Genomic DNA, 230,686 nt, shown 5'->3' on the forward strand with positions numbered 1-230,686 from the left:
GAGCGTCGTTCATTTCTGACAGGGTGCGCTTCGGCCACGCGCGCAGAATTCAAACAATCCAGCGCGGACGTACCGATCGGGCTGCTGGGCGCCCTGGAAAACGCCGCGGATTTCTTGAAATCTGCAGCACCATGGGCCTGGACGAGCCTCAGAATTGAAGAAATTGAGCGCGTCCTGAGCCTCGGGGTGGAGGTCGACGGGCATGTTCCACGTGGTACGGCACGCCTGAGTGACTCCCCTATGCGCCTCGTCCGCCTTGCACTGCCCTGCTCCACATCGGGCAGTGGGGTTCGCCATCGTCCGCCCGGGCCCGGCATTTCCTCCCGCCGCTGGGTGAAACGCCGGGGACTGTACGGCGGCGCACTTCCAGGGCTGCTTGCACCACGTGGAACCAGGGCAATGCAGTAAGCTGATCGATTCCCCGCTACCCCTCTGCCGCCCGGCGCGGCGTCGATCTTCCGCATGCATATCCGCCGTCTCTCCCTGCACCAGGTTCGCCGCTTCGATACCGTCGAACTCGCGCCGAAACCGGGCATCAATCTGATCACCGGCGACAATGGCGCCGGAAAGACCAGTGTCCTGGAGGCGCTGCATGTCATGGCGTACGGGCGCAGTTTCCGTGGCCGGGTGCGGGATGGGCTGGTGCGCCAGGGCCGGGAGGCGCTGGATGTCTTTGTCGAATGGGATGAGCAGCGCGAAGGCGCCGAAACCCCGACGCGGCGCAAGGCCGGGCTCCGCCACAGTGGGCAGGAATGGAAAGGCCGACTGGACGGCGAGGATGTCGCCCAGCTCGGCACCCTCTGCGCAGCGCTGGCGGTGGTGACCTTCGAGCCAGGTAGCCACGCGCTGGTCAGTGGCGGCGGTGAGCCCCGTCGGCGGTTCCTCGATTGGGGTTTGTTCCACGTGGAACCAGACTTCATGGGGCTGTGGCGGCGGTACTCGCGCGCCCTCAAACAGCGCAACGCCCTGCTCAAGCAGGGCGGCCATCCGCACGCCCTGGATGCCTGGGATCGAGAGCTCGCCGAAGCCGGCGAACCGCTGACCACCCGCCGGCAGCACTACCTGGAGCGGTTGCAGGAACGCACCGTGGAGCTGGCCGCCGTCCTGGCCCCCAATCTGGGCATCCAGTCGCTGAGCTTGAGCCCAGGGTGGCGCAAGCAGGAGGTTTCACTCTCTGATGCCCTCCTTCTGGCCCGGGAACGTGACCGGATGGCTGGCTATACCTCGGTCGGTCCACACCGGGCCGACTGGAGCGTCGGATTCAAGACCATTCCCGGCCGGGATGCACTCTCGCGCGGGCAGGCGAAACTGACGGCCCTCACCTGCCTGCTGGCACAGGCCGAAGACTACGCCGAGCAGCGCGGCGAATGGCCGGTCATCGCATTGGACGACCTGTCTTCGGAGCTGGATCGGCACCACCAGGCACGGGTGCTGGAGCGCTTGAAGGCCGGCCCGGCGCAGATATTCATCACCGCCACTGAAGTTCCGGCGGCACTGATCGACGCGACAGATATCACGCGGTTCCACGTGGAACATGGACAGGTCCAGCCTGTGCCATAGTGGTCCCCCAGGGGCCACGGTGCCCGGCTGGTATAATTGCTGTTGCAACCCCTTATTACTCGGCGCCCCGCCTCATCGCGGCGGACCGACCTGCGGAGCCTACGGCAAGCGCAATGACTGAAGAACAGAACATCCCCGCAAACAGCGGCAACTACGACGCCAACAGCATCACCGCCCTGGAAGGCCTCGAGGCTGTCCGCAAGCGTCCTGGTATGTACATCGGCGACGTCCATGACGGCACCGGTCTGCACCACATGGTGTTCGAGGTCGTCGACAACTCCATCGACGAAGCCTTGGCCGGCCACGCCGACCATGTGTCGGTGATGATCCACGCAGACGGTTCAGTCTCGGTGTCGGACAACGGGCGCGGCATCCCGACCGGCAAGCACGAGCAGATGAGCAAGAAGCTCGATCGCGAAGTCTCCGCCGCCGAAGTCGTGATGACGGTCCTGCACGCCGGTGGCAAGTTCGATGACAACAGCTACAAGGTGTCTGGCGGCCTCCACGGCGTCGGCGTCAGCGTGGTCAATGCGCTCTCGCAGAAGTTGCTGCTGGATATCTACCAGGGCGGCTTCCACTACCAGCAGGAATTCGCTGACGGTGCTGCGGTCAACTCGCTCAAGCAGGTTGAAGCCAGCACCAAGCGCGGTACCACCCTGCGCTTCTGGCCGTCGGTGAAGGCGTTCCACGATAACGTCGAGTTCCACTACGACATCCTGGCCCGCCGCCTGCGTGAGCTGTCCTTCCTCAATTCCGGCGTCAAGATCGTGCTGGTGGACGAGCGCGGCGACGGCCGGCGCGACGACTTCCATTACGAAGGCGGCATCCGCAGCTTCGTGGAGCATCTGGCGCAGTTGAAGACGCCGCTGCACCCGAACGTGATCTCCGTCACCGGTGAGTCCAACGGAATCGTCGTGGACGTGGCGCTGCAGTGGACCGATTCCTACCAGGAAACGATGTACTGCTTCACCAACAACATCCCGCAGAAGGATGGCGGTACCCACCTCGCCGGTTTCCGTGGTGCGCTGACCCGTGTGCTCAACAATTACATCGAGCAGAACGGCATCGCCAAGCAGGCCAAGATCAACCTGACCGGCGATGACATGCGCGAAGGCATGATCGCGGTGCTGTCGGTGAAGGTGCCGGACCCGAGCTTCTCCAGCCAGACCAAGGAAAAGCTGGTCAGCTCGGATGTGCGCCCGGCGGTGGAAAGTGCCTTCGGTGCGCGCCTGGAAGAATTCCTGCAGGAAAACCCCAACGAAGCCAAGGCGATCGCCGGCAAGATCGTGGACGCGGCGCGTGCACGTGAAGCGGCCCGCAAGGCGCGCGATCTGACCCGCCGCAAGGGCGCGCTGGATATCGCCGGCCTGCCGGGCAAGCTGGCCGACTGCCAGGAAAAAGATCCGGCGCTGTCCGAACTGTTCATCGTCGAGGGTGACTCGGCAGGTGGCTCGGCCAAGCAGGGCCGCAACCGCAAGAACCAGGCGGTGCTGCCGCTGCGCGGCAAGATCCTCAACGTGGAACGCGCCCGCTTCGACCGCATGCTCGCCTCGGACCAGGTCGGTACGCTGATCACCGCGCTGGGCACCGGCATCGGCCGGGACGAGTACAACCCGGACAAGCTGCGCTACCACCGCATCATCATCATGACCGACGCCGACGTCGACGGCGCGCACATCCGTACGCTGCTGTTGACCTTCTTCTACCGTCAGATGCCGGAGCTGATCGAGCGTGGCCACATCTACATCGGCCTGCCGCCGCTGTACAAGATCAAGCAGGGCAAGCAGGAGCTGTACCTGAAGGATGACCCGGCGCTGGATGCGTACCTGGCCAGCAGCGCGGTGGAAAATGCCTCGTTGATCCCGGCCGAGAGCGAACCCGGCATCGAAGGCGTGGCGCTGGAGAAGCTGCTGCTTTCCTACGCCTCGGCGCAGGAAACCATCGCGCGCAACAGCCATCGTTACGACCGCCAGGTGCTGGAAGCGCTGATCGATTTCACGCCGATGGATCTGGAACACCTGCGCAAGGCCGGGGCCGACGAAGGCCTGGCCGCGCTGGCCACCCGCCTCAACCAGGGCAGCCTCGGTTCGCCGCGCTATACGCTGGAACTGCAGGAACCCACCGACGAACGTCCGGCAGCCGTGCTGGTCACGCGTCGCCACATGGGCGAACAGCTGATCCAGGTGCTGCCGCTGGCCGCATTCGAGACCGGCGAACTGCGTGCCCTGCACCAGTCCTCCCTGCTCCTCCACGGCCTGGTCCGTGCCGGTGCGAAGATCAGCCGCGGTGCCAAATCGGCCGAGGTCGGCAGCTTCGCCGAGGCGCGCAACTGGCTGCTGGATGAAGCCAAGAAGGGTCGCCAGATCCAGCGATTCAAGGGTCTGGGTGAAATGAATCCGGAGCAGCTCTGGGACACCACGGTCAATCCCGACACCCGCCGCCTGCTCCAGGTGCGGATCGAGGATGCCGTGGCTGCCGACCAGATTTTCAGCACGCTGATGGGCGACGTGGTCGAACCGCGCCGCGACTTCATCGAAGACAATGCGCTGAAGGTCGCCAACCTGGATATCTGACACAATCGGGGCAAGGCCGGCCGGGGGCGACCCTGGCCAGCCATCGCCTCCCGATGCCAGGAATCCGATGTCCGTTACCCCCCGGCGTCCATGACGCCTCCGCTGCCCCCCGCTGTTCCATCATCACCGCGCAGGCCGGGTTCTCCGCTTGCAGGGTTCTTCATCGATCTGGGCATCGGCGTGGCGGTGCTGCTCTCGCTCAGTCTGATCAGCGGTTTGGCCTGGGGGCTCTACCGCGGTGCGATCGTCGGTTACCAGGCGGCGCGCGACGGTGCGGATGCGTCCGCGGTCGCCGGTCTTGCCCAGCAGCTCGGACAACCCGGTGCCCTCGCCCAGATCCTGATGGCGCTGGTCGCCACCGGTGGCGCGGCACTGGTGCTGTATTTCTTCCGTCGTCGGGCCACGCCCGCCGAACGGGCGCTGTCGTTCCAGGCCGCCCGTCGCCCTTCCACCTGGGGGTGGACACTGCTGGTCGCCACCGGGGTGATCGTCGGCAGCAATCTGATCGCGTGGCTGGCCAAACAGGGCGGTATCGAGCCGGTGCCGACCAACCTGGCGCTGATGGAACAGGCGATGACACGCTTCCCCTGGTTCCTGGCGCTGTTTGCCGTGGTGCTTGCTCCGGCTTATGAGGAACTGCTGTTCCGTCGGGTGCTGTTCGGTCGCCTGTGGCAGGCCGGCCGGCCGCTGCTGGGCATGTTGCTGAGCAGCCTGGCCTTCGCCCTGGTGCATGAAATTCCCGGTACCAGCGCCAACGGCCCATGGGAATTCGCCCAGCTGTGGCTGGTCTATGGCGGCATGGGCGCCGCCTTCGCCTGGCTCTACCAGCGCACCGGTACCTTGTGGGCGCCGATCGCCGCGCATGCGTTGAACAACGGCATTGCCCTGGCCGCCCTGATGTTCCTGGGCATCCAATAACGACCATGCGGCTTGACGAAAATTTACGTCGCCACGTTCCACACTGCGCATATGAACACGGGGGATCGCACATGAAACCAGTGCTGTTGGGAATTGCCATCGCCATGCTGGTGAGCGCGTGCGCCACCACCACCTCACCCACCGGCCGCCGCCAGATGGTGGGCGGGGTATCGCAGGCCGAGCTGGACCAGCTGGGCGCGCAGGCGTTTACCGAGACCAAGTCCAAAGGTACGTTGAGCACCGACCCGAAGCAGAATGCCTACGTCCAGTGCGTGGTGAATGCGCTCGTCGCTCAGCTTCCCGCACAGTACCGTGGCGTACGGTGGGAGACGGCCCTGATGGTCGACAAGGAACCCAACGCGTTCGCTTTGCCCGGCGGCAAGGTCGGGGTCAATACCGGCATCTTCACCGTCGCCAAGAACCAGGATCAGCTGGCCGCCGTCATCGGCCACGAAATCGGGCACGTGATCTCCCGCCACCACGAAGAACGCATCACCCGCCAGATGGGTGCGCAGACCGGGCTGTCGGTGCTCGGCGCGCTGGCGGGCGCAGCCTACGGCGAGGGCGCGGCCAGTACCGTCAGCCAGCTCGGCGGCGCCGGTGCCCAGGCGGCCTTCCTCCTGCCAGGCTCGCGCACCCAGGAAAGCGAGGCCGATATCGTCGGCCAGCGCCTGATGGCCGAGGCCGGTTTCAACCCGGCCCAGGCGGTCGATCTGTGGCAGAACATGATGGCTGCCAGCGGCGGCCGGTCACCGCAGTGGCTGTCCACCCACCCCGATCCGGCCAACCGCATCCGGGAATTGCAGCGAGACGCGCCCTCCCTGAGTGGTGTATACCAACAAGCCCAAGCGGACGGGCGTCGTCCGAAGTGTGGCTGACGCGCCCGTATGCGACCAAAAGATGCTGTATTGCAGCATCGGAAACGATTTCTCACGCCATCAGTTTCTGATACGTTTGGCGGCTCAGATTTTTCTGACAGTCCGTTTTGATGCCGCTGCGGCGGTTCGATCGAGGTGAAAGATGATTTTCAGCAACCACAAGCAAGCCGTCCTTTCCGTCCTCATCGCGACCGCTGTAAGTGGCGCCATGATCACCGATGCCTTCGCCCAGGCCCGCTCGTCGGAGCGTGGCGCGCGTGGTGGGAAGAAGCAGGCCAAGGCCGAAGTGCTCTACCCGAACGCGACCCGCCAGGAGCCGGAGCAGAAGTCCTCGGCCAAGGTCGGCCCGAAGCTGCAGAAAATGATTGACAGCTACAACGACCAGAAGTTCCCGGAGACGCGCGCGCAGGCCGACGAAATCCTGGCCAATCCCGCCGCCAACACCTACGACAAGTCGCTCGCCGCGCAGCTCGCCTCGCAGGCGGCCTACCAGCTGGACGACGTCGCCTCGGCCAAGAAGTACCTCGAGCAGGTGCTGCAGCTCGGCGGCCTGGACAACAACGGCCATTACCAGTCGATGCTGATGCTGGGTCAGCTGCAGCTGCAGGACGACCAGATCAACGAAGGCCTGGCGACCCTGGACAAATACTTCGCCGAGACCAAGTCGAACAAGCCCGAAGAGCTGATCGCCAAGGGCCAGGCGCTGTACCAGGCCGAGCGCTATGCCGAGGCCATCCCGGTGCTGCAGCAGGCCATCGCCGGCTCGCCCGAGCCGAAGGACAACTGGAACCAGTTGCTGATGGCCGCCATGGCCGAAGCCGGCCAGACCGGCGAAGCGGTCAAGCAGGCTGAAACGCTGGCTGCCAAGAACCCGAACGACAAGAAGGCCCAGCTGAACCTGGCCAGCATGTACATGCAGGCCGACCAGATGGACAAGGCCGGCGCGGTCATGGCCAAGCTGTATGCAGCCGGCCAGCTGACCGACGAGCGCGAGTACAAGCAGCTGTACTCGATCTACGCCAACAGCGAGAACAAAGAAAAGGACGTCATTGCCGTTATCAATGATGGCCTGCAGAAAAACATCCTGAAGCCGGATTATCAGGTATACCTGGCACTGGCCCAGGCGTACTACTACTCCGAGCCGCAGCAGGCGGACAAGGCGATCGAGGCGTGGCAGAAGGCTGCCCCGCTTTCCAAGGATGGCGAGACCTACCTGAATCTGGCACGCGTGCTGCATTCGGAAGGTCGCATTCCGGAGGCCAAGCAGGCCGCCCAGCAAGCGCTGGCGAAGGGTGTGAAGAACCAGGCGGATGCGAAGAAAATCATCAACCTGAAGTAAGTAGGAATAACGCCTGAATGCCTGCACAAGTGATGCGCAGGCGCTCAGGATTGGTATAAGCTTGGAGGTTCCTGCGGTGTCATGCACCGCTGATCATGGGCTACCTGTCCCCGGGTATCCCGGCCCCACTAATGAGCTCTTGGCGCATGACGGAACAACTAGTCGTTCACAGGTACGAACAACGCGATGACACCGGCCTCTCCTGGCCGCGTATCGTGGGTATCGCTTTTGTAATCGCACTGCATCTCGCCGCCTTCATGATGCTTCTGATCCCGGCTGTGGCTCCCAAGGCCGTCGCGGAGAAAGAACGCAACATCATGGTGACCCTGGTCGACGCTCCGCCGCCGCCCCCACCGCCGCCGCCGCCGCCGCCGCCGGATGACACTCCGCCGCCGCCGGTCAAGAACCTGTCGCCGCCGAAGCCGTCCCCGGTTCCGCCGCCGCCGCAGGCTCCTGTGGTCGATATCCCGGACCCGCGTCCGACCGACATCGTCACGCCGCCTTCGCCGCCGTCGCCGCCGCAGCCGCCGAGCACCATTGAGGCAAGCGTCGACATCTCGTCGAAGAACATGAACCCCCCGCGTTACCCGCCGGCCGCGTTCCGTGCTGGTATCCAGGGTGAAGTCATCCTGATCATTGACGTCGATGCCAATGGCAACGTCACCAATGTGTCGGTCGAGAAGTCCAGCCGTAACCGTGACCTTGACCGCGCCGCCATGGAAGCAGCTCGCAAGTGGAGCTTCCGTTCCGCGGAATCGGGCGGGAAGAAGGTCGCAGGTCGCGTTCGCGTCCCGGTCAACTTTGCGCTGAACTGATAGTGGCCGGTGGCCCGCCGGCCACCGCCTCTAGCGGTTATTTCTAGCAATACCCTTTATCACCACACACAACAAAGGTAAGCGTCATGCTGCAGGAACTTTTCATCGCCGCTGCTGCCGGGGGCAACTCCAACGCCCTGTCGCAGATGGGCTTCGAGCACCTGATCCACGAGATGACCACCCAGCCGGGTGACTTCGCCGTCTCCTGGGTCGTGCTGCTGACCCTGATCATCATGTCGGCCATGTCCTGGTACTGGACCGTCATCAACATCTTCCGCGCCACCCGTCTGAAGGCTGCTGCCGACAAGGTCGTGAGCCTGTTCTGGGATACCCCGAACGCCCAGGACGCCATCCGCGCGATGGAAGAACAGCCGGCTTCGGAGCCCTTCTCCAAGATCGCTCTGGACGCTGCACAGGCTGCTGCGCACCACCAGCGTTCGGAAGGCGGCACCTCCGGTGGCCTGGGTGAGAACCTGAGCCGTTCGGAGTTCGTCGATCGCGCCCTGCGTCAGGCCGTGACCCGCGAAAGCAACAACCTGCAGTCGGGCATGACCCTGCTGGCCACCGTCGGCGCAACCGCTCCGTTCGTGGGTCTGCTGGGTACCGTGTGGGGCATCTACGGCGCGCTGATCAAGATCGGTGCCACCGGTTCCGCCTCGATCGACGCCGTTGCCGGCCCGGTGGGTGAAGCACTGATCATGACCGCCATCGGTCTGTTCGTGGCTATCCCGGCCGTGTTCGCCTTCAACTTCTTCAGCAAGATCAACAGCGCCACGATCAGCAAGTTCGATACGTTCGCTCACGACCTGCACGACTTCTTCGCCACCGGTTCGCGCGTTCGCTGATAGCGACGCGCGTCACCCAGCGAGAACGTAGTCAACACGATCTAGACGGAGCCCGTTATGGCTTTCAGTAGTGGTAACAGCGGCGGCCCCATGGCCGACATCAACGTTACGCCCCTCGTGGACGTGATGCTGGTGCTGCTGATCATCTTCATCATCACGGCGCCCCTGATGTCCCACAAGGTCAAGGTGGATCTGCCTGAGGCCAACCTGGTGCAGAATCCGGAAGACGCTGAGAAGCGTTCGAGCCCGATCACCTTGGCAGTCAAGGAAGACGGCTCGATCTACTGGAACGACGAGGAAATCGACAAGCAGACGCTCGAGTCGCGCTTGGCGACCGCCGCCCAGCAGACCCCGCAGCCGCCCCTCAACCTGCGTGGTGATCGCACCACCAAGATGCGCGTCATCAACGAGATGACGAAGATCGCGCAGGAACAGGGCATGCTCGACGTTGGCTTCGTCGCCACCAAAGAGAAGGGGCAGTAAGCCATGGCGTTCAGTACTGGTGGTAACAAAGGCCCCATGGCCGACATCAACGTCACGCCCCTCGTGGACGTGATGCTGGTGCTGCTGATCATCTTCATCGTCACCGCGCCGATCATGACGTACCCGATCGCCGTTGACCTGCCGCAGCGCGTGCTCAACCCACCGCCGGTGACTGTCGAACCGCCGCCGCCGATCGAGCTGAAGGTGGACGCCAGCAACCAGGTGTCGTGGAACAACAGCCCCGTGGCTGTGAGCGAACTGCAGCAGCGTATGGAGCAGGAAGTGCAGCGTGATCCGACCAACCAGCCGGAACTGCGCATCGATGCCAGCCCGGACTCCGAGTACGACGTGATGGCCAAGGTATTGGCTGCCGCGAAGAATGCTCAGATGAAGAAGATCGGCTTCGTACAGCAGTAATACGCAAGACGCAGTCATGACGCGACTGGAAAACGCCCCTGGAAACAGGGGCGTTTTTTTTGTGCCACCGCCCGTGGATACGCGCCAGCGCCACGCCGCCCGCTATTATCCGGCCATGCTCGCAACCTTCGATCTCTTCGGGGACTGGCTCGACGCCATCCCGCACCTGCGCCCGCTGATGGTGGCGGCCTACATTCTCTATCTGCTGTGGTTGATCGGCTGGATCATGCTGCAGAAGCGCGAGCCGGTCGCCACGCTGAGCTGGATCCTCTCGCTGGCCGCCCTGCCCTATGTGGGGCTGTTCATCTACTACCTGCTCGGCCCGCAGAAGGTGAAACGACAGCGCCTGCGCCGTGGCCGTTCGCGCTCGGGCATGGAGCACTACAGCAGCGTCTGCCCGCCGGATGCGGACTGCACCGAGCTGGCCAAGATCGCCCAGGCCACCACCGGGCTCTCACCGAGCTCGGCCACCGAGGTGGAGTGGCTGGTCGATGGCGCGGCCACCTACAGCGCACTGCTTGCCGCGGTGGCCACGGCCAAGGACCACCTGCACCTGGAGTACTACATCTTCAATCCGGACCACGCCGGCACCGCGCTGCGCGATGCGCTGACCGAGCGTGCGGCGGCCGGCGTGCGCGTGCGCCTGCTGCTCGATGCGGTCGGCTCGTCGTCCATCCGCAAGCGCTTCCTGCAGCCGCTGCTGGATGCAGGTGCCGAAGTCGTCTGGTTCCATCCGCGACAGCTGCTCAAGCCGTTCAAGCGGCCCTGGTTGAACCTGCGCACGCACCGCAAGCTCGTCATCATCGACGGCCTGCAGGCCTTTACCGGCGGCATCAACATCACCGATGAAGAAGACGAGAGCGTCCGCCCGGATGCGTATCGCGACCTGCACATGCGGCTGCGTGGCCACGTGGTGCGCAGCCTGCAGCTGGTCTTCATCGAGGATTGGATCTACGCCACCGGCCAGGAGCCGGCGCGCTTCAACATCGCGCAGTTGTGGCCCGAGACCATGCCCAGCCGCAGCGAGGGCAGCATCAATGCGCAGGTGCTGGTGTCCGGTCCGGACTCGTCATGGGAGACCATCCACCGGCTGCACGTGGCGGCGATCCACGAAGCGAAGGAGCGCGTCTGGCTGGTGACGCCCTACTTCGTGCCCGGCGAGGCAGCGCGCATGGCGCTGACCTCGGCCGCACTCGGCGGCCTGGACGTGCGCCTGCTGGTGCCCAAGATGAGCGACTCCTGGTTCGTCACCCAGGCCGCGCGTTCCTACTTCGACGAGCTGCTGCAGGCCGGGGTCAAGATCTACGAGTACGGCCCGCGCATGCTGCACACGAAGGCCTTCATCGCCGATGACGATGTCTGCATCGTCGGCAGTGCCAACTTCGACCACCGCAGCTTCCGGCTCAACTTCGAGCTCTCGATGATGATCAGCGATACCGACCGCGTGGCCGCGCTGGCCGAGATCCTGCTGGCCGAGTACAGCAGCGCCTCGCCGGTCTACAACGATCGCCAGCGTTCGCTCTGGCGGCACCGTGTTCCGGAGGCCTTCGCACGCTTGGCATCGCCGTTGCTGTAGCCACCGCTCCCCGTGGAACCGCACCCGGCGCCAGCGCTACACTGGCCCGGTCAATCGGGGAGAACGACATGTACTGGCTGTTCCTGCTGTTCGCGCTGGCCTGTTTCGGCATGGCGCTCAAGACCCCCCACATGGGGCTGATGGCGCTGTCGCTGCTGGGCACCCTGGTGTTCCTGCTGGCGTGGGTCCGCGGCCTTTACGTGGCCCGCTTCGGTGACGTGCAGCCCACCCGCGCGGCCATCACCGATCCCAACGAACTCCGTCGGCTGCGGGAGCTCGCCCTCCAGGCGCGCACCCCGACCGCTCAGGGTGAGTCCGACCCCTCGTAGTGCCATGACCCAACTCAGCGTCAACGTGAACAAGATCGCCGTCCTGCGCAACTCGCGCGGCGGCACCGACCCGGACGTGCTGCAGGCCGCCCGTGCCTGCCTGGAGGCCGGCGCGCACGGCATCACCGTGCACCCGCGCCCGGACCGCCGCCACATCCACGCCGAGGACGTGCTGGCCCTGTCCGCGCTGACGGCCGAGCGCGGGGTGGAGTTCAACATCGAGGGCAACCCGTTCGCGCCACCGCGCGAGGGCTACCCCGGGCTGCTGCCGCTGTGCGCGCAGACCCGCCCCGCCCAGGCCACCCTGGTGCCCGATGGCGACGGCCAGCTCACGTCCGACCACGGCGTCGACTTCGCCCGGGATGCGCAGCGCCTGCGCCCGCTGATCGCCGAATTGAAGACCTACGGCTGCCGGGTCAGCCTGTTCGTGGATGCGGGCGACCCCGACATCGCCCAGGCCGCGGCCATCGGTGCTGACCGCGTGGAGCTCTACACCGGCCCTTACGCCGAGGCCCATGCCGCCGGCGACGCCACGGCCATGCTGGCCGTGTTCGCCGATGCAGCCCGCCGCGCGCAGGCGGCCGGCCTGGGGGTCAACGCCGGGCATGACCTGTCGCAGGACAACCTGGCCGATTTCCTGCGGACCGTGCCGGACGTGCTGGAAGTCTCGATCGGCCATGCGCTGATCAGCGAGGCGCTGTATGTCGGGCTGGATGCCACGGTGAAGGGCTATCTGCGGCTGCTGTGATGCGGCGCGTAGCCCTGCCGCGCAAGGGGCGCCCGGCATCAGGTAGAGCCGACCGTTGGTCGGCTCAGCCGCCGGTGACGTGGCACGCGAGGCACGCGCTCTGGCCCTGTGGATAATGTAGGGGATCAAATCGGCTCCCACCCCCGGTGAGCCTTACCGGGCGCAGGTTTCACTTCCAATTGCCCCTGTGGTTAGTAATACTACTAACCATGGATATCCCCTATCCCCGCCGTTCCGACGCCACGACGTCTCATTCCCTGAGACATCCGGGCGATAGGCTTTGAAGATGGGTATTGCGATCAAAGGCCGGGGCTCCAGCACACACCTGGCGGGCCGCTTCGAGGTCACCGTCAGCGAAGCGATGGACGACGGCTGGGCGCCGGACGAGAGTGAAGAGTTCGCTGCCCCGCGCCTGCGCACCGAAGTCCGCGCCGAGACCGCGCGCAGCATCATCAGCCGCAACAAGTCGCCGGACGTCGGCTTCAGCCAGTCGGTCAATCCGTACCGCGGTTGCGAGCACGGTCTGAATTTCCCATAAGTGTTCACTGAGAAAGTACTTTCCAATCAGCAACTTGTGGATGGAAAAGTGGACACTCTCGGTGTCAAAGCTTCGAAAATCGGCCAGACAGCGTTATTCCGCCAGGAAAGGACGATTGGAGGCTGTGAGAGTTAGGCGAAACGTTCTAGAGACCTGCCTCTGTCAGCAGCTCAGACATTGTCTTCTTGAGGCCATTGGCCACTCGTTCGAGTGTGGCGAGAGTGACATTCTTCTCGCCACGCTCAATCTTGCTGTAGTAAGCCCGGTGCATCTGGATATGGTCTGCAAAGCCTTCCTGACTGAATCCAAGAGCGACGCGACTCGCCCGGATGACGTCGGCCAGGGCTGCCTGATGCGTATGTTCGACCATACGACCAAGCTTGTGGTTCCAGTACTTTAAAGACTACGCCTCTAAAGGTAGTCTACTTATAAGTACTGATCTGAATTCTCATGAATTTCTATCTCGTATGCCCGGAACTGGAATTCACTCTAGAGCTGCCCTTCTCTCCTTTAGGAAGAGAACAAGTGATCAGCCAGGTTCGTCGAATGCAAGAAGACGAAGGCCAGTCGAGAAGCTTTGAGTACCGCCTAGCGGAGGAGCTATCGAGGCTCATTCCAGAACTCACCGACTGGGACATCAAGCCCCCGACAGGAGCGCAGATGGCATACGCAGTCTCGCTGTGTGCCCAGTTGGGAATTGTGCTCCCAGCAGCCACCCGTCGATCGCGGGGCCTAATGCAGACCTTCCTGGCTGAAGCCAAAGCGCTCGCTAGCCAGCGGGACTGATGGTTGCCCAGCCACAACCGTGCTGTGGATAAGGTTGGGAATACAACACGGAGCGATCAAGCATGAGAGCTACAGCTAGCTGAATTCCCGGACCTTGCAGTCCCTGTGGTTAGCAATAATACTAACTACTCACTAAGGGCTGAGGGCGGCATGGAACTGGATGCTCGAAAGGCCCAAGTACCTATCAAAGGTCGAGGCTCCGCCTCACGCGTGCCAAGTCGCTTCGACGCCACGACAACAGTCGGCATCGACGATGGCTGGGAATCGGTCTACGAAGACCTGCAGGAGTTGCCACAGCTAAGAACTGAGGTGACCGAAGAACGCGCCCGGACTGTGATCAGCCGCAACAACTCCCCTGACGTTGGATTCAGTGCGTCGGTCAATCCTTATAGGGGATGCGAGCACGGATGCGTCTACTGCTTCGCGCGACCTTCCCACAGCTACCTCAGCCTATCGCCAGGTCTGGACTTTGAGACCAAGCTCTTTGCGAAAACCAACGCCGCAGAGCGGTTGCGCAGTGAGCTTAGTCGGCCCAGCTACCAATGCGCTGCCATTGCCTTGGGCATCAACACGGATGGGTACCAGCCCATCGAAAGGAGTTACCAAATTACCCGCCAATGCCTTGAGCTTCTGGCCGAAACACGCCACCCCGTGAGCTTCGTGACCAAGAGTGCATTGATCACTCGTGACATCGATCTACTCGCGGCCATGGCTAAGGACCGCCTGGTCACGGTGTACTTCTCAGTGACCACACTTGATCGAAAGCTGTCAGCAAAGCTCGAGCCACGAGCTGCTGCTCCGCACGCACGGCTAAGGGCGATGGAGACACTACATAAGGCCGGTGTACCTGTTGGTGTACTGGTGGCTCCTGTCATTCCTCGCATCACTGACCACGAACTCGAAGCGATCCTTGAAGAAGCGCATGCCCATGGAGCGCGGGCAGCAGGCTACGTGCTGTTACGACTACCCAACGAGATCAGGGACATCTGGAAAGAGTGGCTGGAACTGCACTATCCGGACCGGGCCGAACACGTTCTTAGCCTCATGCGCCAGTTGCATGGTGGCAAAGAGTACGACGCCGCATTCGGTACCAGAATGCGAGGTACGGGCCCCTTTGCGGATCTACTTGCCCAAAGGTTCAGGAAGGTTCACAGAGGCCTGGGATTCGCAAAGCTCCCTCCCCTGAACACCCAACTCTTTCAGCCCCCAAGGGAGCTGTCGCCCCAGGGCCAACTGTTCTGAGAAGTAGATGGACCCCACAACAAGCAGATCGGCAAGTTGTCTCAAGCTGTGAGATGAGCAAAAGCTAGCCTTTCTGAAAACAACTACACCGAGAGAATGGTAATGAGCTGGCTGAAGCCGATACGCCTCTACTACCCTGCCGGCCTGGTGGCGATTCTCTCCTTCGCATTCGCGCTAGTCGTGCATCCCCTTGGCGACAACAGCTTGACCAAAGGCTTCTATCAAGTGGCCATGTGGCTACCAGCGGCGGGGCTGGCATTTGCCTTCATCCATGGTCTGTGGACCTTCCATCGGTGTCGCCAAGCGGAACTAGGCACAGGGCCGATCTGTCCCTACTGCGGGGGGCCACTGGGGGCCGAAAAAAGCGGCAGATACAGCCTCCACAGGACTTGCATGGCGTGTGGGAAGCACGCTAACGAGCGGCACTACCGCTGACCAGAACCGACTGACGCTTCATCCATCCAATCCCCTGCTACTTTCCGCAAATGCTACGGAAGCAATGTTCGCTACATCGCCGGATCAGGACTCCGTTGCCGAAGCCAACGCCGCAAAGTGATCCTTGAACAAAGGGATCAGGCACAGATGCCACATCAGCCAACAAGCATACATACCGTCGCCACTGTACGGCACGCCGTCGCTTGCGGTGCCATGTGCGATGGCATGCCTGAGTCCTGGACCGGATCGAGCAAGAAAAATTCGATCAATATCATCAATCACCGACTCGCCGAAGATTCTATTCAACTCACTCCGATGACTCTTGTAGAGCTGAGTGATGCTCATGTCTTCCTGTGTCCCCGAATCCTCATCGTGCCGAACGACGTCGACATCGTGCCCCTTGAGGACATAGATCAGCGAGGCTTCCATAAGCGGCGTCAGGATGAAAAGTGCGGACGTCAAATCACCATGTAGGAACGCTAGAAATCCCCGCGAGAAGGTCTCCGTAAGATCAGTTGGCACGAACGGGCTATCTCGACAGAGTAGAAAAACGTCCGCGTATGAAATTGGATGTTCCGAAGCCAGCTGGTACAAGACGACAGCAATACGTCCTTGCACCACGGTGCCACGATAAATCTCCTCCTGCTTCGCTACCGCATGCTCTAGGGCAGCAGAGTCAATATCGCGCAGACCTGCTCCAGGCGCCCTGAAGCGAACATAGCCATCGGAGTCATACTGCTCCACGCCAAACAGCGAACTCAATGGATGCTTCCGTATGCCTTCGATGGCCTCTGCTTCGATGACCTGAGTAGGTCGCGGGCGATGGATGGCTGCGAGCAAGAACAGTCCGTTCTTGAGTGAAAGCCCTTTGGCGCGACTCCTTACTGCATCAACTAGCTCGCTCAAGTCCCATGAATACTCAAACGAGCTAAAGTCATCCTCCGCAGCGGACTGAAGACGAATCAACTCCACGCGAAGTTCGCGCTTGGAAGCCTTGGCGTCAGCTGAGGAAAGCCCTCGCAGAAGATCGATGGCCTGCTGCACAAAGTGAGATGCACTTAGCGTGCCGCCCAGTGAGCGGCCATGCTCCGCCATAACGCTGCTGGCCTCAACCAAGCACCTCTCATAATTGGCATTGTCCTGCGCGCGGCGCCACGCGCGCCCAGCAGAAACAAGTGCATCGCACACGGCGTGTGGGTCTCCATCTGAGGAGAATCCGTGGGCAGCGACTTCCATCCGAGACGCACAGTTGCCTGGCTCATCGAGCTCAAAGTCCAGAGCCAGGGTCATCATCAGCAGGAGCCCCTCGCTGCTGGCCTCAGCCTCAAACCTGTCGGCCGCTGAGAGGCAAAACTGCCGCAGCACCCTAAGATCTGGGTCGTCCCGATCAAGATGCATGATGTCGCAGATCTGCAGTCCCCGCCGCAACGCATTGCCGATCACTCTGACAGGAAGATGATCTGTATCAAGGTCACGGTGCCTGAGCTGCTGAGTTATCAGTCCTTCCGCTACCCGACAGTACGCGAGCGCAGCCTCCCTACCCGAATCAACCCGACCCCGCTCAACAAACCAGCCGAGATCGCATAGCCGAGCACAAATCACTGGGTTGGGTGAACGACGCCCCAGGGCCTCTAGTACGGCGCCACATCCCTTCCAATCGGTGCCGACAGCTGTCCGTCCACTGCCGGACTCAATCATTGCAGTGTACGGAGCCTTCGGCAGATCCAGCCTTTGGTGCAGCTGCAAGGCCGATCCAAGCAATTGCAGGACGCGACTACGCGAAGGTGAGTTCTTCTCCTCGGAGCTCGGGCCATCGGCGAAGAACATGTCACCGAGACGATGGGCAGAAGCCTCGCTCGATAGAAGCTCGGCATCCGCTAGGTCAAACTCAAACTCATTGACGTCTGACAACGACGCTGCGGTCCAAGGGTACTTCGCATCGTTCATTGAGCTTCTCCAATCCGACACGTGGAGACTGCGACAGGTCGCTAGCTCCGTAAGAAAAAAGACACCCGCAGCAGGAATGCGAACATCAGAAGGCCGGACTGAGGAAAATCTCTACAAGTACTCCATAGAACCAGGCAACTCCTCTTCAACAAAGGGGAGTGGATCAACCAAGCCACCTTCGTCGACGTAAGGTAGTCCCTCCGCCTTACAAATCCCTGCTAGCTCTCGTAGCAGCGAGTAAACGCTTTCGAACCGTCGGTCGATGGCAGCGGCAATCTTCGTAAGCGTCCTTCCCTCATGCACGATGGAGTTCCGGAGTCGAACTATCTCCGCGATCGGAGCGGCAACGTCGGCAGCGACGCGATGTCCTGTGAGCTTGTAGATGCGTTCAAAAATCCTCTCTATTGAACCATCTGATGCATTGCGTGCAGCTTGGCGTGCGAGGTCGCCATGAAGCTCGGACAAGGACGACGCAGCCAACACTTCGCGCAGGGGTACGTACGCTTCCTCTCGCTTTGATGAGTTGGGCATCAGATGCGCATGAATCGACCGAGGCTTGGCAGTGAAGTACACCACAAGGAACTCAAAGACGATGTTCTCGACATACGTCGCCGCGGTGACGACCATAAGCGACGCGTAGTGATCAATGGCTGATAGAGCGTCACTGTAGACAGAGTCGCGAATACGTTCATCCAGAGGACTGACACCAGGCGAAACCAGCGCTCCTCTATCATCCAACGTCTGTACGTGGAGAGATCGCTTGTACTCGGCTGCCACTGGCGGATGCTCTGCCAAGTCAACTAGCCTCGAGTACGCGGCCGGTGTGGAAAGGACTCTCGCATGCCACTTTCCAACGTCAAAGGCCATTCTCACTCATCCTTGGTTGCCGATCCTGGACGCAATTCTGGGCCGCCGCCGCGCGTGCTGTCTACTCAAGGTCAAGAGAGCCGCGGGGTTCAGCCCCTAAAGGCCCCGGGGCACAAACCTCTGTAAGCGCATAGCTCCAGTCAGGGCGCAGAACTGCGAGAACCTAGTGTCAATCGAGCTACTCCGCAGGATCTGGAGGCGGTGAGCAGGATGCACGCAGCAATAACCATGTCCTGATCTGAGCTCACCTCATACCCCGTCGGATAGCCTTCCACAGAGTCAGATGCTGCGCACTTCCAAGGCTATTCATTATGAATAGGCGGCTCTCTTAGCAGAATTCTCAGTACCCGAAGGTACGGTGCAACGCTATGAAATAGAAGAGAAATAAACGCTGCTGGGAATCATGCGCATCAATGCCGTACCAGTAGGCTCACGCGCTTGCATTCCGAATTCGGAGTGGTAGGTTCGCCGAGCGCTGGTGTGCAGCCAGACTTTATCCGAGCCTGCCGTTACGCGAGGCCGTAGCCCGTCTGACCGATAGCACATCGATTGAGCCACGACGGCCGCTCCCGGGCCTGCCCCCTACTCGTGAGCAACAGCAGCAGGCCGAGCGGCTAGCCGCAGCTGCGGCGGCTGCATCTTCGCGCGTGATGGATGCCCTGAAGTCGCAGCGACCTCATCCAAGGACGGATCCACGGTACACATCCGAACCCAGCCGAAAGTAGCTATTGGGGGAGATGGTGATTTGGAAGATTGCTCGAGGCAGGGCAGCTCAGCGAGTAGTCGGCAAGGTCCGCTTCTGGCCGAAAGCGGCCTCCAGACGTGTCGTGTGAAGGACGTTGTTCGTCTAGATCGCATCCCTTTATGCTTCGGTTTGCTCCGCCGTGCACATCCAGTTCCGATTGGACCTGATCCACGCGGCCGACAATCAGCGCCGCATCAGTGAACAGGGGGAATAGCTGAGACCTGAACGGGGCACTCACCTACAAGGGTAGTAGGGCCACCGGCACGCGGAACTGTAACAACTAAATTTGACCGTAACGGCCGCGTGATACAGTCAAAAAACTCTGTTACAGTCGCTTGTATGAACGACCTCGACGCCGCTGCCCGCTACCTGCAGGATTTACTACCCGACATGATCGGTGAGCTCGAGCCCTGGTCCAGCTCCAAGGCGCGCACCCTGCCCCACTTCCTCGCCAGCCTGTTCAGCTTGGGCGAGATTGATCTGCTGGGAAACCGGGTGCTGCTGGCCAACGTCATGATGCAAGCTGAGCCGATGCCACCTTCTCGGCTGATCGCGCAGGCGCATCGACTGGCTGAGAAAGCCGGCTTGAGGGTCGTTCTTGTGCTCTCCGGCGTGTCGCCCTACATCCGCTCTAGGCTCATCGAGTCTCGGGTGGATTTCGTTGTGCCTGGCAGCCAGCTGTTCGCTCCGAGCTTCCTGCTGAGCTTGCGCGAGCGCGATACGTCTCCAACGGTGTCACTGCCCGTTGGGGAGCAGCTGAGCCATCCGGCACAAGCGGTTCTGATCGCCGCCCTGCTGCGCCCCGACTTTGAGGAGCTTGACATGCCTGGGAGCGTCCAGTGGTCACCGCTCGACCTGGCACGCGAAGCAGGCTACTCGCGCATGACTGCCTCCCGGGTCGCTCGTGAACTGGTGGCGGCTAACCTGGTCAGCGCCGAGCGCGAAGGACGGGAGACGAGCCTACGATTCCTGATGACGCGCCGCTCCTTGTGGGAGGCCGCCCTGCCGCGGCTGCGCTCGCCGGTGCTGCGCACCACCTGCATCGGCAAGGGTGACCTGGCCATGCTGCCAGCCGATGAGTGTCGTGCCGCAGGGGAAACAGGCCTGTCCGTGCTCACCGAACTGGCGGCGCCAGCGCGGGCGGTCGCTGCGATCCCGCGAGACTATTTGCGCCGGCATTCGGAGCCGGAATGGCTTCCCGCGGCCGGCGAGGGCTACGCAGATGTGCAGCACTGGGCCTATTCCACCCGCCTGGGCGGTGCGGGCACCGTCGTGGACCCGTTGTCTCTGTACCTGTCCCTGCAGGGACAGGGCGACCCGCGACTGGACGGCGCGCTGCGGGACTTGCTCGATGAGGTCTTCGCGTGATCGCCGGCGCTCGGGAGTTCGCCCAGTGGTTCGCTGAGTTTCGGGACCAGTTCGTAGTCATCGGCGGCGTTGCGTTGGTCGCTGTGATGCAGGAAGCGCAGCAGCAAGTCCGGGCCACCAAGGATCTGGACCTGGTGCTGATCGTGGAGGCGCTGACGCCCGCGTTCGGCCAGAGGTTCTGGGAGTACATCGAGGCCGGCGGCTACGAGGTGCGCCAACGCTCGGACGGTCACCCGACGTTCTACCGCTTCCGGCGGCCTGCCGACGGCAACCAGGCGTTCCTGCGCGAGATCGAGCTGTTCGCACGCGCCCCCGTGGCACTGCCGGCGCTGGCGGAGGATCAGCGGATCGTGCCGATCCCGCTGGGCGAGGAAGTGTCCAGCCTCTCGGCGATCCTGCTGGACCAGGACTACTACGAGTTTCTGATCGCTGGCCGGCGCGAGATTGATGGGGTGCCGCTGATCGGCGAGGACCGACTGATTCCCTTGAAAGCGCTGGCCTGGATGCGCCAACGCGATGCGAGGGCGGCCGGGGATCACGTCGACACCCGGAACATCGACAAGCATTTGGGCGACGTGCTCGATCTTGCCGTGCTGCTCGTGCCCGGCCAGGTCGTGCCTGGCCAGGTCATGCGGCTGCCGGGTCGCATGGCGCAGGATCTGAGCGATTTCATGGCATTGGCCGCCGAGGATCCGATGGAGCGATTCAATCAGGCGACGCGCGATTCGCGGGCGGAACGGCTAACCCTGGTTGCTGCGGCCTTCGGCATCGAGGCGTGATGGCGGCTGGCGGCGACGGAAAGCCTTTGCCACCCTCCTTGGTACGCGGGCACGATACTTCGGCTGGACCAGGTCATGTGGCGGGCCGAGGTGAACCGGCTACTGCTGGCCTCTCACACAGGCTACAACCGGCGGGATATCCCGTACTGGATGAGAGTCTCAGCTTCGTGAGAACCCATGTGTACGCTGGGTAAAGGTGATTGAATTCCGGATCAGTAGGCTAGGACGGCGGGCATGCGCAAGAAAATGGCGCAGGGGCATTGCATGCTGACAGGGCAGTACGGTCGATTCGTTGTCTCACATATCATTCCCAAGGCCTTGACCCGACCCTCCGCACCTGGACGCTCCTTCATCCAGGCCGGCAACGGAAATCGACCAACACGTCGCTTCGACAGTTGGTATGACCCGGAGCTGGTCACGCGAGCTGGCGAGGATCTCCTGGCCGACTTGGACAGTGCTGGCATCGAACTGCTGCGCAGACACCAGCTCGTTTGGAGTGGAAGAGGTACGGGCGAAGAATTGCGAGGTGAGATCCTTTGGCCCGAAGGAGAAGGCACTGGCATGCGCTTCCTGTCAGAGGCGTTCGACCGGCGGGTTCTGAGGCAGTTTCTCCTGAGCATTCTCTGGCGAGCGGCCCAGTCGGCCCGGCCCGAGTTTGCGGAGATCTCCCTGCCCGCCAAGCATCTGGAAAGGCTGCGTGAGATGGTACTGACCGGATCAACGGCGCCGTATGACTGGTATCCGGCCATCCTTACACAATTGATGGACAAGGGGCCTAATCACAACCTTGCGCCACAGGCACTCTGGGCGCCAGCCCACAACGAACTGGGCGAGGAGACAGGGAGATTGCGCCTCCTGCGGTTCTATTTCGATGGCCTAGTGGTCAATTTCATGTGTCCCGAGAGCAACGACCTCCCGGAAGATCAAGATGACGATCGCGCTACCAAAGTGACAGATAAATATACGGTGCTGATCGTTAAGAACCATCAGTCTCGGCAGGTCATGACATATGAGGCTGCCGTCAGAAAAGCCGAAGAACAATGGCCAGAGCTAATCGAAAAGCTGTCCAGTTCAAGCACGGAGGATCAGATGCCTGGAATTCCAAATATCGCTGAGGGCGAAGGCCTGGTAATGATGCAGGATCTCATCCCCTTGCTCCTGGAGGATGTTATGAAGGCCTATGAGCTTTTAGAGTTTGATCGTTCCTCGCAGTTCCTCAGGCGAGCGCTCGCCCGAGCAACATTTGCCTACATCGAGGCGCTCATCGAGGCAATCAGGAACGAGCTGAGGTCTACGATCAGGTCCGGGAACGGCATGGTCGAGCTGACACCCAAGGATGAAGACACTCTCGGATTCTTGGGTGTGGTGGGGACACCGACCAAGTTCCTTCCAGTGGAACAGGGTCTCAAGCGGACCTTCAAGCTGGCGGCCAGAATCTGGGGGCTGGACTTCAGGCTGGAAACCGAGGGCGAATCCTTCAGGGATTTTCTTGCGGCCAAGGACGCGAGGAACCGATTGATGCATCCTCGCACATTGCATGATGTCGAGGTAACCGATGAGGATATGGCCTGCTACACGATTGCCGGACATTGGGTGCAGACCGAGACCCAGCGACTTTTCAGGGCCAGGGGTGACTGGCTTCTTTCGCAGATGTCACCCGAATTGCGGGAGTCATTCCTGAAGGAGAATGCGGGTGACGGCGCAAAGGCTCAGAGTCCTGAGTAGGCGTGAGGACATTGGCGCTTGGCAATGAGATTGCGCTGAAGTGCGAATTGAGCGCAAGGGTTGGTGTGATCACTACTTGCTCAAGGCGCTGGGCCGTACTGACAATGCCTAACTGCTTCAAGCCGACGCCGCTTCGCGGTGCAGCTCAACTTAGGCGTTAAAAGTGCCCTCAGTGCGGCCCGATTCGGTGGAAGCCGCAGAGCAAGAGAAATTCATACTGCACTGGCCTGACCGTGGAGCCGCAGATCTGAGGTAGCTACCATGCAGCCCAGTAGTGAGCGGAAGCGGACATCTCAGAGGAATAAGTCCTAATGCGGCTCTGTGCCGCGCTGAGACCTATCGCGCGCATTGTTGCCATTGCCTGGCCCCCGCTGAAATCCACTAATCCTTGGCTTGTTTGCCGGCCGCGGTCATCCTAGGATCGTAATGTTTTAAGGTGAAAGGCCACAATGCGTTGCTTTGTAGGAAGGCCGTGCAGCCGATTCTAAGGGCTGGTTTACAAGGTAGTTGGTCCAAACAGGGGGTGTTTCATGCCGTACAACACTGATGAAAGATTGAAGAGCTACCTTGACTCGAATCAACTTTTCCGCGAGCAGCTTTGCCTCGCGGTTCTATCGTTAGATAAACGCTTCTCCGACGTAAGACCTCGGCACCCCCGTGGTGGGCCGGATGGCGGTCGTGACATTGAAGCGGTATTTCAAAAAAAGCAAAACGCTATGGGCGCTGTCGGTTTCGTCAATCAAGCCAACGATTCAGATGAGCAGGCAAATAGGACTAAGAGAAAATTCCTGGATGATCTTGATTCTGCACTCGCGGCAGACCCAGGTCTTGAGGTTTTTATATTCTTTACAAATATCAATTTAACAATCGGAACAAAGGATGAGCTGAAGGGGAAGGCGGCGAGACGAGGTATAAAATATTGCGATATTCTTGATAGAGAGCGAATCAGGATCGATCTGGACGGCGTCGACGGGTTTGCGACCAGGTTTCAGTATCTTAATATTCCGCTATCAGAGGCAGAGCAAGCTTCGTTCTTCTCACGATGGGGCGACGACATCCAGCGAGTGATATCAGATGAGTTTAGACAGTTGGAGAAGTCAGTACAGCGGATACTGTTCTTGCAAGAAATTAATGACTATCTGTCCCAATTTACGGTGGTCTATACTCTCAAAAAAGAATACTCTGACCTTGAAGTCGGGCACTTCAGAGCTTTCTGCTCTCTATGGTTAAAGGGGCCCGTCGATGATGCACTAGGCCTGCTATTCGGCTCATCCGACCGAGCAAACAGGTTCAGAACTGATCTGGGTGCAAATAGAATTCAAGCTCAAGCAGGTATTAGCGCCGGGATAAGCGGTGTTCAACTTGAAATGCAAGCGCCCCATTTGATGGAAGGGGACGGCGAAAAATTCGAATACAAAATAACCGGTTCCTCTTCCATGGTTGGAAGAGACCGCTTGAAGAGTCTCCCGATTTCATTCTCTAAAAACAGCTACATCAGATTAAACTCGACCATGCTATTCAAGGACTTGGATGACTCAAACTTTCTTCCAATCCTGAGCGAGAAGTTCGCGCAAAAGGTTGAGTCTATTCAAATATATTGCAATGGCTACATCCTTAAAGAGATCAAGCGTGGGGACTTCTGGATAGACTCTTCAGAATTTGAAGAAGATCTTTCGGAGCACTTCACCGAAGATGAGCTTCAAGATCGATGGGTGAGATTGCGACCTACCGAAATTGCGTCTGCTTTTCACATTCGCTTCTTTGAGGTGACACCTAAGAGGCTGTTTGAGGCAGATCGAGTTGAGCTCTCAACGCAACGCTAGCCCCGGATCGCAATCCGTTCGACCCGACACAGCGTCAAGGCGTTCTATGAGCGGCGAAAGCGCGAAGAAAGGTGACCTCGTCCTCCCTCAAGAAATGCTCGTATCGTACGGCATTGATCCTCACCTCTTCATGTGGCGAGTCGCGAGCCTTAGCCGCCCAAGCGATCCTGCCTGACTGATAAGAATGGAGCAGGAAGTTGACTGAGTCTGCCTCATTCGGCGGGATGGAGATGTACGGAAGCCCGACCATCACATAAGGACGGCGGGCGCCGTCCCCATAGACGTGCTTCTGTGCCTGGCAAAGGGCAACAGATAGCTCCGTGTCCGGCTCCGCTCCAAAAAATGCGCGCGCAACCTCCTGAGCCTCTGGATCTAAGACTGGGTACAAGCTTCCTACATAGGCACGCGCACCTGCGAACGTCGCGCGCATGCTCAACTCATGCCAGGACCAGCAGGAGTTGTTGAAGAAGACAGGAGCCGAACCGACAGCCATGGAATGGGACGCGAAGAGCATAATCTCCCCATGCATCTGGATGCCCATTGAGCCAGGAACCCGGCGGACCTCTTCGCAGCCGACCTGATACTCTTGCCGCGCTTGAAGTCCGCCCAAGTTGCGCCAAGCTAGCATGGCACTGCCAACTGGCAGTGCATCCTTTCCCGCTTTGTCACGCCAGCTGACACCGTCCAATGAATGAAAACGCTGATACTCTATGACTCGGACCATGTCGGCTGGGTGGTCATAGCTGAAGCTAAGCGCTCGATCAACGACGAGGCGTCGAAGCTTTCCTTGCAGATCGGGGAACTCGTAAGTGAGGCGGTGCCCTTGCGCGTCCCCTGAATGGCTGGAAATCACGATGACGTCATGAGGCACAAGATCCATCAGCAGCTGCACTCTCATAGGAGTCGCTTCTCTTCCCATGACTCTTCGCACCAAAGCGCCTCGCTCAGCAAGCGAGCGGGCAATATCCGCCATTTCTGCGCTCTCGACGGCACCAGGATCTACGAGTAATGCTGTGCGGCTAGAGCGCTGGCGCCCTTGCGAGGCCCATATCCCCTCGACTGACGCTCGACCGAAGTCTGGGTAACGGTACATATGGGTGACCGGCGTTTGCGGTACAGTCACACCCCAAGGAAATCCGGCGGTAACAAACAGGATTGATTCATATCCGTCGAGATTGAGCCCATTGATGTGCTGGCGCGCCCGCTCCACGATCGTATCGAAACGCCCGTTGACTTCGCATCCCTCCCCCAATTCGTAGATGTCCTCGATCCACTCTTGGTGGAGATCCTCGGAAAGCTCTGGGATTGTGGCAAATGAGGCGTCGCTCGCGAACGCGATGTTGCTTGCGATGACCTCAGATAGAGCATCCCCTTGCTCGAACACCACCAGCAAATGATGGCCGCGCTCTACCAACGAAGTCTGGGGTGACGCCTCTAGGTCGACAATCAGTTCCAGCCTAGCTAAACGTGCCTGATACAGCCCTACTCCAAGATTCTCCTTGCCCCAGTGAAGCGCCCCAGTTGAGAGATCACGCTCGACCACGCATTCCTTAAGATCGACGTAGGAGTTGTGCCTAGCACAACGCGGCCAACCTTCTGCCATAGCCGCCGCCGCCTCGGCTGACACCCCGCCGATCAAAATCTGGGATGCTTCGGTGAGTACCAGAGCATTGCGTCTTCGTACTACTTCGTTATCTGCATCATCACGGCCTAAGCGAGGCCCATCAATGACGGGAAAATAGAACCCCGGCCGTGAGAAGAGTGCGGAAATTCGTGCTGCTAGGAGTGGATCGTCAGAGACTAGCGCGCAATCCTGGAATTTTGGAGCATAAAGCACGAAAGCCTCCTAGCCAGCACGGGAACAAGTAGAGACTGAACGGAATTATGAGGACTCCTGCCGCAAACCTACAACGCGCAGAGGAAAAGGGCGATGAAACCTACGGATGCACAAAGTTCTGTGCATCGAGATGCCGGCGAACAGCTTCAAGGTCCCTAACCTGACCGGTGCACATACGTGCCAACGCAGCAGACCCGTTGAAAAGAGTCGCCTTGTTTGGTCGACGAATCCAGCCATCCGCCTGGCGCTGATTGGGGAAAATGGTGTGCAGTGCTCTGTAGATCCCGATCACATAGCTGATCCGCTCCAGGGTTTCGGGTAGGAGATCACGCGTAGTTCCATCAACTGCTAGCGCGGACAATTCGGATATGCCAAGTATCGCCAGCTGCTCCTGCTCGGTCAGTGACCAAGCTCGGGCAATGTTAGTGAAAGTTCTCGCTGCCGTCGCCACAAGAGTACGATTGAACTCAGAACTCTCAGTCATGTGATTGGCTCTTGAGGTGCGCAGTCCATAGTACTCTGAATGGAGGCACTACTACTCCTGCTGAGAAAACCTCGCTAAAAGTGGTTTTAGGATCTTCCACAGATCCTTCAACCGCGTGAGTGTCCGCAGCTCTCCACTAGCTGTCACCGCGACCACGCGGGGTCACTACTCTCGGGCTTCCTTTAGATCGGATGCACAACCGGCAAGGCATGTGGCGCCAATGCTAGTGGTCGTTAGGCTGAAATGTAGCCAGGGTCTGGTTTCCTGGAAAGGAGACCGCTAATCAGCTTCCACTGGCAAGACTGGAATGAGATGCTTGCACATCAGGCTCGCATCGGTGATGCCAAACTCAAAGCCGTGTCGCCGATACCATGCGACCAAAGCATCGTTGGCCAAGCCCTCCGAGTCGAGACTGTAAGGCTTCAGTGAAAGACGTGAATAGCCTTCACGTCTTGCGACCGTCTCGGCATGCTTAAGCGCCGCTGTTCCAACCCCATGACCCCTCCACGCCTTCAATACGCGCAGTTCATATACAAAGCCAAGCTGGCGAGACGCCCAGCATTCCAATATGAGCAAGCCGGATTCCTCATCATCTAGGCTTAGCACAAACTCTCGGGTCGAAGAAGAGCGGCCATTAATAACCCGATCCCGAAGCTCAGTGCTCACAGGCAACGCTGGCGCCAACAATTCGTGGACTTTCATTCTGCGCGACCAGCCATTAATGAAGAAGGGGAAACAGCACTGGGAGGGAAAATCTAGAGGAAGGCAAGCCATGCGGAAGCGGTTGATGAGCTAGTTCAAGCTCGATACCGGACGGCTGAGTAACCATCTAAGGGCAGTGGTGGCGACGGGAGCAATCTAGGGAAACCGCTCGCGATATCCTCTCCGTGCTGAATCAGACGCAAGCGCGCACGGAGAATGTTCCACCTAGTTATCACATCCATTCCGGACCTGTGCCATGCTGACTCAACGTCATCAATTTGATGAATCAAGCTTGACATCTCCGCATCTCTAGTGGCGGAGTCAAGTGCTGAGTAATGGGTCGCAACGGCAAAGTCAAGAACTGTTTCAGGAACAGATGCATGGAAGGTTCTGGGATCCCCGCTTCCGTAGTCCCAGGAGTTCCAGACGTCAAATGATTGCCTCCATAAATAAATGGAAGTGGATGATTGTGCGCGAAGCGAAAAATCAAAGAGAATGTTCGCCATAGAGGGGGCAGTAGAGCCGGAATGCATTAACCTGAGGCTCTCGACGAATTTCCGCAAAGCCGAGTGACTCATGCGGGCCAAAGCACGCGGGATTGCAGAATCTATATCCTTAAGATGCGTAGGAAATTTTAGGGCAGACAACCATGAATCCCATTTTTCACTGTTCGACGCGTCCAAGAGTATTGTCTCGATGGCAGCTACGGACTCCTCACCCGATTGGTCTTTATTTCGTATACGGCAATGGTTAACCATTGCAAGGTACCTAAAGACCGGCGAATCAGTCTTCAGTGCAAGCCGCAGCGCGTCCATCTCAAGAACATGAATAGCAAGTAGGTCCGAAAGCATGTTCCTGACTTGAGAGACTGCCGTCCCGCAGTCCTCAGGTGAGATCTCGTACAACAGAACATACGCCGCCGCCACATCCATTTCAAAGGACGGCATGAGATTACTGCTAAAGAAGCTGATCTCATTCAAATTCTGAGTGTATGAGATCTCACGAACATGGACTCGCGTGGCATCGTCAGTCGGACATGCTGCCCAAACCGGAACGTCTACGCTCTTTATCAAGAATGCAAGCGTCTCGGGAGCAAAGAAAGATTTAATGTCAGGCGCGACGGCTCGCAGACACTTATAGTTCAGTGCGAGGACGTGTAGCAGTGACAGAAGGATACGGAGCTTTCGATAGGGATGGTCAGTGGAATCGCGCCAGCTGTCGAGGAGCATGAGAACTCCGCGGACATTGGCTACCCAGGCATCCCGGTTCATGTGAGCAATCACTTCTGCGCTCGGTATCCCCGTCGGGTAACCAACGCTGCCTTCAAGCTCACGGATGATCTCATCAGGGAGAGCTCGCAGATTCTCGTCTTCCTCTTCACCGCTCCAACTGGAGCACGACCGAAGAGATGCAAGGACCACTGTCGGGACCGAGGAGTGTCCGTCTGCCAAAGCCTCTTGAAAGACAGCGGCTGTTAGTTCTTCAGTTGTACTCATTCCGATTGCCAAACGACTGAATCCTTAGAGTCAAGGGCGTTCCATAGGTTTAGAAATGCGTGAGAGATAAGGTCACCATCGACGACTTTCTGCATAATGTGATGCTCCTTCCCGAGGCTGTTCACTGACGTTCCGAGCGACCATGCGAGCGCCGGTCGCCCTAACCTTGGAAAAACCAAAAATCGATCGTGAAAGGCCCAGCCGTGATTACCTTCTCGAATTCTAAACTCCAGCTTTAGATTCAGACTCCTGCTATGGATCCTACTAGCCTCCAGGTCGCGTACTTGCACGTCGCGGTACTGGCGCTGGCGTCTAATGCTCTCCTTTTTCTGGTCTCTAGCCCTATTTTTGTCACCGAGGGTACTGTTCGAGATTGAATGATTACCTGCGGTCTTAAGACCATTTCGTACTTTGTCATTGGGTGGAACTTGCCCTGACGTCAGGCCACGGAGGTCTGAGCCGATGTGGGGGGAAAAGAAGAGAGTGTTCATGAGGTCAGCGCCAGACAGGTATGGATCCCAGATCCACGCACCTTCATGACCGTGGGCCTGGATCAAGTATCGAATGTCTTCCAGGGCATCTTGGCGGCCCTTTCCAGCTGGTCCGCCGTACTGGACAAACTCACGTGACTTCCTCATTCGCTCTAGCGTATGAACAAGGGCTCTGCCAGAGCTCCAGCGATCGCGTGGATCGGGCAAAGACGCCTCATTGCGCGGCTGGGTAACGGCAAGTGGGGACGCTTGCAAGGGCACACGCTCAAGAATGAACTCCTCATTGCCCCGACGCATGAACTCTCTGACCCTTGGACTCTGTAGAACGCTTACCCCGGGACCAAAGCCGCGAATGAATGCTGTCTCTGCGGATGCGCTCATGAGAACATCGTTCTCCACATCCCACAGGATATGGCGTGTTCGATTGCTTCGAGTGTGGAGCTCTAGTTGAGCAGCGCCATTGCTGACTAACTTTGAGTCAATTGACTCAACAGTTCCATCGCCGTAAATCTCACTTGTGGCACGCAGTGCGCGAGGTGCTACGTCGGAACGCCATTCAACTCTTAGTGAGTAGTGTCCTTCGACTGATCCGCGGACACTTGTAACAATGCTAGTAACAGGAATCTGCACTATGAGATTTCCCAAGCGGTCAGATAGAAGATCAATAGACCAAGGAACGTAAGGCTGTAGAAGGCTTGCAAGGGAAGTCAGCTGCGCTGGGCAATCTAGAAGAGAACTGAGATCGCTTTTATCTTGGTCAAAGAGTTCGAGTACATGTGAGCCATCCCAGAAGTTGTTCTTCAGGACGGCATTCCAAGGATGGGTCTGGGTTGAGTCAGCTGGAACGAACTGAGGGGGCATTGGCACCATCTTTCCGACGGAGACCTGCTCACCACCAAGCTGCCAGCGCCCACTTTCACTGAAAACCCTCAGCGCATCTACTAACCGAGCGGTTTCCACTCGATACCTTCGAAGTCCAAAGGAGAACTTGGAGCCCGAGGGTTTGAGTAGCTTCTTGCTCAGGCGCTCAACGACACCATCGCCAGCGCTGCGGCGATCGGCCACGATCACTGAAAGCACGTTGACGGGTACTCGCGATTCATCGGCGCTCAGAGGAGCTCTAACAAGCTCAGTCACTTCAAAGCTTAGATAGTTTCCGAGGAGCCCCGGTGCCATGAGTCTCTGAAGCCTCGAGGACAGCTCATCAATGTTCCATGACATTTCTATAGACCCAGTGCCAATAATCTATTGCGAAGGATCGACGAGAATACGAGAGCAAGGCAAAATAGAGAAGACCCTGACTTTGAGTCTGTTATAGGGTGGCGGCCAAGACATGCAGAAGCCGGCGAAGTGCACATGGGCGGAAGAAGGGGACATACTCCGATATCACGGACGGTGCCGGCACAGCTGAGGATTGATTGGCATGCCCTGCTGCCACCTCTTCCGGCAGTGGCCCGCGTTCAGTAGGAGCTGAGAGTCGTCTGTTTGGCAGATTGTGCCGAAGGGCAAAGTTCTATGTCGCACCGTCTGTCGATCAAGAACGGGCCTGTTCCTGATGCGAAAAAGCCTGGGTCAACGCCATCGCTAGGAACGCAGTCTGCAGCCGACCTCTCGTGTGAAGGCAGGGCCGTGGAGTGTTGCAATGGCGTTCTAGGTCGGACCGGGGCCGTGGCATCGATGCTCCTCATTGAAACGACTGTGCTTAGGACGATGTCGATGAAGATTATAAATTTCGCTCAGTTATGCTTGTGCGGTGGAAGCTGCCGATCAGGAGGTAATGATATTGAACTGGCCCATCACAGGGCCCCAGTCGCGGGTAGCTGCGATGACGCCCTAACCTACCCCTAATTGGCTTGGGTTGACATGCAAGAAGGCAGCATTAAGCAGCTAGGCTCTAGAGAGTCCAACTGTAGGTGCGCAGTGCTGAACACTTTTCTTGAAACACATAAAGTGCTGGTGCTCGTACTGTTTCGCCCGACCCTCGCACGCCTATCTCAATCTCTCGCCCGGCCTGGACTTCGAGACCAAGCTGTTCGCCAAGACCAATGCGCCGCAGCTGCTGCGCAAGGAGTTCTCGCGCCCCGGCTACGTGCCGCAGCCGATCGCGCTGGGCATCAACACCGACGCCTACCAGCCGATCGAGCGCAAGCTCAAACTCACCCGCCAGCTGATCGAGGTGATGCTCGAAACGCAGCACCCGTTCTCGCTGATCACCAAGAGTGCGCTGGTCGAGCGCGACATCGACCTGCTCGCACCGCTGGCGGAAAAGCAGCTGGTCAGCGTGCACTTCTCGGTGACCTCGCTGGACCCGCACCTGTCGGCCAAGCTGGAACCACGCGCCTCGGCCCCGCATGCACGGCTGCGCGCGATGCGTCGCCTGAGCGATGCCGGCATCCCGGTCGGGGTAATGGTCGCGCCGGTGATCCCGTGGATCAACGATGCCGAACTGGAAGCCGTGCTTGAGGCCGCCCACGATGCCGGTGCCTCCACCGCCGGCTACGTGCTGCTGCGGCTGCCGCTGGAAGTGGCGCCGCTGTTCCGCGATTGGCTCGACACCCACCACCCGGACCGCGCCACGCACGTGATGAGCACCATCAACCAGCTGCGCGGTGGCAAGGACTACAACAGCGAGTTCGGCACGCGCATGCGCGGTGAAGGGGTCTACGCCGACCTGCTGTCCAACCGTTTCAAGCTGGCCCGCAAGCGCCTGGGCTTCGATGCGCAGCACAGCCATTGGCCGAAGCTGGACTGCACCCGCTTCCTGCGGCCGTTGCCGCCGCGGGTGGACTCGCCGCAGGGTTCGTTGTTCTAACGAGCCTTGAAGGGACGGTCGTCAACAAACGTCTTAGTCCGTACCTAGTCGCCGTACATCAATGTAATCGGCCCGTTACTGCCGAGCATGCGTCCGCCACGACAGTCTATTAAACAACCCCAGGCTTGCTTGCTGAACCCTGAACGATGTAGCTTAAGCTTAATTCTAAGTGAATGAGTCAGTATCCATGGATGGAAAAAGCACGCCCAATAGCCCGGGTAAGAGGCGCTTCTCCTATGTGATGACGCTATTGCCTATCGTTTCTTTGGGCGTCATATCAACGAGTGCTTTTGCAGCGCCCGCGAAAGAAAAGGTGCGAATAATCAGCCAAGCCGACGGCGGGGGTGGGGTAGCCACAACAGATATGGCAAGGATGACCGTCCGTGGGACTAGACCCAATCAGCCTCCCCTATTTAAGTCCTATAGCGGGATCTCCGCTCCTTACATCCAGCTGCCAATAGGGGGGGCGGAGGAGGAACTGCAGCCCCTGCCCAAACATCGAAAGAGCAGGAAACCGACGATAGGCAGGACGACTGTCCAGAAGTTAGTGGGAATCCCGTGGTTCTTTACACTGGGAACAAGGTGGAGCCTGAGCTGGATTTTGCGAGCCAGGGAGAAATGGGCCTGTACCTGCAGCGCACCTACAACCACCATTGGAGTGCGGTTGGCATCTTTGGCCAACACTGGCTGAGCAACTTCGACTACTCACTGGCATTCTCTGATGAAAGGAATCTGGCTTGGTCGCAACGGCCAGATGGTCGGCGAATCAAGTTCCTCCGTGATCTAAGCAGTGGTCACTGGTTCGAGGACAAAGCGCAACCGGTGGCGTACATCAAGCAAAACGGCGATGGCTCATTCACGCTGCACAACGAACAGCGCGGGACAGAGAGCTATAACGCCGAAGGATTCATTACGCAGCAGCGCGATGAACAAGGCGTGGCATGGACGTACTCTTACAATAATCGTTATCTTCAGCGGGTGACTCATTCTTCGGGTCGACAAATCAACTTTTCCTGGAGTAATGGCCAGCTCGTGAGGGTAACGGACCCAGCCGGGAACGCTTACCAATACACGTATACCGCCAATGCCTTCGGTAGTAACCGCCCCCGACTCGCCTCTGCTGTAATGCCTGGCGCGCCCGCTACAACCATCAGCTACCACTATGAAGATGCGAGATTCCCCGGCGCCCTTACAGGCAAATCGTTCAATGGCAAACGATACTCAACCTTTGCCTACGATGCGAGCAGGCGCGCAGTTCTTTCCGAGCATGCGGGTGGAGTCGAACGCTTTACTTACAGCTACGCTGTACTTCAGACGGAAGCCGTCGCCCCTCCCCCCGCACCTGCTCAGCCAGGACGGTCTGCCGGAGGGACGGGGAGTACGCCGGGTTCACCATGGTGCGAACCGCGCGTAGGAGGAGAAATCTGCTATGCCCCACAGTCCCTGCCGTCCTTCCCGTCCCAGCCATCTCTGCCGACGTCCGGCGGCCCAATTATCAACCTTCCCGGCGTACCTGGGTCACCTGGCCTGCCTACAGACCCGCTTTCCCAACTTCCGACCACCAGGGACCGTGCAGTAAAGATCAGCGTCACTGAGACCAACCCGCTCGGCCGTAAGACTACCTACAAGTACGAGGATGGTAGGCAAGTATCGGTAAAAGGAGATGCGTCACCGAAATGTGCAGCCAGCTATAAGGAGCGTAGTTATGACGCCAATGGCTACCCCGACCTGGTCCACGACTTCGCGGACAACTTGACCAACTTTGATTACAGTCCCCAAGGCTTCCTGCTCAAACAGGTTGAGGCGGTCGGAACCAGTGCCGAACGTACAACAACGTGGGAGTGGGACACTGGGAAGAACCGCTTGCTGAAGCAGAGAATAGTGGGCGACGTCGAGAACAGTTTCACTTATGACGCCAAGGGAAACCTGGCCTCATCCACTGCGCGGAACGCCAGCGCAATTGGTGCGGTGGGCCAGTCCAGCGTCACGACATACACCTACACTTACCACCCCAATGGGCTAAAGGCATCAATAAAGTCCGACGGACCTCTCGCGCAAGATGACGTCGTCGAAACATATAGTGGGTCAGGCGACCTTCTCGCGGTCAAAAACGCACTCGGTCACACCGTGAGCTACAGCAACTACAACGGTCTTGGACAGCCTGGCCGAATCGTTGGCGTCAATGGCGATGTAACCGAAATCTCTTACGATGCGCGAGGAAGAGTTGCCTCGTCTCGTAGAAGCATTGGAAATGACTGGGCCACGACGACTATCAGCTACGATCCAACTGGCAATCTGGCGAGCATCCTTCGCCCCGATGGCATCAAAGTAAGCTACAGCTACGACGCTGCACAGAGACTGGTGCTGGAGTCTAGGCCCCTCGGTGACGGGCAGTTTGCAAGGGTGAAGCATAGTTACGACAACGCCTCCAACCGTACTCGAACCGAAATATCGCAAAGCGACTATCCAGCCGATAGCCAAGTAGTTGGATACATCGATGGTGTCACACACGACGGCCAGTGGAACTGGTTCGTACACGGTTGGGCCTGCACTACTGGATCCGCCGCATCCATCCAGGTCGACGCCTATGCCAGCGGGGGTGTGCACATCGGAAGCACCAAGGCGAATAGGGCTACCGGTACTGAGGTTGCGAACGTTTGCCAGGCGAGTGGAGCAGCGTACGGATTTCGCGTGCCAATCACCTTGGCTCAGCGCCAACAGTTGGGTGGCCGAACTGTTTCGGTCCAAGGCGTATCGCCTCAAGGAGCCACTTACAATCGGGCTTTGCCGAGCGCGGCAGATCATCTGATCCCGACAGCGACGATCATTGGCGGCGTCAGTGGGGTGGTCCAAGACGAAACATGGAACTCATACATCGAAGGGTGGGCGTGCTCCGTTGGTGTTGCTGCACCTATCGCTGTCCACGTCTATGCTGGCGGCGCTGCGGGTTCGGGCACGCACGTTGCAAGCGGGACCGCCAACCTGCCAGGTGACGCCACCGTCGCACATAGCTGTCAGGTGGCGACAACTGCGCATCGGTTCAGGGTGCTCTTAGACTTTGGCACCCGGCAGGCCCACGCCAACAAAACGCTGCACGTTCACGGCATCTCGCCTGTTGGACAATCCAACCTGGTCGTTACCGGATCCGGCAGCCATATCGTTCCACCGGCCACACTTAGCGCGCAGATCATCAGCTTTAACACTTCTCCGACTAATATCGTAAATGGAGAAACCACCGAGCTGACTGCTCGGGTGCGCAACACAGGAAATATCGTCTGGCATAGCAATACCTATCTTGCTTGGGGATTCATCCACCTAAACAACAGCATGCTCCTGTCAGCACCAGTTCCTCCTGGCGGAGAGGTGGTCTTCAGTCAAACCATCGCGCCAGAAAATCCTGGGACGGGAAACATGTACTTCGAATACTCTGCGCAGATGGCGAGCAGTGGTACAGCGTGGGGCCCCCGAGCCACCACGGGAGTGACCGTGTCCAATGTTGGCTGGGTCTGTAAGCCGAATGGAGAGTGTCAGGCGCCAATGTCAGTCGAGCCAGGCGGCCAGATGCTGAAGTCCACGGAAGGAGAGCGCTGATGTCCATCGCAACGGCAACACTGATCGCGTTGAGCACAGTTTCCTACAGCGTTGACTATCAGTATGACGAGCTGGGAAGACTGGTGGCGGAGAACGGTAACAGTGGTCAGAACGTCCGCTACGCATATGACGCTGAGGACCGTCTGATCCAAATCACGGATTCGCAGAATCGCACGACGAAATTCGAGTATGACGCGCGAGGACGATTGTTGAAGAAGATAGATCCAGCGGGTGGCGCGACACTGCTGGCCCACGACGTGGGTGATCGTGTTACCAAGGTGATCGACCCCCGTGGATTGGTAACGAGCTTCGAATACGATGGATTTGGACAACTGTGGAAGCAGAGCAGTCCGGATACTGGGGTCACGAGCCACCAATACAACGCAGGCGGCCTGCGAACGGGTACCGTGCGTAACGATGGCAGTATGGTGTCCTTTACTCATGACGGTTTGGGACGACTTACTGAGGTCAATTCCGACGGTCAACAACACAGTTACAGCTATGATTGGTGCAGTAGGGGGCTGGGCCGGCTATGTGGATTGGCCGCTCCAACCACATCCACACATTTCGCCTACAGCCCTGCTGGTGAAGTTTTGATCAGGCGGGACTTCATAATTGCCGGTGGAGCGACGACGGACCACAGCACCACCTACGGCTTCGACGGGATTGGCAGGCCTAACAAGATTACCTATCCCAATGGAAACGCTGTTGAGTACGGGTACGGGGCCGGCGGTCAACTTGGTTCAATGTCCGTGACCATCAACGGTGTGACCAAGCCGGTGATCACAGCCGCGAGTTACAAAGCAACGGGTGCTCGAAACAACCTCTCTTACGGCAATGGTCTTGTGCGTGGATATGGCCACGATCTGGACGGCCGCCTCACCTCCATGTCCGTACGGCGAGGGGACAACACCGCACTGAGCGCCTGGGACTACCAGCACAGCGCGGACAATGAGATCACCCGGATAGGTGACGGGGTCTCCCCGGACATGACGCAGGTCATTGGCTACGACGCGCTGAGTCGCCTGACCACCCTGACGCGATTCGGCGTGATCAACCAGCTTTCGTACGATGCGGGCGGCAATCACGATCGCTACCAAGCTGGAACCTCGCTGACCCAGTACAGCATCGATCCTCAGAGCAATCGCGTCCTGAACTACACGAGTGATGGTGTGAGCCGCCAGTACCAGTACGATGCTGTAGGTAACAGGATCAGCGAGAAGAGCGGTTCGCGTGTGCAGACCTACACCTATAGCCCCTTCAATCGGATGAGTCAGGCTAACGTCAATGGGGCTGTTACAAACTACATGCTCAATGCGCAAGGCCAGCGTGTAGCGAAGCTCAACGCAAGCACGAGCCGCTACTACTACGCGGGGCAGAATCAGCTCACCTCTGAGCTGACGGACGGTACTTGGACGAACTACCTTTGGTTCGGCGGCGAGCTGGTAGGCTTGGACCGTGGTGGCCAGGTTAACTTCGTACACACTGATCATCTGGGGCGGCCTGAATTTGCTACGAACGCTAGCCAGCAGACAGTGTGGAAGGCGTATAACTACGCCTATGGCCGGAGTGTTCAGCAGGACAGCATTGGCGGACTGAATATTGGTTTCCCAGGGCAGTACCACGATGCCGAGACGGGGCTTTGGTATAACGGCTTCCGGGACTACGACGCAAGTATTGCCAGGTATGTGCAGAGTGATCCGATTGGTTTGGAGGCTGGAACTAATACCTACTCATACGCTGGCTCCAACCCTGTAAGCTTAATCGATCCGTTTGGCTTGAAGGACTGTGATTGCACTTCAGCATCATTCGGAGAGATCAGGGCCCAGCTTCCAGATAAAGGGCCCCTTAGCCAAGTTTCCGATGGCGTTTCTAGCTACATTCAAGGCGTGGCTTGGGGCGGTACTGCGTTGGCTGCACAATCAGGAATATTGGGCGATAGAGCACTACAGGAAGCCAGTAGCACACATTCCCAATTAGGGATAGCCCTGATACAGGCACTGTCGCACCCAAATCAGACCGGAACAGCTGTAGCGGCGGTATCGTCTAAGTACCCCCTACAAGTGATGAGCAGAGCTGGAGCCGGCATCGCCGTCGGGACTGGATTTGGCGGGCGCGTGGGTGGTTATGCTTCCGCTGCCGCCTTCTATGGCTCAATGTTTAAGGCCACTTACAATAACTCTGAAGCAATAGCGGCAGCAGGAATAGTTGGGGAAGAGATATGTCGATGAATTTATCTTTTAAATTCAAGTGTCCAGCATGCGGCACAAGAGCACAGCGATTGCCAGCATTTAAATCGCTTGAGAGAGTGCTCATCGTCAAATGTAAAGAATGTCGATCAATCATTGAATCGGATATAGGCTGGCTCAGGTATATATTACTGGTGTCCTATACATATATATTCGCCGGGCTATTGGGGTCTGCATTCATAATTGGATTGGTTACTGGCAATGTTCTTCAGGTTCTGATCTCAGGCTTATTATTTGCACTCCTTGCACTTCTGCCTGCAATTATTCTTCATTCTCGATTTTTGGTTGTCCAGAAGACGGAGGAAAGCGTTAGATCGCTTGATCAGAAGTACGGAAAATATCGAAGGTGATTTCTTCGTCCCTCTTGGCGAGTCACGCAAAGGTCTAGACCCGGCACTCCATGCTCCGCTGAGTTATTACCGCGACAACGGCGTCATCCGCGACGCGGGCGCTGATCGTCTCTATCTCGATCTGGACGTGCTGGTCGGGTTGAAGGCGAAGACGAAGCGCACCGGGCGCAATGTGCCGATCACCGTGATGGTGTTGGCCGTGCTGGTTGCAGCCGTAGTGGTGGTGCTGGCGACTTGGTAACGCATGGGTCGCCCGTGTCCCCCGGTGCCTGTGACTCAAGGAGACCGCGTTGGGATGAAATGGATTCATCGGCTTGGGATCGCCTTCCTGTGGATGCTCCCAGTGAACTTCGTGGTACTTACGGGGCTGAAAGTTGCCTACCGTGTTTCTCTAGGCGAACAGGAGCTGGTTGGGTTGTCGTTGGCTATCCTTGGAACCGTGGGAGCGACGGTTTCCACTCGCCGAGGCCGCGTGAGTCGTTCCGATACGGCCGGTGATCGATGACGCGGGTTAGAGCGAACCTTTGCTCAACCGGCAAGCATTTGAACGGATAGAGTGCAAGGGCGTTGATCGAGACGTTGAACTCAAGCCAAGGAGGACGCACATGCTGGACCATCACCGGAGGACGGTAAATCTCGTGGTATTCGTCCTGATCACGATTGCGACGGGAGTGAATGCTCTCTGCAGGATTGCAGACGGGAAATTTACCGGCGTGCACCAGTACGCGCTGGCTTTCTTCGGCTTGTTCACTCTGTTCCTGAGTGTCGTGACCCTCATGACGATGCTGCGTACAAGCGCGCACCGCCGAAAGTGATCCAGGCTTTTGAGTGCATCGCATCGCCTTCGTAGATGAGAACCGGCGCTGCCTGCTCACGTGCTGATTGAAAGCGCGCGCTGATCAATTCCCACCAAACAATTTCTGCGCACTCTGGAAAAGAACCCAGCTCGTTGCAATGAACTTGTCCCCACCCTGCGGCCGGTTGCCCCGGTGGGTGTGGGTAAACGCCGTCGGTGCGATCAACAGGCTGCCCGTGCGCGGCGCGACCTTGCGGCCCTGGAACAGGAACTCGGTTTCGCCGGCATCGAAATCGTCATTGAGGTAGAGCGTCCACAGCAGGTGGCGGTGCAGCGTTTCGCCGGCCGGATCGCGTGGGTACAGCTCGCAGTGCCAGTACGGATAGCCGCCCTCGCCCGCTGCATACCATTGCAGATTGATGGCACCGGGCCGCAGGCAGGTGCGGGCCAGGTCGGACAGCGTGGCGTCGTCCATGTCGGGGAAATCCTCGGCCGCCAACCGGCGCGGCTGGCCCTGGCTGTCCTGGATCTGCAACATCAACGGCGAGATCAGGGCCTGTGGATAACGGCGTAGATAAGTCAGCAAACCCTTGAAAACCGCCTGCTGCAGCGCCGCTTCGGCCTGCCGCCACTCGGGGCGCCCGCTGATGCGAAGATCCTTGCTGTGCTTGAGTTCCGGGAACACACCGCTGCCCACTTCGCCCGGCTGCAACTGCGCACTGGATCGCATCTGGGCCTGCAGGGCCGCGCAGACCTCGTTGGGGACGGCGTTGTGGATTACTTCGATGAAATCGAGCGGCGCGTCGGCAGTCATGGGGTCATCCGTGGGCACGAATGGCCGATGGTGACCGCTGCCGTGGCCGATGTCACGCCGTTGCCACGTAGCAACAGGGCTGACCAGGCGGCCAGCCCTGCGTAGGAAATCACCCTGCCGCGCTGTCGTGTTCGCGGTGGTAACGGGTGGCTTCTTCCACTTCATTGCGCGAGCCGAGGAACACCGGCACGCGCTGGTGCAGCTGATCGGGCTGGATGTCGAGAATGCGCTCGCGCCCGGTGGTGGCAGCGCCGCCGGCCTGTTCGACCAGCAGGCCCATCGGGTTGGCTTCGTACATCAGGCGCAGCTTGCCGGCCTTGGAGGGATCCTTCGTGTCCCACGGGTAGATGAAGATGCCGCCGCGGGTCAGGATGCGATGCACGTCGGCCACCATGCTGGCGATCCAGCGCATGTTGAAGTTCTTGCCGCGCGCGCCTTCCTTGCCGGCCAGCAGGTCCTGCACGTAGCCCTGCATCGGGGTTTCCCAATGCCGCTGGTTGGACATGTTGATCGCGAATTCCTGGGTGTCCGCCGGGATCTGCATGTCCGGCGTGGTCAGCACGAACTCGCCCTTCTCGCGGTCCAGGGTGAAGGCGTGCGTGCCGTGGCCGACGGTGAGCACCATCTGCGTGCTCGGCCCGTAGATGCAGTAGCCGGCCGCGACCTGCGCGGTGCCCGGCTGCAGGAAGCTGGCATCGTTGGGCTGTTCGGTGCCCGGCGGGCAGCGCAGCACCGAGAAGATGGTGCCGACCGAGACGTTGACGTCGATGTTGGAGCTGCCATCGAGGGGATCGAACAGCAGCAGGAAGTCACCGCGCGGGTAGGTGTCCGGCACCGGCTGGCAATGATCCATTTCTTCCGAGGCGCAGGCCGCGAGGTGGCCGCCCCAGGCATTGGCTTCCAGCAGGATCTCGTTGCTGATCACGTCCAGCTTCTTCTGCGCTTCGCCCTGCACGTTGCCAGTGCCGGCTTCGCCAAGCACACCGCCCAGCGCGCCCTTGCTGACCGCGATGGAGATGCTGGTGCAGGCGCGGGCAACGACAGCGATCAGCTGGCGCAGATCGGCGTTGATGCGGCCGGCATGTTGCTCTTCGATCAGATAGCGGGTCAGCGACGTCTGGGACATGGAATCAGGCGGCCTTCAAAGGGGAAGCGCCTATTGTCGCCCTTCCCCGGAGCCATTACGAGGCGCGGGCCGCCGTAACCGTTCCCACCGCGCGCAACGCGCGGCCGGCGCGGCAAAGAAAAACGGCCGCACAGGGCGGCCGTTCTTCCTCACGGGGGCGATGCCGCTCAGCCCTTGCTGACGGTGGCCACGGCCTTGGCCACGTACTCCAGGTTGCCCTGGTTCAGTGCGGCCACGCAGATGCGGCCGGTGCCCACGGCGTAGATCGCGAACTCGTCGCGCAGGCGGTCCACCTGGGCGCGGCTCAGGCCCGAGTACGAGAACATGCCGGCCTGGTCGTTGATGAAGGCGTACTCCGGTGCGCCGGCGGCGACCAGGTTCTCCACCAGGCCATGGCGCAGGGCATGGATGCGCTCACGCATTTCGGTCAGTTCCGCTTCCCACAGCTGGCGCAGCTCGACGCTGTTGAGCACGCCGGCCACCAGCGCGGCGCCATGGTTGGACGGGCTGGAGTAGATCGTGCGGATGATGCGCTTGACCTGCGACTGCACGGCCTTGGCCGCGTTCGCATCCGGGGCGACCACCGACAGCGCGCCAATGCGCTCGCCATACAGCGAGAACGACTTGGAGTACGAGTTGGCGACCACGAAGCTGTCGATGTCGGCCTCGGCGATGATGCGCACGGCGGCGCCATCTTCGCTGATGCCCTTGTCGAAGCCCTGGTAGGCCATGTCGATGAACGGGAACAGCTGGCGGTCCTTCAGCAGCTCGGCCACCTGCTTCCACTGCGCGACGGTGAGGTCGGCACCGGTCGGGTTGTGGCAGCACGCGTGCAGCAGCACCACGGTGCCCGGCTGCAGCTTGCCGAGGTCGGCCAGCATGCCGTCGAAGTCCACGCCATGGGTGGCGGCATCGAAGTAGGTGTAATCGACCACGTCGAAGCCGGCCGCGCCGAACACCGCGCGATGGTTTTCCCAGCTCGGGTTGCTGATGGCGATGGTGGCGTGCGGCAGCAGCTTGTGCAGCAGGTCCGCGCCGACGCGCAGCGCACCGCTGCCGCCGATGGTCTGCGAGGTGGCCACGCGGCCAGCGGCCAGCAGCGGCGAATCCTTGCCGAAGACCAGCTCGCGGGTGGCCTGGTTGTAGGCCGGCAGGCCGTCGATCGGCAGGTAGCCGCGCGGTTTGGCGTCATTGGCCAGCTGCTGTTCGATCCTGTTCACGGCGCGGAGCAGCGGGATGCGGCCGCTCTCGTCGTAATAGATGCCCACGCCCAGGTTGACCTTGGTCGGACGGCTGTCGGCGTTGTAAGCCTCGGTCAGGCCCAGGATCGGGTCGCCTGGGACCAGTTCCACATTTGCAAAGAAGGACACGGCGGTACTCATTCGGATGACGGAAGGGGGAGGGTGGCGCGACGCAGGATTGGCGGCAGAATCAGCCAAAACCGACCCATCGTAACAAAGCCCTGCCAAGGGCGCCGAGGCCGTCGTCACGTCATCTTCCGTACCATGGCGTGCGGCACGCCCATTTACCGAGGATCCCGCCCCGCATGCTCCGTCTTACCCCGCTGGCCCGCCATTGTGCGCTGGCCTCGGCCGTGTTGCTGCCGTCGCTGGCGCAGGCCCAGAACACCCCCGCTCCCACCGCCCCGATCGAGCGGCTGCCCACGGTCCAGGTCCAGGCTGCGCGCGTGGCGCAGGTGGCCGATATCGACCTGCCCGCCTCGCTGACCACGGTCTGGGTGGATGAAGACCGTACCGGCCCGCTGGCCCAGCTCTCCGAGGCGCTCAACGGCATCCCCGGGGTGGTCGCGCGCGATCGTCAGAACTATGCGCAGGACACCCAGCTCTCGATCCGCGGCTTCGGCGCGCGTTCGACCTTCGGCGTGCGTGGCGTGCGCGTGCTCGTGGACGGTGTGCCGGCCACCATGCCCGACGGCCAGGGCCAGCTCTCCCACGCCAGCCTGCTCTCGGCGCAGCGCGTGGAGGTGCTGCGCGGGCCGTTCTCGGCGCTGTACGGCAACTCCTCCGGTGGCGTGGTCCAGGTGTGGAGCGCGGACGGTGCCGAAGGCGACCCGTGGCGCCTGCGGCTGGATACCGGCAGCGACAACACTGTCAGCGCCGGCGCCCAGCTGCGTGGCGTGCAGGGACCGATCCGCTACAACGTGGCCGCCAACCACTTCCGCACCGATGGCTGGCGCGACCACAGCCAGGCCCGGCGCGAATCGGTCAACGCCCGCTTGGGCACGGATGTCGGCGGCGGCCAGCTGGATCTGGTGCTGAACTACTTCGATGCGCCCGACGCGCAGGATCCACTCGGCCTGACCCGCGCCCAGGTGCGCGAGAACCCGCGCCAGGCCACCGCGGTGGCCACCCAGTACAACACCCGCAAATCCGTGCGCCAGGCCCAGGCCGGGCTGGTCTTCACCCGCACCGAAGGGGCGCAGACCTGGCGTGCGATGGGCTACGCCGGCCAGCGCAGCGTGGAGCAGTACCTGGCGATCCCACCGGGGCCGCAGGCCAACGCGCTGCATGCCGGCGGGGTGATCGATCTGGACGGCGATTACGGTGGACTCGACGCGCGCTGGGCCTGGCACGGCGACTGGGCTGGTCGACCGCTGGACGTGGTGATCGGCGCCAATGCCGACCGTCAGCAGCAGGATCGCCGCGGTTACGAGAATTTCGTCGGTGATCAGGTGGGCATCAAGGGCCGCCTGCGCCGCGACCAGAGCGACCGGGTCGAGAACGTGGACCAGTTCGCGCAGGCGTGGTGGCAGTGGGCACCGCGCTGGTCGCTGTTGCTTGGTATGCGGCACAGCACCGTGCGCTTCCGCTCCAACGACCACTACATCACCGCCGGCAATCCCGACGACAGCGGGTCGCGTCGCTACGAAGCGACCACCCCGGTGGCCGGCGTGGTGTTCCGCGCCAGCGATGCGTGGCGGCTGTATGCCTCGGCCGGGCGTGGCTTCGAGACCCCGACCTTCAACGAGCTGGGCTACCGCGCCGATGGCCAGGCCGGGCTGGCGCTGGATCTCTCGGCGGCCCGCAGCCGCAACCTGGAAGTGGGCAGCAAGTGGCACGGCCAGAGTGGCGTGCAGGTCGAGGCTGCGCTGTTCCGCGCCGATACCGATGACGAGCTGGCGGTGGCGAGCAACAGCGGCGGCCGCAGTACCTACCGCAACATCGGCCGCACCCGCCGCCAGGGCGCGGAAGCCAGCTATGTACAGCCGCTGGGTGCGCAGGCGGATCTCACGCTGGCCTACACCTGGATCGAGGCCACCGTGCGCGACCCGTATGCGCTGTGCGCGGCCAGCGGCTGCAATACGGTGGCGGCCGGGTCACGCCTGCCCGGCGTGCCCAGTCAGCAGTGGAACGCGCGGGTGCAGTACCGCCCGGGAACGTGGCAGTGGGCGGCCGAGATAGTGGCTTCCAGCGACACCGTGGTGAACGACCTGGCCACTGAGCGCGCGCCGGGCTACGCGCTGCTCAACCTGGAAATGTCACGGCGCTGGACCACCGCGCAGGGCACGCTGCGTGCCTTCGCGCGGATCGACAACGCGCTGGACCAGCGCTACATCGGCTCGGTGATCGTCAACGATGGCAACCAGCGCTTCTTCGAGCCCGGCCCGGATCGTCGCTACAACGTGGGCCTGCAGTGGCAGTGGGCGCCCTGATCGCAGCGGCTTACCTGGGCGGCTTGGCCGGCACGAACGGTGAGGTCGGGTCGCTGGCCGGGAAGGTCTCTTCCAGCGCCTCGTCCTGGTTGTCGCTGGCGTGTTCCTTGCGCTGGCGGCGCTGGTATTCATCTTCGCGGCGATGATGGCCGGCGGGGCCTTTCTCGCCGGCCGCCGAATCCTTGCGGTCGCGCGGGACGGGATCGGGCGTGACGGCCACCGGCAGGTGATCGGGTTCGTCGTCGGGCACGGACATGCCGGCGCCGCGGTCTTCGGCGTCCTGGTTGTCATGTTTGGCGCGCTGCTCGCCGGGGACCGGGGCGGTGGCGTCGCGCAGAGGATCGCGGGGCATGGGAGTTCTCCAGTAGCTGTGCAGCCCACTACAGCGCGCGGCGGGTGAAGTCGCTGCGAATCCCGGTGCGTCAACGAATCTGTCACGGCTGGATAACGGCGGCGGGTCTATTCCTGCCTCCCCCACCGCTGTCGGAGTCGTGTCATGCCCCGCCTGGACCGCCGTGCCGCACCCGCGTTGTTCAACGCCTACCTGCAGCCGGAACGGAGCGGGCGCCGCGCGCGCCGCGACCGCGCCGAAGATGCGCAGGCGGTCGCCCAGGACTACCTGCAGTACATGCGCAGTGACTACGAGCAGCGCCGCAGCCAGGGGCGCCGCAGCTGGCGCGACCTGTACCCGGCCTATGCCTTCGCCCTGACCACGCATTACGCCGACTGGCCGCGCGGCGCCGATGACACCGACGGCGAGCTGGCCGAGCACTGGGAACAGATGCGCGGCCAATCGCGGCTGGGCTGGCACCAGGCACGGGCGGTGGTCGAGGATGCCTGGCTGGCGCTGGACCACATGCCGGCGGCGGCGGTGCACGGCCTGCTGCAGTAGCCGCGGGCGTGCAGCCACGGCCTGCACAGGCCGGACACAGGCGTTTCACGTGCGCCGCGGTACAGCTGCCCTCCCTGTAGTGTTGGAGTGGCGCCACCATGGCCCGACCGATCTGGACCGGCACGCTGTCATTCGGGCTGCTCAATGTCCCGGTGTCGCTGATGTCCGGCGAACGCAATGTCGACCTGCACTTCCGCATGCTGGATTCGCGCGACCGCAAGCCGATCCGCTTCGAACGGGTCAACGCCGATACCGGTGAGGAAGTGCCGTGGAAAGAGATCGTCAAAGCCTACGAGTACGACAAGGGCAGCTATGTCGTGCTGGAGGAAGACGACATCCGCTCGGCCGCGCCGCAAAGCCATGAGGCGGTCGAGGTGGAGACCTTCGTCGACGCCGCCACCATCGACCCGCGGTACTACGAGAAGCCCTACCTGCTGGTGCCCGCCAAAAAAGCCGAGAAAGGCTACGTGCTGCTGCGCGAAACGCTGCGCAGCACCGGCAAGGTCGGCATCGCACGGGTGGTGGTGCGCACGCGCGAATACCTGTGCGCGGTGATGCCGCACGGCAATGGACTGGTGCTGATGATCCTGCGTTATCCACAGGAACTGGTCGACCCGGACGAGTACAAGCTGCCCAGCGGCAGCCTCGCCGAGTACCGTATCAACAGCAAGGAAACGGCGATGGCCGAGCAGTTGATCGCCTCCATGTCCGGCGAATGGAAGCCGGATGAGTACCACGATGAATTCCGCGAGCGCCTGCACACGCTGCTGAAAAAGCGGATCAAGGCCAAGGGTGGCACCACCAAGGTGGAGGAAGAGCCGGCCCCGCGCGAGGACGACGCGACCAACGTGGTCGACTTCATGTCGTTGCTGCAGAAGAGCCTGGATGCCAAGAAGCGCACGCCGGCCGCCAAAAAGTCGGCGGCGAAGAAGGCTACGGCAAAGGTCGCCAAACCCACTGCGGCCAAAAAGGCGACCAAGACAGCGGGCAAAGCGGCCAAGAAGACCACCAAGCGCGCGCCCGCGCGCAAAGCCGGGTAAGCCGACGTGTCCCTGCAGGAATACCGCCGCAAACGCCGCTTCGACGGCACCCCCGAGCCGGATGCCGAGCGCCGCGGCGCGCCGGCGCGGCGGCCGATCTTCGTGGTGCAGCTGCACCACGCCAGCTCGCGCCATTACGACTTCCGGCTGGAAGCCGATGGCGTGCTCAAGAGCTGGGCGGTGCCGAAAGGCCCCTCGCTGCGCGTTGGTGAAAAACGGCTCGCGGTGGAGGTTGAAGATCACCCGCTGTCCTACGCGACGTTTGCCGGCGATATCCCCAGCGGCCATTACGGCGCCGGGCATGTGGACGTCTACGACCACGGCACCTGGGCCTGCGATGGCGATCCGCTGGAGGCGATCGCGGCCGGCAAGGTGGACTTCGTCCTGCACGGTGAACGGCTCAAGGGCGGCTGGAAACTGGTGCGCACTGCGATGAAGGGCAAGCAGCACCAGTGGCTGCTGATCAAACGCGATGACGAGGAGGCCAGGGATATGGAGGCTGATGATCTGTTGGAGGCACCGCCCAAGGCAGGCAAGCGCGCAAGCGCGAAGAAGGTTGCCGCTGCCAACGCCAGCAAAGCTGCCCCGGCAAGGAAGACCGCGCCGGCCAAGGCCGCGACAGGTAGCCCCGCACGCAAGGCCGAACGCAAGGCGGACGCGCGCTGGTCCAAGCGCGCGCTGGCCCTGCAGGGCGCTCGCGCAACGCCCTACCCGCATGACTTCAAGCCTCAGCTGACCGATCACCGTGCCACCGCACCGGACGGCGAGCAGTGGCTGCACGAGATCAAATGGGACGGTTATCGCCTGCTGGCCGATGTGCGCGATGGCGTGGTGTCGCTGCGCTCGCGCGGCGGGTTGAACTGGACCGACGATTTTCCCGAGGTGGTGCAGGCGATCGAGCGGCTGCCGGTGCGCGATCTACGCCTGGACGGTGAGCTGGTGGTGCTGGATGCGCAGGGCCGCAGTGACTTTACTGCGTTGCAGAAGGTCATCGATGGCACCGCCAAACAGCCGCTGCGCTATGTGGTGTTCGACATGCCCGGCATCGCGGGGGTGGACGTCAGCCGGGTGCCCCTGCTGGAGCGCAAGGCCCTGCTCAAGGACCTGCTGGGCGCCACGCCGGGCACCCTGGCCTACAGCGACCACGTGCGCGACCACGGCCCGGCGGTGTTCGCCGCCAGTGGCGAGGCCGGCTTCGAAGGCATCATCAGCAAGCGGATCGACGCGCCCTACGTCAACGCGCGTTCGCGCGACTGGATCAAGATCAAGCACGAGAACACCGATGAGTTCCTCATCGTCGGCTATACCGAACCGAAGGGATCGCGCAGTGGCTTCGGCTCGCTGCTGATGGCCACCCCGGACAAGCGCGGGCTACGGTATGTCGGCCGCGTCGGCACGGGCTTCGACGATGCCGCGCTGCGCGCGCTGACCAGGCAGCTGACCCCGCTGACGGTGAAGGACGCGGTGGTCGAGCTGCCTGCGCATGTGCCGTTCACCGCACGCAGCGTGCACTGGGTGAAGCCGGTGCTGGTGGCGGAGGTCGCATTCCGTGGATGGGCCAAGGAAGGGTTGCTGCGCCAGGCCAGCTTCAAGCGGCTGCGCGAGGACAAACACGCCAAGGATCTGGGCGCCACAGCTACGGCCGTCTCCCCCACCCCCTCCACTACCGCGGCCTCCGCCACCCCGGCCGGAACGCGCGGGCGAAAGAAGGCAGCTACGGCCGCGCAGGACGAGAGCACGGTGACGATCAGCCATCCCGAGCGCGTGGTGTTCGCCAAGGCGAAAATCACCAAGGGCGAGGTGGCCGACTACTACCGGCGCATGGCGCGCTGGATCCTGCCCGAGGTGGCGCACCGCCCGCTGTCGGTGCTGCGCTGCCCGGACGGGGTGGACACGCCCTGCTTCTTCCAGAAACACCACGGCACCGGCCTGGGCGGTGCGGTCAAGGCGATTCCGCTGGAGCAGAAGAGCGGGCGCGAAGACTACCTCTACATCGAGGACGTGGAGGGCCTGCTGCAGCTGGTGCAGATGAACACCCTGGAGCTGCATCCCTGGGGCGCCACCGTCGATGACCCCGAACATCCGGACCGGCTGGTGTTCGATCTGGATCCCGGCGAAGGCGTGAACTGGACGCAGATCAAGGCCGCCGCACGCGATGTGCGCGCGCGCCTGCAGGAAGCCGGGCTGGAGAGCTTCGTCCGGCTTTCCGGCGGCAAGGGCGTGCACGTGGTGGTGCCGCTGCAGCCCAAGGCCGACTGGGCGCAGGCCAAGGACTTCTGCGAGGCGTTTGCGCAGGCCATGGCCACCCAGGCACCGGAGCGCTATGTGGCGACGATGAGCAAGGCCAAGCGCGATGGGGTGATCTTCATCGATTGGCTGCGCAATGCGCGCGGCGCCACCAGTGTGAGCTCGTGGTCGCTGCGGGCGCGGCCCGGAGCCGGCGTGGCGGTGCCGCTGCGCTGGGAAGAGCTGGGCCGCATCGCGGCGCCGGACGCCTTCCCGATGGCGAAGGCGCTGCAGCGTGCGGAGCGGCTGAAGCAGGACCCGTGGGAAGGCATCGAGCAGGTGAAGCAGGTGCTGCCCGGCAGCTGATCAGGCGCGCGCTGGCCGGAACCGCGTGCCCACCCACAGGCCCACCAATGCCTGCACAGGCAGCGACACCAGCAGGGTCACCACGAACCAGAACGGGAAATCGCTGCCGAAATCCCAGGCGGTGTAGATCGAGGCGGCCGCGATCACCGCCCACACCACGCCGCCGTGCACACGTGGCCAGGTGGGCGCATAACGGCTGGCGAAGGCGATCGCAGCGATGCCGCTGAGGATCGTCCAGGCCAGGTCCCAGGCCAGCTGCGGCTCGCCGCCCGGCGGAATGCGCAGCAACGGCACCAGCCAGGAACCGAGGCTGTTGACCAGCACCATCACCGCGAACGCGAACACGACGGCCAGCACGGACAGCAGTGGATTCTTCAGGGCGGACCACACAGGCATGGCAGGGGCGTCACGGCGGGAGAGCCGCCATTATGGACGGGTTGCCGCGGCGTGGTTCAGACCCGGCCGGCGGCCTTGAGCTGCGCGAACTCCTCATCGCTGAACAAGCGCGAGCGGACCAGGAAGCGCACGCCCTCGCCGTTCTCCAGCGAGAACATGCCGCCCCGGCCGGGCACCACGTCGATGATCAGCTGGGTGTGCTTCCAGTATTCGAACTGCGCGGGGCTGATGTAGAACGGCGCCCCGCCGATCTCGCCCATGCGCACGTCGCGGTCGCCCACGATGAAATCGCCCTGGGCGAAACACATCGGCGAGGAGCCGTCGCAGCAGCCACCGGACTGATGGAACAGCAGGTCGCCATGGCGGGCCTGCAATGTCTCGATCAGCTGCAGGGCCGGGAGCGTGGCCATTACCTGGAGCGGGAGGTCGGGCATGGTCGGGAATCTCCGGGAGCCGGCCAGCGAGGCCGGCACTACCGTGGAACAGGCGCTGCCGAGGTACGTCGGCAGCGCGCCGTGTGTTTTACGCGTTCATGTCGAGCACCACGCGGCCTTCGATCTTGCCGGCCTGCATGCGCGCGAAGATGTCGTTGATGTTCTCCAGCGAATCGCTGGTGACCGTTGCGGCGACCTTGCCCTGCTCGGCGAATTCCAGCGATTCCTGCAGGTCCAGGCGGGTGCCGACGATCGACCCACGCACGGTGATGCCGTTGAGCACCATGCCGAAGATGTCCAGCGGGAAGTCTCCCGGCGGCAGGCCGTTCAACGAGACCGTACCGCCCCGGCGGACCATGCCCAGTGCCTGCTCGAAGGCCTTTGGCGAGACCGCGGTGACCAGTGCGCCGTGCGCGCCGCCGATCTCCTTCTTCAGGAACGCGGCCGGATCGGTATTGCGCGCGTTGACGGTGATCGTCGCGCCCAGCCGCTCGGCCAGCGCCAGCTTGCCGTCATCGATATCCACCGCGGCCACGTTCAGGCCCATCGCCTTGGCGTACTGCACGGCCATGTGGCCGAGCCCGCCGATGCCGGAGATCACCACCCACTGGCCGGGCTTGGTATCGGTGACCTTCAGGCCTTTGTAGACGGTGACGCCGGCACACAGGATCGGCGCGACCTCGATGAAGCCCACGCCCTTCGGCAGCAGGCCGACATAGGCCGCATTGGCCAGCGCATATTCGGCGAAGCCACCGTTCACCGAGTAGCCGGTGTTCTGCTGCGCTTCGCACAGGGTTTCCCAGCCGCCCAGGCAGTGCTCGCAGTAGCCGCACGCCGAATACAGCCACGGGATGCCGACGCGGTCGCCCTCGCGGATGTGGCTGACACCCGCACCCACCGCCACCACGTGGCCGACCCCTTCATGGCCGGGAATGAAGGGCGGGTTGGGCTTGACCGGCCAGTCACCATCCACCGCATGCAGGTCGGTGTGGCACACGCCACAGGCTTCGATCTTCACCAGGATGTCGCCGGGCCCCGGACGTGGCACCTCGACTTCCTCGATGCGCAACGGCTTTCCGAATTCGCGGACGACAGCGGCCTTCATGGTCTTGTTCATGCGTGGATCTCCGTGGATTGCCAATGACAGCACTGTGGCGCCGGCCGCATGCCGGCGCCTTGATCGGGATCAAGCCCGGCGCGGGCTCAGAAGAAGCCCAGCTTCTTGGGCGAATAGCTGACCAGCAGGTTCTTGGTCTGCTGGTAGTGGTCGAGCATCATCTTGTGGTTCTCGCGGCCGATGCCCGACTGCTTGTAGCCGCCGAACGCGGCATGTGCCGGATAGGCGTGGTAGCAGTTGGTCCACACGCGTCCGGCCTGGATGCCACGGCCCATGCGGTACAGGCGCGACGCATCGCGGCTCCACACGCCGGCGCCGAGGCCGTACAGGGTGTCGTTGGCGAGCTCCAGCGCTTCCTCCTCGGTCTTGAACGTGGTCACCGAAACCACCGGCCCGAAGATCTCTTCCTGGAACACGCGCATCTTGTTGTGGCCCTTGAACACGGTGGGCTTCACGTAGAAGCCGCCGGCCAGGTCGCCGTCCAGCTTGGCCTGCTCACCGCCGATCAACACCTCGGCACCCTCCTGCTTGCCGATGTCGAAGTAGGAGAGGATTTTCTCCAGCTGCTCGGAGGAGGCCTGCGCACCGACCATGGTGTTGGGATCGAGCGGATTGCCCTGCTTGATCGCGGCCACGCGCTTGAGCGCGCGTTCCATGAATTTCTCGTAGATCGATTCCTGGATCAGCGCGCGCGACGGGCAGGTACACACCTCGCCCTGGTTGAAGGCGAACAGCACGAAGCCTTCGATGGCCTTGTCGAGGAAGTCGTCATCCTCGGCCATGACATCGGCGAAGAAGATGTTCGGGGATTTGCCGCCCAGCTCCAGCGTCACCGGGATCAGGTTCTGGCTGGCGTACTGCATGATCAGCCGGCCGGTGGTGGTCTCGCCGGTGAAGGCGATCTTGGCGATGCGCGGGTTGGACGCCAGCGGCTTGCCCGCCTCCACACCGAAGCCATTGACCACGTTGAGCACGCCCTTGGGCAGCAGATCGCCGATCACCTCCATCAGCACCAGGATCGAAGCCGGGGTCTGCTCGGCCGGCTTGAGCACCACGCAGTTGCCGGCGGCCAGGGCCGGGGCCAGCTTCCAGGCGGCCATCAGCATCGGGAAGTTCCACGGGATGATCTGCCCGACCACGCCGAGCGGCTCGTGGAAGTGGTAGGCGATGGTGTCCTTGTCGATCTCCGACAGGCTGCCTTCCTGCGCGCGCACGGCCCCGGCGAAGTAGCGGAAGTGGTCGGCCATCAGCGGCACGTCGGCGTTGAGCGTTTCGCGGATCGGCTTGCCGTTGTCCCAGGTCTCGGCATGCGCGAGCAGCTCGAGGTTTTCCTCGATGCGGTCGGCGATCCTGTTGAGGATATTGGCGCGTTCGGTGGTCGAGGTCTCGGCCCAGGCGGCCTTGGCCGCGTGGGCAGCGTCGAGCGCCGCTTCGATGTCTTCGGCGTTGGAACGGGCGACCTCGGTGAACACCTTGCCGGTCACCGGGGTGGTGTTTTCAAAGTACTGGCCGCTGCGCGGCGCCACCCATTCCCCGCCGATGTAGTTGCCGTAGCGCGGCTTGAAGATGGACTGCGGATCGGTGGCGTGCGGCTTGGCGGACGTGACGGCATTCATGGGTGCATCTCCGGATGGCAGTGGACAGGCCCGGTAAGGGGTCTGTTCCATGGCGCAAGGACGATGCCAGGTTCGGTGTGGTGCAGTGCGGCATGGCGCTACGCGGCGCACGGACTGGAGAGGGCCACTGAAACTGATGCAGTGCACCACGGCCGGTCATTGCGCGGTAACCCCGGGTGTGGTGTTTATCGGAACAGGCCCCGCTACAACTGTCGCAGATTGCGACACTGGAGAACCCAGGTGTCCCAGCTTCCGCTCCAGCACCGTGTCGGCAATGCGCGCCGCTCGTTCTTCGAACGTGGCGCGGCACCGGTCGGTATCGTGCCCGACACCATCCTGCAGTCCTGGCAACGCTGCCAGCGCGGTGGGCTCTCGGTGGATGTGCAGCCGGAGGTCGAGCCGCTGCCGGACGCGCGCCTGCGCGAACTGCGGCAGCGCCAGGAAACCCTGTGGCGGCTGGCGCGCCCGGAGCTGGATGGCCTGGCCGCCGACATCGCCGCGACCGGCAGCATCGCGCTGCTGACCGATGAAGCCGGCTGGATCCTGGATGCCGAGGGCAACCCGGCGTTTCTGGACAAGGCCGGGCGCGTGGCGCTGATGCCCGGCGTGCGCTGGGATGAAACCACGGTGGGCACCAATGCGATCGGCACCGCGATCGTCGAAGGCCGCTCGGTGGAAGTGCGCGGTGGCGAGCACTACTTCGCCCCGCACGCGATCCTGACCTGTTCGGCGACGCCGATCTTCGATCCCTACGGGCAGCGCGTGGGGGTACTGGATATCTCCGGCGATGCGCGCCAGCAGCACCTGCATGCCCGCGTCCTGGCGCGGCAGGCGGTGGCGCACATCGAACACCGTTACTTCGAGGCAGGGCTGGGCGACTGCGAGGTGGTCCGCCTGCATCACGACGCCGGGCTGCTCGGCACCGCGCGCGAAGGCGTGCTGGGCTTCCGCAATGGCCGCCTGGTGGCCGCCAACCGTGCCGGGCTGGCCCTGTTCGGCCTGGACCACGGCGACATCGGCAGGGCGCCCTACGAGGCGTTGTTCGATGGCCCGCTGTCGCGGCTGCACGATGATGGCGCGCTGGTCGACCGCCAGGGACGCGCGCTGTATGGCCACGTGAGCCCGTCCGGTGGCGCCACGGTACGCTCGCCACTGCCCGCGCGGCCGACCCCCGCGACACCCGCGCGCGCCGCTGCAGCTGCGGCGCGGGTGGACGCCACGCCGCTGTTCGATGCGGCCCAGCAGCAGGTGCTCGAGCGCGCCTGCCGCGTGCTGGATGCGCAGCTGCCGGTGCTGCTGCAGGGGGAGACCGGTACCGGCAAGGAAGTCTTCGCGCGTGAGCTGCACCGGCGCAGTACGCGTGCCGACAAGCCGTTCGTGGCGGTCAACTGCGCGGCGCTGCCGGAAGGCCTGATCGAAGCCGAGCTGTTCGGCTACGAGGAAGGTGCCTTCACCGGCGCGCGCAAGAGCGGCAACACCGGCCTGCTGCGCCAGGCCCAGGGCGGGGTGCTGTTCCTCGATGAGATCGGCGACATGCCGCTGGCGCTGCAGCCGCGGCTGCTGCGCGTGCTGCAGGAGCGCACCCTGTCACCACTGGGCGGCGGCAAGCCGGTGCAGCTGGATTTCGCCTTGATCTGCGCCACCCACCGCGATCTGGACCAGGCAATGGCCGCCGGTGACTTCCGCAGCGATCTCTACTACCGCATCGCCGATCACAGCGTGCGCCTGCCGGCGCTGCGCGAGCATGCCGAGCGTGCAGCGCTGGTGCGTGGCCTGTGGCAGCGGCTGGGCCAGGGCCGCGAACTGGAGACCCCGGCGCTGGAGGCGCTGGCTGGATACGCCTGGCCGGGCAACGTGCGGCAGCTGTGTTCCTGCCTGCGCACGCTGGTGGCGCTGAGCGATACGGGTGACGTGATCCGGCACGGCATGCTGCCGGCCTATCTGCAGGCGGCGCCTGCGCCGGTGATGCCGTCCACGGCCGAGGGTCTGGAGGCGATGACCGAAACCGCCATGCGTGATGCGCTGCGCGCCAGCCATGGCAATGTCGCCCAGGCCGCGCGCGCGCTGGGCATCAGTCGCAGCACCCTGTATCGCCGCGTCGGGGCGACGGCCCGACGCCACTGAGGCGGCAGGCCGTGCGGGCTCAGCCGACCAGCGCGGCCGAATCGCGCGCGAGCTGCTCGATGCCGGCCCAGTCCCTGGCCTGCAGCAGCGCCCGCGTGGTGAGCCACGAACCGCCCACGCACAGCACGTTGGGCAGATGCAGGAAATCGCGCGCGGTCTGCGCGCTGATGCCGCCGGTCGGGCAGAACCGCACATCGCCGAACGGGCCGTTCCATGCCGAGAGCATGGCCGCGCCGCCGGCCTGCACCGCCGGGAAGAACTTGAAGGTATCCAGACCCTGCTCCAGGCCGAGCATCAGCTCCGACGAGGTCGCCACGCCCGGCAGGAACGGCAGATCGGTATCGCGCGCGGCGGCGTACAGGCGCAGGGTCGCGCCCGGCGATACCGCAAAGCGCCCGCCCACCTGCTTGACCTTCTCCATCTGCGCGGCCGTCAACACGGTACCGGCGCCGACCACGGCATCGGGCACGGCCTCGACCATCGCCTGGATCGCCTCCATCGCCATCGGCGTGCGCAGCGTCACTTCGATCACCGGCAGGCCGCCGTTGAACAGGGCACGCGCGACCTCGACCGCATCCTCGACATTTTCCGGGGTGAACACCGGAATCACCGGGGCCAGTTTCAGGACTGCGCGTACGCGCGGATCAGCGCCGGACATCGAATCGCTCCTCGCCCGTGAGGGCCATGATGTCAGCCTCGCTGACAGGGTTGAAATCGCCGGGGATGGAATGCTTCAGGCAGCCTGCGGCCAGGCCGAAGCGCACGATCATGTCCGGCGCGAAGCCGCGCATCATGCCATGCAGGATGCCGGCGGCGAAGGCATCGCCACCGCCGATGCGGTCCACGATGCCGATCATCTCGCGGGTGGGTGCCACGGCGCGGGTGCCATCGCGGCCGATCAGCATCGCCCCGAGCGAATGGGTGTCCACACTGTGCGGGGTGCGCTGGGTGCAGGCCATCCACTGCAGCCGCGGGAAGGCCGCGAAGGCCTGCGCGGCGGCTGCATCGACCCGCTCGTGCACATCGGCCTGCCCGAATTCACCCCCGAGCACCACCCCGATATCGCGGTAGTCCGCGAAGACCAGATCGGCGCAGGCGAACAGCTCGCGCAGGATGCCGGGTGCATCACCCTGCCAGCGCGCCCACAGCGACGGGCGGAAGTTGCCATCGAAGGACACCTTCACGCCCCGCGCGCACGCCGCACGCGCGGCGGCCAGCGTGGCCTGGGCCATGGCCGGGTTGAGCGCCGGGCTGACCCCGGACAGGTGCAGCCAGTCGGCACCGGTCAACAGCGTGTCCCAGTCGTAGTCGGCGGCGCTGCTGTTGGCGAAGGCCGAATCGGCGCGGTCGTAGACCACTTCGCTGGCACGCTGCACGGCGCCGGTGGTCAGGAAGTACAGGCCCATGCGGCCCTCGGTGCGGCGCACCGCTGCGGTGTCCACCCCGTGCCGGCGTAGTTCGCCCACGGCGTACTCGCCCAGCGGGTTGGCCGGCACCGTGCTGACCGCGGCCACTGCATGCCCCAGATGGGCCAGAGAGACACCGACATTGGCCTCCGCACCCCCGGCGTGCACGGCCAGCTGCGGGCTCTGCAGCAACAGCTCCCGGCCGGGCGCGCTCATGCGCAACAACAACTCTCCGAAACAGACAACACGACTCATGGTCCTGGATCCTTGTGAGGGCCGCGGCCGCCACGCAGGCGCCCGACAGCAATGGCTAGCGGTGTCATTCTAGCGATGGACGCCGCCCCGTCCACCTGTCCCGAATGTCGGAACCATTGTCCTGCAAGCGTCTGCGGGACATTGAAAGTCTGCTGCGGTGCAAGATGCCGGATCAGTAACGGGCTGTTAACGTCCGCCCTGACCAGCGGTGTCATTGCACTGACATGTCGTTGGATAGCTGTTTCATGTAGCACCTTGGGAGAGGGAAAACATGCAAGTCCAGAACACGCAGAAAAAGACACCGGTTACCTTGCTCGCATTGTCGATCGGCCTGGCGCTGAGTGGTACCGCGCTGGCCCAGGATGCGGGGACCAACCCCACCGATCTGGATACCGTCGTCGTCACCGGCTACCGCGCCAGTGTCGAGAAGGCGCTGGACATCAAGCGCGGCGAAGCCGGCGTGGTCGACGCCATCGTCGCCGAGGATATCGGCAAGTTCCCCGATCTGAACCTGGCCGAGTCGCTGCAGCGCATCCCGGGCGTGGTCATCACCCGTGAGGCCGGCGAAGGCCGCAACATCTCCGTGCGTGGCCTGGGCCCGGACTTCACCCGTGTGCGCATCAACGGCATGGAAGCGCTGACCACGGTCGGTGCCGGTGACCAGAGTGGCGGCACCAACCGCGGCCGCGGCTTCGACTTCAACGTGTTCGCCTCGGACCTGTTCTCGCAGCTGATGGTGCGCAAGACCGCCTCGGCCGACGTCGAGGAAGGCTCGCTGGGGGCCACGGTCGACCTGCGCACCGCGCGCCCGTTCGACTATGACGGCTTCACCTTTGCCGCCAGCGGCCAGGCCGGTTACAACGCGATGGCCGAAAAAGCCGACCCGCGCATGGCCGCACTGATTTCCAACACCTTCGCCGACGGCACCTTCGGTGCCTTGTTGTCGGTGGCCTATTCCGAGCGCCAGGCGCTGGAAGAGGGCTCCAACACCGGCCGCTGGGCCAACGGCCCGAGCAACGGCAACTTCAACGCGGCCTCGCCGTTCGCCGCCGCCCGTTCGGCCGACGTCTACCACCCGCGCTTCCCGCGCTACGTGCAGATGGAGCATGAGCAGAAGCGCCTGGGCGTGACCGGCACCCTGCAGTGGAAGCCGAGCGATGCCACCGAGTTCTCGCTGGATGCGCTGTATTCCAAGATCGATGCGACCCGCGACGAGCACTACATCGAAGCGATCTCCTTCAGCCGTGGCACCAGCACCACGCCGCGCCTGGTCGGCAAGCCGGCGATGATCGTCAAGAACGGCGTGATCGAGAACAACGCACTGGTCTACGGCGAGTTCGACAACGTCGATATCCGCACCGAAAACCGCCATGACGAGTGGAGCACCGAGTTCAAGCAGCTCAGCCTCAATGGCCAGCACCGCTTCGGCGATGACTTCACCTTGTCCGGCAAGGTCGGCATCTCGCGCTCCAAGCACGAGAACCCAGTCCAGACCACGATCATCATGGACAAGTACGACGTCGACAATTACAGCTACGACTACCGGGGCAACAGCCGCTTCCCGACGCTGAACTACGGCATCGACCCGACCAACCCGGCGGGCTGGGAACTGGCGGAAATCCGCCTGCGCCCGCAGTACGTGGACAATGACTTCGATACCGGCCAGCTCGACTTCAACTGGAACATCAGCCCGGGCTTCCGCCTGAAGGGCGGCGTGCTGGCCAAGGACTACACCTTCAAGACCACCGAGCTGCGCCGTGCCAGCGAACTGGCCGTGCCCAACTTCGCCGATGGCACCAAGATCGTGCCGGTGGACATGACCGAGCAGGCCGGCCTGAAGGGCATCAACGGCAGCCCGTCCAACTGGGTGGTGCCGGACCTGAACGCGATTGCCGATCAGTTCGACATCTACAGCAACAGCGGCATCTTCGCCGTCGCCCCGCGCGCCAACAACGTGCGCAGCGTCGAAGAGAAGGACCGTGGTGCCTACCTGATGGGCGAGTTCTCCACCGAACTGGGCAGCCTGCCGCTGTCGGGCAACGTGGGTGTGCGCTACGTGCGCACCAAGCAGAGCTCCACCGGCCTGTCCACGCTGGCCACCGGTACGGTCTCCACCACCGAGAACCGCACCTACAACGACACCCTGCCCTCGTTCAACCTGGTGGCTGAAGTCACCCCGGACTTCCTGATCCGCCTCGGCGCGGCCAAGGTGATGAGCCGCCCGGGCCTGGGCAGCCTGACGCCGGGCGCAACGGTGGCCGTGGCCGGTGGTGCGCGCACCATCTCCAGCGGCAACCCGGACCTGGAGCCGATCCGCGCGACCAACGTCGACCTCGGCTTCGAGTGGTACTTCGCCGAAGGCGCGATGGCCGGCATCGGGCTGTTCTACAAGGACATCGAGAGCTTCGTGCAGACCACCCGCGAAGTGCGTCCGTACTCCGACAGCGGCCTGCCCGCCTCGCTGCTGATCGGCACCGGTGCCTCGCCCGCCGACGACTTCACCTACAGCCGCCCGGTCAACACCCCGGGCGGTGAACTGCACGGCGTGGAAGCCAACTACACCCAGCCGTTCACCTTCCTGCCGGGCAAGTGGTCCAACCTGGGCGTGCAGTTGAACTACACCTGGGTGGAATCGCAGATCCAGTACCTCAACGCGGCGGGCCAGCCGGTGATGAAGACCGACCTGACCGGCCTGTCCAAGTCGTCCTGGAACGCCACGCTGTTCTACGAAGGCAAGGTCTTCTCCGGCCGCGTCTCGGCGACCAACCGCGATGACTACCTGACCCAGGCACCGGGTACGGAAACCGGCTTCAACCTCGACGGTTACCACGGCATGACCGGCACCACCGTCATCGATGCCTCGATCCGCTACACGATCAGCGACCAGCTCGAACTGAGCCTGGAAGGCATCAACCTGACCAACGAAGCTTCCGACGAGTGGGTCTACTCGCCGGCCACCGGTCGCCTGCCGCTGCAGTACACCGAAACCGGCCGCCAGTTCCTGCTCGGCGTGCGCTACAAGTTCTGATTCAACGGCAGTACCCGCCGGCGGCGTGAGTGATCACGCCGCCGGCTGCGCGCGCGCCGCCATCGTTGCCATCCCACGACTCTCTCCAGCGAATGCACGCTGCTGCGGCGCAAGATGCCGCCGCGTGAAGGGTTTGTTACGTTTCGGATGACCAGCGGTGTCACCGCGGCAATGCGCGCTGGACGCTCCGGGGGAGGCCGGACGTCATGACTCATCAACATCACGGTCGCATGGCGGCGAACCCTGGGAGGGGCTTACACACGATGGAACGACTCGACACCCGTAAAAAGACACCGGTTACCTTGCTTGCAGTATCGATCGCCTTCGCGCTGCAGGGCGTGGCTGGCATCGCCGCGGCACAGCAGACGCCGGAACAGGCCGCGTCACTCAACGCGGTCGATCTGGACAAGGTGGAGGTCAAGGCGACCTACCGCGAAAGCCTGCAGCAGTCGCTGGATGAAAAGCGCTACAGCGTCGAGCAGGTCGATGCGATCTACGCCGAAGACATCGGCAAGTTCCCGGATCTGAACCTGGCCGAGTCGATGCAGCGCATCGCCGGCGTCTCGATCGACCGTGAAGGCGGCGAAGGCCAGCAGATCTCCGTGCGCGGCCTGGGCTCGGACTTCACCCGCGTGCGCATCAACGGCCTGGAAGCGCTGTCCACCGCAGGCAGCGGCACCACCGGCGTCAACCGCAGCCGCGGCTTCGACTTCAATACCTTCGCCTCGGAGCTGTTCAGCCGGGTCAAGATCAACAAGACCCAGTCGGCGCAGACCGATGAGGGCTCGCTCGGCGCCACCGTCGATCTTCGCGGCTCGCGCCCGTTCGATTTCGAGGGCTTCCAGGCCTCGCTCGGCGGCCAGTACGGCTTCAACGAGCTCTCCAGGAACAAGGACCCGCGCATCTCCGGGCTGATCAGCAACACCTGGGCCGACGGCCGGGTCGGCGCGCTGATGTCGGTGGCCTACAGCAAGCGCACCATCTTCGAAGAAGGCTACAACCCGGTCCGCTGGGAGCACGGCAACTACCGCAACTCCAACCAGAGCACCGCGGCCAACAACGGCACCTACGGCTTCTGCAGCCCGGCCGGCTACGACCCGCAGACCCCGCGCAACCCGCTGGCCAATGAAACCGCCGCCGGTGTCGGCAGCGCCGCCAACCAGGCGCGCAGCAACGGCTGGGGCAGCTACGGCATCGATGCGACCCACTGCGGCCCCGGCCTGGATCGCCCGGCCGCGACGGCGGAGAACATCGCCGCCTACGAGACCGCGACCAACGCCTGGATCCCGCGTTACCCGCGTTATATCCGCACCGAACATGAGATCGAGCGCCTGGGTGTCACCGGCGCGCTGCAGTTCAAGGTCAGCGACGACACGCAGTTGAACCTGGACATGCTGTACTCCAAGCTCGACAAGAACGTGCGCGAAGACTCCATCGGCGCCAACCTGCATCGCACCGCGCAGTACGGCGGCAAGACCCAGATCGTGGTCCGCGAGGCGCAGGCCGATGAGCAGAACCGCCTGACCTACGGCGTGTTCGACAACGTCGACTTCCGCACCGAATCCACCGCCATCGAAGAAAGCACCGAGTTCAAGCAGTTCAGCCTGAACCTGGAGCATCGCTTCAACGATGCGGTGCGCCTGGATGCCGTGGTCGGCCACTCCGAGTCGAACTATGAGCGGCCGATCTTCTCGATGGTCAGCTTCGACAACAGCAACCTGGATGGCTTCGTGCTGGACATGCGCAACGGCAAGGTGCCGGCGATGTCCTTCCCGTTCGATCTCAACGCCGTGGACAACTGGAAGTGGCTCGGCTACGGCAGCACGCCGGTCAACGCCAACGGCACCGCGCGTGGCGGCAACATCAGTGAAGTGCGCTTGAATCCGCAGTACGTCGACAACGCCTTCGACACGGCCAAGGTCGATCTGACCTTCGATATCAGCCCCACCTTCACCCTGCGCGGCGGTCTGGCCTACAAGGACTACGACATGAGCACGCAGGAGTTCCGCAACATCAGTTACGGGCGCCTGTCGCAGGCACTGCCGGCCGGCGTCACCGTCGGTGACCTGAGCGATACGCTGAGCGGCTTCGGCAAGGGCATGGACGGCAACCTGCCCAACAGCTGGCTGGTGCCGGACTTCAACCAGATCGCCAAGCTGCTGGACATCTACTGCAACTGCGACACCGGTACCCTGGGCGGCGACTACCGCCTGGCCAGCGTGGGCCACTTCGGCGCGTCCAACAACAACTTCGACGTCAACGAGAAGAGCTACGGCAGCTACCTGCAGCTCGACTTCAACACCGACCTGCTGGGCCGCGCGTTCCGTGGCAACCTCGGCGTGCGCTATGTGCAGACGCGGATCACCGCCGATGGCTATGCGCCGTGCACCGCGGCCAATGCGACCGATCTGTCTTCGGCCTGCGCGCCGTTCTTCGGGGTGGCCAGCGCCACCGCCGATCCCGGCGAGCGCCTGCAGGTCGCCACCCGGGTCGGCCACAAGTACGACGACTGGCTGCCCTCGCTGAACCTGGCCTGGGACCTGAGCGACACCTTCGTTCTGCGCTTCGGCGCGGCCAAGACCATGGCCCGCCCGACCCTGTCCAACCTGTCGCCCAGCGTCAGCGGGGGACCCACCGCGTACTTCGATGACGACCGCAGCTACTCGATCAACCTGGGCAACCCCAAGTTGGATCCGTTCCGCTCGACCAACTACGACCTGAGCGCGGAGTGGTACTTCGAGGAAGGGGCCCTGCTGTCGGCGGCGCTGTTCTACAAGGATATCGACAGCTACGTGCAGCGCACGCGCCTGCTCACCACCTGGGCGGACATGGGCTACTCGCTGGACCTGCTGCCGACCGGCTTCAGCCCGGACACCGTGTTCAACGTGCAGAGCTACTTCAACACCCCGGGCGGCCCGCTCAAGGGCTATGAAGTGTCCTACCAGCAGCCTTTCAGCTTCCTGCCCGGCTTCTGGAAGAACTTCGGCGTGCAGCTGAACTACACGCACGTCGAGTCGAAGATCAAGTACATGTTCAGCTCGGGCACCGGCAGCACGATCGTCACCACCTACACCGAGAACGACCTGCTGAATCTCTCGCCGAACTCCTACAACGCCACGCTGTACTACGACGACGGCCGCTTCAGCGCCCGCGTCTCCACCAGCTACCGCGACGCGTACATCAGCACGATCCTCTCGCAGGAGAACGTGTGGGACCTGGACGGCAACCAGTTCGCCACCGCCGACGTGCAGGGCAAGTACAGCGTGGAGAACGTGGACTTCAACATGTCCTACAAGGTCAACAAGAACCTCTCGCTGACCTTCGAGGCGATCAACCTGCTTGACACCGCCGACGAGCGCTACGTCGATTCAGCGCTGTCGCTGCCGGATCGCTACACCCATACGGGCCGCCAGTACTACCTCGGCCTGCGTTACAAGTTCTGACCGTGCTGCGTCTTCCGCCACAGGTATCGCGCCCGCTTGCATCCTTCTCTCCGGGATGGCGGGCGCGGTGCCGGGGCGGGAGGCCACCGTGAGCGGCTGACCCCCGCTGCTGGTTCCGCTGTACTGTTTCTGCTGTCGAAAGGAAGGTCTCATGCATCGCGTTGTCGCCGCCTCGATCCGCCCCTCCCGCCTGTCCGCCAGCCTGCTGGCGCTGCTGCTTGCGGGCAGTGGCACCGCCTGGGCGCAGACCGCGCCCCAGCTGCTGTTCCACGTGTCGGCCGACCAGGGCCTGCAGGCCGATACCGCCGCGGGCGACCCGGTTCCGAACTTCGTGGACAAGGTGAAGCGGGTGCCCGACGGGGCGCATGGCAGTGCGATCGAATGGGCCGATGACGGCGTGCTGTCGTGGAATGCCCCCGGCAACATCCAGGCCCAACGCGGCACGCTGGGCTTCTTCTGGCGTTCGCGCTACGCGGTGGGTGAAGCACCGTTCGTGATCTTCCGGGTTGGTTATGCCGACCACAGCAGCTGGGACATGGCCTGGCTGCGCATCGACTGGAACGGCCACGGCTTCGATGCCTTTGTCACCGATGCCAATCTGGCGCGCACCCGCGTGTCGTTCAAGCTCGACCAGAACCCCTCGCCGCAGCAGTGGCAGCACATCGCCTTCGGCTGGGACGAAAACCACGGCGTGCGCCTTTACGTGGACGGCAAAGAGGTTGCCCGCCAGGAGACCACCGCCGACTACGACGCCGCACTCGATCAGCTCGGCCTGGCCGGACGCGTGATGGCGCCCTACCAGGTGCAGAGCCGTTACAACTTCCTGCGTGGCAGCGACTTCGACGAGATCCGCGTCTACGACCGCCTGCTCGATCCGGCCGGCATGGCCGCACTGGCCCGGAATGCTGCCCCGACCACGGCCGTGGCCGAGCCGGACCCGATGCGCGCCTGGCGCCATCGCCACGGCTGGGACGCAGCGCCGCCGCCGGCACTGAGTGCCCCGACCACCACGATCCGCAAGATCGAGTTCGCCGATACCAAGGACCACAAGCAGTGGATGTGGAAGGCGACCGACGGCATCGCCGAGACCACCTGGCCGGGCGTCTACAACCGCTCGCGGCTGGCCGGGCGCGATGATTACTTCCAGCTGCCGGACTGGAACACCTATGTCGAGGGTGGCCAGCAGCTCGACCTGACCCTGCCGGCCGGTGAAACCGTCAACCGCATCGAAGTGCGCGGTGCAGCGTTTGGCGGGCTCAGCCACAGCGTGGACGGCCAGCCGGCGCAGACCCTGTTCCAGCGCCCGCAGGGCGTGGTCCGCAGCGTCAACAGCATTCCAGCCCAGGACGGCGGCGTGCTGCACTTCCGCAATACCGCGCAGGAAACCCCGATCCAGGAAATCTGGGCCTACCAGGTGAGCGATGCCGCCGAGCCGGAGGGTACGGTCAAGCAGCGCTACCTGATCGACAGCCAGGCGCTGCCGGATTACACCAACATCGCCGCACTGCGCGAGTACATCGACGGCCGCTACCCGGCGGCCGAACGCAGCACGGTGATGGCGCTGCCCAAGGGCGCCGGCTCGCGCAAGCGCACGGCCGACACGCTGCCCGCGCAGCCGCTGCCGATCGTGCACGTGCTGATTCCCTCCGGCGTGAGCGACGCGCCGGCCGCGCAGCCGCTGATCCGCAGCTGGGCACACAGCTGGGAGAACATGCATGACGGCCTGGATGGCATCGCCATCGATCTGCCCAAGCTGGATCTGCCGGCCACGCAGGACGGCCTGATCCCGCTCAACATCCGCATCAAGGATCCGATCTGGCCGGCGCGCGACATGATCGACGTGTCGGTCTCGGTCAAGCCGGGCCAGAAGCGCACCCTGTGGCTGGACCTGCGCGATCGCATCCTGACCGCCGACAGCCTGTGGATCTCCATCGCCTCTGCCGCGCCCGGCTTCAACGCGACCTCGCTGGATGGGGCGGAAATCCGCATGGTCTACAAAGACCGCGAGGAGGCGAAGAAGGAACACATCGCCGACCGCTTCAACCAGGTACGCGACAACTGGGGCTTCCTGGTCGAAGAGCACACCACCTCCAAGCGCCAGCGCCTGTATGCGCGCGTCTATGCCGACCTCAGCGACCTGCTGCGGGTCGATCCGGACCACGAACTGGGCCGGCTGTACTGGAACTACATCAGCTACAACAGCCAGGGCAAACCGCCGTTCACCCAGCCCGACGCGCCCACGGGCGTACCGCTGTGGGCCTTCCGCCAGACCGAAGACCTCAAGTACGTACGCCGCTTCATCGACTGGTGGATCGACAACCGCCAGATTGCGTACGGGGATTTCGGCGGGGGCATTTCCGATGATTCCGATCTCACCCAGCAGTGGCCGGGCCTGGCCCTGATGGGCGTGCAGCCGGACAAGCTCAATGCCTCGCTGACCGCGCTGTCCGATTCGGTGTACCGCAATGGCATGTTCAGCAATGGCTTGAGCACCATCGAGACCGATGAGCTGCATGCCTACGAGGAAGGCATCAACACCAACAGCGCGATGCTCTACCTCAACTGGGGCGATCCGCTCACCGTCGAGCGCCTGATGGAAACGGTGAAGGCCTTCGATGAACGCATCATCCTGCCCAATCCGCAGGGGCATCTGCTGTTCTCCAGCAACTGGTTCGGCGGCAACAAGGTCTACCGCGAGCCGAACTGGCAGTGGCAGAAACCGTACTCCTTCCCGGTGCTGCACCCGGCGTTCCTGATCGGCCAGTACAACGCCGACCCGACCGGCCGCAAGCTGGTCACCGGGCTGGCCGATGGTTACCTGGCCCACGCCTACACCGACGACAAGGGGCGCTGGGCGCTGCCGAACGAGATCCACTGGGCGACCGGCAAGACCCGCGGCGGCGAGCTCAACAACGGCTCGGGCAGCGGCGACATCATGCATACCTTCTGGGCGGCATGGCGCTGGACCGGCGATGACAAGTACCTCAAGGCGCTGGACTACCGCGTGGAGCGCGGTGGCCCGGGTGCCTTGTCCAACCTGGGCGAGAACTACGTCGAGGCGCTGGGCCGCGGTGCCGAGTGGAACCCGCGCTTCATCAGCGATGCCGACGGTGGCAACACCGGCTTCTCCAGTCTGATGGCGTGGCAGGCCACCGGCGACAAGAAGTACCTGGAGGCATTGCACGCTGATGGCATCCAGGCCAAGGCCCAGCGCGAGTACATGAACACCGAAGGCCACTGGTGGTCCGACCGTGTCGAGGCGCCGAGCGAGTTCCTGCAGCGCGCGCGGTTGGGCGGTATCGCGCTCAAGCGCAACCAGAGCTGGCCCGGCCACACCGTGAGCTGGCGCTTCGCCCAGCCGGACGCGGCCGAACAGGTGGCGCTGCTGGTGCACGCGCCTTCGCCGGACCGCTTCAAGGTGATCGCCTACAACCTGGGCACGCGCGCGGTGGACGCGGAGATGAGCACCTGGAACGTCACCGCCGGGCAATGGCGGATGACCAGCGGCGTGGACCGCGACGGCGATGACCGGATCGACGGCAAGGCGACCACGCGCGATCTGGCGCTGGAACGCAGTGCCTCGACCACGCTGCGCTTCGCGCCGGGGCAGAGCCAGGTGTTCGAGTTCGAGCTGGTGCAGGCCGGCACGCCGGTCGAGCAGCGGGCCGACCTCGGCATCGGGCGGGGCGATGTCCGCGTGGAGGGCGGCCAGGTGCAGGTGACCGTGCACAGTCTGGGCCACGTCGCGACCAGCGTGGGCGTGGCGGTGCTGGAAGATGCCAAGGGCCGTGAGCTTGCCCGGGTGGAGATTCCCAGCCTGCCCGCGCCGAGCGATCTGGTGCCGAAAACCACCGCGATCAGCCTGCCGCTGCCGGCGGGGGATCACCGTGGGCTGCGCGTGCGTGTCATGCAGGCCGATGGCGCCGCCGAGGTGACCCAGCGCAACAACCTGGTGGTGCTGGACCGGTAGTGCCATGCCATGCATGGCAGCGACGGATCACAGCGTGACCTGCCCCTCGATGCAGGTCACGCAGTCCCCGCCGATCCACAGTGCTTCGCCCACGCGCTCTACCCGCAGCCGTCCAGCACGGCCCATGGCGGTGCCCTGGCTGATCACATAGCGCTCCGGCGCCTCGCCGGTGCTCAGCAGCCAGCGCGCGATGCCGGCATTGAGGCTGCCGGTGGCCGGGTCCTCCGGTGCGCCGTCACCGGCAATGAAGGCGCGGCTTTCATACTGGGCCTCGTCGCCATCGCTGGCCTGCCACGGCCCGAACACGCCGACCTTCAGCCCCTGCAGCTGGGCGTAGTCCGGCTGGATCGCCAGCACCGCGGCGCGGTCACGCAGGCGCAGGGCGAGCCAGCCGGTACCGTTGTCCGCCCAGCGCGCGTCCACCACGTCCTGCGTTGCCACGCCGAGCCCGCGCCGCACCTGTTCACGCAGGTCCGGCGCCAATGCGTCGCCCCGCAGCAGTGGCGGCGCCAGGAACGCCAGGCCCGCCTCGCTGCGGCGGATCCGCACCAGGCCGATGCCGCACTCCTGCACGATCTCTTCGCCCTTGGGCATGCCGCCATGGGCCAGCCAGGCATGACAGCTGCCCAGGGTGGGATGCCCGGCGAACGGGAGTTCTTCCAGCGTGGTGAAGATGCGCACGCGATAGTCCGCCTGCGGATCGGTAGGCGGCAGCAGGAAGGTGGTCTCGCTCAGGTTGGTCCAGTGCGCGAACGCGGCCATGCGCGCGTCGTCGATGCCTTGGGCCTCCAGAACCACGGCCAGCGGATTGCCGCGCAGGGGATCCCGGCTGAAGACATTGACCTGTTGGAACGGCAGCGTAGGCATGGCGGAACGTCGGTAACCGGGTGGAACGCGCATGATGCGCGCCACCGCGGCGTCGGGTCGAGCGGTGCGCCCGTCGCGCCCTAGGCCGCGTCGGTTTCCATCACCTGCACGCGGCGCTGGTACCAGCCATCGGCCTCGGGTTCGAAGATGGCACTACGGGTCATCTCGCCCTGGTAGACGTGCACCGAGATCGCCAGCTCCGCATCGCTGGTATTGCGGATGGTGTGGTACTCGTGCGGCGGGATCAGGCTGCCGGCGCTGCCACAGTCGCCCACCACGGCTGCTTCGGGGCGGAAGCGGAACCGCTCGCCGTCACGCTCCAGCAGCTGGTACTGGGTGATTTCCAGCTGGCCCAGCCACACGCCCTCCACGCACCACAGCCCGCTGTGGTCATGCAGCGGCGTGCCCTGCCCCGGCCCCCAGCTCATCGCCACGATGCTGTAGCCGTGCACGGGGCTGCGGTACAGCTCGCGGCGCGCGTAGTGGTCCTGGATGGGGCGATGCACGCAGGCCGGCAGCTGGATCCGGCTGTCGGCGATCGCCTCACGCAACGCCGAGCGCAGCGTGGCGGCGATCTGGTGCGCGTGCTCGTGCTGCACCGCATGGTCGACCGCGGCGATCAATCGATCGCGGCCATGGAACGGCGGAAACGGGTTGCATTGGTCTTGCATGCCCCGAGTCTAGGCGATCCCGGTGAACAACGTGTTTGACCTGGATCACATCCGTTTGCCCCACGATCTCCGACATACCCCGCCATTCGAAAGAAATAGTCGGACTTGCCTATCGATCAGGGAATCAGCAGCGGCCGCAACGAGGGAACCTGACGGGCGAGTTCCTCGGTGACCAGCGTGGCGAACAGCGCCGCGCCATCCGGGCCCAGATGGGTGTAATCAAAGGCGACCTTGGCCTGCCCCATGGGCTCGGTGGCGGCGTTGTTCTGCGCGACGGGTGCGCCAGCGACGGGCGCTGCACCCACGGTCGTACCGCCCAGCGCCGCACCCACCTGCGCAGGCGTGGCGGCCGCCTGTGCCAGCGGCATCGAGGCTACCGGCCCCAGCGCCTGCACCACCGCGCGGCTGCGTGCGTGCAGGTCGACCAGCGGCACCTCCAGTTCCCGCGCAACAGTGCGCACGGCCTCGGCCCACGGGGCCAGATCATCGATCAGCACGCCGTCGGCGAACTGGCGGCGGGTCAACGGGGTCAGCAGCACCGGCTGGGCACCGGCGGCGCGGACCTCGCGCACGTAGCGGCGCAGATTGTCCGGAAACTCGCGCTGCAGATCGGTGGAGCGGCCCGGCTTGCCTGGCTGGTCGTTGTGGCCGAACTGGATCAGTACCCAGGTCTGCGCATAGCCCGGCGTGCGCATCTCCGCCCCGGCCAGCGCCCACGAGCCTTCGGCACGGTAGTTGTAGGTGCTGCGGCCGCCGCGGGCCAGGTTGGTGCAGGTCAGGAACGAGGTCACGTGCCGTGCGCAGAACGCCGGCCCCCAGCCGCCCTGCACGGCCGTGGTGGAATCGCCAACCAGCACGATCTTGCTGGCGCGGATCGGGGTCGGTGCCGGGCGGTCCATCACCGCCGGATCCACGGCGGCCTGCGCCGCGCTCATCAGGGCGAACAGTGCGCTGCCGAGCAGCCAGGACGTACACCGCATCAGAATGTGCCTCGTTGGATGAAGGGGGCCTGCTGATAGAGACGACGCTCGCCACCGCGCGGGTCGTCGGCCTGCTGCGAGGTGGCATCGAACAGCATCGTTTCGCGGCGGGCGAGCGAATAGGTCTGCCAGCGTGGCAGTCCGCCATGATTCGGATCGCCACGGCGGGCGAAGGCGATCAGGGCCTCGCTCATCGTGGCTGCCACGCGTGCAGCCTCCTCGCCGCCACCGGTGCGCGAGCCGGGGCGGTCGATGTTGTCGAACACCAGCGGGATATCCAGGGTGTGGAACGCACCGAACCTGCCGCCGTCCAGCGGCGAGCCCCAATCGAGTTGATAAGCCCAGGTGGGTGCGCCCTGGCGTGCACGCGCCTCCAGTTCCTCCACCGCACCGCGCCATGAACGACCGGCGGTGGTGGCGGCGAAGAACACCTCCGAAGGCGTGTAGTGCGGATACAGGCGGCGGTACTCGGCGATCACCACCGAGGGCAGCAGATCCACGTACTGCTCTTTCTCCAGCTTGGCCGGCAGCGTCTCCCAGGTGAGGGCGAAGTTGGCCGGGTCGTTGCCGAGGAACGCGCGGGTTTCATCGTGGGTGTTGCCGATCACCATCGGGATTCCGGCGGACTGTGCCGGCGCCTCCGGCCAGAACGGATGCACCGGCAGCGAGCGACCGTCCAGCACGGGGCCCACGTACAGGCTGCTGTTCTCCACGCGCGAGGGATCGCGTGCACGGGTGGCGGCCATCAGCGCTTCCATCGGCATCGTGCGCAGCGCCTCGGCATCGGCCGCCCCCACGGCCTGCATCGCGATCTGCGCGCGCTGGGTGGCCGCACGCGGGCCGGCAGCGGTGACCTGCTGCCCGCTCATCGTCCACGCGCGCTGGAACAGGCCGCGCGCGGCCGGCATCGCCATCAGCGTGGCGATCTTCGCCCCGCCACCGGATTGGCCGACCACGGTGATGTTGCCCGCATCGCCACCGAACTCCGGCGCGTGCTGGCGGACCCACTGCAGCGCCTGGACCAGATCGAGCTGGCCGACATTGCCCGAATCGGCGAAGCGCGCATCGCCCAACTGCGCCAGGTACAGGTAACCGAACACGTTGAGCCGATGGTTGACCGTGACCACGACCACGTCGCCACGCCGGCACAACGCGCTGCCGTCATACAGCGGGTCGCTGCCCGAGCCGTTGTTGTAGGCACCGCCATGGATATAGAACACGATCGGCCGCCTGCCGCCGTCGCGCAGCGCCGGGGTCCACACGTTGAGAAACAGGCAGTCCTCGCTGCCCGGCCCTTCGTTACCGCCCTGCGGCGCGGCATTGCCGTACGCCAGTGCATCACGCACGCCACGCCAGGCCGATTCCTGCACAGCCGGCTGGAAGCGCCGGGGCGCGGTATCGGCGCCATAGGGAATGCCGCGGAACACATTCACGCCCTGCTCGAGCTGCCCGCGCAGGCGCCCGCTGCGTACACGCGCCAGCGGAGCGGCATCGTGGCGCGGGCCGGGCACCCCGGCAAAGGCCGGCAACAGCGGCAGGCTGGTAGCACCGAGCATCAGTGCATAGCGCGCGCTGTCGCGCAGGAAACGACGCCGTTGAAGATCGGCGGGGCTATCAGTCATGGCGCGCGGGCTCCGTGTGGCGCGAGGGGATCCAGCGCAGGGCCAGCTCGGGCCACTGCGCGGCGGTCAAACCGGCTGGGATGCGCACGCCGAAGCCGTGGCCGCCGAACGGGAACAGATGCATTTCGGTGGCGACGCCGGCGCGCCGCAGCGCCTGGTAATACACCAGGCTGTTGTCGACCGAGACCACGGTGTCGTCCTGCGCATGCACCAGGAAGGTCGGCGGCGTATCGGCGCGGACCTGCTCCTGCATCGAGAATCGCGCCTGCAGCGCGGCATCGGGGTGCGGGCCAAGCAGGCGCGTACGCGAGCCGGTATGCGCGTGCGCGCCCATGTCGATCACCGGGTAGATCAGCAAAGCGACATCCGGGCGTGCGCTGAGCGCATCGATGGCATCGCGATGGGGATAGACCGGTGCATCGAAGCCATTGCTCAGCCGTGCCGCGACGTGGCCGCCGGCCGAAAAACCCATTACCCCGACGCGCTGCGGATCGATCTGCCAGCGCGAAGCATCCGCGCGGATCACCCGCATCGCGCGCTGCGCATCGGCCAGGGCGGCCTCGCGATCACTGCGGCCGGCGGGCAGCCGGTAGCGCAGCACGAACAGGGTCACCCCGCCCTGCTCGACGAACGCCGGCACCAGGGCAGTGCCTTCCTTGTCGAGCACGATGCGCTGGTAGCCGCCGCCGGGCACCACCAGCAGCGCGCTGCCGTTCGGGCGCGGTGGCCGGTACACCACCAGGTAGGGCGCACTGACGTTGTCGATGTAGCGATCCGGCAGGGCGGGATCATGGCTGCGCTCCACCACGTTGGGCACGCTGGCCGGGCCGGCTTCGCCCGGCACCTCGCCCGCTGGCCACAACGCGATCCGGTCCGCCGCGCCAGCGGCCGGCTCGGTGTCCGGCACGGCATGCTCGGCCGCGCGCGCCAGGCCGCAGGCCAGCAGCAGGAAAGGCAACAATGACAACACTAGGGGGCGGCGCATCGGCGGACGTCCTTCCGGCAGGGGAACAGGCATCGTGCCTGACCGGCAGCCGTTCTGATGCGCTGCACATTGCCAATGACACCGGTTTACCATATACAGCACATCCAACCGCTGTCGATTGGCAGTGCAACAATTTTTCCGGGAGACCCGCTTGAGCAACGACCACGGCAAACAGGACCTGCCCGACCAGGGGTTGGGCGAGATCGCCCGGCACTTCGTCAGCGCCCGCCAACACGGCCAATCCCTGCCGGATTTCCCGGGCACCATCCCGGAAGACCTCGTCACCGCCTACCAGGTACAGGACCAGGCCATCGCGCTGTGGGACGACCAGGTGGTCGGCTGGAAGGTGGGCTACATCGCTGCCGAGCGCCGCGATGTCTCCGGCGACGACCGGCTGCTGGGCCCGATCTTCTCGCGTCAACTCTGGAATGCTACCGGTGGAACAGTAGAGATTCCGGTGTTCGTCGGGGGCTTCGGCGCGGTCGAGGCCGAGTACGTGATCCAGCTGCAGGAAGACGCCCCGGCGGACAAGCTGCAGTGGACTCCGGAAGAAGCCGAGGCCCTGGCCGCCAAGCTCTTCATCGGCGTTGAAGTGGCCAGCAGCCCGCTGGCGACCATCAACAAGCTCGGCCCGCGCGTGGTGGTGTCGGACTTCGGCAACAACAATGGCCTGGTGCTTGGCCCGGAAATCCCGGACTGGACCCGCCTGGACGATGCCGACCTGCGTGCGGAAACCCGCATCGAGGGCGAGGTGGTCGGCACCGGTGGCGCGACCCTGCTGCCCGGTGGCCTGCGTACCGCCTATGCCTTCGCCCTGGGCCGCTCGGCGCAGCGTGGGCGGCCGTTGAAGGCCGGCGACCTGATCGCCAGTGGCAACGCTACCGGCATCCACGACATCGCCGTGGGCCAGCAAGCATTGATCCGTTTCGTCGGCTACGGCGACATTACCTGCAAGGCCATCGCCGCCGGGTAACCGCGCGGACATGGCGAGCACGCTTGGGAGGGCGCAGATGTTCACTCGCAGAAGTTTCCTGGCCACCAGTCTGGGCGCGCTTGCCGCGCCCGCGCTGACGGCTTGTTCGCGGTCGTCCAACGCCGCACCGGCTGGTGCGCAGTTGCTGACCGCCACCGACGTCCACGTCGCCGACTACCCCACCGTCACGGCGGTGAAATGGATCGGGAAGACGCTGGAAGAAAAAACCGGCGGCCGGCTGCGCCTGCGCCAGTACCACTCCGGCCAGCTCGGCCGCGAGTCCGAGGCGATCGACATGGCCCGCTTCGGCGCCATCGACATCACCCGCGTCTACTCCGGCGCGCTCAACAACGCATTTCCGCTGACCCAGGGCCTGTGCCTGCCGTACGTGTTCGAGTCGGTGGCGCACATGCGCCGCGCCCTCGATGGTGGCGTTGCCGATACGGTCCTGCAGGGCTTTGAAACCCGCGATCTGGTCGGCCTGGCCATCTACGACTCCGGCGCGCGCTGCTTCTACAACACCAAGCATCCGATCGTGGAACCCAAGGACCTGCATGGCCTGAAGCTGCGCGTGGCGTCTTCGGACATCTTCATCCAGCTGATGCGCCTGCTCGGTGCCAACCCCACCCCGATGTCGCTGGGCGATACCTTCTCGGGCATGGAAACGCACATGATCGACGGTGCGGAAAACAACATGCGCAGCTTCCACTCCAGCCGCCACTTCGAGGCCGCGCACTACTGGTCGCAGAGCGATCATTCCTACGCGCCGGACGTGCTGCTGATGTCGCGCCAGAGCTTCGATGCGCTGAGTCCGGCCGACCGCACCCTGGTGATCGAGACCGCACGCGAGTCGGTGCAGGTGATGCGCGAGCAGTGGGATGCCTCGGAAAACACCGCCCGCCAAGCCGTGGCCGACTTCGGCATCAAGTTCAACGAGGTCGACATGCCGGCCTTCCGCAAGGCCGCCGACCCGCTGCTGCAGCGATACCTGCAGCAGCCGGAGCTGGCCGCCCTCACCCGTCGCATCCGCGACTTCGCCTGAGGCCCCGACGCGATGTCCGACTCGACTTCCGAAACCGTCATCACCCCCACCGCGCCGCAGCGCCTGCTCAACGTCATCGCCGATGTGGCGATCTACATTGCCGTCATCGCCCTGCTGGGCCTGGTGGTGGTGCAGGGCTGGCAGGTGTTCGCCCGCTATGTGATCAATGATTCGCCCAGCTGGACCGAGCCGGTCACGCTGCTGCTGCTCGCCACCGCGATGAGCCTGGGCGCGGCCACCGGCGTGCATACCCGCCGCCACTTCGGCTTCTTCCTGCTCGCCGCCCACATGGGCCCGGGCCTGCGCCGCGCGGTCGATGTGTTCGCCGCGCTGGTGGTGGCCGTGCTGGGCGTGGTCATCGCCTGGTGGGCGGCCGTGCTGCTGATGGACGGCCTGGACATCAAGGCCGCCGGCGCCAACCTGCCGCAGAGCATCAACTACCTGCCCCTGTCGATCGGTGGCGCCTTGATGGCGATCTTCGCCGTGAACCAGATGGCGCTGGCTGTACGGCCGGCCGATGCCGTTGCCGAGGGAGATCGCTGAGTCATGGGTATCACCATTCTTTTCACCGTGTTCGCGGTGCTGTTGCTGCTCGGTGTGCCGGTCGCGTTCGCGCTTGCCGCTGCCGCCCTGGCCACCCTGTGGTACCTGGATCTGCCGACGCTGGTGCTGGTCCAGCAGATCTCGGCCGGTACCGGTTCGGCCTCGCTGATCGCCATTCCGCTGTTCATCTTCGCCGGCGAAATCATGATGCGCGGCGGCATCTCCGAGCGCCTGATCTCGCTGGCGTCTTCGCTGGTCGGGCGCATGCGCGGCGGCCTGGGCCAGGTCTCGATCCTGTCCTCGCTGTTCTTCGGCGGTGTATCCGGTTCGGCCATCGCCGATGTCTCGGCGGTCGGCGGCACGATGATTCCGCAGATGGTCAAGCGCGGCTATGACCGTGACTTCGCGGTCAACGTCAGCATCACCGCCGCGCTGGTCGCGCTGCTGGTGCCGCCCTCGCACAACCTGATCCTGTTCTCGGCCGCGGCCGGGGGTGGCCTGTCGATCGCCGATCTGTTCGCGGCCGGCATCGTGCCGGCGCTGCTGATGACCGTCGCCCTGATGATCACCGGCTACGTGGTCGCGCGTCGTCGCGGCTATGGCGTGGAGATCTTCCCCGGCTGGCGCGCGGTGCTGCTGCGGCTGGTCTCGGCCCTGCCCGGCCTGGGCCTGGTCGCGCTGATCTTCATCGGTATCCGCGCCGGCATCTTCACCGCGGTGGAGAGCGCGGCGATCGCCGTGGTCTACGCCCTGCTGGTGACCACGGTGCTGTATCGCCAGCTGGACTGGCGCGAGTTCCTCGGCACGGTCACCCACGCCGCGCGCAGTACCGGCGTGATCCTGTTCGTGATCGCGACCGCGGCGGTGTTCGGCTGGCTGCTGGCCTATCTGGAAGTGCCGTCGGCGGCGGTCAATTTCCTCCAGTCGTTCGCGCACAGCCAGTTCATGGTGCTGTTGATGATCGTGATCATGCTGTTGCTGCTGGGCACCTTCATGGACCTGGCGCCGATGATCCTGATCTGCACGCCGATCTTCCTGCCGGTGGCCAAGGCCTACGGCATCGATCCGATCCACTTCGGCCTGGTGCTGGTGCTGACCGGTGGCCTGGGCCTGGTGACGCCGCCGGTGGGCTCGGTGCTGTTCATCGGGACCGCGATCGGCAAGATCAGCGTGGGTGAGAGCATGCGCTCGATCTGGCCGTTCTGGTTCGCTGCCCTCGGTGTGCTGCTGATCGTCACCTTCTTCCCGGAAATGTCGCTGTGGCTGCCCGCCCTGCTGCGCGCGTAAGCGTGCGGCGGCTGGCTGCCCTGCTGTGGGTCGCCCTGCCCTGCGCCGCCATGGCGCAGGGCCAGGACATCGCGCTGCGCGGCTTCCAGGACGGCATCAACCATTGGCAGAGCGGCCACGGCACGGATTACCCGCGCTATCGGCCCGATCAGTACCGGCAGATCGCCGACAACCTGGTCGCGCTGCAGCGGCGCGGTGGTGGCTGGGCGGTCAACCAGGATCCCCAGCGGATCCTCGACGAGGCCGCCAGGGCCCAGGTATCGGCCGACCAGGCCACGCCCGGCGGCAGCTTCGACAACCGCAACATCTACACCCAGGTCAGCTACCTGGCCGAGGCCTTCGCGCGCAGCGGGGAGGCCCGCTATCGCGATGCGGCCGTGCGCGGCCTGGACTTCATCCTCGCCGAGCAGATTCCAACGTGTGGCGGCTGGCCGCACTCGGTGCCGTCGCGCACCTCCTACCATGGCCATATCACCTTCGCCGACGATGTCACCAGCGGTGTGCTGACCACGCTGCGGCGGGTGCAGCGCGAGCCGGTGTTCGGCTTCATCACGGCCGATCAGCGTGCCCGCGTGGACGCGGCCGTGACCGCCGGCGATGCCTGCCTGCTGCGCCTGCAGGTGCGCCAGGACGGCGTGCCGACGATCTGGGCCGGTCAGTACGACCGCACCACCCTGCAGCCCGCGCAGGGCCGGAAGTTCGAACTGCCGGCGCTGGTCACCGACGAGAGTGTCGGCGTGGTCCGCTACCTGATGTCGATCCCGGATCCATCGCCGGAGGTGGTCGCCTCGGTCAACGCCGCCATGGCGTGGTTCCAGGCGCACGCGCTGACCGGCTGGCGGCTGGAGACCTTCCAGACCACGCCGGAACAGTTCCAGTTCCATCGCACCACGGTGGATCGCCGCCTGGTCGCCGATACGGATGCCCCACTGCTGTGGGGGCGCTTCCATGACCTGCGCGACAGTTCGGTGGTGCTGGCCAACCGGGAGGGCGAACGCGTGGCCACCTTCGATCAGATTCCGCGCGAGCGCCGCACCGGCTACCACTGGTACGGCACCTGGCCGCAGGCCCTGATCACCACCGAGTACCCACGCTGGCAACAGCGTCCTGCCGGGCCCGGGGCGCGCTGAGCGCGGCCGGCCCACGATACGTTCAAGGGAGAGAGACGATGCACTTGAGGAAGACCCTGGCGAGCTTCGCCACCGCCTGCCTGCTGCTGGCCGGCGCCGGACACGCCGCCGAGCCGGCCACCGCCTGGAAGCGCGGGATCGAGAACCAGCGCCAGGCCGACCTGGGCAACGGTACCTTCCTCAACCCGGTGTTCGCCGGCGACCGTCCGGACCCGTCCGTGCTCAAGGATGGCGACGACTATTACCTCACCCTGTCCTCGTTCGATGCCTACCCCGGCCTGCCGATCTGGCACTCGCGCGACCTGGTCAACTGGCAGCCGCTGGGCCATGCGATCACCAGGAACGTGGGGGCGATCTGGGCCCCGGACATCGTCAAGCACGGCAGCCGCTACTACATCTACTTCCCCGCCCGCACCGGGGAGACCCGCAGCAACTTCGTGGTCTGGGCCGACAGCATCAAGGGTCCGTGGAGCGAGCCGATCGACATCGGCCTGGGCAGCTACATCGATCCCGGCCATGCAGTAGGCGAAGACGGCAAGCGCTACCTGTTCCTCAGCGGCGGCGACTATGTGCAGCTGGCCGACGACGGCCTGAGCGTGGTCGGCACGCCCAAGCACGTCTACGACGGCTGGAAATACCCGGAAAGCTGGGACGTGGAGGCCTATGCGCAGGAAGGCCCGAAGATCAATTTCCGCGATGGCTGGTACTACATGACCACCGCCGTGGGCGGCACCGCCGGCCCGCCCACCGGGCACATGGTGATCACCGCGCGCTCGCGCTCGATCCACGGCCCGTGGGTGAACGCACCGAACAACCCGATCATGCGCACCCAGTCGGCCGCCGAGCCGTGGTGGTCGCGCGGCCACGCCACGGTGATCGAAGGCACCGACGGGCGCTGGTGGATGATGTATCACGGCTACGAGAACGGGTACTGGACGCTGGGCCGCCAGGCCCTGCTGGAGCCGATCGAATGGACCGCCGATGGCTGGTTCGTGGCCAAGGGCGGCGACCTCGGCCAGCCGCTGGCCATGCCTTCGGGCACATCGGTCGGCCAGCACGGCATGGCGTTGTCCGATGACTTCCGCGGCAAGACCCTCGGCGCACAGTGGTCGTTCTTCAACCCGGCCCAGGACGAGTACAAGCGCCTGGGCTTCACCGGCAAGGGCATGGTGCTGCAGGGCAAGGGCAGCACCCCGCGCGACAGCTCGCCGCTGACCGCCATCGCCGGCGACAAGGCCTACCAGTTCGAGGTCGAGATGGAGATTGCCCCGGGCGCGGTGGGCGGTGCCCTGCTCTTCTACAGCGACCGCCTGTACGTGGGCGTGGGCAGCAACGGCGAGAAGTTCATCATGCACCGCTACGGCGAGGAGCGCCCCACCCGGCTGGCCCCCAGCGCCACCGGTGGCACGCTGTGGCTGCGGGTGACCAACAACCGCCACATCGTGACCATCCACTCCAGCACCGATGGCAAAACCTGGCAGAAGTACCCGGTTCAGATGGAAGTCTCCGGCTACCATCACAATGTGGCGGGCAAGTTCCTGGCCCTGAAGCCGGCGATCTATGCTGCCGGTGACGGCAAGGTCCAGTTCCGGAACTTCCGCTACCGCGCCCTTGATTGAGCTCCCCGCTAGAATCCCCTGACTCATCCCCGGTTTGAACGACATGTCATTGCGCAGCAAAACCGATCCGTCGCCGCACGGATTGACCAAAGGCAAGGCCGCCACGATCAACGACATCGCGCGTCTGTCCGGGGTATCGAAGAAGACCGTTTCGCGGATCATCAACAACTCGCCGCTGGTGCGCAAGGACACGCGCGAGAAGGTCGAAGCGCTGATGCGCGAGGTCGGTTACACGCCGGACCCGCTGGCCCGGGGGCTGGCGTTCCGGCGCTCGTTCCTGATCGGCATGGTGTACGACAACCCGACCGCGCAGTACATCGTGGACATGCAGTACGGCGCGCTGGACGCGCTGCGCGGCTCCAGTTTCGAACTGGTCGTGCACCCCTGCGATTCGCGCAGCCCCGGCTACATCGAGGGGGTGCGCCGCTTCGTGCAGCAGCAGAAGCTGCACGGCGTGATCCTGGTGCCGCGTGCCTCCGAAGACCAGGCGCTGGTGGACATGCTCGATGAGATCGGCTGCCGCTTCACCCGGATCGCCTCGCTGCCGCTGGATGACACCTCGCAGATGGTGGTCACCCACGATCGCGACGGCGCGGCCGAAGCTGCCGATTACCTGCTTTCCCTGGGCCACCGCGACATCGCCCTGGTGACCGGCCCGAGCGCGTACCGCTCGGCGCACGAACGCACTGCCGGCTTCATCGATGCGCTGGCCAAGCGCGGCATCGAGCTGCCCCCCGCTCGCATCGTCGAGGCCGGCTATACCTTCGAATCCGGCGTGGCCGCGGCCGAAAAGCTGCTGCTGGGCAAGCAGCGCCCGACCGCCATCTTCACCGGCAACGATGAAATGGCTGCCGGTATCTACAAGGTCGCCCTGCGCGCGGGCATCAACATTCCGCGCCAGCTCTCGATCATCGGCTACGACGACAGCCCGCTGGCGTCGCGCCTGTGGCCGTCGCTGACCTCGGTGCGCCGCCACACGCGCGACACCGGCCGAACCGCCGCGGCCATGCTGATCCAGCCCGATGGCCAGGCGGTGATGCAGCACGCCAGCGTGCGCCCGCACCTGATCGTGCGCGACTCCTGCCAGCCGCCCGAGGATTGACGCGCGCCGCGATGGCAACGACGCGCGTTCATGATGAACGCGTCGCCACGCGCCCGTGCACTCCGTTGCCGATCGCACGGCTTTTCTGACATGGACACCACGCCGGGCCCGCCCCGGTCCATCGTGCGCTGCAAAATGACACCGGTTTACCAAATCGCTACAATCACTTGAAATCGCGCCGGGGCCGACGCATCGCCCCACCCCTGCTCTGGAGACGCCATGTACTGCAAGACCCACTACGCCACCCATCCCGACGCCATCAAGGGCGCCAGCAATGACGACCTGCGCGAGCTGTATCTGCTCGACGGTCTGTTCAACGCCGATGCGGTGACCCTGAAGTACACCCATTACGAGCGCTTCGTGCTCGGCGGTGCGGCCCCGGTCAACGGCCCGGTCTCGCTGCCCAAGCAGACCGAGCCGGCCTCGGCTGCCGGCCACGCGTTCCTGGAGCGCCGCGAGCTGGGCGTGATCAACGTCGGCGCCGGCAGCGGCACCGTCACCGTGGACGGCACCGTGTTCACGCTGGGTCCGAAGGATGGCCTGTACGTGGCCATGGGCAGCACGGAGGTGGTGTTCGCTTCCGATGACGCGGCCAACCCGGCGCAGTTCTACCTGGCCTCGACCCCGGCGCATGCGCGCTTCGAGACCAAGGCGCTGTCGATCAAGGACGCCGTGGCACTGGACCGTGGCGCGCTGGAAACCAGCAACGAACGCACCATCTACCAGTACATCGTGCCGGCCACCTGCCAGTCCTCGCAGCTGCTGCTGGGCCTGACCGTGCTCAAGCCGGGCAGCGTCTGGAACACGATGCCGCCGCACCTGCATGACCGCCGCAGCGAAGTCTATTTCTACTTCGACCTGGGCCAGAACGACCGCGTGTACCACTTCATGGGCGAGCCGGACGCGCAGCGCCACATCGTCATCCAGAACAACGAAGCCGTCGTCTCGCCGCCGTGGTCGATCCACATGGGCGCAGGCACCAGCAACTACGCCTTCATCTGGGCGATGGGTGGCGAGAACCTGGATTACACCGACATGCACGTGCTGGACATCTGCCAGCTGAAGTAACCCCGACGCGCCGCCGGCATCGCGCCGGCGGCGTCTGTTACGCATTGGACAAGGACTACATACGCAATGGCTAATCCGTTCAGTCTGGAAGGCAAGGTCGCCCTCGTCACCGGTGGCAACACCGGCCTGGGCCAGGGCATCGCGGTCGCATTGGCGCAGGCCGGTGCCGACGTCGCCGTGGCCGGCATCGCGCCGCCCACCGAGACCATCGAAAAGATCACCGCGCTGGGCCGTCGCTGCCTGGCGATCGAAGCGAACCTGATCAGCATCGAGCCGGTCGAGCGTGTCATCCGCGAAACCATCGAAGGCCTGGGCGGCCTGGACATCCTGGTCAACAACGCCGGCCTGATCCGCCGCGCCGACGCGGTGGAGTTCAGCGAGCAGGATTGGGATGACGTGATGAACGTCAACATCAAGTCCGCGTTCTTCATCTCGCAGGCCGCCGGCAAGCATTTCATCGCCCAGGGCCGCGGCAAGATCATCAACATCGCCTCGATGCTGTCCTTCCAGGGCGGTATCCGCGTACCGTCGTACACCGCCAGCAAGAGCGGCATCGCCGGCATCACCCGCCTGCTCGCCAACGAGTGGGCCAGCAAGGGCATCAACGTCAACGCGATCGCCCCGGGCTACATGGCCACGGACAACACCGCCGCACTGCGCGCCGATGAGGACCGCAACAAGTCCATCCTCGACCGCATCCCGGCCGCACGCTGGGGCACCCCGGAAGACCTCGGCGGCACCGCCGTGTTCCTGGCCTCCAGCGCTTCGGACTACGTCAACGGCGCAGTGCTGCCGGTTGATGGTGGTTGGCTCGCCCGGTAACACCATCGCTATGCGCTGGCGCTCCCACGATCTGCGCTGCAGATCGTGGGCCCCGAGCAATCGTTGCATCCAGACCCCCACCGCTTCGCGGTCGCCCCCTGACTCAGGGGGCTTTCCACCAGATGCACGCCGGTAGTGCCGGCCGCTGGCCGGCAGCTCTCCATCCAGGAGCATGACCATGCTGCGTTTGCTGTTGTCCCTGTCGTTCCTGCTCGCGGCCCCCAGCGCGCTGTGCGCCCCGCACCGCATCTTCATTGCCGGGGATTCCACCGCCGCCGAGTACGGCCCGGAGCGCGCGCCACAGGCCGGCTGGGGCCAGGCGTTGCAGAGCTATCTCGATCCCGCCGTGTGGGAGGTCCGCAACCATGCCAAGGGCGGCCGCAGCACGCGCAGCTTCATCGATGAGAAGCGCCTGGATGCGATCGCCGCCGAGCTCCAACGTGGCGACGTGCTGCTGATCCAGTTCGGACACAACGACGCCAAGTTCGAAGACCCCACGCGCTATACCGATCCTGCCGTTGCCTACCCGCAGTTCCTGAAGCGCTACGTGCAGCTGGCGCGCGACAAGGGCGCCACGCCGGTGCTGATCACCCCGGTGGCGCGGCTGCTGTACGACTTCGGCTCGCTGCTGGACACGCACGGTGTGTACACCCAAGCCGTGAAAGCGCTGGCGACACGCGAGCAGGTCGCGCTGATCGATCTCAACGACAGCTCCACGCGCTGGATCCGCGGGCTGGGCGAGCAGGGTGCCAAACCGTACTTCATGTTCGTGCCCGAGCAGAACAAGGCCGACGGCACGCACTTCAGCGTGGCCGGTGCGACGGCGGTGGCGTGCCTGGTGATGCGTGACTGGGTGGCGTTGCAGCCGGAACTCACCTCGGCGCTGAAGCGCGATATCGACTGCGAGGTGCGCAGTGCAGGGCAGGGCGGTGATGCGGCGAAGCCCTCGCGTGTCGTGCACGAACGCGATATCGCCGTGACCCAGCCGGGGCCGCACGGCGGGGCGGGGCCGACCACGGCGTATCCGTTTTTCGCCGAGGACACGGACCTCCCGTTCGTGCTGCGCAAGCGCGTGCTGCACAAGGGCGCGGGCATCGGCCTGCACCCGCAGCACAAGGACGAGATCTACTACATCGTCAGCGGGCAGGGCAGCTACGTGCTGGATGGCAAGCAGTACGACGTGGCGGCGGGGGATGCGCTGCTGACGCGGACCGGCAGCTCGCATGCGCTGCAGCAGGTGGGCGAGGAGGATCTGGTGGTGCTGCTGGCGTACCCGCGGTGATCGAAACCCAGCCGAGCACGGGCTCGGCTCTACACGGGCTGCGTTGCGCTGTAGCGCCGGGCCTACGCTCGGCCTGGCCCTACAAGGGCTCCGGGCCGAAGTGCTGCAGCCCCAGCCGCGCCAGGTCTTCCGGGCGCTCGAAATAGGCTTCGTCGAAGGCGTGCAGGGCGGCCTGCTCCTCATCGGTCATCGCGCCGTACAGGTCGGTCAGTTCCTTGATTTCCGGGTCGTCCTCCAGCCGGTCCAGCAAGCCACGCATTCCTGCCAGGATCGCGTGGGTCTGCACCGCACCCATTGCCTGCAGCGCGCGCAGCGCCAGCTGGCAGGTCGGGTCGCCCCAGTTGCACAGGAACTGCATGAAGCCCCCGTTGTTGATGTCCGCCTCCATGCGCCACAGCGCGACCAGCTGCTGGTCCTCATCGGACAGCGCATCCAGCGACCATTCGGCCGATTTCAGCCGCGCCAGGGCCGCCTCGTAGCGGTCGTCCCACACCTGGTTCGGCACATCGACCACGCCCTTCTTGCGCGCGGGAAGCAGTGCCGGCCAGTTCACGCCCAGCCCATCGGGCGTGAGCACCCACTGCGCGCGCTGCAGGGCATCGGCCTCGTGCAGCGCAGGTGCCCAACGTAAGGGTTGCCGGGTGCGCCTGCCATCGGCGAGGGCCAGCAGGACGAAGTCGTCGTCGAAATCGACGGTGGCCACGCGCAGGGAAGCGAAAACATCGGTCATGCGGGTCAGGATACCGGACCGGCCAGCGCGCTCACACGTCGCCGCCGTCTTCCCAGCCTTCGCCCGTACCCTTCTGGAATACGCGGTCGCCGTCCTGCACCTCACCGGCCGGCAGGTGTTCCTTGGCCTCCAAGGCGGCATAGATCGGGGTGAAGTCCGGCGCGGTGGCCTGCATCAACTGCTCGAAGCTGTCGATGACGAAGTAGGTCTTCTGGAAGGTGTCGATCCGGTAGCGGGTGCGCATGATCCGCTCCAGATCGAAACCGATCCGGTTCGGTGCGGCCGACTCCAGCGAGTACAGCGATTCGCCCTTGGACGACACGATGCCGGCGCCGTAGATGCGCAGGCCCTCATCGGTGTTGATCAGCCCGAATTCCACCGTGTACCAGTACAGGCGGGTGAGGTGCTGCAGCGCCTCCGGGCCGATCGCATGCGCCTTGACGCCGCCGCGGCCGTACGCGGCCATGTAATCGGCGAACACCGGGTTCATCAGCAGCGGCACGTGCCCGAACAGGTCATGGAACATGTCCGGTTCGGCGATGTAGTCGATCTGGTCCGGGCGGCGGATCCACCACGTCACCGGGAAGCGGCGGTTGGCCAGATGGTCGAAGAAATCCAGTTCCGGCAGCAGCCCCTCCACACCCACCAAGGTCCAGCCGGTCGCCGCGCCGAGCACCTCATTGAGCTGGTCGAAGCGCGGGATCATGTGCGCGCTCATGCCCATCTCGTCCTGCGCATGCAGGAACTCCTTGCTGGCGCGGCCGACCAGCAATTCGCGTTGGCGCCGGAACAGCGTGCTCCAGGTCGCGTGGTCGTCGGCGGTATAGCTGTCCCAGGGCTGTTCCACGATGGCAGTGGTATAGACCGGCACGTATCCCTTGTCGGTCTGCTGGTGTTCGACGCGGCGGGGGGCGGTGGCGGTTTCCATCGTGGTGGTCTCCTGGGAAGTCATCTGTCGATGCTAGGGCAGGGCGCGCGCAAGAGGTTTGCAAAGTTGCGCGGATATGGCCTGTTGGCGCAATATCATTGCGTCCACATCATGTTGCGGGGCAGCAATGACCGGAGATGCCCAGTTCGACCGCACGGATCTGCGCTTGCTGGCGGAAATCCAGCAACACGGGCGTGCCACCAACGCCGAGCTCGCCGCCCGGGTCAACCTGTCTCCATCGGCCTGCCTGCGGCGGGTCCAGCGGCTGGAAAGCGAGGGCGTGATCGCCGGGTATGGCGCCCGCCTTGAGCCGCGTCAGATCGGCCTGGGCCTGCAGGCCTTCGTCCGCGTGCAGCTGGAGAAACACGACCAGCACGCCATCGGCGTGTTCGCCGACAGCGTCGTGGAATGGGATGAGGTGGTGGCCTGCCACGCGCTCACCGGCGACATGGACTACCTGCTGCACATCTACGTGCGCGACCTGGAGCACTTCTCCAGCTTCCTGCTCGACAAACTGCTCAATGCCGCCGGCGTGGCCGACGTCAATTCCAGCTTCGTGCTGCGCACGGTCAAGGAATTCTGCGCGCTGCCGTTGTCGCAGCTGGAATGACGCCGATCGCCCTCGCGATCGCAAGGTAGAGCCGACCGTTGGTCTGCTGCTCCAACCCCATGGCGTCCGCGGCAACGTCGCTCGAACGGCAGCCGACCAACGGTCGGCTCTACCGGTGGCGGGATTTCAGCCCTCGCACTTTTCCTTGCGCCCCATCAGCCGGCCCACGCGCGAAGGCGCATCGCACTTGGGCGTGGCCGGCGGCGGGGCCAGCGCCGCGGCACGCGCCTTCTGCAGCTGCTGCACCTTGGCGCGGATCTGCGGCATCGCCGCCATCGCGGCCTTCTCGCCTTCCAGGATCGCATTGTTGCGCTGGCCGAAGTCGGCCGCGCCGATGTCCAGCACCTTGGGCCGGATGATCACGTCCGCGCGTGCCAGTTCCTGCTCGCCCAGGCGCTGGCCCATGATCGAGATCGACTGGTTGACGATGCCGAGCATGCCGGTCGGCGCCTTGCCGCTGGCCTTGCTGGAGATGTCCACGGCGATCACGATGTCCGCGCCGAGCTGGCGCGCCGCATCGACCGGCACCGGGCTGACCACGCCGCCGTCGATGTAGTTGTACTTGCCGATCTTCACCGGCTCGAACACGCCGGGGATGCTGCTGGAGGCGCGCACGGCCTGGCCGACATTGCCACGCACGAACACGGTGCGCTCGCCTGTTTCCAACTGGGTGGCGACCGCGGCGAACGGCTTGCTCAGCTTCTCGGCGGGGCGGTTGTCGACCTGGGCGTTAACGTAGTCCTGCAGCTTCTGGCCCTGGACCAGGCCACCGGAGAACAGGCGCACGTCGCGGATGCTGGCTTCATCCAGGGCCACCGCCTTGGACTGCATCTGGAACGCGTCCATGCCGCTGGCATACAGCGCGCCGACCACGCTGCCGGCGCTGGTGCCGGAGACCACCACCGGTTCGAAGCCGTTGGCCTCCAGCATCTTGATCACCCCGATATGGGCGAAGCCCTTGGCCGCGCCGCCGCCAAGCGCGATGCCGATCTTGACCGGCTTGGCCGGGGTTACCGGCACGGCCGCCGGCGGCGGGGTGGGGCGCACGGGATCACCGCCGCAACCGGCCAGCAGGCCGAGCAGGGCAACGGACAGCGTCAGGCGGGTACGGCGCAGTGAGGTCATCGGCGTGGCAACGTGAATGGGCATCGAGGGCCGCCAGCATACCGAAGCGCCGGCGGACCCGGCAGGGCGGCAGGGCAGGGCATTCAGGCGATGACCGGGGATGTCGGGACGCGATCGCCGTCACAACGCGCAGGCTCGGGAGCAGGTAATGAATAGCCGTTGTTTGCGGCTCTGTTGCTGTACTGCAACAATTGTCTGGTAGCGCCGGTCCACCACCCCTCCCAACACAGCCTAAACGCCATGTTCCCGAACCGCACTGCCCACGGCCGTTTCCCGTCCGTGCACCCGCTCGTTGTCGCGCTTGCCGCCCTGCTGCCTTTGACGGCCGCAGCCCAGGACGCCCCCGCCACCAAGGATCCGGTCGCCCTCGATACGCTGCAGGTCACGGCGCAACGCCGCGTCGAAAACGCCAAGGACGTGCCGGTCTCGATCTCGGCCATCCAGGGTGAAAAGCTCGACGTGCTCGGTTCGGCCGGCGATGACATCCGCTTCCTGTCGGCGCGTGTGCCCAGCCTGAACATCGAATCGTCCTACGGCCGTGCCTTCCCGCGTTTCTACATCCGCGGCCTGGGCAACACCGATTTCGACCTCAATGCCTCGCAGCCGGTCTCGCTGGTGTATGACGATGTGGTGCAGGAAAGCCCGCTGCTGAAGGGCTTCCCGCTGTTCGACCTGGCCGGTGTGGAAGTGCTGCGCGGCCCGCAGGGCACGCTGTTCGGCCGTAATACCCCGGCGGGCGTGGTGAAGTTCGATTCGGCGCGTCCCTCGCAGGATGCCGACGGCTACATCAAGGTCGCCTACGGCAGCTACAACACCTGGAACACGCAGGGCGCCTACGGCGGCCCGCTGACCGACCGCTGGTCGGCACGCGTCTCCGCGCTGTATCAGCGCCGCGACGACTGGGTCACCAACACCCGCCAGGGCGCCCCGGCGCAGGGCTTCGAGGGGTATGACGAAGCCGCTGCCCGCGTGCAGTTCCTGTACGAAGGCGATGATGTCGAAGCGCTGTTCAACCTGCACAAGCGCAAGCTCAACGGCACCGCGCGCCTGTTCCGCGCCAACATCATCAAGCCGGGCACCAACCAGTTGGTCGAGAACTTCGACCGCGATGAAGTCTCCACCGATGGCCAGAACTTCTCCGACCTGGAAACCTGGGGCGGCAGCGCGCGCCTGAAGTGGGACCTGGGCCGCGTGACCCTGCACTCGATCACCGGTTACGAGACCGCCGAATCGCTCAACCACGGCGACATCGACGGCGGTTACGGTGCCAGCTTCCTGGGCGCCGGCAACTACGGTCCGGGCAACATCCCGTTCGCCTCCGAATCGGCCGATGGCCTGCCGCACCACCGCCAGTGGACCCAGGAATTCCGCGTGGAATCCAATGAATGGGGCCGCTTCGACTGGCAGGCCGGCGTCTTCTACTTCGATGAAGACGTCACCATCGACAGCTTCAACTACGATTCGCTGACCCCGGGCAATCCGCAGACCGGCCACGCCGTGCAGCAGCAGCGCAACAAGGCCTGGGCGGCCTTCGCCTCCGGCGATTTCGACGTGACCGAGCGCTTCAAGCTGCGCGGTGGCGTGCGCTACACGCAGGACAAGAAGGACTTCAGCGCCAGCGTGCTGCAGGCCGTGCCGTTCGGTACGCCGGTCAGCGGCCCGTACATCGCCAAGACCGACGTCAACGACGTCAGCTGGGACCTGAGCGGCGTCTACCAGATCACCGACAACCTCAACGCCTATGCCCGCGTGGCGAAGGGCTTCCGCGCGCCGTCGATCCAGGGCCGTCTGGCCTTCGGTGGCGTCTCGCAGGCGGATTCGGAGAAGGTGATCTCGTATGAAGCCGGCATCAAGGCCGACCTGTTCGACCGCCGCGCACGCCTGGGCTTCAACGTGTTCCGCTACAACGTCGATGGCCAGCAGCTGATCGCCGTGGGTGGCAGCAACAACACCGCGACCCTGCTCAACGCGGACAAGACCATCGGCCAGGGCGCCGAGCTCGACTTCGAGGCCTACCTGACCGACCACGTCCTGCTGACCCTGGGCAGCAGCTACAACGACACCGAGATCAAGGACAAGGATCTGGCGGTGGCGATCTGTGGCGGCGGCTGCACCATCACCGACCCGACCACGGTCATCGATGGCGGCACCTACGCACTGGTCAACGGCAACCCGCTGCCGCAGGCGCCGAAGTGGATCCACAACCTGACCCTGCGCGCCGGCTTCCCGGTCAACGATGCCAGCGAGTTCTATGTCTACACCGACTGGGCTTACCGCAGCGAAGTGAACTTCTTCCTGTACGAGTCCCCGGAGTTCCGCAGCCGCTCTTCGCTGGAAGGTGGCCTGCGCCTGGGCTACAACTGGGATTACGGCCAGTACGACGTGGCCGTGTACGGCCGCAACCTGACCGACCAGGTGCGCGTGGTCGGCGCGATCGACTTCAACAACCTGACCGGATTCCTCAACGAACCGCGCACGTTCGGCGTGGAGTTCACCGCGAAGTTCTGATGGTAGGTACCCACCGTTGGTGGGTACGCTGTGGAAACGAAAACGGCGCGGAGAAATCCGCGCCGTTTTTTGTTGCATTGCCGTCTAATCGCGGCATTCGACGTAAGATCAAAGGCATGGACGTAACGGACTACAAGCGATCTACACGGCGATGGGCGTTCCTGTTCTGGGCGACCATGGATGCGGTCCAGGTCGCTTTCTACGCCTTGTCGGCACTGCAACGCGGACGGACTCCCTACGCCGATGATGTTCATGGGTCGCTGGCCGTTCTGCAAAGCCATGGGTACGCCACCCTGCTGATGCTGGTGCCAAGCTGGATGCTGCAGGCAAGCCTGATTGCATCGGCTGTACTGCTGCTGCGCCATAGCCGATATGGCGTGCTTCTGGCGTACGCGCAGATACCGTTGCGGCTGATGTTTCTAGTGCCGTCGGTGCCCTTTGCGTTGTCGGCGCTTCAGGGCCTCACCATGGCCCCGGCCGCCAGCGTGCTGATGGCGGTGGGGCTGATGTTGGTGATCGAGCTGCTCAAGATGGGGACGTTGCGTCGAAAGCCTGGTCTCCCTGCTGTCCGCGGCAACGTCCAGTAACGTCCAGTAAGGTGTCGCGTTGTGACAGGCCGCCTTACAACGCGCTCGCCGGCCGCACCTTCAACACCGCTTCTTCAGCCGCACAATCCCGCGCCGAATGCAGCCCTGCCTTGCGTGCCGCGGCGATCTCCTTGCGTGCCGCCAGCAGGTCACTGTTGAACGCGGCGTTGTCATGCAGGCGTGCCACGGCGGCAGCGCCCATGAAGCGGCCTTCGAGGATATCGCTCTGCCAATGCACGTTGCAGACCAGGCGGCTCTCGCCGTAGTTGCGGCCGCGTGCCTGGATCGCGTCGGCGCGGTCCGGGGCGATCTCCGAGAGGATCAGGGCCCAGGCCCAGCCGATCGAGGTATGGCCGGACGGATACGAGCCATTGCCGCGCAGGTCCTGCTCGTCTTCCGGCGAGCAGGTGGGTTCGTTGTTGACCATGAACGGCCGCGCGCGCTGGTAGTGCTTCTTCGCCGTGCGGGTGGCCGCGCTGGCATCGATCCGGCTGCGTTCCAGCAGGCGGTACAGGGCCGGCGTCTTGACCGCATCCACGTCGACATCGATCGCGCAGGAGAACTGATTGGCACCGGCGGGGAAGGCGAGTTCCGCGTCGCGGTGGGCCTGTTCGAAGCGCGGGCTGCCGCGCAGGGCACGGGCCTCACGGCTGACCTGTTCGTCCAGCGCGAAGCCGGCCGAACCGGCGGCCGGCGGTGCCGGTACCAGTGCCAGGCTGTCCGGCACGGCGCTGCCCTGCAGGTAGCCGACCGCCTTGGTGGTGACCGACGCTTCCACCGCCGTGGTGCGCGGTGCCGCCGTTGACGAACAGCCGGCAAGGGCGGCGAACAGGGCGGTCACCAGCATCGGGCGAACGGCAGCAGAGCGCGGGAACGACGACATCGGCAGGTCTCGAAGAGGGGGAGCCGCATGATCGCAGCTTCATCCGGCCACGGGAGCGGCCGGGCGGCATCCGGCCAGATCCGGCATGGCCGTGCCGCAGTAGGGGGCCGCGGGCCCCCTTTCGCGTTCACCCCGCGAACGCGCTCAACCGGCCGGCCTGATCCACCACGCGGATCGGGCCGCCGAACAGCTCGGACAACGGTCCGTCCCGCAGCAGTTCCGCGCGCGGGCCATCGGCGAGGATCTTGCCACCGCGCAGCATCACCACCCGCTCGATCTCGGGAATGATCTCCTCGATGTGGTGGGTCACCAGCACCAGCGTGATGCCCTGGCGGGCGAGCTCGCGCATGGTGGCGATCAACTGCTCGCGGGCGATCAGGTCCAGCCCGGTGGAGGGCTCATCCAGCAGCAGGGCCTGCGGCCGGTTCACCAGCGCCCGGGCGATCAGCACGCGCCGGGTCTCGCCGGCCGACAGCTCGGCATAGCCACGCTGCAGCAGGGGCAGGGCGCCGGTCATGGCCAGGGTTTCACGCGCGCGTTCGCGCATCTCCGGGGTCACTTCGCGGAAGGCCGGCACCACGAAGCTGGCGAAGAAGCCGGTCAGCACCGCCTCTTCCACGGTCAGCCCGGGCATGTCCGAGAGGTTGCTGCTCAGGTCGCCGGTGACGATGCCCAGCTGCGAGCGCAGCCGGTCCACCTGCCAGCGGTTCTGGCCGAGCACGCGCACCGCCACCGTGCCATCGCCATGCGCCAGCGGGTAAAGCTCGCGGGTGATGAGCTTGATGAAGGACGACTTGCCGCAGCCATTGGGGCCCAGCAGGGCGGTGTGCTGGCCCTGTTCGATGCGCAGGCTGAGATCGTGCAGGACCCGGACCTGCCCGCGGATGACACAGGCGCGGTCGAGCTCGATCAGGGGGACGGAGGAGGCCGGCACCACCGGCGAGGCTGCGACTGTCATGAATGCGGGGGCATGCTCACGAAGGTAAAGGAGGAACTGAATGACTGCGCAAAAATGGCATCGAAGGGATGAAGTTTGCAACGTCAGGCCCCATCATGTCCGAAGGTGTACCCGTTTCCTTGCTGGCCGACTGCGGCCTGGAGTTCTGCGATGCTCGATACGCTCCTCAACTTCCTGACCGGCGGCGTCGTCGGCCTTGGCTGGTGGGGCATGGCGCTGGTGCTGCTGGTATTCACGCAGCTCACCATCTTCGCCGTGACCCTGTATCTGCATCGCAGCCAGGCGCACCGGGGGGTGGATTTCCATCCGGTCATCGCGCACTTCTTCCGGTTCTGGACCTGGCTGACCACCTCCATGATCACCAAGGAGTGGGTGGCGATCCATCGCAAGCACCACGCCAAGGTGGAAACCGATGAAGACCCGCACAGCCCGGTGACCAAGGGCATCGGCATGGTGTTCTGGCGCGGCGTGGAGCTGTACCGCGAGGCCCGCGCGATGCGTGCGGACATCGAGCAGTACGGCCGCGGCGCCCCGGATGACTGGATCGAGCGCCACCTGTACACCCCGCACGCCAATCTCGGCCCGGTCGCGCTGCTGGTCATCAACAGCGTGCTGTTCGGCCTGCCCGGCGTGGCCCTGTGGGCGATCCAGATGGCCTGGATCCCGTTCTGGGCCGCCGGCGTCATCAACGGCCTGGGCCACTGGTGGGGCTACCGCAACTTCGAATCGGCCGATACCTCCACCAACCTGACCCCGTGGGCGTTCTGGGTGGGTGGCGAAGAGCTGCACAACAACCATCACGCCTTCCCCAGTTCGGCGCGCTTCTCCATGCGCCGCTGGGAGTTCGACATCGGCTGGGCGGTGATCCGCGGCCTGCAGGCCCTGCGCCTGGCCAAGGTGCTGCGCGTGGCGCCAAGCATGGACGTGCGCCCGAACATCGCCGTGCCGGATGCGGAAACCCTCAAGGCCCTGCTGTCGCACCGCTTCCAGGCGATGACCGATTACCAGCGCAATGTGTTCGTGCCGGCCCTGCGCGAAGAGGCCGCGATGGCTGGCGCCAAGCTGCGCAAGCTGCTGCCGCGCCGCATGCGCCGTGGCCTGGTCAACGACGGCCGCTGGCTCAAGCCGGATTGCCGCGCCCAGCTCAGCACGTGGGTCGAACAGCGACCGCGCATCCGCGTGCTGGTGGAACACCGTGCCCGCCTGGCGGCCCTGCTGGAAGCGCGTGGCAACGACGCCGCTGAGCGCCTGAAGCTCCTGCAGGCGTGGTGCCACGAGGCCGAAGCCAGCGGCATCGCCGCGCTGCAGAACTACGCCGCACGCCTGAAGGGCTACGCACTGACGGCGAACTGATCGATGCGCCTCCCGACCGGGAACGTCTCCGCAAAACGCCGCCTTGTGCGGCGTTTTGCGTGTCTGGGCCTGGCCGTTGGCGTGCTGGGCGCGACGGCACAGGCGCAGGTCACCGATACCGGCAGCTACCTGCAGCGCATGGACACCGACGGCGACGGACGGGTCAGCGTGGAGGAATACGTGCAGTGGCTGCTGTACGCCTTCGATCACATGGACCGCAACGGCGATGGCGTGCTCCGTGCCGATGAACTGCCCGGCGGCAAGGGCGCCCCGATCACCCGCGAACAGCAGCGGCAGACCCTGATCCAGCGCTTCCACAAACAGGATGCCAATGGCGACGGGTATTTGAGTGCGCGCGAGTTGGCTGCGCCGCCGCGCTGAGCGTCACTCGGACCGTAGCGGGGCAGCCCGCCGCTCTACCGCGGTTCATCGGGGGACGCCTTAGAATTCCTCCCATGCCCGAGCTCCCCGAAGTAGAAACCACCCGCCGCGGCCTTTCCCCGCACCTGGAAGGCCGCAGCATCCACGGCGTGATCCTGCGCCGGCCCGACCTGCGCTGGCCGATTCCGCCGGAGATCAGCGAGCAGCTGCCCGGGCAGGCAATTGAAGCGGTCCGCCGTCGCGCCAAATACCTGCTGCTTGATACCGCCATCGGCAGCGCGGTGCTGCACCTGGGCATGTCCGGCAGCCTGCGCGTGCTGCCCGGCGATACGCCGGTGCGCGCGCACGACCACGTGGACATCAGCCTGGACAACGGCCGGCTGCTGCGCTTCAACGACCCGCGCCGCTTCGGCAGCCTGCTGTGGCAGCCGGCCGGGGAAACCCATGCCCTGCTGGCCGGGCTGGGTCCGGAGCCGCTCGACGACGCCTTCGATGGCGACTACCTGTTCGCCCGCAGCCGCGGCCGCAGCGCGTCGGTGAAGACGTTCCTGATGGACCAGGGCATCGTGGTCGGCGTCGGCAACATCTACGCTGCCGAAAGCCTGTTCATGGCCGGGATCAATCCGCTGCGCGAGGCCGGTAAGATCTCCCGCGCGCGCTACCAGCGCCTGGCCGATGCGGTGAAACAGATCCTGGCCTATGCCATCACCCGGGGCGGCACCACCCTGCGCGATTTCATCAATCCGGACGGGGCGCCGGGGTACTTCGAGCAGGAGCTGCTGGTCTACGGGCGTGAAGGCGAGCCCTGCCGCCAGTGTGGCCGGCTGCTCCGCCACGCCACCATCGGCCAGCGCGCCAGCGTCTGGTGCGGGCACTGCCAGCGCTGAATCGTCGCGCGCCTGTCGCCCATCGGGCGGTATAGTCCGGCCAACGTCACCGGCGGGGGTGTGCGATGGACGAAGGACCGGATATCACCGTGTGGCTGGATTCGGCCCGGGCGGGCGACCGCGCCGCGCTCGACCGGGTCCTGACCCTGCTCTACCAGGAACTGCACAGCATGGCCCGGCGGCAGCTGGCCGGGCAGCAGGGGCGCACCCTGGATGCCACCTCGCTGGTGCACGAGTCCTACCTGAAGTTGCTCGGCTCGCGGGGCGCCGCGCGCTTCGAGGACCGCGCGCATTTCTTTGCCTACGCCGCCTCGGCGATGCGCAGCGTGGTGGTCGATTACGCACGCAACCGGCTGGCACGCAAACGCGGCGGTGACCTCAAGCGGGTGGAACTGCCGGAGAACAGCAGCAGCGGCGTGCGTCTGGATGAAGATCTGCTGGCGCTGGATGTCGCGCTGGCGCAGCTGCACGCGGTGGATGCACACCTGGCCAAGGTGGTGGAACTGCGGTACTTCGCCGGCCTGTCCGAGCAGGAAATCGCCGACCTGTGTCAACGCTCGGAGCGCAGCATCCGCCGCGACTGGCAGAAGGCGCGCATGTTCCTGCTGGCGTCGGTCGGGGAGCCCTGAAAGCCCACGCATCGTCCGGGGAGAGGACCGATGGAGGCGTCACGCTGGCGGCAGCTGTCCTGCCTGCTGGATCAATTGCTGGAACTGCCCGAACCGGCGCGTGAGCAGCGGCTGTCGCGACTGCGTGTGGAGGATCCGGGCCTGGCCGAGGATGTGGAGCGCCTGCTCGCCCACGAGCGCGACAGCCACGAGTTCCTGGCCCAGCCGTTGTGGACCGCCGCGCCGGAGGACAGCCGGGTAGGCACGCGGGTCGGGCCGTACCGGCTACTGCGCCCGCTCGGCGAGGGCGGCATGGGCGAGGTCTGGCTGGCCGAGCGTGCCGATGGCCTGTACGAGCGCCAGGTCGCCCTGAAGCTGCTGCGCAGCGGCTATGCCGATCCCGGCCTGCGCCAGCGCTTCAGCCGCGAACGCGAGATTCTGGCGCGGCTGCAGCACCCGAACCTGGCCCATCTGCTGGATGCCGGCGTGGATCTGCAGGGGCAGCCTTACCTTGCGCTGGCCTACGTGGAAGGCGAGCCGATCACCGAGCACTGCCAGCGCCTGGCGCTCCCGCTGGAGCGGCGCCTGCAGCTGATGCTGCAGGTCTGCGCGGTGGTCAGCCACGCGCACGCGAACCTGATCGTGCACCGCGACCTCAAGCCCTCCAACATCCTGGTCACCGCCGAGGGCGAGGTGAAACTGCTGGACTTCGGCATCGCCAAGCTGCTCGACGATGACGAGGGCAAACCGCCCGTGCATCCTCCCACCGAAGCGCGGGCGTTCACCCTGCACTACGCCGCGCCGGAACAGGTCCGCGGCGAGCCGGTCTCCACGCTGACCGATGTCTATTCCCTGGGCGTGGTGCTGTTCGAGGTGATCACCGGGCAGAAGCCCTATCGCCTGCGCCGGCACAGCGATGCGGAGTGGGAGCGCTCGATCCTGGAGGTGCAGGCCCCGCGCGCCTCGGCGGTGGTGGCGCGCGTGGCGGCCGCCGGGGGTGAGCAGGCGGTGGCGGCCAGGCGCCTGTCGCGGCGGCTGCGCGGCGACCTGGACACCATCCTGCTCAAGGCCCTGCAGAAGGAACCCGGGCAGCGCTACGCCTCGGTGGAAGCGCTGGCCCAGGACCTGCGCCGCTTCCTCGAAGGCCGCCCGATCCATGCCCGGCCGCAGCACGTGGGTTACCGGCTGCGCAAATACCTGGGCCGCCACCGCTGGGGCGTGGCGCTGGGCAGCATGGCGGTGCTGGCCCTGCTCGCACTGGCGCTCACCGCGCTGTGGCAGATGCAGCAGGCCCGCCGTGAAGTGGCGCGCGCCCAGGCGATGGAGGATTTCACCGTGGGCTTGTTCGACCGGGCCGCTGGCGTGCGCCACGGCAGTTTCGATCTGCGCCAGCTGCTGGCCACCGGACAGCAGCGGGGCGAGGCGGAACTGCGCGATCAGCCACTGTCGCTGGCCGAACTGGAAGGTGTGATCGGCCGCCTGCGGATCGGCATGGGCGACTACCAGCTGGCGCTGCAGACGCTCGATCACCAGCGCGCGCTGCTCGAGCAGGCCGGCGAGGTGCCACCGGCGCTGCAGCTGGAAGCGGTGACCCAGCGTGGGCGGGCCCTGCGCATGCTGGGGCGCTCGCGCGAGTGCGTGACCCACCTCACGCCGATGCAGGCATTGGCCACGCAGCAGCGTCTGCGGCTGCCGACGGTCGTGGCCGAGTACCACACCCAGTTGGGGCGCTGCCAACAGCTGCTGGGCTACCGCGACAACGCCCGTGCCTCCTTCGAGCAGGCGCGGGTGCTGCGCCGTGATGTGCTGCGTGATACGCAGGGCACTGCGGAGAGCCTGGCCGACCTGGCCGCGCTGGACAGCGACGATGGCCGTGCGGCGGCCGCATTGGCCGGCTACCGGCAGGCGCTGCAGCTGCTGCAGGCCAAGGCCAGCGCGCGCAACCCGCAGTTGATCGCGCTGCGGCGGCACATGGGCGAGACGCTGGCCGCACAGGGCGACCTCGACGCTGCCGGGCAGGCGCTGCAATCGGCCGGCGCCGATGCGGTGGCACTGTACGGGCCGGATCACCCGGAAACCCTGTCGATCCGTCGTCTGCGCGCGCTGCTGGCGCTGCAGCGCGGTGACCTGCAGCAGGCGCAGGCCCAGTTGCAGCAGGTGCATCGCCTGACCCGGCAGGCGCTGGGTGAACAGCATCGCGATACCGGCCTGACCTGGCATGCGCTGGGGCGGCTGGCGCTGGAGCGCGGTGACAGTGCCACCGCGATCGATGACCTGGGCCGCGCCGTGGCGATCTGGCGCCAACCCGATTGCGTCGGCCTGCTGCCGCAGGGCCTGTACGACTATGCCGCTGCCCTGGCCCAGGGCGGGCGTTGGCAGGCCGCCCTGGCCGCCCTGCACGAGGGGCGGCAGTGGCAGGCCGCGCAACGCGGCGACGACGATGCGTCCGTGCAGCAGGCCGATCGGCAGATGGCCGAGATCGTCAGTGCGCAGGGTGATCCACGCCAGGCCGGCGAGCAGTTGGCGGCGCTGATGCGTCGGGCGGACCGTGCCGGGCCCTCCAGCCCGGCGCTGCAGCGCGCGTTGCAGCTGGCCTGGGGCCGCAACCTGGGCCGGATGGGCCAGACCGTGGAAGCGCGCCGCGCGCTGGCGCCCTTGCTGGTGGGCGACGCCGCCGACCTCGACAGCCGTGCCCTGCGCTGGCGCGCGCGCGCGGCGATGGCGCAGCTGGACTGCGGCACCTCCCCGGCGCGTGCGCGCGACGCACTGGGCCAGCTTCGGCAGGAGCTGCAGGTACAGTGGCCGCAGGGCGGGCAGTTGCTGCAGGAGGTGAACCGGCTGCGCCAGGACTGCGTGCCGGCGCAGGTCGCCGCCGGGCCCTGACCGTGCTGGCTGAACGCCGCCGCGCATTCACCTCGGCGAATTAACGTCTGCGTGCCTATGATGGCCGGCCATTCCCTGCCATCGCTGCCTGCATGCAACGACGCGACTTCCTCCGCAATGCCTCCGTGGCCCTGGCCGCTTTCGGCCTGCCCGCACTGCCGGCCTGCGCCGCGCAGGGCAACCAGGTCGGCCTGCGCCGGCTGGGCCAGCCGCAGCCGTTCGATTTCGCCTCGCTCAAAGGGCAGGCCCGCGCGCTGTCCCAGGCCGCCTACCAGAGCCACAAGCGCACGTTGCCGGGCCCGGTGGAAGGGCTGGACTGGGACCAGTACCAGTCCATCCAGTACCGTCAGGACCACGCCCTGTGGGCCGACCAGCCCGGGCGTTACCAGGCCAAGTTCTTCCACCTGGGGCTGTACTTCCATTCCCCGGTGCGGATGTTCGACGTGACCGACGGCAAGGCGCAGGAACTGGCCTATGACGGCGCCGCCTTCGATTACGGCAAGAGCGGCCTGAAGGGCAGCCACCTGCCGGCCGACCTAGGCTTTGCCGGCTTCCGCCTCAATACCCGCAAGGACACCGACCGCGACTTCGCCGCGTTCCTCGGTGCCAGCTATTTCCGCGCGGTCGGCAAGGAGGGCCAGTACGGCCAATCCGCGCGCGGCCTGGCGATCGACACCGGCATGGGCAAGCCCGAGGAATTCCCGGATTTCATCGCCTACTACCTGGAGCAGCCGGCAGCGGACTCGAACACGCTGGTGGTCTATGCCCTGCTGGATTCACCCAGCACCACCGGCGCCTACCGCTTTGCGATCACCAACGGCGATGTGCTGTTGATGGACATCGACTGCGCGCTGTACCCCCGCAAGGCGATCGAGCGCCTGGGCATCGCCCCGTGCACCAGCATGTACCAGGTCGGCGAGAACGACCGCCGCATGGCCTGGGACTGGCGCCCGGAGATCCACGATACCGATGGCCTGTCGATGTGGACCGGCGCCGGCGAATGGATCTGGCGCCCGCTGTGCAACCCGTACAATCTGCGCTTCAACATGTTCGTGGACAACAACCCGCGCGGCTTCGGCCTGCTCCAGCGCGACCGCAACTTCGACCATTACCAGGACGACGGCGTCTTCTACGAGAAGCGTCCGTGCCTGTGGGTCGAACCGAAGGGGCAATGGGGCAAGGGCTCGGTGCAGCTGGTTGAAATCCCGACCGTGGATGAGACCTTCGACAACATCGTGGCGTTCTGGAATCCCGAGGCCAAGCCGCAGCCGGGCCAGGAGCTGCTGCTCGGCTACCGCCTGTACTGGGGCGCGGAGCCGCCGGCGCGCCCGCCGCTGGCGCACTGCGTGGCCACCCGTACCGGCCTGGGCGGGGTGATCGGCAAGAAGCGCGAGTACTTCTCGTGGCGCTTTGCGGTCGATTTCGAAGGGGGCGAACTGGCCGCGATGATCGACAAGGGCGAAGTCGAGGCCGTCGTGCAGGTCAGCCGTGGCCGCACCGAGATCGTTTCGGCGCGCCCGCTGCGCGAGATCAAGGGCTACCGTGCGATGTTCGACGTGGTGCCGCCGGATGACTCGACCGAGCAGATCGACATCCGCCTGTACCTGCGCAGTGGCGGGAAAACGCTGACCGAAACCTGGCTCTATCAGTACAGCCCGCCGCCGAAGGGCGCGGCGGAGCGCACGTTGTACTGAGGCGCCTGGGTGAGGCTGACGGGGAGGCGGGTCAACCGGCCTGCAACGGGTCGATACGGCCTTCACCGCGCATGATCTTCTTGAACTCTGCGCGGCTTACCGACACATAGCGCTCGTTGCCGCCGATCTCCACCTGCGGCCCGTCCTGCACCGCGTGGCCGTGCTCGTCCACGCGCACGGTCATCGTGGCTTTCTTGCCGCTGTGGCAGATCGTCTTGATCTCCTGCATCTCATCGGCCCAGGCCAGCAGGTACTGGCTGCCTTCGAACAGCTCACCGCGGAAATCAGTGCGCAGGCCGTAGCAGAGCACCGGGATGCGCATCTGGTCGACCACCTCGCTGAGCTGCCACACCTGGCTGCGACTCAGGAACTGCGCCTCATCCACCAGGACGCAGCCCAGCGGGCCGTGCGCGGCGATGTCCTCGGCGATCAGCTGCTGCAGGTCGGTGTCGGGGTGGAACGCGATCCCGTCCGCCTTCAGGCCGATCCGCGAGGCGACCACGCCGTGCCCGGCGCGATCATCCAGCCGCGGGGTCAGGATGGCCACGCGCATGCCCCGCTCGCGGTAGTTGTGCGCCGACTGCAGCAGGGTCGTGGTCTTGCCGGCGTTCATCGCCGAATAATAGAAATAGAGCTTGGCCATGCCGGGATTTTATCCGTTCGGCGGCCCCGGCATGGCACCGGATCGGTTCAGTTCAGTCCCGCAAGCCCGGTACCGTGGTCGGCATGCCGACCTCCACGCTCCCGGTGCCGATCGCACGCCCGGCCGCCTCCAGCTGCCGCGCCTGCCATTGCCAGTACTGGGCCGGCTGCCAGTATTCGTCCCGATAGAACACGTCCGGCTCCACGTAGCGCTGGCCGCGATCATCGCGGACGAGCATGCGCATGCCGCCGACCGAGCCGGTACGGCTGCCGGTGACCTCACTCAGCCCGCGCCGGAGTTCACGCTCCAACCGGGGCTGGGCCACGGTGTCGCCGAACTCGGCGTACAGGGCCTGGCCTTCCTGCACCGCGCGGGTCTGCTCGTCCGGGGTCAGCGCAGCCCAGTAGCGCTCACGCAGCACCAGCAGGAACTCGGTCCCGCGCTCGGCGGCCAGGTCCATCCAGGCATAGGCCAGCGCCCGGTCCTGCCCGCCGCCCTGGCCGTTCCACCACATCTCGGCCAGCGCGGCCTGGGACAGTTTGTCGGCATGGCGGGCGCCGAGGCGGTAGAAACGCCGCGCTTCCTCGAGGCGGCCGCGCGCCTGGGCCTCCTTGCCGAGCTTGCGGTAACGCAGGTCGGGGTGCCGGTTCAGGAAGGCATCGGTGTCCTGTGCATCCTGGGCACGCAGGTCCGGCTGGCTCGACTGCCCCCAGGCGGGCAGGGCCGCGAGGGCCGCGACCAACATCCACACCCCGCGTCCTTTCCTGCTCATTGCCATGCGTCGCGTCCTCTGCGTCGATCAGGACAATGGATACCCCACCCCCGTGAAGGCGTCAATCCGGGCGGTGGCGCGTCGATGCGGGCCGACCAAGGCCGGTACAATGCCCCTCCCCTGGAGATGGCATGCACGGTCTCAATCCTCCCCAACACGCGGCAGTGATGCACTGCGAAGGTCCTCTGCTGGTGCTCGCCGGCGCGGGCAGCGGCAAGACGCGCGTGATCGTGGAGAAGATCGGCCAGCTGATCGCCAGCAAGCGCTACCCGGCGCGGCGGATCGCGGCGATCACCTTCACCAACAAATCGGCCAAGGAAATGCGCGAGCGCGTGGCCAAGCGCCTGCGCGGTGACGATGCCGATGAAGTGACGATCTGTACCTTCCACGCGCTGGGGCTGAAGTTCCTGCAGATCGAACACGCTGCGGTGGGGCTCAAGCGCGGGTTCTCCATCTTCGATGCCGACGATTCGACCGCACAGGTCAAGGACCTGATGCACGGGGCCAAGCCGGACGACATCGAGGACGTGAAGAACCTGATCTCGCGCGCCAAGAACGCCGGCCTCTCACCCGAGCAGGCGATGGCCGCGGCGCGCAGCACGCGCGAGAAGGAAGCGGCCAGCGTCTATGAGCGCTACCAGCTGCGTTTGACGGCCTTCAACGCGGTCGATTTCGATGATCTGATCCGCCTGCCGGTGCAGGTGCTGGAAGAAAACCCGGAGATCGCACTGGCCTGGCGCGAGCGCATCGGCTACCTGCTGGTGGACGAATGCCAGGACACCAACGATGCCCAGTACCGGCTGCTCAAGCAGCTGGCCGGCAGCAAGGGCAACTTCACCTGCGTGGGCGATGACGATCAGTCGATCTACGCCTGGCGCGGTGCGAACCCGGAAAACCTGCAGCAGATGGCGCGCGACTACCCGGCGCTGGAAATCATCAAGCTGGAGCAGAACTACCGCTGCTCCAACCGCGTGCTGCGCGCGGCCAACGCACTGATCGCCAACAACCCGCACGAACACCTGAAGAAGCTGTGGAGCGACCAGGCCGACGGCGAGCGCATCCGCGTGTGGGAGTGCCGCAACAGCGAGCATGAAGCGGAAAAAGTGGCCGCGGAGATTTCGTTCCTGGCGACGTCCAGGAAGATTCCGTGGAGCGATTTCTGCATCCTGTTCCGCGGCAACTTCCAGTCGCGGCCGCTGGAAAAAGCGCTGCAGCTGGTGCGCGCGCCGTACCACATCACCGGCGGCACCGCGTTCCTGGAACGGCAGGAGGTCAAGGACACGCTGTCCTGGCTGCGCCTGCTGGTGAACCCGGACGACGATACGGCGTTCATGCGTGCGGTGCAGTCGCCCAAGCGCGAAGTGGGGGCCGGCACCCTGGCCAAGCTGGCCGAGCTGGCCTCGGAAAAGGATCTGCCGATGGCGCATGCCGCCGAAGCGATCGGTGCGCTCTCGCAGTTGCCGCCGCGCGCGGCCAATGGCCTGAGCCGCTTCACCGACATCCTGCGCGACCTGCGTGCGGAGATGCCCAAGCTCAGCTCCGGCGACCTGGTGCGCAAGCTGGTGAAGGAATCCGGGCTGGTCTCGGATCTGCGTAGTTCGTGCAAAGAAGAATCGGTGTACCAGCGTCGCCTCGGCAACCTGGAAGAACTGGCGCAGTGGTTCGAGGGCGGCCCGCGCGGTGCCTCCACCGCCGATCTGGCCGCGCAGCTGGCACTGCTCTCGCGCAACGACAAGGACGACGGTGGCAACCAGGTGCGGATGATGACCCTGCACGCCTCCAAGGGCCTGGAATTCCCGTACGTGTTCATCATCGGCTGCGAGGACGGCGTGCTGCCGCACCAGGTCAGCCTGGACGAAGGCAACCTGCAGGAAGAGCGACGCCTGCTGTACGTGGGCATCACCCGTGCCAAGGTGCAGCTGTGGATGAGCTACAGCAAGCTCACCCGCAAATTCGGCGAGCACGTGCGGCTCAAGCCGAGCCGCTTCTTCGAAGAGATACCGGCGGAGGAAATGCAGCGCGATGGCGCCGATCCCGTCGCCGACGCCGCGCGCAAGAAAGAGCGCGCCAACGCAGGCCTGGCTGCGATCCAGGCCCTCTTCGACTGACCCACGCCGGGGGTAGAGCCGACCGTTGGTCGGCTGCCCAAAGCGCGTCGGCTGCCGTATCCCGGCTCGAAGCGCAGCCGACCAACGGTCGGCTCTACCGCGTTCGGGAAGCGCATTGCACAATCGGCGTATCGCCTTCCACCGGTACCCGCATGTCCGCCGTGATCCAGACCGACCGTTTGCACCTGCGCCTGATCGACCCTGACCACGATGCCGCCGACATGCTGGCCCTGCTCAACGAGCCGGGCTTCATCCGCAACATCGCCGACCGCGGCGTACGCACCCTGGCGCAGGCGCGCGACTACACCGCCGAGCGCGTGCTGGGCAGTTACACGCTCAACGGCTTTGGCATGTACGCCATCGTCCGCCGCGAAGACGGCGCATGGTTGGGCAATGCCGGCCTGGTCCGGCGCGCCGGGCTGCCGGCCCCGGATATCGGCTATGCACTGCTCTCGCAGTACGAGGGCAACGGGTACGCGTTCGAGGCCGCGCGCGGGGTGATGCATTACGCGCGCGATGTGCTCGGTCACACCGACCTGTACGGCATCGTGTCCCCGGACAACGTGCGCTCGGCCGCGCTGCTGCGCAAGCTGGGCATGGAGGATCGTGGCGACCTGCTGCTGCCGCCGCCACACGCGGAGGTGGTGCTGCTGTTCGCCACCCCCGGCGCACCGGCGCCCTGACACCGGCGACGTGCACGGCGCCACACCCACCCGCCGGTAGAGCCGACCGTTGGCCGGCTGCCCGTCACCAGCGAATCAATCAGCGACACAGGTAGAGCCGACCGTTGGTCGGCTGCCCCTCACCCGCCCAACTGCGCGCGCAATTCCGCCAGCTGTTCCTGCAGTTCGGCCACCGTGGCCTCCAGCTGCTGCACGCGTGCTTCCAGCGCCGGGCTGCCACCGCCGCCGCTCGACGAAGACCCCTTGTAGCTCTCCGCCAGGGCCTGCACATCCACTGGGCCACCCAGCAGGTGCATGTAGCGGTCTTCGCGCTGGCCGCTGGCGCGCGGCAGCTGCACCGCCAGACCGCGCTGGATCATGCGCTCGATGTGGTGGCGCAGCTCCTCCGCGTCCTGGAACTGGAACAGCCGCTCGCTGCGGGTCAGCAGTTCGTTCACCGTCTGCGGGCCGCGCAGCAGCAACAGGCCCACGATGGCCAGCTGTTGCCGGGTCAGGTCCAGCGCACTGCCGGCGCGATGCTCGTAGCGCTCGGCGCGCGAGGAAAACTGCTGGCGGGCCAGGCCCATGCTTTCCAGCTGGCGCAGCGCATGGTGCACATCACCGGCGGACAGGGCCATCACCGGCTCGCGCGCGGTCTTCTGGTTGGCCGCCACCTGCGCGGCGTTGACCGTGAGCGGGTAGGCGTCCGGGGTGGTCGCCTCCTTCTCGATCAGGCAGCCCAACGCGCGGGCCTGGGCCGCGCTGAGCACGGGCAGGGCTGGGGTCTGGGTGTCGTCGGTCATGGGGCGCTCCGGGGTGTTTCAGGGGCGTGCAGCATAGCCGAGCCCTGCCTTGCGCATGAATGCCGCCGGACAAGCCGGTAAACTGGCGCGAATCTGTTGCCGGTGAATGCCATGCGTCGTAGTGCTGTTTCCCTGTCCGTGCTTGCCTGTGCCGTGCTGGCACTGAGTGCCTGCAAGCGCACCGAAACCCCGGCCGATGCCGCCCCGCCGGCCGCTGCGGCTGCCGCGAGCGCCCCGGCCGCCACCGGCGATGCCGCCGTGGCCGCCAATGACAACCTCAATGCCGTGCTGTGGATGCAGCGCGCGCAGGAATACCGCGCGATCACCGAGCAGACTTACCGCGCCGCCGCCGATCACCTGGACAAGGCGCTGAAGGAAGCCAACTGGGACGCGCTGGTGCCGGAAGAACGCGGCAACGCCGCTAAGGGCCTGAAGCCGGCCGTGGTGCTGGACGTGGATGAAACCGTGCTGGACAACTCGCCCTACCAGGCGCGCCTGGTGCGCGATGGCAAGGAGTACGACGAGCTGAGCTGGGACCAGTGGGTGGCCGAAAAGAAGGCCAAGGCGATTCCGGGCGTAGTCGATTTCGCCAAGGCGGCCAACGCCAAGGGCGTGACCCTGCTGTACATCTCCAACCGCGCCGTGCATCTCAAGGAGGCCACGCTGGCCAACCTGCGCGAGCAGGGCCTGCCGGTGGCCGACGACAGCGTGTTCCTCGGCCTGGGCACCGTGGTGGACGGCTGCGAGCAGGCCGGCAGCGAGAAGAACTGCCGCCGCCGCCTGGCCGGCCAGAAGTACCGCGTGCTGATGCAGTTCGGCGACCAGCTGGGCGACTTCGTGGAAGTCACCGCCAACACCAACGACGGCCGTGACGCGCTGCTGCAGCAGTACCACGACTGGTTCGGCGAGCGCTGGTGGATGCTGCCCAACCCGACCTACGGCGGCTTCGAGCCGGCCCAGTTCAACAACGATTACAGCCAGTCGCGCCAGGCCCGCCACGACGCCAAGCGCGCCGCGCTGGATTACGCACCGTGAGCCGGGCGCCGCTGCCGCTGCGGGACGACGAGCGCCTGATCTTCGCGCTCGACGTGCCCGGCCGCGATGACGCGCTGGCCTGGGTCGATCGCCTGGGCGATGCGGTGTCGTTCTACAAGATCGGCATGGAACTGCTGGCCTCCGGCGAGTACTTCGAGGTGCTCGATGCGCTGGCCGCGCGCGACAAGCGCGTGTTCGTCGACCTGAAGTTCTTCGACATCCCCGCCACTGCCGCTGCGGTGATCAAGCGGCTGTCGCAGTGGCCGGTGAGCTACGCCACCATCCACGGCTGGCACCCGGCGATGATGGAGGCCTGCGCGGCCGCCAACGGCAGCGACATGCGCCTGCTGGCGGTGACGGTGCTGACCTCGATGGGCCGCAGCGACCTGGCCCAGATGGGCATCGACCGCGAGCCGGTCGAGGTGGTGGTCGAGCGCGCGCTGGCCGCCCAGGCCGCCGGCATCGATGGCGTGATCGCCTCCGGCCAGGAGGCCGGCCCGATCCGCGCGGCCACCGGCGACGGCTTCTCGATCGTGTGCCCCGGGATCCGCCCCGGTGGCCCGGTCGGTGATGACCAGAAGCGCACCGTGGGCGTGGCCCAGGCCTTTGCCGACGGCGCCGACGCGATCGTGGTCGGTCGCCCGATCCGGCTCGCCAGCGACCCGCAGGCCGCCGCCCGCGCGATCCAGGCCGAGATCGCCCAGGCGCTCGCCGCGCGCTGAGGCAGTGACGGGGCGGAGCGGCCCCGTCACCGCCGGTTTTTCTGTACATTCAAGGGCTTGCGCATAAAGCGCAGGGTCGGCAGGTCTGCCGGCTTGCCGCTGTCACCGAACAGGCCGCAAGATGCGGACCGGTCCGGGGGAGTCCGAATTCATGTCCATGTCGTTGAAGCCGTGGCAGTACCGAGGGCAGGTGTTGGCGCTGGCCCTGTGCGGGTTGGTGCTGCTCAGTGCCTGCAAGGACAAGCAGATCGATCCGGACGCGCCGGCGTCCGAGCCGGTCGCGGCCCTGCAACAGCTGGCCCAGCGGGTCGCCGACAACGATCTGGTCGGGTACGCCAAGGCAGCGGTGCCGCCGAGCCAGTACGCACGCCTGCAGGGCGCGTGGAGCCAGGGCCACAGCCGCTGGCCGCTGACCGAGCTGCCGCTGGATGGGCAGTTGCTGCCGATGCTGGCCGCGCTGTCGCGGCCGGATGCGCCGCAGCGGCTGCAGCGCTCGTTCGATACCCAGATCGCCGGCCAGGCGACCCAGGTCCGCCAGGCCGCCCACTCGATGGGACTGTTCGGCGAGCAGTACCTGCGCAACCAGAGCGAGTACAGCGACAGCGAGCGTGCCCATTACACCCAGGTGGTGAACGCGCTGAGCCGCTGGGCTGCCGCCGCGCCACTGACGGACAAGCAGCGGGCCAGGACCACCATCACCCTGCTGACGGCCACCGCGCGCACCGCCGGGCTGTCCACCGATGCGGAGCTGCAGGCGGCCGGCATGGAAGAGAGCCTGCGCCGGCTGAGTCCCTTCATCAAAGCCTTCAAGACGGCCCTGGCCAGCTACGGGCTGTCCCTGGATGAGGCGCTGACCGGGCTGCGCGGCGAGCTGACCTCCGAGCTCGGCGACGACGCCGTGGTGCGCATCCAGTACACGTTGGCCGGCGAGCAGATCGAAGCGCAGGTGCGGATGACCCGGCGCGAAGGCCACTGGTATGTGACCCGCACGCTGGAAGACACCGACGCGCTGCTGCAGGCCGCCGACGCCGCACAGGCTGAACATGACGCCCGCCAGGCGGCCGAGGCAGAAGCCGCTGCAGCGGTCAAGGACGATGCTTCCGCATCGGCTAAGCCATAATGAAGCCGATGCCGAACCAGAATCCCCTGCCTTTCCCCGGCGAAGAGCCGCCCAAGACGCCGGACGCCACGTCCTCGTCGCCCGCTACCGTGCCGTCCGACGGTGCTGCCGCCCCGGTCCCGCCGGTCGCTGGCGCGCCCGCGGAGGCCGTTGCCGTCGATGCGGAGCCGGCGGCCATCGTGCCGTCGGCGATCGTGCCCGGCACCCGCGCGCCCAGCGGCCGCCCGCCGTGGTGGTCGCGCCTGCTTGGCCGCCTGGTCGAGCCGTGGCTGTCGCTGAAGATCGAACCCGAACATCCCGGCCAGTACAACGATGGCCGGCCGGTGGTCTACGTGCTGGAGGACTACGGCCTGTCCAACGCGCTGATCCTGGACAAGGCCTGCCGCGAGGCCGGCCTGCCGTCGCCGCTGGTGCCCATCGCCGGTGACCCGACCGGGCGCAAGCGCGCCTACCTGGCCCTGTCGCGCCGGAGCAGCAGCAACTCGCTGATCCCCGAGCAGCGTGGCGCCAAGACCCACTCCGACTCGCTGGCCAAGGTCCTGCAGGCGCACCGCGCCCGCGGCGAGCTGGACGTGCACCTGGTGCCGGTCTCGATCTTCGTCGGCCGCGCGCCGGACAAGCAGAGCGGCTGGTTCGCGGTGCTGTTCTCGGAAAACTGGGCCCTGGTGGGTCGTTTCCGTCGCCTGCTGGCGGTGCTGCTCAACGGCCGCAGCACGATCGTGCGCTTCGCCCCGCCGATCTCGCTGCGCACCACGGTTGATGAGGGGCTGGACCCCGAGCGCACCGTGCGCAAGCTGCAGCGCGTGCTGCGCACCCATTTCCGCCGCATCCGCGAGTCGGTGATCGGGCCGGACCTGTCGACCCGCCGCCTGCTGGTGGACAAGGTGCTCGACGCGGACACCGTGCGCGAAGCGATCGCCTCGCAGGCCAAGCGCGACAACTCCAAGCCGGCCGATGCCTGGAAGAAAGCCCACGCCTACGCGTGGGAAATCGCCGCGGACTACTCCAGTCCGGTGGTGCGTTCGGCCAGCTTCATGCTCAGCCATGTCTGGAACCGCATCTACGCCGGCGTGCTGGTCCACCACCTGGACAAGTTCAAGGCCGCTGCGCCCGGGCACGAAGTGGTCTACGTGCCCAGCCACCGCAGCCACATGGATTACCTGCTGCTGTCCTACCTGCTGTACGACCGCGGCATCGTGCCGCCGCACATCGTGGCCGGCATCAACCTGAACCTGCCGGTGGTCGGCACGCTGCTGCGCAAGGGCGGTGCGTTCTTCATCCGCCGTTCGATCCGCGGCAACGCGCTGTACTCGGCGGTGCTCAGCGAATACGTGGCGCAGCTGGTCGCCGGCGGTTACTCGATCGAGTACTTCGTCGAAGGCGGCCGCTCGCGCACCGGGCGCCTGCTGCAGCCCAAAGGCGGCATGATTTCGATGACGCTGCGCGCGTTCCTGCGCCAGCCGCGCAAGCCGGTGCTGTTCCAGCCGGTCTACATCGGCTATGAAAAGCTGATGGAAGGCGGCAGCTACCTGGACGAACTGTCCGGTCGGCCGAAGGAGAAGGAATCGATCTGGTCGCTGCTGTGGTCGATCCCCAAGGTGCTCAAGCAGAACTACGGCCAGGTGGTGGTGAACTTCGGCGAGCCGATCGCGCTCAACGACGTGCTCGCCCAGCGTGCGCCGGAGTGGAACGGCCAGCCGGTCGGCGAAGACGAGAAGCCCTCGTGGCTGTCCGGCACGGTGGATCACCTGGCCGAACGCATCCAGGTGCATATCAACGGCGCCGCCGACGTCAATCCGATCAACCTGCTCGCGCTGGCGCTGCTGTCCACGCCCAAGCATGCGATGGGCGAGGCGGACCTGATCGCGCAGATCGAACTGTGCAAGACCCTGCTGGTGGAGATGCCGTACTCGGACCGGGTGACGGTCACTCCACACTCGCCGGAGCGGATCATCGCCCACGCCGAGGAGATCAACGTCCTCACCCGCATCAAGCATCCGCTCGGCGACGTGCTCAGTGTGAGCGGCGATACCGCGGTGCTGCTGAGCTACTTCCGCAACAACGTCATCCATCTGTTCACCGCCTCCTCGTGGGTGGCCTGCTGCTTCCAGAACAACCGCCGCATGAGCCGCACCGGGCTGGTCCAGCTGGGCCGCACGGTGTATCCGTTCCTGCAGGCCGAGCTGTTCCTGCCGTGGACCGAAGACGAGTTCGCCCAGCGCATCGAGCAGACCATCAACGTGTTCGTGCGCGAAGGGCTGCTGCAGAACATCAACGACGACGACGGCGGCATCCTGGCGCGCAACACCGGGCAGACCGATGAAGTCTTCCGCCTGCGTGCGATCGGCCATTCGCTGCAGCAGGCGTTCGAGCGTTATTACATCGCGATCTCGGTGCTGGTGAAGAACGGCCCGGGTACGCTGGGTGCAGCCGAGCTGGAAAGCCTGTGCCAGCAGGCCGCGCAGCGCCTGAGCCTGCTCTATGCGCCGGCCGCGCCGGAATTCTTCGACCGCACCCTGTTCCGCGGCTTCATCCAGAAGCTGCGCGAGCTGCGCCTGGTGTGGCCGGATGAAAACAGCAAGCTGCTGTTCGATGCGCGCCTGGATGCGTGGGCCAAGGATGCGAAGTTCATCCTCGGCCGCGAACTGCGCCACACCATCGAGCGTGTCAGCCCGGAAGCGGCAAAGCCGGAAGAGCCGGTCAGCACGGATTGACGACGGCACGTCGTCGATCCGACGTATCCGACGTATCCGGCCGTATCCGACGCATCGGGCGCACCGGGCGCACCGGGCGTATCCGGACGTATCCGGATCTTGTTGCGTTCGCCAGCAATTCGTAGGTACCGACCGTTGGTCGGTACCCGCGCGCAAGCGCGGCACAAGCGTCCGGAGACCGGGCAACACGGCGTGCCCCGGCTGACCGACGCTGACCACCGTCCGAAGCTTCACGCCAGGGGTTCATGCCGCCGGGAGCAAGAGCAGCCGACCAACGGTCGGCTCTACGCCGGCTCGTCCGGAATCAGCATGTCTTCGAGCTTGGCGATGCAGTCCTTCAGCTGCAGCTTGCGCCGCTTCAGGCGCTTGGCCTCCAGCTCATCGTCGCCGTTGGCGGCCATGCCCAGGATCTGCTCATCCAGCGCACGGTGCTCCTGCCGGAGCGCGGCAAGGCGGGCACTGATATCGGTGGGTGTCATGGTGTCCACAAGCGCTGAGCATACACATCTGCGGTGACCGCCGGGAGTGAACGCAGTCACTTCCCGGCCCCTGTGAGGGTGCGCCCCAGCCGGTAGAATGAAGGGATGAGCGCTGCTGTCATCCGTCTGCCCGATCCCGTTCCGCGCGCCCGCGATCCGCGCGCGCCCGGCGGCGTGCAGGACCGCCTGGCACGGCAGCTGCGGCGCCAGGTGGGCCAGGCGATCGCCGACTTCGGCATGATCGAGGCCGGCGACAAGGTGATGGTGTGCCTGTCCGGTGGCAAGGACAGTTACACCCTGCTTGACATCCTGCTGCAGCTGCAGAAAAAAGCGCCGGTGCCGTTCGAACTGGTCGCGGTGAACCTGGACCAGAAGCAACCGGGCTTTCCCGAGCAGGTGCTGCCGACGTATCTGGCCTCGATCGGCGTGCCGTTCCAGATCATCGAGCAGGACACCTATTCGGTGGTCAGCCGGGTGATCCCGGAAGGCCGCACGATGTGTTCGCTGTGCTCGCGCCTGCGCCGTGGCGCGCTGTACCGGCACGCGGCCGAACACGGCTTCACCAAGATCGCGCTGGGCCACCACCGCGACGACAGCGTGGCCACGTTCTTTCTCAACCTGTTCCACCACGCCAAGCTCTCGGCGATGCCGCCCAAGCTGCGCAGCGACGACGGCCAGCACATCGTGATCCGCCCGCTCGCCTATGTGAGCGAAGCGGATATCAGCGCCTACGCGCAGGCGCGCGCGTTCCCGATCATTCCGTGCACCCTGTGTGGCAGCCAGGACACCCTGCAGCGCCGCCAGGTGGAGCAGATGCTGCAGCAGTGGGAGCGCGACCAGCCCGGCCGCATCGACCAGATCGCACGCGCGCTGGGCAACATCCATCCGTCGCAGCTGGCCGATCCGGCGCTGTTTGATTTCATGGCATTGGGGCGCGCTGCGGCCGCCCCGTTGCCCGACCCGCCGGCCTGGGCCGGCACTGCCCACGACCCCGGGCACGCCCCCGGCCCGGCCTGAGCCACGCCGGTGCGCCTGCCCTTCCTTTCACGCTCTTACCCTGGACGTCCATGTTCTTTCGCAACCTGACGCTGTTCCGCTTCCCGACCGCCACCGATTTTTCCGACGTGGACACCCTGCTGCCGCAGGTGCTGCTCAAGCCGGTCGGTCCGCTTGAAATGAATTCGCGCGGCTTCATCTCGCCGTTCGGCCGTGAAGAAAAGGCCGTGTTCTCGCACCGCGTCGGCGATGCGCTGTGGCTGACCGTTGGCGGTGAGGACAAGATCCTGCCGGGCGCGGTGGTCAACGATCTGCTCGCGCGCAAGCTCGAGGAAATCGAAGAGAAGGAAGGCCGCAAGCCCGGTGGCCGTGAGCGCAAGCGCATGAAGGACGACCTGCTGCACGAACTGATGCCGCGCGCCTTCGTGAAGAGCTCGCGTACCGACGCGCTGATCGACCTGACCCACGGCTACGTGGCGGTGGACTGCTCGAGCAGCAAGAAGGGCGAGAACATGATGTCCGACATCCGTGGCCTGCTCGGCAGCTTCCCGGCGATGCCGTTGAATGCCGAAGTCGCCCCGCGCTCGATCCTGACCGGCTGGATCGCCGGTGAGCCGCTGCCCACCGGGCTGAGCCTGGGCGAAGAGTGCGAGATGAAGGACCCGGCCGAGGGCGGCGCGGTGGTCAAGTGCCAGCACCAGGAACTGCGCTGCGACGAGATCGACAAGCATCTGGACGCCGGCAAGCAGGTGACCAAGCTGGCCCTGGTGTTCGAGGACAACCTGTCCTTCGTGCTGGGCGACGACCTGATCGTGCGCAAGCTGAAGTTCCTGGATGGGGCGCTGGACCAGCTCGAGCATGCCGACGATGACGGCCGCCGCGCCGAACTGGACGCCCGTTTCGCCCTGCAGAGCGGTGAAGTGCGCCGCCTGTTCCTGCTGCTGGAAGAGGCCTTCAAGCTGAGCAAGGCGGACTGACCGGTACCGATCAGTCCCCAGTCATGCGCCGGTCACGGCCGGCGCTATGCTGTACCCATGTCCGGATTCCTCCGCCGCCTGATTTCGCCGGCTGTCAGCACGCTGCAGCGCGATACGGTACGGCTGCGCCTGGAGGATGCCGAGATCGACGTGCTGCGGGTGCGCGATCCGCGGGCGCGCCGGATCAAGCTCAGTGTCGATGAGCGCGGTGTCCGGCTGACCCTGCCGCCGCGCGCCAGCCTGGTGATGGGCGAGCGTTTCCTCGAGCAGCATCGCGGCTGGTTGTCCGAACAGCTGCGCGGCTACCAGGCCACCAACCTCCCGCCACCGCTGGTGATCGGCGAGCCGGGTGTGCTGCCGTTGCGCGGTGAACTGCTGCCGCTGCGCTGGGAAGCCGGCCGGTACGCCACGCTGCGCGTGGACGAGCGCGGTGCCTGCCTGCACTGGCCCGCACGTGGGACCGACGCCACCCTGCGCCGCACCCTGCGCGAGTTCTATGAAGCACAGACGCGTGCCGACGTCGGCCAGTGGCTGCCGCGCTACCTGCCCGGCCTGCCACGTGCACCGGCGCGGCTGCGGCTGAAGGTGATGTCCTCGCAATGGGGCTCGCTGGCGCCGGACGGCAGCATGGCGCTGGATCTGGCCCTGGTGCTGGGGCGGCCTTCGGCGTTCGAGTACGTGCTGGTGCACGAGCTCTGCCACCTGATCCAGGCCAATCACTCGCCGGCGTTCTGGGCCGAGGTGGAGAAACGCTTCCCGGCGTGGCATGCCGAGCGGGACTACTTCCAGCTCGAAGGGCGCCGCCTCAAGGCCACGCTGCGGCAGCTGCTGACCCCGACACCGTAACGGCCGCGGCAACGCGTGCTCCCACCGGCCGGCACTACCGACGCGGTGGTTCGTCAGTTCCCCATCCGCAACGCGGCCGCCTGCGCCCAGCGCGCCGCCACGCGCGGCGCGGTGATGCACACGGCCTGGTCGGTCACGGTGGTGACCGCGCGCTCCAGCAGCTGGATGTCGGCTTCGTGCTGGCGGGCCACGTGCGGGTCCTCGAAGAAGATCGCGCGCTGGCAATGGCCTTCCAGCACGCGGTCGGCGATCTGCGCATCACCGCCCATCGGGCCGCTCTGGTAGCGCGTCACCCATTCCTCGCCCTGTGGCCAGCCGCGGCTCCACGCCAGTTCATTGAGGCGCTGGCCGGTGGTACCGGTGCCAACCCGGTTGCGGAAGCGTGACAGCACCTGGAAATGCTCGTCGGCGAAGGCCAGCATCGCCGGCTTCATCGCGTCGTGCGCGATCAAGGCCAGTGTGTGCTGCTCGAAAGCGTGCAGATCATCGGCGCCCGGGTCCGGCGCGAGGCCGGCGTGCAGGCGCTCGACTTCCACCCAGTCGCGCGCGGTGGCGACGGTGGAGATGAAGGGTTTGCCGTGGATCACGCACTGGCGCTTGAGCGCGGTCGCTTCGGGAAAGACCGAGGACGGGTCGACCGGGTCCATCAGATAGATGGCACCGTCCAGGGTGCGCTCCGGCGTGCCCATGCCCACCACCTCGGCGACCAGCTTCATCAGGCCGCCCTCGCGCCCATTCGGGTAGCGGCGCAGCGGCGCGAAGTCCTGCAGGAAGCCCAGCCGCTGGATCGCATCGAAGGTGCGCCCGACCGCATGCAGCTCGACGCCCAGTTCGCGCAGCCCGGTATCGCTGGCGCGCAGCCAGCGGAACAACGCGGCGTGCTTGTCGTGGTGGTGCAGGCGGTTCGCGGCCAGGCCGATGCGCATGAGGGCAGTCCAGAGAAAGACCGCGCCAGTGTAATCCGCCCAGGTTGCGGGGAAGCAAGCGTTGAACAGTGATGGAGATCACGCGTCTTCACGCGTTTTCGTAGTTGTTGCATGGTCTCGGGAGGGGCCGTATCCGACAGTGGTGGTCGTCCGTCAATCAGGAAACCCCCTGCCATGACCCTCCCCCCTTCCCCCGCCGTCTCCTCATCTTCGCCAGCCGCCTCGGAGACGGGCCGCCGCATCCGCGCGCTGGCCACGGTGCTGCGCGAGGCGCCCCAGGCCGATGCCGAGGTGCTGCTGGCCGGGCTGGCGCGCATGCTCGATGCGCACATGGGCCGCGGCCACGATGATGTGGTCAGCAACCGCCGCATCCGCGACCAGCTGGACAACATCGAGCTGCTGATGGCACTGGAGATCGAGCGCGCCGGCGTGCGTCAGACGCCGGTACCGGCGGTATCGCGCGCCGCCTGAGCGGCCGCACGCGCAGTACGTGAGGGCCCGGGCGCGAGGCGACGCGCCCGGCATCGCCTCACCCCGGCATCGCAACGGCGCCGTTACGCCGAAAGCAGCTGCACGATGCTGCCAGCCGCGTCGCGGCCCTCGGCCACGGCCGTCACCACCAGGTCCGCGCCGCGCACTGCATCGCCACCGGCGAACAGGCGCGGGTGGGCGGTCTGGAACGGCAGGCGACCACTGCCACCGGCCACGATGCGGCCGTTGTTACCGGCCTCCACCCCCTGCTCGGTCAACCAGCCCGGCGCACTCGGCGAGAAGCCGAAGGCGATGATCACCACGTCCGCTTCCAGCAGCGATTCGCTGCCGGCGATCGGCACCGCGTTGCGGCGGCCCTGTGCATCCGGTTCGTCCAGATGCGTTTCCACCACCATCACGCCGATCACTTCATCGTCCGCGCCGGCCTCGATCGAGAGCGGCTGGCGGTTGAACAGGAAGCGCACGCCTTCCTCGCGGGCGTTGGCCACTTCGCGCGCCGAGCCGGGCATGTTGGCCTCGTCGCGGCGGTAGGCACAGGTCACCTTGGCCGCGCCCAGGCGGATCGCGCTGCGCACGCAGTCCATGCCGGTATCGCCGCCGCCCAGCACCACCACGCGCTTGCCTTCCAGGTCGGGCAGGGCGATCTGGTCTTCCCAGCCGGCGATCGGCCGGCCGTGTGCGTCGCTGCCACTGACGATGCGGCTGTTCTGCACCAGGAACGGCAGCGCCGGCAGCACGCCCTTGAGGTCCTGGCCGAGCAGGCCACCATCGGTATAGCGGTAGGCACCGGTGCCGACGAACACCGCGTCGTACTCGGCCAGCAGGTCATCGATGCTCACATCGCGGCCGATCTCCACGCCGAGGCGGAACTGCACGCCCATGCCTTCAAGCACGTTGCGGCGGCGGCTGATCACCGACTTGTCCAGCTTGAAACTGGGGATGCCGAACTGCAGCAACCCACCGATCTGTTCGTAGCGGTCATACACCACCGCCTGGATGCCGGCATGCGCCAGCTTGTCGGCACACGCCAGCCCGGCCGGGCCGGCACCGATCACCGCCACGCGCTTGCCGGTGGCTTCCACCGCGCTCATGTCCGGGCGCCAGCCGGTGGCCAGCGCGGTATCCACGATGTATTTCTCGACGGCGCCGATGGTGACCGCGCCGAATTCCTCCAGCGTGCAGCTGCCCTCGCACAGGCGGTCCTGCGGGCACACTCGGCCACACACTTCCGGCAGCGGATTGGTCGAGTGGCACAGCGTGGCCGCTTCGTGGATGCGGTTCTCCTGCACCAGCTGCAGCCACTGCGGGATCGCGTTGTGCACCGGGCACTTCCAGCTGCAGTAGGGGTTCCCGCAATCCAGGCAACGGCCGGCCTGGAACTGCGCGTCTTCCTTGCCGAACTTGCCATACAGCTCGCCCCAGTCGCCGGAGGTGCGCAGCTCGACCGGAATGCGCTGCGGCATCGTCCGGGGCAGATCAAGGAACTGGAAAGCTTGCTTGCGGCTCATGGGTGGGCCCTGCGGTGATGAGTTGCCGGCCAGCGGCCGGCACTGCAATGTGAGGTTGCCGGCCAGCGGCCGGCGCTACAGCGGTGGGATGTGCGGCGCCGGCGTGGGGCCGGCGCCTTGACCCCGGTCAGGCGGCGCGGCGCAGCGAGTCGGTCAGCGATTCGATGCTGGCGGCCTTGGGTTTGACCAGCCAGAACTTGCCCACGTAATCGCGGAACTCGTCGAGGATCTGCTGCGCCCAGATGCTGCCGGTCAGTTCGCGGTGGCGGCTGATCAGCGTATGCAGGTGCTGGCGATGGTTCTCGAAGCCCTCGGCGGAAATGCGGTGGATGTCGATCAGCTCGTGGTTGTAGCGGTCCACGAAATCACGGTCGATATCCAGCACGTAGGCCAGGCCGCCGGTGAAGCCGGCGCCGAAGTTGAGCCCGACCTTGCCCAGTACCAGCACGATGCCGTCGGTCATGTATTCGCAGCAGTGGTCGCCGGCGCCTTCGATCACCGCCAGCGCGCCGGAGTTGCGCACGCCAAAGCGCTCGCCGGCACGGCCCGCGGCGAACAGCTCGCCGCCGGTGGCGCCGTACAGGCAGGTGTTGCCGATGATCGCGGTGTTGCGCGCCTCGAAGCGTGCGCCACGCGGCGGACGCACCACCAGGCGGCCGCCGGCCATGCCCTTGCCGACGTAGTCGTTGGCTTCGCCTTCCACTTCCAGCTGCAGGCCACCGACGTTGAACGCGCCGAAGCTCTGCCCGGCGGTGCCACGGAAGCGCAGCGTCAGCGGTGCATCGGCCATGCCCTGGTTGCCGTGCGTGCGCGCGATCTCGCCGGACAGGCGGGTGCCGATCGAGCGGTCGGTGTTGTGGATCAGGAAGCGGTGTTCGCCGCCGAGCTTGCCGGCGATCGCCGGGGCCAGCAGGCCATCCATCTGCGTGGCCAGGCTGTCCGGCGATTCGTACAGGCGCTGCGCGGCGCAGTGGCTGCCGGCGTACTCGGCCGGGTTGAGCAGGCGCGACAGATCCACCTTGACGCCCAGGCGCGGCGAGACGTCCAGCTGCTGCAGCAGGTCGGTGCGGCCGACGATCTCGTCCAGCGAGCGCACGCCCAGGTAGGACAACCAGCCCCGCACTTCCTCGGCCAGCAGGCGGAAGAAGTTCTCCACGCGCTCGGGCAGGCCGGTGAAGTACTGCGCGCGCAGGCGCTCGTCCTGGGTGGCCACGCCGGTGGCGCAGTTGTTGAGGTGGCAGATGCGCAGGTACTTGCAGCCCAGCACGATCATCGGCGCGGTGCCGAAGCCGAAGCTGTCCGCGCCCAGCAGCGCGGCCTTGATCACGTCCAGGCCGGTCTTCAGGCCACCATCGGTCTGCAGCAGGGTACGCCCGCGCAGATCGTTGGCCACCAGTGCCTGGTGCGATTCGGCCACACCCAGTTCCCATGGCACGCCCGCATAGCGGATCGAACTGACCGGGCTGGCCCCGGTGCCGCCGTCATGGCCGGACACGGTGATCAGATCGGCGCCGGCCTTCACCACGCCCGCGGCGATGGTGCCGACACCGGCATGGCTGACCAGCTTCACCGAGACCAGCGCGGTGGGGTTGACCTGCTTGAGGTCGTAGATCAGCTGGGCCAGATCTTCGATGGAGTAGATGTCATGGTGCGGCGGCGGCGAGATCAGGCCGATGCCCGGCTTGGCGTAGCGCAGCCGCGCGATCAGTTCGTTGACCTTGTGCCCGGGCAGCTGGCCGCCTTCGCCGGGCTTGGCACCCTGCGCGACCTTGATCTGCAGCACTTCGGCGTTGACCAGGTACTCGGCGGTGACGCCGAAGCGGCCCGAGGCCACCTGCTTGATCTTGCTGCGCTTCTCGGTGCCGTAGCGCACCGGGTCTTCGCCGCCTTCGCCGGAGTTGCTGCGGCCGCCAAGGCGATTCATGGCGATCGCCAGCGCTTCGTGCGCTTCCGGTGACAACGCACCGAGGCTGATCGCGGCGGTATCGAAGCGGCGGAACAGGTCTTCGGCCGGGGCCACTTCGTCCAGCGGCGTGGGCGTGGGCGCGGCCTTGAGCTGCAGCAGGTCGCGCAGCGCCGACACCGGCCGGCCATGCACGGCTTCGCAGTAACGCTGCCAGTCCGTGGCATCGCCACTGCGCGCGGCGCGCTGCAGGGTCATGACCACGTCCGGGTTGTACATGTGGTATTCGCCGCCGTGCACGTACTTGAGCACGCCGCCCACGTCCGGGCGCAGCAGGTCGTTCCAGGCACGCACGGTGAGCTCGCGGGCTTCGTCATCCAGGCGCGCAAAGCCGACGCCGGCCACGCGCGAGGCGGTGTCCGGGAAGCACAGGTCCACGACCTCGTCATCCAGCCCGACGATCTCGAACAGCTGCGCGCCGCGGTAGCTGGCCACGGTACAGATGCCCATCTTGGAGATGATCTTGGACAGGCCCTTGTAGATGCCCTTGCGGTAGCGGCGGCCGATCTGCGACTGCTCGCCGCCCTTGCTCAGCTGCAGGATGCCGCGCCGGCCCAGGTCGAACAGGGTCTGGTAGGCCAGGTACGGATACACCGCGGTGGCACCGAAGCCGAGCAGGCAGGCCATGTGGTGCGCATCGCGCGCGGTGCCGGTTTCCAGGATCAGGTTGACGTCGCAGCGCAGCCCGGCGTTGGAGAGGTGGTGATGCACCGCGCTGGTGGCCAGCAGGGCATGCACCATCGGCCGGTCGGCCACCGGATAACGGTCGCTCAACAGGAGCATGACGATGCCTTCGCGTGCAGCCGTTTCAGCTTCGGCGCAGATGCGCTCGATGCCGGCCTTCAGGCCCTCGTCCAGGCTGTAGGACAGATCGATCAGCCGGTTCTTGTCGGCGTACTGCTCCATCTTGATCAGCTGGCGCAGCTTGCGCTGGCTGAGCACCGGCGAATTGAGGATGACGTGGTTCACCGTCTCCGCGCCGGCATGGAAGATGTTGGTCTCCTTGCCGAGCTGGGTGGACAGCGACATGACGCAGTCTTCGCGCAGCGGATCGATCGGCGGGTTGGTGACCTGCGCGAACGCCTGGCGGAAATAATCATAGAGCGGACGGCTGTGCTGGCTCAGCACCGCCATCGGGGTGTCATCGCCCATCGAGCCGGTGGCTTCCTGCTCGGTCTCGGCCAGCGGGCGCAGGATCTGCTCGACTTCCTCGGTGCTGAGCTGGAACAGCTTGTGGTAGCTGCGCAGGGTGCGCTCGTCGAAGGGCTCTTCCACCAGCGACGGATCGATCAGCTCGGTCTGCAGGTAGGTCACGCCCTGCTGCAGCCACTGCTTGTACGGCGCGCGGCCACGGTTGATGCGGTCGATGGCGTCCGAGTCGAGCAGGTCACCGCGCTTGAGGTCGATGGCCATCATCTCGCCCGGGCCGAGCTTGCCCTTGCGCACCACGCGCTCGGCCGGCACTTCCCACACGCCCGCTTCGGAGGCCACCAGGAAGTGACGGTCGGAGGTGAGCATCCAGCGCGCCGGGCGCAGGCCGTTGCGGTCCAGGGTACAGGCGGCATAGCGACCGTCGCAGGCCACGATGCCGGCCGGGCCGTCCCACGGCTCGCTGTTGAGCCCGTAGAACTCGTAGAAGGCGGCCAGGTCGGGATCCTTGAACTCCAGCGACTGGGTCGCCGGCGGCACCAGGATGCGCAGTGCCTGGATCAGCTCCATGCCGGCGCTGACCATCAGCTCGAGCATGTTGTCCAGGCTCTGCGAATCCGAGCCGTGCATGGAGATCACCGGATCGAACTCGGCGATATCGAAGCGCGGGGTCTTCCACACCTTGCTGCGCGCCTGGGCCCAGCGGCGGTTGCCCTCGATGGTGTTGATCTCGCCATTGTGCGCGAGCATCCGGAACGGATGCGCCAGCGGCCAGCGTGGCAGCGTGTTGGTGGAGAAGCGCTGGTGGAACACGATCGCGCTGGAGGCCAGGTCGTTGCGCTGCAGGTCCACGTAGAAGCGGCTCAGCTTGTCCGGCAGCACCATGCCCTTGTAGCTGATCGCATTCGGGCTGAGCGTGGTGACGTAGTAATCGGCGTGGTCGCGCAGCTGCTGTTCGCTGCGGCGGCGGGCCAGGAACAGGGCCAGGGTGAAGGCAGCCTCGTCCTGCGTGGCACCGGCATCGACGAACACCTGTTCGATATGCGGCAGCGTGTCGCGGGCGAGCTGGCCGCAGACGCTGGGGTCGGTGGGCACCACGCGCCAGCCGACCGGCTGGCAGCCGGCGTCGCGCAGCTGCTGTTCCAGCGTGTCGCGGCAGGCCTGTGCGGCGGTGGGGTCGTGCGGCAGGAACACCACGCCGGCGGCGAACCGCGCGCCAAGGGTGAGGCCAGCCTCGGCGGCGAGCGCGTTGAGAAACACGTCGGGACGGCGCAGCAACAGGCCGCAGCCGTCACCGGTGACACCGTCGGCGGCGACGCCGCCGCGGTGGGTCATGCGCGATAGCGCGGCGATAGCGGTGTCGACCAGCAGTCGGGACGGCTGGTCGTCGAGCTGGGCGACCATGCCGAAACCACAGGCATCTCGCTCATCTTGCGGGTCGTAAAGCCCTTGGCGGTTGCGGGGGGCCATCTCTGCCTCAATGTCGGGTGAGCGGCGACACTCGTCCCCGCTCAATCCGTTGAGCGCATCTGGAGGCACCGGATGACTCGACTAGAGCATAGTTGCTGCAACGCCGCAATACACGGTTGCAGGCGCAACCAAACCCTTGTGTTTCAGGGGTTTCCGCAGTGCCTGTTCAGCCGCAACGGACGCCGGCCACGACGTTCTTGGCATCCACTTCCACGTTCAAGCGCTCGCCGATGAACTCCATCGTGGTCATGTCATTGGGCTTGAGTACGCGCAGGCTGCTGGCACCGGCATCCTGCTGGGCCTGGCTGCCGAGCTCGTCGGTGTAGGGCTGGCCGACCAGGCTCTGCACCTGGGTGGCATCGCAGTTGCCGACCGGCGGGGCTTCGGTGGCTTTGCCGGCTTCGTCGGTCGGCGCGGCAGCCGCTTCGGCGGCCTTCTGTGCATCGGTGGCGACCGCTTCCTGTTCGTCCATGGGCGGTGCGCTGCAGGCACCGAGGACCAACAGGGCGGGGAACAGGGCCATCAGCCCGAAAGAACGCCGCAGGCGGCGGAACGACAAGGACGACATCGGTACTCCAGGAAGCGAGCCAGTAAACCGGGGAGGATATCGCCAAGCGCGGTGTGAGGTGTTTGTGTTGCGTTATTGACGCGGTGCCGCACCTGCGGCGGCGACACTGCGCTTCCCTGATCCGCGTCGCGTCCATGAGCCCGAGCCGCACTGTCACCCCCGAAGCCGCCGCTGCCCGCCAGGCCGGCCTGCGTTACGTCAGCGATGAACTGCCCGGCATCGCCCGCCGCAAGGCCGGCAAGGGCTTCGCCTACCGCGATGCCGACGGCGCGGCGGTGCGCGATGCGGCCACCCTGGCCCGGATCCGCGCGCTGGCCATCCCGCCGGCCTACACCGACGTGTGGATCTGCGCGCTGCCCAACGGCCATCTGCAGGCCACCGGCCGCGATGCGCGAGGGCGCAAGCAGTACCGTTACCACGCGGATTGGGCGCGGGTGAGGGGCGATGGCAAGTTCGATCGCATCATTGCCTTTGGTACTGCCCTGCCCACGCTGCGCCGGCGCCTGCGCCGCGATCTGAAGCTGCCCGGCTTCCCACGCGACAAGGTGCTGGCGATCGTGGTGGCGCTGCTGGCACAGACGCTGGTGCGCGTTGGCAATGAAGTCTATGCACGTGACAACCGTTCTTACGGGCTGACCACGCTACGCAACCGCCACCTCGCGCTGGTCAAGGGCGGCCGGGCGCAGATGCGCTTCCGGGGCAAGTCCGGGCAGGCGCATGAGGTGGATGTGGATGATCGCGAACTGGTCAAGCTGATCCGTGGCTGCCAGCAGCTGCCCGGGCAGGCGCTGTTCCAGTATCGCGATGACGATGGCGCGGTCCAACCGGTGGACTCGGGCATGGTCAACGACTATCTGCACGATGCGATGGGCGAGGATTTCAGCGCCAAGGACTTCCGCACCTGGGGCGGCACGCTGGAGGCGATCCGTCAGCTTGCCGTGACCGAGCTGCCCGAACCCTCCAGTGAGCGCGCGCTGGCAGCATTGCAGAAACAGGTGGTATGCGAGGTCGCCAACCTGCTGGGCAACACACCGTCGGTGTGCCGCAAGGCGTATATCGATCCTTGCGTATTCGATGGCTGGCGGGCGGGCTCATTGAAGGCGCTTGCCGGCCTGCGTGGCGAGCGCCAGTGGGAACTGGCCACGCTGAAAGTACTCAAAGCCGCGCGGCGCACCGTCCGGCGTGCCCGCGCGGGATGAGCGTAGCGATCAGCCGCAATAGATCGCGGTGATGTTGTTGGTATTGCCGGTTTCGATGGTCAGCCGCTCGCCACCGCTTTCCGCACCGGTGGTGGATGGCACCGCGCCGCTGGCGGTCGGGCCGCTTTCCAGGCGCTGACCGCGCAGCACGATCACTTCCAGGCTGTCGCTGTCCACGCGCGCCCTTTCGACGGTTGCCGCCGACGCCGCCAGCCCGGTCGCACCGCGGACCTTGTCGATATGGCACTGGCCGGAAATGACGCCGTCGATCGGCTGGACCTGCGCGACGGGGGTGCTGCTGCAGGCGGACAAAGCGAGGACGGCCACAGCCGCGGACAGGTAACGAAGCATGCGACGCACTCCATGGGAATTGCGCTCAGGGTGCATCGGCGCCCGTATGCAGCGGATGAATCCTCTACACGGTGTGGGCACGCTCCATTCACCGTGCCTGGCCGCCCGGTTGACCATACTGGAAGTGCGCACTGCCGACACGGGATCCCCGACACGGCGCGCATTCGAGTTTGATCCACGCATCTGATCCGGCAACAGGAGTCGAGCATGGCCACGGCCAAAACCCGTAAGACCACCAAGACCCCCACCTCCCGCAAGCGCCCGCGCCCGGCCGACGCAGCCGCGACCGCGGCCGAACCGCGCACCCGCACCCCGGTCGTCAAAACCGCGACCCGCAAGGCCGCCGCCACCGATCCGCGCGCTGCGCGCGTGGCGGCCCGCCAGCGCCGTCTGCAGGACCAGGAAAAGGCCAAGGACGCGCGGGCGGCGAAGAAGGCCGCCAAATCCACGACCAAGAAGGCGACCCAGGCAGGCCCGCGCCGCCAGCCGGAGAAGATGCCTGCCGAACAGTTGGCCAAACCCGGCAACGAACACGCGATGCAGCTGGCCCCGCGCTTCCTCGCACCGGATTACCAAGGCAGCGGCAAGCTCAAGGGCAAGCGCGCCATCATCACCGGCGCCGATTCCGGCATCGGCCGCGCGGTGGCCGTGCTGTTCGCCCGCGAAGGCGCCGATGTCGCCGTGCTGCACCTGGATGAAAAGAAGGACGCCAAGATCACCCGCGAGCACGTCGAGAAGGAAGGCGCCCGCTGCCTGGTGATCGCCGGCGACGTGCGCGACCCGGCGTTCTGCAACAAGGCGGTCAAGCAGGTGGTCAAGGCGTTCGGTGGGGTGGACATCCTGGTCAACAACGCCGCCTTCCAGCTGCATTGCGACCGCCTTGAAGACCTTGAGGACGAGCACCTGCAGGAAACCCTGCAGACCAACATCGGCGGTTACATCCAGATGGCGCGCGCGGTGCTGCCGCATCTGGGCGAAGGCGCCTGCATCATCAACAGCGGCTCGGAGACCGGCCTGTTCGGCAGCAAGTCGCTGGTGGACTATTCGGCGACCAAGGGCGCGATCCATGCCTTCACCAAGGCGCTGGCCAGCCAGCTGCTGCCGCGCGGCATCCGCGTCAATGCGGTTGCGCCCGGCCCGGTCTGGACCCCGCTGAATCCCGCCGACAAGAAGGCGCCGGACGTGGCCGAGTTCGGCCAGGACAGCGACATGGGCCGACCGGCGCAGCCGGAAGAGCTCTCGCCGGCGTACGTGTTCCTCGCCTCGCCGATCACTGCCAGCTACATCAGCGGCGTGATCCTGCCGGTGATGGGCGGGCCGCGCGGCTGACGGTCGGCACCGGCGCACCCGCCCCGTAGAACGCGGCGATCTGCGGAATGAAGTTCTGCGGGTTGGCCCCGACCAGGTTGGTCAGCACCACGATGGCCAGCCCCTGGTCGGGGTAGACGAGGAACGCCGAGCGCGCGCCGCCCATGCCGGCCACCTGGCGTTGCGGGGCGGAGAGGTTTAACGCCCCGCGCGGGGGACATCACCCCCGAACGACCGTTCGTCGGCGCGCGCCATCCGGCACTTGACGACACCTGTAGTCACTGGCACGGTAGCGACACGTGTAGTCATAGGGAGTGCGCCATGCGCGGCAAGACCATCGGGGACCAGGAACTGGCCCTGCTGCAGTACATCGCGGAACAGGACCGCCCCAGTGTCGGGGAGGTCGCCACCGGCTTCGGGGAGCCGCGCGGGCTGGCACGCTCGACCGTGCTGACCATGATGGAGCGCCTGCGCGCCAAGTCGTACCTGAGCCGCAAGCAGGTGGACGGCGTGTACCGCTATGCCACCACCAGTGGCCAGGACAGCGTGGTGCAGGGCGCCGTGGCCAGCTTCGTGGAGAAGACGCTGCAGGGCTCGGTCTCGCCGTTCGTCGCCTTCATGTCGCACAAGGTGGATGTCAGCGATCAGGAACTGGCCGAGCTGGAAGCGCTGGTCGCACAGTTGCAGTCACGCAAGCGGGAGGGCTGAGCCATGGGCACGATGATGAGTGAGCTGTTGATGCGGCTGGGCTGGACCAGCGTGCAGAGCGCGGTGCTGGTGGCGCTGGTGTGGGGCGTGTGCCGCCTGCTGCCGCAGCTGCCGGCCGCCACCCGCTGCCGCCTGTGGTGGCTGGTGGCCGCACAGGCGGTACTGGGCCTGGTGTGGAGCAGCCCGCTGGAGTTGGCCGTGCTGCCCGCACCGGCCACCATGACGGCACCGACGGTGGCGTTGCCCGCGTTCGATGCCGCCGTGCAGGCGGCCCCGGTCGCCTATGTGCCGGCCGCGGTCGAGACGGCGACGATGGCGTGGTCCTGGCCCTCGCTGCTGCTGGCCTTGTGGGCCGCCGGCGTGCTGTTGATGGTGGCGCACAGTCTGCGGGGCTACCGCGCCAGCCGCGCGCTGGTGCGCAGCGCCACCGAGTGCACCGACGCCGGGCTGCAGCAGGCATTGCAGCTGGCTGCCGAAGCCCATGGCCTGCGCCGTGCGCCGCGCCTGAAGCTCTCCGCGCAGATCCGCTCGCCGCAGTTGATCGGTCCGTGGCGGCCGGTGCTGCTGTTGCCGGCGCGCGAGCTGCCGGCGATGTCGGCCGACGACCTGGACATGGCGCTGACCCATGAGCTGATCCATCTGCAGCGCCGTGACCTGTGGTGGGGCCTGCTGCCGGCGGTGTCGCAGCATCTGTTCTTTTTCCATCCCCTGGTGCACGTGGCAGCCCGCGAGTACGCGCTGGCCCGCGAAGAAGCCTGCGATGGTGCCGTCGTGGCCGGGCATGGCCATTGCCGCCATGACTATGGCCGCCTGCTGGTGCAGCTCGGTGTCGCGCCGCGTCCCGCGGTGGGCGTGGCCAGCGCCTCGCCCAACCTGCGCAGTCTCAAGCGCCGCCTGGTGACCCTGCAGCAGACCCGCAGCGTGCCGCGCGTGGCTTCGTTGGCGATCACCGCGTTGTTCGTGGTGGTCGGCGTGGCGCCGCTGCGTCTGGTGGCTGCACCGCCGCCGCCGCCGGCCGCGCCCCAGGCACCGGTCGCGCCCAGCGCACCCACCCCGCCGGCAGCGCTGCCGGCGCCGGCACCGCGACCGGCCCCTGCGGCGCTGCCCGCGCCTGAGCCTGCTTCCGCGCCGGAACCGCTGTCTGCCCCGGAACCGCCGGCCGCGCCTGCCGCACCCCGTGCGCCGGAGCCGCCGAAGGATCTGGACGACGGCATGTCCCACGTCACCCACGGCCGGCTCGACATCAGCCGGCAGCCCGCGCAGGCCTTCGTGCTGATGGGTGGCGACGACAACTTCGTCGATGCGTCCGTCGCCGACCTCAAGCAGGCCCGACACGACGTGGGCGGCAGCGCGCCGGCGCTGTGGGTACGCCGTGGCCAGGCGCGCTATCTGATCCGCGATCCTGCCGTGCTCAGCCAGCTCAGCCGCAGCCAATCCGACGTGGCCGCGCTGGGCAACGCACAGGCTGAACTGGGCGACCGCCAGGCCGTGATCGGGCAGCAGTTGGCCAAGGTCTCGATGCAGGTCACCGCAGACGCTCTGGCGGCGGTGGATGTCGAGGCGGTAGCCAATCACGTCACCCGCCAGGCCGGCCTGGATGCGGCCGCCGAGGCCAACCAGGCCGCTCGGCAGGCGCGTGCGGCGTCAGCCAGCGCCAGCCAGGCAGCACGCCAGGCGCGCGTCGCCACGGCCAAGGCGGTGGATGCCCGCCAGATCACCCTGGTGGCACGCGAGCAGGCGCAACTGGGCCGCGAACAGGCGCGTCTGGCGCAGCAGCAAAGCCTGGCCTCGGCCCGCGCCGTGCGCGAGGTCCGCACGGCCATCGATCAGGCGCTGGCCAGCGGCAAGGCCGAGCGCCTGCGCGACTGACCCCGCCTGCCTGGCACGGCGGCCCGCAGATGATGGCGGGCCGCCGCCTTCAGTCGCAGCACGCGGCAGGGTTCAACCGGTCACCCGCAGTTGGCGCGCACGATCCTGTTCTGCGCGTCCACTTCGATGCTGAGCCGGTCTTCGCGGAAATCCATCGTCATCGCCATGCCCGGCTTGAGCACGCGGGCGTTGCGCGCACCGCTGTCCTTCACCGCTTTCTGGATCACCGCTTCGGTGGCGGTCTGCCCGGTCAGGCCGGTGAGTTTTTCCGGGTCGCATTGGGAGGCGCTGCCGGCCACCGCGGGCGGCGCGGTGGAGGTGGGGCTGTCAGCCGGCGTCGCCGCCGTCTTGCCGGGATGGCTGCACGCGGCCAGCGGCAGGGCGCAGCCCAGGGCGAACAGAAGGTTCAGACGCATGTGGTGGTCCTCCCACGGTAAGAACCCGCAGTGTCCGTGGGCCGGCCTTTACACCGCGTCAATGGCCTGCAGCGCCAACGTCTCCCGATCACGCTGTTCCTCTGCCACCAGCCGTCGCATCAACAGCGCCAGGGTCACCACGTCCTGGTGGTTGTGCTCGGCCACGCGGCGCAGGTTCACCGCGCTGCCCCCGCGCAGGTAGTTCAACCACGCCGCCGGGGCTTCCGAGCCGGGCAGGTCGTCTTCGCGCACGATCTGCAGCAGCTGGCGCTCGATCGTGGCCAGCCGGCAGTTTTCCCAAGTGCCGCGATAGCGGCGGCGGGTCGGGAACAGCAGGTCGACGTGATCCAGCGGGGTAATCGGGCAGCGCTGCCGCGCCAAACGGTAGCGGGTCTTGAGCAGCGGGGCGTCGTAGCAGCGCCCGTTGTAGCTGGAGAACACCGTGGTTGGCCGCAGCCACCCGGCGAACTCGCGCAGCATCGCGGTTTCGGCGGCCATCGTGGTCATCAGCAGCTGGCGGATGCGCAGGCCATCGCCGCGCTCGGGATGGGCGTGCCAGTCCGCCGCGCCGATCATGAAGGCGCGGGTGCCGGTGCCGCCGGCCAGGCCAGTGGTTTCGGTATCGAAGAACAGCAGGTCCTGTGGCTGCACCTGTTCGCCCTCGCGCTTGGCGAAGGCGAGCGACAAGGGCTCAGTGGGAATGGCCTGCGCCACGAACGACTCGATCAGGAACAGGCCCGGCGCGATCTCCTCGCCCGGTACATGGCGGTCCTTGGCGTTCTCGCGCGGGTGGGCGGTGCTGAGGCTCCGCTCGCGCAGGCCGAGCAGCCGGCGCAGGCCACCGATCTCGGGCTTGCGCAGCGCGGGCGCCGGGAGGACAGGCGCTGCCGGTGCGGTACCGCGTGCGGCCTCACCGGTGGGCTTGTGGCGGATTTCCTGCTCCACCCAGCCGAACACGGAGGCGGGCGCGGGCGTGCGCGCACGCGCGTCGTTGGCGGCGGTCGGGAGGGGCGCGGGGGCGGCGCCGCCGGCAGCGATGGTGTCAGCCGCACCGGATCGGCCAGTGGCGTTGAGGGCCGGATCGCGGGCCGGCGCCGGCGTTGCATCACCGGCCTGCCGGCGCAGCAGGCGCAGCTTGTCCAGGCTCAGGCTCACGGGGCGACCATCTCGGCGCTCTGGCGCTCACGCTCGGCGGCAGACGGCAACGCCGCGCTGTCGAACAGCGCCAGCACCTTCAGGGCCAGTGCCTTGGGCGTGGTGGCATCGTCTTCCTGGCCGGCCAGGACCGGCCCCACGCAGGCGGGGCAGCCGGCCTTGCAATCGCAGCCCTGCACCAGCTCGCGCGCGCGCAGCAGCAGCTCGGCCTGGCGCAGCCACAGCGGCTCGCTCAGGCCCACACCGCCGGGGAAGTTGTCGTACAGATACACCGTGGGCACGAACTGCTGCTGCAGCTCGATCGCGCTGGCATCGAACTCGGCGCCCCGCAGCTGCCCGCGGCCACTCTGGTCGGCCACCGCGAACCACGCGCCATCGCCATTGCCAACCGCCTTCTGCAGGTCACGCGCATCGGCCATCACCGCCACCGTGGCGACGATGTGCAGCGCATACGCCGCCCCGAGGAAGCCGTCCAGCGCTTCCTGCTTGCTGTCGAACGCGGTCAGCAGCAGCGCCTGCGGCAACTGCCACCACACCGCCGTGGTGTGCAGCTCCTGGTCGGGCAGATTGACCGGGCCGTAGCCGATGTTTTCATGGGTGTAGTAGCGGATCTTCTTGTAGCCGGCCACGCGGCGCACCACGTGCACTTCGCCGTGGTGCGAATCGCCGCGCCCGGCAATGCAGCCATCGAAGCGGTCCAGCACCTTGAGCTTGGTGAAGTCGATGCTGTCGGTGTAGTAGTCCACGTGGGTACGCGTGACATAGGCCTTGCGGCCTTCCCAGTCCAGCCGCTCCACCTGGTAGGGCGTGGACTGCACCATGTGGATGGCACCTTCGTACAGCGTCAGCGCGGCGGCGGAGTAATCCACCTCGGCGATGATCTGCTGCTTGCCGTCGCTGCGGTCCACCACCACGAAGTTGCCGTCGGCGACCGAGCGCAGGCTGACCGCGTTGGCCGGGTAGCTGTCGGCGATCCACTCCCAGCGGTCGCCCTCGCGATGCACGACCTCGGTCTCGGCCAGCGCTTCCAGGAACACCAGCGGGTCGATCGGCCCGAACGGATCGCCGGCCAGGAAGGGCAGCTCGAAGGCGGCGCAGCGGATGTGGTCGAACAGGATCAGCGGCTGGTCCGGTGCGATGCGCGCATGCTCGGGCGAGGCCTCGGCGAAGAAGTCCGGATGGCGCACCACGTACTGGTCCAGCGGCTGCGAGCTGGCCACCATCACCCCCAGCGCGGGCTGCTGGCGACGACCGGCGCGGCCGAAGCGCTGCCAGGTCGCGGCGACGCTGCCCGGGTAGCCGTTGAGGATCACCACGTCCAGGCTGCCGATATCCACGCCCAGTTCCAGCGCCGAGGTGCTGACGATGCCGTCGATGTGCCCGGCGCGCATCGCCCGCTCGGTCTCGCGCCGCTCGGTGGGCAGGTAGCCGCCGCGGTAGGCGCGGATGCGGGCCGGCTTGCGCGGGTCGTGGTCGAAGATGTCCTTGAGGTACTTGGTCAGCACTTCGACCATCAACCGGCTCTGCGCGAAGATCAGCGTCTTCAGGCCGGATTTGATCGCGATGCGGGCAATGCGGTTGCTCTGCGAGCGGGCGGACGCACGCAGGCCGAGATCGGCGTTGACCACCGGTGGATTCCACAGCAGCACGTGCTTGGGCCCGCTGGGCGCACCGGATTCGGTGATTGCGGTGACCGGCGCTTCAATCAATGCCTCGGCATGCGCCTGCGGGTTGCCGATGGTGGCCGAGCACAGGATGAACTGCGGCTCCACCCCGTAGAACGCGCAGATCCGCTTGAGCCGGCGCAGCACGTTGGTAACGTGGCTGCCGAACACGCCGCGGTAGGTGTGTACCTCATCAATCACCACATAGCGCAGGTTCTCGAAGAACTGCGCCCATTTGGTGTGATGCGGCAGGATCGCCTGGTGCAGCATGTCCGGGTTGGAGACCACGATGTCGCCGTGCAGGCGGATCGCCTGGCGCGCATCGCCTGGCGTATCGCCATCGAAGGTGAAGGCTTTCACGCCCAGGTCGCCGGCGCGGTTGAGCTCCAGCAGCTCGGCCACCTGGTCCTGGGCCAGCGCCTTGGTCGGGAACAGGTACAGCGCCTTGGCCTTGCCCTGCATCGCCGCGCTGACCACGGGCAGGGTGTAGCACAGCGACTTGCCGCTGGCGGTGGGGGTGACGATGGCCACGTGCTCGCCGCGCTGGCTGGCCTCCCAGGCCTGCGCCTGGTGGCTGTAGAGCTGCTCAATGCCGCGCGCCTTCAGCGCATTGACCAGCGCGGCGGGCACATCGGCCGGGATCGGCGCGTACTGGCCCTCGCGGGCGGGAATCGTGAAGCTGCCGGTGATGCGGTCGTTGTAGCGGCGCTGCAGGCGTGCGGTCAGCAGCGCACCATCGCGCGAGGGCAGCCCATCGGTGGTGGCGAGGCGGCGTTCGGCGTCCTCGGTCCGCTTGGCGAGTTCGTAAGCCATGGTCACAACGGTCTGTAAAGGACGCTATGGAAACATGACCGCGTCTCAATGTCTGAGACATCGCGATGCGGGCCGGTGAATGGTTCAGTGCCCGCCGCGCCGGCCGGACAGGTGCCATCAACGAAATCTGACGCCGGCCTCCGTATGCTTTGAGGCCAGCCCGCAACCAACATGGATGGAGTCGCTGTGGCATTACGTGGAGATCAAGGTGCAGCGTTGCTGGCCGGCCTGGTGCTGGCCGCTGCCGTGCAGGCACAGCAGGTGGCGCCACCCGACCCCGTGGAGCCGCCGCCTGCGCCGACGCAGGGGGATGTCACCACGCTGGGCGAGGTGCGTGCGCTCAGGCCCGACGACGAGCCGCTGGATCTGTACCGCTTCAAGAATCCGGTGCAGGTGCAGCCGAACCGCTTCAGCCGCACCTGGAGCGAACCCCCCTCGCCCGAGCAGGTCGGCATGAGCGGTGGCTATCTGATGATGGGCATCAACAAGGGGCTGGCCGCGGCGGCGCAGGGTGTGAACAAGCTCACCGGCGGACCCGACCAGATCCAGTCCGCGAGCGCCCGCCCACCGCCGGAGTTGACCGACGACGAGCAGCGCCGGGCACAGCAGGTGTGTGTGCAGCAGGGGGATGCCCGGCGCCGCCGGCGCGCTGATCTGGCAGGGCAGCCGCTCGGCCAGTATGCGCAGGCGCGGCAGCCTGCGTGATGGCGAGCAGATCGATCAGGGCGGATGTCCTGGGAGCGCAGCGGGTGTGTCAGGTTTTCCGCGGATCGGCGGTCTTCAACAGGACGCACGCCCACAAGGAGAGCCGCATGCTTACCCCCGACACCGTTATGCAGTTGCGCCAGGCAAGAACCTGGTCCGTCCATCGCCTGTGGCACTGGTTCGCCGCGGCCTGGCAGATGTATCGGCACGCGCCGCTGCGCTGGTTCGGCCTGGCACTGGTGCCGATGGCGGTCGAACTGGTCCTCCAGCTGTCCATTCCGGTGGCCGGCGTGGTGCTGTCCAAGCTCATGGTGCCGATCGCGTCGGTGTGGTGCCTGATCGTTATCGATCAGCGCGTCCGCAACGGGCGCTTCGGCTTGAGGCAAGGCGTGGCCAGAATGTGTCAGCTGCGTGGCCGTCTGTTGCAGGTGGCGCTGCTCGCATCGGGGGTATTCGCCTTCCAGATGGCCGTGGTGTGGATGTGGGTCGGGCCGTCGGTGGCACTCGGCATGGCAACAGCAGACCCTGCTGTGGTCACCCAGCTCACCCGCCTGCATTTGGCCGCCGTCTTCGCGGCGGGGACGTTACCCGGCGTGCTGCTGTTCTTCACCATACCGCGGGTGGTGCTGGACCGGGTGGGCGTGGCGGAGGCTCTGCGCGAGAACGTTCGCCTGCTGGGTGCAGCCTGGCGACCCATTGCGCTCTACCTGGGGCTGTCGATGCTGCTGGTGGGCAGCGTGGTGTTCCAGCCCTGGGTCCTGTTGCCGTTGCTACAACTGGGATATGTGGGCTATTGGGCCTATCGCGATGCATTTGATTCCGTCGCCGTTGCCTGAGCCACCACCTTGCCGCTGCCAACCTCCGCTGACCTGCAGTCCATCCTCCGTGAGCACTGGCCAATGCTGAGCCGGCTGGCGTACAGCTATACGCGCGATATCGCCCGCCGCGATGACCTCCTCCAGGAAGTCAGTATCGCGGTATGGCAGGCGCTCCCGCGCTGGCGGGGCGAAGGTTCGTTGCGGGCGTTCATCGCGCGTGTCGCCCACAATCGATCCGTTGACGTCCTCGCCATGGAGCAACGCCTGTCGGCCCGTGTTCTGGACGACGGCTGGCCCGATCCGAACGCCGATCCGCTGCGCCATGCAGAGGCACAGCAGCAGCGCGATGAGCTGTTGAGCGCCGTAATCAGTCTCCCGCTCGGCTACCGGCAAGTGGTGTCCCTCGCATTGGAAGGATTCTCACACCGCGAAATCTCCGACGCGCTGGGGCTTGAAGAGAACGCCGTCGCCCAGCGGCTCAGCCGGGCGAGGCGACAACTGCGGGACCTGATGGGAGCTTCGCCATGAATGCGATCGACGACGAAAACACCGGTTGGGATGCGTTGGCGACGCGCTGGCAGGCACAGCCCAGTGCAGCACCCGATGTGCAGGCGCTGGAGCGCGAGGTCCATCGCCGGAGCCGCCGCCTGCGTGTTGCCTGGAGCATTGAGGGCGTGCTGGCCGTGCTGTCGATCGGCAACTGCGTGCGGGCCCTGTCACTGGGCGAGCCATTGCCTGTCCCTGCAGGCCTGGTGTGGTTCCTGATGGCATTGGTGATCGCCATGACCGGCTGGACGCTGTGGCAGCGCCGACGTCAATGGCGTGCGCAGGCGCTGGACGCACGCGCACTGATGGCCTTCGAACGAGAGCGCTCACGCACTGCGCTTCGCATCTGGCGCGTCTCGATCTGGGTCAGTGTGGCGCTGTGGACGGCGATGGTGCTCTGGGCATTGCTCACGGCGCAGGGTCGCATGCCGATGGTGCAGGTTGCACCGCCTGCGCAGTGGGCCTTGAGCATCGTCGTCAATGCGCTTGTCGTAGCAGTGTTTGCTGTCGCTGCGTGGGTGATATGCCGCCGGCACCGGCAGCGGCTGCAACGGTTGCATTCAATGGAGAAGATGATGGACGTCGACTGAGTTCGGCAGGCGGCATTGCAGCCACCCGGGCGGATCACGGCGCGAGGGCGGCCACCCGCCGCCGCTCCATCCACCACAGCAGCCCGGCCGCCAGCACGAAGGCGAGCAGCCATGGCCAACGCGGTCCTGGCGTTTCGATCACGCCGGCCGACGTTGCCGCGGTGCCCACGGCCAGACGCTGTGCGGTGGCCTCACGCAGCTGTTGGCGATGCAGCGATCGCGCAGTGGCCGGATCGAACACGTAGAACGCGTGGCGGCTCTCACCCTGCTGCAGCTGATGCCAGCCGGCCTGCGTCGGCCAGTAGCCGGCGCAGCGTTCCGTGCCGCTGGCCGGATCGATGCGCAGCGCAATGCGCGCGCCATCCGGTGCGCGCACCTGTGCAGGTTCCCGCAGCTGGCACAGCGCTACGCGCTCGCCGGCCCACGGGGTATCGGAGTCGACGCGTGGTGCATCTGCGGCGGGAAGTGGGCGGGCCACGCTGGCCAGCACGCTGCTCCACAGCTCGGCGTGGCGATCGTCGCGACCGGCCAGCACCAGTCGATAGCTGTCGGTGACCGGCAGCAGCGCAACACGGCCCCGGCCCAGCGGGCGATAGCCGCCGATCGCATTGCCCTTGTCATCGTGCAGCAGCGGTGTCGCGTCGTTGACCGTCACACCCAGTCGCTCCAATACCGGCACGCTGGCCTGATGCGAGGCGGTGTCGGCTTCTTCGATGTAGGCCGTGGTGTCCGACGCGGGCCGCTGGGGACCACGGCGTGCCTGGAGCAGGGCGGCATCGGCGTCGGCCGGCAGTGTCAGCGGGGTGGCCTGGTTGTTGCCGCTGATGGGCATCCCCCAGCTGCGCAGCGCTTGGCGCGTGCTGTCGTTGAGGGGGCCGCTGGTGCGGACGAGCACGCCCAACCCACCGCGGATCGCCTGCTGCAGCGCGCTGCGTTGCGCCGCCGACAGCCCGGCCAGACTGCGCTCATCGAGCAGCACGGCATCCGTCGCCGCCAGCGTCGCCGCAGTGAGCGCGACCGGCGCATCGCCGAGCGACACCCCACCGCCGGCATGGGCGTGCGCTTGTACGGCCAGCCCCGCATCGGTCGCCCAGCGACGCAGGTACTTCAACTCGGGCCCCGGCGCACCGGCCAGGATCAGCAGCCGCGGCGCTGCCGCGCCCACGGTGTCCACCGGTACCTCCAGCGTATCGACCACGTGCTGCCCGGCATCCAGCAGGCGCAGACGGAACGTGCTCTGCCCTGGCACGCGCGCGACACCATCAAGCTGCACGCGACCATCGGCCCCGGGCATTGCGCGGTCAACCACCCGCCCGGCCGGGTCCACCAGCTCGGCGCGTGCGTTCGGCACGCCCTGCGCACGCGCGTTGACGGTGAACACCGCACCGGGCGCAGCAACCGGTGGCGGCTGCAGTGCGATCCAGCCCTGTGGTGCGCTGGGCCATTCGATACGCACGCCACGGGGCAGCGCGGCATCGCGATCGCGGGCCGACAGGCCATCGCCGATCAGCCGAAGGGAGGTGGGACCGGGATGCTGGCGCAACACGGTGGCCAGGTCGGGCGCGGCGAGGGCGTCTGCCACTTTCGTCGCTTCCGGCAGTGCGACCACGGCCTCGCCCGGCGCCGCTGACCAGCGCACCTGATCGGCCGCGCCAGTCAGCACGGTGAGCTGGCCGCCGGCCACGCGCTGCATCGGTGGCACCAGGGTCAGGTAGAGCAGCACGGTCGCCACGGCCTGCAACACCAGCAGGCTGGCGAACACACCGCGCCCCCGCGCCGATCCGCGCCATTGCTGCCAGCACAGACGCGCGCTGCTCAACAACAGCACGGCGAACAGCGCGATCAGGATCCAGCGCGGTTCGCTCACGGGGTGGCCTCCAGTGCATCCAGGTAGCGCTGACCCATGGCATCGGGGGCGTTGCGCCGGGCGACCTGCGGCAGTGGCCGCAGCAGGGCGCGCCACAGCTGCGCACGCAGGGCCTGGTGGCAGTCGGCGCAGTCCGGGGTGATGCGCAGTGTTTCGATGGCGCCGGCCAGGCTCAGCGGGTCCGGCAGGCGCGCTTCATTGCGTCGCAGCCAGTGGGTGAGTGCGTCCAGATCCGGCGCGCTGGCCGGATCGGCCAGCTGCTGCCAGACCTGCACGATGGCCTGGTCGGGTGCCTCCAGCGCACGCAGTGGCAAGCTGCGGCTGGCCAGGTCGGCGCGATCGCCGCTCATGCGTCGGCTCTCGTCGATCGGCGGCAGTTCCGGGCCGACCCGTGCCAGGTAGATGCGCTCGGCCTGCTGCACTTCCTTGATGAAGCCCAGCGCCTTGTAGGCGTAGGGCAGGGCACGCTCGGGCTGGCCCTGGCGCAGCTCGCCTTCCGACGACCACATCTGATCGAGCGCCGCCTTCAGCGTGGCGCGCGTCTTGGGATCGAGCAGGGTGGCGGCCTCGGCGTGATCGTGGGTATGGCCGTATTCGGCGAGCACGTCGGTGGCGCTGCCGAACACCGGGGCGCTGCCGTCGGTCGGCGCGCCATGATCATGGTCGTCGTGGCCGGCCTGCGCCTGGGTCCTGGCATGGTCGCCATCGTGATCGTGATCGTGATCGTCATCGTGCGCGGCCGCTGGTGTGTCACTGGTCGGCAGGGCATCGCTGGTCGGCGGTGGCTTGGCCCCGCCTTCGCTTTCCTCGCCGAGGAACTGGCCATAGCGCAGGCGCAGGATCCGCTGGTCCACGCCGATCGCATCGGCACGCTTCACGAACTCCTCCGCCGGCAGCTGGCGGCGCTGTTTGATCAGCGCTTCGGCGTCGATGATGATCTGGCGCTGGCTGCGGAAATACGCGGGCAGGGTCTTCTTGACCATGCCCTCCATGTCGGTGCCCTGGATCTCCGCTGCGCTGGGCAGGCGCAGGATCACGCTGCTGCTCTGGGCGCTCTGCGCGCCGGGCGTGTGGGTATCGCGCACGGTCAACTGCGCGATCACATCGTTGCCTTCGGTGGCGCCCAGCGCGGCGAGATCGAGCGTGCGCGCGAAGCGCCGCTGCGTCGCCGGTCCGGTGCCGGCGAGGTTGAAGGTCTGCTCGCGGAAGGTGATGTTCTCGCCGCTGCCCTGGGCCAGGGTGGCCTTCAACTGTGCCGTGGCGACCACGCCGTAGTCGTCGGTGGCCTCGAACTGCAGCGGCCACTGGCGTTGGCCGGGTGTCCCCAGCACGAGACTACGGTCGGGCGCGATCACGCGCACCACGGGCGGGCGATCGGGCACCACATCGAGCCGGTACAGGCGGGTGTCGCGCAGGGCAGGCTCGGTGACCACGCGGTACAGCGCCGGACGCGTGGCGGTCCACTGCGCGGTCCATTGGTCGCCATCGCGTTGCAGCGCGATGCGCTGGCCATCGTGGAACTGGAGCGCAGCGGCCTGCGGTTGCGCCGAGAAGCGCAGCGACCAGTGCAGGCGGCTGTCCTGCGGGACCTTGCCATCCAGCGTGCTCTGCACACGCGCGGCCTGCCCGGTGTAGGCCGGGGCGGTGATCTCCAGCCGGGCGGAACGCAGCTGCGGTGGCTGCGCGGGTGTGGCCGGCGGTGCCGCCGCGCCCGGGAACAGGGGCGCCGCGTTATGGCCGCGTGGCCAACCCAGCGCCAGTGCCATCACCACCAGCGACGTGATCACCGAGGCCAGCAGCCACCGGCGCGGCCAGCGTGGCCGCAGTTCGGGCATGCGCGCCTGCAGGGCGGCGGCGACATGCGTGCGCTGCCGCTGCTGCAACGGGTTCAATGCCGCCGGTGGGGCAAACAGCAGGTCGGCACTGTCCTGTGCGACCGGATGGTCGTTCAACCGGCGGACCAGCCATTGGCGATCCAGACCACGTGCGCGCCAGGTCGCCACGCCGACGCTGACCAGCAACGTCAACAGCAGGACTACCGTAGCCGCGTTGAAGCCGGCCAGCCGCCACGCCACCGCGCTGATCGCCAACGCGACCGGCACCGCGAGCAGGGTGGTGATCCACCACTGGCGCCGGCGCGCGCGCTGCCAGGCGTGCTGGATGGCAGCGTTCATGCGCCGGCTCCGCGGCGCGGTGAGGTCGCGATCACCCGTTCCAGCGCGAACAGCAGCACGATCAGCGCCAGCAGCCAGGGGCTCAGCTCGCGCGGTGCGGGCAGCGGCGTGGCGCCGCCGCGCAGCGGCTGCTGTGTCGCTGCCGCGGCGAGGGTCGGCGGGGCGGGTGCGGCGAGGACGGCCAGCAACTGGCGCGGGACGCCGGGATCGCGCAACACCGGCAGCGTCGTCGGCGTCAGCGGCGCCGTGAAGCGCAGCAGGCGACCCTGTGCTTCGGACCGCTGTTCCAGCACCACTGCACCCTCTGCATCGCGCAGGACGGGCATCCAGCCGGCCTCCGCAGCACCGGGCGCGACCAGTACGCTGCCGCCCTGGTGCACCCACGCCTGCCAGGCGGCAGGCAGCGGCGCAGCGGCGAGCCACACGCCGGTCTGCCCGGCATCGGGGGCGGTACCGGCACCGCGGGCAGGAGACAACGCCTGGTTGGACCAGGCACGCTGCAGCGCGGCCAGTACGCGCTGCTCGCCTTCTGCGATATCGCCACCGACCTGCAGCACCGGCGGTGCGGCGGTGCGCGTGCTGGCCGGCGCCAACGGCACCGGCCGCCAATCCACGGCACGCGACAGGCGCGGGCGCTCGCCATCCAGCCCGGGCATCGGGTCGGGCACGTACACCGTCAGCGGTGCGCCGGCAGGCAGTGTCTGGTCCAGCTCACGCAGCAGGCTGGACAGCGCGGAAGCGGTCGCCGGGGCGGCATCGGCCAGTGCGGGGAAGCCCGGAGCCAGCCAGCGCCAATCTCCTTTCGCGTCCTGGCCACGCAGGGCCGTACCGTCCAGACCAGGGGCGACCACCGTGACCGGGTGGATGTCGGCGGCGCCACCGTGCAGCACCGGCCGCGCCAGCAACAGGGCCAGTGCAGCCAGCAGCAGCAGCCGCACCAGCAGCAGCGGCCACGCGTCGAAGCGGATCTTCTGGCGCGGCCGGATCCGGGCCTGCAGCCAGCGCAGCGCGGCGAAGTCGAGTGGCGCGTACTGGTGCCGACGCGCCAGGTGGATCAGCAGCGGGACCAGCCAGGCCGCCAGTGCCAGCAACCCCAGTGGAAACAGCAGGCTCACGCGCCGCCTCCGGCACCGAGCAGCGCACGCAGCGGCTGATCCAGCGGCTGGTCGAGATAGCCGGTGGCATGCACGATGCCGCTGCTCTGCAATCGCGCCTGCAACGCGCGCTGGGCGGTATCGAAACGGGCCAGGTATTCGGCACGGATCGCACGGCCGTCGCCCAGCAGCTCATCGCCGGTTTCCGGATCGCGGAAACGGTGGCCGTCGGTGAACGGGAAATCGCGCTCTTCGGCGGTCAGTACCTGCAGGTGCAGCACCTCGCGGCGGGCGGCGGCCAGCCGTTCCAGCAGCACGATACCGTCCTCGTCGAAACCGTCGCCCAGCGCGACCAGCAGGTCGCCGGCCTGCACCCGCTCCCAGACCGGGGCCAGGGAAGTGACCGGCGGCCACGTGCCGCTGGCCCGGAGTTGGCGCAGCAGCAGGTGCACGCGGTCGCGCTGGCGCGGGCCGTGCCCGGCGGGGACCAGTTGCACGCCCTCGCCGCTGATGGCGATCACGCCGAAGCGGTCGCTTTGCTGCAGGGCCAGTTCGACCAGGCAGGCGGCGGTGGCGCAGAGGTGGTCCAGGCGCGACCAGTCCGGTCGCGCACGGTCGCTCTGGCGCGCCGAGGCGGTCGCATCGATCAGCACCCAGGCCGTGATCGGGCTTTCGCGTTCGGATTCACGCACGAAGAAGCGGTCCGAGCGCGCGTAGAGCTTCCAGTCGATCTGGCGAAGTTCATCGCCGGGTTCGTAGGCGCGGTACTGCGCGAACTCCAGCCCGGCGCCGCGGCTGCGGCTGGCGTGCTGGCCGATGCCGTGCGCGCCGCGTGCACGCCGTGGCAGCAGCCGCAGCGCCTTCAGGCGGCTGCGGACATCGGCGGGGATCGCGATCGGTGCGTTGCGGCTCACGGTGTGCGGATCAACCCGGGAACGGCACGGCCTGCAGCAGCGCGGCGACCACGTCGTCGGCGCTCTTCTGCTCGGCCTCGGCAGCGAAGGACAGCAGCAGGCGGTGACGCATCACCGGTGCCGCCAGCGCCTGCACGTCCTCGCGGGTGGCCGCGAAGCGGCCCTGCAGCAGCGCGCGCGCCTTGGCCGCCAGCACCAGCGATTGCCCGGCACGCGGGCCGGCGCCCCACTTGATCCACTGGTTCACCGCCGCCGGTGCGTCGCTGCCCGGGCGGCTGGCACGCACCAGGCGGGTGATCCAGGTGAGTACGTCGTCGCTGATGTGGACCTCGCGCACGGCTGACTGCAGCGCCAGGACCTCGTCAGCCTCCATCACCTTGGGGACGCTGCCACTGGCGCTGCCGGTGGTCTGCAGCAGGATGTCGCGCTCTTCCTGTTCGGTGGGGTAATCCACCCGCACGTGCAGCAGGAAGCGGTCGAGCTGGGCCTCCGGCAGCGGGTAGGTGCCGGCCTGTTCGATCGGGTTCTGCGTGGCCAGCACGAAGAACGGCGCCGGCAACGCATAGGTGGTGCCGGCGTAGCTGACGGTGCGCTCCTGCATCGCCTCCAGCAGTGCGGCCTGGGTCTTGGGCGGGGTGCGGTTGAGCTCGTCGGCCAGCAGCAGGTTGGTGAAGATCGGACCCTTCTGGAACCGGAAGTGACGGTGGCCGGTGCCGTGGTCCTCTTCCAGCAGCTCGGTACCGAGGATGTCGCTGGGCATCAGATCGGGCGTGAACTGCACGCGCCGGAACTGCAGCTCCAAGGCCTGGCCGAGCGAGCGCACCAGCAGGGTCTTGCCCAGCCCGGGCGCGCCCTCGAGCAGGCAGTGGCCGCCGGCCAGCAGGCCGATCAGCAGCTGTTCGACCACCGCGTGCTGGCCGACCACGGCCTGGGCCAACGCACCGCGCAGCTGCTGCAGTTTGGGGAGAAGGGCATCAAGGCGGTCGGTCGTCATAAGGCACTCGCAGGATCGGCGTAGAGCCACGCCATGCGTGGCTGGAAAAGCAGGAAGAAGCTCAGCTGTTCAAGGCATACATCACGATGTTGACCGCGAAACGGGTGTTGTCTTCGGCCAGGAAGCGCTTGTTGCGCCAGTCGTAGTCCCACTCACACCCGTAATCCTTGTTGCTGTAGAGCACGCCGAGGCGGCCATCGATCTGGATGCCCTTGAGGTAATCGTGGACCAGATCATCGCCCCAGCCATTGAGCTCGAACCCGGTGGCCGGCGGGCCCTCGGGGAAGTGGAAGAAACTGCGGTAGAGCGCGTGGTTGTTGGGCAGTTTGTTCAGCGCCTTCGGCCCGAACAGCTTGGCCATCTGTGCTTCGAAGGACTTCGCGAACAGACCATCGATATCGTGGTTGCAGTCATCGACGAACACGAAGCCGCCATTGCGCACGTAACGCACGAAGTTCTGCCGCTCGGCGGCATTGAACTCGACCAGCTTGTGCCCGGCCAGGTAGCAGAACGGTGCCTCCAGCATGCGCGGATCGGACAGCGCGATCACGTGCTCGGTGGGGTCCACGCGCAGGGTGGTGTAATCGATCAGCGAGGTGATCACGTTGGACGGCATGCGCGCGTCCACGTCCCAGTCGCCGGAGTCGTACTTGAGGCGGGTGAACCAGAAGTCGTACCGCCCGGCCTGGGCGCGCGCCGGCGCGGGCAGGGCTGCGAACGCCGCACTGCCCAGCATCAGCCGCAGGAACTGTGCGCGGTTCATCGCCGCGCACGTTCCCGGGAGCAACCGGCCAGCCGGGGAGACGGCCAGTGGCCGCCACGACCGTTCATCAGACCGCGTCGGACAACGAGGTGAAGGTGAAATCGCGCAGCTTCATCGGCGGGATCATCATCACCAGGCTGGATTCGTCACCGGCCACACGCACCGGCTTGCCCAGCTCTTCGATGTTGTTGAGCATGATCACCGGCGACTCGTTGAAGCGGAAGTTCTTCACCGGGTGCTTGATCTGGCCGTTCTCGATGTAGAAGGTGCCATCGCGGGTCAGGCCGGTCAGCAGCACGGTCTGCGGATCGACCATGCGGATGTACCAGGTGCGCGTGACCAGGATGCCCTTCTGGGTGCCACGGACCAGCTCGGCAGTGCTCTTGTCGCCGCCGGACATCAGCAGGTTCCCCGGCCGCGCGTTGGCGGTCTTGCCCTGCTTCTGCGCCCAGAAGCGCGAGTAGTTGAGGTTGGCGATCTTGCCGTCCTTGATGATGTCCAGCTTCTCGCGCGGCTGGCCTTCGTTGTCCCACGGCAGCACGGCGGCTTCGGGGTGCCACGGGTCGGCGACCATGGTCACGCGCGGGTCGTAGACCTGCTCGCCCAGCTTGTTGCCGCCGCCCTTCCTGGACAGGAAGCTGCGGCCTTCATCGGCCGAGCGCGCATCGAAGAAGTTCATCATGAAGCTGATCAGGCCGGCCGCCGCCGCCGGCTCCAGGATCACCGTGTACTTGCCCGGCTCCAGCGCCTTGGCTTCGGCCGATTCGGTGGCCTTGCGCATGGCGATGCGGATGTCCTGGTCGGCCTTGAAATCGGCGGCATCCTTGAGGTTGCGACCCACCCAGCCCGAGCCGCGGCCGTCTTCGGTGCGCACGGTGCAGGTGTAGTCGAAGTTGGTGCCGCGCTGGTAACCGAAGTTGCCGTTGCTGTTGGCGGTGGCGTAGAAGCTCTGGCCATCTTCCAGGAAGCCGGCCGCGATCAGGCCGTTGCCACGGCACGGCGCGATCGAGTCGGCGGCGACCTTGGCGCGGAAGGCCGGGTCGATCGCCGCAGTGGATTCGCTGAAGGTCGGGCTGGGCCGGTAGGTCTGCTTGCCGATCGCCGGCAGGAACTCCGGGTTCTCCGGGGCCAGGCGGGCCAGATCCTCGGCGCGGCGCACCACGCGTTCCAGCGCGGCATCGTCGAATTCGTTGATCGAGGCGGTGCCGACGCGCTTGCCGAAGGCGACCGTGACGGCCAGTTCGGTGTTGTCGACGATGCCGCTGGTGGAGACATTGTTCAGTGCGAAACGGATGTTGCCGTCGATCGAGCCGGCCAGCACGGCAGTGCACTCATCGGCCTTGGAGAGCGCGATGACCTTGTCGAGGATGGCCTTGGCCTGGGCTTCGGTGAAGATACTCATGGATTGGGGCTCCTGACCGGTCAGCCGAGGCTGCGCGCGGTGTTGATGACGTTGATGCCGTTGAAGCGCGCGGTGGACGAACCGTGCGAGACCGCCGAGACCTGGCCCGGCTGGCCCTTGCCGTCGAAGAACGAGCCGCCCAGGCGGTAGTCGCTTTCATCGGCCACGGCGGTGCAGGCATTCCAGAACTCCGGCGTGCGGATCTGGTAGGCCACGTCCTCGAGCATGCGGGTGATCTGGCCGTTCTTGATTTCATAGAACAGCTGGCCACCGAACTGCGCGTTGTACCGCTGCTGATCGATGGAGAACGAGCCGTCGCCGATGATGTAGATGCCGTTCTCGACGTCCTTGATCATGTCGGCCACGCTCAGCTTGGTCTTGCCCGGTGCCATGGAGACGTTGGCCATGCGCTGGAACTGCACGCTGGACCACGAATCGGCATAGCAGCAACCATCGGACTCGGTCTTGCCGAGGATGTGGGCCTGGTCGCGGATGGTCTGGTAATCCACCAGCTTGCCTTCGCTGATCAGGTCCCAGCGCTTGGTCTTGACGCCTTCATCGTCGTAGCCGACCGCACCGAGGCTGCCCGGTTGGGTCTTGTCGGCGAAGATGTTGACCTTGTCGCTGCCGTACTGGAAATGCTGCTCGCGCTTGTCCAGCGTGGCGAAGCTGGTGCCGGCGTAGTTGGCTTCGTAGCCGAGCACGCGGTCCAGTTCCAGCGGATGGCCGACCGACTCGTGGATGGTCAGCCAGGTGTGCGAGGGATCCAGGATCAGGTCGTACTTGCCCGGCTTCACCGACGGGGCCTTGAGCTTCTCCTGCGCCTGCCTGGCCGCGGCGATCGCATCGGCCTTCATGTCGTAGGAGTTGCGGTAGTTGACCACGCCGTTGGGCGAGACCGCCTTGCCGGTGCCGACGCCATCGAGGTACTCGTAGCCCAGGCCCATCGGCGAGGACAGCCCCGAGCGGGTGCGGAACTTGCCGGTGCTCTTGTCGATGGCGGTGACCGTCATCGGTGCCCAGATGCGGTGCACATCCTGGTCGATGTAGGAGCCGTCGGTGGAGGCAAAGTACTTCTGTTCGTTGACCAGGAACAGCATCGAGTTGACGAAGCTGGCGCCGGCGCCCATCGCGCCTGCATTGACGTCCAGCAGCAGCTCGACCTTTTCCTTGATCGGCACGTCCATCGCGTTCTTGCGGATCGGGGTGCGCCAGGAGACCTCACCCACGCCGGGCGCGGCAGCCAGCTGCACCGGGGCGGTCTGCACGCCGGCGTTGGCCTTGGCGATCGCCGCGGCCTGCTGTGCGGCGCGCGCCACGTCGGTGGTGCCAAGCTGGTTGGTGGCGGCAAAGCCCCAGGCGCCGTTGACGATCACGCGGATGCCCACGCCGGTCGACTCGGTGTTCACCACGTTCTGGACCTTGTCCTCGCGGGTGATCACGTACTGGCGCAGGTAGCGGCCGATACGCACATCGCAGTAGGTCGCGCCCGCCTGGCGCGCAGCGGCCAGGGCGGCGTCGGCCAGGCGCTTCTTCAGGGCCGGGTCGAGGCTGCTCTGCAGTTGCTCGGCGGCAATGACCTTGCCGAAGAACGACGGCACGATCAGTCCGCCAGCGGTAAGCCCGGTCAGGGCGAGGAAGTCACGTCTTTGCAAGGCAGCTCTCCACGTCGGTGTGGGGGTGGCAGGGAAACAGCGACATCAGGGCGACCGCCGCGGCGGCACAGCCGATTCTTGCGGCCATGCGTGCGCCGCGGTAGTGACATTCGGCACGGAGCAGGGACGGGCTCATCCCAGGCTGCGTGCGGTGTTGATGATGTTGATGCCATCAAAGCGCGTGGTCGCCGAGCCATGCGAGACCGCCGAGACCTGGCCCGGCTGGCCCTTGCCATCGAAGAACGAGCCGCCGAAGCGGAAATCGCGCTCGTCGCAGATCGCGCTGCAGGCATTCCAGAACTCCGGCGTGCGGATCTGGTAGGCGGCATCCTCGACCATGCCGGTGATCTGGCCGTTCTTGATCTGGTAGTACAGCTGGCCGCCGAACTGCGCGTTGAAGCGCTGCTGGTCGATCGAGTACGAGCCGCGGCCGTGGATGTAGATGCCGTTCTCCACGTTCTTGATCATGTCGGCCACGCTCAGCGGGGCCTTGCCCGGCGCCAGCGACACGTTGGCCATGCGCTGGAACTGCACGCTGGACCACGAATCGGCGTAGCTGCAGCCGTGGCTTTCCTTCTCGCCGAGCAGGTGCACCTCATCGCGGGTGGCCTGGTAGTTGACCAGGATGCCGTCCTTGACCAGGTCCCAGCGCTTGGTCTTGACCCCTTCATCGTCGTAGCCCACCGCGCCCAGGCTGCCCGGGGCGGTCTTGTCGGCGAAGAAGTTGACGATGTCGCTGCCCCAGCGGAAGCCCGCCTCGCGCTTGTCCAGCGTGGCGAAGCTGGTGCCGGCGTAGTTGGCTTCGTAGCCGAGCACGCGGTCCAGCTCCAGCGGGTGGCCGACGTTCTCATGGATGGTCAGGAACAGGTTGGACGGGTCCAGCACCAGATCGTACTTGCCCGGCTTGACCGACGGCGCCTTGAGCTTCTCCCGGGCGTGGCGGGCGGCGGCAATGGCATCTTCGACCGGGTCGTAGGAATCGCGGTAGGCGACCACGCCGCCCGGCAACGCGATCTTGCCGCGCGCGTCGCCATCGAGGAATTCGTAGCCCATGCCCATCGGCGAGGACAGCCCGGCGCGCGTACGGAACTTGCCGCTGGCCTTGTCGATCGCGGTGGCGGTGAACGGCAGCCAGATCCGGTGCACGTCCTGGTCGATGAACGAGCCGTCGCTGGAGGCGAAGAACTTCTGTTCGTTGACCAGGAACAGGGTGGAGTTGATGAAGTCGGCGCCGGCATTGAGCGCGGCCGCATTCAGCGACAGCAGCATCTCCACCTTGTCCTTGATCGGTACCGCCATCGCGTTCTTGCGGATCGGGGTCTTCCAGCTCACGTCACCCACGCCGGTCACCGGCGCCAGCTGCACCGGGCGGCTCTGGATGCCGGCGTTGGCGCGGGCGATCGCCGCGGCCTGCTCGACCGTGGCCAGCACCGCGGCCGGGGTCTGCTGGTGGGTGGCGGCAAAGCCCCAGGCGCCGTTGACGATCACTCGGATGCCGATGCCCGAGGATTCGCTGTTGGTGACGTTCTGGACGTTGGCCTCGCGGGTGATGATCGCCTGGTTGAGGTACCGGCCGATGCGCACATCGCAGTAGCTGGCGCCGGCGCGTTTGGCGGCGGCAAGCGCGGCCTCGGCCAGGGCCTTGCGGCGACCCGCATCGCCCGGTTCGAGCAGCTGCTCGGCGGCGATCAGCCGGCCATGCGGCAGTACCAGGCCCGCCAGGCCCATTCCAGACAGCGCTAGAAACTCACGACGTTGCACAGCTCACATCCCCCAAGGACGGCCGGCGGCGCGCAGGCGGCCGGCGTTGGACAAGTCTTCGACTTTCGGTGGCATCGCACAGTGGCACAAGTGACTGCGGTCATGGTTGGATGGACACCGATTCCCTGCCGATGTGACATTGCGATGAGCCAGATACGCTGGTCCGAGGCCTGCGACCGCAACCGCGCGCCGATCCTGGCGGTGCTGCAGCGCCACCTCGCCGACCGCCACCGGGTGCTGGAGATCGGCAGCGGCACCGGCCAGCACGCCGAGTCCTTCGCGGCGGCACTGCCCCACCTGCAGTGGCAGGCCAGTGACCATCCGGATCACCTGCCGGGCATCGCCGAGCGGCTGGACGCCGCGGGCCTCCCCAACACACCGGCCCCGTGGCCGCTGCAGGCCGTGTTGTCCCCCGCGCCCGGGCTCGGGCCACTGCCGCCGGACGCGCCGTTGGCGTTCGATGCGGTGTTCAGTGCCAACACCCTGCACATCATGAGCTGGGCGCACGTCCAGGCACTGTTTGCCGGGCTGCCGGCCGTCATGGCGGCCGGTGCCGTGGTCTGTATCTACGGTCCGTTCAATGCCCATGGCGAGTACAGCAGCGACAGCAACCGCCAGTTCGACGCATGGCTCAAGGCGCGGGACCCGGCCTCGGGCATCCGCGACGCCGAGGCGGTGGATGCGCTGGCGGCGGGGGCGGGCCTGCAGCTGATCGAGGACGTGGCGATGCCGGCCAACAACCGCCTGCGGGTGTGGCGGCGCGCCGGCTAGCGCCGACCGCTGGTCGGCCGCGCTTGGTGTCCGGCGCATGCTGCGGTTAGGATCAGGAGGGGAGGTTGTTGTGACAACCTGGGGGAGTTTGCATGGCAATTGCAAGACAGATGGTGGCCAGCGTGATGCTGGCCATGGGGGCGTGTGTGTTCAACGCGTCGGCGCAATCGCTGCCGGCCGTGCAGGAGTTCTACTTCGACAACGACGTGGCGGCCGCCCCGATGGTGGTGGTGCAGGGCCAGGGCGGGGAGCTCGTCGACCAATTGATGAAGCAGCGCGAGCGCGGCCGCAAGAGCCTGGAAGCGACCGTGCAGCTGGCCGGCGTGGCGATCGCGCAGGGCCGGCCCGAGCTGGGGCGCAGTCTGTACGAACAGGCCGCGACGACCGCATCGGCCAGTTCGGTGCCCGGTCGGTCGGTGCGCTGGAACTACGGCTGGGATCTGTTCCGGCTGGGTGAGGCCGACGCGGCGTTGGTGCAATGGACCGCGGCGCAGAACACGCTGCGCGGGAATCCGGCATGGGTGCCGCCCACCTTCGCGCTGGCGCTGTGGACGCTGGGCCGCAAGACCGAAGCCGTGCAGTGGTACGCCGCCGCCGTGCGCACCGAGCCGCAACAGTGGAGTGGGGCCGATCGCTACGCCGAACTGCTGCCTGGTTGGCGCGACAGCGAGCGCAGCACGCTGGCCGAGGTGCAGCGTGCGTGGGCCGAGAAGCCACCGGCCTGGCCATGATTCCGCAGGCCGGCCCGTGCAGGCGGGCTGGCCTGCCCTAGCGCGGGCGATGCGGGCTTCGACCATGGTCGGAACGTGCCATGCAGGCGATTGGGCTAGGCTGTCGCGATGGCTTTCGACGCATTCGCTCTGATCCTGACCATGCTCGGCCTGGGCATGGCGTTCTCGCGGCTGCGCGCGCTGCCGGAGAACACGGCCGATGTGCTCAACCGCATCGTGCTGTACGTGTGCCTGCCGGCGGCGGTGCTGATCTATGTCCCGCGGCTGCATCTGGACACCAGCCTGATCGGGCTGGTCGCCACGCCGTGGCTGTTGATGCTGTGCACGCTCGCCCTGGTGAGCCTGGCCACGCGCGCGTTCGGCTTTGCCCGCGATGTGCATGCAGTGCTGCTGATCTGCGTGGCGCTGGCCAACTCCAGCTTCATCGGCTACCCGATGGTACGCGCGCTGCTCGGCGATCACGCCCTGCCCTATGCGGTGGTCTACGACCAGTTCGGCACCTTCGTGCTGCTGTCCACCTTTGGTCTGTACGTGATCGCGCGCTACAGCGGCGACACCCCGCCCACCGCCGCGCAGATCCTGCTGCGGATCGCGAAGTTCCCGCCGCTGTGGGCGTTGCTGTTCGCGCTGACCTTGATGCCTGAGCAGCCGCCGGGCTGGATCGGCACCGGGCTGAAGCAGCTGGCCGATGCGATGCTGCCGCTGGTGATGTTGGCGGTCGGTTTTTCGATCCAGCTGCGCCTGCCATTGGACGAGCTCAAGCCACTGGGCATCGGGTTGCTGTTGAAGCTGCTGGTGATGCCGGCGCTGGCGCTGCCGATCTCGTGGGTGTTCGGCCTGCAGGGTGCAATGCTGCAGGCCAATGTGCTGGAGTCGGCGATGCCGACCATGATCACCGCCGCCGCGCTGGCGATGTCACATCGCCTGGCCCCGCGCCTGGCTGCCGCGCTCGTCGGCTACGGCATCCTGCTGTCGCTGGTGACGCTGCCGGCGTGGGTGTGGGTGCTGCAGCGCGGGGCCGGACTTCATGGATCGCCGTGATCCGGCAGCCGGCCAACGGTCAGGCGCTACGCGTCCGCGCTGACGGTGCGCCCGCGGGCCCACTCGCGCAGCGCGGTGACCTGCTCGGCCATCAGCACCGACAACGGCCGGCTGCCGCGGATCTCCTGCATCAGCAGCTGGGTATCCAGCCCGCGTGATTCGGCGTGTGCGGCGTACAGCCCGGCGACCACCGCCTGTTCGATCTCCGCCCCGGAGAATCCGTCCGCCGCGGCCGCCAGCGCCGGCAGCGCGAAATCGTCGGCGTTGAGCTGGCGCTTGCCCAGGTGCAGGCGCAGCAGTTCCACCCGGGTGTTGGCATCGGGCAGGTCGACGAAGAAGATCTCATCGAAACGCCCCTTGCGCAGCAGCTCGGCCGGCAGCTCATGGACCTGGTTGGCGGTCGCGACGATGAACACCGTGCCCTTGCGTTCGGCCAGCCAGGTCAGCAGATGGCCGAGCACGCGGCGCGAGACGCCACCATCTTCGCCGCCACTGGCCAGGCCCTTCTCGATCTCGTCGATCCACAGCACGCACGGCGCCAGCTGCTCGGCCGAGGCCAGCGCATCGCGCAGGTTCTTCTCGGTCTCGCCGTGGTACTTGTCATACAGGCTGCCGAAATCCAGCCGCAGCAGCGGCACGCCGAAACCGGCGGCCGTCGCCTTGGCCAGCATCGACTTGCCGCAGCCCTGCACGCCCAGCAGCAGCATGCCCTTGGGCGGGTCCAGGCCCGCCGGGCCGGCGCCGCCGAGGAAGACCGGGCGGCGCTGGTTGACCCAGCGCTTGAGCCGGTTGGCACCGGCCACGTCGGCGAAGCGGGTGGTGTCATATTCGTAGTGCAGGTGGCCGGCGCGGTTGAGCAGCTCGAACTTGAGCCGGGCCAGCTGTGGCAGGTCGTCCTGGCTGAGCGCACCGTCGGCGAAGATCAGCTGGCGGGCGATCCGCCGCGCGTCGACCAGGCTCAGCCCGCGCAGGTTGTGCAGGATCTTCTGGACCGCCTCGTTGTCCACCTCCACGCGCCGCCCGCCATGTTCGCGGGCATAGGCTTCGGCTTCCTCGCGCAGCATCTTCAACAGCGCGTTGAGGTCGGGCAGGCGCGGATTGAAACGGGTGGCCAGCGCTTCCAGCTCGGCCGGCAGTTCCACCTTGGCCCCGATCAGGACCAGCACGTGGGCCTGGCAGTGGCGCCGTTGGATCAGGTCGCGCAGGGCGCGCTGGTGGCTGGCATAGCCCAGGTAGGGATGGAAATCGAGCAGCAGGTAGATGCCGCGCTGCTCGGCCTGGCGGATCATCTGCAGGGCCGCGCTGGCGTCGGGCGGGCCGACCGGGTCGTCCTCGCGGTCCATGTCGATCCGGCGCAGCCCCTCGGTGATCGACCAGCGGTGCAGGGCGCGCCAGACATGCATCAGGGTCTGCCGGAACAGCTCGACCACCCGGCCTTCATCCTGGGTCTCGATGATGATCAGCGGCGTGTTGGCGCGGATCAGCGCGCTCAGGTCCTGTAGTTCGCTCATGCGGGCGGTCAGTCCATTGGAACCATCCACGATAGCAAAGCCGTGGGCGCCGGTTCTGGTTCAGCGCCGCGACTATCTCCGTCACAGGCGCCGGTGTAGGCTGCGGAAACGTTCCCCGGAAGCGAGGCCTGCATGAAGACGATCTTGGTGGCCGGTTCCAAAGGCGGAGTGGGCAAAACCACCGTCGCCACCCACCTGGCGGCGCATTCGGCATTGGAAGGCAAGCGGACCGTCCTGGCCGATGCCGATCCACAGGGCTCCAGCACACGCTGGGCACAACGCCGCTCGGTCCTGGAAAGCGCCGTGCTGCCGATCGACGTGTACCGCAAAAAGAGCTGGGAACGACTGGTTCCCGACGGCACCGATGAAGTCATCATCGATGCGCCGGCCGGTGCGATGGCCGACGATATTCCGCATTTCCTTGACGTTGCCGATGCGGTGGTGGTTCCCGTGCTGCCTTCCGCGCTGGACATCGAAGCGATCGTCGGCTTCCTCAACAGCCTGTCGCGCGTGGCCCGCGTCCATGACCGCAGCCTGCCGGTCGGGTTGGTGCTCAACCGCACCAAACCCTGGACGCAGACCTCGCAACAGGCGATACAGATGTTGGCCGATTGGCCTTACGAGGTCGTTGCGCAGTTGCGCGACAGCCAGAGCTATGTGGTGATGGTCGGGCTGGGACGGAGTCTGTTCGACTACCGCTCGGCCCAGGTGCGCGAGCACCAGAGTGACTGGGAGCCGCTGTTGAAGTGGCTGAAGAAAGCCTGACACGAGAGATCCCATGCGAGAACTGATACTGCTGCGTCACGCCCATGCCGAAGCCGCCAGCACCGGCCAGGCCGATCTGGACCGCCCGCTGTCGCCGGTCGGTCTGGCCGAAGCCGAGGCCGCCGGCCGCTGGCTGAAGGAAAACAACCTGCTCCCCGACTGCGTGCTCTGCTCGCCGTCGCGGCGGACCCGCGAAACCCTGGAGGCCGTGCTGGGCATCACCGGGTTCGTCGAAAAGCGCCTGGAGGATGCCGTCTACGAGGCCACCCCGGGCACCTTGATGGGGCTGATCGATGCGCGCCGGGACGTCGACCGCCTGCTGGTGGTCGGGCACAACCCGGGCCTGGAACAACTGGTCGCCCTGATGAGCGAAGGCACCAGCAGTGATTACCGGGGCATGCCACCGGGCGGAATCGCGGTCCTGGCCTTCGACCGTGAGGCTGCCATCGAGCCGGGTGTGGCCAGCCTGACCGCCTTCTGGTGGCCGTAACCCGTGTGGGCAGTCCGCGCGGCGTGGGTCGGGCTGCTGTTGATGGCAGGGGCGGCCCATGCCGCCCCGCCGTCGTCGGTGCCGGCCGCCACCAGCCAGGCCCTTGCCTTCGATACGGCCACCTCGCGCTTCGGGTTTGAGATCCGGACGCGGCTGGGGCAGCGCATCGAGGGCATCTTCCCCCGCTTTGAAGGGAACATCGAAGTGCTCTCCGACGGTCGCCACCAGGTGCACCTGCGGATGTTCACCCGCTATGTCGAGATCCCCGGCAAGGCCCGCTACACCGGCTGGATGCGGGGCGAGGAGTTCTTCGACGCGGCCCGCTACCCGGTCGTGGAGTTCGACTCGCTGCCCTACTGGCCCGAGGTGGTCGACAAGGGGGGCAGCATCCAGGGCCGGCTGATCCTGCGCGGGGTCAGCCACCCGGAAACGCTCCGGGTCGAGCCGCCGCAGTGTGCCCGGGCCGGGTATGATTGCGACGTGGTCAGCCGCGGTACCGTCCAGCGTGGCCGGTATGGAATGGACAGCTGGCAGCTTGCCCTGAGTGATCGAGTGACCTTTGTATTGCGTGCGCGTCTGAGCGAGGCGCCGAAACCGTGAACCCATTGCTGCGTCTGTTGGTGCTGGCAACGCTGTTGCTGGGCAGCGGCTGTGCTTCGCTGTCCAACGCCGAGCGCGACCGCGCCGCCGGCATCGCCGTACAGGCGCGTTCGACCGTGGTCGATTGCGCCCAGCCGGACCGCTGCGCGCTGGATTCGCCGCTGCGTGCCCTCGGTGGCCGCGCCTTCGCCGAATCGCATGCCGGCCAGCCGCGCCACTACGCCACCATCCTCGACGAAGGGGAAGTTTCCCTCGTCGCGCGCTTGAACCTGATCCGCAGCGCCACGCGCAGCATCGACCTGCAGACCTACATCTTCGACAAGGACGACAGCGCCCGGCTGGTCCTGGACGAACTGCAGGCGGCCGCACGCCGCGGGGTCAAGGTGCGGGTGCTGATCGACCAGCTCTCGGCGATCTCCGACCTGGAGATCCTCGGCGCCCTGTCCGGCAGCCATGCCAACTTCGAACTGCGGGTCTACAACCCGACCTTCGGCAAGGCGCGCCTGAACTACTTCGATTACGCCGCCAGCGTGGTGTGCTGCTTCCGCCGTTTCAACCAGCGCATGCACAACAAGCTGCTGGTGGTCGACGATGCACTGGGCGTGGTCGGTGGGCGCAACTACCAGGACGACTATTACGACTGGGACAGCGAATACAACTTCCGCGACCGCGATGTGATCGTGGCCGGCCCGGAAGTGCGTGAGATGGCCGCCAATTTCGATGCGTTCTGGCGCGCGCCGCGCAGTGTTCCGGCCGAGCGCCTCAACGATGTCGGCCGCACGCTGCTGCGCCAGGGCGTGCCGGCCATGCCGCCGGCCGACTTCCGGCGGCCCGAGCGGGTCGAGCGGGTCAGTGAAGAGGCCGACGATCCGGACTACGTGCGCCGCACCTTCGTCGATACCGCCCTGCCCGTGGCCTCGGTGCAGTACGTCGCCGATCTGCCGCGCAAGCATCGCCGCGAACGTGCCAGCCAGCCGGCCAACGGCCAGCACGTGACCGAGCCGCAGCTGGATGCGCTGATCGCCAGCGCACAGTCCGAAGTGCTGCTGCAGACGCCGTACCTGGTGTTGTCCAAGCCGGCGCAGCGCCTGTTCCGCGACCTGCGCAAACGCGAGCAGGCACCGCGCGTGGTGGTGTCCACCAACAGCCTGGCCGCCACCGACAACCCGATCGTCTACGCGCTGTCCTACAAGTACAAACGCCGCAACCTGCGTGAGCTCGGGTTCAACATCTACGAGTTCAAACCGTTCCCGCTCGATGCCCCGGTGGACTACCGCAACCTGCTGCCGGCACCGCTGGGTTCCGAGGCGCCGCCGTCGCAGGGCAAGCGCAGCAGTCTGCTCGGGGGCAGCGCGGCCGGCAGCAATGCGCGCGCTGGCAGCGACGGCCGTGCCAGCGATGGCCCGCGTCGTGGCAATGCCGACCGCAACAGCGCCAGCGGGCGCCGCCGCAGTACCGATGGCAGCGAAGTGGAGCGCCGCGTGCTGCGTGCTGAAACCCGGCCCTCGTTCCTGGGCACCAAGGCGGTCAACAAGCCGCTGCCGGTCACCCGCAAGGGCGCCCGCATGGGCCTGCACGCCAAATCGATGGTGGTGGATCGCCGCATCGGCGTGATCGGCACCCACAACTTCGACCCGCGCAGCGAGAACTACAACACCGAAGGCGCGGTGATCATCGATGACCCGGTGTTCGCCGAGGCGCTGGCGCAGAGCATCCTGCGCGACATCCACCCGCAGAACTCCTGGGTGGTCGCGCCGCGTGCCAAGCCGCCGGTCCTGTCCGGCCTGAACTACAGTGTCGGCAAGGCCTCCGAGGCGCTGCCCGTGCTCGATTTCTGGCCGTGGCGCTACGCCACCGATTACGAGTTCCAGCCCGGGCCCGAGTGCCCGGATCCGCTCAAGCGGCAGGACCCGGCCTTCCACACCTGCTATGTCGCCGTCGGGGATTTCCCCGAGGTGAATGTCGGGCCGAAGTGGCTGCTGGTGCGCATGCTCACCGCCTTCGGCGCCGGGCTGGTTCCGATTCTGTAAATCTGCAACCCCACGGAGAAGCTGCATGCCCCAGGTATTCCGCGACGCGGTGTCGATCCAGGCGCTCAACACGCTCAGCCGCAACACGCTCATCGAGCACCTGGGCATCGTGTTCACCGCCGCGGGCGAGGACTGGATCAGCGCCACCATGCCGGTGGACGAACGCACCCGCCAGCCGTACGGCATCCTGCATGGCGGAGCTTCCGTCGTGCTGGCCGAAACCCTCGGCAGCAGCGCCGGCAACCTGTGCGTGGATACCACCAGCGAGGTCTGCGTCGGGTTGGAGATCAATGCCAACCACATCCGCGCGGTGCGCGCCGGCACGGTCACCGGCACCGCGCGTGCGGTCCATGTGGGGCGCAGCACCCAGGTGTGGGACATCCGCATCGAGGACGCGGCCGGCAAGCTGGTCTGCACGTCGCGGTTGACCCTGGCGGTGGTGCCCGCGGTGCGCCCGGGCTGATCGCACGCATGGCACGGATGCTGTGTTGCGTGGCTCATGACAGTGCGCCGGCGCATGTGCGCACGGCCGTTGTGCCGCCGGTGGCCGTTGGCTTGACAGCGTGCGGCGGCTGGCTTGGGCCTGCCATCGATTTGTCCGGATTCCGCTGGCAGAGCCTGCGGCGCTCGGGTATCGTTCGCGGATGAATTCCCCCACTCCGGCCTCACGTGGCGGCGTGGCGCGTGTGTGCCGTTACCTGTACCGCGTACCGCTGCTGCTGGTCCACCTGTTGCTGTTCCTGCCGATGCTGCTGATCGCCATGCTGCCGCCGTGGGGGCGCGTGCGCGTGGGCCAGCGCACGTTCGAGCATGCGGCGGTGAACGCCTGGTCGGGCGGGCTGATGTGGATCTTCGGCTTCCGCCTGCACCGGATCGGCACACCGCTGCCGGGTGCGGTGCTGTTCGTGGCCAACCATGTCAGCTGGGTCGATATTTCGATGCTGCACAGCCAGCGCATGATGGGTTTCGTGGCCAAGCAGGAGATCGCCGGCTGGCCGGTGGTCGGCTGGCTGGCCGCGCGCGGGCAGACCATCTTCCACCAGCGCGGCAGCACCGAGTCGCTGGGTGGGGTGATGCAGGAAATGGTCGTGCGCCTGCGCGAGGGCAAGGCAGTGGGCGTGTTCCCGGAAGGGCGCACCCGCGGTGGCCATGAAGTCGGCCCCTTCCATGCGCGCATCTTCCAGGCCGCGGTCGAGACCCAGGTCCCGGTGCAGCCGGTCGCGTTGCGCTACGGCTGGCGCGGTGACGCGCAGACCATTGTCGCGTTCGGCCCGAAAGAGAGTTTCTTCGCCAACTTCCTGCGTCTGCTGGGAGAGCCGGCACGGCGGGCCGAGGTGCACTTCCTCGCGCCCATTGATACCCACGATCTGGAAGGCCGTCGCCGCATCGCGGAAACCTCGCGCGCGCGCATCCTGGCGGCCATGTCCGCCGAGTAAGCGGTGGTGGTCCTTCACACGCCAGCGTCGCGGCCGGGAGCAGGCTCGCGCCCATGTTGACCGCTGCCGACTATCACCCCCCGCGTTGGCTGCGCAACCCGCACCTGCAGTCGATGCTCAGCTCGAGCCGGATGCGGATGCAGCGCGGGCTGGTGCTGCTGGCGGCGACCGGCGCGCACACCGACGAGCTGATCCTCGATGGCGGTGAGGGCGTGCGCCTGCAGGGCTGGCACAGCTACCTCCAGGGGCGCCAGCCGGTCGGCATGGCGCTGCTGCTGCATGGTTGGGAAGGCAGTGCCGAATCGAGCTACATGCGCATGACCGCCGCGCGGCTGCTGGAAGAGGGCTACGACGTGGTGCGGCTGAATTTCCGCGACCATGGCAATACCCACCACCTCAACCCGGGCATCTTCCACTCCAACCGCATCGATGAAGTGGTGCACGCAGCCGGTGACATCGCCCGCCGCTGGCCCGAGCTGCCGCTGGTCGCCGCCGGCTATTCGCTGGGCGGCAACTTCGTGCTGCGCCTGGCCCTGCGCGCGCCCTCGGCCGGCGTGCCGCTGCGCCGCGTGGCCTCGGTGTGCCCGGTGCTGGACCCGGCGATCACGATGGAGAGCATCGAGAACGGCCCGGCGATGTACGACTGGTACTTCCGGCGCAAATGGGCCGGCTCGCTGCGTCGCAAGCGCGATCTGTTCCCCGAGCTGAGCGACTGGGACGACCGCGTGCTCAAGCTGGACATCCGCGCGCTGACCGCCTGGCTGGTCGAGCACCACACCGAGTTCGGTTCGCTGCAGGCCTACTTCGATGGGTATTCCATCGCCGGCGACCGCCTGGCCGGGCTGCAGGTGCCGGCCGACATCCTGATGGCGCAGGATGACCCGGTGATCCCGTTCGCCACCTTCAACGGCTGGCGGCTGCCGGCCCACGCCCACCTGGAAATCGCCCCCTGGGGTGGCCACTGCGGCTTCCTGGAAAACTGGCGTGGTGATGGCTTCTCCGAGCGCTGGGTGGCCCAGCGGCTGCGGATCGAGGCGAACACGCCGGCCTGACAACCGTTCTGGCCGGCCGGCCCCGCTACAATCGTGGTTTGCCCTCGAGTTCGGACCGTCATGCAAGACCAGATTCTCCAAGCCCTGCGCCGCAATGCGGTGGACGACGCCGTGCAGCTGGCGCGCGAGTGGATCGCGGCCGAGCCGGAGCAGCCGCAGGCGCACCGCTGGCTGTCGCTGTCGCTGCAGCAGCAGGGCCAGTTCGATGACGCGCTGGCCAGCCTGCAGCAGGCCCTGACGCTGGCGCCGGACAACGCCGACCTGCATCTGCAGCAGGCCGGCCTGTTGCTGGCCCTGCGCCAGTTCGACGCGGCCGGCTCGGCGCTGGACCGCACCGCCGAACTCAACCCCAACGAACTGTCCGCGTACGTGATGCAGGCGCACCTGGCGCTGGCCCGCAATGACGTGGACGACGCCGACCGCCTGACCCGCCTGGGCCTGCGCGTGGATGAGGAACATCCGGAACTGGCCGCCCTCTCGGGCATGGTCGCGCTGCGCCGGGGTGAGGTGGATCGCGCGCTGGCCCAGCTCTCGGCGGCCAGCCAGGCGCTGCCGGATGATGCCCGGGTGCTTTACGCACTGGGCTTTGCCTACCTGGGCAAGGACATGCTGGCCTTCGCCGAGCAGGCCTTCCGCCGGGTACTTGCCCTGAATCCGGCCACCACCGCCCTGCAGGGGCTGGTCGTCCAGCTCGCGCTGCGCCAGGGCAACCTGGAGAGCGCAGCGGACATGATGCGCCAGATCCTGGCCGTGCCCGGCGGCGATACGCCGGCCATGCGCCGCCTGGCCGGCGAGCTCGAACTGCAGGCCGGCCAGCCGTTGCAGGCGCTGGAGCACCTGCTGCCGGTGCTGGCGCAGTGGCCCTCCGATCGGCACACGCTGCAGCTGCTGCTGATGGCGTGGCAGCGCCTGGGCCGTGAACAGCAGGCCCGCGAGACGCTGGATGCGACCCTGGCCGATCATCCCGAGGTGCATGACCTGTGGATGGCGCGCCTTACCGTGGAACCGGTGGGTGGCCCGGAAGCGGTGGCCGTGGGCGAACGCTGGCTGCAGGCCATGCCGGAGCACCTGCCGGCACTGGAAACGCGTCTGCGCCTGCACGACATGAACAACGAAGCCGACCAGGCCGAGGCCGTGGCCGAGCGCATCGTCGCGCTGGAGCCGGGCCGGGTTTCCGGTGAAGTGCGCCTGGTCGATGGACTGCTCACGCGTGAGCCGGCTGCCGCGATCGCGCGCGTGCAGGCGCTGCTGGACACGGCCCCGGAGGATGCCCGGGCGGGGCTGCGCGCCTGGCTGGGCTCTGTGCAGGACCGTGCCGGCCAGTACCACGATGCGCTGCGGACGTGGGTCGAGCTGCATGCGGCCGAGGCGCCGCAGCGCCTGCCCCTGCCGCCGCAGGCCAAGGCACCGCTGAGCTGGCCGGACCTTGCGCCGGTGGCTGAAGACAATGCGATCGCCCCGCTGTTCATCTGGGGCGCACCCGGCTCCGGCGTTGAACGCGTGGTCGCCGCGATGGCCGCCGCCAGCCCGGTGATGCGTGGTGACCGCTTCGGGCCGACGCCGCCCAACGATCCCTTCCAGCGCTATCACACGCTGCAGGAGCTCTCGACCGGCAAGCTCACGCCCGAGGCACTGGTGGAGCAGTGGCGCAGCCAGTTGCCGGCCCGGGGCATCGCCGACGGGGCGGTGATCGATTGGCTGCTGTGGTGGGACAACGCGCTGCTGTGGGCGCTGCGCCCCCAGCTGCCGGAGGCACGCCTTGTCATCGTGCTGCGCGACCCGCGCGACATGCTGCTGGAGTGGATCGCCTTCAGTGCCCCGGCCCCGCTCGCGGTGACCTCGGTGCACGAAGCGGCAGAATGGCTGGCGCGTGCGCTGGCCCAGGTCGCCACCCTGCACGAGCAGAGCCTGTACCCGCACGCGCTGTTGAAGATCGACGAGATCGGCAACGATCCGCAGGCGATGGCCGAGTACCTCGGTGCCCACTTCGGCATGCGTTTCCCGCCGGCCGGTACGCTGGGCCCGGCCCGCATGGCCCCCGGCCACTGGCGCGATTACCGCGAGGTAATGGGGCCGGCGTTCGCGCTGCTGACCTCGGTCGCGGTGCGCCTGGGTTACCCGGAAGAATGAGGACACCTGTATGCATCTGAGCAGTGACAGCATCACCAACGGCCAACCGATCGCCGCCACTTTCGCGGCCGGCGATGCCGAAGGCTTCGCCCCCAACCGCAATCCGCAGCTGGCCTGGCACGATGTGCCGGCCGGCACCCGGTCGTTCGCGCTGCTGTGCATCGATCCGGATGTGCCGACCGTGCCCGATACGGTCGGCCGCCAGGATTGCACGGTGCCACGCGATCAACCGCGTGCCCACTTCGCGCACTGGGCGATGGCCGATATCCCCGCCGATGTGCGTGCGCTGGCCGCGGGCAGCTGCAGCGACGGCTTCACCGTGCGCGGCAAGACCCAGCCGGCCGGCCCGGAAGGCAGCCGCCAGGGCCTGAACGATTTCACCGGTTGGTTCGCCGGCAATCCGGACATGGCCGGCCAGTACCTGGGCTATGACGGCCCCTACCCGCCGTTCAACGACGAGCGCGTGCACCGCTATTTCTTCCGCGTGTTCGCGCTGGACGTGGCGCAGCTGGAGCTGCCCACGCCGTTTACCGCTGCCGATGTGCTGCATGCGATGCAGGGGCACGTGCTGGCCGAAGCATCGCTGCATGGCACGTATACGTTGAACCCGGCGCTGGCGTGATCCCCCGGTGGGTGCCGACCGTTGGTCGTCACCACATCCGGTAGGTACCGACCGTTGGTCGGTACTGCGCTGTCGGGAGCCGGCCAGCGGCCGGCACTACAGGATGAAGAAGGGCGGCCAGCGGCCGCCCTTCTGCGTTCTTATTTCTTCTCGTTCGCCGACTCGACCACCATGTCCAGCACGTAGGCGTTGGACGAGGCATCGGCCGGTGGGTTGGCGATCGTGTAGCGCTTCACGCGCACCACGTTGCGCACGCCGTCTTCGTGGGTGTAGCCCTCGATGACGTCGTAGAAGTTCTGCCACTCGCCCGGCTCGCCCTGCTTGATGCCGTTGGCGTCGTAGCGGATCTCGCGCGTCTGCAGGCACTGCTTGTCGCGGATCAGCGGGTGCGGGCACGGCTTGGTCTGCGCGGCCACCTCCAGGAACACCGTTTCGCCTTCGCCGCCGTAGCGGGTCTCAGCGGTCGGCTCCGGGGTGAACACCAGCACATCGCCGTTGGCGGTACGCAGGGTCAGCTGGCCGGCATCGCCCAGCTCGGTCTTGAGCGCGCCCTCCAGGCGGCTGCCCACGGCCTGGTCCAGCGCCATCAGGTTCTTGTCGGTGCAGGCCATCATGGTCGAGGCCATCGGCGAGACGGTCAGCGAACCATCGGCCAGCGTGTAGCCCCCGCCCATGCGGTTGCAGGTGTTGCTGATCGCGATGCGGTCATCCTTGAAGTCCAGCGTGACCGGCTTGTCGGCGCGGGCGAACAGCGCATCGATGCGCTTGCCGTTGGCATCGGTGGCCGATTCCAGGCGCCAATGGCTGCCCTGCAGGCGCTGCACATCCAGGCGGGCCACGGCAGCCTGGTCGGCGGCGGCGGTCGGTGCCGGGGCGAGGTCATCGCGGCCGGCCGGGGCGGTGGAAGGGTTGCTGCAGGCGGCCATCAGGGCCAGCGGCAGCATCAGCATCAGGGTGCGTTTCATGTACATCTCCTTGGGAACCTGGGGAAAAACGCCGGCGCGCCCCCAACGGGGTCAGGCCGGCGCCGGGCCGTTCAGTTGCCAGCGGGCAACCAGAGCAGCAAGGCCGCGCCCAGTGCGATGCGGTAGACCGCGAACGCCGTGAACTTGTGCGACTTGATGTAGCCCAGCAACCACTTCACTACGATGAAGCCGGTGACGACCGCGGCAAGGAAGGCCACGCCGACGTCGGTCCAGTTCTCACTGGCGAGCTTGCCGTCCTTGGCCAGTTCCAGGAAGGCATAGCCGCTGGCGGCGAACATGGTCGGGATGCCGACCAGGAACACGAACTCGGTGGCTTTCGCGCGGCGGCTCAGGCCGAACAGCATTGCGATGAAGATCGCCGCCGCCGACCGCGAGGTGCCCGGGAACACACCGGCCACCACCTGCGCCACACCGACCAGGATGGCGACCTTCCAGGTCACCTCATCGCGCTCGGGCAGGCGTGCGGTGTAGGCCTCCACCAGGATCATCCACAGGCCGCCGATGATCAGTGCCCAGGCCACCGGCGTGACCGTCTCCGGCAGTTCCCAGCCGGCCAGGCGGACCGGAAGGCCGACCACGGCGGTGACCAGGAAGGCGGTGCCGAGCTTGAGCACGTAATCGCGGTTGGCGCGCTCATGCAGGCCGGTCGCCAGGGTCCACAGCCGCTGCCGGAACACCAGCGTGATCGCCAGGATCGCGCCGGCCTGGATGATGATGTTGAAGAAGTCCGAGCGTGCGCCCAACCAGTGCTGGGCGATCAGCAGGTGGCCGGTGCTGGAGATCGGCAGGAATTCGGTGAGGCCTTCAAGAATGCCCAGAAGGAGGGCGGAGAGCAGGTCGGACATCGGGGGGGCTGGGGCTCGGAATGGGTGAAATCGGGAGGCAGCATAAAACATCCGCGTCCCGCACCAAATGTGTGCGTGGTGCAGGGCGTGCACTATTTTGGTGCGGATGGGCGTGCACCGCGGGGGCGGGCAGCCCAGTGAAATCAAGGGTTTGTGAAGTCTGAAAAGTTGGCACGGGGATTGCTCTATCCACTCAGGCAATCACCCATCTGAGGTTTCACCGATGTCCGTGGAAAATGTTGAGAAGCTGATCAAGGACAACCAGATCGAGTTCGTCGACCTGCGTTTCGTCGATATGCGTGGTATCGAGCAGCACGTCACCTTCCCGGTCAGCATCGTGGAGCCGTCGCTGTTTGAAGAAGGCAAGATGTTCGATGGCAGCTCGATCGCCGGCTGGAAGGGCATCAACGAGTCGGACATGGTCCTGCTGCCGGACCCGTCCAGCGCCTACATCGACCCGTTCTACGCCGACCCGACCCTGGTCATCAGCTGCGACATCCTCGATCCGGCCACCATGCAGCCGTACGGCCGCTGCCCGCGCGGCATCGCCAAGCGCGCCGAGGCCTACCTGAAGTCCTCCGGCATCGCCGAGCAGGCCTTCTTCGGTCCGGAGCCGGAGTTCTTCATCTTCGATTCGGTCCGCTTCGCCAACGACATGGGCCACACCTTCTTCAAGATCGATTCCGAAGAAGCGGCCTGGAGCACCGGTGACAAGTACGACGGCGCCAACAGCGGCTACCGTCCGGCCGTCAAGGGCGGCTACTTCCCGGTCCCGCCGACCGATTCGCTGCACGACCTGCGTGCGGAAATGTGCAAGACCCTGGAACAGGTCGGCATCGAAGTGGAAGTGCAGCACCACGAAGTGGCGACCGCCGGCCAGTGCGAGATCGGCACCAAGTTCAGCACCCTGGTGCAGAAGGCCGATGAACTGCTGCGCATGAAGCACGTCATCAAGAACGTTGCCCACCGCAACGGCAAGACCGCCACCTTCATGCCCAAGCCGCTGGTCGGCGACAACGGCAGCGGCATGCACGTGCACCAGTCGCTCTCCAAGGGCGGCACCAACCTGTTCTCCGGTGATGGCTACGGCGGCCTGAGTCAGCTGGCGCTGTGGTACATCGGCGGCATCTTCAAGCACGCCAAGGCGATCAATGCCTTCGCCAACTCCGGCACCAACAGCTACAAGCGCCTGGTCCCGGGCTTCGAAGCCCCGGTGATGCTGGCCTACTCGGCCCGCAACCGTTCCGCCTCGTGCCGCATTCCGTGGGTGTCCAACCCGAAGGCGCGCCGCATCGAAATGCGCTTCCCCGATCCGATCCAGTCCGGCTACCTGACCTTCACCGTGCTGATGATGGCCGGCCTGGACGGCATCAAGAACCAGATCGACCCGGGCGCACCGAGCGACAAGGATCTGTACGACCTGCCGCCGGAAGAAGAGAAGCTGATCCCGCAGGTCTGCTCCTCGCTGGACCAGGCCCTGGAAGCGCTGGACAAGGACCGCGAGTTCCTCAAGGCCGGTGGCGTGATGAGCGACGACTTCATCGACGGCTACATCGCACTGAAGATGCAGGAAGTCACCAAGTTCCGCGCGGCGACCCACCCGCTCGAGTACCAGATGTACTACGCGAACTGAGCAACAGGTGACGATGACGAAGGATTTCCCTCCCACCCTTCGTCATCGTCGCCGCTTTTCCGGCTGGGGAGCCGGCAAGGCGACCATGTTGTAGAGCGGACCGTTGGTCCGCTGCAGAAGGTAGAGCGGACCGTTGGTCCGCTCCACCACCAGGGGCAAGAGAGACCGGACGCGTGTCATGGGCCCTTCCTCCCTCCCGCGTCACCGCTGGCGTCGCCCTTCGGGCGTCGGCAACGGCGTGGCCCATGCAACGTTCGGCGCAACGACCGGCGGCCATGTGCAAGTGGCCGCCGGTTGACCTGACATCGGCCCCACGCGGGCCGGTTCCATCCACCATCGGGATATGCGCATGAAACTGATCTCCGCCATCATCCGGCCGTTCAAGCTCGACGAGGTCCGCGAGGCCCTCTCCGACGCTGGCGTGTCGGGCATCACCGTGACCGAAGTCAAAGGCTTCGGGCGCCAGAAGGGCCACACCGAGTTGTATCGCGGCGCGGAGTACGTCGTGGATTTCCTGCCGAAGATCAAGATCGAGACCGTCGTGACCGACGATCGCCTGGAGGCCGTGGTCGAGGCCATCCAGACCGCGGCCGGCACCGGCAAGATCGGCGACGGCAAGATCTTTGTCACCGCGGTCGAACAGGTCGTCCGCATCCGCACCGGCGAAATCGGCGCTGACGCGCTCTAACCCCACTCGGAGCCCACAATGAAGACCTCTTTGTTCACCGGGTGGCAAGCCCGGTTCCATGCCGTGTGCCTGATGATGCTGCTCAGCGCGCTGGCCGTCGGTGCCTTCTCCAGCAGTGCACACGCCCAGGCCCAGGTCACCCCGGCACCGTCGGAGACGGTCGCGGTCGAGCCGCTGCCGGCCACGCCGGAAGCCACGGCCGCCCCGGTCGCCGAAGCCGCCGCGGCGGCCACGTTCGATCACGGCGATGTCGCCTGGATGCTCACCTCCACCCTGCTGGTGCTGCTGATGGTGGTGCCGGGCCTGGCCCTGTTCTACGGCGGCCTGGTGCGCTCCAAGAACGTGCTGTCCATCCTCAGCCAGATCCTGGTGGTGTTCTCGCTGGTGCTGATGCTGTGGGTGGCCTATGGCTACAGCGCGGTGTTCAGCCAAGGCAACGCCTTCTTCGGCTCGTTCACCGAGTTCGCCTTCCTCAAGGGCTTCGGCCCGGATACCGTCGGCAACACGCCGATCGCCGGCCTGCCGGACTACCTGTTCGTCGCCTTCCAGTCGACCTTCGCCGGCATCACCACCGCACTGATCGTGGGTGCGTTCGCCGAGCGCATCAAGTTCAAGGCCGTGCTGCTGTTCTCGGCCCTGTGGTTCACCCTGAGCTACATCCCGATGGCGCACATCGTGTGGGGCGGCGGCTATCTCGGTGAAATGGGCGCGATCGACTTCGCCGGTGGCACCGTGGTCCACATCAATGCCGGCGTGGCGGGCCTGGTGGGCGCCTACTTCGTGGGCAAGCGCATCGGCTACGGCCAGACCGCATTGAAGCCGCACAACGTGCCGTTCACCTATATCGGCGCGATGCTGCTGTGGGTGGGCTGGTTCGGCTTCAACGCCGGCTCGGCGGCCGCCGCCGACACCGTCGCCTCGCTGGCCTTCATCAACACCATCCTCGCCACCGCCGCCGCGGTGCTTGGCTGGACCTTGGTCGAAGCGGTCAGCAAGGGCAAGCCGTCCGCGCTGGGCGCTGCCTCCGGCGCCGTCGCCGGCCTGGTCGGCATCACCCCGGCCTGCGGCACCGTGGGCCCGCTGGGCGCGATCGTGATCGGCCTGGTCGCCGGCGTGGTCTGCGTCTGGGGCGTCACCGGTCTCAAGCGCCTGCTCAAGGTCGATGACACCGCCGATGTGTTCGGTGTGCACGGCATCGGCGGCATCGTCGGTGCACTGCTCACCGGTGTGTTCAGTGCCGAGTCGCTGGGCGGCACCAAGGCCGACCTGGATATCGGCCACCAGGTGTGGGTGCAGCTGGTCAGCGTCGGCTTCACCATCGTCTGGTGTGCCGTAGCCACCGTGCTGATCCTGCTGGTGGTGCGCATGGTGTTTGGCCTTCGCGTCACCGAAGAAGCAGAGCGCACCGGCCTGGACGTCACCTCGCACGGCGAGTCGGCCTACGAGGCCTGATCCGCGCGCGATACCGCATTAGAAACGAGAGAGAGATGTTCTACCTTTGCCGGCGGCCTTCGGGTCGCCGGTTTTTTGTGGGCGCCTGCCGGGCATTACCGTGCTTTGGCAGCTGATCGTGCAATCACGCACAATGCAGGCATGCACGTGACCCGTACTTCCCTCGCACTGCTCGCCCTTCTGCTGCTCGCCGCCTGCGCCAGCACCGAGGTCCGCAGCCCGCTCGCCACCTGGGTGCCGTCGCCGAACCACAACGCGCGCGCGCCGGTGGTGATCGTGCTGCACCACACCGATCAGCATTCCGTGCAGCAGAGCCTGAACACGCTGCGCAGCGCCAACAGCGGCGGCAAGGTCAGTTCGCACTATCTGGTCGGGGCCGATGGCCACATCTACCAACTGGTCGGCGATGACCGGCGCGCCTGGCATGCCGGTCCCGGTCGCTGGGGGACGATCACCGATCTCAACTCGGCCTCGATCGGCATCGAGATCGACAACGATGGCGACACGCCGTTCGCACCGGCACAGATCGCGGCCCTGATCCGCCTGCTGGATGACCTGTGCACGCGCCTGCGCATTCCGCCCAGCCAGATCATCGCGCATGCCGATCTGGCGCCCTCGCGCAAGCAGGATCCCAGCCGTTTCTTCCCGTGGCAGCAACTGGCCGAAGCCGGTTTCGGCGTATGGCCGCGCGCAGCCGATGGCCCGGCACCGGCCGGCTTTGATGCCTGGATGGCCCTGCAGGCCTTCGGCTACCCGATGGACGACCGGGCGGCCGCCGTCGGCGCCTTCCATCGCCGCTTCCGCGGGCGCGACGATCTTCCCGCAGATCTTGATGCCGAAGACGCCCGCATCCTGCACTCGCTGCTGCTGCAACAGGAACGCCGCCCATGAAGTCCGATTCCCTTCGCCAGGCACTCAAGCACGCCGCGCTGTCGGGGGTCGGGTTGGCCATGTTGAGCGCCTGCGCGGTCGCGCCGCAGCGCCCTGCGTCATCGCCAGCGACCGTGCCCACCAGCACCTACGCAAAGACGAGTTGGAACGCATTGCCCGCCGTCGCGGACGCCGATCTGCAGGCCGGCTTCGCCGCCTGGCGCAGTGCCTGCCCGCGCCTGAAGACAGAGGCCAACTGGGCACCCACCTGCGCCGCGGCCGCCAAGGTTGCCACCACGCCGGCCGCCATCCGCCAGTTCCTGCAGGCGAATCTCGACGTCTATGCCCTGCGCGCCGGTGGCAACCGGGCCGATGGCCTGATCACCGGTTACTACGAGCCGATCTATGCCGGCAGCCTCACCCGCACCGCCAAGGCGGCGGTGCCGGTGTACGGTGTGCCCGACGACATGATCAGCGTCCAGCTCGAGAGTCTTTATCCCGAACTCAAGGGCAAGCGCCTGCGCGGACGCGTGGAAGGGCGCGTGCTCAAGCCGTATGACGATGCCGCGCGGATCGCCGCGAACGGCGTCAAGGCACCCGTACTGGCCTGGCTGACCAGCCCGATGGACCTGCAGTTCCTGCAGATCCAAGGCTCGGGCCGCGTCCAGCTGGCCGATGGCCGTCAGCTGCGGATCGCCTACGCCGACCAGAACGGCCATCCCTATCGCCCCATCGGCCGCTGGCTGGTGGAGCAGGGTGAGCTGAAGCAGGCCGACGTCAGCATGGCCGCCATCCGCGCCTGGGCCGATGCCCACCCGACCCGCGTGCCCGAACTGCTGGCCAGCAATCCCAGCTATGTGTTCTTCACCCGCGGCCCGGACAGCGACGAAGGCCCGCGCGGCTCGTTGAACGTGCCGCTGACCGCCGGCTACAGCGTCGCGGTGGACCGCAACGTCGTGCCACTGGGCAGCCTGCTGTGGCTGTCCACCACGCGCCCGGACGGCACCGCCCTGGTGCGCCCGGTCGCCGCGCAGGATACCGGCGGTGCCATCACCGGCGAGGTCCGCGCGGACCTGTTCTGGGGCACCGGCGATGCCGCCGGCGAATTGGCGGGGCACATGAAGCAGAAGGGCACGATCTGGATGCTGTGGCCGAAGGGTGTGGCGCTGCCGAAGGCGCCTGACAAGAGCGAGTGACACCGATGGATGAACTGCAGCGACTCCAGCACTGGTATCGAAGGCAGTGCAACGAGGACTGGGAGCATACGTTCGGGGTCACTATCGACACCCTTGATAACCCCGGCTGGCACGTCTGCATTGATCTCATCGAGACGGAGCTTGAGCAAAAGCCCTTTGCATCAATCAGCCGCGGGGATTCGGAAGATGATGCCGACTGGATTATCTGCACGGTTGAGAAGTCGCAGTTTGTAGCGAGCGGTGGTATCGGGAACCTGACTGAGTTGCTTGGTGTATTTCTCAGCTGGGCTGAGGCCTAGCGATCGATTGCCCGGAGGATTCATGAAGGTCAAACGCATCATCGCCAACATCGCCGCGTCCGATCCGGCCGCCGCGGACAGTTTCTATAGGGACATCCTCGGCCTGGCGCTGGTCATGGATCACGGCTGGATCCGCACCTATGCGGGATCCGCGGATATGACCGTCCAGGTGAGTGTGGCGTCCGAAGGCGGCGCCGGTACCGCCGTGCCCGATCTCTCCATCGAGGTCGACGATCTGGACGAAGTGCTTCGTCGGGTGCACGCGGCCAACCTCCCCATCGCCTATGGCCCAGCCAGCGAACCGTGGGGCGTGCGTCGGTTCTACCTCCGCGATCCGTTGGGCCGGCTGGTCAACATCCTGCAGCATGCATGAGCGAGGCAGGAAACCGGGATCAACAGGCCTGCCGTTTTGCACTACATTGGTGCAATGACCACCGCGCTCCCGCCTCCCGCCCTCGACGCCCTCGGCACCCCGGTCGCCTGGGCCGACGCCAGCGGCCGTGTGGTGGGCTGCAATCCCGCCTTTGCCCGCTGGCTGGGCGTGAGCGTGCGGCGCCTGCTGGGCCAGCCGCTGGCCTCGCTGGAGGCACAGGGCGACGCCCTGGCCCACTTCCTTGCCCGCGATGAGCGCGACACCCTGCGCCTGCACCGGCTGGCCCTGGCGCTGCCGGGCGATGCGCCCCGTTTTGCCGAGGGGTGGCTGAGCCGCTGGGACGAGGGCGGCTGGCTGCTGGAGGCGCATCCGGTCGATGAGTTCCCGGGGTTGGACCCCACCCAGGCGCTGCCCAGCGCACTCAGTGCCGCGCTCAAGGGCCTGGCGCACGAGCTGCGCAATCCGCTGGCCGGCTTGAAGGGCGCGGCCCAGCTGCTGGCGCGGCGCAACGCGCAGCGCGATCCGGACGAGCGCGAACTGATCGAGCTGATCGGCTCGGAGATCGAGCGCCTGAACGGCCTGCTCGAGCAGCTGCTGTCGCCCGCGCCGGCCGCGCCGCACGCACCGCTCAATATCCATGCCTCGCTGGAGCGCGTCCTGCGCCTGGCCGAGAGCGAGGGTGGCTGGGCGGTCCGGATCCAGCGCGATTACGACCCCAGCATTCCCGAGTTCGATGGCGATGCCGACCGCCTCACCCAGGCCGTGTGGAACCTGGTCCGCAATGCGATCCAGGCCGGTGCGGGCACCGTCACCCTGCGCACGCGCGTGGAGCACGGCGTGCGCATCACCGATCAGCTGCACCCGCTGGCGCTGCGGCTGGAAATCGCCGATGACGGCCGTGGCGTGCCCGAAGACCTGGCCGAGCACCTGTTCCTGCCGCTGGTCAGTGGTCGTGCCGAGGGCACCGGGCTGGGCCTGGCGCTGGCCCAGCAGGTCGCGCGCGAGCACCGCGGCACCCTGACCTACCGCTCGCGCCCGGGCCACACCGTATTCACCGTGCTGCTGCCGATCGGGCAGGGCACCCCCGCCGAGGACACCGCCGCCCATGGCTGACCAGGTCGATACCACCGCCCAGCGCGTCTGGGTGGTCGACGATGACCGCGCGGTGCGCTTCGTGCTGTGCACCGCGCTGCGTGAGGCCGGCTACCGCGTCGAAGGGTTCGACGGCGCGGCGGCCGCCTTGGCGATGCTGTCCGAGCAGCCGCCACCGGATCTGCTGTTCACCGATGTCCGCATGCCCGGCGATGACGGGCTGGTCCTGCTGGACAAGCTCAAGGCGGCGCATCCGCAGCTGCCGGTGATCGTGATGTCGGCCTATACCGATGTGGCGAGCACGGCCGGTGCCTTCCGCGGTGGCGCGCAGGAATTCCTGTCCAAGCCGTTCGATCTGGATGATGCGGTCGCGCTGGCGCAGCGGGTGCTGCCCGCGCCGGATGTCACCCTGGCCGAGCCGAGCGAGACCGCCAGCACGACGCCGCCCGATCAGCGTCCGCAGCTGGTCGGCGATACGCCGGCGATGCGCGCGCTGTTCCGCGCGATCGGGCGCTTGGCGCAGGCACCGCTGTCGGTGCTGATCAATGGCGAGACCGGCACCGGCAAGGAGCTGGTCGCGCATGCGCTGCACCATGAGTCGCCGCGCGTGCAGGGCCCGTTCGTCGCACTCAATACCGCGGCCATTCCGTCCGAACTGCTGGAAAGCGAGTTGTTCGGCCACGAGGCAGGCGCGTTCACCGGTGCCCAGCGCCGCCACATCGGCCGTTTCGAACAGGCCAATGGCGGCACGCTGTTCCTGGATGAAATCGGCGACATGCCGTTGCCGCTGCAGACGCGACTGCTGCGCGTGCTGGCCGAGGGCGAGTTCTTCCGCGTCGGCGGGCGTGAGCTGATCCGCGTGGATGTGCGCGTGATCGCCGCGACCCACCAGGACCTGGAAACGCTGGTGGCGCAGGGTCGCTTCCGTGCCGACCTGCTGCACCGGCTGGATGTGGTGCGGCTGCGGTTGCCGCCGCTGCGCGAGCGTCGCGACGACATCGCGCAGCTGGCCGAGACCTTCCTCGCGGCCGCGGCACACAAGCTGGATACGCCGCCCAAGCGGCTCACTGCCGCCGCGCTGCAGGCGCTGCGCGAACACGATTGGCCCGGCAACGTACGGGAGCTGGAAAACGTGTGCTGGCGCATGGCCGCGCTTGCCGCCGCCGACAGCATCGGCGTGGCCGACGTGGACAGCGCGCTGCACCGCAGTGCCGGTGCGCCGCGCGCGCGCAGTGCCGGCGATCCGGGGCAGTGGGAAACGCTGCTCTCGGCATGGGCGCGCCAGCGACTGGCCGAAGGTGCCGAAGGCCTGCACGCCCAGGTGCGTGACCGGGTCGACCAGGCCCTGCTCGAAGCCGCCCTGCAGATCACCCACGGCCGCCGTGCCGAGGCGGCCGCGCGGCTGGGCATGGGTCGAAACACGCTCACCCGCAAGCTCGGCGCCGGGCGCCGGCGCGGCGGATGAACCGCATGTCCACACCGCGTGTGCGCCATGTCCGGGCCGCTTTCATGGCCTGTGGACGAGCACACGGTTAGTTTGCAATCAAGGAGTCTTCCCATGCGCAGTTCCCATGTCGTCCTCGCTGCGGCGATCTCGGTCGGTCTGGCCGCCTGTGGCAGCACACCGCCGCCGCGTCCCGCCGCCCCCGTCGTGCCGGTGGTCAGCACCGCGCAGATGGCAGAGGCCAATCTGTCGCCCGCCTCGGCCAGCCTGGTCAGTGGGCGCCTTGCGCTGGTGCCCGATGCACGTGGCGTACACATCACCGGTGTCATCGGTGGCCTGCAGCCGCTGCAGGTGGCCGGGTTCCACGTGCATGAGCGCGGCGACTGCAGTGCGGTCGATGCCAGCAGCGCCGGTGCGCATTTCAATCCGGCCGGGCAGCCGCACGGCCGCAACAGTGCCGGCGCGCACCACGCCGGTGACATGGACAACCTGCGTGCCGATGCGCAGGGACGCGTCAACGTCGACATCCGCCTGCCAGCGGTTACCCTTGGCGGCGGCGCAGCCACCGATATCGCCGGGCGTGCACTGATCGTGCATGCCAATGCCGACGATTACCGCAGCCAGCCGGCCGGCAACGCCGGCGCCCGAATTGCCTGCGGCGTCATCCGGGTCGTGCGCTGATCGCGCCGTCCCACGACGCCGTTTCTTCCAACGCTACCCGCAAGGAGATCCACATGCGCCTGATCCACACCACGCTGTTCGCGGCCATTGCCGCGCTCGGCCTGACCGCCTGCAACAAGCCGGCCGACACCACCCCGGAAGCCACGCCGGCTGCCGAAGCCACCGCGTCCCAGCCGACGGCCGAAGCGACCCCCGAGGCACCGCCGGCGATGACCAGTGAGGCCCATGCCAACCACACTGCCAGTGCCGACCTTGCGCCGACCCAGGGCAATGACGTCAAAGGCAACGTGACCTTCAGCATCGTTGACGGCAAGGTTCATGTGAAAGGCCAGGTCAGCGGCCTGAAGCCGAACAGCGAGCACGGCTTCCACATCCATGAGAAGGGCGACTGCAGCGCGCCGGACGGCGCCAGCGCCGGCGGCCACTTCAACCCGGGTAAGCAGGACCACGGCAGCGTCGCCAGCGAACCGCATCACGGTGGCGACATGCCCAACATCAAGGCTGATGCCCAGGGCAACGCCGTGGTCGACGCCCCGGTCTCGACCAACGTCAACATCGGCAAGGGTGATGATTTCGACATCATTGGCCGCGGCCTGATCGTCCATGCCGACGCGGACGACTACAAGACCCAGCCGACCGGCAATGCCGGCGCACGCCTGGCCTGCGCGGTGATCAAAGCGGCCCCGTAACCCGGGCCGTATCTGACGAAAAACGCCGGCGAACGCCGGCGTTTTTTTTGAACGTTGGTCGAGCCACGCCATGCGTGGCTGCCATGAGCGATATCGATTTTCCCGAGGAGCCGGCCAGCGGCCGGCACTACCGTCAGCGGGCCAGCAGCTCGCGCGCGTCCTGCCCGGCTTCGCAATGTACGAACAGCACCGGCAGGCCGTGCGCTTCCAGCACGGCGGCCATCTGCCGCTGGCGGATCAGGTACTGATCGTAGATGCCCTGCAAGCGATCACAGTCGCCGGTGCCGTGGTTGTAGTACGCGCACCAGCCGGCGGGATCGAACAGCGCCATACGCACTTCGCCGTCAGCGTATCGAAGCAGCGGCTCCGGCGCGGCATCCAGCCACTCTTCCACGTGCGGTGCCATCAGTGCGGTTTCGATCAGCGGCCACAGAATCGCCAGGCCCTGGTTGTCGTACTGCATCGACATCATCGCGGCGAGATCATTCACCGTGAAATAGCGCGCGTGTTCGATCTGCGCGCCGAAGGCGTTCTGGGCCTGCAGCGCGGTATCGGCCTGCGCCATGCCCTGGGCCAGCAGCACGTCTTCCAGCGCCTCGGCCACGGCCTGGGTCTGGGCGACTTCAGTGCCCGTCAGCAGGAACGGGACGACCCGCAGGCCGCCGCCGGTGAGGCTGGCATCAGCCTGGAACGGCAGCGGTACGTCGCCATCGGCGCCGGCACCAAAGGCCAGCACGCGCGGGCCCTGGTTGCGGCCCGGGGCGCGCATCTGCAGTTCTTCCAGGCGCCGGTGCACCGGCCAGCCCGGACGCAGGATTTCCGCCGGATCGAAGTGGGCGCCGGCGAACACGAAGTCCAGCCCGCTGACGCCGGGCACCAGCTTGGCCAGATCGCGGCCGACGCGTTCGGCCAGTTCACCAGCCTGTTCGGAGGACAGCGCGGCATGGCGCGGGGCGTCGCCGCCGGCCAGTTCCAATGCCAGTACGCCAATGGCATTCATGCCGTGGTCGGGTTTGCTCATGGTTTCACGGTTGGCCCATCACAGGGCGGCAGCTACACTTGGCCCCATTATGCCTGCTCCTTCGTGCAGGCCATGTTGCAGACACCCCTCCCATGCCAGGTATCTCCATGCCCAACGCCCGTTCCGTCGCCATCCTCGGCGGCGTCCGCATTCCGTTCTGTCGCCAGAACACGGCTTATTCGGACGTCGGCAATCTCGGTATGTCGGTGCGCACACTCGGTGCGCTGGTCGAGCGCTTCGGCCTGCACGGCCAGCAGCTGGGCGAAGTGGCGATGGGCGCGGTGATCAAGCACTCCAGCGACTGGAACCTGGGCCGCGAAGCAACGCTGTCCTCGGGCCTGTCCCCGCTGACCCCGGGCATCACCATGCAGCGTGCCTGCGGCACCTCGCTGGATACCATCATTGCGGTGGCCAACAAGATCGCGCTGGGCCAGATCGACTCGGGCATCGGTGGCGGCTCGGACACCACCTCCGATGTGCCGATCGTCTACGGCAAGAAGCTGCGTGCGCGCCTGCTGGCGGCCAACCGCGCCAAGAGCACCGGCGACAAGCTCAAGGCACTGACCCGCGGCTTCAAGCTGAGTGAACTCAAGCCGGAATTCCCGGGCGTGGCCGAGCCGCGTACCGGCAAGAGCATGGGCGACCACTGCGAAGACATGGCCAAGGAGTGGAACATCTCCCGCGACTCGCAGGATGAGTGGGCGGTGTCCTCGCACAAGAAGCTGGCCGCCGCGTACGAGCGCGGGTTCTTCAACGACCTGATCGCGCCGTTCCGCGGCGTGGAGCGCGACAACATCCTGCGCGCCGATACCTCGCTGGAAAAACTGGCCACGCTGAAGCCGGCCTTCGACAAGGTCTCCGGCCGCGGCACGCTGACCGCCGCCAACTCCACCCCGCTCACCGACGGCGCCTCGGCGGTGCTGCTGGCCAGCGAAGAGTGGGCGCGCGCGCATGGCCACGAGCCGCTGGCGTACCTGCGTGATTCGCAGGTGGCGGCCGTTGATTTCGTACACGGCGAAGGCCTGCTGATGGCGCCGACCATCGCGGTGCCGGAGATGCTTAAGCGCAATGGCCTGACCCTGCAGGATTTCGATCTCTACGAAATCCACGAGGCCTTCGCTGCACAGGTGCTGTGCACGTTGCGCGCGTGGGAAAGCGAAGACTACTGCCGCAACCGGCTGGGCCTGGAGGCGCCGCTGGGCAAGATCGATCCGGCCAAGATCAATCCGCTGGGCTCCTCGCTGGCCACCGGCCACCCGTTCGCCGCCACCGGCGCCCGCGTGATCGCCACGGCGGCCAAGCAGCTGGCCGAACGCGGCGGTGGCCGCGCGCTGGTCTCGATCTGCACCGCCGGCGGCATGGGCGTGGTGGCGATCGTCGAGCGCTGATCGCCCCGCTGGATGGAACGAAGAAGGCCGCCCAAGGGCGGCCTTCTTTTTTGTATCCGGCGGAGGTGTACACCAGTCGGCTCTGGTCGTGCCGGCCGCTGGCCGGCTCCTCCATACCGTTTCGGGGAGCCTGCCTTTGCGGGGAACCCTCATTCTCCGGGACGCCGCATTCTCAGGGACCCCGCGTTGCCGGCCAGCGGCCGGCACTACCGGGAACCACGCCGCTGTTACGGCAGGCGCGGGTTGCCGAACGCGTCGCGTTCAACGTGCAGGCGATCTTCCTCAGCGTGCATGCGGCCCTGCTCCACGTGCAGGCGATCGTGCACCGTCGCCGGTTCACCCATCAGCGATTGCTCTTCGACGGTGGCGCGCTCGGGGACGATCGGGTCCAGCGGCGTCGCGGTCGAGGCACGGGCCAGCGCCACGCTGTCATCACCGCGCTGCTGGCGCAGCGCATTGGCGAAGCACTGCGAGGCCAGCGCGGTTTCGCCGCGTTCCAGGAACAGCTCGCCCAACGCTTCCCAGGCGGCCGGGCCGGCACCAGCGGCAATCGCGCGGTGCAGGTAATCCTCGGCCAGGGTGTGCTGGCGCTGGCGGGCGGCAATGCGGCCCAGCGCCAGCAGCAAGGCCGGGCTGGAGGGCTGGGTGGTCAACCAGCGCTGCAGGTTGGCCTGGCGCGTGGCCAGCTTCTCCACCGGCATCTGGCCGTAGAGCGTCACCACCGATTCGTCCCAGCGCGTGTCCAGCGCCTGCTCCAGGTTCAGCAGGGCCGGTTCGTCCCAGTCCAGGGCAACCGCCCGCAGGGCATAGGCCGAAACCACGTCCGGATCGCTGCGCAGGGCCTTCGGCGTGGCCTCCCACTGCGCGGCCAGTGCGTTGACATCACCGGCCTCCAGCAACGACTGGGCCGCCAGGCGGATTTCAAGTTCGGCCACGGCGGTGTCCGGCAGCACCTTCTGCTTGCGCAGCGCGCCCAGCTGCCCGTACGCCTCATGCGCGCGATCGGCACGGGCCAGTGCCTCGGTGCGCAGCCACAGGCCGCGCGGCGGCAGCGGCTGGATCGCGGCGATGTCGAGCACGTTGATCGCATCCACCGGACGCTCCTGTGCCAGCAGACGTTCGGCCTGCAGCAGGGCATGGCTGGTGGCGTCTTCGGCGGCCAGGCGCTGCAGATACTGGTTGACCGCGGCGTCGTCGTCGCGCGCCTGCGCGCTGCGCACCGCAGTGACCAAGGCGACAGCACTCACTTCCTTGTCTTCGGCGGCGCTGGTCAACAGCTTTTCCGCACGCTGCCAGTGGCCTTGTTCATGGGCCTGCAGGCCCTCGGTCAGGCGCGCACGACCCTGCTTGCGGCGGTAGCGGCCCCAGGCGCGGAACGGCGAGGCCAGCAGGCTCCACAGCAGCCACAGCACCAGCAGACCCACCAGCACCATCAGGGCGACCTGCGGCACGGTGGAGCGGTAGTCGGTGCCGCCGTAGCGGTAGATCACTTCGCCGAACTGCCGCAGCTGTTCGGTGCCGAGCCACTGTGAGGCGATCACGCCCAGGGCGACGGCCAAGAGCAGGACCACCAGAGATTGAAAGGGCTTCATCGATTACCTCCCGTTACGCATCGAGCGCAGTTGCTGCAGGGTGCTGCCCAGTTCGGGCAGCGATGGACGCAGCTCGCAGGCGCGTAGTTGATGCAGTTCAGCACGTTGCTCGCGCAGAGCAGGTGAATCCGGCCACAGCCGCGGCAGCCACAGCGCCACGCGGTCCAGCGCCTGCACGTAGCCGGGTTGATCGCCGCGCTCCACCGCGGCCCGCGCCAGGGTCAGTTCCAGCTGCAGCGAGTCCCACGCGGCCACCCGCTCGGCCTCGGTCAACGGGCCCTGCAGGCGGGTGGGGGTGATGGTCACGAACGGTGCCAGCACCTGGTGCCACCAAGGGCCGCCAACGGCGGTATCGGCCGGGGCGTCGATCTGCTCGGGCAGCGCGGTCAGCGCCTGGGCGAACCGGCCCAGCCGTGCCTGGGTCTGCGCACGCACCCCGGGGCCCAGTGCATCCACGGCATTGCGCTCCTGCATCAGCGCCTGCCGCAGGTTCAGATACTCGCTGCCCTGCACATCGTCCAACGAGGCGGCCGCCAATGCGTACAGGCGTTTGGCGCCGTCGGCGTCATCGGCATAGGCCAGCCGCTGGCTGGCCTGGCTCAGCAACAGCTCGGCCTCTTCCAGCTGCAGCGCCTGGGCACCGTGGCGGGTGCTGTCGGCCAGCTTGGCCAGGTTCTCTTCAAGCAGGGCGTTGCGCTGGCTCAGGCCGAGCATTTCATCGCGCAGCACCCGGTTGGTCGCGGCGGCGTCCTGCACGCGCTGGGAGGTCGAGCGCTGATCGCGGCGCAGCGCCTCGACACTGTCCAGCAGGCCCTGCACCTGCAACTGGGCATTCTCCTCGCGCACACGCTCCTGCGCCTGTCGCGACTGCCACTGCGTCCAGCCCCAGGCACCGCCGCCGGCCAGCACGGCCAACGCCGTGACCGGCACGATCCAGCGCAGGGGGCGGCGCGGAGAGGAAGGCGAAACAGGGTCATTCATACGGGCATCCTTGTCGCGCGCGCCGGGCAATCCGCTTGGCTGGCGAGCGACGTGGCGCACAGCATCGCCCGCCGCCCGAGCCGCCTGCAAGACCGCTCCGGCGCCCTGTTCAGGAAGATGCGGGCGGGATGAGCGCGGCGTGTGCAGCGGCAACCAGCTGCGAAGGCAACGGCCCTGCCGCCAGCTGCACCTGCCCGAAGCCGACCGCGCGCGCCTGCGCGGCCAGCCGCTCGCTGGCGGCCACCACGAGGGCCTCGCGCAGGGGGGCCTGCAGATCGTCCGGCAACTGCGCCAGCAGCAGGGTCAATGCCTCGCCGCTGCTCAGTGCCAGCACCCACGGCGTGGCCGCGTGCCGCAGCCGCTGCAGCATGCGCGGCGCGAGGGGCAGCGCACGGCGGACATAGACGTTGGCCCGCAGCAGCCGGGCACCGCGTTGCTCCAGGGTCTGCGCGATCACCCCGCGCCCGCCGGGCGCGGTCACCAGACCGGCGCGCAGGCCATGCAGATCCGCCAGGGCCGGCAACGCGAGCAGGCCCTCGCTGTCCATCCGCGCCGGCGCGGCGACGCCCTGTGCGCCCTGCCGGTCCAACGCCGCCGCCGTGCCGGCGCCCACCGCAAGCCACTGCCCCGGGTGGGGCGCGGCCAGGTCCACCAGGCGCGCGGCGGCCTTAACCGCCGCCGGGCTGCTGAAGACCACCCGCTCGGCCGCCAGCGCGGCCTCCAGCGCGGCGCGCGTGGCCGTATCAGCGCAGGCCTGCAGCGCCCACGGCGAGAGCGCGATGACGCGCGCCCCGGCGGCAGCGGCCGCACGCCGCAGCGGCGCATGCTGGCCACGCGGGCGCAGCGAGATCAGGGTCCAGGGCGCGACTTTCGTTTCGGTGTTCATTGCGGGCATTATGCGAGCCCTTCGATGTGACGTGATCAACCAGATGTCCGCAACCGATTCCCTGCCGGCGCAGTTGTCCGCGCTGCAGCATGTCCTGGATGCCATGCCGCCGGTGGCGGCCATGCAGATCCGTGTCCACGACTATCGCGACGGCGTCCTGCACATCCATGCCCCGCTGGCGGCCAACGTCAATGACAAGGGCAACGCCTTCGGTGGCAGCCTGGCCTCGGCGCTGACCCTGTCCGGCTGGGCACTGGTGACGCTGCGGCTGCGCCTGGCCGGGTTCGATGCCGATGTCTACGTGGCCGACAGCCACATCCGCTACCTGGCGCCGGTCTACGGCGATCTGGATGCGCAGGCCCAGGCCGATGCGGAAACCGACTGGGACAGCTTCCTGGCCACCTTCGCCCAGCGTGGCAAGGCCCGCATCAGCCTCACCGCCCGGCAGCCGGGCGAGGGCGACAAGGCCGCCGCTGAACTGAGCGGCCGTTTCGTGGCCTTCGCCAGGCGGTAGGATGGGCGCCTTGCCTATTGGGGAATTCGCATGCGTCGTACGCTTCAGATCCTGCTGCTGGCATTGCTCGCGCTGATCAGCGTGAGTGCCCTGGCCGCCGAGCAGAAAACCACCCGGAAGCAGCGCAAGGATCTGGAGGAAACCCAGATCAAGTACGACGCCACGATGCGCTGGGGCACCGTTGAAGACGCGTTGCCGTACCTGGACCCGGAATACACCCGGGTCCACCCGCTGACCGACCTGGAACTGCGCCGCTTCGAGCAGGTGAAGATCTCCAGCTATCGCGCCAGCGACAACGTGCCCATGCCCGATGGCCGGGTAGGGCGCACCGCCGAGGTGCGGGTGATCAACAACAACACCCAGGCCGAGCGCACGGTGCGGGTGCGGGAGATCTGGCGCTGGGACGCCGAAGACAAGCGCTGGCTCCAGGCCAACGGGCTGCCCGACCTCTGGCAGGACCGCTGACGCCCGCCCACACGGGGCTGGACGCCGATTCGCCCGCATGTGCGACAATCGGCGCCCGCTTATCGACCCGTGATCTTAGTGAATTACGAAGAGTTGCTGGCCTTTGCCGGCCGAAACCCGATGTTGTCGATGGCCCTGGTCGGCCTGACCGTGGCCATCATCGTGACCGAAGTCCGCCGTCTGTTCCGTGGCTTCAAATCGCTCAAGCCGGCGGAACTGACCCAGCTGATGAACGCCGGTGGCGCCATCGTGGTCGATCTGTCCTCGAGCAGCGATTTCGAGAAGGGCCATATCGCCGGCAGCCGCAATGTGCAGCCGAGCCAGTTCGGTCCGGAGCACAAGCTGGTCGCCAAGGCCCAGCAGAGCCCGGTCGTGCTGGTCTGCCGCAGCGGCAACGCCTCCGAGACGGCCGCCAAGGCCTTGAAGAAGGCGGGTTTCACCCAGGTCAACGTGCTCGATGGCGGCATCCCGGCGTGGCAGCAGGCCGAGCTGCCGCTGGTCAAGGGCCGCAACTGATCCCCGTCGGATTGCAGCGCACGCCTTGTACGCGGCGCACAGCGCCCCCATCGCAGGGCATGTAACAATCCGTTTTTACAGCATTCATTTTTGGAGCAACAGGAAATGTCCGAAGAGAACACCAACGGCGCCGTCGCGCCGGTCGACGCCGCCACCGGTCCCTCGTTCACCGTCGAGAAGATCTACGTCAAGGACGTTTCGTTCGAATCGCCGAACGCTCCGGCCGTCTTCAATGACGCCGTGCAGCCGGAACTGCAGCTCAACCTGAACCAGCGCGTGCAGCGCCTGGGCGAGAGCGCCTTCGAAGTCGTGCTGGCCGTGACCCTGACCTGCAAGGCCGGCGAGAAGACCGCCTATGTGGCCGAAGTGCAGCAGGCCGGCGTGTTCGGCCTGGTGGGCCTGGACCCGCAGTCGATCGACGTGCTGCTCGGCACCCAGTGCCCGAACATCCTGTTCCCGTACGTGCGTTCGCTGGTGAGCGAGCTGATCCAGGCCGGTGGCTTCCCGCCGTTCTTCCTGCAGCCGATCAACTTCGAAGGCCTCTACGCCGAAACCCTGCGCCAGCGCCAGGAACAGGGCGAGACCTCGCTCGCCGATTCCGAGCCGGCCGGCAACGCCTGATCGGCGCTGCAGTCGTACGGATGAGCAACCACGCAGACAAAATCGCGGTTCTCGGCGCCGGCTCCTGGGGCACTGCCCTGGCCAGCCTGCTCGCGCGGCACGGTCACCCGACCGTGCTGTGGGGGCGCGATGCGGCGATGGTCGAGGCCATCGACCAGCGCCACGAGAACACCCGTTATCTGCCGGGCATTCCGCTGCCCGAGTCGCTGCGCGCGACCACCGACCTGGCCGCTGCCGTCAAGGACGCCGCCTGGATCCTGGTGGTGGTGCCGTCGCACGCCTTCGGTGAAACCGTGCGTGCACTGGCGCCGCTGCGCCCGGCTGATGCCGGCGTGGCGTGGGCGACCAAGGGCTTCGAACCCGGCTCCGGTCGGTTCCTGCACGAAGTGGCGCGTGAGGTCCTCGGGCCGGACGTGCCGCTGGCGGTGGTGACCGGCCCGTCGTTCGCCAAGGAAGTCACCCAGGGCCTGCCGACCGCGATCACCGTCCACGGTGACGCGCCGGACTTCGCCCAGCAGGTGGCCGATGCCATGCACGGCCCGGCGTTCCGCGCCTACACCGGCGATGACATGGTCGGTGCCGAGCTCGGCGGCGCGATGAAGAACGTGCTGGCCGTGGCCACCGGCGTTGCCGATGGCATGCAGCTGGGCCTCAACGCCCGTGCCGGCCTGATCACCCGTGGCCTCAACGAAATGCTGCGGCTCGCCGCGGCGATCGGTGCCAAGCCGGAGACCCTGATGGGGCTGGCCGGCTTGGGCGATCTGGTGCTGACCTGCACCGGCGACCTCTCGCGCAACCGTCGGCTGGGCCTGGCCCTGGGCCGTGGGCAGACGCTGCAGGATGCGGTGCGCGAGATCGGCCAGGTGGTGGAATCGGTGCAGACCGCCGATGAAGTGATGCGCCAGGCGCGGCGTCATGGCATCGACCTGCCCATCTCCGACCGGGTGCGCGCCGTGCTGCACGGTGAGCAGACTCCCGAAGAAGGATTGCGTGCGTTGTTGGCACGCGAGCAGAAGCCGGAGTATCCGGACACGCTGTTCAAGTGAGGCACCCAAAACCCCGGCAGATGCCGGGGTTTTTTTTGGGTCTTCGTCCATCCTTTTCAGGCGCGACGGCGGATGGGTCGGGCGCTGGGCCACGCCAGAACGAAACAACCCGGCACGTGGCCGGGTTGTTTCGTGGCGTACCGACGAGGGTGTCGCCATGCCAACCGCAAAAAAACCGCGACGGCTGTGCAGGTAGAGCCGACCGTTGGTCGGCTGCTGTAAAAGTGAAGCCCGGCGTGAGCCGGGCTTCATGGCGCAGGGGAGAGAGACCGCGCCATCCAACAACGTACCGCGGTGTTGCGTATCGCGTATTACCAGGTGAAGCGCGGACCAACGAACCATTCCTTGTCGCCGCCCTTGGCCAGCTTCACTTCGCCGGCCAGGCCCCAGTTCTGGTTGAGCTTGGCCTGGGCGCCGACGCGGCCGTAGAACTCGCCGTCCGGATTGATGCCGTGCTTCTTGCTGTAATCCTCGTAACCGGCCATTACGTAGCCTTCGAAGTTCGGGGTGAACGCGCTGCGCACGCCGACTTCGGTGGAGTAGCCGTTGAAGTCCGGGCCGTGCTTCGGGTCGAACTTCTGGTAAGCAACGCGGGCGACCAGATCGGTGGTCGGGGCGATGCCGTAGTTGTAGCCCACACCGACGCGCCACTGGTCGACGTCGTTGCTGCCGCGCTTGGTTTCCTGCGCGTTGTAGTCACCGAAGACATGGAAGTTCGGCGCCACGGCGACCGAGCCCTTCACCGCCCAGCCATCGGCGTCGCCGCCCTTGGCATCGGTGTTCACGTAGCCGCCTTCGACGTAGTTGTACGACAGGCCGTCGGTTGCCGACGCAGCGAACGGCAGTGCAGCGAGCAGACCCAGAGCAAGCAGGGAAGTCTTCATTTTCGGGAACACCTTTTTATTTTTTGGTTTTGTCCGCCAGCAGAGGGAGGGGGAATCGCTGCTGGCGACAGGTGTGAATTATCCGTTAGTCACCCGAATTAGCCCTGAATATCAAACTGAGCAGTACATAAATGAAGCGGCGATATCGGGAACTCTTCGTTCGCTATCTGCTACGCACGCGCACTCCGTCTCATGCGTAACGCGCACACACGACAGGACACCATCGCGATGACGTGCATCGCATGCGTATCGAAGAAAAAAGAGCGCGCGTCCGCAGGCGGACCGGGATCAGCGTTCGCCGTCGCGCAGGTAGTCGAACAGCTCGGCGTCGCCCTTCAGCCCGAGCTTCAACATCGCATCGCCTTTCTGGCGGCTGATGGTGCTGACGCTCTTGTGCAGATGGAGGGCGATCTCCTTGACCGTCATGCCGCTGCCGAGCAGCCGCAGCACTTCCACTTCGCGTGGCGACAAGGGACGGGCTCCGCCTTCCTCGACACTCTCCGTGCCGATTGCGTCAATGCGTTCCTTCAGCGACAGGCTGACGTAGGGCACGCCGCGCTGCACGGTCTGGATCGCCAGCGGCAGCTCATCCATCGAAGAGGTCTTGTCGACCAGGCCAAGCACGCCGGTCGCGACCACCATGCGCAGGATCGCCAGGTTGTTGGACACGCTGAGCATCAGCACCGGCAGCTCGGGAAAACGCCGGCGGATCATGGCGATCATCGCGAAGCCATCGGCCTGCGCGCCGCCGGGCATGGAGTAATCGGTGACCAGCACATCGCACTCGTGGTCGCCCAGTACGGTCATCAGCTCGGCCACGGTACTGGCCTCGGCCACCACCTGGCCAACGCCGCTGGACTCGATCACGGCCTTCGTGCCGATCCGTACGACCGGATGGTCATCGGCGATGATAATGCGCAGGGTCATGGACTAGTATTGCCTGTGAGGCAGCCGTCGGGCCGTGCCGGGATGGGGATGTCATTCTACGGAGATCAGGCAGCATGCGTACCCACGTCATTCGCTGGCTGGTTCTGTTCGTGCTCGCGATGGCGACGGGCATGCAGGTATCCGCAGCTGCGTCACCTCCCTTGCCCCCCCACCAGAGCGAGTGGCTTGGCAGGCACCCTACCATCATCCTGGGCATGTACGACAGCGGTTGGCCGCCGTTCGAGTCCATGCAGAACGGCAAGCCGGTCGGCCTCGGCTACGACTACCTCAGCCTGCTGACCCGGCAGCTGGGAGTGCAGGTGCAGGTGCGGATGTATCGCGACTGGACCGAGGTCCTGGAGGCGGCATGCCGGGGCGAAGTCGATGTGGTGATGAACATCACGCTCACTGCCGATCGCACGCGCTGCATGGTCTACACCCGCCCCTACGCCCAGGCGCCACTGGCGCTGGTGGGCCGCCCCGGCGAAACCCGGGCATCGTCTGATCCTGACCTGCGCGGCCTGCGCGTGGTCACCGAGCGTGAGTTCGTCACCAGCGAAGAAGTACGCTCGCGCTTTCCCGGCGCCCGGCGCGTGACCGCGGCCAGCACCACCGCCGCATTGGCCATGGTCGGCAGCGGCGAGGCCGACGTCTACATCGGCAACGCGTATGTGGCCACGACCCTGATCGCCGAGCGACGGCTGACCGATGTCAGCCTGCTGCGCCCCAGCGACCTACCACCGGAGCGGCTGCACTTTGGTGTGCCCAACGCCAAGCAGCCCTTGGCTGAAGCGCTGGACATGGGCCTGGCCGCGCTCAACGAGGCCGAGCGCGAGCGCCTGGAGCGGCGCTGGCTCCCGACCCCGCGATGGTCGGTGCAGTCCCAGGTGATCCTGGGCAATGCGGAGAGGCGTGTCCTGGCCACCCCCCTGCGCCTGGCTTTCGCGCCGAACGCGTCACCGCTGGCCTTCATCGACAGTGCCGACCGACCCAGCGGTGTCTCGGCCGAGTACCTGCGCCTGCTGCGCACGGTAGGGGCGCAGCTCACGCGGGTGCCGGCGCACGACTGGTTCGATGTGCGCGAGCAGCTGCGCCGCGGCGAGGTCGACGCGATCATGGGCATCCCCAACGATTCGAACTACCTGGGCGACGGCTGGGTGTTCAGCCAGCCCTTCATCACCGTTCCCAACGTCGTGGTGACGGCCAGTGGCAGCGCGTCGGTGCTGGGCGTGCCCGATCTGGATGGCCGCAGCATTCTGCTGTCCGATCCGGAACGGTTGCGCGGGTATGTCCTGCAACAGGCCCCCAATGCGCGCATCGTGCCCGCGCGCAGCGCCGAACTGGCGCTGTCACGGCTGGCCAAGGGAGACGCCGATGCGTACATCGGCAACCTGGCCGTCATCGATCGCATCGTGCGTGATCACTATCCCGCGCAGCTGCACGTGGCAGCGCCGGCGGGATTCAGCGATCGCCTGTCGTTGGCGGTCAAGCGCCAGTACGCACCCCTGGCCACCACGTTCGACCGCCTGCTGGTGAACATGAGCGCGCGCGAGCACGAAGCGATCCGCAGCGACTGGTTGTCGGCCGAGTACCGCAGCGATCTGGACTGGCGCGCGACCGCGCGCTGGGCGGTGCCGCTGGCCCTGGTGCTGCTGACCGCACTGCTCGTCCATGGGTGGGGGCACTGGCGCCTGCGCAGTGAGGTAGCGATGCGCCGCCGTGCCGAGCAGCGCCTGGCCGACGTCACCGACAATCTGCCGGCGATCGTCTACCAGGGCCGTCGCGAACGGGATGGCCGGCTGTCGCTGCCGTACATCGCCGGTGACACCGAAGCGCTGTTCGGGCTCACCGCGGCCGAGGCGATGGCCGATGAAAGCGCGCTGATCGCGCGCATCGACGAGCGTGATCGCGCCAATGTGCGCCAGGCCCTGGAAAGCGCCACGCGGGACTTCGCCCCGGTGGACATGGAATTCCGCACCCGCCCAGGGGGCATGCTGCGCTGGGTGCGTTCGCGCGCGCTGCCCTACGACGCCGAGGACGGGGTGCTGCTGTGGAGCGGCTACTGGATCGATGTGACCGAGGCGCGCGCACAGGCCGACGCGCTGGCGCTGGCCAAGGCGGCCGCCGAGCGCGCCACCGCCGCCAAATCCGAATTCCTGGCCACGATGAGCCACGAGATCCGCACGCCGATGTCCGGCGTGCTGGGCATGGTGGAGGTGCTCTCGCATACCTCGCTGGATGGCGAGCAGCGCCGCATCATCAGCGTGATCGAAGACTCGGCGCAGATGCTGCGGCAGATCCTCGATGACCTGCTGGACTACTCCAAGATCGAGGCCGGCGCGCTGTCCCTGCAACCGCATCCGGTCGCGCTGCGCGCATTGGTTGGCAACGTGCAGCAGCTGCTTGCCCCGCAGGCGGTGGCCAAGGGGCTGGAGCTGCAGATCCAGATCGACGACGCGCTCGCGGCCATGCACCTGGTCGACGGCATGCGCCTGCGGCAGATCGCATTCAACCTGCTCAGCAATGCCATCAAGTTCACGCGCGCCGGCGAAGTCGGCATCGCGCTGGAGGTGCTCGACGGTGATGCCGACGGCGCGCAGCAGCTGCGCCTGACCGTTCGCGATACAGGCATCGGCATCTCGCCCGAGCAGCGCGAACGTCTGTTCGCGCCGTTCGTACAGGCCGACGCGGCGACCAGCCGCCAGTACGGTGGCACGGGGCTGGGGCTGAGCATCTGCCAGCGCCTGGTGGCGATGATGCACGGCACGCTGACGCTGCACAGCGTCCCCGGCGAGGGCACGCGCGTGGAGGTGCTGCTGACCGTACCGGTGGTGCCGGTGGACGAACAGCCCAGTGCCGCCGAAGAACACACGCAGGCGGTGCCGTTGCCGGCCGCATTGCAGCAGCGGCGCATCCTGATCGTGGAGGACCATCCCACCAACCAGGCGCTGATGGGGTGGCGCATGCAACAGCTGGGCCTGCCACACGTGCTGGCCGAGAACGGCGAACAGGCACTGGCGCTGCTGGCGCGCACCCGATTCGACCTGGTGCTGACCGACTGCCGGATGCCGGTCATGGACGGCTATGCCATGACCCGCCGCATCCGCGAGCAGGAGCGTGACCGCGGCGGTGCCCGGCTGCCGGTGATCGCGCTGACCGCCAGCGCGATGGAGGGCGATCTGCAGCGCTGCCGCGAGGCCGGCATGGACGATCTGCTGGCCAAACCGGTGGCACTGGGCGCCTTGCGCCAGGCACTGCTGCAGTGGCTGCCGGACGGGGATGGCCCCCTGGCCGGCGCGGAGCAGGCACCGGGTGCGGATGACGCGCCGCCGGACCGGGCCGCGCTGGTGCGCCGGTTTGGTTCGGAGCATGTGGCCGGCGTGCTGATCGAGAGCCTGTGCACGGCCTCGGCCGAGGATCTGGTGAAGCTGCAGGCAGCCCTGGATGCGCAGGCCGGGCCGGCACTGGTGAATGTGCTGCATCGGCTGGTGGGGGGGCTGGCAACGCTGGGCGCCGACGCGCTGGCGCTGCAGGCGCGCAGCCTGATGGAACGCGTCGACGACGAAGGCGTGGCGGCGCACGCCGAGGCGGTCAGCGCATTCGATGCGGCGTTGCGCGCTTATCTGGTGCAGCTGCAGGCGTCCTGACCGGCGCCCTGCCGGTCATCGCTGCTGCTGCAGATATTCGATCACCTGGCGCCGGCGCTCCGGGTCAGCGGTGGAGTTGACCATGCGCGTGCCCGGCACCGCCTGCGTGGGCGAGCGCAGGAACGCATCCAGGGTCTGTTCGTTCCAGGTCAGCCCTGCATCGCGCATCGCGTTGGAGTATGGATAGCCGGGGACACTGCCGGCACGCCGGCCGATCACGCCATGCAGGTTCGGGCCGAACCGATGCACGCCACCCGGGCTGACGGTGTGGCAACCGGCACAGATCGCAAAGGCGCGCCGCAGGTCCTGCTGATGGGCCTGCTCCGGCGTTTGCGGGGTGCGCGAACACGCCGCCAGCAGCAGGCAGGCCAGTAACGCCAACGTCGATCGGAAAGCAGGGGCCATGGCGCCACGGTCACGTCCAACAGGACGCTCAGGATAGCCAGCGCGGCGGTGCCTGCCGCGCCTGATGGCCTGCGACCGGTGGTCGCAGGCCATGCCGATCACATGCCCGAGTAGTTCGGGCCGCCGCCACCCTGGGGGGTCACCCACACGATGTTCTGGGTCGGGTCCTTGATGTCGCAGGTCTTGCAGTGCACGCAGTTCTGCGCGTTGATCTGCAGCTGTTCGTGCCCATCGCTGCCGACGAACTCGTACACGCCAGCCGGACAGTAGCGCGCTTCGGGACCGGCGTACTCGGCCAGGTTGATCCGCACCGGCACGCTGGCGTCCTTTAGGGTCAGGTGGCTGGGCTGGTCTTCGGCGTGGTTGGTGCTGCTCAGGAACACCGAGCTGAGCCGGTCGAAGGTGAGCACGCCATCCGGCTTGGGATAGTTGATTTTCGCATGCTTGGAGGCTGGCTCCAGGCAGGCGTGGTCCGGGGTGCTGTGGCGCAGCGTCCACGGCGGATTGCGAATGCCCAGCTTGGGCAGCAGCCACTGCTCGATGCCGGTCATCAACGTGGCCACGGTCTGGCCCTTCTTGAACCACTGCTTGAAGTTCTTGGCCTGCTGCAGCTCGGCATGCAGCCAGCTGGTCTCGAACGCCTGCGGATAGGCGCTCAACTCATCGTGCTGGCGATCGGCTACCAGCGCATCGAAGGCGGCATCGGCGGCGAGCATGCCGGTCTTGATCGCGGCATGGCTGCCCTTGATCCGGCTGACGTTGAGATAGCCGGCCTCGCAGCCGACCAGCGCACCACCGGGGAACACCGTCCTGGGCAGCGACATCAGCCCACCGGCGGTGATCGCGCGCGCGCCGTAGCCGATGCGCTTGCCCCCTTCCAGGTGCTTGCGGATGTCCGGGTGTGTCTTGAAGCGCTGGAACTCTTCGAACGGGCTCAGCCACGGGTTCTTGTAATCCAGGCCGACCACATAACCGATCGAGACCTTGCCGCCCTCGGCGTGATACAGGAACGCGCCGCCGTAGGTGTCGTTGTCCAACGGCCAGCCGGCGGCGTGCACCACCAGGCCCGGCTCATGCTTGGCCGGATCGATCTGCCACAACTCCTTGATGCCGATGCCATAGGCCTGCGGATCCTTGCCGGCATCGAGCTGGAAGCGTGCGATCAACTGGCGGCCGAGATGGCCGCGCGAGCCTTCGGCGAAGATCGTGTACTTGGCATGCAGCGCCATGCCGCGCTCGAACGCGGGGCCGGGCTGACCGTTCTTCTCGATGCCCATGTCGCCGGTGGCCACGCCGATCACCGCACCGTCCTCGCTGTACAGCACCTCCGCCGCGGGGAAGCCGGGGAAGATCGCCACTTCCAGCGCCTCGGCCTGCTGCGCCAGCCAGCGGGTGACCTCGCCGAGGCTGACGATGTAGTTGCCTTCGTTGTGGAAGCACTCCGGCAGCAGCGCGTTGGGCGTGCTGCGCGAGCCGGTTTCATTGAGGAACAGGAATTCGTCGCGGGTGACCTTCTGCTTCAGCGGTGCGCCGCGCTCGGCCCAGTCCGGGAACAGTTCGCTCAGTGCCCGCGGATCCATCACCGCACCGGAGAGGATGTGCGCACCGGGTTCAGAGCCTTTCTCCAGGATGCACACCGACAGCTCGCGGCCGGCTTCGATGGCGCGCTGGCGCAGCCGGATCGCCGTGGCCAGGCCAGCGGGACCGCCACCGACGATCACCACATCGAATTCCATCACTTCACGCGGGGGCAGGACGTTGATTTCTTCGCTCATGGGGCTGCGTAACTCGTGGGTAGTGCCGCGGGTTGAACGGCGGCGGTTGCCTGGGAATCGCGCGTGTCACACCACGGCGAAACGGTGGATCAGTGCGCCAGAGTACCGGCACGGCGCATTTAAGCCTAGATCGCCGACGATGACAGCGGTGTCGCCGCGCGTTCGATACCAGGATGCTGCGGCGCAGCATCCGCGCTGCCCCGCCGTCCCTTGGCCGCTTCGCGCACAACGACCACAATGGGGGCCTGTTCCACCGCCACCTGCCGGGATGCCATGTCACTGAATCCGTTCGATCTGTTCGATATCCGTTCGCTGCTCAGCGAGGAGGAGCGCGCGGTGCAGGCGACGGTGGCGCGATTCACCGATACGCGGGTGCTGCCGATCATCGGCGATGCGTTCGACGACGGGCGCTTCCCGGACGAATTGATTCCCGAGATCGCCGCGCTGGGCCTGCTCGGCTCCAGCCTGCCCGAGCAGTACGGCGGCGGCGGGCTCAATGCGGTGAGCTACGGCTTGATCTGCCAGGAGCTGGAGCGCGGCGATTCGGGCCTGCGCAGTTTCGTTTCGGTGCAGAGCTCGCTGTGCATGTACCCCATCCATGCCTACGGCAGCGAAGAGCAGCGCCTGCGCTGGTTGCCGGACATGGCCACCGGCAAGGTGATCGGCTGCTTCGGGCTTACCGAGGCGCATGGCGGCTCCGATCCGGCGGCGATGAAGACCCGCGCGGTGCGCGATGGTGGTGACTGGCTGATCAACGGCAGCAAGATGTGGATCACCAGCGGACCGGTGGCCGACATCGCGATCGTGTGGGCGCATACCGACGATGGCATCCAGGGCTTCGTGCTGGAAAAGGGCATGGCCGGGTTCACCACGCAGGAGATCAAGCACAAGATGAGCCTGCGCGCCTCGCTGACCGGTGCGCTGTTCTTCGACAACGTGCGCGTGCCCGACCGCAACCGCCTGCCGAACGTGCAGGGGCTGAAGGGGCCGCTGGGCTGCTTGAACCAGGCGCGCTACGGGATCAGCTGGGGTCCGATCGGCGCTGCGGTGGCCTGCCTGGATGAAGCCCTGGGCTATACCAAGCAGCGGGTGCTGTTCGGCCGGCCGGTGGCGGCCACGCAGAGTGCGCAGATCAAGCTGGCCGACATGGCGCGGCGGATCACCACCGCGCAGCTGCTGGCCCTGCAGCTGGGGCGCCTGAAGGACGCCGGCCAACTGCAGCCGCAGCAGGTCAGCCTGGCCAAGTGGAACAACTGCCGCATGGCCATCGACATCGCGCGCGAATGTCGCGACCTGCTCGGCGGCGCGGGCATCACCACCGAGCACGTGGCGATCCGGCATGCACTCAATCTGGAATCGGTGATCACCTACGAGGGCACCGAGACCGTGCACCAGCTGGTGATCGGCCGCGAGCTGACCGGGATCAATGCGTTCTGAGGTCACCTGACCAACGGTCAGGTGCTACACAACGGTCAGGTGCTACACCAACGGTCAGGTGCTACACGGCCGGCAGGTGCCTGTGTCTCCGGTAGGTGCCGACCGTTGGTCGGCACGGCATCTTATTCCCCGCCGGCAAACCCGTTCTGGCGCCATGCCTCGTACATCACCACGGCGACCGTGTTGGACAGGTTGAGGCTGCGGTTGTCCGGTCGCATCGGCAGGCGCAGGCGGCGGCCGTGGGGCAGGCTGTCGAGCAGGTCCTGGGGCAGGCCGCGGGTTTCCGGGCCGAACAGGAAGGCATCGCCGTCTTCGAACTGCTGGGTGTCGTAACGCACGCTGCCGCGGGTACTCAGCGCGAACAGGCGCTTGGGCGCAATGACCTGCAGGGCGGTGTCCAGATCAGGATGGACCTGCAGCCGAGCGTATTCGTGATAGTCCAGGCCGGCGCGCTTGAGCTGCTTGTCGCTCAGGTCGAAACCGAGCGGCTCGATCAGGTGCAGCCGCGCGCCGGTGTTGGCGCAGAGGCGGATCACATTGCCGGTGTTCGGCGGGATTTCGGGTTGGAACAGGACGACATGGAACGTGGGCGTGGCAGTCATCGACGAAGTGTACGCCGTGGCTGCGGAAGACCGCAGCTGCGGCTTACTGGCGGATCAGGGTCGTGGCGGCGGCGGCGGTTTCCAGGGCCAGGGCCTGCAGGTCGGCAGCCGACGGACGCACCTGCAGGGTCGGCAGGTTGATGATCACTTCGTTGGCCACGGCAGTGGCGGCAGCGGTGAAGGTGGCGACGTAGCCGCGGTCGTTGGTCTGTTCGGCAGCCAGGGCCTGGCGCTGTTCGGCGGTCGGACGCACTTCCACGGCGGCCAGGGTGGTGACGCGGCGGTTGGCGGCCAGTTCGGCGCGGTACTCGGCGATCAGGCCAGCGGTCGGACGGACTTCCACGACGGCCAGGGTCGGGATGTTGCTGGCGCGCTCAACCTCGGCCTGGGCGATCTGGTCGGCCGAGGGGCGGACCTGCACGGTGTCCAGGGTGACGATGGCGGGGGCGGCCTGCACCGACGAAGCAAACGCGGAACCGGCGGCAAAGGCGATGGCGATGGCGAGAGTCTTGGTGTTCATGGCGAGGTCCTGTTTAGTGTTGGTGAGCAGTGGTGTGGTAGTAAGGTAGTACACCGATTCGGGGCGTGCAAGAACAATTTCACTATTCTTGTTGTTGTTCAGCATCCAGTCAGTTTCGGCTTGATCCTTGTTTCCCTTGCCATGTACCAAGCAGGTCGCGTGCCAACTTTTACGCATTGATTTCAAAGGGTTTTTTGCGAAGTAGCGGTGTCCGATGTCCGGACACGTGTCCGCCGCAGGGCCGCGGACCGTCCGCCCGGCCGCGTGCGGCCACGCTCGGATGTGCGGTTCGTGGCGGATCCGCCGCCATCGGCAGGTCAATGACTGTTGGCCGATGCCTTTTGCCCGGGCGGCGCGCTAGCATCCGGCTTCACTTTCATGACCAAGGAACCGGAATGACCGTCCAACTTCGACCGCGTGCCGCGCTGCTGGCTGTAGCGCTTTCCGCCGCCCTGGGCTCGTTCGCGCCGGCACCGGTCCTGGCCAAGCCGGCCACGGCGGCCAAGGTCGACATTCCGTTCGAACAGTTCACCCTGCCCAATGGCCTGCGCGTGGTGGTGCACACCGACCGCAAGGCGCCGATCGTGGCGGTGAACATCTGGTACCACGTGGGCAGCAAGGACGAACCCGCCGGCCGCACCGGCTTCGCGCACCTGTTCGAACACCTGATGTTCCAGGGCAGCGAGAACCACGACGGCGAATACTTCGAGCCCTTCAAGCAGGTTGGCGTGACCGGGCAGAACGGCACCACCAATACCGACCGCACCAATTACTTCGAGAACGTGCCGACCACCGCGCTGGACATGGCGCTGTGGATGGAGTCCGACCGCATGGGGCATCTGCTCGGGGCGATCGACCAGGCGGCGCTGGACGAGCAGCGCGGCGTGGTCCAGAACGAGAAGCGCCAGGGCGAGAACCAGCCCTATGGCCAGGTCTGGGAAAAGCTGACCCGCGCGATGTATCCGGCCGGCCACCCGTACCACCACAGCGTGATCGGCTCGATGAACGATCTCAACGCCGCCTCGCTGGACGACGTGAAGACCTGGTTCCGCACCTGGTACGGCCCGAACAATGCGGTGCTGGTGCTGGCCGGTGATATCGACGTGGCCACCGCGAAGGAAAAGGTCGCCAAGTACTTCGGCGACATCCCGGCCGGCCCGAGCATGGCCCAGCCCAAGGTGGACGTGGCCAAGCGCGAGAAGAGCACGCGCGAAGTGATGACCGACAAGGTGCCGCAGGCGCGCATCTACCGCGCCTGGAACGTCGCCCAGGTCGGCACCACCGACATCGACCAGCTGCAGCTGTTCGCGCAGGTCCTTGGCGGTGCGAAGTCCTCGCGCCTGGACCAGCGCCTGCTGCACCAGGACAAGCTGGTGGACAACATCAGTGCCGGCGCCTACAGCTCGCAGCTGGGCTCGAACTTCGTGATCATGGCCAGCGTCAAGCAGGGCGTGGACCCGGCCAAGGTCGAGGCGATCATCGATGAGGAAGTGAAGCGCCTGGCCAAGGACGGTCCGACCGCCGACGAGCTGAGCCGCGGCAAGACCGCCTTCCGCGCCGGCTTCATCCGCGGCATCGAGCGCATCGGTGGCTTCGGCGGCAAGGCCGACGCGCTGGCCGAGTGCACCGTGTACGAAGGTGACCCGGGCTGCTTCCGCAAGTCGCTGGCCACCATCGATGGGGCCACGGCCGCGCAGGTGCGCGATGTCGGCGCCAAGTGGCTGGGCGTTGGCGATCACACCATCGTGGTCGAGCCGGGCGCGCGCGTTGCCCTGGCCGAACTGCCGTCGGAAACGCCCAAGCCGTTCACCGTGCCCGCCGTGGATCCGCGCTTCACCACGCTGCCCAAGCAGGTCGACCGCAGCACCGGCGTGCCGCAGACCAAGACCTTCCCGGACCTGAAATTCCCCGAACTGCGCCGCGCCACGCTCAAGAACGGCACCCAGGTGATCCTGGCCGAGCGCCATGACATCCCGGTCGTGCAGTTCAGCTATGAATTCCCGGGTGGCTTCACCGCCGACCAGGGCCGCAAGTCCGGCACGGCCAACTTCACCATGGGCCTGCTCACCGAAGGGGCCGGCAAGCTCGGCGCGCTGCCGTTCGCCGATGCGGCCGATGCACTGGGCGCCAAGCTCGATGCCTCCGCCTCGCTGGACAGCACCAGCGTGTACCTGTCCGCATTGAAGGAAAACCTGGCCCCGTCGCTGGCCCTGTATGCGGACATGCTGCGCCAGCCGCGCTTCGACCAGACCGAGATCGACCGGGTCAAGGCGACCTGGATCGCCGGCATCCAGCAGGAGAAGGTCAACCCCAGCGCGGTGGCGATGCGGGTGATGCCGACCCTGCTGTACGGCGCGGGCCATCCGTATGCGATCCCGTTCACCGGCAGTGGCAATGAAGTGGACATCCAGTCCATGACCCGCGAAGACCTGGTCGACTTCCACCGTGACTGGCTGCGCCCGGAGCAGGGCACGCTGATCGTGGTCGGCGACACCACGCTGAAGGAAATCGTGCCGCTGCTGGAGCGCCAGCTCGGCAACTGGAAGGCCGAAGGTCCGGCGCCGGAGGTCAAGGCGCCGGTGGATGTGGCCCGTCCGGCGCATGCCCGCGTGTACCTGATCGATCAGCCGGGCGCAGTGCAGGCCAATCTGTTCGCCAGCCAGGTGGTGCCCTCGTCCAGGGACCCGGGTTCGACCCGCTTCGATATCGCCAACGGCGTGCTCGGCGGCGACTTCACCTCGCGCCTGAACATGAACCTGCGTGAGCAGAAGCACTGGTCCTACGGGGCCGGCAGCAGCGCCAGCAACACCCTGGGCCAGCGCCCGTGGGGCGCCCGCGCGCCGGTGCAGATCGACAAGACCGCCGAGGCGATGCAGGAGATGCAGAAGGAAATCGCCGAGTTCGCCAGCGGCGCCAAGCCGGCCACCCCGGCCGAAGTGGCGCGTATCCGCAACATCCAGAACCTGAGCCTGCCCGGCGCCTATGAGACCGCCAGCGCGGTGATGGGCACCATCAGCGGGATCGTGCGTTACCAGCGCCCGGACGATTACGTGGTCCAGCGCAAGGCCGAGATCGAAGCGATGACCCCGGCCCAGGTGCAGCAGGCCGCGGCCACGCTGGACCCGAACGCGCTGACCTGGGTAGTGGTGGGCGACCTCAAGCAGACCGAGGCCCCGGTGCGTGCGCTCAAGCTTGGCCAGGTGCAGGTCATCGATGCCGAAGGCAAGGTGGTCGACGCCCCGGCCACTCCGGCCACGCCGGCTGCCGCGGCACCAAAGGCCCGGTGACGCCCAACGCTGGCCGGCCACCGCGCCCGCCAGCCGCTCAGGTGCCGGGGACCCACCCGGCACCTGATCACCCCCGATTCAGTTGTTTCCCGCACACTCCCTTACGTATTCCAGCCAGGCCTTGCCCATGCGCATTCTGCTTCTGTCCGCCCTGATCCTCAGCGTTTCCGCCTGCACCTGGGTGCCGATCGAATCCTCCGGCAAGACGGTCCGCGTGCTGCCGGCCGGTGCGGTTCCCAGCGGCTGCCAGAGCAAGGGCGAAGTGGTGGTGACCGTGAAGAGCAAGGTGGGCTTCTACAACCGCAACCCGCTGCGCGTGCAGGAAGAGCTGGAAACCCTGGCCCGCAACGAGGCCCCCAGCGCCGGTGCCAACGCCGTGCAGGCCTCGGGCCTGCCGGCCGATGGCAGCCAGCGATTCCTGGCTTTCCAGTGCCCGCCACGCTGAACCCTTCACCCCGCGCCCGGACCATACGCCCGGGCGTGAATTCGTAAAGGTGCGGTGAAAGCCGTGCCGGCTTACAATAGCGCCCCCTTCGCCTGAGCCTTGGCGCTAACTGATGCTCTTCAAGAATGTCTCGATCGCCGGCCTGGCGCACATCGACGCGCCGCACACGCTGACGTCCAAGGAAATCAACGAACGGCTGAAGCCGACGCTGGATCGCCTTGGCATCCGTACCGACGTGCTCGGCGATATCGCGGGCATCCACGCCCGCCGTCTGTGGGATGCCGACATGCTGGCCTCCGACGCCGCCACGCTGGCCGCCCGCAAAGCCCTGGAAGACGCCGGGATCGGCGCCGACAAGATCGGCCTGCTGGTCAACACCTCGGTCAGCCGCGACTATCTGGAGCCGTCCACGGCCAGCATCGTCTCGGGCAACCTGGGCGTGGGCGACGAATGCATGACCTTCGACGTCGCCAATGCCTGCCTGGCCTTCATCAATGGCATGGACATCGCCGCCCGCATGCTCGAACGCGGCGAGATCGACTACGCGCTGATCGTCGACGGTGAAACCGCCAACCTGGTGTACGAGAAGACCCTCGAGCGCATGGCCCTGCCGGGCGTGACCGCCGATGACTTCCGCAACGAGATGGCCGCCCTGACCCTGGGCTGCGGTGCCGCGGCGATGGTCATGGCGCGCACCGAGCTGGTGCCCGATGCCCCGCGTTACCGCGGTGGCGTGACCCGCTCGGCGACCGAGTGGAACCAGCTGTGCCGCGGCAACCTGGACCGCATGGTCACCGACACCCGCATGCTGCTGATCGAAGGCATCAAGCTGGCGCAGAAGACCTTCGTCGCCGCCCGCGAAGCACTGGGCTGGGCCGTGGAGGAACTGGACCAGTTCGTGATCCACCAGGTCAGCCAGCCGCACACCGCCGCCTTCATCAAGAACTTCGGGATCGACCCGAAGAAGGTGATGACGATCTTCGGCGAGCACGGCAACATCGGCCCGGCCTCGGTGCCGATCGTGCTGAGCAAGCTCAAGCAGCTGGGCAAGCTGAAGAAGGGCGATCGCATCGCGCTGCTCGGCATCGGCTCGGGCCTGAACTGCTCGATGGCCGAAGTGGTCTGGTAACCCATTGGCCGCAGCCTGCTGCGGCGTTGCTTCCGGGGCCGTGTCTGCTGCGCCGGAATTGAACATCAAGGGCCGGTTCTGCCGGCCCTTTTCACAGGTGCGATTGAATGCCCCAGCTGCCCGGTTACCCCGCCCATCCGCACCGCTTCCAGGTGCGCCCCGGCCTGTCGATGAGCTATCTCGACGAAGGCCCGCGCGATGGCGAGGTGGTGGTGATGGTCCACGGCAACCCGTCGTGGAGCTATTACTGGCGCACCCTGGTGGCCGGCCTGTCGGACAAGTACCGCTGCATCGTGCCGGACCATATCGGCATGGGCCTGTCGGACAAGCCCGATGATGCGCACTACGACTACACCCTGCAGTCGCGCGTGGATGACCTGGACGCGCTGCTCGCGCACCTGGGCATCACCGGCCCGGTGACCCTGGCCGTGCACGACTGGGGCGGCATGATCGGCTTTGGCTGGGCGCTGTCGCACCACGCGCAGGTCAAGCGCCTGGTGGTGCTCAACACCGCCGCCTTCCCGATGCCGGCCGCGAAGAAGATGCCGTGGCAGATCGCGCTGGGTCGCCACTGGAAGATCGGCGAGTGGCTCATCCGCACCTTCAACGCCTTCTCCTCCGGTGCTTCGTGGCTGGGCGTGGAACGGAAGATGCCGGCGGACGTGCGCCGCGCGTACGTGTCGCCGTACAACAGCTACGCCAACCGCATCAGCACCATCCGCTTCATGCAGGACATCCCGCTGTCACCGGCCGACAAGGCCTGGTCGCTGCTGGAGCGTTCCGGCCAGACCCTGCCCAGCTACGCCGACCGCCCGGCGTTCATCGGCTGGGGCCTGCGCGACTTCGTGTTCGACCATCACTTCCTGAAGGGTTTCCAGGCCGCGCTGCCGCAGGCGCAGGTGCACGCCTTCGAGGATGCCGGGCATTACGTGCTGGAGGACAAGCACGAGGTCCTGGTGCCGAAGATCCGCGCCTTCCTGGACGCGAATCCGATCTGATCGGCTGCCCCATCCCCGGTAGAGCCGACCGTTGGTCGGCTGCTTCCGCCCCCGCGCCCTGACCCCGGCGCCCCCAACTACGCCGCGATCGGCGCCTGCGGGGCCGGCGAATTGCCGTTGTCATCGGGATGATCATCATCATTGCCCGCCTCGTCCCGCCAGCGCCAGTCGGCCAGGGTCAGCGCCGGCATGCCGTGCGCGATGCGCGCCTTGTCGCACTGCGGGCTGGCCTTGCCGTACTCCCACGAGGCGTCCACCTCACGGCACACGCTGGGGCGGTTGGGGTGGATGCTGCAGCGCGAATACACCCCGATCTCCGCATCCAGCGCCACGCAGTAGACCGGCTTGGACAGGGTGCCGCGCATGCACAGCCGGTGCGGGTCCAGCACCTGGGTGAGCTCGTGCGGGACGCCCCCCGGGGTGACCTCGTCCGATTCCATCCAGTGGAAGGCCACACGGTACTGGGTGCAGCAGGCGCCGCAGGTGAGGCAGGGATGGGGCATGGGGCACCGGCCTTGGGCGGCAGCGAAGCAGGAGGGAAGGGCGCGAATTTTCCACGCCAACGGCCGGCGCGCAAGAATTTTCTGCAGCGGCGACAATGAACGGATGAACAGCGCCATCAATATCGCCGCGCGCCTGCCCGAGCTGGCCCGTGAACGCCCCGACCAGATCGCCATCCGCTGCCCCGGCACGCCCGGGCCCGGCGGCATGGCGCGCTACGACGTCACCCTGGATTACCGCACCCTCAACGCCCGCAGCGACGCGATGGCGGCCGGTCTGGCCGCGCACGGCATCGGCCGCGGCGTGCGCGCGGTGGTGATGGTGCGGCCCTCGCCGGAGTTCTTCCTGCTGATGTTCGCGCTGTTCAAGAACGGCGCGGTGCCGGTGCTGGTCGACCCGGGCATCGACAAGCGCGCGCTGAAACAATGCCTGGACGAGGCCCAGCCGGAGGCCTTCATCGGCATCGGCCTGGCCCACGTGGCGCGCCTGGCGCTGCGCTGGTGCCGCTCCGCACGCCTGCTGGTGACCGTCGGCCGCCGCTGGGGCTGGGGTGGCACCACCCTGGCCCGGCTAGAAGCCCAGGGCGCCACGGTGGCGCCTGCGCTGGCCCCGACCGATGGGGAGGACGTCGCCGCGATCCTGTTCACCAGCGGCTCCACCGGCGTGCCCAAGGGCGTGGTCTACCGCCACCGTCATTTCGTGGGCCAGATCGAACTGCTGCGCGCCGCCTTCGGGATGGAGCCGGGTGGGGTCGACCTGCCGACCTTCCCGCCGTTCGCGCTGTTCGATCCGGCACTGGGGCTGACCTCGGTGATCCCGGACATGGATCCGACCCGGCCGGCCCAGGCGGACCCGCGCAAGCTGCATGACGCCATCAACCGCTTCGGCGTCACCCAGCTGTTCGGTTCACCGGCGCTGATGCGGGTCCTGGCCGATCACGGCCAGCCGCTGCCGAGCGTGCGCCGGGTGACCTCGGCCGGGGCACCGGTGCCGCCGGACGTGGTCGCGCGGATCCGCCGCCTGCTGCCCGACGACGCCCAGTTCTGGACCCCCTACGGCGCCACCGAGTGCCTGCCGGTGGCGGTGATCGAAGGTCGAGAGCTGGAGAACACCCGCCAGGCCACCGAGGCCGGCGCCGGGACCTGCGTCGGCCGCGTGGTCGCGCCGAACCAGGTGCGCATCATCGCCATCGATGACGCGCCGCTGCCGGGCTGGTCGCAGGCCCGTGTGCTGGCCGCCGGCGAGGTCGGCGAGATCACCGTGGCCGGTCCGACCGCCACCGACAGCTACTTCAACCGCCCGCAGGCCACCGCGGCGGCGAAGATCACCGAGACTCTGGCCGACGGCGGCACGCGCGTCGTACACCGGATGGGCGACGTCGGCTATTTCGATGCGCAGGGCCGGCTGTGGTTCTGCGGCCGCAAGACCCAGCGCGTGGAAACCGCGCACGGCCCGCTGTACACCGAACAGGTCGAGCCGGTGTTCAACGCACTGGACGGCATCGCCCGCACCGCGCTGGTCGGCGTCGGCGCGCCGGGCCGCCAGCGGCCGGTGCTGTGCTACGAACTGCAGCCCGGCACCGTCGATTCGCCCGCCCTGGTCGAGCGCCTGCGCCGGGAAGCGGCGGCACACGCACACACCGCACGCATCGCCCATTTCCTGCTGCACCCGGCCTTCCCGGTCGACATCCGCCACAACGCCAAGATCGGCCGCGAGAAGCTCGCGGTCTGGGCCACCGCGCAACTGGAGCAGCACGCATGAAGATCCTCGTTACCGGTGGCGGCGGCTTCCTTGGCCAGGCCCTGTGCAAGGGGTTGGTCGCGCGCGGCCACCAGGTGCTGGCGTTCAACCGCGGCCATTACCCTGCGCTGCAGGCGATGGGCGTGGGCCAGATCCGCGGCGACCTGGCCGATGCGCAGGCGGTGATGCACGCGGTGGCCGGGGTCGATGCGGTCTTCCACAATGGCGCCAAGGCCGGTGCCTGGGGCAGCTATGACAGCTACCACCAGGCCAACGTGGTCGGCACCGACAACGTCATCGCGGCCTGCCGCGCGCACGGCGTGGGCAAGCTGGTCTACACCTCCACGCCCAGCGTGACCCATCGCGCCACCCATCCGGTCGAGGGCCTGGGCGCCGATGAGGTGCCCTATGGCGAGAACTTCCAAGCGCCGTATGCGGCCACCAAGGCCATCGCCGAGCAACGCGTGCTGGCCGCCAACGATGCGCAGCTGGCTACCGTGGCGTTGCGGCCCCGGCTGATCTGGGGCCCGGGCGACCAGCAGCTGGTGCCGCGCCTGGCCGAGCGCGCCCGTGCCGGCCGCCTGCGCTTCGTCGGCGATGGGCAGAACAAGGTCGATACCACCTACATCGACAACGCCGCACTGGCCCACTTCCTCGCCCTGGAGCACCTGGCCCCGGGCGCGGCCTGCGCCGGCAAGGCGTACTTCATCTCCAACGGCGAGCCGCTGCCGATGCGCGAGCTGCTCAACAAGCTGCTGGCCGCCGTGGACGCCCCGCCGGTGACCCGGTCGATCAGCTTCAGGACCGCCTACCGGATCGGTGCGGTCTGCGAGCGGTTGTGGCCGCTGCTGCGCCTGCGCGGCGAACCGCCGATGACCCGCTTCCTGGCCGAGCAGCTGTGCACGCCGCACTGGTACAGCATGGAACCGGCGCGCCGGGACTTCGGCTATGTGCCCCGGGTCAGCATCGAAGAAGGGCTGCTGCGGCTGGCATCTTCATCGAACGCACAGGAATCCATCACTCCCTGAACACCGCGGGTTGGTGAACATGGACCCACGCCAACTCCGGCACGCATCAACGCGAGGGTCGACATGCTGCATTACGCCGTCATCTTTTTTGTCATCGCCATCATCGCGGCGGTACTTGGTTTCTCGGGCATTGCCGGCGCTGCCAGCAACGTCGCCTGGATCCTGTTCGTCGTCTTCCTGATCCTGGCGGTGGTGTCGATGTTCCGCAAGCGGACCTAGTGTCCGGCGCGTCCCACGCCACCTCTCTCCGGCGTGGGACGCGCTGCGGAAACCACGACGGCCTGACATCGGCGACGATGATCAGGCCGTCGTTGCGATGGAGCTGCGCAGATCGCGCTCGTGGGCATGCCGGGCCATCGCCAGTTCCAGCAGCCGCGTGATCAATGCGGTGTAATCCAGCCCGCTGGCGGCCCACAACTTCGGGTACATGCTGATGCGGGTGAAGCCGGGTAGCGTGTTGATCTCATTGATCACCACTTCCCCAGCCGGGGTCAGGAATACATCCACCCGGGCCAGGCCCGCACAGTCCAGCGCCTGGTAGGCCCGCACCGCGATCTCCCGGATACGGGACTGCTCGGCATCGGTGATGGCCGCCGGCACCACGATGTCCGCACCGCTTTCGCTGATGTACTTGGTGTCGTAGGAATAGAAATCATCGTGCACGACCACCTCGCCACAGACGCTGGCCTCGGGGTGTTCATTGCCCAGCACGGCGCACTCGATCTCGCGGCCGTCGATCGCCGCTTCCACCAGCGCCTTGTGATCGAACGACAGCGCCAGCGCCAAGGCAGTATGGAAGTCCGCCGCGTTGCGCACCTTGCTCACGCCCACCGAGGAGCCCTGGTTGGCCGGCTTCACGAACAGCGGTGTGCCCAGCTCGGCGACCAGCGTGGCGTAATCGGCCCCGGCCGCGCTGACCCGGTTGAAGCAGGCGAACGGCGCCACCGCCAGCCCGGCATCGCGCAGCAGGCGCTTGGCCACGTCCTTGTCCATCGCCACTGCCGAGCCCAGCACGCCGGAGCCGACGAAGGGCAGGTTGGCCATGCGCAGCAGGCCCTGCAGCGAGCCATCCTCGCCCAGCGTGCCGTGCACGATCGGGAACACCACGTCGATCTGCTCCAGCGCGGTGGCCGGATCGGTCGGGACCAGCTGCTGCCGCTCCAGGCCGGGCCGCACTGCCACCGCATTGCCCGAGCGGTGCAGCGCGATCCGTGCCGGGTCGCTGGCGTTGAGCAGGAAGTCGCGCGGGTCGCTCACATGCCATTGGCCCTGCTTGTCGATCCCGATCAGGCTGACCTCGAACCGGTCCTTGTCCAGCGCATCGAGAATGTTCTTCGCCGATTGCAGCGAAACCTCGTGCTCGGCCGACCGGCCGCCGAAGATGATGCCTACCCGGGTCTTGCCCATGCCTGTTGCCGCTCCTGTCGCTGTGTTGGGAAGCCATAGCATGAACCGAGTCGGCGCCCGCGAAAACGCGTGTCCGGTGTCGATGTGGTGGGCACCTGGCGCGTGGCCAGGCGTGATGCCAGCGGACGCCCGCCGTTCAAGGGCGCGCGGTAGAATGCGGTGATGGCCCGTTCCCTGCTCTCTTCCCTCAAGCCGCTGGCTGGCAATGCGCTGCAGCTCACGCTCAACCGCGCACTGGCGCTGGACCCGGACACCCGCAGCGCGCTGGCCGCGCTGGATGGCCGCCACGTCGCCCTGACCCTGGAATCGCCCGCGCTGGCGATGCGGATCGGGGTGGACGGTGAGCGGCTCACGGTCGGCCCGGTCGATCCGCAGCAGGAGCCGGACCTGGCCGTGCGCAGCACGCTGGGCGGGGTGCTGGCCCAGCTGCCGTTCCTGGCCAACGCCCGCCGTGGCGGTGATGCGCCGGCCGGGCGGGTCAAGGTCTCCGGTGATGCCGAACTGGCCCGCCGCCTGCAGCAGCTGGCGACCCGTTTCGATCCGGACTGGCAGCAGCCGTTCGTGCGCGTGTTCGGCGAGGTGATGGGCGTGCAGATCGCCAACACCCTGCGCTCGGCACTGCAGCACGCGCGCCGCGGCGCGTCCGACCTGGCGCACAGCGCCGCTGAATTTGTCACCGAGGAGTCGCGCGACGTGGTACCCCGAGCAGAACTGGATGCCTTCCACGACGATGTGGACGTGATGCGCGACGACGTTGAACGCATGGCCGTGCGCGTCCAGCGCCTGCGGCAGGTGGACGCATGAAGGCGATCTTCCGGGCCAGCCGCATCGGCCGCATCATCCTGCGCTACCGCCTCGACGATCTGCTCCAGGGCACCCCGGCCGAACGCTGGCTGCGCCTGGCAAAACCGTTCGTACCACGCGCCTCGGCCGACATCGCCGCACAGTCGCGCGGCGCGCGCCTGCGCCTGGCGCTGCAGGACCTCGGCCCGATCTTCGTCAAGTTCGGCCAGATCCTCTCCACCCGCCGCGACCTGATCCCGGCCGATGTCGCCAACGAGCTCACCCTGCTGCAGGACCGGGTCAAGCCGTTCGATGGCGCCACCGCGCAGGCGATCGTCGAACGTGCGCTCGGCCGCCCGGTCAGCGAAGCCTTCGCCAGCTTCGATCTGCAGCCGCTGGCCTCGGCCTCGATCGCGCAGGTGCACGCGGCCACGCTGGCCGATGGACGCCAGGTGGTGGTCAAGGTGCTGCGCCCGGACATTGAAAAGCAGATCGACGCGGACATCGCACTGCTGAAATCGGCCGCTGCGCTGATCGAACGCGCGCACCCGCGCGCCGACAAGATCCGCCCGCGCGAAGTGGTCGCCGAAGTTGAAAACACCCTGGCCGCCGAGCTGGATCTGCAGCGCGAAGGCGCCAATGCCAGCGTGCTGCGCCGCAACTGGATCGACTCGGACGATCTGTACGTGCCCGAGGTGATCTGGAGCCACACCGCCGAACGCGCGCTGACCCTGGAGCGCGTGTGGGGCATCCCGTCCGATGACATCGTCGCGCTGGACAAGGCCGGCATCGACCGCAAGGCCCTGGCCGCCAAGGGCGTGCGGGTGTTCTACACCCAGGTGTTCCGCGACAACTTCTTCCACGCCGATGCGCACGCCGGCAACATCTGGGTCGACACCGATCCGGCGCGCCGGGACAACCCGCGCTTCATCGCGCTGGATTTCGGCATCATGGGCCAGCTCTCCGAAGAAGATCAGTACTACCTGGCCGAGAACTTCATGGCCATCTTCAACAAGGATTACCGGCGCATGGCCGCGCTGCATGTCGAAGCCGGCTGGATGCCCAACAACGTGCGCATCGATGAGCTGGAAGCGGCCGCGCGCTCGGTGTGCGAACCCTATTTCACCCGACCGCTGTCGCAGATCTCGCTGGCCGAGGTGCTGATCAAGCTGTTCCGGGTGGCCCAGCGTTACGAGCTCACGTTGCAGCCGCAGCTGATCCTGCTGCAGAAGACCCTGCTCAACATCGAAGGTGTCGGCCGTCAGCTCGATCCGGAACTGGATATCTGGGCGGTCGCACGGCCGGTGCTCGAACGCATCCTGCGCGAACGTTACAGCCCGCGCCGCGTGCTCAAGGAAGTGCGCAAGCGCCTGCCTGAAATCATGACGCATACCCCGGACATGCCGCGCCTGGTCCATGCCTGGCTGCGCCAGCAGGTGGAAGGCGACCACGAATTGTCGATGCGCTCGCGCGATCTGGCCGCGCTGAATGTCAGCGTGCAGAAGCTGCAGAAGCGTGCGGTGGCCGCGATCGCCGGCGTTGGCCTGATGATCGTCGCTGCGGTGCTGTATGGCCTGCAGCCGGGCGGCTGGTACTTCGGCGATGCCCCGGTGTGGAGCTGGGTGACCGGCGCGGCGGGCGTGTTCTCGCTGGCCAGTGCCTGGTGGCGCCGATGAGCGCGATCGAACTGCAGGCCGAGGCCATCGCCGAGGCGCCTGTTGCGCTTCCGCCCCTGCAACTGCTGCACCTGGACGACCAGCTCGCCGTGGTCAACAAGCCCGCCGGGCTGATGGTCCACGACAGCAAGCTCGCCCGCGGCGAAGACGACTTCCTCGCCGACCGCCTGCGCGAACAGCTCGGCAAGCCGATCTTCCTCGTCCACCGCCTGGACCGCGCCACCAGCGGCTGCCTGCTGCTCGCCTTTGATCGCGAAAGCGCCAGCGTGCTCGGCAAATCGCTGATGGGTGGCGACGTCACCAAGGATTATCTGGCGATCTGCCGTGGGTGGCCGGCCGACGAGGCCTTTACCGTCGACCATGACCTGGATGGCGGCCCCGGCAAGCCGGTCAAGAAGCAGGCGATCACCCACTTCCAGCGCGTCGCCGTGGGCGAGATCGCCATTCCGATGGGCGGGTTCGAGACCTCACGTTACGCCCTGCTGCGCTGCCAGCCGCAGACCGGCCGGTTCCGTCAGATCCGCCGCCACCTCAAGCACCTCTCGCATCACCTGATCGGCGACACCAGCCACGGCGACGGTCGCCACAACCGCAGCTTCCGCATGCAGGGCATCCACCGCATGCTGCTGCACGCCGAGCGCCTGCGCTTCCCGCATCCGAACGGCACGCCGATGGACATCAGCGCGCCGGTGGACGGGGAATTCCGCAAGGCGATGGATCTGTTTGGTTGGGACGTGCGATAGCCGACCAACGGTCGGCTCTACTTCACGACAGCCGACCAACGGTCGGCTCTACTTCACGACAGCCGACCAACGGTCGGCTCTACCGGTTATTTTTTTGCCGGCGCCGGCTCATTGACGATCGCTTCCAGGTCCTTCTGCAGATCCACGAACAGCGGCTGCATCTTGGCCTGGATCGCCACCATCACGTTCTGCATCAGCGCCGGGGTCTTGTCCAACAGGCTCTGCCCGGCCGAGCTCTCGTAGAACTCGGCCATCGCCAGCACGTCTTCCTTGCTGAAGGTCTGCTTGTACAGATCCACGTACATCGGCCGCAGTTCCTTCCACGACAACGCCTGGCGCACCGTCTGGCTGGTCCGCTGCTCGATCCGCTGCAGCTGGGCCTGCTGTGTCGCATCCAGCTGACGCTGCTGGGCCACCTGCTGGAACTGCTGGCGCTGCATCGCCTCGATCTGCGGCAGCATCGTATCGAGCATGCTCTGCGCGCGCGAGGCGGCCAGCAGGCGGTTGATGTCGGCATCCGACGGCGGCGCGGCCAGGGCCGGCGCGATCGCGGCCAGGCCCAGCGCGAGGGCCAGGGTGAAGCGGGTCAGGCCGCGGCGGGCCAGCGGGCGGATCAGTGACATGGCGGAGCATCCTGCGTTGCGTGGACTCCGGAGAATACCTGCGATGGCGTCATCAGGCCGTAATTGAGGACGTTATCGGCGACATCCGCGCACGTTGCAGTCACCCGGCCGACGGGTCCTCCCCTTACAATGCCGCCCATGGGCAACGGGCCAGTCACCATCAGCGCGCACCTGACGATTCCGGAGACGGAACTCGTCGAGCGCTTCGTGCGCGCCAGCGGTGCCGGTGGCCAGAACGTCAACAAGGTCTCCACCGCCGTCGAACTGCGCTTCGACGTGGCCGGCTCGCCTTCGTTGCCCGAGCCGTTGCGCGCGCGCCTGCTGGCCCGCCGCGACCGGCGCATGACCGGCGAAGGCGTGCTGGTCATCGATGCACAGCGTTTCCGTACCCAGGACCGTAACCGCGAGGACGCGCGCGATCGACTGGCCGCCTTCATCCAGGCGGGGCTGAGCGTGCCCAAGGCGCGCGTGGCCACCAAGCCGACCTACGGGTCGAAACTGCGTCGTCTGGACGCCAAAAAGGGGCGCGCGCAGATCAAGCGCGGGCGCACCACACGCAATTGGGAGTGATTGCTTGAACAACCGAAGTCCGCTGTTGCCGGTGGTTCCGCCGAACATGCCGCAGGTCAAACCGAACCGCTTCCTCCGCTGGCTGGCCCGCTGCACGCTGCGCCTGGGCGGCTGGAAAGTGACCGGCACCCTGCCGGACGTACCCAAGCTGGTCTTCATCATCGCCCCGCATTCGTCCAACTGGGACGGCTTCTGGGGCATGGCAGCGAAGATCGCACTGGGCATGCAGGTCAAGGTGCTGGGCAAAGCCTCGCTGTTCTGGTGGCCGCTGGGGCCGCTGCTGCGCAAGCTGGGCGTCATCCCGCTGGACCGCAGCTCGCCGCAGGGCACCGTGGAACAGGCGGTCAGCCTGATCCGGGGCTCGGACCGCCTGTGGTACGCGATCACCCCGGAAGGCACGCGCAAAGCGGTGCAGCACTGGAAGGCCGGTTTCCTCAAGATCGCGCGCATGGCCGACGTGCCGGTGCTGGCCGCGTACTTCCACTACCCCGAGAAGACCATCGGCATCGGCCCGTTGTTCCATCCCACCGGCAACGACGTGGCCGACATGGCTGCGATCCGCGAGTACTACCGCCCCTGGCAGGGCAAGACCCGCGGCACCGTCTGAACGCCGCCAGGCGGGCCGGACTGGGGAGCCCCCACGGCCCGCACAGCCACGCGCCACGACCGGCACATGCCGCCTGCGGGCTTTGGGAGTAGGGTGACCGGCTGTGGGATTTTCCGTCCCGCGCCCTCATCCAAGGAGCCCGTTTCATGTCGCGTACCGTAGTTTTGGCCGCTGCCATCAGCCTGGCGCTGGCGGCCTGTTCCGGCAAGGAGTCCACCCCCGTGACCGATACCCAGCCCGCCCCGACCCAGCAGCCGGCCGATGCGTCCGCCAACCCGCTGTTGAGCGCCAGCACGCTGCCGTTCCAGGCGCCGCCGTTCGACAGGATCAAGGACAGTGACTACCTGCCGGCCTTCAACGAAGGCATGAAGCAGCACCTGGCCGAAGTCCGCAAGATCGCCGACAACCCCGAGCCGGCCACCTTCGACAACACCATCGAAGCGCTGGAGCGCAGCGGCGAGACCCTGACCCGCGTGTCGCGCATCTTCTTCGGCCTGGTCCAGGCCGACACAAACGATGCACGCCAGAAGGTGCAGGAAGAAGTCGCCCCGAAGCTGGCCGAGCACCAGGACGAGATCAACCTCGACCCGAAGCTGTTCGCCCGCATCAAGACCATCTACGACCAGCGCGACGCGCTGGGCCTGGACCCGGTGCAGAAGCGCCTGGTCGAGCGTGACTACCAGGAGTTCGTGCGCGCCGGCGCGCAGTTGAACGATGCCGACAAGGCCTCGCTGCGCAAGCTCAACGTGGAAGAAACCACGCTGGCCACGCAGTTCCACACCCGTCTGGTGGCTGCGACCGCCGCCGGTGCCGTGGTGGTCGATGACAAGGCCAAGCTGGCCGGCCTGGACGAGGATGCGATCAACACCGCCGCCGCCGATGCCAAGGCCCGCAACCTCGATGGCAAGTACCTGCTGCCGCTGCAGAACACCACCCAGCAGCCGGTGCTCGGCTCGCTGAGCGACCGCGAGCAGCGCGCCGCCGTGCTCAAGGCGTCGGAAACCCGTGCTGAAAAGGGCGACGCCAACGACACACGCGAGACCATCCAGCGCCTGGCCCAGCTGCGCGCGCAGAAGGCCAAACTGCTCGGCTTCGAGAACTACGCCGCCTACAGCCTGGCCGACCAGATGGCCAAGACCCCGGCCGCCGCGCTCAAGCTGCTGACCGACACCGTGCCGGCCGCGACCGCCAAGGCGCGTGGCGAGATCAGCGAAATGCAGAAGGTGATCGACGCACAGAAGGGCGGTTTCAAGCTTGCTGCCTCCGATTGGGACTTCTACGCCGAACAGGTGCGCAAGGCGCAGTACGACCTGGACGAATCGCAGATCAAGCCGTACTTCGAGATGGACAACGTGCTGCAGAACGGCGTCTTCTACGCCGCCACGCAGCTGTACGGCATCACCTTCAAGCCGCGTACCGATATCCCCACCTACCATCCGGACATGAAGGTCTATGAAGTGTTCGACAAGGACGGCACCTCGCTGGCCCTGTTCTACACCGACTACTTCAAGCGCGACAGCAAGTCCGGTGGCGCCTGGATGGACGTGTTCGTCGAACAGGACGGCCTGACCGGTGCCAAGCCGGTGGTCTACAACGTGTGCAACTTCACCAAGCCCGCCGCCGGCCAGCCCGCGCTGCTGAGCTTCGATGACGTGACCACGATGTTCCATGAGTTCGGCCACGCGCTGCACGGCATGTTCTCGAAGGTGAAGTACCCGTCCATCGCCGGTACCAGCACCTCGCGCGACTTCGTCGAGTTCCCCTCGCAGTTCAACGAGCATTGGGCGCTGGACCCGAAGGTCTTCGCCAACTACGCCAAGAACTACAAGACCGGCGAGCCGATGCCGCAGGCGCTGGTCGACAAGATCCTCAAGGCCCGCACCTTCAACCAGGGCTATGCGACCACCGAGTACCTCTCGGCGGCGCTGCTCGACCTGGCCTGGCACACCCAGCCGGCCGACGCCAAGCTGCAGGACGTGGCGCCGTTTGAAGCGGCCGCGCTGAAGAAATTCAAGGTCGACCTGCCGCAGGTGCCGCCGCGCTACCGCACCAGCTACTTCGACCACATCTGGGGCGGCGGTTATTCGTCCGGCTACTACGCCTACTTCTGGGCCGAAGTGCTCGACCATGACGCCTTCGAGTGGTTCAAGGAGAACGGCGGCCTGACCCCGGAGAACGGCCAGGTGTTCCGCGACAAGATCCTCTCGCGCGGCAACAGCGTGGAGCTGGCGGATCTGTACCGCGAGTTCCGCGGCAAGGATCCGTCGGTGGAGCCGCTGCTGGTCAATCGTGGCCTGAAGTAATCGCGGCATCCCGGTAGGTACCGACCGTTGGTCGGTACGCTTGCCACCGGTACACGCTGAAACGAAAACGGCAGGGGAAACCCTGCCGTTTTTTTTTGGGTGGCGGCTCCGTTGGGGTCTTCTGCGAGCTCGAGGGCCCCGTAGCGGCCGATAGGCCCCTGGCGCAAATGTCCCCCGGCCGCCACGCGGCCTCCTCCTTGATTTTGCCCAGGAGCCTACCGGCCGCTACGGGGCTCGGCTGCGGGAGGCAGGCGGAAGCCAGGCGTCTGGCGCTGGTCGGTGGGTCGGGCATGGGGCCCCAGCGCCCGATCCACCGACTAGCCCGCATCCCTCACGTCCCCACGTGCACGCCTTCGGCGATCTCACTGCACCCCAGGTGATCCAGCGCGATCTCCAGCGCGTGCATGTAACTCTGCGCGCAGTAGCCGCGCGCCACGCCGATGCGCTGGCCCACATCCGCTGGCAGGCACGCTTCCGGTGCGCGCGCATCGTCGTCGTGCACTTCCACGTAGGCGTTGTGCAGATGCGGCAGCAGGCGCTGCAGGCGCGCGCTGTCCACGCATGCACCCGGATCGAGCAGGGTGACTTCGCCACGGCTGTGATCGGCCACGCGCAGGGCGTCCAGCAACTCCTGCTCCGAGCCGCACGCGCGGATCGCCACCGTGGTGCCCGCATCGATCGCACGGTGCACCAGGGATTTGAGAACGAGCGGCGGCAACGGCTGCGCGGTACGGATCAGCTGCCCGGCCGCTTCCGGCCCGCGGATGATGAAGATCGACATGGCTCAGCCCTCCACGGACTGCAGGCGATGGGCGGCGATCGCCAGCGACAGGCGACACGCATCCTGGCGGCCGCTGCTGCACACCACCCGCGCGGCCGGGGCGTGCTGCGGATGCAGGTGCTCGTCCAGCGCGTCGTCGTCGTTGCTGGCCATCTCGATATACGGCGCCGGCAGGTCCTCCAGCGCGGTGCGCAGCGCCTGGCCATAACGAGCCCACTGCGGTGCATCGACCGCTGCGGTGGCGATCAGGACCAGCGCCGGGCGGCTGCGCTGGGCACGCTGCAGACAGCGCACCAGGGCCGGCAGGGAGTCGCAGTCGCGGCAGGCCAGGCGGTGCCCGGCAACCCGCGCAGGCAGCGGCGACGCGTCCGGCGCGGCGTTCGACGGTGTGTGCCGGATCAGCAGGATGGTCATGGAGCGTCTCTTCGAAGCGCCCTTCGGCGCGGTGTCGCCACGATGCGGCCGCGCCCCGTAAAACCGCGATGCCGACCGGGCGGCCCCTGCGTAAACAGTGCGTAGCTTTTTCAGCGCGGGGCAGGGAACTTGCCCGCCGTCCATTCGGTCACAGCCACACACTTCCTGGAGCGCCCGTATGGACACCCCCGCCGCCGCTGCCCCCACCGACCACCGCCTGCTGCGCTGGCTCAAGAAAGAAGCGCTGCCGCTGCTGGTCATGCTCGGACTGCTCGCCGCGGCGCGCGACACCCTGGCCAACCACTACCAGGTGCCCAGCGGCTCGATGCAGCACACGCTGATGCCGGGCGACCGGGTGGTGGTGGACATGCGCGCCTACGGCGTGCGCCTGCCGTTCACCTCGGTGGAGCTGCTGCACACCGGCCAGCCGCAGCGCGGTGACGTGGCGGTGTTCGATTCCCCGCAGGACGGCACCCGCCTGATCAAGCGCATCGCGGCGGTCGGCGGGGATCGGGTCGAGCTGCACGACGGCCACCTGAGCATCAACGGCCATCCGCTGGCCCAGGCCGGGGTGGGTGAGATCGAGGACTTCGGCCAGCATCTGGCGCAGCTGGATCTGGGCCAGGGCGGTGGCCCGGACATCACCGGCCTGACCGTACCCGCCGGGCAGGTGCTGATGCTCGGCGACCACCGCGGCAACAGTGCCGACGGCCGCTTCTTCGGCCTGGTCCAGGCCAGCGCGCTGTACGGCAAGGCCTCGCATGTTTACTACCGGCGCGGCGAAGGCTTGACCTGGCAGACGCTGTAATCCGGGTCGCGAACTGAATCGATATCTGCAACGTCTCGATTCAGACCTATCAGGTTATGGATCGACCTGCCGGCGCTGCCTATCCTGAGCGCTCACTCCTCGCTCCGGCCCACACACGCGGGCCTTACCGGCATGAATGGCGACACCGCAGCGGTCCCCGACCGCAGCCCCCCGGCCACCACCAGCGCAGCGGCGGCCGGCGATCAGATCCAGCAGGGCACCCCGGCCTTCCGGCGCACGGCGGCCGCGCTGTTCCTGGCCGGCTTCTCCACCTTCGGGCTGCTCTACACGGTGCAGCCGCTGCTGCCCGAATTCAGTCGCCACTTCGGCGTCTCCGCGGCCAACAGCGCGCTGACCCTGTCGCTGAGCACCGGTCTGCTGGCGGTCTCGATGCTGATCGCAGGATTGATCTCCGACCGCATCGGCCGCCGCAGCGTGATGGTCGCGGCGTTGCTGGCGTCGAGCGTATTGTCTGTCGCCACCGCGATGGTGGATGACTGGACCACGTTGCTGGTGCTGCGCACGCTGCTCGGCATCGCGCTCAGTGGCGTACCGGCGGTGGGCATGACCTACCTGGCCGAGGAAATGGACAGCCGCGCGCTGGGCCTGGCGATGGGCCTGTACATCGGCGGCAACGCGATCGGCGGCATGAGCGGTCGTCTCATCGCGGGTATCGTCGCCGACCATTGGGGCTGGCGTTGGGGCATTGGCGTGGTCTCGCTGATCGCGCTGCTCAGCACCGTGCTGCTGTGGATCCAGCTGCCGCCCTCGCGCCATTTCCAGAGCCGCCGTGGCGGCCTGCGCGAACTGCCGGCGCGCTGGCGCAGCCTGTTCGGCGATCCCGGTCTGCCGTGGCTGTTCGCGACCGCCTTCGTGCTGATGGGCGTGTTCGTCACCCTCTACAACTACCTCGGTTTCCACCTGCTGGCACCCCCGTATGGCCTCAGCCAGACCGTGGTCGGGTTGATCTTCAGCGTGTATCTGGTCGGCACCTTCAGCTCGGCGTGGATGGGGCAGCAGGCCAACCGCCATGGCCGCAGCCGCGTGCTGGCGATCTGCTACGGATTGATCGCGCTGGGCATCGTGCTGCTGGCGATGCCGTGGCTGGGCTGCATGGCGGCCGGCATCGCGCTGGTGACGTTCGGCTTCTTCGGCGGCCACTCGGTGGCCAGCAGCTGGGTCGGCAGCCGCGCCGGTGCGATGCGCGCCGAAGCGTCCGCGCTGTACCTGTTCGCCTACTACCTGGGCTCCAGCGTGGCCGGCGTGCTCGGCGGCGTGTTCTACACCCGCTGGGACTGGCTGGGCGTGTGCGGCTTCGTCGGCGTACTGACCGTGGCCGGTGGCGCGATTGCCTGGCGCCTGGGCCAGCGCGTGCAACCGGGTGCCGCGACGCTCGCGCTCAGCCGCTGACACCCTGCAGCAGCCGGGTGAAGTGACCGATCAGCGGCGACGCCGCACCGCGTCGGCAGGCGACGTGCACTTCGGAACTGGCCGCGCGATCACTGAGTGCGACGAAGCGCGCGCCGTCCACCTGGATATGGCAGCACGAGGCAGGCAGTACCGTTACCCCCAGCCCCGAGGCCGCCAGGCTGATGAGTGTCGAGGCTTCCCCTGCCTCCTGCACGATGCGTGGGGTGAACCCCGCGCTGCGGCACAGCGCGATGACATGATCGTGGATGCCCGCACCCACCTCGCGCAGGAAACCGACGAACGGCTCATGCGCGAACAGCCGCAGCGCCACCGCCGCATCGGCCGGCAACCCACGCACCAGCGGATGCTGGTCGTGCACCACCAGCGCAAGTGGATCACTGAAGAGCTTGCGTGACATCAGCGGCGCGGGCAGGGCACGTTTGCGGATCAACCCGACATCCAGCTCGCCGGCCATCAGCGCATCGATCTGCTGCAGGGTATTCATCTCGCGCAGCTTCAACTGCACCTGCGGGAATTGCTGACGGTAGGCGAAGATCGCGCGCGGAATCTGCGTGGACAGCGGTGTGGCCCGGGTCAGCCCGATGCGCAGCTCACCGGTTTCCCCGCGCTGCGCGCGCTGGGTCAGATCGATCGCGGTATCCACCCGCGCCAGCACCTCACGCGCCTGCTCCTGCAGCACGCGACCGGCGTCGGTCAGTTCCACGCGGCGGTTCGCACGCAGGAACAACCGCGCGCCAAGCAGCGTTTCCAGCTGGCGGATCTGCTGGCTGAGCGGCGGCTGCGACATGCCCAGCCGCTCGGCCGCGCGGCCGAAGTGCAGCGTCTCGGCGACGGCCAGGAAGTAGCGCAGGTGGCGGAGTTCGATGGACATGGGGCGTACGTCAGCGCTCGGAATGACCACTTTCATCATAGCTGCGCGGACTGAACAGGTCCGGCTGGATCAGCTCGATGAACGCCCGTGCCTGCGGTGACAGAAACCGCCCGCGGCGCACAATCACGCCATAACTCCGCTCCGGGAACCACGCACTCATCGAGCGCGTCACCAGCTTCTCGCGGTCGGCATCGTGCAGGCAGAGCGCCGGCACGATCGAGATGCCCATGCCCATCGCCACGTATTGCTTGATCACTTCCCAGCCGCCGACCTCGAGCGCGACGGTGTAGGGCAGCCGATGCCGCTGGAACACCTGGTCCACCAGCCGGTACGTGATCTGGCGTTTGGGCGGCAGCACCAGCGGGTACTGCGAGATCGCCTCCAGGCTCAGCTCGCCATGCGCCAGCGGGTGCTCGGGCGGGGCGATCAGCACCTGTTCGAAGCGGTAGGCCGGGGCGTAGCTGAGGTCGGCCGGCACGTCGGTCATCGAGCCCACCGCCAGGTCGGCCGCATCGCTGCGCAGCAGGTCGGTGCCGTCGGCGCTGATCGCGTTGTGCAGGGTCAGGCGGACATCCGGGTGGCGCTGGCGGAAGCGCTCCACGATGCGCGGCAGCAGGTACAGGATGGTCGAGCTGTTGGCCGCGATGTTGAGCTCGCCGGCATCCAGCCCCTTCACCTTGTCGCGGAAGCTGGCCTCGAGCCCGTCCAGGTTCTCCACCAGCGGCAGCGCCATTTCATACAGCAGCTGCCCTTCGCGGCTGGGCACCAGGCGGCGGCCGCTGCGCTCGAACAGGCTGACGCCCAACTCGCGCTCCAGCGCCTGCAGCTGCTGGCTGATGGCCGGCTGGCTGACGAACAGCGCCTCAGCTGCCCGTGAGACTGAGCCGAGGCGGACCGTCTGGCAGAACGCCCGCAGCGGCTTGAGCCGGTCGGATTTGTAGGAAAACCGGGGACTTGGCGTGCGCGGCGTGGTCATGGCGTCATGAGTATAAGCACGCCTTATGTAAGCCATTGCAATAACTGCTTTGTCAAATATCGGCACGGCGGCGCACGGTGGAGCTCAACCGCACCGCAGGAGCCCGCCATGTCCGCCGTCGCTTACGCCACCGCCCAGCCCACCCCCGCCGATGCACCGGCCACACCCGGCATTGCCCTCACCACCCAGCTGGCTGGCCAGTCCGCCCTGCTGCCGGCGGGGGTACTGGCGCTGCTGGTGTCGCTGCACCGGGCGGTGGAGCCGGAGCGTCAGCGCCGGCTGCAGGCGAGGGTGGCCCGCCAAGCGTTCTTCGATGGCGGCGGCCTGCCGGACTTCCGTGCCGATACCGCCGAGATCCGCGCCAGCGACTGGCACGTCGCCCCGCTGCCGGAGGCACTGCAGGACCGCCGGGTGGAGATCACCGGCCCGACCGACCCGAAGATGGTCATCAACGCGCTGAACTCCGGCGCCAAGGTCTTCATGGCCGACTTCGAGGATTCCACCGCCCCGGCCTGGCGCAACCTGCTGGCCGGCCAGCAGGCGCTGATCGGCGCGGTGCGTGGCGATCTGACCCACACCGGACCGTCCGTCGATGGGAAGCCGGGCAAGCAGTACACGCTGCGGCCGTTCAACGAGCAGGCCGTGCTGATTGTCCGCCCGCGTGGCTGGCACCTGGACGAGAAGCACGTGCGCATCGATGGCCAGCCGATCGCCGGTGGCCTGTTCGATGCGGCGGTGTTCGCCTTCCACAACGCCCGCACCCTGATGTGCAGGCAGCGTGGCCCGTACTTCTACCTGCCCAAGCTGCAGAGCATGGAAGAGGCGGCGCTGTGGGAGACCGCGCTGTCGCACATCGAGGGCATGCTCGGCCTGCCGCATGGGCAGATCAAGGTCACCGTGCTGATCGAAACGCTGCCGGCGGTGTTCGAGATGGATGAGATCCTGCATGCGCTGCGCGACCGCATCGTCGGCCTGAACTGTGGCCGCTGGGACTACATTTTTTCCTACATCAAGACCTTCCGCCGGCACGCCGACAAGGTGCTGCCCGAGCGCGGCCAGGTGACGATGACCCAGCCGTTCCTGAAGGCCTATTCGGAGCTGCTGATCCGCACCTGCCACCGCCGCGGCGCACATGCGATGGGTGGCATGGCCGCGCAGATTCCGATCAACCACGACGCGGCCGCCAACGAGCAGGCGATGGCGCGGGTGCGGGCGGACAAGCTGCGCGAAGTCACCGCCGGCCATGACGGGACCTGGGTCGCCCATCCCGCGCTGATCCCGGTCGCGCAGGCGATCTTCGACGAGCACATGCCCGGGCCGAACCAGCATCGCGTGCTGCGCAACGATGTGCAGGTGGGCCGCGATGATCTGATCGCCGCGCCCACCGGCACCATCACCCGCGCCGGTTTCGAGGGAAACGTCGAGGTCTGCGTGCGCTACCTGGCCGCCTGGCTGGACGGCAACGGCTGCGTGCCGATCCACCACCTGATGGAAGACGCGGCCACCGCCGAGATCAGCCGCAGCCAGCTGTGGCAGTGGCTGCATACCCCCGGCCAGCACCTGGACGACGGCACCGCCATCGACCTGGCCCTGCTCGACGCCACCCTGGCCCAGCTGCCGACGCGGCTGGGCGATACCGCCGCGCTGCCCGGCAGCGCCCGCATCCCCGAGTCCATCGCGCTGCTGGCCGACCTCAGTCGCCGCGATGAGCTCACCGACTTCCTGACCCTGCCCGCCTACGACCGTCTCGACTGACCCCCCGCCATCCACCTGCTGTTACCGCATCCGTTCCCTTTTGGAGATTCGACATGAGCACCCTGCAGACCGCCGAACAGATCCAGCACGCTTGGAACACCGACCCGCGCTGGGCCGGGATCACCCGCAACTACACCGCCGCCGACGTGGTGCGCCTGCGTGGCACCGTGCACGTGGAGCACTCGCTGGCGCGGCTGGGCGCGGAGAAGCTGTGGACGTACCTGCAGGAGAAGGACTTCGTCAACGCGCTGGGTGCGCTGACCGGCAACCAGGCCATGCAGCAGGTCAAGGCCGGCTTGAACGCGATCTATCTGTCCGGCTGGCAGGTCGCCGCCGACGCCAACCTGGCCGGCCAGATGTATCCGGACCAGTCGCTGTACCCGGCCGATTCGGTGCCGGCGGTGGTCAAGCGCATCAACAACACCCTGCTGCGCGCCGACCAGCTGCACCATGCCGAGGGCAAGGATGACATCGACTTCCTGCAGCCGATCGTGGCCGATGCCGAAGCCGGCTTCGGCGGCGTGCTCAACGCCTTCGAACTGATGAAGGCGATGATCGAGGCCGGTGCGGCCGGCGTGCACTTCGAGGACCAGCTGGCCTCGGTCAAGAAGTGCGGGCACATGGGCGGCAAGGTGCTGGTGCCGACCCGCGAGGCCATCGAGAAGCTCAACGCCGCGCGCCTGGCCGCCGACGTGCTGGGCGTGCCCACCCTGCTGGTCGCGCGTACCGATGCCGAGGCGGCCGACCTGCTGACCAGCGATGTGGATGCCAACGACCAGCCGTTCACCACCGGCGAGCGCACCGTGGAAGGCTTCTACAAGACCCGCAACGGCCTGGACCAGGCCATCAGCCGCGGCCTGGCTTACGCCCCCTACGCCGACCTGATCTGGTGCGAGACCGGCAAGCCGGACCTGGAGTTCGCCCGCAAGTTTGCCGAGGCCATCCACGCCAAGTTCCCGGGCAAGCTGCTGGCCTACAACTGCTCGCCCAGCTTCAACTGGAAGAAGAACCTGGATGACGCCACGATCGCGACCTTCCAGAAGGAGATCGCCACATACGGCTACAAGTTCCAGTTCATCACCCTGGCCGGCTTCCACACCCTGAACTACTCGATGTTCAACCTGGCCCACGGCTACGCCCGCCGCCAGATGAGCGCCTTCGTGGAGCTGCAGGAAGCCGAGTTCGCCGCCGCCGACCGCGGCTTCACGGCGGTCAAGCACCAGCGCGAGGTCGGCACCGGCTACTTCGATGCGGTGACCCAGGCGATCCAGCAGGGCCAGTCCTCGACCACCGCCCTGAGCGGGTCCACCGAGGAGGAGCAGTTCAACGCCGAACGCGCGGCCTGACCCAGCAAGGGCGGCCAGGGAAGGCCCACAGGGCGGCCGGTCGGGGGACCCGCCGCCCTGTGGCGTCTCCGGACCCGGCTCTTCACATCGTCACACGCGGTAGAACATGCGTGTTTTCACGATCTTGGGGGGTAAAAGTCGGAAATGGGATAGGGCGCACAGTTTTGAGGAGTGCTATCCTCCATCGCTCACCAGGGGACGCTGAAAAGCGGGTGTTCGGAAATGACCGGCAAGGGTGCGGCGGCGATCATGTGCGAACAGGAACCAGACATCGACCGCAAGGCGATGGCTGAGATCGTGCACGCCATCCTGAGCAATGGCGAGTCCGCATTGTTCTCCGAATTCGGCCGGCAACGCAAGCTGCCCTCAGGCAGCCATCTGTTCCATCGCGGCCACGCCGGCAACACGATGTACGTGATCGTCAGCGGCTGCATCGAACTGGACTTCGGCGAAGACCTCGTCGTGAAGTCACTCGGTCCCAATGAATTCTTCGGCGAGCTGGGCCTGCTGATCGGCGACCACCAGCGCACGGCCGGCGCGCGTGCGGTCCAGGACAGCATCGTGCTGGAACTGGACCACGACGATTTCCAGCGTCTGGTCGACCGCGACCCTGGTCTGCTGGCCTACTTCCTGCGCCGCACGATCATGCGGGTGGTCAGCAACGAGCAGGTGCTGATCCGCCAGCTGCGCCGCCGCAACCACGATCTCGAAACCGCGCTGGACAACCTCTACGTCACTACCCACCAGCTCACCCACACCCGCGAGCTGGTGCGCACCGACGAGCTGACCGGCCTGCACAACCGGCGCGGCCTGGCGCTATACCTGCAGGACTGCCGTGCGCAGGAAGGCAGCGCGCCGCAGGGCCTGCTGCTGATCGACTGCGACCAGTTCAAGCAGGTCAACGATGTGCACGGCCACCAGGCCGGCGACCGCGTGCTGCAGAGCGTGGCCAACATCCTGCGCTCGGTGGCCACCGAGCCGGACGTGGCCTGCCGGCTGGGCGGCGACGAATTCTGCCTGCTGCTGCGCAGCGCCGACCAGGACAGCCTGCAGCACGCCGCCGAGTTCATTCTCAGCGCGGTGCATGGCCTGATCGGCCGCGCCCACGGCGTGCCGCACGTGTGCCCGGTCAGCATCGGGGTCTGCCTGATCGACCCGCAGACCGATTGGAGCGAGTGGTACGCTCGCGCCGACAATGCGCTGTACCAGGCCAAACGGCTGGGCGGCAACCGATTGCACTGGTCGCGATCAGCGACCGCCACCCCCTGATCGGGAGATCGGCATGAACGGCGACAACGGAACGTCGACCCAGGCCCCGCAGATGCGGGCACTGCTGTTCACCGATCTGTGCGACTCGTTGATCCTGGTGGAGCGCATCGGTGATGCGGCGGCGGCGGAACTGTTCCAGCAGCACGACCGGTTGGTGTTGACGCTGCAGCAGCAGTGGAATGGTCATCAGATCGACCGCTCCGACGGGCTGTTCCTGCTGTTTGATCGTGCGATCGATGCGCTGGGGTTTGCGCTGGATTACCAACGCGGACTGCAGGAGATCGGCAAGCAACGCAACATCGTGCTGCGCGCGCGCGCAGGCCTGCATGTGGGCGAAGTGCTGACGTGGGAGAACAGTCCCGAAGCGATCAAGGTGGGCGCCAAGTCGCTGGAGGTGGAGGGCTTGGCCAAGCCGATGGCCGCACGGCTCATGACCTTGGCGCGGCCAGGACAGATACTGCTCTCGGCGGTGGCCGAATCATTGACCCATCGCGCCACCGGTGAACTGGGCGAGCGCGGTGAACAGCTGCTGTGGAGGTCGCACGGCCGCTGGCGGTTCAAGGGGGTGCCGGCCAGGCAAGAGGTGTTCGAGGTAGGTGAAATCGGGTTCGCACCGCTGCGGATGCCACGCGGTAATGCGAAGGCGCGGCGCGACCTTCCATTGTGGCGGCAGCCGGCGGCTTTGGCTGCCGAGGTACTGTTGGTGGTCGTGGCCGGTGTGGGTGGCTGGATGCTGCTGCGTCCGGAGCCGGCCATCGCCTTTGCCGAACGGGATTGGGTGGTCATCGGCGACGTGCGCAACCTGACGGGCAATGTGGTTCTGGATGATTCGTTGCAGCAGGCATTCCGGATCAGCCTGGAACAGTCCCGGCACGTCAACGTGCTGAGTGACATGAAGGCGCGCGGCATCATGGAGTTGATGCGCCGGCAGCCAGGCGCACCACTGGATGCGACCTCTGCATCCGAAGTCGCGCTGCGCGCGGGCGCCCAGCTGGTCCTGCTGCCGACCGTCAGCGAGATGGGCGGGCGCGCGCGGATCAGCGTAGAGGTGCTTGAACCGCATTCACAGCAAACCCTGGCGGTTGCCTCTGCCGACGGTGAAGGTGTGCAGTCGCTTCTTGGTTCGATCGACCAGGTCACGACACGGCTGCGCGATCAGTTGGGAGAAGGCAAAGCCAGGCTCAAGGTCGACTCGATGCCGTTGCCGCTGGTCACCACCTCGAGCCTGGATGCATTGCGTGCGTACGCGCTTGGCCAGCGCCGTTACGGCGAGGGAGACTACCGGGGGGCCCTGGCCATGTATGAGCGGTCTGTCCAGCTGGATCCGAATTTCGCCCTTGCGTGGATGGGCCAGGTGCGTGCGCGCGTTGCCGACGTCGACAAGCCTGGCGCCCTGGCAGTGGTGCGCCGCCTGAAGTCGCTGTCGTACAGACTGCCGGCTCGCGAAGAGCTGTATCTGGACGCATGGTTCACCACGTTGACCGACCAGTCCAAGGCCGCCGATGCCTGGATGCAGCTGGCGAGCCTTTATCCGGATTATTTCTCGGCGCAGCACAATGCCGCTATCTGGCTATATACCGACAATCGCTACGCAGAGGCGTTCACCTATGCCAGCCGCGCAGCGGACAGCCGTTTTGAGCTGTCCAATATCGCCTACGACCAACTGGGGCGCATCGCCCTGGCCAAGGGCGACCAGGCTGGCGCGCGACGCGCGCTGGAAACGGCTGTTGCTGGTGGCCGTACCGCCAGCCATCGCTATCTCGCTGCTGTTGCGGCGAGCGAGCGCAACTATGCTGAAGCAGATAAGCACCTGGCCCAATCCACCCACAACCGGCACGCGGGTGTGGAGCGGATTTCCATTGCGGCGGATCGCGGCCAGTGGCAACGTGCCGAAGCAGAGGCGGCTGCGGGCGTCAGTGCGATGGCGGGCGAAACAGGTTTTGATCGCCAGTTGTATCTGCTGCCACAGGCGACGGTGCAATGGGCGGCTGGCAACCGCGAAGTTGCGCTGAAGAGTGTGCGCGCAGCAGCGGACAGTGCATTGAAGCGATTGGCTGACAAGGGCAATCCGGACGCCAGCGAAGATGCCATGATGGCCATGGGCACGGCATTGTTGGCTACCCGCATGGGCGACATGGACACCAGCAGCCGCGTGCTGGGCGTGATCCACAGCGGCCGTGATGCCGGTGGTGCGACTGCACTGGACGAAATGCGGGCAGTGGTCGCCGCCGAACGCCTCCGCCTGACCGGCGACGCGCCTGCGGCCATGCAGAAGCTACGGCCTTTCCTGCGTGATACGTCCAGATTCCAGACACGCGTCGCGGCGATGAACACGCTGCGTGCATTGGGGAGGAACAGCGAGGCCCTGGCACAGGCGGATTTTCTCCGCAGCAATCGTGGCATGGCGTATGCCGAACTGGATTGCGGGTATTGCATGCAGGCGATGAACGTTACCGACAGCAATGCCGCCAGCCGTATTGCGGCAGAGTTGCGCGGTGGCAAGCGTGTTGCCGGGCTTGCCGTCGCGGACCTGCTTACGGACCCTTGAGCGTGTGGCTGCCTGCCGGGTTGGCGTCCAGTGCCGGAACGGTCTGATTCTGCAACGACGTGAACATGTCCTGCAGCTCCTGTTTGGCCGCCAGAATGTCGCTCTTGGCGGCAAGCTCATTGACTTCGCAGCAGACACCGAGCGCCGCAGCGTCTGCGGTGGACATGCCGATCTCCACCAGCGCGGCGGCGGGATCGGAGGCGAACAGTGCACGGAACGTGTCATCGGTTCCCAGGCGGCAAATCAAGGCCAGGGCGATGGCAGGTTCCAGGGGCGGCAACGACATGTCTACTTCCTTCAATCGAATCGGTTTGGGAGCCGCGAGAGCACGGATCAGAGAGCAACATCGACCGCGATCGACCAGGCTTTAGCACTCGTTGAGTCGGTACAGATTGGACGTCCCGTGCCGATATGGCAGGACGACGGCGCGGTGCCGGTGAAGTCGGAGAGTCCCACAGTGCGGATACGTCGCTGCGAAGTCGTGTTGTTCGAGCCACGCGAAACAGTGGAGTTCCAGTTGCAGAGTCTGCTCAGCGGCGGCAATGGAATGGTTCGCAGCCTGGGGTGGATGGCTTTGGCCCCGCACCTGGATGGACCGGTGCCGGTCAGCCCCCGTCAGCGCGATCTGCTGGGCGTGCTCGGTCCGAGCCAATGGGTCTGGGCCGACAGCATCGGGATGCACGATGATGAGCAGGCTGCCTTGGTTGATGCCGGGCTGGTGCTGCTCGAGCAATCGGAAACCGACAGTACCGCGGCAATGCATTTGGCCAATGACCAGCGCCTGCGCGACAGTCACTGGCATCCTTTGGCGGCCATCCTGCACGCATTCACCCGCTGGGATGCCGTGGATGCGGTCAAGAACACCGTGGATGGCGGTACCGATACGGCCAAGGGAATGCGCGAGGTACTTGGTCCGCCGCCAGCGAACACCGCGACACGCGGTGAAGTCGAGGCGATCGTGTTGCCGCACACCGAGCCGACGGAGTTCGATGCGCTGCTGCTGCGGCGCGCAACCTGCAGGAACTTCGACGATTCCCGCGTCCTGCCGTTACCCATGTTCACCCGGATGCTGGCAAGAGTATTTGGCGCCCAGTCACAGGTAAGAGTGGGACCGGACCTGGTGTTCCACAAGAAGAACAGCCCCTCCGGCGGGGGCCTCCACCCCATCGAGGCCTATCTGGTCGTGCAGAACGTGGACGGCGTGCGTCCCGGCCTCTACCGGTACCGTGCCGATAGCCACGACCTGGTGCCCCTGCCGGACCCGGAACGGCCACTGCGCGACTTCATCATGGAGAGCGTCGGCCAGCAGCACTGGTTTGCCAATGCACATTGCTTGGTCGCCCTGGTCCCACGCTTCGATCGAACGTTCTGGAAGTACCGCCGCCACGCCAAGGGATACCGGGTCGTGACGCTGGAGGCGGGGCACCTGTCGCAGACGCTGTACCTATCTGCGACCGACCTGGGCCTGGGGGCGTTCATCACCGGTGCGATCAATGAAAAGCATCTCGAGCGCGGCCTTGGCCTGGATCCTATCCGGCAGGGAGCGCTGGCGGTCTGCGGGTTCGGCTGGCGCGGCCAGCACATGCAGACAGCCGAGCTTGATCCACTGGAGCAGGTCTGGCAGCGGGTTGGCTGAGCGGACGAGCGGGGCTCAGGCCCCGTCCGCCTCGAAATCCACCAGCACCGCCCCATCGCCCACCTGGTCTCCGGCTTTCACCCGGTAGCCCTGCACGGTGCCATCGGCCGGCGCCTGCAGCGTGTGCTCCATCTTCATTGCTTCCAGCACCAGCAGCGGCGCGCCGCGTTTGACCGCCGTGCCCGGTGCCACCAGCGTGGCCACGATACGACCCGGCATCGGCGCGACCAGGCTGCCGGCATCGGCAACGGACTGGTCCGCTTCGCTGACCGGATCATGCAGGGTGAAGCGCTGCACGCCTTCGCTGCCGAACAGGTACAGCTCGTTGCCGTCGCGGATGACGGTGGCGCGGTGCAGCTGCTCGCCGATCTGTACGCGCAGTACATCACCGGCCAGGCGGCCGCTGCCCTGCAGCGCGTTGCCGTCCACGTGGACGGTCCACTGTTCGCCCGCGCCCTGCACGGTCACGCTGCGCTGCGCGCCCCGGTGCTCCAGCGTCAGCGCGCGTGCGGCGGCCGCGCCCAGGCGCCAGCCATCCTGGGCCTGCCACGGCGAGTGCGGGTCACGCGCATCACGGCTGGCAGCCTCGCTGGTGGCCACGCCGGCGATCGCGGCGAGCGCCCAGAGTGCCGGACCGCTGTCGTTGTCGTTGGGGGTGAGGGCGGCCTGCTCGCGCTCGATCAGCGCGGTGTCCAGCTTGGCCTGGGTAAACGAATCGGTCATCACCAGCCGGCGCAGGAAGGCGGCATTGGTGGTCACGCCGACCACTTCGCACTCGGCCAGCGCCTGCTGCATGCGGCGCAGCGCGGCGTCGCGGTCGACATCCCAGACGATCAGCTTGGCGATCATCGGGTCGTAGAACGGGGTGATCGCATCACCCTGTTCGACACCGGCGTCCACGCGCACGTGTGCGGTGTTGGCCGGCAGGCGCAGGTGGTGCAGGGTGCCGGTGGACGGCAGGAAACCGCGATCGGCGTCTTCGGCGTACAGGCGGGCTTCCAGTGCGTGCCCGCGGATCTGCAGTTGATCCTGCTGCAGCGGCAGCGGCTCACCGCTGGCCACGCGCAGCTGCCACTCGACCAGGTCGGTGCCGGTGATGCACTCGGTGACCGGGTGCTCCACCTGCAGGCGGGTGTTCATTTCCATGAAGTAGAAATCGCCATCGGGACCGGCGATGAACTCCACCGTGCCCGCGCCGACGTAGTTGACCGCGCGCGCGGCATCGACGGCGGCCTTGCCCATCGCGGCGCGGCGCTCGGGCGTCATGCCGGGGGCAGGCGCTTCTTCGAGCACCTTCTGATGGCGGCGCTGCACCGAGCAGTCGCGCTCGAACAGGTACACCACGTTGCCGTGGCTGTCGCCGAACACCTGGATCTCGATGTGGCGCGGGCGCTCGACATACTTCTCCACCAGCACGTGTGCGTTGCCGAACGCCGACTGCGCCTCACGCTGGCAGCTGGCCAGCGCCTCGGTGAAGGTCGCGCTGTCGTCCACGCGGCGCATGCCCTTGCCACCGCCGCCGGCGCTGGCCTTGATCAGCACCGGATAGCCGATGCTGTCGGCCTGCTTGCGCAGGAACTCGGGGATCTGCTCGTCGCCGTGGTAGCCCGGGGTCAGCGGCACGCCGGCCTGCTGCATCAGCGCCTTGGCCGCGCTCTTGTCGCCCATCGCGCGGATCGCCGCCGCAGAGGGGCCGATGAACACGATGCCCGCCTCGGCGCAGGCCTGCGCGAAACCGGCGTTCTCCGAGAGGAAGCCGTAGCCGGGATGGATCGCCTGCGCGCCGGTGCGGCGGGCGGCGGCCAGGATGGCGTCGCCGCGCAGGTAGCTCTCGCGCGCCGGTGCCGGCCCGATCGCGATGGCCTCGTCGGCCAGGCGCACGTGGCGCGCGTTGCGGTCGGCGTCGGAGTACACCGCCACGGTGGCGATGCCCAGGCGCTGGCAGGTAGCGATGACGCGGCAGGCGATTTCGCCACGGTTGGCGATCAGGATCTTGGTGAACATGGTGGTCTCGTTGCGCGGGCCAGGGGCGGCGGTGCCAGGCGGCACCGCCCGTGCATTACATGCGGAACACGCCGAAGTCGGTCTTCTTCGCCGGGGCGTTGAGGCTGGCCGACAGCGCCAGGCCCAGCACACGACGGGTGTCGGCCGGATCGATCACGCCGTCATCCCAGAGCCGGGCGCTGGCGTAGTAGGGGTGGCCCTGCGATTCGAACTGCGCGCGGATCGGCGATTTGAAGCCGTCCTCTTCCTCGGCCGACCACTGCCCGCCCTTGGCTTCGATGCCATCGCGTTTGACCGTGGCCAGCACGCTGGCGGCCTGCTCGCCGCCCATCACGCCGATGCGTGCGTTCGGCCACATCCACAGGAAGTTGGGCGAATAGGCACGGCCGCACATGCCGTAGTTGCCGGCGCCGAACGAGCCGCCGATCACCACGGTGAACTTGGGCACCTTGGCGCAGGCCACGGCCATCACCAGCTTGGCCCCGTCCTTGGCGATGCCGCCGTGCTCGTACTTGCGGCCGACCATGAAGCCGGTGATGTTCTGCAGGAACACCAGCGGTATGCCGCGCTGCGTGCACAGTTCGATGAAGTGCGCGCCCTTCAGCGCGGACTCGGAGAACAGGATGCCGTTGTTGGCGATGATGCCCACCGGATAGCCGTGCAGGTGCGCAAAGCCGGTGACCAGGGTGTTGCCGTAGCGCGGCTTGAACTCATCGAAGCGCGAATCGTCGACCAGGCGCAGGATCACTTCGCGCACGTCGTAGGGCTTGCGCGTGTCGGCCGGAATCACGCCGTACAGCTCGTGGGCCGGATGCCGCGGTTCCACCGGGGCCTGCACCGCCAGCGCCGGCTCGGGCTTGCGCCAGTTGAGCTGGGCGATGATCGCGCGGACCCGGGCCAGCGCCTGCAGGTCGTTGTCGGCCATGTGGTCGGCCACGCCGGAAATGCGCGTGTGCACATCGGCACCGCCCAGTTCTTCGGCCGTGACCACTTCACCGGTGGCCGCTTTCACCAGCGGCGGGCCGCCGAGGAAGATGGTGCCCTGCTCGCGCACGATCACCGTTTCATCGCTCATCGCCGGCACATAGGCGCCACCGGCAGTGCAGCTTCCCATCACGCAGGCGATCTGCGGGATGCCCTGCGCGGACAGGTTGGCCTGGTTGTAAAAGATGCGGCCGAAATGGTCGCGGTCCGGGAACACCTCGTCCTGCAGCGGCAGGAATGCGCCACCCGAATCCACCAGGTAGATGCAGGGCAGGCGGTTCTGCTCGGCCACCTCCTGCGCGCGGAGGTGCTTCTTGACCGTCATCGGGTAGTAGGTGCCACCTTTGACGGTGGCATCGTTGGCCACGATCACGCACTCCACGCCCGAGACCCGGCCGATGCCGGCAACCACGCCGGCGCTGGGGATCGGATCGCCATACATGCCGTGCGCGGCCAGCGGGGCGATTTCCAGGAAGGCGCTGCCCGGGTCGAGCAGGGCATCGATGCGGTCGCGCACCAGCAGTTTGCCGCGCGCGGTGTGCTTGGCGCGTGCCGCTTCGCTGCCGCCCAGCGCGGTCTGCGCCAGGGTGGCGCGGAGGTCGTCGACGACCGCCTGCAGCGCGGCGCGGTTGGCCTCGAAGGTGTCGCTGCCCGGTTGCAGCTGGGTGCTCAATACGGTCATGGCAGGGCCCTTACTTGGTGCGCTGGAACAGTTCGCGGCCGATCAGCATGCGGCGGATCTCCGAGGTGCCGGCGCCGATTTCATACAGCTTGGCATCGCGCCACAAACGACCGGTCGGGTACTCGTTGATGTAGCCGTTGCCGCCGAGGATCTGGATCGCCTGACCGGTCAGCCAGGTGGCCTTCTCGGCCGAATACAGGATCGCGCCGGCCGCGTCCTGGCGCGTGGTGCGGCCCTGGTCGCAGGCGCGGGCCACCGCGTAGACATAGGCGCGGCAGGCGTTGAGGCCCACGTACATGTCGGCCAGCTTGGCCTGGATCAGCTGGAAGGTGCCGATCGCCTCGCCGAACTGCTTGCGCTCGTGCACGTACGGCATCACCACGTCCATGGCCGCAGCCATCAGGCCGAGCGGGCCACCGGACAGCACCACGCGCTCATAGTCCAGGCCGGACATCAGCACCTTGACGCCACCGCCGACCACGCCAAGCACGTTGGCTTCGGGCACTTCGCAATCCTCGAACACCAGCTCGCAGGTGTTGGAGCCGCGCATGCCGAGCTTGTCCAGCTTCTGCGCGGTGGAGAAGCCCTTCATGCCCTTCTCGATCAGGAACGCGGTGATGCCCTTGGCACCCGCATCCGGATCGGTCTTGGCGTAGACCACCAGCACATCGGCATCCGGGCCGTTGGTGATCCACATCTTGTTGCCGTTGAGCACGTAGTGATCGCCACGCTTGTCCGCGCGCAGCTTCATCGAGACCACGTCCGAGCCGGCGCCCGGCTCGCTCATCGCCAGCGCGCCGACCAGCTCGCCGCTGCACAGGCCGGGCAGGTAGCGCTGCTTCTGGTCTTCGTTGCCGTTCTTGCGCAGCTGGTTCACGCACAGGTTGGAGTGCGCACCGTAGGACAGCGCGATGCCACCGGAGGCACGCGAGATCTCTTCCATCGCCACCACGTGCGCGAGGTAGCCCATGCCGCTGCCGCCGTATTCCTCTTCCACGGTCAGGCCGAGCAGACCCTGCTCGCCGAGCTTGCGCCACAGCGCATTGGGGAACAGATTCTCTTCGTCGGCCTTGGCCGCCAGCGGGGCGATTTCAGCGGAGGCAAAATGGGCCACGCTCTGGCGCAGCAGGTCGATCTCTTCGCCGAGATCGAAGTTCATGGTCGGGACGTGCATGGGCGGCTCCGCAACAACAAGGGATGGGACGCGCCGGGAGGGATGGACGGGCTGACAGGGCCGTCCCGCGGGCGATGTACCCCCAGCGTAGCCGGGTTCGACAAAGAAGTGAACACAAATTCAAAAATTGAACATAGAATCAACAAATGGCCTATAAACGCTCCGCCCTGATGGAAGAACGCCTTGCCGGCGCCCGTGAACGCATCCTGCTGGCGACCCGTGCGCTGGTGGCCGCCGGCGGCTACCGCAATGCGCCGGTGACCGCCGTGGCGGCCGAGGCCGGGGTGTCCACCGGGCTGATCTATCGGCACTTTCCTTCCAAGGCCGAGCTGTTCGTGGAGGTGCTGACGGCCGCGGTGGACCACGAGCTGCGCATCTTCGAGGCGATCGCGGCAGAGCCGTTGCCCGCGCCCGAGCGCCTGCGCCGGGCGATCACCGCCTTCGTGCGCCGCGCGCTGGCCGGCCCCGGGCTGGCCTATGCCTTCATCGCCGAGCCGGTGGATCCGGAAGTGGAAGCCGAGCGCATCCGCTGCCGGCGTCTGTTCGGCGACGTGTTCCGGCGCATCGTGGCCGATGGCGTGGAGGCAGGCACCTTCCCGCCGCAGGACACCCATGTGGCCGCAGCCTGCATCGTGGGCGCCTTCACCGAGGCGCTGGTCGGCCCGACCGCACTCAGCCGCGACGCGCACGGCGATGAAGATGCGCTGGTCGAGTCGATCTGTGTTTTCTGCCTGCGTGCCGCCGGCGCCTGAGTCGCGCCGATGCTGCATTGCGACACCCGGCGGTCGCTTGCGCAGCGCCGCCGACGCTGGTCATACTCGGCCGACAAGCCGTGGTCCAACGACTACCAGCCAGGGGTATAGAGAGTGCGGAATTACGACCTCGAGTTCCTGAAACGCTTCTCCATGGTCATCGCGCTGCTGATGGCCATCACACTTGGCCTCATCATCTTCGCGGCCTACCTGCATACCAGCATCCCCCCTGAAGTCTCGCCGATGGCGGCCAAACGCACGGAACAGCGCATCGCGCCGGCCGGTGCGGTCTACGCCGGCAGCACCGGTGCCGCCGCGCAGGCTGCCGCCCAGGCCGCCGCGCTGGTCAAAGCCGCCTCGCAGGTCGCCTACGGCGGCACCACCGACGGCAAGGTGATCTTCGACAACCTCTGCACCGCCTGCCATACCAATGGCGTCGGCAATGCGCCGACCCTGGACCAGAGCCATTGGGATGCGCGCATCGCCCAGGGCAAGGACACGCTCTACAAGCACGCGGTGGAGGGCTATACCGGCCCGGACGGTGGCATCATGCCGCCCAAGGGCGGTAATCCGGCGCTGACCGAAGAGCAGATCCATGCCACGGTCGACTGGATGCTGGCCAACCTGAAATAACGGCTTTGCCGGATCAGGCCACCGACGCCGCCGAAGGGCGGCGTTTCACTTTATATGGTTAGCCTTGTCGCACTTCCCTGGAGTCCTGCTTTCGATGCGCCGTACCCCCTCGTGTTCGCTCTCGCGCTGGCGTTGTCCGGCGCGGTCCATGCCGCCCAGCCGCAGCCCGCCACCTCGCCGCAGGTGCGCCCGGCGCCGACCCCGTCGGCCACGGTCACCCTGACCACGCCGCCCACCGACTGGCGCACGCTGGATGGCCAGCAGGTCCGCATCGCCGCGCCGCTGACCCTGGCCGGCACCGATGGCCTGTCGCGCTTCGGTGAGCTGACCGTGGCCTTCGGCGGCCGCCTCTGGCAGCCGAGCGAAGTGGCCGCGCCCGGCACTGCGGGGCACGCGCAGGTGGTGGCCGACAACCTGCACCGCCGGCTGGTGCTCGACGATGGCAGCGACGCCCGCGACCCCGGCCCGGTGGCCTACCTGCCGGCGGCGGCGAACCTGCGCACCGGCATGGTCCTGCGCAATGTGGAAGGCGTAGTCCGTATCGATCCCAAAGGCAACGCCCGCCTGCAGGTGACCCGCCCCCTGAACCTGCCCGCGCTGGAGCGCCCGGCGGTACCGGTGGTGGCCGGTGCCCTGCATGTGGCGGCGTTCAATCTGGAGAACTTCTTCAATGGCGACGGGCAGGGCGGTGGTTACCCGACCCTACGTGGTGCGCGCACTCTGGCCGAACACCAGGCGCAGAAAGCCAAGCTGGTCGCCACCATCAACGCGCTCGGCGCCGATGTCGCCGCGCTGATGGAGCTGGAGAACGACGGCTACGGCCCGCAGTCGGCGATCGCCCAGCTGGTCGATGCGCTCAATGCCGACCGGGGCCAGGGTGCCGACTGGCGTTTCATCGACGCGAAGCAGGGGCCGGGTGACAACCCGATCCGGGTCGGCATCATCTACCGCGCCACGCGCGTGACCCCGGTCGGCGCCCCCGCCGTGCTGGAGAAGGAGCCCTTCGGCGAGCGCAGCCGCGTGCCGCTGGCGCAGGCCTTCCGTGCGGGCAAGGGCGCACCGTTCGTGGTCGTGGCCAATCACTTCAAATCCAAGGGCTGCTCGGAAGCGACCGGCGCCGATGCCGATCAGAAGGACGGCCAGGCCTGCTGGAATGCCACCCGGGTCGCCTCGGCCACGCTGCTGGACCAGTGGCTGTCGACCGACCCCACCGGTGCGGGCACCCACGATGCGGTGCTGCTGGGCGACTTCAACGCCTACGCCATGGAAGATCCGATCCGCACCCTGCACGCCGCCGGCTGGCGCGATGCGTTCGCCGTGGCGAAGGTCGAACGGCCTTACAGCTACGTCTACAACGGCATGACGGGCCGGTTGGACCATGCGCTGTTGAGCCCGGGCATGGCCAAGCGCCTACGCGCGGCCGCGGAGTGGCACATCAACGCCGATGAGGCCGACGATGTCGGCTACCGCGACCGCAATGAAGCGGGTCCGTGGCGCAGCTCGGACCATGATCCGCTGCTGCTGGGGTTTGATCGCTGATACCGCGCGGGTGCGCCGGCACGCCCGGCTACCGTCGCGTTGCCCGGGTAGTGCCGGCCGCTGGCCGGCACCGCATCAACGAGTTACCACGTGCCCCACGCGATCAGCCCGATCGCCACCACGGCCAACGCCAGGCCCACCCGGTTCCACACACTGGTGCGCTCGCCGAAACCGACGATGCCCACCAGCGCGCCCAGCACCACCACGCCGATGTTCATGCCGGCGAACACCACTGCCGGGCTGTCCGGCAGGTGCTGGTGGGCACGCACGTA

193 protein-coding genes and 4 pseudogenes (1 of these 197 cut by a window edge) are annotated in these 230,686 nt (G+C 66.5%); 123 read left to right on the forward strand and 74 right to left on the reverse strand.

Going from position 1 to position 230,686, the window contains the following annotated elements:
• Positions 1-462: 462 nt before the first annotated feature.
• The 13 genes and pseudogenes from recF to BIZ42_RS09535 form a co-directional block, all read left to right on the forward strand.
• A complete protein-coding gene (gene recF / locus BIZ42_RS09475; protein WP_070426276.1) occupies positions 463-1,560 on the forward strand; it encodes a DNA replication/repair protein RecF in 1,098 nt (365 codons plus the stop codon).
• A 113-nt stretch (positions 1,561-1,673) separates the two neighbouring features.
• A complete protein-coding gene (gene gyrB, locus BIZ42_RS09480; protein ID WP_070426277.1) occupies positions 1,674-4,133 on the forward strand; it encodes a DNA topoisomerase (ATP-hydrolyzing) subunit B in 2,460 nt (819 codons plus the stop codon).
• Between the two features lie 90 nt (positions 4,134-4,223).
• Positions 4,224-5,051 (forward strand): CPBP family intramembrane glutamic endopeptidase, encoded by an 828-nt coding sequence (locus BIZ42_RS09485; RefSeq protein ID WP_070426278.1) that lies wholly within the window; start codon positions 4,224-4,226, stop codon positions 5,049-5,051.
• Between the two features lie 71 nt (positions 5,052-5,122).
• The gene (locus BIZ42_RS09490; protein ID WP_070426279.1) at positions 5,123-5,929 is read left to right on the forward strand and encodes a M48 family metallopeptidase; all 807 of its coding nucleotides are present in this window, start codon (positions 5,123-5,125) and stop codon (positions 5,927-5,929) included.
• Positions 5,930-6,071: 142 nt separating this feature from the next.
• Positions 6,072-7,268 (forward strand): tetratricopeptide repeat protein, encoded by a 1,197-nt coding sequence (locus BIZ42_RS09495; RefSeq protein ID WP_019184053.1) that lies wholly within the window; start codon positions 6,072-6,074, stop codon positions 7,266-7,268.
• Between the two features lie 257 nt (positions 7,269-7,525).
• Positions 7,526-8,083 carry an energy transducer TonB gene (locus BIZ42_RS09500; RefSeq protein WP_026069914.1) on the forward strand — a complete coding sequence of 186 codons (558 nt, stop codon included), beginning with the start codon at positions 7,526-7,528 and terminating at the stop codon, positions 8,081-8,083.
• Positions 8,084-8,169: 86 nt separating this feature from the next.
• Positions 8,170-8,928 (forward strand): TonB-system energizer ExbB, encoded by a 759-nt coding sequence (exbB, locus tag BIZ42_RS09505; RefSeq protein WP_019184055.1) that lies wholly within the window; start codon positions 8,170-8,172, stop codon positions 8,926-8,928.
• A 57-nt stretch (positions 8,929-8,985) separates the two neighbouring features.
• Positions 8,986-9,411, forward strand: a complete 426-nt coding sequence (locus tag BIZ42_RS09510) for a biopolymer transporter ExbD (protein ID WP_019184056.1) — start codon at positions 8,986-8,988, stop codon at positions 9,409-9,411.
• Positions 9,412-9,414: 3 nt separating this feature from the next.
• Entirely contained in the window at positions 9,415-9,828 is a 414-nt protein-coding gene (locus BIZ42_RS09515) for a biopolymer transporter ExbD (protein WP_019184057.1), read from the forward strand.
• 115 nt (positions 9,829-9,943) lie between these two features.
• The gene (cls, locus tag BIZ42_RS09520) at positions 9,944-11,404 is read left to right on the forward strand and encodes a cardiolipin synthase (RefSeq protein WP_046272265.1); all 1,461 of its coding nucleotides are present in this window, start codon (positions 9,944-9,946) and stop codon (positions 11,402-11,404) included.
• A 68-nt stretch (positions 11,405-11,472) separates the two neighbouring features.
• Positions 11,473-11,733 (forward strand): hypothetical protein, encoded by a 261-nt coding sequence (locus tag BIZ42_RS09525; RefSeq protein ID WP_019184059.1) that lies wholly within the window; start codon positions 11,473-11,475, stop codon positions 11,731-11,733.
• A gap of 4 nt (positions 11,734-11,737) precedes the next feature.
• Entirely contained in the window at positions 11,738-12,481 is a 744-nt protein-coding gene (locus tag BIZ42_RS09530; protein WP_070426280.1) for a pyridoxine 5'-phosphate synthase, read from the forward strand.
• Positions 12,482-12,767: 286 nt separating this feature from the next.
• Positions 12,768-13,013, forward strand: a pseudogene (locus BIZ42_RS09535) (radical SAM protein); the annotation flags it as partial.
• A gap of 151 nt (positions 13,014-13,164) precedes the next feature.
• Here BIZ42_RS09535 and BIZ42_RS09540 read toward each other — a convergent pair.
• Positions 13,165-13,389 (reverse strand): helix-turn-helix transcriptional regulator, encoded by a 225-nt coding sequence (locus BIZ42_RS09540; protein WP_070426282.1) that lies wholly within the window; start codon positions 13,387-13,389, stop codon positions 13,165-13,167.
• 80 nt (positions 13,390-13,469) lie between these two features.
• Here BIZ42_RS09540 and BIZ42_RS09545 point away from each other — a divergent pair, with 80 nt between their 5' ends.
• On the forward strand, positions 13,470-13,805 hold the full coding sequence (locus BIZ42_RS09545; RefSeq protein WP_141098939.1) for a hypothetical protein: 336 nt from the start codon (positions 13,470-13,472) through the stop codon (positions 13,803-13,805).
• A 150-nt stretch (positions 13,806-13,955) separates the two neighbouring features.
• On the forward strand, positions 13,956-15,047 hold the full coding sequence (locus BIZ42_RS09550) for a PA0069 family radical SAM protein (protein WP_070426283.1): 1,092 nt from the start codon (positions 13,956-13,958) through the stop codon (positions 15,045-15,047).
• Between the two features lie 519 nt (positions 15,048-15,566).
• On the opposite strand, the gene BIZ42_RS19285 is transcribed toward BIZ42_RS09550, so the two are convergent.
• On the reverse strand, positions 15,567-17,429 hold the full coding sequence (locus BIZ42_RS19285; RefSeq protein WP_156785715.1) for a hypothetical protein: 1,863 nt from the start codon (positions 17,427-17,429) through the stop codon (positions 15,567-15,569).
• Positions 17,430-17,540: 111 nt separating this feature from the next.
• The gene (locus BIZ42_RS09560; protein WP_156785716.1) at positions 17,541-18,296 is read right to left on the reverse strand and encodes a hypothetical protein; all 756 of its coding nucleotides are present in this window, start codon (positions 18,294-18,296) and stop codon (positions 17,541-17,543) included.
• Between the two features lie 1,084 nt (positions 18,297-19,380).
• Here BIZ42_RS09560 and BIZ42_RS09565 point away from each other — a divergent pair.
• The 4 genes from BIZ42_RS09565 to BIZ42_RS19535 all read left to right on the forward strand — a co-directional run bounded on the left by BIZ42_RS09565 (position 19,381) and on the right by BIZ42_RS19535 (position 24,736).
• A complete protein-coding gene (locus BIZ42_RS09565) occupies positions 19,381-20,409 on the forward strand; it encodes a helix-turn-helix transcriptional regulator (RefSeq protein WP_070426285.1) in 1,029 nt (342 codons plus the stop codon).
• Positions 20,406-21,188 (forward strand): nucleotidyl transferase AbiEii/AbiGii toxin family protein, encoded by a 783-nt coding sequence (locus tag BIZ42_RS09570; RefSeq protein WP_070426286.1) that lies wholly within the window; start codon positions 20,406-20,408, stop codon positions 21,186-21,188. Before BIZ42_RS09565 ends, BIZ42_RS09570 begins: the two co-directional genes overlap by 4 nt.
• Before the next feature lie 234 nt (positions 21,189-21,422).
• Positions 21,423-22,913: a hypothetical protein gene (locus tag BIZ42_RS09575; RefSeq protein ID WP_156785717.1), complete on the forward strand. Its 1,491-nt coding sequence runs from the start codon at positions 21,423-21,425 to the stop codon at positions 22,911-22,913.
• 530 nt (positions 22,914-23,443) lie between these two features.
• A complete protein-coding gene (locus BIZ42_RS19535; RefSeq protein WP_156785718.1) occupies positions 23,444-24,736 on the forward strand; it encodes a hypothetical protein in 1,293 nt (430 codons plus the stop codon).
• A gap of 34 nt (positions 24,737-24,770) precedes the next feature.
• Here the strand turns inward: BIZ42_RS19535 and BIZ42_RS09585 are convergent, their stop codons facing one another.
• The 4 genes from BIZ42_RS09585 to BIZ42_RS19540 form a co-directional block, all read right to left on the reverse strand.
• Positions 24,771-26,573 (reverse strand): hypothetical protein, encoded by a 1,803-nt coding sequence (locus BIZ42_RS09585; protein ID WP_156785719.1) that lies wholly within the window; start codon positions 26,571-26,573, stop codon positions 24,771-24,773.
• Positions 26,574-26,673: 100 nt separating this feature from the next.
• Positions 26,674-27,057, reverse strand: a complete 384-nt coding sequence (locus BIZ42_RS09590) for an antitoxin Xre/MbcA/ParS toxin-binding domain-containing protein (RefSeq protein WP_070426290.1) — start codon at positions 27,055-27,057, stop codon at positions 26,674-26,676.
• 279 nt (positions 27,058-27,336) lie between these two features.
• Positions 27,337-27,759: a GNAT family N-acetyltransferase gene (locus tag BIZ42_RS19295; RefSeq protein WP_172838046.1), complete on the reverse strand. Its 423-nt coding sequence runs from the start codon at positions 27,757-27,759 to the stop codon at positions 27,337-27,339.
• A 95-nt stretch (positions 27,760-27,854) separates the two neighbouring features.
• The gene (locus BIZ42_RS19540; RefSeq protein ID WP_156785720.1) at positions 27,855-29,255 is read right to left on the reverse strand and encodes a hypothetical protein; all 1,401 of its coding nucleotides are present in this window, start codon (positions 29,253-29,255) and stop codon (positions 27,855-27,857) included.
• A gap of 2,448 nt (positions 29,256-31,703) precedes the next feature.
• On the opposite strand from BIZ42_RS19540, the pseudogene BIZ42_RS09600 reads away from it, so the two are divergent.
• The 5 genes and pseudogenes from BIZ42_RS09600 to BIZ42_RS09615 form a co-directional block, all read left to right on the forward strand.
• Positions 31,704-32,558, forward strand: a pseudogene (locus BIZ42_RS09600) (PA0069 family radical SAM protein); the annotation flags it as partial.
• A 558-nt stretch (positions 32,559-33,116) separates the two neighbouring features.
• Positions 33,117-36,149, forward strand: coding sequence for a DUF6531 domain-containing protein (locus BIZ42_RS19300; RefSeq protein WP_257785227.1), 3,033 nt, complete (start codon positions 33,117-33,119; stop codon positions 36,147-36,149).
• A complete protein-coding gene (locus BIZ42_RS09605) occupies positions 36,149-38,380 on the forward strand; it encodes an RHS repeat-associated core domain-containing protein (protein ID WP_070426292.1) in 2,232 nt (743 codons plus the stop codon). The genes BIZ42_RS19300 and BIZ42_RS09605 overlap by 1 nt, the downstream gene beginning before the upstream one ends.
• A 252-nt stretch (positions 38,381-38,632) precedes the next feature.
• Positions 38,633-38,989 (forward strand): hypothetical protein, encoded by a 357-nt coding sequence (locus BIZ42_RS09610; protein ID WP_156785721.1) that lies wholly within the window; start codon positions 38,633-38,635, stop codon positions 38,987-38,989.
• 364 nt (positions 38,990-39,353) lie between these two features.
• Complete coding sequence (locus tag BIZ42_RS09615) at positions 39,354-39,563, forward strand: hypothetical protein (protein WP_046272253.1); 210 nt, start codon at positions 39,354-39,356, stop codon at positions 39,561-39,563.
• An 84-nt stretch (positions 39,564-39,647) separates the two neighbouring features.
• Here BIZ42_RS09615 and BIZ42_RS09620 read toward each other — a convergent pair whose 3' ends face one another.
• The 3 genes from BIZ42_RS09620 to BIZ42_RS09630 all read right to left on the reverse strand — a co-directional run bounded on the left by BIZ42_RS09620 (position 39,648) and on the right by BIZ42_RS09630 (position 42,854).
• Positions 39,648-40,358: a 2OG-Fe(II) oxygenase gene (locus BIZ42_RS09620; RefSeq protein WP_070426294.1), complete on the reverse strand. Its 711-nt coding sequence runs from the start codon at positions 40,356-40,358 to the stop codon at positions 39,648-39,650.
• A gap of 109 nt (positions 40,359-40,467) precedes the next feature.
• On the reverse strand, positions 40,468-41,484 hold the full coding sequence (locus tag BIZ42_RS09625; RefSeq protein ID WP_046272251.1) for a class 1 fructose-bisphosphatase: 1,017 nt from the start codon (positions 41,482-41,484) through the stop codon (positions 40,468-40,470).
• 167 nt (positions 41,485-41,651) lie between these two features.
• Entirely contained in the window at positions 41,652-42,854 is a 1,203-nt protein-coding gene (locus BIZ42_RS09630) for an amino acid aminotransferase (protein WP_070426295.1), read from the reverse strand.
• Between the two features lie 176 nt (positions 42,855-43,030).
• On the opposite strand from BIZ42_RS09630, the gene BIZ42_RS09635 reads away from it, so the two are divergent.
• The gene (locus BIZ42_RS09635; protein ID WP_070426296.1) at positions 43,031-45,157 is read left to right on the forward strand and encodes a TonB-dependent receptor; all 2,127 of its coding nucleotides are present in this window, start codon (positions 43,031-43,033) and stop codon (positions 45,155-45,157) included.
• A 10-nt stretch (positions 45,158-45,167) separates the two neighbouring features.
• Here BIZ42_RS09635 and BIZ42_RS09640 read toward each other — a convergent pair whose 3' ends face one another.
• Positions 45,168-45,509 carry a hypothetical protein gene (locus BIZ42_RS09640; protein ID WP_046272249.1) on the reverse strand — a complete coding sequence of 114 codons (342 nt, stop codon included), beginning with the start codon at positions 45,507-45,509 and terminating at the stop codon, positions 45,168-45,170.
• Between the two features lie 144 nt (positions 45,510-45,653).
• Here BIZ42_RS09640 and BIZ42_RS09645 point away from each other — a divergent pair, with 144 nt between their 5' ends.
• The 3 genes from BIZ42_RS09645 (at position 45,654) to ligD (ending at position 49,681) form a co-directional block, all read left to right on the forward strand.
• Positions 45,654-46,049, forward strand: a complete 396-nt coding sequence (locus tag BIZ42_RS09645) for a hypothetical protein (protein WP_019184068.1) — start codon at positions 45,654-45,656, stop codon at positions 46,047-46,049.
• Positions 46,050-46,147: 98 nt separating this feature from the next.
• On the forward strand, positions 46,148-47,089 hold the full coding sequence (locus BIZ42_RS09650) for a Ku protein (protein ID WP_070426297.1): 942 nt from the start codon (positions 46,148-46,150) through the stop codon (positions 47,087-47,089).
• 6 nt (positions 47,090-47,095) lie between these two features.
• A complete protein-coding gene (gene ligD, locus BIZ42_RS09655; protein WP_070426298.1) occupies positions 47,096-49,681 on the forward strand; it encodes a DNA ligase D in 2,586 nt (861 codons plus the stop codon).
• On the opposite strand, the gene BIZ42_RS09660 is transcribed toward ligD, so the two are convergent.
• The 4 genes from BIZ42_RS09660 to adh all read right to left on the reverse strand — a co-directional run bounded on the left by BIZ42_RS09660 (position 49,682) and on the right by adh (position 53,244).
• A complete protein-coding gene (locus BIZ42_RS09660; protein ID WP_070426299.1) occupies positions 49,682-50,077 on the reverse strand; it encodes a hypothetical protein in 396 nt (131 codons plus the stop codon).
• 56 nt (positions 50,078-50,133) lie between these two features.
• Positions 50,134-50,511 carry a DUF779 domain-containing protein gene (locus BIZ42_RS09665; protein WP_026069918.1) on the reverse strand — a complete coding sequence of 126 codons (378 nt, stop codon included), beginning with the start codon at positions 50,509-50,511 and terminating at the stop codon, positions 50,134-50,136.
• Positions 50,512-50,599: 88 nt separating this feature from the next.
• Positions 50,600-51,628, reverse strand: a complete 1,029-nt coding sequence (gene adhP, locus BIZ42_RS09670) for an alcohol dehydrogenase AdhP (RefSeq protein ID WP_070426300.1) — start codon at positions 51,626-51,628, stop codon at positions 50,600-50,602.
• Between the two features lie 86 nt (positions 51,629-51,714).
• On the reverse strand, positions 51,715-53,244 hold the full coding sequence (adh, locus tag BIZ42_RS09675) for an aldehyde dehydrogenase (RefSeq protein ID WP_070426301.1): 1,530 nt from the start codon (positions 53,242-53,244) through the stop codon (positions 51,715-51,717).
• Between the two features lie 240 nt (positions 53,245-53,484).
• On the opposite strand from adh, the gene BIZ42_RS09680 reads away from it, so the two are divergent.
• Positions 53,485-55,368, forward strand: a complete 1,884-nt coding sequence (locus BIZ42_RS09680) for a sigma-54-dependent Fis family transcriptional regulator (RefSeq protein ID WP_070426302.1) — start codon at positions 53,485-53,487, stop codon at positions 55,366-55,368.
• Between the two features lie 19 nt (positions 55,369-55,387).
• Here BIZ42_RS09680 and eda read toward each other — a convergent pair whose 3' ends face one another.
• Positions 55,388-56,026: a bifunctional 4-hydroxy-2-oxoglutarate aldolase/2-dehydro-3-deoxy-phosphogluconate aldolase gene (gene eda / locus BIZ42_RS09685; RefSeq protein ID WP_070426303.1), complete on the reverse strand. Its 639-nt coding sequence runs from the start codon at positions 56,024-56,026 to the stop codon at positions 55,388-55,390.
• The gene (locus BIZ42_RS09690) at positions 56,013-57,029 is read right to left on the reverse strand and encodes a sugar kinase (RefSeq protein ID WP_083279829.1); all 1,017 of its coding nucleotides are present in this window, start codon (positions 57,027-57,029) and stop codon (positions 56,013-56,015) included. The genes eda and BIZ42_RS09690 overlap by 14 nt, the downstream gene beginning before the upstream one ends.
• Before the next feature lie 271 nt (positions 57,030-57,300).
• Between BIZ42_RS09690 and BIZ42_RS09695 the strand changes: the two genes are divergently transcribed.
• From BIZ42_RS09695 to BIZ42_RS09705, 3 genes are all read left to right on the forward strand, one after another.
• On the forward strand, positions 57,301-60,057 hold the full coding sequence (locus BIZ42_RS09695; protein WP_070426305.1) for a TonB-dependent receptor: 2,757 nt from the start codon (positions 57,301-57,303) through the stop codon (positions 60,055-60,057).
• Between the two features lie 263 nt (positions 60,058-60,320).
• Positions 60,321-63,500: a TonB-dependent receptor gene (locus BIZ42_RS09700; RefSeq protein ID WP_070426306.1), complete on the forward strand. Its 3,180-nt coding sequence runs from the start codon at positions 60,321-60,323 to the stop codon at positions 63,498-63,500.
• A gap of 151 nt (positions 63,501-63,651) precedes the next feature.
• On the forward strand, positions 63,652-67,470 hold the full coding sequence (locus tag BIZ42_RS09705) for a LamG-like jellyroll fold domain-containing protein (RefSeq protein ID WP_083279830.1): 3,819 nt from the start codon (positions 63,652-63,654) through the stop codon (positions 67,468-67,470).
• A 27-nt stretch (positions 67,471-67,497) separates the two neighbouring features.
• Here the strand turns inward: BIZ42_RS09705 and BIZ42_RS09710 are convergent, their stop codons facing one another.
• The 5 genes from BIZ42_RS09710 to BIZ42_RS09730 form a co-directional block, all read right to left on the reverse strand.
• The gene (locus BIZ42_RS09710; RefSeq protein ID WP_070426307.1) at positions 67,498-68,337 is read right to left on the reverse strand and encodes a PhzF family phenazine biosynthesis protein; all 840 of its coding nucleotides are present in this window, start codon (positions 68,335-68,337) and stop codon (positions 67,498-67,500) included.
• A gap of 80 nt (positions 68,338-68,417) precedes the next feature.
• Complete coding sequence (locus tag BIZ42_RS09715; protein WP_070426308.1) at positions 68,418-69,008, reverse strand: cysteine dioxygenase family protein; 591 nt, start codon at positions 69,006-69,008, stop codon at positions 68,418-68,420.
• 116 nt (positions 69,009-69,124) lie between these two features.
• Positions 69,125-69,943 (reverse strand): rhamnogalacturonan acetylesterase, encoded by an 819-nt coding sequence (locus tag BIZ42_RS09720; protein WP_083279933.1) that lies wholly within the window; start codon positions 69,941-69,943, stop codon positions 69,125-69,127.
• Between the two features lie 44 nt (positions 69,944-69,987).
• The gene (locus BIZ42_RS09725) at positions 69,988-71,610 is read right to left on the reverse strand and encodes a carboxylesterase/lipase family protein (protein ID WP_070426310.1); all 1,623 of its coding nucleotides are present in this window, start codon (positions 71,608-71,610) and stop codon (positions 69,988-69,990) included.
• Positions 71,603-72,595: an alpha/beta hydrolase gene (locus BIZ42_RS09730; protein WP_070426311.1), complete on the reverse strand. Its 993-nt coding sequence runs from the start codon at positions 72,593-72,595 to the stop codon at positions 71,603-71,605. The genes BIZ42_RS09725 and BIZ42_RS09730 overlap by 8 nt, the downstream gene beginning before the upstream one ends.
• 151 nt (positions 72,596-72,746) lie before the next feature.
• Between BIZ42_RS09730 and BIZ42_RS09735 the strand changes: the two genes are divergently transcribed.
• The 10 genes from BIZ42_RS09735 (at position 72,747) to BIZ42_RS09780 (ending at position 83,463) form a co-directional block, all read left to right on the forward strand.
• Positions 72,747-73,568 (forward strand): 2-keto-4-pentenoate hydratase, encoded by an 822-nt coding sequence (locus BIZ42_RS09735; protein ID WP_083279831.1) that lies wholly within the window; start codon positions 72,747-72,749, stop codon positions 73,566-73,568.
• 37 nt (positions 73,569-73,605) lie between these two features.
• On the forward strand, positions 73,606-74,610 hold the full coding sequence (locus BIZ42_RS09740; protein ID WP_026069922.1) for a TRAP transporter substrate-binding protein: 1,005 nt from the start codon (positions 73,606-73,608) through the stop codon (positions 74,608-74,610).
• Positions 74,611-74,622: 12 nt separating this feature from the next.
• Positions 74,623-75,153, forward strand: coding sequence for a TRAP transporter small permease (locus tag BIZ42_RS09745; RefSeq protein WP_019184090.1), 531 nt, complete (start codon positions 74,623-74,625; stop codon positions 75,151-75,153).
• 3 nt (positions 75,154-75,156) lie between these two features.
• Positions 75,157-76,440 carry a TRAP transporter large permease gene (locus tag BIZ42_RS09750; RefSeq protein ID WP_019184091.1) on the forward strand — a complete coding sequence of 428 codons (1,284 nt, stop codon included), beginning with the start codon at positions 75,157-75,159 and terminating at the stop codon, positions 76,438-76,440.
• A complete protein-coding gene (gene pelA / locus BIZ42_RS09755; protein ID WP_070426312.1) occupies positions 76,413-77,570 on the forward strand; it encodes a pectate lyase in 1,158 nt (385 codons plus the stop codon). Before BIZ42_RS09750 ends, pelA begins: the two co-directional genes overlap by 28 nt.
• Before the next feature lie 38 nt (positions 77,571-77,608).
• Positions 77,609-79,189: a family 43 glycosylhydrolase gene (locus tag BIZ42_RS09760; protein ID WP_070426313.1), complete on the forward strand. Its 1,581-nt coding sequence runs from the start codon at positions 77,609-77,611 to the stop codon at positions 79,187-79,189.
• Between the two features lie 43 nt (positions 79,190-79,232).
• Positions 79,233-80,291, forward strand: a complete 1,059-nt coding sequence (locus BIZ42_RS09765) for a LacI family DNA-binding transcriptional regulator (protein WP_046274231.1) — start codon at positions 79,233-79,235, stop codon at positions 80,289-80,291.
• Positions 80,292-80,510: 219 nt separating this feature from the next.
• Positions 80,511-81,359, forward strand: coding sequence for a 5-dehydro-4-deoxy-D-glucuronate isomerase (gene kduI / locus BIZ42_RS09770; protein WP_070426314.1), 849 nt, complete (start codon positions 80,511-80,513; stop codon positions 81,357-81,359).
• A gap of 66 nt (positions 81,360-81,425) precedes the next feature.
• A complete protein-coding gene (kduD, locus tag BIZ42_RS09775; RefSeq protein WP_070426315.1) occupies positions 81,426-82,181 on the forward strand; it encodes a 2-dehydro-3-deoxy-D-gluconate 5-dehydrogenase KduD in 756 nt (251 codons plus the stop codon).
• 178 nt (positions 82,182-82,359) lie between these two features.
• On the forward strand, positions 82,360-83,463 hold the full coding sequence (locus tag BIZ42_RS09780) for a GDSL-type esterase/lipase family protein (RefSeq protein WP_070426316.1): 1,104 nt from the start codon (positions 82,360-82,362) through the stop codon (positions 83,461-83,463).
• Between the two features lie 79 nt (positions 83,464-83,542).
• Here the strand turns inward: BIZ42_RS09780 and BIZ42_RS09785 are convergent, their stop codons facing one another.
• Together BIZ42_RS09785 and phhA are read right to left on the reverse strand one after the other, a co-directional pair.
• Positions 83,543-84,193 carry a DUF4375 domain-containing protein gene (locus BIZ42_RS09785; protein ID WP_070426317.1) on the reverse strand — a complete coding sequence of 217 codons (651 nt, stop codon included), beginning with the start codon at positions 84,191-84,193 and terminating at the stop codon, positions 83,543-83,545.
• 31 nt (positions 84,194-84,224) lie between these two features.
• Positions 84,225-85,121 carry a phenylalanine 4-monooxygenase gene (gene phhA / locus BIZ42_RS09790; RefSeq protein WP_070426318.1) on the reverse strand — a complete coding sequence of 299 codons (897 nt, stop codon included), beginning with the start codon at positions 85,119-85,121 and terminating at the stop codon, positions 84,225-84,227.
• 127 nt (positions 85,122-85,248) lie between these two features.
• On the opposite strand from phhA, the gene BIZ42_RS09795 reads away from it, so the two are divergent.
• Positions 85,249-85,731 (forward strand): Lrp/AsnC family transcriptional regulator, encoded by a 483-nt coding sequence (locus BIZ42_RS09795; RefSeq protein WP_070426319.1) that lies wholly within the window; start codon positions 85,249-85,251, stop codon positions 85,729-85,731.
• Between the two features lie 126 nt (positions 85,732-85,857).
• On the opposite strand, the gene BIZ42_RS09800 is transcribed toward BIZ42_RS09795, so the two are convergent.
• Positions 85,858-86,856 carry a patatin-like phospholipase family protein gene (locus BIZ42_RS09800; protein ID WP_019184101.1) on the reverse strand — a complete coding sequence of 333 codons (999 nt, stop codon included), beginning with the start codon at positions 86,854-86,856 and terminating at the stop codon, positions 85,858-85,860.
• Between the two features lie 240 nt (positions 86,857-87,096).
• Between BIZ42_RS09800 and BIZ42_RS09805 the strand changes: the two genes are divergently transcribed.
• Both BIZ42_RS09805 and BIZ42_RS09810 read left to right on the forward strand, forming a co-directional pair.
• Entirely contained in the window at positions 87,097-89,364 is a 2,268-nt protein-coding gene (locus BIZ42_RS09805; protein ID WP_019184102.1) for a TonB-dependent receptor, read from the forward strand.
• Positions 89,364-89,951: a hypothetical protein gene (locus BIZ42_RS09810; protein ID WP_156785722.1), complete on the forward strand. Its 588-nt coding sequence runs from the start codon at positions 89,364-89,366 to the stop codon at positions 89,949-89,951. Before BIZ42_RS09805 ends, BIZ42_RS09810 begins: the two co-directional genes overlap by 1 nt.
• Positions 89,952-89,985: 34 nt before the next feature.
• Here BIZ42_RS09810 and BIZ42_RS09815 read toward each other — a convergent pair whose 3' ends face one another.
• The gene (locus BIZ42_RS09815; protein WP_070426321.1) at positions 89,986-90,834 is read right to left on the reverse strand and encodes a phosphatase PAP2 family protein; all 849 of its coding nucleotides are present in this window, start codon (positions 90,832-90,834) and stop codon (positions 89,986-89,988) included.
• A gap of 127 nt (positions 90,835-90,961) precedes the next feature.
• A complete protein-coding gene (locus BIZ42_RS09820; RefSeq protein ID WP_070426322.1) occupies positions 90,962-91,792 on the reverse strand; it encodes an ATP-binding cassette domain-containing protein in 831 nt (276 codons plus the stop codon).
• A gap of 150 nt (positions 91,793-91,942) precedes the next feature.
• On the opposite strand from BIZ42_RS09820, the gene BIZ42_RS09825 reads away from it, so the two are divergent.
• The 6 genes from BIZ42_RS09825 to BIZ42_RS09850 all read left to right on the forward strand — a co-directional run bounded on the left by BIZ42_RS09825 (position 91,943) and on the right by BIZ42_RS09850 (position 99,598).
• A complete protein-coding gene (locus BIZ42_RS09825; RefSeq protein WP_070426323.1) occupies positions 91,943-93,145 on the forward strand; it encodes a fatty acid desaturase in 1,203 nt (400 codons plus the stop codon).
• Between the two features lie 3 nt (positions 93,146-93,148).
• Positions 93,149-93,526 carry an EF-hand domain-containing protein gene (locus tag BIZ42_RS09830; RefSeq protein ID WP_070426324.1) on the forward strand — a complete coding sequence of 126 codons (378 nt, stop codon included), beginning with the start codon at positions 93,149-93,151 and terminating at the stop codon, positions 93,524-93,526.
• A 74-nt stretch (positions 93,527-93,600) separates the two neighbouring features.
• Complete coding sequence (gene mutM / locus BIZ42_RS09835; RefSeq protein WP_070426325.1) at positions 93,601-94,413, forward strand: bifunctional DNA-formamidopyrimidine glycosylase/DNA-(apurinic or apyrimidinic site) lyase; 813 nt, start codon at positions 93,601-93,603, stop codon at positions 94,411-94,413.
• Positions 94,414-94,478: 65 nt separating this feature from the next.
• A complete protein-coding gene (locus BIZ42_RS09840) occupies positions 94,479-95,042 on the forward strand; it encodes an ECF-type sigma factor (protein ID WP_019184109.1) in 564 nt (187 codons plus the stop codon).
• 30 nt (positions 95,043-95,072) lie between these two features.
• Positions 95,073-97,904, forward strand: a complete 2,832-nt coding sequence (locus tag BIZ42_RS09845) for a serine/threonine-protein kinase (protein WP_070426326.1) — start codon at positions 95,073-95,075, stop codon at positions 97,902-97,904.
• Positions 97,905-97,996: 92 nt separating this feature from the next.
• Positions 97,997-99,598 (forward strand): glucan biosynthesis protein D, encoded by a 1,602-nt coding sequence (locus BIZ42_RS09850; protein WP_046274218.1) that lies wholly within the window; start codon positions 97,997-97,999, stop codon positions 99,596-99,598.
• 31 nt (positions 99,599-99,629) lie between these two features.
• On the opposite strand, the gene BIZ42_RS09855 is transcribed toward BIZ42_RS09850, so the two are convergent.
• Together BIZ42_RS09855 and BIZ42_RS09860 are read right to left on the reverse strand one after the other, a co-directional pair.
• The gene (locus BIZ42_RS09855; RefSeq protein WP_070426327.1) at positions 99,630-100,241 is read right to left on the reverse strand and encodes a thymidine kinase; all 612 of its coding nucleotides are present in this window, start codon (positions 100,239-100,241) and stop codon (positions 99,630-99,632) included.
• Positions 100,242-100,293: 52 nt separating this feature from the next.
• Positions 100,294-100,986 (reverse strand): SEL1-like repeat protein, encoded by a 693-nt coding sequence (locus tag BIZ42_RS09860; protein ID WP_070426328.1) that lies wholly within the window; start codon positions 100,984-100,986, stop codon positions 100,294-100,296.
• Between the two features lie 158 nt (positions 100,987-101,144).
• Between BIZ42_RS09860 and BIZ42_RS09865 the strand changes: the two genes are divergently transcribed.
• Positions 101,145-103,121: a UvrD-helicase domain-containing protein gene (locus BIZ42_RS09865; protein WP_070426329.1), complete on the forward strand. Its 1,977-nt coding sequence runs from the start codon at positions 101,145-101,147 to the stop codon at positions 103,119-103,121.
• Between the two features lie 152 nt (positions 103,122-103,273).
• Positions 103,274-103,804: a GNAT family N-acetyltransferase gene (locus tag BIZ42_RS09870; protein WP_070426330.1), complete on the forward strand. Its 531-nt coding sequence runs from the start codon at positions 103,274-103,276 to the stop codon at positions 103,802-103,804.
• Between the two features lie 119 nt (positions 103,805-103,923).
• Here the strand turns inward: BIZ42_RS09870 and BIZ42_RS09875 are convergent, their stop codons facing one another.
• Positions 103,924-104,586, reverse strand: coding sequence for a DUF480 domain-containing protein (locus BIZ42_RS09875; protein ID WP_070426331.1), 663 nt, complete (start codon positions 104,584-104,586; stop codon positions 103,924-103,926).
• 111 nt (positions 104,587-104,697) lie between these two features.
• Between BIZ42_RS09875 and BIZ42_RS09880 the strand changes: the two genes are divergently transcribed.
• The 4 genes from BIZ42_RS09880 to plsB all read left to right on the forward strand — a co-directional run bounded on the left by BIZ42_RS09880 (position 104,698) and on the right by plsB (position 110,177).
• The gene (locus tag BIZ42_RS09880; RefSeq protein WP_026069926.1) at positions 104,698-105,621 is read left to right on the forward strand and encodes a 5'-nucleotidase, lipoprotein e(P4) family; all 924 of its coding nucleotides are present in this window, start codon (positions 104,698-104,700) and stop codon (positions 105,619-105,621) included.
• On the forward strand, positions 105,618-106,343 hold the full coding sequence (gene pyrF / locus BIZ42_RS09885; protein WP_070426332.1) for an orotidine-5'-phosphate decarboxylase: 726 nt from the start codon (positions 105,618-105,620) through the stop codon (positions 106,341-106,343). Before BIZ42_RS09880 ends, pyrF begins: the two co-directional genes overlap by 4 nt.
• 151 nt (positions 106,344-106,494) lie before the next feature.
• Complete coding sequence (locus tag BIZ42_RS09890; protein ID WP_070427497.1) at positions 106,495-107,463, forward strand: hypothetical protein; 969 nt, start codon at positions 106,495-106,497, stop codon at positions 107,461-107,463.
• Positions 107,463-110,177, forward strand: coding sequence for a glycerol-3-phosphate 1-O-acyltransferase PlsB (gene plsB / locus BIZ42_RS09895; protein WP_019184120.1), 2,715 nt, complete (start codon positions 107,463-107,465; stop codon positions 110,175-110,177). The genes BIZ42_RS09890 and plsB overlap by 1 nt, the downstream gene beginning before the upstream one ends.
• Before the next feature lie 284 nt (positions 110,178-110,461).
• On the opposite strand, the gene BIZ42_RS09900 is transcribed toward plsB, so the two are convergent.
• Positions 110,462-110,665 carry a DUF465 domain-containing protein gene (locus BIZ42_RS09900; RefSeq protein ID WP_026069927.1) on the reverse strand — a complete coding sequence of 68 codons (204 nt, stop codon included), beginning with the start codon at positions 110,663-110,665 and terminating at the stop codon, positions 110,462-110,464.
• A gap of 96 nt (positions 110,666-110,761) precedes the next feature.
• Between BIZ42_RS09900 and ttcA the strand changes: the two genes are divergently transcribed.
• The 3 genes from ttcA to BIZ42_RS09915 are packed head-to-tail and all read left to right on the forward strand — an operon-like array spanning position 110,762 to position 113,475.
• Entirely contained in the window at positions 110,762-111,673 is a 912-nt protein-coding gene (ttcA, locus tag BIZ42_RS09905) for a tRNA 2-thiocytidine(32) synthetase TtcA (RefSeq protein WP_070426333.1), read from the forward strand.
• 50 nt (positions 111,674-111,723) lie between these two features.
• Positions 111,724-112,629: a recombination-associated protein RdgC gene (locus BIZ42_RS09910; protein ID WP_019184123.1), complete on the forward strand. Its 906-nt coding sequence runs from the start codon at positions 111,724-111,726 to the stop codon at positions 112,627-112,629.
• A gap of 57 nt (positions 112,630-112,686) precedes the next feature.
• The gene (locus tag BIZ42_RS09915) at positions 112,687-113,475 is read left to right on the forward strand and encodes a SprT family zinc-dependent metalloprotease (protein ID WP_070426334.1); all 789 of its coding nucleotides are present in this window, start codon (positions 112,687-112,689) and stop codon (positions 113,473-113,475) included.
• A gap of 53 nt (positions 113,476-113,528) precedes the next feature.
• On the opposite strand, the gene BIZ42_RS09920 is transcribed toward BIZ42_RS09915, so the two are convergent.
• Positions 113,529-114,401, reverse strand: a complete 873-nt coding sequence (locus BIZ42_RS09920) for a methylglyoxal synthase (RefSeq protein ID WP_019184125.1) — start codon at positions 114,399-114,401, stop codon at positions 113,529-113,531.
• Positions 114,402-114,575: 174 nt separating this feature from the next.
• Between BIZ42_RS09920 and BIZ42_RS09925 the strand changes: the two genes are divergently transcribed.
• The gene (locus BIZ42_RS09925) at positions 114,576-114,872 is read left to right on the forward strand and encodes a hypothetical protein (RefSeq protein ID WP_046274226.1); all 297 of its coding nucleotides are present in this window, start codon (positions 114,576-114,578) and stop codon (positions 114,870-114,872) included.
• Positions 114,873-114,955: 83 nt separating this feature from the next.
• On the opposite strand, the gene BIZ42_RS09930 is transcribed toward BIZ42_RS09925, so the two are convergent.
• From BIZ42_RS09930 to BIZ42_RS09940, 3 genes are all read right to left on the reverse strand, one after another.
• Positions 114,956-116,401 carry an FAD-dependent oxidoreductase gene (locus tag BIZ42_RS09930; RefSeq protein WP_070426335.1) on the reverse strand — a complete coding sequence of 482 codons (1,446 nt, stop codon included), beginning with the start codon at positions 116,399-116,401 and terminating at the stop codon, positions 114,956-114,958.
• A gap of 127 nt (positions 116,402-116,528) precedes the next feature.
• Positions 116,529-120,983: a glutamate synthase large subunit gene (gltB, locus tag BIZ42_RS09935; RefSeq protein ID WP_070426336.1), complete on the reverse strand. Its 4,455-nt coding sequence runs from the start codon at positions 120,981-120,983 to the stop codon at positions 116,529-116,531.
• A gap of 166 nt (positions 120,984-121,149) precedes the next feature.
• Complete coding sequence (locus BIZ42_RS09940) at positions 121,150-121,506, reverse strand: I78 family peptidase inhibitor (protein WP_237393594.1); 357 nt, start codon at positions 121,504-121,506, stop codon at positions 121,150-121,152.
• 212 nt (positions 121,507-121,718) lie between these two features.
• On the opposite strand from BIZ42_RS09940, the pseudogene BIZ42_RS09945 reads away from it, so the two are divergent.
• A pseudogene (locus BIZ42_RS09945) lies at positions 121,719-122,750 on the forward strand (DNA topoisomerase IB); the annotation flags it as partial.
• Positions 122,751-122,759: 9 nt separating this feature from the next.
• Here BIZ42_RS09945 and BIZ42_RS09950 read toward each other — a convergent pair.
• On the reverse strand, positions 122,760-123,101 hold the full coding sequence (locus BIZ42_RS09950; protein WP_019184131.1) for a hypothetical protein: 342 nt from the start codon (positions 123,099-123,101) through the stop codon (positions 122,760-122,762).
• Positions 123,102-123,308: 207 nt separating this feature from the next.
• Between BIZ42_RS09950 and BIZ42_RS09955 the strand changes: the two genes are divergently transcribed.
• Complete coding sequence (locus BIZ42_RS09955) at positions 123,309-124,430, forward strand: SDR family oxidoreductase (protein ID WP_070426338.1); 1,122 nt, start codon at positions 123,309-123,311, stop codon at positions 124,428-124,430.
• Here BIZ42_RS09955 and BIZ42_RS09960 read toward each other — a convergent pair.
• Positions 124,387-124,599: pseudogene (locus BIZ42_RS09960) on the reverse strand (serine hydrolase); the annotation flags it as partial. The gene BIZ42_RS09955 and the pseudogene BIZ42_RS09960 overlap by 44 nt on opposite strands.
• A gap of 131 nt (positions 124,600-124,730) precedes the next feature.
• On the opposite strand from BIZ42_RS09960, the gene BIZ42_RS09965 reads away from it, so the two are divergent.
• Together BIZ42_RS09965 and BIZ42_RS09970 are read left to right on the forward strand one after the other, a co-directional pair.
• A complete protein-coding gene (locus BIZ42_RS09965) occupies positions 124,731-125,117 on the forward strand; it encodes a BlaI/MecI/CopY family transcriptional regulator (protein WP_019184134.1) in 387 nt (128 codons plus the stop codon).
• A gap of 3 nt (positions 125,118-125,120) precedes the next feature.
• On the forward strand, positions 125,121-126,986 hold the full coding sequence (locus BIZ42_RS09970; protein WP_070426340.1) for a M56 family metallopeptidase: 1,866 nt from the start codon (positions 125,121-125,123) through the stop codon (positions 126,984-126,986).
• 80 nt (positions 126,987-127,066) lie between these two features.
• Here BIZ42_RS09970 and BIZ42_RS09975 read toward each other — a convergent pair whose 3' ends face one another.
• The 3 genes from BIZ42_RS09975 to BIZ42_RS09985 are packed head-to-tail and all read right to left on the reverse strand — an operon-like array spanning position 127,067 to position 131,034.
• On the reverse strand, positions 127,067-127,402 hold the full coding sequence (locus BIZ42_RS09975) for an I78 family peptidase inhibitor (RefSeq protein ID WP_019184941.1): 336 nt from the start codon (positions 127,400-127,402) through the stop codon (positions 127,067-127,069).
• Between the two features lie 48 nt (positions 127,403-127,450).
• Entirely contained in the window at positions 127,451-128,557 is a 1,107-nt protein-coding gene (locus BIZ42_RS09980) for a ribonuclease H-like domain-containing protein (protein WP_070426341.1), read from the reverse strand.
• Positions 128,554-131,034, reverse strand: a complete 2,481-nt coding sequence (locus BIZ42_RS09985) for a DEAD/DEAH box helicase (RefSeq protein ID WP_026070064.1) — start codon at positions 131,032-131,034, stop codon at positions 128,554-128,556. The genes BIZ42_RS09980 and BIZ42_RS09985 overlap by 4 nt, the downstream gene beginning before the upstream one ends.
• A 171-nt stretch (positions 131,035-131,205) precedes the next feature.
• Between BIZ42_RS09985 and BIZ42_RS09990 the strand changes: the two genes are divergently transcribed.
• From BIZ42_RS09990 to BIZ42_RS10005, 4 genes are all read left to right on the forward strand, one after another.
• A complete protein-coding gene (locus tag BIZ42_RS09990) occupies positions 131,206-131,739 on the forward strand; it encodes a hypothetical protein (RefSeq protein ID WP_156785723.1) in 534 nt (177 codons plus the stop codon).
• Positions 131,740-131,846: 107 nt separating this feature from the next.
• Entirely contained in the window at positions 131,847-132,575 is a 729-nt protein-coding gene (locus BIZ42_RS09995) for a hypothetical protein (protein WP_156785724.1), read from the forward strand.
• Between the two features lie 9 nt (positions 132,576-132,584).
• Positions 132,585-133,085 carry a sigma-70 family RNA polymerase sigma factor gene (locus BIZ42_RS10000; RefSeq protein ID WP_083279835.1) on the forward strand — a complete coding sequence of 167 codons (501 nt, stop codon included), beginning with the start codon at positions 132,585-132,587 and terminating at the stop codon, positions 133,083-133,085.
• A complete protein-coding gene (locus BIZ42_RS10005; RefSeq protein WP_070426344.1) occupies positions 133,082-133,693 on the forward strand; it encodes a hypothetical protein in 612 nt (203 codons plus the stop codon). The genes BIZ42_RS10000 and BIZ42_RS10005 overlap by 4 nt, the downstream gene beginning before the upstream one ends.
• Before the next feature lie 34 nt (positions 133,694-133,727).
• Here BIZ42_RS10005 and BIZ42_RS10010 read toward each other — a convergent pair whose 3' ends face one another.
• The 9 genes from BIZ42_RS10010 to BIZ42_RS10050 all read right to left on the reverse strand — a co-directional run bounded on the left by BIZ42_RS10010 (position 133,728) and on the right by BIZ42_RS10050 (position 146,317).
• Complete coding sequence (locus BIZ42_RS10010; RefSeq protein WP_070426345.1) at positions 133,728-135,560, reverse strand: hypothetical protein; 1,833 nt, start codon at positions 135,558-135,560, stop codon at positions 133,728-133,730.
• Positions 135,557-137,734 (reverse strand): hypothetical protein, encoded by a 2,178-nt coding sequence (locus BIZ42_RS10015; protein WP_070426346.1) that lies wholly within the window; start codon positions 137,732-137,734, stop codon positions 135,557-135,559. Before BIZ42_RS10015 ends, BIZ42_RS10010 begins: the two co-directional genes overlap by 4 nt.
• A complete protein-coding gene (locus BIZ42_RS10020; RefSeq protein ID WP_070426347.1) occupies positions 137,731-138,849 on the reverse strand; it encodes a BatA domain-containing protein in 1,119 nt (372 codons plus the stop codon). Before BIZ42_RS10020 ends, BIZ42_RS10015 begins: the two co-directional genes overlap by 4 nt.
• A complete protein-coding gene (locus BIZ42_RS10025) occupies positions 138,846-139,742 on the reverse strand; it encodes a DUF58 domain-containing protein (RefSeq protein ID WP_019184931.1) in 897 nt (298 codons plus the stop codon). The genes BIZ42_RS10020 and BIZ42_RS10025 overlap by 4 nt, the downstream gene beginning before the upstream one ends.
• Positions 139,743-139,752: 10 nt before the next feature.
• Positions 139,753-140,736 (reverse strand): MoxR family ATPase, encoded by a 984-nt coding sequence (locus BIZ42_RS10030; protein WP_070426348.1) that lies wholly within the window; start codon positions 140,734-140,736, stop codon positions 139,753-139,755.
• Positions 140,737-140,797: 61 nt separating this feature from the next.
• Positions 140,798-141,499, reverse strand: coding sequence for a DUF4159 domain-containing protein (locus BIZ42_RS10035; protein WP_070426349.1), 702 nt, complete (start codon positions 141,497-141,499; stop codon positions 140,798-140,800).
• Between the two features lie 67 nt (positions 141,500-141,566).
• On the reverse strand, positions 141,567-142,901 hold the full coding sequence (locus BIZ42_RS10040) for a TldD/PmbA family protein (protein ID WP_019184928.1): 1,335 nt from the start codon (positions 142,899-142,901) through the stop codon (positions 141,567-141,569).
• Positions 142,902-142,921: 20 nt separating this feature from the next.
• Entirely contained in the window at positions 142,922-144,556 is a 1,635-nt protein-coding gene (locus BIZ42_RS10045) for a TldD/PmbA family protein (protein WP_019184927.1), read from the reverse strand.
• Positions 144,557-144,688: 132 nt separating this feature from the next.
• Entirely contained in the window at positions 144,689-146,317 is a 1,629-nt protein-coding gene (locus tag BIZ42_RS10050; protein ID WP_070426350.1) for a TldD/PmbA family protein, read from the reverse strand.
• 144 nt (positions 146,318-146,461) lie between these two features.
• On the opposite strand from BIZ42_RS10050, the gene BIZ42_RS10055 reads away from it, so the two are divergent.
• The 3 genes from BIZ42_RS10055 to BIZ42_RS10065 all read left to right on the forward strand — a co-directional run bounded on the left by BIZ42_RS10055 (position 146,462) and on the right by BIZ42_RS10065 (position 148,860).
• Positions 146,462-147,088, forward strand: a complete 627-nt coding sequence (locus tag BIZ42_RS10055; protein WP_070426351.1) for a DUF938 domain-containing protein — start codon at positions 146,462-146,464, stop codon at positions 147,086-147,088.
• Between the two features lie 92 nt (positions 147,089-147,180).
• Positions 147,181-147,819 (forward strand): hypothetical protein, encoded by a 639-nt coding sequence (locus tag BIZ42_RS10060; protein WP_070426352.1) that lies wholly within the window; start codon positions 147,181-147,183, stop codon positions 147,817-147,819.
• Between the two features lie 108 nt (positions 147,820-147,927).
• Positions 147,928-148,860 (forward strand): AEC family transporter, encoded by a 933-nt coding sequence (locus BIZ42_RS10065; protein WP_070426353.1) that lies wholly within the window; start codon positions 147,928-147,930, stop codon positions 148,858-148,860.
• 26 nt (positions 148,861-148,886) lie between these two features.
• On the opposite strand, the gene BIZ42_RS10070 is transcribed toward BIZ42_RS10065, so the two are convergent.
• Entirely contained in the window at positions 148,887-150,371 is a 1,485-nt protein-coding gene (locus tag BIZ42_RS10070) for an AAA family ATPase (RefSeq protein WP_070426354.1), read from the reverse strand.
• A gap of 132 nt (positions 150,372-150,503) precedes the next feature.
• Between BIZ42_RS10070 and BIZ42_RS10075 the strand changes: the two genes are divergently transcribed.
• From BIZ42_RS10075 to BIZ42_RS10115, 9 genes are all read left to right on the forward strand, one after another.
• Positions 150,504-151,136 (forward strand): ParA family protein, encoded by a 633-nt coding sequence (locus tag BIZ42_RS10075; protein WP_019184919.1) that lies wholly within the window; start codon positions 150,504-150,506, stop codon positions 151,134-151,136.
• A gap of 13 nt (positions 151,137-151,149) precedes the next feature.
• The gene (locus BIZ42_RS10080; RefSeq protein ID WP_070426355.1) at positions 151,150-151,626 is read left to right on the forward strand and encodes a histidine phosphatase family protein; all 477 of its coding nucleotides are present in this window, start codon (positions 151,150-151,152) and stop codon (positions 151,624-151,626) included.
• 42 nt (positions 151,627-151,668) lie between these two features.
• Positions 151,669-152,226, forward strand: coding sequence for a YceI family protein (locus BIZ42_RS10085; protein WP_051010531.1), 558 nt, complete (start codon positions 151,669-151,671; stop codon positions 152,224-152,226).
• The gene (locus BIZ42_RS10090) at positions 152,223-154,256 is read left to right on the forward strand and encodes a phospholipase D family protein (protein WP_019184916.1); all 2,034 of its coding nucleotides are present in this window, start codon (positions 152,223-152,225) and stop codon (positions 154,254-154,256) included. The genes BIZ42_RS10085 and BIZ42_RS10090 overlap by 4 nt, the downstream gene beginning before the upstream one ends.
• 25 nt (positions 154,257-154,281) lie before the next feature.
• Positions 154,282-154,719, forward strand: a complete 438-nt coding sequence (locus BIZ42_RS10095) for a hotdog fold thioesterase (RefSeq protein WP_070426356.1) — start codon at positions 154,282-154,284, stop codon at positions 154,717-154,719.
• Positions 154,720-154,900: 181 nt separating this feature from the next.
• On the forward strand, positions 154,901-155,692 hold the full coding sequence (locus BIZ42_RS10100; protein ID WP_019184914.1) for a lysophospholipid acyltransferase family protein: 792 nt from the start codon (positions 154,901-154,903) through the stop codon (positions 155,690-155,692).
• Between the two features lie 56 nt (positions 155,693-155,748).
• Positions 155,749-156,744: an alpha/beta fold hydrolase gene (locus BIZ42_RS10105; protein WP_026070062.1), complete on the forward strand. Its 996-nt coding sequence runs from the start codon at positions 155,749-155,751 to the stop codon at positions 156,742-156,744.
• 60 nt (positions 156,745-156,804) lie between these two features.
• Positions 156,805-158,874, forward strand: a complete 2,070-nt coding sequence (locus tag BIZ42_RS10110; RefSeq protein ID WP_070426357.1) for a tetratricopeptide repeat protein — start codon at positions 156,805-156,807, stop codon at positions 158,872-158,874.
• A 10-nt stretch (positions 158,875-158,884) separates the two neighbouring features.
• Positions 158,885-159,496 carry a YbhB/YbcL family Raf kinase inhibitor-like protein gene (locus BIZ42_RS10115; protein WP_070426358.1) on the forward strand — a complete coding sequence of 204 codons (612 nt, stop codon included), beginning with the start codon at positions 158,885-158,887 and terminating at the stop codon, positions 159,494-159,496.
• A 140-nt stretch (positions 159,497-159,636) separates the two neighbouring features.
• Here the strand turns inward: BIZ42_RS10115 and BIZ42_RS10120 are convergent, their stop codons facing one another.
• Together BIZ42_RS10120 and BIZ42_RS10125 are read right to left on the reverse strand one after the other, a co-directional pair.
• Positions 159,637-160,461, reverse strand: coding sequence for an META and DUF4377 domain-containing protein (locus tag BIZ42_RS10120; protein ID WP_070426359.1), 825 nt, complete (start codon positions 160,459-160,461; stop codon positions 159,637-159,639).
• Positions 160,462-160,532: 71 nt separating this feature from the next.
• Entirely contained in the window at positions 160,533-161,327 is a 795-nt protein-coding gene (locus tag BIZ42_RS10125) for an undecaprenyl-diphosphate phosphatase (RefSeq protein ID WP_026070060.1), read from the reverse strand.
• A 223-nt stretch (positions 161,328-161,550) separates the two neighbouring features.
• Here BIZ42_RS10125 and glnA point away from each other — a divergent pair, with 223 nt between their 5' ends.
• The 11 genes from glnA (at position 161,551) to BIZ42_RS10180 (ending at position 171,744) form a co-directional block, all read left to right on the forward strand.
• The gene (gene glnA / locus BIZ42_RS10130; RefSeq protein WP_019184908.1) at positions 161,551-162,960 is read left to right on the forward strand and encodes a type I glutamate--ammonia ligase; all 1,410 of its coding nucleotides are present in this window, start codon (positions 161,551-161,553) and stop codon (positions 162,958-162,960) included.
• Positions 162,961-163,309: 349 nt separating this feature from the next.
• Positions 163,310-163,648, forward strand: a complete 339-nt coding sequence (locus tag BIZ42_RS10135) for a P-II family nitrogen regulator (protein ID WP_019184907.1) — start codon at positions 163,310-163,312, stop codon at positions 163,646-163,648.
• Positions 163,649-163,666: 18 nt separating this feature from the next.
• Entirely contained in the window at positions 163,667-165,100 is a 1,434-nt protein-coding gene (gene amt, locus BIZ42_RS10140; protein WP_070426360.1) for an ammonium transporter, read from the forward strand.
• A gap of 141 nt (positions 165,101-165,241) precedes the next feature.
• Positions 165,242-165,991: an N-acetylmuramoyl-L-alanine amidase gene (locus BIZ42_RS10145; RefSeq protein ID WP_070426361.1), complete on the forward strand. Its 750-nt coding sequence runs from the start codon at positions 165,242-165,244 to the stop codon at positions 165,989-165,991.
• A 59-nt stretch (positions 165,992-166,050) separates the two neighbouring features.
• Positions 166,051-167,166, forward strand: a complete 1,116-nt coding sequence (locus tag BIZ42_RS10150) for an MltA domain-containing protein (RefSeq protein ID WP_237393595.1) — start codon at positions 166,051-166,053, stop codon at positions 167,164-167,166.
• Between the two features lie 5 nt (positions 167,167-167,171).
• On the forward strand, positions 167,172-167,465 hold the full coding sequence (locus BIZ42_RS10155) for an immunity 53 family protein (RefSeq protein ID WP_070426363.1): 294 nt from the start codon (positions 167,172-167,174) through the stop codon (positions 167,463-167,465).
• 22 nt (positions 167,466-167,487) lie between these two features.
• Complete coding sequence (locus tag BIZ42_RS10160; protein WP_070426364.1) at positions 167,488-167,838, forward strand: VOC family protein; 351 nt, start codon at positions 167,488-167,490, stop codon at positions 167,836-167,838.
• Positions 167,839-167,892: 54 nt separating this feature from the next.
• Positions 167,893-168,951: an ATP-binding protein gene (locus BIZ42_RS10165; RefSeq protein WP_070426365.1), complete on the forward strand. Its 1,059-nt coding sequence runs from the start codon at positions 167,893-167,895 to the stop codon at positions 168,949-168,951.
• A complete protein-coding gene (ntrC, locus tag BIZ42_RS10170) occupies positions 168,944-170,395 on the forward strand; it encodes a nitrogen regulation protein NR(I) (protein ID WP_070426366.1) in 1,452 nt (483 codons plus the stop codon). The genes BIZ42_RS10165 and ntrC overlap by 8 nt, the downstream gene beginning before the upstream one ends.
• 93 nt (positions 170,396-170,488) lie before the next feature.
• Complete coding sequence (locus BIZ42_RS10175; protein WP_070426367.1) at positions 170,489-171,055, forward strand: superoxide dismutase family protein; 567 nt, start codon at positions 170,489-170,491, stop codon at positions 171,053-171,055.
• Positions 171,056-171,108: 53 nt separating this feature from the next.
• Positions 171,109-171,744 (forward strand): superoxide dismutase family protein, encoded by a 636-nt coding sequence (locus BIZ42_RS10180; RefSeq protein ID WP_070426368.1) that lies wholly within the window; start codon positions 171,109-171,111, stop codon positions 171,742-171,744.
• Positions 171,745-171,877: 133 nt separating this feature from the next.
• Here BIZ42_RS10180 and BIZ42_RS10185 read toward each other — a convergent pair whose 3' ends face one another.
• Positions 171,878-172,765, reverse strand: a complete 888-nt coding sequence (locus tag BIZ42_RS10185; RefSeq protein ID WP_019184899.1) for a hypothetical protein — start codon at positions 172,763-172,765, stop codon at positions 171,878-171,880.
• 92 nt (positions 172,766-172,857) lie between these two features.
• Between BIZ42_RS10185 and BIZ42_RS10190 the strand changes: the two genes are divergently transcribed.
• Positions 172,858-174,153 carry an acetyl-CoA C-acetyltransferase gene (locus tag BIZ42_RS10190; protein ID WP_156785725.1) on the forward strand — a complete coding sequence of 432 codons (1,296 nt, stop codon included), beginning with the start codon at positions 172,858-172,860 and terminating at the stop codon, positions 174,151-174,153.
• 227 nt (positions 174,154-174,380) lie between these two features.
• Here BIZ42_RS10190 and BIZ42_RS10195 read toward each other — a convergent pair whose 3' ends face one another.
• The 3 genes from BIZ42_RS10195 to BIZ42_RS10205 all read right to left on the reverse strand — a co-directional run bounded on the left by BIZ42_RS10195 (position 174,381) and on the right by BIZ42_RS10205 (position 177,612).
• Positions 174,381-175,745, reverse strand: a complete 1,365-nt coding sequence (locus tag BIZ42_RS10195) for a heme biosynthesis HemY N-terminal domain-containing protein (RefSeq protein WP_070426370.1) — start codon at positions 175,743-175,745, stop codon at positions 174,381-174,383.
• A gap of 3 nt (positions 175,746-175,748) precedes the next feature.
• Positions 175,749-176,726 (reverse strand): uroporphyrinogen-III C-methyltransferase, encoded by a 978-nt coding sequence (locus BIZ42_RS10200; protein WP_070426371.1) that lies wholly within the window; start codon positions 176,724-176,726, stop codon positions 175,749-175,751.
• 109 nt (positions 176,727-176,835) lie between these two features.
• Complete coding sequence (locus tag BIZ42_RS10205) at positions 176,836-177,612, reverse strand: uroporphyrinogen-III synthase (RefSeq protein ID WP_083279836.1); 777 nt, start codon at positions 177,610-177,612, stop codon at positions 176,836-176,838.
• Positions 177,613-177,655: 43 nt separating this feature from the next.
• Here BIZ42_RS10205 and BIZ42_RS10210 point away from each other — a divergent pair, with 43 nt between their 5' ends.
• From BIZ42_RS10210 to BIZ42_RS10230, 5 genes are all read left to right on the forward strand, one after another.
• Positions 177,656-178,126, forward strand: a complete 471-nt coding sequence (locus BIZ42_RS10210) for a YiiD C-terminal domain-containing protein (RefSeq protein ID WP_070427500.1) — start codon at positions 177,656-177,658, stop codon at positions 178,124-178,126.
• A gap of 30 nt (positions 178,127-178,156) precedes the next feature.
• A complete protein-coding gene (locus BIZ42_RS10215) occupies positions 178,157-178,591 on the forward strand; it encodes a hypothetical protein (RefSeq protein WP_070426373.1) in 435 nt (144 codons plus the stop codon).
• A 78-nt stretch (positions 178,592-178,669) separates the two neighbouring features.
• On the forward strand, positions 178,670-179,107 hold the full coding sequence (locus tag BIZ42_RS10220) for a rhodanese-like domain-containing protein (RefSeq protein ID WP_019184892.1): 438 nt from the start codon (positions 178,670-178,672) through the stop codon (positions 179,105-179,107).
• 105 nt (positions 179,108-179,212) lie between these two features.
• Positions 179,213-179,728, forward strand: a complete 516-nt coding sequence (gene secB, locus BIZ42_RS10225; RefSeq protein WP_019184891.1) for a protein-export chaperone SecB — start codon at positions 179,213-179,215, stop codon at positions 179,726-179,728.
• 20 nt (positions 179,729-179,748) lie between these two features.
• Positions 179,749-180,774 (forward strand): NAD(P)H-dependent glycerol-3-phosphate dehydrogenase, encoded by a 1,026-nt coding sequence (locus BIZ42_RS10230; RefSeq protein ID WP_070426374.1) that lies wholly within the window; start codon positions 179,749-179,751, stop codon positions 180,772-180,774.
• A 311-nt stretch (positions 180,775-181,085) separates the two neighbouring features.
• On the opposite strand, the gene BIZ42_RS10235 is transcribed toward BIZ42_RS10230, so the two are convergent.
• Both BIZ42_RS10235 and BIZ42_RS10240 read right to left on the reverse strand, forming a co-directional pair.
• Positions 181,086-181,658: an Ax21 family protein gene (locus BIZ42_RS10235; protein ID WP_019184889.1), complete on the reverse strand. Its 573-nt coding sequence runs from the start codon at positions 181,656-181,658 to the stop codon at positions 181,086-181,088.
• Between the two features lie 288 nt (positions 181,659-181,946).
• Positions 181,947-182,585, reverse strand: a complete 639-nt coding sequence (locus BIZ42_RS10240) for a response regulator transcription factor (RefSeq protein ID WP_019184888.1) — start codon at positions 182,583-182,585, stop codon at positions 181,947-181,949.
• 74 nt (positions 182,586-182,659) lie between these two features.
• Between BIZ42_RS10240 and BIZ42_RS10245 the strand changes: the two genes are divergently transcribed.
• Positions 182,660-186,232, forward strand: coding sequence for a transporter substrate-binding domain-containing protein (locus tag BIZ42_RS10245; RefSeq protein ID WP_070426375.1), 3,573 nt, complete (start codon positions 182,660-182,662; stop codon positions 186,230-186,232).
• 15 nt (positions 186,233-186,247) lie between these two features.
• Here the strand turns inward: BIZ42_RS10245 and BIZ42_RS10250 are convergent, their stop codons facing one another.
• Positions 186,248-186,637 carry a c-type cytochrome gene (locus tag BIZ42_RS10250; protein WP_070426376.1) on the reverse strand — a complete coding sequence of 130 codons (390 nt, stop codon included), beginning with the start codon at positions 186,635-186,637 and terminating at the stop codon, positions 186,248-186,250.
• 98 nt (positions 186,638-186,735) lie between these two features.
• Positions 186,736-188,412 (reverse strand): electron transfer flavoprotein-ubiquinone oxidoreductase, encoded by a 1,677-nt coding sequence (locus BIZ42_RS10255; protein ID WP_070426377.1) that lies wholly within the window; start codon positions 188,410-188,412, stop codon positions 186,736-186,738.
• Positions 188,413-188,685: 273 nt separating this feature from the next.
• Between BIZ42_RS10255 and BIZ42_RS10260 the strand changes: the two genes are divergently transcribed.
• Entirely contained in the window at positions 188,686-189,849 is a 1,164-nt protein-coding gene (locus BIZ42_RS10260; protein ID WP_070426378.1) for an acyl-CoA dehydrogenase family protein, read from the forward strand.
• 122 nt (positions 189,850-189,971) lie between these two features.
• On the opposite strand, the gene trmL is transcribed toward BIZ42_RS10260, so the two are convergent.
• Positions 189,972-190,451, reverse strand: coding sequence for a tRNA (uridine(34)/cytosine(34)/5-carboxymethylaminomethyluridine(34)-2'-O)-methyltransferase TrmL (gene trmL, locus BIZ42_RS10265; protein ID WP_070426379.1), 480 nt, complete (start codon positions 190,449-190,451; stop codon positions 189,972-189,974).
• Between the two features lie 43 nt (positions 190,452-190,494).
• Complete coding sequence (locus BIZ42_RS10270; protein WP_070426380.1) at positions 190,495-190,971, reverse strand: hypothetical protein; 477 nt, start codon at positions 190,969-190,971, stop codon at positions 190,495-190,497.
• Between the two features lie 395 nt (positions 190,972-191,366).
• Here BIZ42_RS10270 and BIZ42_RS10275 point away from each other — a divergent pair, with 395 nt between their 5' ends.
• The 4 genes from BIZ42_RS10275 (at position 191,367) to BIZ42_RS10290 (ending at position 196,830) form a co-directional block, all read left to right on the forward strand.
• Complete coding sequence (locus BIZ42_RS10275) at positions 191,367-194,258, forward strand: pitrilysin family protein (protein WP_070426381.1); 2,892 nt, start codon at positions 191,367-191,369, stop codon at positions 194,256-194,258.
• 127 nt (positions 194,259-194,385) lie between these two features.
• The gene (locus BIZ42_RS10280; protein WP_046272272.1) at positions 194,386-194,703 is read left to right on the forward strand and encodes a DUF4156 domain-containing protein; all 318 of its coding nucleotides are present in this window, start codon (positions 194,386-194,388) and stop codon (positions 194,701-194,703) included.
• A 112-nt stretch (positions 194,704-194,815) separates the two neighbouring features.
• Entirely contained in the window at positions 194,816-195,832 is a 1,017-nt protein-coding gene (locus BIZ42_RS10285) for a 3-oxoacyl-ACP synthase III (protein WP_019184878.1), read from the forward strand.
• A 107-nt stretch (positions 195,833-195,939) separates the two neighbouring features.
• Positions 195,940-196,830 carry an alpha/beta fold hydrolase gene (locus BIZ42_RS10290; RefSeq protein ID WP_070426382.1) on the forward strand — a complete coding sequence of 297 codons (891 nt, stop codon included), beginning with the start codon at positions 195,940-195,942 and terminating at the stop codon, positions 196,828-196,830.
• A 77-nt stretch (positions 196,831-196,907) separates the two neighbouring features.
• Here BIZ42_RS10290 and BIZ42_RS10295 read toward each other — a convergent pair whose 3' ends face one another.
• Positions 196,908-197,333 carry a YkgJ family cysteine cluster protein gene (locus BIZ42_RS10295; protein ID WP_019184876.1) on the reverse strand — a complete coding sequence of 142 codons (426 nt, stop codon included), beginning with the start codon at positions 197,331-197,333 and terminating at the stop codon, positions 196,908-196,910.
• Between the two features lie 103 nt (positions 197,334-197,436).
• Between BIZ42_RS10295 and oleC the strand changes: the two genes are divergently transcribed.
• From oleC to BIZ42_RS10310, 3 genes are all read left to right on the forward strand, one after another.
• Positions 197,437-199,092, forward strand: coding sequence for an olefin beta-lactone synthetase (gene oleC / locus BIZ42_RS10300; RefSeq protein ID WP_070426383.1), 1,656 nt, complete (start codon positions 197,437-197,439; stop codon positions 199,090-199,092).
• Positions 199,089-200,099 (forward strand): 2-alkyl-3-oxoalkanoate reductase, encoded by a 1,011-nt coding sequence (oleD, locus tag BIZ42_RS10305; protein WP_070426384.1) that lies wholly within the window; start codon positions 199,089-199,091, stop codon positions 200,097-200,099. The genes oleC and oleD overlap by 4 nt, the downstream gene beginning before the upstream one ends.
• A 63-nt stretch (positions 200,100-200,162) precedes the next feature.
• Positions 200,163-200,318, forward strand: a complete 156-nt coding sequence (locus BIZ42_RS10310) for a DUF1328 domain-containing protein (protein WP_019184873.1) — start codon at positions 200,163-200,165, stop codon at positions 200,316-200,318.
• An 81-nt stretch (positions 200,319-200,399) separates the two neighbouring features.
• Here the strand turns inward: BIZ42_RS10310 and ddlA are convergent, their stop codons facing one another.
• Positions 200,400-201,506 carry a D-alanine--D-alanine ligase gene (ddlA, locus tag BIZ42_RS10315; RefSeq protein WP_070426385.1) on the reverse strand — a complete coding sequence of 369 codons (1,107 nt, stop codon included), beginning with the start codon at positions 201,504-201,506 and terminating at the stop codon, positions 200,400-200,402.
• A 162-nt stretch (positions 201,507-201,668) separates the two neighbouring features.
• Between ddlA and BIZ42_RS10320 the strand changes: the two genes are divergently transcribed.
• The 3 genes from BIZ42_RS10320 to BIZ42_RS10330 are packed head-to-tail and all read left to right on the forward strand — an operon-like array spanning position 201,669 to position 204,708.
• On the forward strand, positions 201,669-202,310 hold the full coding sequence (locus tag BIZ42_RS10320; RefSeq protein ID WP_070426386.1) for an SCP2 sterol-binding domain-containing protein: 642 nt from the start codon (positions 201,669-201,671) through the stop codon (positions 202,308-202,310).
• Complete coding sequence (gene ubiB, locus BIZ42_RS10325) at positions 202,307-203,965, forward strand: ubiquinone biosynthesis regulatory protein kinase UbiB (RefSeq protein WP_019184870.1); 1,659 nt, start codon at positions 202,307-202,309, stop codon at positions 203,963-203,965. The genes BIZ42_RS10320 and ubiB overlap by 4 nt, the downstream gene beginning before the upstream one ends.
• Complete coding sequence (locus tag BIZ42_RS10330) at positions 203,962-204,708, forward strand: pseudouridine synthase (protein WP_070427501.1); 747 nt, start codon at positions 203,962-203,964, stop codon at positions 204,706-204,708. Before ubiB ends, BIZ42_RS10330 begins: the two co-directional genes overlap by 4 nt.
• 86 nt (positions 204,709-204,794) lie before the next feature.
• On the opposite strand, the gene BIZ42_RS10335 is transcribed toward BIZ42_RS10330, so the two are convergent.
• Entirely contained in the window at positions 204,795-205,331 is a 537-nt protein-coding gene (locus BIZ42_RS10335; RefSeq protein WP_019184868.1) for a DUF2059 domain-containing protein, read from the reverse strand.
• Between the two features lie 138 nt (positions 205,332-205,469).
• On the opposite strand from BIZ42_RS10335, the gene arfB reads away from it, so the two are divergent.
• The 3 genes from arfB (at position 205,470) to dcp (ending at position 208,811) form a co-directional block, all read left to right on the forward strand.
• Positions 205,470-205,901: an alternative ribosome rescue aminoacyl-tRNA hydrolase ArfB gene (arfB, locus tag BIZ42_RS10340; RefSeq protein WP_019184867.1), complete on the forward strand. Its 432-nt coding sequence runs from the start codon at positions 205,470-205,472 to the stop codon at positions 205,899-205,901.
• A 46-nt stretch (positions 205,902-205,947) separates the two neighbouring features.
• Positions 205,948-206,508 carry a lysophospholipid acyltransferase family protein gene (locus tag BIZ42_RS10345; RefSeq protein WP_235318846.1) on the forward strand — a complete coding sequence of 187 codons (561 nt, stop codon included), beginning with the start codon at positions 205,948-205,950 and terminating at the stop codon, positions 206,506-206,508.
• A gap of 146 nt (positions 206,509-206,654) precedes the next feature.
• The gene (dcp, locus tag BIZ42_RS10350) at positions 206,655-208,811 is read left to right on the forward strand and encodes a peptidyl-dipeptidase Dcp (RefSeq protein ID WP_019184865.1); all 2,157 of its coding nucleotides are present in this window, start codon (positions 206,655-206,657) and stop codon (positions 208,809-208,811) included.
• Positions 208,812-209,142: 331 nt separating this feature from the next.
• Here dcp and BIZ42_RS10355 read toward each other — a convergent pair whose 3' ends face one another.
• Positions 209,143-209,592 (reverse strand): 3-dehydroquinate dehydratase, encoded by a 450-nt coding sequence (locus tag BIZ42_RS10355; protein WP_019184864.1) that lies wholly within the window; start codon positions 209,590-209,592, stop codon positions 209,143-209,145.
• A gap of 3 nt (positions 209,593-209,595) precedes the next feature.
• Entirely contained in the window at positions 209,596-210,006 is a 411-nt protein-coding gene (locus BIZ42_RS10360) for a hypothetical protein (protein ID WP_070426387.1), read from the reverse strand.
• Between the two features lie 178 nt (positions 210,007-210,184).
• Here BIZ42_RS10360 and lepB point away from each other — a divergent pair, with 178 nt between their 5' ends.
• Entirely contained in the window at positions 210,185-210,814 is a 630-nt protein-coding gene (gene lepB, locus BIZ42_RS10365) for a signal peptidase I (RefSeq protein WP_019184862.1), read from the forward strand.
• A gap of 132 nt (positions 210,815-210,946) precedes the next feature.
• On the forward strand, positions 210,947-212,224 hold the full coding sequence (locus BIZ42_RS10370; protein ID WP_070426388.1) for an MFS transporter: 1,278 nt from the start codon (positions 210,947-210,949) through the stop codon (positions 212,222-212,224).
• Here the strand turns inward: BIZ42_RS10370 and BIZ42_RS10375 are convergent.
• Positions 212,214-213,116 (reverse strand): LysR substrate-binding domain-containing protein, encoded by a 903-nt coding sequence (locus tag BIZ42_RS10375; protein ID WP_019184860.1) that lies wholly within the window; start codon positions 213,114-213,116, stop codon positions 212,214-212,216. The genes BIZ42_RS10370 and BIZ42_RS10375 overlap by 11 nt on opposite strands.
• Positions 213,117-213,126: 10 nt before the next feature.
• A complete protein-coding gene (locus BIZ42_RS10380) occupies positions 213,127-214,092 on the reverse strand; it encodes a LysR substrate-binding domain-containing protein (RefSeq protein ID WP_046272285.1) in 966 nt (321 codons plus the stop codon).
• Between the two features lie 108 nt (positions 214,093-214,200).
• Here BIZ42_RS10380 and aceB point away from each other — a divergent pair, with 108 nt between their 5' ends.
• From aceB to BIZ42_RS10400, 4 genes are all read left to right on the forward strand, one after another.
• Positions 214,201-215,847 (forward strand): malate synthase A, encoded by a 1,647-nt coding sequence (aceB, locus tag BIZ42_RS10385; RefSeq protein ID WP_070426389.1) that lies wholly within the window; start codon positions 214,201-214,203, stop codon positions 215,845-215,847.
• 53 nt (positions 215,848-215,900) lie between these two features.
• Positions 215,901-217,193, forward strand: coding sequence for an isocitrate lyase (gene aceA / locus BIZ42_RS10390; RefSeq protein WP_070426390.1), 1,293 nt, complete (start codon positions 215,901-215,903; stop codon positions 217,191-217,193).
• A 222-nt stretch (positions 217,194-217,415) separates the two neighbouring features.
• Positions 217,416-218,462: a GGDEF domain-containing protein gene (locus BIZ42_RS10395; protein ID WP_070426391.1), complete on the forward strand. Its 1,047-nt coding sequence runs from the start codon at positions 217,416-217,418 to the stop codon at positions 218,460-218,462.
• Between the two features lie 13 nt (positions 218,463-218,475).
• The gene (locus BIZ42_RS10400) at positions 218,476-221,010 is read left to right on the forward strand and encodes a putative peptide modification system cyclase (RefSeq protein ID WP_070426392.1); all 2,535 of its coding nucleotides are present in this window, start codon (positions 218,476-218,478) and stop codon (positions 221,008-221,010) included.
• Here BIZ42_RS10400 and BIZ42_RS10405 read toward each other — a convergent pair.
• A complete protein-coding gene (locus tag BIZ42_RS10405) occupies positions 220,997-221,296 on the reverse strand; it encodes an NHLP-related RiPP peptide (RefSeq protein WP_019184854.1) in 300 nt (99 codons plus the stop codon). The genes BIZ42_RS10400 and BIZ42_RS10405 overlap by 14 nt on opposite strands.
• A gap of 171 nt (positions 221,297-221,467) precedes the next feature.
• Here BIZ42_RS10405 and BIZ42_RS10410 point away from each other — a divergent pair, with 171 nt between their 5' ends.
• Entirely contained in the window at positions 221,468-222,646 is a 1,179-nt protein-coding gene (locus tag BIZ42_RS10410) for a putative peptide maturation dehydrogenase (protein WP_070427502.1), read from the forward strand.
• A gap of 15 nt (positions 222,647-222,661) precedes the next feature.
• Here BIZ42_RS10410 and BIZ42_RS10415 read toward each other — a convergent pair whose 3' ends face one another.
• The 3 genes from BIZ42_RS10415 to BIZ42_RS10425 are packed head-to-tail and all read right to left on the reverse strand — an operon-like array spanning position 222,662 to position 227,490.
• Entirely contained in the window at positions 222,662-224,650 is a 1,989-nt protein-coding gene (locus tag BIZ42_RS10415; RefSeq protein ID WP_070427503.1) for an acetyl/propionyl/methylcrotonyl-CoA carboxylase subunit alpha, read from the reverse strand.
• A gap of 55 nt (positions 224,651-224,705) precedes the next feature.
• Positions 224,706-226,316 carry a carboxyl transferase domain-containing protein gene (locus tag BIZ42_RS10420; RefSeq protein WP_070426393.1) on the reverse strand — a complete coding sequence of 537 codons (1,611 nt, stop codon included), beginning with the start codon at positions 226,314-226,316 and terminating at the stop codon, positions 224,706-224,708.
• Positions 226,317-226,326: 10 nt separating this feature from the next.
• Entirely contained in the window at positions 226,327-227,490 is a 1,164-nt protein-coding gene (locus BIZ42_RS10425; protein WP_019184850.1) for an isovaleryl-CoA dehydrogenase, read from the reverse strand.
• A 146-nt stretch (positions 227,491-227,636) separates the two neighbouring features.
• Between BIZ42_RS10425 and BIZ42_RS10430 the strand changes: the two genes are divergently transcribed.
• The 3 genes from BIZ42_RS10430 (at position 227,637) to BIZ42_RS10440 (ending at position 230,414) form a co-directional block, all read left to right on the forward strand.
• The gene (locus tag BIZ42_RS10430; RefSeq protein WP_046272289.1) at positions 227,637-228,242 is read left to right on the forward strand and encodes a TetR/AcrR family transcriptional regulator; all 606 of its coding nucleotides are present in this window, start codon (positions 227,637-227,639) and stop codon (positions 228,240-228,242) included.
• Between the two features lie 114 nt (positions 228,243-228,356).
• Positions 228,357-228,875 carry a c-type cytochrome gene (locus tag BIZ42_RS10435; RefSeq protein ID WP_070426394.1) on the forward strand — a complete coding sequence of 173 codons (519 nt, stop codon included), beginning with the start codon at positions 228,357-228,359 and terminating at the stop codon, positions 228,873-228,875.
• A gap of 54 nt (positions 228,876-228,929) precedes the next feature.
• Positions 228,930-230,414 carry an ExeM/NucH family extracellular endonuclease gene (locus tag BIZ42_RS10440; protein WP_237393493.1) on the forward strand — a complete coding sequence of 495 codons (1,485 nt, stop codon included), beginning with the start codon at positions 228,930-228,932 and terminating at the stop codon, positions 230,412-230,414.
• 83 nt (positions 230,415-230,497) lie between these two features.
• On the opposite strand, the gene BIZ42_RS10445 is transcribed toward BIZ42_RS10440, so the two are convergent.
• Positions 230,498-230,686, reverse strand: the end of a protein-coding gene (locus BIZ42_RS10445; RefSeq protein ID WP_070426396.1) for an EamA family transporter. Its footprint extends 678 nt past the window's final position; only the last 189 of its 867 coding nucleotides appear in the window; the start codon falls outside the window, past its right edge; it ends in the stop codon at positions 230,498-230,500.

It is taken from the genome of Stenotrophomonas sp. LM091 (assembly GCF_001806305.1).
In the GTDB taxonomy this organism is placed as follows: domain Bacteria; phylum Pseudomonadota; class Gammaproteobacteria; order Xanthomonadales; family Xanthomonadaceae; genus Stenotrophomonas; species Stenotrophomonas bentonitica_A.

Coding starts and splice junctions, on each gene's coding strand:
- recF (WP_070426276.1), top strand. CDS start 463: ATGCATATCCGCCGTCTCTCCCTGCACCAGGTTCGCCGCTTCGATACC.
- gyrB (WP_070426277.1), top strand. CDS start 1,674: ATGACTGAAGAACAGAACATCCCCGCAAACAGCGGCAACTACGACGCC.
- BIZ42_RS09485 (WP_070426278.1), top strand. CDS start 4,224: ATGACGCCTCCGCTGCCCCCCGCTGTTCCATCATCACCGCGCAGGCCG.
- BIZ42_RS09490 (WP_070426279.1), top strand. CDS start 5,123: ATGAAACCAGTGCTGTTGGGAATTGCCATCGCCATGCTGGTGAGCGCG.
- BIZ42_RS09495 (WP_019184053.1), top strand. CDS start 6,072: ATGATTTTCAGCAACCACAAGCAAGCCGTCCTTTCCGTCCTCATCGCG.
- BIZ42_RS09500 (WP_026069914.1), top strand. CDS start 7,526: ATGATGCTTCTGATCCCGGCTGTGGCTCCCAAGGCCGTCGCGGAGAAA.
- exbB (WP_019184055.1), top strand. CDS start 8,170: ATGCTGCAGGAACTTTTCATCGCCGCTGCTGCCGGGGGCAACTCCAAC.
- BIZ42_RS09510 (WP_019184056.1), top strand. CDS start 8,986: ATGGCTTTCAGTAGTGGTAACAGCGGCGGCCCCATGGCCGACATCAAC.
- BIZ42_RS09515 (WP_019184057.1), top strand. CDS start 9,415: ATGGCGTTCAGTACTGGTGGTAACAAAGGCCCCATGGCCGACATCAAC.
- cls (WP_046272265.1), top strand. CDS start 9,944: ATGCTCGCAACCTTCGATCTCTTCGGGGACTGGCTCGACGCCATCCCG.
- BIZ42_RS09525 (WP_019184059.1), top strand. CDS start 11,473: ATGTACTGGCTGTTCCTGCTGTTCGCGCTGGCCTGTTTCGGCATGGCG.
- BIZ42_RS09530 (WP_070426280.1), top strand. CDS start 11,738: ATGACCCAACTCAGCGTCAACGTGAACAAGATCGCCGTCCTGCGCAAC.
- BIZ42_RS09540 (WP_070426282.1), bottom strand. CDS start 13,389: ATGGTCGAACATACGCATCAGGCAGCCCTGGCCGACGTCATCCGGGCG.
- BIZ42_RS09545 (WP_141098939.1), top strand. CDS start 13,470: ATGAATTTCTATCTCGTATGCCCGGAACTGGAATTCACTCTAGAGCTG.
- BIZ42_RS09550 (WP_070426283.1), top strand. CDS start 13,956: ATGGAACTGGATGCTCGAAAGGCCCAAGTACCTATCAAAGGTCGAGGC.
- BIZ42_RS19285 (WP_156785715.1), bottom strand. CDS start 17,429: ATGAACGATGCGAAGTACCCTTGGACCGCAGCGTCGTTGTCAGACGTC.
- BIZ42_RS09560 (WP_156785716.1), bottom strand. CDS start 18,296: ATGGCCTTTGACGTTGGAAAGTGGCATGCGAGAGTCCTTTCCACACCG.
- BIZ42_RS09565 (WP_070426285.1), top strand. CDS start 19,381: ATGAACGACCTCGACGCCGCTGCCCGCTACCTGCAGGATTTACTACCC.
- BIZ42_RS09575 (WP_156785717.1), top strand. CDS start 21,423: ATGCGCAAGAAAATGGCGCAGGGGCATTGCATGCTGACAGGGCAGTAC.
- BIZ42_RS19535 (WP_156785718.1), top strand. CDS start 23,444: ATGCCGTACAACACTGATGAAAGATTGAAGAGCTACCTTGACTCGAAT.
- BIZ42_RS09590 (WP_070426290.1), bottom strand. CDS start 27,057: ATGACTGAGAGTTCTGAGTTCAATCGTACTCTTGTGGCGACGGCAGCG.
- BIZ42_RS19295 (WP_172838046.1), bottom strand. CDS start 27,759: ATGAAAGTCCACGAATTGTTGGCGCCAGCGTTGCCTGTGAGCACTGAG.
- BIZ42_RS19540 (WP_156785720.1), bottom strand. CDS start 29,255: ATGAGTACAACTGAAGAACTAACAGCCGCTGTCTTTCAAGAGGCTTTG.
- BIZ42_RS09605 (WP_070426292.1), top strand. CDS start 36,149: ATGTCCATCGCAACGGCAACACTGATCGCGTTGAGCACAGTTTCCTAC.
- BIZ42_RS09615 (WP_046272253.1), top strand. CDS start 39,354: ATGCTGGACCATCACCGGAGGACGGTAAATCTCGTGGTATTCGTCCTG.
- BIZ42_RS09620 (WP_070426294.1), bottom strand. CDS start 40,358: ATGACTGCCGACGCGCCGCTCGATTTCATCGAAGTAATCCACAACGCC.
- BIZ42_RS09625 (WP_046272251.1), bottom strand. CDS start 41,484: ATGTCCCAGACGTCGCTGACCCGCTATCTGATCGAAGAGCAACATGCC.
- BIZ42_RS09635 (WP_070426296.1), top strand. CDS start 43,031: ATGCTCCGTCTTACCCCGCTGGCCCGCCATTGTGCGCTGGCCTCGGCC.
- BIZ42_RS09640 (WP_046272249.1), bottom strand. CDS start 45,509: ATGCCCCGCGATCCTCTGCGCGACGCCACCGCCCCGGTCCCCGGCGAG.
- BIZ42_RS09645 (WP_019184068.1), top strand. CDS start 45,654: ATGCCCCGCCTGGACCGCCGTGCCGCACCCGCGTTGTTCAACGCCTAC.
- BIZ42_RS09650 (WP_070426297.1), top strand. CDS start 46,148: ATGGCCCGACCGATCTGGACCGGCACGCTGTCATTCGGGCTGCTCAAT.
- BIZ42_RS09660 (WP_070426299.1), bottom strand. CDS start 50,077: ATGCCTGTGTGGTCCGCCCTGAAGAATCCACTGCTGTCCGTGCTGGCC.
- BIZ42_RS09665 (WP_026069918.1), bottom strand. CDS start 50,511: ATGCCCGACCTCCCGCTCCAGGTAATGGCCACGCTCCCGGCCCTGCAG.
- adhP (WP_070426300.1), bottom strand. CDS start 51,628: ATGAACAAGACCATGAAGGCCGCTGTCGTCCGCGAATTCGGAAAGCCG.
- adh (WP_070426301.1), bottom strand. CDS start 53,244: ATGAATGCCGTCACGTCCGCCAAGCCGCACGCCACCGATCCGCAGTCC.
- eda (WP_070426303.1), bottom strand. CDS start 56,026: ATGTCCGGCGCTGATCCGCGCGTACGCGCAGTCCTGAAACTGGCCCCG.
- BIZ42_RS09690 (WP_083279829.1), bottom strand. CDS start 57,029: ATGAGTCGTGTTGTCTGTTTCGGAGAGTTGTTGTTGCGCATGAGCGCG.
- BIZ42_RS09695 (WP_070426305.1), top strand. CDS start 57,301: ATGCAAGTCCAGAACACGCAGAAAAAGACACCGGTTACCTTGCTCGCA.
- BIZ42_RS09700 (WP_070426306.1), top strand. CDS start 60,321: ATGGAACGACTCGACACCCGTAAAAAGACACCGGTTACCTTGCTTGCA.
- BIZ42_RS09705 (WP_083279830.1), top strand. CDS start 63,652: ATGCATCGCGTTGTCGCCGCCTCGATCCGCCCCTCCCGCCTGTCCGCC.
- BIZ42_RS09710 (WP_070426307.1), bottom strand. CDS start 68,337: ATGCCTACGCTGCCGTTCCAACAGGTCAATGTCTTCAGCCGGGATCCC.
- BIZ42_RS09715 (WP_070426308.1), bottom strand. CDS start 69,008: ATGCAAGACCAATGCAACCCGTTTCCGCCGTTCCATGGCCGCGATCGA.
- BIZ42_RS09720 (WP_083279933.1), bottom strand. CDS start 69,943: ATGAGCGCGGCGCAGGCCGCCGTGGATCCGGCGGTGATGGACCGCCCG.
- BIZ42_RS09725 (WP_070426310.1), bottom strand. CDS start 71,610: ATGACTGATAGCCCCGCCGATCTTCAACGGCGTCGTTTCCTGCGCGAC.
- BIZ42_RS09730 (WP_070426311.1), bottom strand. CDS start 72,595: ATGCGCCGCCCCCTAGTGTTGTCATTGTTGCCTTTCCTGCTGCTGGCC.
- BIZ42_RS09740 (WP_026069922.1), top strand. CDS start 73,606: ATGTTCACTCGCAGAAGTTTCCTGGCCACCAGTCTGGGCGCGCTTGCC.
- BIZ42_RS09745 (WP_019184090.1), top strand. CDS start 74,623: ATGTCCGACTCGACTTCCGAAACCGTCATCACCCCCACCGCGCCGCAG.
- BIZ42_RS09750 (WP_019184091.1), top strand. CDS start 75,157: ATGGGTATCACCATTCTTTTCACCGTGTTCGCGGTGCTGTTGCTGCTC.
- BIZ42_RS09760 (WP_070426313.1), top strand. CDS start 77,609: ATGCACTTGAGGAAGACCCTGGCGAGCTTCGCCACCGCCTGCCTGCTG.
- BIZ42_RS09765 (WP_046274231.1), top strand. CDS start 79,233: ATGTCATTGCGCAGCAAAACCGATCCGTCGCCGCACGGATTGACCAAA.
- kduI (WP_070426314.1), top strand. CDS start 80,511: ATGTACTGCAAGACCCACTACGCCACCCATCCCGACGCCATCAAGGGC.
- kduD (WP_070426315.1), top strand. CDS start 81,426: ATGGCTAATCCGTTCAGTCTGGAAGGCAAGGTCGCCCTCGTCACCGGT.
- BIZ42_RS09780 (WP_070426316.1), top strand. CDS start 82,360: ATGCTGCGTTTGCTGTTGTCCCTGTCGTTCCTGCTCGCGGCCCCCAGC.
- BIZ42_RS09785 (WP_070426317.1), bottom strand. CDS start 84,193: ATGACCGATGTTTTCGCTTCCCTGCGCGTGGCCACCGTCGATTTCGAC.
- phhA (WP_070426318.1), bottom strand. CDS start 85,121: ATGGAAACCGCCACCGCCCCCCGCCGCGTCGAACACCAGCAGACCGAC.
- BIZ42_RS09795 (WP_070426319.1), top strand. CDS start 85,249: ATGACCGGAGATGCCCAGTTCGACCGCACGGATCTGCGCTTGCTGGCG.
- BIZ42_RS09800 (WP_019184101.1), bottom strand. CDS start 86,856: ATGACCTCACTGCGCCGTACCCGCCTGACGCTGTCCGTTGCCCTGCTC.
- BIZ42_RS09805 (WP_019184102.1), top strand. CDS start 87,097: ATGTTCCCGAACCGCACTGCCCACGGCCGTTTCCCGTCCGTGCACCCG.
- BIZ42_RS09810 (WP_156785722.1), top strand. CDS start 89,364: ATGGTAGGTACCCACCGTTGGTGGGTACGCTGTGGAAACGAAAACGGC.
- BIZ42_RS09815 (WP_070426321.1), bottom strand. CDS start 90,834: ATGTCGTCGTTCCCGCGCTCTGCTGCCGTTCGCCCGATGCTGGTGACC.
- BIZ42_RS09820 (WP_070426322.1), bottom strand. CDS start 91,792: ATGACAGTCGCAGCCTCGCCGGTGGTGCCGGCCTCCTCCGTCCCCCTG.
- BIZ42_RS09825 (WP_070426323.1), top strand. CDS start 91,943: ATGCTCGATACGCTCCTCAACTTCCTGACCGGCGGCGTCGTCGGCCTT.
- BIZ42_RS09830 (WP_070426324.1), top strand. CDS start 93,149: ATGCGCCTCCCGACCGGGAACGTCTCCGCAAAACGCCGCCTTGTGCGG.
- mutM (WP_070426325.1), top strand. CDS start 93,601: ATGCCCGAGCTCCCCGAAGTAGAAACCACCCGCCGCGGCCTTTCCCCG.
- BIZ42_RS09840 (WP_019184109.1), top strand. CDS start 94,479: ATGGACGAAGGACCGGATATCACCGTGTGGCTGGATTCGGCCCGGGCG.
- BIZ42_RS09845 (WP_070426326.1), top strand. CDS start 95,073: ATGGAGGCGTCACGCTGGCGGCAGCTGTCCTGCCTGCTGGATCAATTG.
- BIZ42_RS09850 (WP_046274218.1), top strand. CDS start 97,997: ATGCAACGACGCGACTTCCTCCGCAATGCCTCCGTGGCCCTGGCCGCT.
- BIZ42_RS09855 (WP_070426327.1), bottom strand. CDS start 100,241: ATGGCCAAGCTCTATTTCTATTATTCGGCGATGAACGCCGGCAAGACC.
- BIZ42_RS09860 (WP_070426328.1), bottom strand. CDS start 100,986: ATGTTGGTCGCGGCCCTCGCGGCCCTGCCCGCCTGGGGGCAGTCGAGC.
- BIZ42_RS09865 (WP_070426329.1), top strand. CDS start 101,145: ATGCACGGTCTCAATCCTCCCCAACACGCGGCAGTGATGCACTGCGAA.
- BIZ42_RS09870 (WP_070426330.1), top strand. CDS start 103,274: ATGTCCGCCGTGATCCAGACCGACCGTTTGCACCTGCGCCTGATCGAC.
- BIZ42_RS09875 (WP_070426331.1), bottom strand. CDS start 104,586: ATGACCGACGACACCCAGACCCCAGCCCTGCCCGTGCTCAGCGCGGCC.
- BIZ42_RS09880 (WP_026069926.1), top strand. CDS start 104,698: ATGCGTCGTAGTGCTGTTTCCCTGTCCGTGCTTGCCTGTGCCGTGCTG.
- BIZ42_RS09890 (WP_070427497.1), top strand. CDS start 106,495: ATGTCCATGTCGTTGAAGCCGTGGCAGTACCGAGGGCAGGTGTTGGCG.
- plsB (WP_019184120.1), top strand. CDS start 107,463: ATGAAGCCGATGCCGAACCAGAATCCCCTGCCTTTCCCCGGCGAAGAG.
- ttcA (WP_070426333.1), top strand. CDS start 110,762: ATGAGCGCTGCTGTCATCCGTCTGCCCGATCCCGTTCCGCGCGCCCGC.
- BIZ42_RS09910 (WP_019184123.1), top strand. CDS start 111,724: ATGTTCTTTCGCAACCTGACGCTGTTCCGCTTCCCGACCGCCACCGAT.
- BIZ42_RS09915 (WP_070426334.1), top strand. CDS start 112,687: ATGTCCGGATTCCTCCGCCGCCTGATTTCGCCGGCTGTCAGCACGCTG.
- BIZ42_RS09920 (WP_019184125.1), bottom strand. CDS start 114,401: ATGCGCATCGGCCTGGCCGCGAACCGCCTGCACCACCACGACAAGCAC.
- BIZ42_RS09925 (WP_046274226.1), top strand. CDS start 114,576: ATGACCCTCCCCCCTTCCCCCGCCGTCTCCTCATCTTCGCCAGCCGCC.
- BIZ42_RS09930 (WP_070426335.1), bottom strand. CDS start 116,401: ATGAGCCGCAAGCAAGCTTTCCAGTTCCTTGATCTGCCCCGGACGATG.
- gltB (WP_070426336.1), bottom strand. CDS start 120,983: ATGGCCCCCCGCAACCGCCAAGGGCTTTACGACCCGCAAGATGAGCGA.
- BIZ42_RS09940 (WP_237393594.1), bottom strand. CDS start 121,506: ATGGCCCTGTTCCCCGCCCTGTTGGTCCTCGGTGCCTGCAGCGCACCG.
- BIZ42_RS09950 (WP_019184131.1), bottom strand. CDS start 123,101: ATGCTTCGTTACCTGTCCGCGGCTGTGGCCGTCCTCGCTTTGTCCGCC.
- BIZ42_RS09955 (WP_070426338.1), top strand. CDS start 123,309: ATGGCCACGGCCAAAACCCGTAAGACCACCAAGACCCCCACCTCCCGC.
- BIZ42_RS09965 (WP_019184134.1), top strand. CDS start 124,731: ATGCGCGGCAAGACCATCGGGGACCAGGAACTGGCCCTGCTGCAGTAC.
- BIZ42_RS09970 (WP_070426340.1), top strand. CDS start 125,121: ATGGGCACGATGATGAGTGAGCTGTTGATGCGGCTGGGCTGGACCAGC.
- BIZ42_RS09975 (WP_019184941.1), bottom strand. CDS start 127,402: ATGCGTCTGAACCTTCTGTTCGCCCTGGGCTGCGCCCTGCCGCTGGCC.
- BIZ42_RS09985 (WP_026070064.1), bottom strand. CDS start 131,034: ATGGCTTACGAACTCGCCAAGCGGACCGAGGACGCCGAACGCCGCCTC.
- BIZ42_RS09990 (WP_156785723.1), top strand. CDS start 131,206: ATGGATGGAGTCGCTGTGGCATTACGTGGAGATCAAGGTGCAGCGTTG.
- BIZ42_RS09995 (WP_156785724.1), top strand. CDS start 131,847: ATGCTTACCCCCGACACCGTTATGCAGTTGCGCCAGGCAAGAACCTGG.
- BIZ42_RS10005 (WP_070426344.1), top strand. CDS start 133,082: ATGAATGCGATCGACGACGAAAACACCGGTTGGGATGCGTTGGCGACG.
- BIZ42_RS10015 (WP_070426346.1), bottom strand. CDS start 137,734: ATGAACGCTGCCATCCAGCACGCCTGGCAGCGCGCGCGCCGGCGCCAG.
- BIZ42_RS10030 (WP_070426348.1), bottom strand. CDS start 140,736: ATGACGACCGACCGCCTTGATGCCCTTCTCCCCAAACTGCAGCAGCTG.
- BIZ42_RS10035 (WP_070426349.1), bottom strand. CDS start 141,499: ATGAACCGCGCACAGTTCCTGCGGCTGATGCTGGGCAGTGCGGCGTTC.
- BIZ42_RS10040 (WP_019184928.1), bottom strand. CDS start 142,901: ATGAGTATCTTCACCGAAGCCCAGGCCAAGGCCATCCTCGACAAGGTC.
- BIZ42_RS10055 (WP_070426351.1), top strand. CDS start 146,462: ATGAGCCAGATACGCTGGTCCGAGGCCTGCGACCGCAACCGCGCGCCG.
- BIZ42_RS10060 (WP_070426352.1), top strand. CDS start 147,181: ATGGCAATTGCAAGACAGATGGTGGCCAGCGTGATGCTGGCCATGGGG.
- BIZ42_RS10065 (WP_070426353.1), top strand. CDS start 147,928: ATGGCTTTCGACGCATTCGCTCTGATCCTGACCATGCTCGGCCTGGGC.
- BIZ42_RS10070 (WP_070426354.1), bottom strand. CDS start 150,371: ATGAGCGAACTACAGGACCTGAGCGCGCTGATCCGCGCCAACACGCCG.
- BIZ42_RS10075 (WP_019184919.1), top strand. CDS start 150,504: ATGAAGACGATCTTGGTGGCCGGTTCCAAAGGCGGAGTGGGCAAAACC.
- BIZ42_RS10080 (WP_070426355.1), top strand. CDS start 151,150: ATGCGAGAACTGATACTGCTGCGTCACGCCCATGCCGAAGCCGCCAGC.
- BIZ42_RS10085 (WP_051010531.1), top strand. CDS start 151,669: ATGGCAGGGGCGGCCCATGCCGCCCCGCCGTCGTCGGTGCCGGCCGCC.
- BIZ42_RS10095 (WP_070426356.1), top strand. CDS start 154,282: ATGCCCCAGGTATTCCGCGACGCGGTGTCGATCCAGGCGCTCAACACG.
- BIZ42_RS10100 (WP_019184914.1), top strand. CDS start 154,901: ATGAATTCCCCCACTCCGGCCTCACGTGGCGGCGTGGCGCGTGTGTGC.
- BIZ42_RS10110 (WP_070426357.1), top strand. CDS start 156,805: ATGCAAGACCAGATTCTCCAAGCCCTGCGCCGCAATGCGGTGGACGAC.
- BIZ42_RS10115 (WP_070426358.1), top strand. CDS start 158,885: ATGCATCTGAGCAGTGACAGCATCACCAACGGCCAACCGATCGCCGCC.
- BIZ42_RS10120 (WP_070426359.1), bottom strand. CDS start 160,461: ATGAAACGCACCCTGATGCTGATGCTGCCGCTGGCCCTGATGGCCGCC.
- BIZ42_RS10125 (WP_026070060.1), bottom strand. CDS start 161,327: ATGTCCGACCTGCTCTCCGCCCTCCTTCTGGGCATTCTTGAAGGCCTC.
- glnA (WP_019184908.1), top strand. CDS start 161,551: ATGTCCGTGGAAAATGTTGAGAAGCTGATCAAGGACAACCAGATCGAG.
- BIZ42_RS10135 (WP_019184907.1), top strand. CDS start 163,310: ATGAAACTGATCTCCGCCATCATCCGGCCGTTCAAGCTCGACGAGGTC.
- amt (WP_070426360.1), top strand. CDS start 163,667: ATGAAGACCTCTTTGTTCACCGGGTGGCAAGCCCGGTTCCATGCCGTG.
- BIZ42_RS10145 (WP_070426361.1), top strand. CDS start 165,242: ATGCACGTGACCCGTACTTCCCTCGCACTGCTCGCCCTTCTGCTGCTC.
- BIZ42_RS10150 (WP_237393595.1), top strand. CDS start 166,051: ATGTTGAGCGCCTGCGCGGTCGCGCCGCAGCGCCCTGCGTCATCGCCA.
- BIZ42_RS10155 (WP_070426363.1), top strand. CDS start 167,172: ATGGATGAACTGCAGCGACTCCAGCACTGGTATCGAAGGCAGTGCAAC.
- BIZ42_RS10160 (WP_070426364.1), top strand. CDS start 167,488: ATGAAGGTCAAACGCATCATCGCCAACATCGCCGCGTCCGATCCGGCC.
- BIZ42_RS10165 (WP_070426365.1), top strand. CDS start 167,893: ATGACCACCGCGCTCCCGCCTCCCGCCCTCGACGCCCTCGGCACCCCG.
- ntrC (WP_070426366.1), top strand. CDS start 168,944: ATGGCTGACCAGGTCGATACCACCGCCCAGCGCGTCTGGGTGGTCGAC.
- BIZ42_RS10175 (WP_070426367.1), top strand. CDS start 170,489: ATGCGCAGTTCCCATGTCGTCCTCGCTGCGGCGATCTCGGTCGGTCTG.
- BIZ42_RS10180 (WP_070426368.1), top strand. CDS start 171,109: ATGCGCCTGATCCACACCACGCTGTTCGCGGCCATTGCCGCGCTCGGC.
- BIZ42_RS10185 (WP_019184899.1), bottom strand. CDS start 172,765: ATGAGCAAACCCGACCACGGCATGAATGCCATTGGCGTACTGGCATTG.
- BIZ42_RS10190 (WP_156785725.1), top strand. CDS start 172,858: ATGCCAGGTATCTCCATGCCCAACGCCCGTTCCGTCGCCATCCTCGGC.
- BIZ42_RS10195 (WP_070426370.1), bottom strand. CDS start 175,745: ATGAAGCCCTTTCAATCTCTGGTGGTCCTGCTCTTGGCCGTCGCCCTG.
- BIZ42_RS10200 (WP_070426371.1), bottom strand. CDS start 176,726: ATGAATGACCCTGTTTCGCCTTCCTCTCCGCGCCGCCCCCTGCGCTGG.
- BIZ42_RS10205 (WP_083279836.1), bottom strand. CDS start 177,612: ATGAACACCGAAACGAAAGTCGCGCCCTGGACCCTGATCTCGCTGCGC.
- BIZ42_RS10210 (WP_070427500.1), top strand. CDS start 177,656: ATGTCCGCAACCGATTCCCTGCCGGCGCAGTTGTCCGCGCTGCAGCAT.
- BIZ42_RS10215 (WP_070426373.1), top strand. CDS start 178,157: ATGCGTCGTACGCTTCAGATCCTGCTGCTGGCATTGCTCGCGCTGATC.
- secB (WP_019184891.1), top strand. CDS start 179,213: ATGTCCGAAGAGAACACCAACGGCGCCGTCGCGCCGGTCGACGCCGCC.
- BIZ42_RS10230 (WP_070426374.1), top strand. CDS start 179,749: ATGAGCAACCACGCAGACAAAATCGCGGTTCTCGGCGCCGGCTCCTGG.
- BIZ42_RS10235 (WP_019184889.1), bottom strand. CDS start 181,658: ATGAAGACTTCCCTGCTTGCTCTGGGTCTGCTCGCTGCACTGCCGTTC.
- BIZ42_RS10240 (WP_019184888.1), bottom strand. CDS start 182,585: ATGACCCTGCGCATTATCATCGCCGATGACCATCCGGTCGTACGGATC.
- BIZ42_RS10245 (WP_070426375.1), top strand. CDS start 182,660: ATGCGTACCCACGTCATTCGCTGGCTGGTTCTGTTCGTGCTCGCGATG.
- BIZ42_RS10250 (WP_070426376.1), bottom strand. CDS start 186,637: ATGGCCCCTGCTTTCCGATCGACGTTGGCGTTACTGGCCTGCCTGCTG.
- BIZ42_RS10255 (WP_070426377.1), bottom strand. CDS start 188,412: ATGAGCGAAGAAATCAACGTCCTGCCCCCGCGTGAAGTGATGGAATTC.
- BIZ42_RS10260 (WP_070426378.1), top strand. CDS start 188,686: ATGTCACTGAATCCGTTCGATCTGTTCGATATCCGTTCGCTGCTCAGC.
- trmL (WP_070426379.1), bottom strand. CDS start 190,451: ATGACTGCCACGCCCACGTTCCATGTCGTCCTGTTCCAACCCGAAATC.
- BIZ42_RS10270 (WP_070426380.1), bottom strand. CDS start 190,971: ATGAACACCAAGACTCTCGCCATCGCCATCGCCTTTGCCGCCGGTTCC.
- BIZ42_RS10275 (WP_070426381.1), top strand. CDS start 191,367: ATGACCGTCCAACTTCGACCGCGTGCCGCGCTGCTGGCTGTAGCGCTT.
- BIZ42_RS10280 (WP_046272272.1), top strand. CDS start 194,386: ATGCGCATTCTGCTTCTGTCCGCCCTGATCCTCAGCGTTTCCGCCTGC.
- BIZ42_RS10285 (WP_019184878.1), top strand. CDS start 194,816: ATGCTCTTCAAGAATGTCTCGATCGCCGGCCTGGCGCACATCGACGCG.
- BIZ42_RS10290 (WP_070426382.1), top strand. CDS start 195,940: ATGCCCCAGCTGCCCGGTTACCCCGCCCATCCGCACCGCTTCCAGGTG.
- BIZ42_RS10295 (WP_019184876.1), bottom strand. CDS start 197,333: ATGCCCCATCCCTGCCTCACCTGCGGCGCCTGCTGCACCCAGTACCGT.
- oleC (WP_070426383.1), top strand. CDS start 197,437: ATGAACAGCGCCATCAATATCGCCGCGCGCCTGCCCGAGCTGGCCCGT.
- oleD (WP_070426384.1), top strand. CDS start 199,089: ATGAAGATCCTCGTTACCGGTGGCGGCGGCTTCCTTGGCCAGGCCCTG.
- BIZ42_RS10310 (WP_019184873.1), top strand. CDS start 200,163: ATGCTGCATTACGCCGTCATCTTTTTTGTCATCGCCATCATCGCGGCG.
- ddlA (WP_070426385.1), bottom strand. CDS start 201,506: ATGGGCAAGACCCGGGTAGGCATCATCTTCGGCGGCCGGTCGGCCGAG.
- BIZ42_RS10320 (WP_070426386.1), top strand. CDS start 201,669: ATGGCCCGTTCCCTGCTCTCTTCCCTCAAGCCGCTGGCTGGCAATGCG.
- ubiB (WP_019184870.1), top strand. CDS start 202,307: ATGAAGGCGATCTTCCGGGCCAGCCGCATCGGCCGCATCATCCTGCGC.
- BIZ42_RS10330 (WP_070427501.1), top strand. CDS start 203,962: ATGAGCGCGATCGAACTGCAGGCCGAGGCCATCGCCGAGGCGCCTGTT.
- BIZ42_RS10335 (WP_019184868.1), bottom strand. CDS start 205,331: ATGTCACTGATCCGCCCGCTGGCCCGCCGCGGCCTGACCCGCTTCACC.
- arfB (WP_019184867.1), top strand. CDS start 205,470: ATGGGCAACGGGCCAGTCACCATCAGCGCGCACCTGACGATTCCGGAG.
- BIZ42_RS10345 (WP_235318846.1), top strand. CDS start 205,948: ATGCCGCAGGTCAAACCGAACCGCTTCCTCCGCTGGCTGGCCCGCTGC.
- dcp (WP_019184865.1), top strand. CDS start 206,655: ATGTCGCGTACCGTAGTTTTGGCCGCTGCCATCAGCCTGGCGCTGGCG.
- BIZ42_RS10355 (WP_019184864.1), bottom strand. CDS start 209,592: ATGTCGATCTTCATCATCCGCGGGCCGGAAGCGGCCGGGCAGCTGATC.
- BIZ42_RS10360 (WP_070426387.1), bottom strand. CDS start 210,006: ATGACCATCCTGCTGATCCGGCACACACCGTCGAACGCCGCGCCGGAC.
- lepB (WP_019184862.1), top strand. CDS start 210,185: ATGGACACCCCCGCCGCCGCTGCCCCCACCGACCACCGCCTGCTGCGC.
- BIZ42_RS10370 (WP_070426388.1), top strand. CDS start 210,947: ATGAATGGCGACACCGCAGCGGTCCCCGACCGCAGCCCCCCGGCCACC.
- BIZ42_RS10375 (WP_019184860.1), bottom strand. CDS start 213,116: ATGTCCATCGAACTCCGCCACCTGCGCTACTTCCTGGCCGTCGCCGAG.
- BIZ42_RS10380 (WP_046272285.1), bottom strand. CDS start 214,092: ATGACCACGCCGCGCACGCCAAGTCCCCGGTTTTCCTACAAATCCGAC.
- aceB (WP_070426389.1), top strand. CDS start 214,201: ATGTCCGCCGTCGCTTACGCCACCGCCCAGCCCACCCCCGCCGATGCA.
- aceA (WP_070426390.1), top strand. CDS start 215,901: ATGAGCACCCTGCAGACCGCCGAACAGATCCAGCACGCTTGGAACACC.
- BIZ42_RS10395 (WP_070426391.1), top strand. CDS start 217,416: ATGACCGGCAAGGGTGCGGCGGCGATCATGTGCGAACAGGAACCAGAC.
- BIZ42_RS10400 (WP_070426392.1), top strand. CDS start 218,476: ATGAACGGCGACAACGGAACGTCGACCCAGGCCCCGCAGATGCGGGCA.
- BIZ42_RS10405 (WP_019184854.1), bottom strand. CDS start 221,296: ATGTCGTTGCCGCCCCTGGAACCTGCCATCGCCCTGGCCTTGATTTGC.
- BIZ42_RS10415 (WP_070427503.1), bottom strand. CDS start 224,650: ATGTTCACCAAGATCCTGATCGCCAACCGTGGCGAAATCGCCTGCCGC.
- BIZ42_RS10420 (WP_070426393.1), bottom strand. CDS start 226,316: ATGACCGTATTGAGCACCCAGCTGCAACCGGGCAGCGACACCTTCGAG.
- BIZ42_RS10425 (WP_019184850.1), bottom strand. CDS start 227,490: ATGCACGTCCCGACCATGAACTTCGATCTCGGCGAAGAGATCGACCTG.
- BIZ42_RS10430 (WP_046272289.1), top strand. CDS start 227,637: ATGGCCTATAAACGCTCCGCCCTGATGGAAGAACGCCTTGCCGGCGCC.
- BIZ42_RS10440 (WP_237393493.1), top strand. CDS start 228,930: ATGGTTAGCCTTGTCGCACTTCCCTGGAGTCCTGCTTTCGATGCGCCG.